Annotated in this window: 220 protein-coding genes and 1 tRNA gene (2 of these 221 running past the window's edge); 109 read left to right on the top strand and 112 right to left on the bottom strand. The window is 70.3% G+C overall.

What is annotated here, in order from left to right; translation table 11 throughout:
* On the bottom strand, nt 1-391 hold the start of the coding sequence (locus MRBLWH3_RS03500) for a SulP family inorganic anion transporter (protein ID WP_363428760.1). The gene continues 1382 nt to the left of window position 1, outside the view; the window shows 391 of its 1773 coding nt (coding positions 1-391); its start codon is at nt 389-391; its stop codon lies beyond the left edge, outside the window.
* Nucleotides 392-457: 66 nt separating this feature from the next.
* Nucleotides 458-1618, bottom strand: a complete 1161-nt coding sequence (locus tag MRBLWH3_RS03495) for a hypothetical protein (RefSeq protein ID WP_363428758.1) — start codon at nt 1616-1618, stop codon at nt 458-460.
* A gap of 857 nt (nt 1619-2475) precedes the next feature.
* Here MRBLWH3_RS03495 and MRBLWH3_RS03490 point away from each other — a divergent pair.
* Nucleotides 2476-3840 (top strand): ATP-dependent DNA helicase, encoded by a 1365-nt coding sequence (locus MRBLWH3_RS03490; RefSeq protein WP_363428756.1) that lies wholly within the window; start codon nt 2476-2478, stop codon nt 3838-3840.
* 4 nt (nt 3841-3844) lie between these two features.
* Here MRBLWH3_RS03490 and MRBLWH3_RS03485 read toward each other — a convergent pair whose 3' ends face one another.
* Both MRBLWH3_RS03485 and MRBLWH3_RS03480 read right to left on the bottom strand, forming a co-directional pair.
* Nucleotides 3845-4507: a heme oxygenase (biliverdin-producing) gene (locus MRBLWH3_RS03485; protein WP_363428754.1), complete on the bottom strand. Its 663-nt coding sequence runs from the start codon at nt 4505-4507 to the stop codon at nt 3845-3847.
* A gap of 45 nt (nt 4508-4552) precedes the next feature.
* Nucleotides 4553-4879, bottom strand: a complete 327-nt coding sequence (locus MRBLWH3_RS03480; protein ID WP_363428752.1) for a DUF2470 domain-containing protein — start codon at nt 4877-4879, stop codon at nt 4553-4555.
* Between the two features lie 80 nt (nt 4880-4959).
* Between MRBLWH3_RS03480 and MRBLWH3_RS03475 the strand changes: the two genes are divergently transcribed.
* The 3 genes from MRBLWH3_RS03475 (at nt 4960) to MRBLWH3_RS03465 (ending at nt 8168) form a co-directional block, all read left to right on the top strand.
* Nucleotides 4960-6228, top strand: a complete 1269-nt coding sequence (locus tag MRBLWH3_RS03475) for a serine hydrolase domain-containing protein (protein ID WP_363435257.1) — start codon at nt 4960-4962, stop codon at nt 6226-6228.
* 68 nt (nt 6229-6296) lie between these two features.
* Entirely contained in the window at nt 6297-7139 is an 843-nt protein-coding gene (locus MRBLWH3_RS03470) for an EamA family transporter (RefSeq protein WP_363435254.1), read from the top strand.
* A 39-nt stretch (nt 7140-7178) separates the two neighbouring features.
* Nucleotides 7179-8168: a Gfo/Idh/MocA family protein gene (locus MRBLWH3_RS03465; RefSeq protein WP_363428750.1), complete on the top strand. Its 990-nt coding sequence runs from the start codon at nt 7179-7181 to the stop codon at nt 8166-8168.
* Nucleotides 8169-8186: 18 nt separating this feature from the next.
* Here the strand turns inward: MRBLWH3_RS03465 and MRBLWH3_RS03460 are convergent, their stop codons facing one another.
* The gene (locus tag MRBLWH3_RS03460; RefSeq protein WP_363428748.1) at nt 8187-9650 is read right to left on the bottom strand and encodes a glutamate--cysteine ligase; all 1464 of its coding nucleotides are present in this window, start codon (nt 9648-9650) and stop codon (nt 8187-8189) included.
* A 152-nt stretch (nt 9651-9802) separates the two neighbouring features.
* Between MRBLWH3_RS03460 and MRBLWH3_RS03455 the strand changes: the two genes are divergently transcribed.
* On the top strand, nt 9803-10690 hold the full coding sequence (locus tag MRBLWH3_RS03455; RefSeq protein ID WP_363428746.1) for a carbohydrate kinase family protein: 888 nt from the start codon (nt 9803-9805) through the stop codon (nt 10688-10690).
* On the opposite strand, the gene MRBLWH3_RS03450 is transcribed toward MRBLWH3_RS03455, so the two are convergent.
* From MRBLWH3_RS03450 to MRBLWH3_RS03430, 5 genes are all read right to left on the bottom strand, one after another.
* Nucleotides 10671-11096, bottom strand: coding sequence for a pyridoxamine 5'-phosphate oxidase family protein (locus tag MRBLWH3_RS03450; RefSeq protein WP_363428744.1), 426 nt, complete (start codon nt 11094-11096; stop codon nt 10671-10673). The genes MRBLWH3_RS03455 and MRBLWH3_RS03450 overlap by 20 nt on opposite strands.
* A gap of 73 nt (nt 11097-11169) precedes the next feature.
* Nucleotides 11170-11712: a GrpB family protein gene (locus MRBLWH3_RS03445; RefSeq protein WP_363428742.1), complete on the bottom strand. Its 543-nt coding sequence runs from the start codon at nt 11710-11712 to the stop codon at nt 11170-11172.
* A gap of 283 nt (nt 11713-11995) precedes the next feature.
* The gene (locus MRBLWH3_RS03440; protein ID WP_363428740.1) at nt 11996-13468 is read right to left on the bottom strand and encodes an HNH endonuclease signature motif containing protein; all 1473 of its coding nucleotides are present in this window, start codon (nt 13466-13468) and stop codon (nt 11996-11998) included.
* Between the two features lie 90 nt (nt 13469-13558).
* Nucleotides 13559-14344: a nucleotidyltransferase domain-containing protein gene (locus MRBLWH3_RS03435; RefSeq protein ID WP_363428738.1), complete on the bottom strand. Its 786-nt coding sequence runs from the start codon at nt 14342-14344 to the stop codon at nt 13559-13561.
* Between the two features lie 92 nt (nt 14345-14436).
* Nucleotides 14437-14826: a hypothetical protein gene (locus MRBLWH3_RS03430; protein ID WP_363428736.1), complete on the bottom strand. Its 390-nt coding sequence runs from the start codon at nt 14824-14826 to the stop codon at nt 14437-14439.
* Between the two features lie 321 nt (nt 14827-15147).
* Here MRBLWH3_RS03430 and MRBLWH3_RS03425 point away from each other — a divergent pair, with 321 nt between their 5' ends.
* From MRBLWH3_RS03425 to MRBLWH3_RS03415, 3 genes are all read left to right on the top strand, one after another.
* Nucleotides 15148-15537, top strand: coding sequence for a hypothetical protein (locus MRBLWH3_RS03425; protein ID WP_363428734.1), 390 nt, complete (start codon nt 15148-15150; stop codon nt 15535-15537).
* Nucleotides 15538-15661: 124 nt separating this feature from the next.
* Complete coding sequence (locus MRBLWH3_RS03420; RefSeq protein ID WP_363428732.1) at nt 15662-16237, top strand: hypothetical protein; 576 nt, start codon at nt 15662-15664, stop codon at nt 16235-16237.
* 136 nt (nt 16238-16373) lie between these two features.
* A complete protein-coding gene (locus tag MRBLWH3_RS03415) occupies nt 16374-16616 on the top strand; it encodes a hypothetical protein (protein ID WP_363428731.1) in 243 nt (80 codons plus the stop codon).
* Here MRBLWH3_RS03415 and MRBLWH3_RS03410 read toward each other — a convergent pair.
* The 11 genes from MRBLWH3_RS03410 to MRBLWH3_RS03360 all read right to left on the bottom strand — a co-directional run bounded on the left by MRBLWH3_RS03410 (nt 16613) and on the right by MRBLWH3_RS03360 (nt 24755).
* A complete protein-coding gene (locus tag MRBLWH3_RS03410) occupies nt 16613-17023 on the bottom strand; it encodes a hypothetical protein (RefSeq protein WP_363428729.1) in 411 nt (136 codons plus the stop codon). The genes MRBLWH3_RS03415 and MRBLWH3_RS03410 overlap by 4 nt on opposite strands.
* Nucleotides 17024-17029: 6 nt before the next feature.
* On the bottom strand, nt 17030-17683 hold the full coding sequence (locus MRBLWH3_RS03405; protein ID WP_363428727.1) for a DUF433 domain-containing protein: 654 nt from the start codon (nt 17681-17683) through the stop codon (nt 17030-17032).
* A gap of 187 nt (nt 17684-17870) precedes the next feature.
* A tRNA-Gly gene (locus MRBLWH3_RS03400) sits at nt 17871-17944 on the bottom strand.
* Between the two features lie 131 nt (nt 17945-18075).
* Complete coding sequence (locus MRBLWH3_RS03395; RefSeq protein WP_363428725.1) at nt 18076-18510, bottom strand: SRPBCC family protein; 435 nt, start codon at nt 18508-18510, stop codon at nt 18076-18078.
* Between the two features lie 149 nt (nt 18511-18659).
* The gene (locus MRBLWH3_RS03390; protein ID WP_363428723.1) at nt 18660-18983 is read right to left on the bottom strand and encodes a DMT family transporter; all 324 of its coding nucleotides are present in this window, start codon (nt 18981-18983) and stop codon (nt 18660-18662) included.
* Nucleotides 18980-19324 carry a DMT family transporter gene (locus tag MRBLWH3_RS03385; RefSeq protein ID WP_363428721.1) on the bottom strand — a complete coding sequence of 115 codons (345 nt, stop codon included), beginning with the start codon at nt 19322-19324 and terminating at the stop codon, nt 18980-18982. Before MRBLWH3_RS03385 ends, MRBLWH3_RS03390 begins: the two co-directional genes overlap by 4 nt.
* Nucleotides 19321-19857, bottom strand: a complete 537-nt coding sequence (locus MRBLWH3_RS03380) for a TetR family transcriptional regulator (protein WP_363428719.1) — start codon at nt 19855-19857, stop codon at nt 19321-19323. The genes MRBLWH3_RS03385 and MRBLWH3_RS03380 overlap by 4 nt, the downstream gene beginning before the upstream one ends.
* A 43-nt stretch (nt 19858-19900) precedes the next feature.
* Nucleotides 19901-21316, bottom strand: a complete 1416-nt coding sequence (locus MRBLWH3_RS03375) for an aldehyde dehydrogenase family protein (RefSeq protein ID WP_363428717.1) — start codon at nt 21314-21316, stop codon at nt 19901-19903.
* Complete coding sequence (locus MRBLWH3_RS03370) at nt 21313-22191, bottom strand: SDR family NAD(P)-dependent oxidoreductase (RefSeq protein ID WP_363428715.1); 879 nt, start codon at nt 22189-22191, stop codon at nt 21313-21315. The genes MRBLWH3_RS03375 and MRBLWH3_RS03370 overlap by 4 nt, the downstream gene beginning before the upstream one ends.
* Nucleotides 22188-23582 carry a flavin-containing monooxygenase gene (locus MRBLWH3_RS03365; RefSeq protein WP_363428713.1) on the bottom strand — a complete coding sequence of 465 codons (1395 nt, stop codon included), beginning with the start codon at nt 23580-23582 and terminating at the stop codon, nt 22188-22190. The genes MRBLWH3_RS03370 and MRBLWH3_RS03365 overlap by 4 nt, the downstream gene beginning before the upstream one ends.
* 123 nt (nt 23583-23705) lie before the next feature.
* On the bottom strand, nt 23706-24755 hold the full coding sequence (locus MRBLWH3_RS03360) for an AraC family transcriptional regulator (RefSeq protein WP_363428711.1): 1050 nt from the start codon (nt 24753-24755) through the stop codon (nt 23706-23708).
* A gap of 167 nt (nt 24756-24922) precedes the next feature.
* Here MRBLWH3_RS03360 and dcd point away from each other — a divergent pair, with 167 nt between their 5' ends.
* On the top strand, nt 24923-25528 hold the full coding sequence (gene dcd, locus MRBLWH3_RS03355) for a dCTP deaminase (RefSeq protein WP_363428709.1): 606 nt from the start codon (nt 24923-24925) through the stop codon (nt 25526-25528).
* Nucleotides 25529-25533: 5 nt separating this feature from the next.
* On the opposite strand, the gene MRBLWH3_RS03350 is transcribed toward dcd, so the two are convergent.
* The gene (locus tag MRBLWH3_RS03350) at nt 25534-26475 is read right to left on the bottom strand and encodes a hypothetical protein (protein WP_363428707.1); all 942 of its coding nucleotides are present in this window, start codon (nt 26473-26475) and stop codon (nt 25534-25536) included.
* Nucleotides 26476-26741: 266 nt separating this feature from the next.
* On the opposite strand from MRBLWH3_RS03350, the gene MRBLWH3_RS03345 reads away from it, so the two are divergent.
* Nucleotides 26742-27392 carry a PadR family transcriptional regulator gene (locus tag MRBLWH3_RS03345; RefSeq protein ID WP_363428705.1) on the top strand — a complete coding sequence of 217 codons (651 nt, stop codon included), beginning with the start codon at nt 26742-26744 and terminating at the stop codon, nt 27390-27392.
* A 10-nt stretch (nt 27393-27402) separates the two neighbouring features.
* Here MRBLWH3_RS03345 and MRBLWH3_RS03340 read toward each other — a convergent pair whose 3' ends face one another.
* The 14 genes from MRBLWH3_RS03340 to MRBLWH3_RS03275 all read right to left on the bottom strand — a co-directional run bounded on the left by MRBLWH3_RS03340 (nt 27403) and on the right by MRBLWH3_RS03275 (nt 41537).
* Nucleotides 27403-28080: a hypothetical protein gene (locus MRBLWH3_RS03340; protein ID WP_363428703.1), complete on the bottom strand. Its 678-nt coding sequence runs from the start codon at nt 28078-28080 to the stop codon at nt 27403-27405.
* 95 nt (nt 28081-28175) lie between these two features.
* Entirely contained in the window at nt 28176-29141 is a 966-nt protein-coding gene (locus MRBLWH3_RS03335; RefSeq protein ID WP_363428701.1) for an NAD(P)/FAD-dependent oxidoreductase, read from the bottom strand.
* Entirely contained in the window at nt 29134-29463 is a 330-nt protein-coding gene (fdxA, locus tag MRBLWH3_RS03330) for a ferredoxin (protein ID WP_045299416.1), read from the bottom strand. Before fdxA ends, MRBLWH3_RS03335 begins: the two co-directional genes overlap by 8 nt.
* Nucleotides 29460-30854 carry an FAD-dependent oxidoreductase gene (locus MRBLWH3_RS03325; protein WP_363428699.1) on the bottom strand — a complete coding sequence of 465 codons (1395 nt, stop codon included), beginning with the start codon at nt 30852-30854 and terminating at the stop codon, nt 29460-29462. Before MRBLWH3_RS03325 ends, fdxA begins: the two co-directional genes overlap by 4 nt.
* Nucleotides 30855-30899: 45 nt before the next feature.
* Nucleotides 30900-31685, bottom strand: a complete 786-nt coding sequence (cobA, locus tag MRBLWH3_RS03320; RefSeq protein ID WP_363428697.1) for a uroporphyrinogen-III C-methyltransferase — start codon at nt 31683-31685, stop codon at nt 30900-30902.
* A complete protein-coding gene (locus tag MRBLWH3_RS03315) occupies nt 31682-32665 on the bottom strand; it encodes an ABC transporter permease (RefSeq protein WP_363428695.1) in 984 nt (327 codons plus the stop codon). Before MRBLWH3_RS03315 ends, cobA begins: the two co-directional genes overlap by 4 nt.
* Nucleotides 32655-33413, bottom strand: a complete 759-nt coding sequence (locus tag MRBLWH3_RS03310; RefSeq protein WP_414685393.1) for an ABC transporter ATP-binding protein — start codon at nt 33411-33413, stop codon at nt 32655-32657. The genes MRBLWH3_RS03315 and MRBLWH3_RS03310 overlap by 11 nt, the downstream gene beginning before the upstream one ends.
* A gap of 161 nt (nt 33414-33574) precedes the next feature.
* Nucleotides 33575-34654, bottom strand: a complete 1080-nt coding sequence (locus MRBLWH3_RS03305; RefSeq protein ID WP_363428691.1) for an ABC transporter substrate-binding protein — start codon at nt 34652-34654, stop codon at nt 33575-33577.
* A gap of 55 nt (nt 34655-34709) precedes the next feature.
* A complete protein-coding gene (locus tag MRBLWH3_RS03300) occupies nt 34710-36062 on the bottom strand; it encodes a sulfate adenylyltransferase subunit 1 (protein WP_363428689.1) in 1353 nt (450 codons plus the stop codon).
* Nucleotides 36063-37022 carry a sulfate adenylyltransferase subunit CysD gene (cysD, locus tag MRBLWH3_RS03295; RefSeq protein WP_363428687.1) on the bottom strand — a complete coding sequence of 320 codons (960 nt, stop codon included), beginning with the start codon at nt 37020-37022 and terminating at the stop codon, nt 36063-36065. It lies immediately after the preceding gene.
* A complete protein-coding gene (locus MRBLWH3_RS03290) occupies nt 37019-37762 on the bottom strand; it encodes a phosphoadenylyl-sulfate reductase (protein ID WP_363428685.1) in 744 nt (247 codons plus the stop codon). Before MRBLWH3_RS03290 ends, cysD begins: the two co-directional genes overlap by 4 nt.
* Complete coding sequence (locus tag MRBLWH3_RS03285; RefSeq protein ID WP_363428683.1) at nt 37759-39492, bottom strand: nitrite/sulfite reductase; 1734 nt, start codon at nt 39490-39492, stop codon at nt 37759-37761. Before MRBLWH3_RS03285 ends, MRBLWH3_RS03290 begins: the two co-directional genes overlap by 4 nt.
* Nucleotides 39493-39660: 168 nt before the next feature.
* Complete coding sequence (locus MRBLWH3_RS03280; protein WP_363428681.1) at nt 39661-40350, bottom strand: sirohydrochlorin chelatase; 690 nt, start codon at nt 40348-40350, stop codon at nt 39661-39663.
* Nucleotides 40351-40643: 293 nt separating this feature from the next.
* Nucleotides 40644-41537, bottom strand: coding sequence for a hypothetical protein (locus MRBLWH3_RS03275; protein ID WP_363428679.1), 894 nt, complete (start codon nt 41535-41537; stop codon nt 40644-40646).
* 414 nt (nt 41538-41951) lie between these two features.
* On the opposite strand from MRBLWH3_RS03275, the gene MRBLWH3_RS03270 reads away from it, so the two are divergent.
* Nucleotides 41952-42278: a MarR family winged helix-turn-helix transcriptional regulator gene (locus MRBLWH3_RS03270; RefSeq protein ID WP_363428677.1), complete on the top strand. Its 327-nt coding sequence runs from the start codon at nt 41952-41954 to the stop codon at nt 42276-42278.
* A gap of 60 nt (nt 42279-42338) precedes the next feature.
* Here MRBLWH3_RS03270 and MRBLWH3_RS03265 read toward each other — a convergent pair whose 3' ends face one another.
* From MRBLWH3_RS03265 to MRBLWH3_RS03255, 3 genes are all read right to left on the bottom strand, one after another.
* Nucleotides 42339-44384 carry a vWA domain-containing protein gene (locus tag MRBLWH3_RS03265; RefSeq protein WP_363428675.1) on the bottom strand — a complete coding sequence of 682 codons (2046 nt, stop codon included), beginning with the start codon at nt 44382-44384 and terminating at the stop codon, nt 42339-42341.
* 123 nt (nt 44385-44507) lie between these two features.
* Nucleotides 44508-45089 (bottom strand): hypothetical protein, encoded by a 582-nt coding sequence (locus tag MRBLWH3_RS03260; protein ID WP_363428673.1) that lies wholly within the window; start codon nt 45087-45089, stop codon nt 44508-44510.
* A 123-nt stretch (nt 45090-45212) separates the two neighbouring features.
* Complete coding sequence (locus MRBLWH3_RS03255) at nt 45213-46694, bottom strand: MFS transporter (RefSeq protein WP_363428671.1); 1482 nt, start codon at nt 46692-46694, stop codon at nt 45213-45215.
* Between the two features lie 81 nt (nt 46695-46775).
* Here MRBLWH3_RS03255 and MRBLWH3_RS03250 point away from each other — a divergent pair, with 81 nt between their 5' ends.
* The 9 genes from MRBLWH3_RS03250 (at nt 46776) to MRBLWH3_RS03210 (ending at nt 55453) form a co-directional block, all read left to right on the top strand.
* On the top strand, nt 46776-48359 hold the full coding sequence (locus tag MRBLWH3_RS03250) for an MFS transporter (protein ID WP_363428669.1): 1584 nt from the start codon (nt 46776-46778) through the stop codon (nt 48357-48359).
* A 96-nt stretch (nt 48360-48455) separates the two neighbouring features.
* The gene (locus MRBLWH3_RS03245; RefSeq protein WP_363428667.1) at nt 48456-48944 is read left to right on the top strand and encodes a cation:proton antiporter regulatory subunit; all 489 of its coding nucleotides are present in this window, start codon (nt 48456-48458) and stop codon (nt 48942-48944) included.
* Between the two features lies 1 nt (nt 48945).
* The gene (locus tag MRBLWH3_RS03240) at nt 48946-50145 is read left to right on the top strand and encodes a cation:proton antiporter (protein ID WP_363428665.1); all 1200 of its coding nucleotides are present in this window, start codon (nt 48946-48948) and stop codon (nt 50143-50145) included.
* 40 nt (nt 50146-50185) lie between these two features.
* Nucleotides 50186-50749 (top strand): hypothetical protein, encoded by a 564-nt coding sequence (locus MRBLWH3_RS03235; RefSeq protein ID WP_363428663.1) that lies wholly within the window; start codon nt 50186-50188, stop codon nt 50747-50749.
* 161 nt (nt 50750-50910) lie between these two features.
* Nucleotides 50911-52806: a molecular chaperone DnaK gene (dnaK, locus tag MRBLWH3_RS03230; protein WP_363428661.1), complete on the top strand. Its 1896-nt coding sequence runs from the start codon at nt 50911-50913 to the stop codon at nt 52804-52806.
* 2 nt (nt 52807-52808) lie between these two features.
* Complete coding sequence (locus tag MRBLWH3_RS03225; protein WP_363428659.1) at nt 52809-53426, top strand: nucleotide exchange factor GrpE; 618 nt, start codon at nt 52809-52811, stop codon at nt 53424-53426.
* Nucleotides 53427-53441: 15 nt separating this feature from the next.
* The gene (locus MRBLWH3_RS03220; protein WP_363428657.1) at nt 53442-54440 is read left to right on the top strand and encodes a DnaJ C-terminal domain-containing protein; all 999 of its coding nucleotides are present in this window, start codon (nt 53442-53444) and stop codon (nt 54438-54440) included.
* A 107-nt stretch (nt 54441-54547) separates the two neighbouring features.
* A complete protein-coding gene (locus tag MRBLWH3_RS03215; RefSeq protein WP_363428655.1) occupies nt 54548-55018 on the top strand; it encodes a heat shock protein transcriptional repressor HspR in 471 nt (156 codons plus the stop codon).
* Nucleotides 55019-55036: 18 nt separating this feature from the next.
* Nucleotides 55037-55453 carry an MmcQ/YjbR family DNA-binding protein gene (locus tag MRBLWH3_RS03210; protein ID WP_363428653.1) on the top strand — a complete coding sequence of 139 codons (417 nt, stop codon included), beginning with the start codon at nt 55037-55039 and terminating at the stop codon, nt 55451-55453.
* 18 nt (nt 55454-55471) lie between these two features.
* Here the strand turns inward: MRBLWH3_RS03210 and MRBLWH3_RS03205 are convergent, their stop codons facing one another.
* Entirely contained in the window at nt 55472-56869 is a 1398-nt protein-coding gene (locus tag MRBLWH3_RS03205; RefSeq protein ID WP_363428651.1) for a DUF2252 domain-containing protein, read from the bottom strand.
* 54 nt (nt 56870-56923) lie between these two features.
* Here MRBLWH3_RS03205 and MRBLWH3_RS03200 point away from each other — a divergent pair, with 54 nt between their 5' ends.
* A complete protein-coding gene (locus MRBLWH3_RS03200; protein ID WP_363428649.1) occupies nt 56924-58018 on the top strand; it encodes an AI-2E family transporter in 1095 nt (364 codons plus the stop codon).
* Nucleotides 58019-58061: 43 nt separating this feature from the next.
* Nucleotides 58062-59150: a DUF998 domain-containing protein gene (locus MRBLWH3_RS03195; protein WP_363428647.1), complete on the top strand. Its 1089-nt coding sequence runs from the start codon at nt 58062-58064 to the stop codon at nt 59148-59150.
* Here MRBLWH3_RS03195 and MRBLWH3_RS03190 read toward each other — a convergent pair.
* On the bottom strand, nt 59139-60482 hold the full coding sequence (locus MRBLWH3_RS03190; protein ID WP_363428645.1) for an ion channel protein: 1344 nt from the start codon (nt 60480-60482) through the stop codon (nt 59139-59141). The two genes, MRBLWH3_RS03195 and MRBLWH3_RS03190, sit on opposite strands and share 12 nt — an antisense overlap.
* A 37-nt stretch (nt 60483-60519) precedes the next feature.
* On the opposite strand from MRBLWH3_RS03190, the gene MRBLWH3_RS03185 reads away from it, so the two are divergent.
* Nucleotides 60520-61377, top strand: a complete 858-nt coding sequence (locus MRBLWH3_RS03185; protein WP_363428643.1) for a potassium channel family protein — start codon at nt 60520-60522, stop codon at nt 61375-61377.
* A gap of 102 nt (nt 61378-61479) precedes the next feature.
* Here MRBLWH3_RS03185 and MRBLWH3_RS03180 read toward each other — a convergent pair whose 3' ends face one another.
* Genes MRBLWH3_RS03180 through MRBLWH3_RS03170 form a run of 3 tightly spaced genes read right to left on the bottom strand, consistent with a single transcriptional unit; the run spans nt 61480 to nt 62678 of the window.
* Complete coding sequence (locus MRBLWH3_RS03180) at nt 61480-61815, bottom strand: SHOCT domain-containing protein (RefSeq protein ID WP_363435251.1); 336 nt, start codon at nt 61813-61815, stop codon at nt 61480-61482.
* A 29-nt stretch (nt 61816-61844) separates the two neighbouring features.
* On the bottom strand, nt 61845-62261 hold the full coding sequence (locus tag MRBLWH3_RS03175) for a DUF6325 family protein (RefSeq protein ID WP_363428641.1): 417 nt from the start codon (nt 62259-62261) through the stop codon (nt 61845-61847).
* 24 nt (nt 62262-62285) lie between these two features.
* A complete protein-coding gene (locus MRBLWH3_RS03170) occupies nt 62286-62678 on the bottom strand; it encodes an SHOCT domain-containing protein (protein ID WP_363428639.1) in 393 nt (130 codons plus the stop codon).
* 175 nt (nt 62679-62853) lie between these two features.
* On the opposite strand from MRBLWH3_RS03170, the gene MRBLWH3_RS03165 reads away from it, so the two are divergent.
* Nucleotides 62854-63993 (top strand): AI-2E family transporter, encoded by a 1140-nt coding sequence (locus tag MRBLWH3_RS03165; protein WP_363428637.1) that lies wholly within the window; start codon nt 62854-62856, stop codon nt 63991-63993.
* A gap of 400 nt (nt 63994-64393) precedes the next feature.
* Here the strand turns inward: MRBLWH3_RS03165 and MRBLWH3_RS03160 are convergent, their stop codons facing one another.
* Both MRBLWH3_RS03160 and cls read right to left on the bottom strand, forming a co-directional pair.
* Nucleotides 64394-65266 (bottom strand): endonuclease domain-containing protein, encoded by an 873-nt coding sequence (locus tag MRBLWH3_RS03160; RefSeq protein WP_363428635.1) that lies wholly within the window; start codon nt 65264-65266, stop codon nt 64394-64396.
* Nucleotides 65267-65544: 278 nt separating this feature from the next.
* Entirely contained in the window at nt 65545-67020 is a 1476-nt protein-coding gene (gene cls, locus MRBLWH3_RS03155; protein WP_363428633.1) for a cardiolipin synthase, read from the bottom strand.
* 48 nt (nt 67021-67068) lie between these two features.
* On the opposite strand from cls, the gene MRBLWH3_RS03150 reads away from it, so the two are divergent.
* On the top strand, nt 67069-68214 hold the full coding sequence (locus tag MRBLWH3_RS03150) for a SulP family inorganic anion transporter (protein ID WP_363428631.1): 1146 nt from the start codon (nt 67069-67071) through the stop codon (nt 68212-68214).
* 100 nt (nt 68215-68314) lie between these two features.
* On the opposite strand, the gene MRBLWH3_RS03145 is transcribed toward MRBLWH3_RS03150, so the two are convergent.
* From MRBLWH3_RS03145 to MRBLWH3_RS03130, 4 genes are all read right to left on the bottom strand, one after another.
* Nucleotides 68315-69229: a formylglycine-generating enzyme family protein gene (locus tag MRBLWH3_RS03145; protein WP_363428629.1), complete on the bottom strand. Its 915-nt coding sequence runs from the start codon at nt 69227-69229 to the stop codon at nt 68315-68317.
* Nucleotides 69230-69332: 103 nt separating this feature from the next.
* Nucleotides 69333-70004, bottom strand: a complete 672-nt coding sequence (locus tag MRBLWH3_RS03140; protein ID WP_363428627.1) for a GAP family protein — start codon at nt 70002-70004, stop codon at nt 69333-69335.
* A 61-nt stretch (nt 70005-70065) separates the two neighbouring features.
* Nucleotides 70066-70905, bottom strand: a complete 840-nt coding sequence (locus tag MRBLWH3_RS03135) for an LLM class F420-dependent oxidoreductase (RefSeq protein ID WP_363428625.1) — start codon at nt 70903-70905, stop codon at nt 70066-70068.
* 11 nt (nt 70906-70916) lie between these two features.
* Entirely contained in the window at nt 70917-71555 is a 639-nt protein-coding gene (locus MRBLWH3_RS03130) for a hypothetical protein (protein WP_363428623.1), read from the bottom strand.
* A gap of 129 nt (nt 71556-71684) precedes the next feature.
* Between MRBLWH3_RS03130 and MRBLWH3_RS03125 the strand changes: the two genes are divergently transcribed.
* The 3 genes from MRBLWH3_RS03125 to MRBLWH3_RS03115 all read left to right on the top strand — a co-directional run bounded on the left by MRBLWH3_RS03125 (nt 71685) and on the right by MRBLWH3_RS03115 (nt 75526).
* The gene (locus MRBLWH3_RS03125) at nt 71685-72902 is read left to right on the top strand and encodes a glycosyltransferase (RefSeq protein WP_363428621.1); all 1218 of its coding nucleotides are present in this window, start codon (nt 71685-71687) and stop codon (nt 72900-72902) included.
* A 6-nt stretch (nt 72903-72908) separates the two neighbouring features.
* Nucleotides 72909-74165 carry a glycosyltransferase family 4 protein gene (locus MRBLWH3_RS03120; RefSeq protein ID WP_363428619.1) on the top strand — a complete coding sequence of 419 codons (1257 nt, stop codon included), beginning with the start codon at nt 72909-72911 and terminating at the stop codon, nt 74163-74165.
* A 338-nt stretch (nt 74166-74503) separates the two neighbouring features.
* Nucleotides 74504-75526 carry a GlxA family transcriptional regulator gene (locus MRBLWH3_RS03115; protein ID WP_363428617.1) on the top strand — a complete coding sequence of 341 codons (1023 nt, stop codon included), beginning with the start codon at nt 74504-74506 and terminating at the stop codon, nt 75524-75526.
* A 31-nt stretch (nt 75527-75557) separates the two neighbouring features.
* On the opposite strand, the gene MRBLWH3_RS03110 is transcribed toward MRBLWH3_RS03115, so the two are convergent.
* Nucleotides 75558-75968: a DUF7144 family membrane protein gene (locus tag MRBLWH3_RS03110; protein WP_363428615.1), complete on the bottom strand. Its 411-nt coding sequence runs from the start codon at nt 75966-75968 to the stop codon at nt 75558-75560.
* 215 nt (nt 75969-76183) lie between these two features.
* Here MRBLWH3_RS03110 and MRBLWH3_RS03105 point away from each other — a divergent pair, with 215 nt between their 5' ends.
* A complete protein-coding gene (locus MRBLWH3_RS03105; RefSeq protein WP_363428613.1) occupies nt 76184-77848 on the top strand; it encodes a SulP family inorganic anion transporter in 1665 nt (554 codons plus the stop codon).
* A 91-nt stretch (nt 77849-77939) separates the two neighbouring features.
* Nucleotides 77940-80147, top strand: a complete 2208-nt coding sequence (locus tag MRBLWH3_RS03100; RefSeq protein ID WP_363428611.1) for an ATP-dependent Clp protease ATP-binding subunit — start codon at nt 77940-77942, stop codon at nt 80145-80147.
* Nucleotides 80148-80334: 187 nt separating this feature from the next.
* Here MRBLWH3_RS03100 and MRBLWH3_RS03095 read toward each other — a convergent pair whose 3' ends face one another.
* A complete protein-coding gene (locus tag MRBLWH3_RS03095) occupies nt 80335-80916 on the bottom strand; it encodes a nitroreductase family protein (RefSeq protein WP_363428609.1) in 582 nt (193 codons plus the stop codon).
* 130 nt (nt 80917-81046) lie between these two features.
* On the opposite strand from MRBLWH3_RS03095, the gene MRBLWH3_RS03090 reads away from it, so the two are divergent.
* Nucleotides 81047-81889 carry a UbiA family prenyltransferase gene (locus MRBLWH3_RS03090; RefSeq protein WP_363428607.1) on the top strand — a complete coding sequence of 281 codons (843 nt, stop codon included), beginning with the start codon at nt 81047-81049 and terminating at the stop codon, nt 81887-81889.
* Between the two features lie 274 nt (nt 81890-82163).
* On the opposite strand, the gene MRBLWH3_RS03085 is transcribed toward MRBLWH3_RS03090, so the two are convergent.
* The 4 genes from MRBLWH3_RS03085 to MRBLWH3_RS03070 form a co-directional block, all read right to left on the bottom strand.
* Nucleotides 82164-83297, bottom strand: a complete 1134-nt coding sequence (locus MRBLWH3_RS03085; RefSeq protein ID WP_363428605.1) for an FAD-dependent oxidoreductase — start codon at nt 83295-83297, stop codon at nt 82164-82166.
* On the bottom strand, nt 83290-83994 hold the full coding sequence (locus MRBLWH3_RS03080; protein WP_363428603.1) for a methyltransferase domain-containing protein: 705 nt from the start codon (nt 83992-83994) through the stop codon (nt 83290-83292). The genes MRBLWH3_RS03085 and MRBLWH3_RS03080 overlap by 8 nt, the downstream gene beginning before the upstream one ends.
* 16 nt (nt 83995-84010) lie before the next feature.
* On the bottom strand, nt 84011-85165 hold the full coding sequence (locus MRBLWH3_RS03075; RefSeq protein ID WP_363428601.1) for a type III polyketide synthase: 1155 nt from the start codon (nt 85163-85165) through the stop codon (nt 84011-84013).
* A gap of 133 nt (nt 85166-85298) precedes the next feature.
* Nucleotides 85299-86723: an MFS transporter gene (locus MRBLWH3_RS03070; protein WP_363428599.1), complete on the bottom strand. Its 1425-nt coding sequence runs from the start codon at nt 86721-86723 to the stop codon at nt 85299-85301.
* Between the two features lie 57 nt (nt 86724-86780).
* On the opposite strand from MRBLWH3_RS03070, the gene MRBLWH3_RS03065 reads away from it, so the two are divergent.
* The 3 genes from MRBLWH3_RS03065 to MRBLWH3_RS03055 all read left to right on the top strand — a co-directional run bounded on the left by MRBLWH3_RS03065 (nt 86781) and on the right by MRBLWH3_RS03055 (nt 88424).
* Entirely contained in the window at nt 86781-87317 is a 537-nt protein-coding gene (locus MRBLWH3_RS03065; RefSeq protein ID WP_363428597.1) for a winged helix-turn-helix domain-containing protein, read from the top strand.
* An 88-nt stretch (nt 87318-87405) separates the two neighbouring features.
* Entirely contained in the window at nt 87406-87873 is a 468-nt protein-coding gene (gene rraA, locus MRBLWH3_RS03060) for a ribonuclease E activity regulator RraA (RefSeq protein ID WP_363428596.1), read from the top strand.
* 59 nt (nt 87874-87932) lie between these two features.
* Complete coding sequence (locus tag MRBLWH3_RS03055; RefSeq protein WP_363428594.1) at nt 87933-88424, top strand: nucleoside deaminase; 492 nt, start codon at nt 87933-87935, stop codon at nt 88422-88424.
* A gap of 147 nt (nt 88425-88571) precedes the next feature.
* Here the strand turns inward: MRBLWH3_RS03055 and xdhC are convergent, their stop codons facing one another.
* From xdhC to MRBLWH3_RS03040, 3 genes are read right to left on the bottom strand one after another with little or no spacing between them, the layout of a single operon-like run.
* Entirely contained in the window at nt 88572-89408 is an 837-nt protein-coding gene (xdhC, locus tag MRBLWH3_RS03050; protein ID WP_363428592.1) for a xanthine dehydrogenase accessory protein XdhC, read from the bottom strand.
* Nucleotides 89409-89417: 9 nt separating this feature from the next.
* Complete coding sequence (xdhB, locus tag MRBLWH3_RS03045) at nt 89418-91850, bottom strand: xanthine dehydrogenase molybdopterin binding subunit (RefSeq protein WP_363428590.1); 2433 nt, start codon at nt 91848-91850, stop codon at nt 89418-89420.
* Nucleotides 91847-93370, bottom strand: coding sequence for a xanthine dehydrogenase small subunit (locus tag MRBLWH3_RS03040; RefSeq protein WP_363428588.1), 1524 nt, complete (start codon nt 93368-93370; stop codon nt 91847-91849). The genes xdhB and MRBLWH3_RS03040 overlap by 4 nt, the downstream gene beginning before the upstream one ends.
* Before the next feature lie 136 nt (nt 93371-93506).
* On the opposite strand from MRBLWH3_RS03040, the gene MRBLWH3_RS03035 reads away from it, so the two are divergent.
* On the top strand, nt 93507-93920 hold the full coding sequence (locus MRBLWH3_RS03035; protein ID WP_363428586.1) for a VOC family protein: 414 nt from the start codon (nt 93507-93509) through the stop codon (nt 93918-93920).
* Between the two features lie 136 nt (nt 93921-94056).
* Here MRBLWH3_RS03035 and MRBLWH3_RS03030 read toward each other — a convergent pair whose 3' ends face one another.
* On the bottom strand, nt 94057-95166 hold the full coding sequence (locus MRBLWH3_RS03030; protein WP_363428584.1) for an ABC transporter permease: 1110 nt from the start codon (nt 95164-95166) through the stop codon (nt 94057-94059).
* Complete coding sequence (locus tag MRBLWH3_RS03025) at nt 95163-96047, bottom strand: ABC transporter ATP-binding protein (RefSeq protein ID WP_363428582.1); 885 nt, start codon at nt 96045-96047, stop codon at nt 95163-95165. The genes MRBLWH3_RS03030 and MRBLWH3_RS03025 overlap by 4 nt, the downstream gene beginning before the upstream one ends.
* 212 nt (nt 96048-96259) lie before the next feature.
* Between MRBLWH3_RS03025 and MRBLWH3_RS03020 the strand changes: the two genes are divergently transcribed.
* On the top strand, nt 96260-96829 hold the full coding sequence (locus MRBLWH3_RS03020; RefSeq protein WP_363428580.1) for an NADPH-dependent FMN reductase: 570 nt from the start codon (nt 96260-96262) through the stop codon (nt 96827-96829).
* A 648-nt stretch (nt 96830-97477) separates the two neighbouring features.
* Here the strand turns inward: MRBLWH3_RS03020 and MRBLWH3_RS03015 are convergent.
* Both MRBLWH3_RS03015 and MRBLWH3_RS03010 read right to left on the bottom strand, forming a co-directional pair.
* A complete protein-coding gene (locus tag MRBLWH3_RS03015) occupies nt 97478-98200 on the bottom strand; it encodes a response regulator transcription factor (protein ID WP_363428578.1) in 723 nt (240 codons plus the stop codon).
* Entirely contained in the window at nt 98197-99477 is a 1281-nt protein-coding gene (locus MRBLWH3_RS03010; protein ID WP_363428576.1) for a sensor histidine kinase, read from the bottom strand. Before MRBLWH3_RS03010 ends, MRBLWH3_RS03015 begins: the two co-directional genes overlap by 4 nt.
* Before the next feature lie 193 nt (nt 99478-99670).
* On the opposite strand from MRBLWH3_RS03010, the gene MRBLWH3_RS03005 reads away from it, so the two are divergent.
* From MRBLWH3_RS03005 to MRBLWH3_RS02995, 3 genes are read left to right on the top strand one after another with little or no spacing between them, the layout of a single operon-like run.
* Nucleotides 99671-100108 (top strand): VOC family protein, encoded by a 438-nt coding sequence (locus tag MRBLWH3_RS03005; RefSeq protein ID WP_363428574.1) that lies wholly within the window; start codon nt 99671-99673, stop codon nt 100106-100108.
* The gene (locus MRBLWH3_RS03000; protein WP_363428572.1) at nt 100109-100828 is read left to right on the top strand and encodes a winged helix-turn-helix transcriptional regulator; all 720 of its coding nucleotides are present in this window, start codon (nt 100109-100111) and stop codon (nt 100826-100828) included. It begins immediately after the preceding gene.
* A 27-nt stretch (nt 100829-100855) separates the two neighbouring features.
* Nucleotides 100856-101467, top strand: a complete 612-nt coding sequence (locus MRBLWH3_RS02995) for a dihydrofolate reductase family protein (protein ID WP_363428570.1) — start codon at nt 100856-100858, stop codon at nt 101465-101467.
* A 123-nt stretch (nt 101468-101590) separates the two neighbouring features.
* On the opposite strand, the gene MRBLWH3_RS02990 is transcribed toward MRBLWH3_RS02995, so the two are convergent.
* On the bottom strand, nt 101591-102430 hold the full coding sequence (locus MRBLWH3_RS02990) for an exodeoxyribonuclease III (RefSeq protein WP_363428568.1): 840 nt from the start codon (nt 102428-102430) through the stop codon (nt 101591-101593).
* Between the two features lie 134 nt (nt 102431-102564).
* Here MRBLWH3_RS02990 and MRBLWH3_RS02985 point away from each other — a divergent pair, with 134 nt between their 5' ends.
* From MRBLWH3_RS02985 to MRBLWH3_RS02965, 5 genes are all read left to right on the top strand, one after another.
* Nucleotides 102565-104820: a hypothetical protein gene (locus MRBLWH3_RS02985; protein ID WP_363428566.1), complete on the top strand. Its 2256-nt coding sequence runs from the start codon at nt 102565-102567 to the stop codon at nt 104818-104820.
* A gap of 65 nt (nt 104821-104885) precedes the next feature.
* Nucleotides 104886-105611: a hypothetical protein gene (locus tag MRBLWH3_RS02980; RefSeq protein WP_363428564.1), complete on the top strand. Its 726-nt coding sequence runs from the start codon at nt 104886-104888 to the stop codon at nt 105609-105611.
* Between the two features lie 71 nt (nt 105612-105682).
* On the top strand, nt 105683-106261 hold the full coding sequence (gene pyrE, locus MRBLWH3_RS02975; RefSeq protein ID WP_363428562.1) for an orotate phosphoribosyltransferase: 579 nt from the start codon (nt 105683-105685) through the stop codon (nt 106259-106261).
* A 110-nt stretch (nt 106262-106371) separates the two neighbouring features.
* Entirely contained in the window at nt 106372-106962 is a 591-nt protein-coding gene (locus tag MRBLWH3_RS02970; protein WP_363428560.1) for a carboxymuconolactone decarboxylase family protein, read from the top strand.
* A gap of 10 nt (nt 106963-106972) precedes the next feature.
* Complete coding sequence (locus MRBLWH3_RS02965) at nt 106973-107860, top strand: RNA polymerase sigma-70 factor (protein WP_363428558.1); 888 nt, start codon at nt 106973-106975, stop codon at nt 107858-107860.
* A gap of 132 nt (nt 107861-107992) precedes the next feature.
* On the opposite strand, the gene MRBLWH3_RS02960 is transcribed toward MRBLWH3_RS02965, so the two are convergent.
* Entirely contained in the window at nt 107993-108565 is a 573-nt protein-coding gene (locus MRBLWH3_RS02960; protein ID WP_363428556.1) for a YdeI/OmpD-associated family protein, read from the bottom strand.
* 321 nt (nt 108566-108886) lie between these two features.
* Nucleotides 108887-109696 carry an HAD-IIA family hydrolase gene (locus tag MRBLWH3_RS02955; protein WP_363428554.1) on the bottom strand — a complete coding sequence of 270 codons (810 nt, stop codon included), beginning with the start codon at nt 109694-109696 and terminating at the stop codon, nt 108887-108889.
* Between the two features lie 40 nt (nt 109697-109736).
* Here MRBLWH3_RS02955 and MRBLWH3_RS02950 point away from each other — a divergent pair, with 40 nt between their 5' ends.
* Nucleotides 109737-110681, top strand: a complete 945-nt coding sequence (locus MRBLWH3_RS02950) for an SDR family NAD(P)-dependent oxidoreductase (RefSeq protein ID WP_363428552.1) — start codon at nt 109737-109739, stop codon at nt 110679-110681.
* A 156-nt stretch (nt 110682-110837) separates the two neighbouring features.
* On the opposite strand, the gene MRBLWH3_RS02945 is transcribed toward MRBLWH3_RS02950, so the two are convergent.
* Together MRBLWH3_RS02945 and MRBLWH3_RS02940 are read right to left on the bottom strand one after the other, a co-directional pair.
* Complete coding sequence (locus tag MRBLWH3_RS02945) at nt 110838-111473, bottom strand: metal-dependent transcriptional regulator (protein WP_363428550.1); 636 nt, start codon at nt 111471-111473, stop codon at nt 110838-110840.
* Between the two features lie 23 nt (nt 111474-111496).
* Entirely contained in the window at nt 111497-112870 is a 1374-nt protein-coding gene (locus MRBLWH3_RS02940; protein WP_363428548.1) for an Nramp family divalent metal transporter, read from the bottom strand.
* Nucleotides 112871-113011: 141 nt separating this feature from the next.
* On the opposite strand from MRBLWH3_RS02940, the gene MRBLWH3_RS02935 reads away from it, so the two are divergent.
* The gene (locus MRBLWH3_RS02935) at nt 113012-113155 is read left to right on the top strand and encodes a hypothetical protein (RefSeq protein ID WP_363428546.1); all 144 of its coding nucleotides are present in this window, start codon (nt 113012-113014) and stop codon (nt 113153-113155) included.
* A 45-nt stretch (nt 113156-113200) separates the two neighbouring features.
* Complete coding sequence (locus MRBLWH3_RS02930) at nt 113201-113869, top strand: TrmH family RNA methyltransferase (RefSeq protein ID WP_363428544.1); 669 nt, start codon at nt 113201-113203, stop codon at nt 113867-113869.
* Between the two features lie 25 nt (nt 113870-113894).
* On the opposite strand, the gene MRBLWH3_RS02925 is transcribed toward MRBLWH3_RS02930, so the two are convergent.
* Nucleotides 113895-115214 carry an MATE family efflux transporter gene (locus MRBLWH3_RS02925; protein ID WP_363428542.1) on the bottom strand — a complete coding sequence of 440 codons (1320 nt, stop codon included), beginning with the start codon at nt 115212-115214 and terminating at the stop codon, nt 113895-113897.
* A 223-nt stretch (nt 115215-115437) separates the two neighbouring features.
* Here MRBLWH3_RS02925 and MRBLWH3_RS02920 point away from each other — a divergent pair, with 223 nt between their 5' ends.
* From MRBLWH3_RS02920 to MRBLWH3_RS02910, 3 genes are all read left to right on the top strand, one after another.
* Nucleotides 115438-117402 carry a M13 family metallopeptidase gene (locus MRBLWH3_RS02920; protein WP_363428540.1) on the top strand — a complete coding sequence of 655 codons (1965 nt, stop codon included), beginning with the start codon at nt 115438-115440 and terminating at the stop codon, nt 117400-117402.
* A 64-nt stretch (nt 117403-117466) separates the two neighbouring features.
* Entirely contained in the window at nt 117467-118378 is a 912-nt protein-coding gene (locus tag MRBLWH3_RS02915) for a serine hydrolase (protein ID WP_363428538.1), read from the top strand.
* Between the two features lie 73 nt (nt 118379-118451).
* Nucleotides 118452-119564 (top strand): 5-methyltetrahydropteroyltriglutamate--homocysteine S-methyltransferase, encoded by a 1113-nt coding sequence (locus MRBLWH3_RS02910; protein ID WP_363428536.1) that lies wholly within the window; start codon nt 118452-118454, stop codon nt 119562-119564.
* 130 nt (nt 119565-119694) lie between these two features.
* On the opposite strand, the gene MRBLWH3_RS02905 is transcribed toward MRBLWH3_RS02910, so the two are convergent.
* Genes MRBLWH3_RS02905 through MRBLWH3_RS02890 form a run of 4 tightly spaced genes read right to left on the bottom strand, consistent with a single transcriptional unit; the run spans nt 119695 to nt 123234 of the window.
* Nucleotides 119695-120660: a VOC family protein gene (locus tag MRBLWH3_RS02905; protein WP_363428534.1), complete on the bottom strand. Its 966-nt coding sequence runs from the start codon at nt 120658-120660 to the stop codon at nt 119695-119697.
* Between the two features lie 22 nt (nt 120661-120682).
* Nucleotides 120683-121762, bottom strand: a complete 1080-nt coding sequence (locus MRBLWH3_RS02900; protein ID WP_363428532.1) for a 4-oxalomesaconate tautomerase — start codon at nt 121760-121762, stop codon at nt 120683-120685.
* Entirely contained in the window at nt 121749-122465 is a 717-nt protein-coding gene (locus tag MRBLWH3_RS02895) for a 4-carboxy-4-hydroxy-2-oxoadipate aldolase/oxaloacetate decarboxylase (protein WP_363428530.1), read from the bottom strand. The genes MRBLWH3_RS02900 and MRBLWH3_RS02895 overlap by 14 nt, the downstream gene beginning before the upstream one ends.
* Nucleotides 122466-122478: 13 nt before the next feature.
* Nucleotides 122479-123234, bottom strand: a complete 756-nt coding sequence (locus tag MRBLWH3_RS02890) for a PIG-L deacetylase family protein (protein WP_363428528.1) — start codon at nt 123232-123234, stop codon at nt 122479-122481.
* Between the two features lie 144 nt (nt 123235-123378).
* Here MRBLWH3_RS02890 and ligM (MRBLWH3_RS02885) point away from each other — a divergent pair, with 144 nt between their 5' ends.
* The gene (gene ligM / locus MRBLWH3_RS02885; protein ID WP_363428526.1) at nt 123379-124785 is read left to right on the top strand and encodes a vanillate/3-O-methylgallate O-demethylase; all 1407 of its coding nucleotides are present in this window, start codon (nt 123379-123381) and stop codon (nt 124783-124785) included.
* 42 nt (nt 124786-124827) lie between these two features.
* On the opposite strand, the gene MRBLWH3_RS02880 is transcribed toward ligM (MRBLWH3_RS02885), so the two are convergent.
* From MRBLWH3_RS02880 to MRBLWH3_RS02870, 3 genes are all read right to left on the bottom strand, one after another.
* The gene (locus MRBLWH3_RS02880) at nt 124828-125613 is read right to left on the bottom strand and encodes a DUF1932 domain-containing protein (protein WP_363428524.1); all 786 of its coding nucleotides are present in this window, start codon (nt 125611-125613) and stop codon (nt 124828-124830) included.
* Nucleotides 125614-125623: 10 nt separating this feature from the next.
* Nucleotides 125624-126520: an IclR family transcriptional regulator gene (locus MRBLWH3_RS02875; RefSeq protein WP_363428522.1), complete on the bottom strand. Its 897-nt coding sequence runs from the start codon at nt 126518-126520 to the stop codon at nt 125624-125626.
* Between the two features lie 91 nt (nt 126521-126611).
* On the bottom strand, nt 126612-128006 hold the full coding sequence (locus MRBLWH3_RS02870; RefSeq protein WP_363428520.1) for an aminomethyl transferase family protein: 1395 nt from the start codon (nt 128004-128006) through the stop codon (nt 126612-126614).
* A 253-nt stretch (nt 128007-128259) separates the two neighbouring features.
* Between MRBLWH3_RS02870 and MRBLWH3_RS02865 the strand changes: the two genes are divergently transcribed.
* Genes MRBLWH3_RS02865 through MRBLWH3_RS02845 form a run of 5 tightly spaced genes read left to right on the top strand, consistent with a single transcriptional unit; the run spans nt 128260 to nt 133053 of the window.
* A complete protein-coding gene (locus MRBLWH3_RS02865) occupies nt 128260-129039 on the top strand; it encodes an ABC transporter ATP-binding protein (protein ID WP_363428518.1) in 780 nt (259 codons plus the stop codon).
* Entirely contained in the window at nt 129026-129736 is a 711-nt protein-coding gene (locus tag MRBLWH3_RS02860; RefSeq protein ID WP_363428516.1) for an ABC transporter ATP-binding protein, read from the top strand. The genes MRBLWH3_RS02865 and MRBLWH3_RS02860 overlap by 14 nt, the downstream gene beginning before the upstream one ends.
* 1 nt (nt 129737) lies before the next feature.
* Nucleotides 129738-130625 (top strand): branched-chain amino acid ABC transporter permease, encoded by an 888-nt coding sequence (locus MRBLWH3_RS02855; protein WP_363428514.1) that lies wholly within the window; start codon nt 129738-129740, stop codon nt 130623-130625.
* Entirely contained in the window at nt 130625-131737 is a 1113-nt protein-coding gene (locus tag MRBLWH3_RS02850; protein ID WP_363428512.1) for a branched-chain amino acid ABC transporter permease, read from the top strand. The genes MRBLWH3_RS02855 and MRBLWH3_RS02850 overlap by 1 nt, the downstream gene beginning before the upstream one ends.
* A 44-nt stretch (nt 131738-131781) precedes the next feature.
* Nucleotides 131782-133053, top strand: a complete 1272-nt coding sequence (locus tag MRBLWH3_RS02845) for an ABC transporter substrate-binding protein (protein ID WP_363428510.1) — start codon at nt 131782-131784, stop codon at nt 133051-133053.
* Between the two features lie 147 nt (nt 133054-133200).
* Here MRBLWH3_RS02845 and MRBLWH3_RS02840 read toward each other — a convergent pair whose 3' ends face one another.
* Complete coding sequence (locus MRBLWH3_RS02840; RefSeq protein ID WP_363428508.1) at nt 133201-133860, bottom strand: GntR family transcriptional regulator; 660 nt, start codon at nt 133858-133860, stop codon at nt 133201-133203.
* 224 nt (nt 133861-134084) lie between these two features.
* Between MRBLWH3_RS02840 and MRBLWH3_RS02835 the strand changes: the two genes are divergently transcribed.
* From MRBLWH3_RS02835 to MRBLWH3_RS02825, 3 genes are all read left to right on the top strand, one after another.
* Complete coding sequence (locus MRBLWH3_RS02835) at nt 134085-135566, top strand: aldehyde dehydrogenase family protein (protein WP_363428506.1); 1482 nt, start codon at nt 134085-134087, stop codon at nt 135564-135566.
* 46 nt (nt 135567-135612) lie between these two features.
* Nucleotides 135613-136497, top strand: coding sequence for a PaaX family transcriptional regulator C-terminal domain-containing protein (locus MRBLWH3_RS02830; protein WP_363428504.1), 885 nt, complete (start codon nt 135613-135615; stop codon nt 136495-136497).
* 94 nt (nt 136498-136591) lie between these two features.
* Nucleotides 136592-138964, top strand: a complete 2373-nt coding sequence (locus MRBLWH3_RS02825; protein WP_363428502.1) for a DUF6351 family protein — start codon at nt 136592-136594, stop codon at nt 138962-138964.
* Between the two features lie 179 nt (nt 138965-139143).
* Here the strand turns inward: MRBLWH3_RS02825 and MRBLWH3_RS02820 are convergent, their stop codons facing one another.
* From MRBLWH3_RS02820 to MRBLWH3_RS02805, 4 genes are all read right to left on the bottom strand, one after another.
* Nucleotides 139144-139725: a PadR family transcriptional regulator gene (locus tag MRBLWH3_RS02820; RefSeq protein WP_363428500.1), complete on the bottom strand. Its 582-nt coding sequence runs from the start codon at nt 139723-139725 to the stop codon at nt 139144-139146.
* 121 nt (nt 139726-139846) lie between these two features.
* Nucleotides 139847-141253, bottom strand: coding sequence for a vanillate/3-O-methylgallate O-demethylase (gene ligM / locus MRBLWH3_RS02815; protein ID WP_363428498.1), 1407 nt, complete (start codon nt 141251-141253; stop codon nt 139847-139849).
* 80 nt (nt 141254-141333) lie between these two features.
* On the bottom strand, nt 141334-142209 hold the full coding sequence (gene purU / locus MRBLWH3_RS02810; protein WP_363428496.1) for a formyltetrahydrofolate deformylase: 876 nt from the start codon (nt 142207-142209) through the stop codon (nt 141334-141336).
* Nucleotides 142206-143027, bottom strand: coding sequence for a methylenetetrahydrofolate reductase (locus tag MRBLWH3_RS02805; protein ID WP_363435249.1), 822 nt, complete (start codon nt 143025-143027; stop codon nt 142206-142208). The genes purU (MRBLWH3_RS02810) and MRBLWH3_RS02805 overlap by 4 nt, the downstream gene beginning before the upstream one ends.
* A 392-nt stretch (nt 143028-143419) precedes the next feature.
* Between MRBLWH3_RS02805 and MRBLWH3_RS02800 the strand changes: the two genes are divergently transcribed.
* The 5 genes from MRBLWH3_RS02800 (at nt 143420) to MRBLWH3_RS02780 (ending at nt 147877) form a co-directional block, all read left to right on the top strand.
* Complete coding sequence (locus tag MRBLWH3_RS02800) at nt 143420-144412, top strand: ABC transporter substrate-binding protein (protein ID WP_363428494.1); 993 nt, start codon at nt 143420-143422, stop codon at nt 144410-144412.
* Nucleotides 144413-144569: 157 nt separating this feature from the next.
* The gene (locus MRBLWH3_RS02795; RefSeq protein ID WP_363428492.1) at nt 144570-145403 is read left to right on the top strand and encodes an ABC transporter permease; all 834 of its coding nucleotides are present in this window, start codon (nt 144570-144572) and stop codon (nt 145401-145403) included.
* The gene (locus MRBLWH3_RS02790; RefSeq protein ID WP_363428490.1) at nt 145400-146224 is read left to right on the top strand and encodes an ABC transporter permease; all 825 of its coding nucleotides are present in this window, start codon (nt 145400-145402) and stop codon (nt 146222-146224) included. Before MRBLWH3_RS02795 ends, MRBLWH3_RS02790 begins: the two co-directional genes overlap by 4 nt.
* Entirely contained in the window at nt 146217-147023 is an 807-nt protein-coding gene (locus MRBLWH3_RS02785) for an ABC transporter ATP-binding protein (protein WP_363428488.1), read from the top strand. The genes MRBLWH3_RS02790 and MRBLWH3_RS02785 overlap by 8 nt, the downstream gene beginning before the upstream one ends.
* Nucleotides 147020-147877: a PaaX family transcriptional regulator C-terminal domain-containing protein gene (locus MRBLWH3_RS02780; protein ID WP_363428486.1), complete on the top strand. Its 858-nt coding sequence runs from the start codon at nt 147020-147022 to the stop codon at nt 147875-147877. Before MRBLWH3_RS02785 ends, MRBLWH3_RS02780 begins: the two co-directional genes overlap by 4 nt.
* 128 nt (nt 147878-148005) lie before the next feature.
* Here MRBLWH3_RS02780 and MRBLWH3_RS02775 read toward each other — a convergent pair whose 3' ends face one another.
* Complete coding sequence (locus MRBLWH3_RS02775) at nt 148006-148554, bottom strand: MarR family winged helix-turn-helix transcriptional regulator (protein WP_363428484.1); 549 nt, start codon at nt 148552-148554, stop codon at nt 148006-148008.
* Nucleotides 148555-148642: 88 nt separating this feature from the next.
* Nucleotides 148643-150136, bottom strand: coding sequence for an aldehyde dehydrogenase family protein (locus MRBLWH3_RS02770; protein WP_363428482.1), 1494 nt, complete (start codon nt 150134-150136; stop codon nt 148643-148645).
* A 257-nt stretch (nt 150137-150393) separates the two neighbouring features.
* Between MRBLWH3_RS02770 and MRBLWH3_RS02765 the strand changes: the two genes are divergently transcribed.
* From MRBLWH3_RS02765 to MRBLWH3_RS02725, 9 genes are all read left to right on the top strand, one after another.
* Complete coding sequence (locus tag MRBLWH3_RS02765; RefSeq protein WP_363428480.1) at nt 150394-151269, top strand: transketolase; 876 nt, start codon at nt 150394-150396, stop codon at nt 151267-151269.
* On the top strand, nt 151269-152231 hold the full coding sequence (locus tag MRBLWH3_RS02760) for a transketolase family protein (RefSeq protein WP_363428478.1): 963 nt from the start codon (nt 151269-151271) through the stop codon (nt 152229-152231). Before MRBLWH3_RS02765 ends, MRBLWH3_RS02760 begins: the two co-directional genes overlap by 1 nt.
* A gap of 28 nt (nt 152232-152259) precedes the next feature.
* A complete protein-coding gene (locus MRBLWH3_RS02755) occupies nt 152260-153330 on the top strand; it encodes a zinc-dependent alcohol dehydrogenase (protein WP_363428476.1) in 1071 nt (356 codons plus the stop codon).
* Nucleotides 153327-154862, top strand: a complete 1536-nt coding sequence (locus tag MRBLWH3_RS02750) for a sugar ABC transporter ATP-binding protein (RefSeq protein ID WP_363428474.1) — start codon at nt 153327-153329, stop codon at nt 154860-154862. The genes MRBLWH3_RS02755 and MRBLWH3_RS02750 overlap by 4 nt, the downstream gene beginning before the upstream one ends.
* Nucleotides 154846-155841: an ABC transporter permease gene (locus tag MRBLWH3_RS02745; protein WP_363428472.1), complete on the top strand. Its 996-nt coding sequence runs from the start codon at nt 154846-154848 to the stop codon at nt 155839-155841. Before MRBLWH3_RS02750 ends, MRBLWH3_RS02745 begins: the two co-directional genes overlap by 17 nt.
* A gap of 85 nt (nt 155842-155926) precedes the next feature.
* Nucleotides 155927-156913 carry a sugar ABC transporter substrate-binding protein gene (locus MRBLWH3_RS02740; protein WP_363428470.1) on the top strand — a complete coding sequence of 329 codons (987 nt, stop codon included), beginning with the start codon at nt 155927-155929 and terminating at the stop codon, nt 156911-156913.
* Nucleotides 156914-157001: 88 nt separating this feature from the next.
* Nucleotides 157002-157772, top strand: coding sequence for an SDR family NAD(P)-dependent oxidoreductase (locus MRBLWH3_RS02735; RefSeq protein ID WP_363428468.1), 771 nt, complete (start codon nt 157002-157004; stop codon nt 157770-157772).
* Between the two features lie 18 nt (nt 157773-157790).
* Nucleotides 157791-158699 carry a sugar phosphate isomerase/epimerase family protein gene (locus MRBLWH3_RS02730; protein ID WP_363428466.1) on the top strand — a complete coding sequence of 303 codons (909 nt, stop codon included), beginning with the start codon at nt 157791-157793 and terminating at the stop codon, nt 158697-158699.
* A gap of 22 nt (nt 158700-158721) precedes the next feature.
* The gene (locus MRBLWH3_RS02725) at nt 158722-160209 is read left to right on the top strand and encodes an aldehyde dehydrogenase family protein (RefSeq protein ID WP_363428464.1); all 1488 of its coding nucleotides are present in this window, start codon (nt 158722-158724) and stop codon (nt 160207-160209) included.
* A gap of 12 nt (nt 160210-160221) precedes the next feature.
* On the opposite strand, the gene MRBLWH3_RS02720 is transcribed toward MRBLWH3_RS02725, so the two are convergent.
* Genes MRBLWH3_RS02720 through MRBLWH3_RS02700 form a run of 5 tightly spaced genes read right to left on the bottom strand, consistent with a single transcriptional unit; the run spans nt 160222 to nt 165279 of the window.
* Entirely contained in the window at nt 160222-161742 is a 1521-nt protein-coding gene (locus MRBLWH3_RS02720; RefSeq protein ID WP_363428462.1) for an acyl-CoA synthetase, read from the bottom strand.
* A 51-nt stretch (nt 161743-161793) separates the two neighbouring features.
* Nucleotides 161794-162246 carry a MaoC family dehydratase gene (locus tag MRBLWH3_RS02715; protein ID WP_363428460.1) on the bottom strand — a complete coding sequence of 151 codons (453 nt, stop codon included), beginning with the start codon at nt 162244-162246 and terminating at the stop codon, nt 161794-161796.
* Between the two features lie 27 nt (nt 162247-162273).
* Nucleotides 162274-163464 (bottom strand): acyl-CoA dehydrogenase family protein, encoded by a 1191-nt coding sequence (locus MRBLWH3_RS02710; RefSeq protein ID WP_363428458.1) that lies wholly within the window; start codon nt 163462-163464, stop codon nt 162274-162276.
* 1 nt (nt 163465) lies between these two features.
* The gene (locus MRBLWH3_RS02705) at nt 163466-164353 is read right to left on the bottom strand and encodes an amidohydrolase family protein (RefSeq protein WP_363428456.1); all 888 of its coding nucleotides are present in this window, start codon (nt 164351-164353) and stop codon (nt 163466-163468) included.
* Nucleotides 164350-165279 (bottom strand): SDR family NAD(P)-dependent oxidoreductase, encoded by a 930-nt coding sequence (locus MRBLWH3_RS02700; RefSeq protein ID WP_363428454.1) that lies wholly within the window; start codon nt 165277-165279, stop codon nt 164350-164352. The genes MRBLWH3_RS02705 and MRBLWH3_RS02700 overlap by 4 nt, the downstream gene beginning before the upstream one ends.
* Nucleotides 165280-165403: 124 nt before the next feature.
* Between MRBLWH3_RS02700 and MRBLWH3_RS02695 the strand changes: the two genes are divergently transcribed.
* Nucleotides 165404-165868: a MarR family winged helix-turn-helix transcriptional regulator gene (locus MRBLWH3_RS02695; RefSeq protein ID WP_363428452.1), complete on the top strand. Its 465-nt coding sequence runs from the start codon at nt 165404-165406 to the stop codon at nt 165866-165868.
* A gap of 28 nt (nt 165869-165896) precedes the next feature.
* Here MRBLWH3_RS02695 and MRBLWH3_RS02690 read toward each other — a convergent pair whose 3' ends face one another.
* From MRBLWH3_RS02690 to MRBLWH3_RS02680, 3 genes are all read right to left on the bottom strand, one after another.
* Nucleotides 165897-167123, bottom strand: coding sequence for an MFS transporter (locus tag MRBLWH3_RS02690; RefSeq protein ID WP_363428450.1), 1227 nt, complete (start codon nt 167121-167123; stop codon nt 165897-165899).
* 260 nt (nt 167124-167383) lie between these two features.
* Entirely contained in the window at nt 167384-168568 is a 1185-nt protein-coding gene (locus MRBLWH3_RS02685) for a 4-hydroxybenzoate 3-monooxygenase (RefSeq protein WP_363428448.1), read from the bottom strand.
* A 311-nt stretch (nt 168569-168879) separates the two neighbouring features.
* Nucleotides 168880-169632 (bottom strand): IclR family transcriptional regulator, encoded by a 753-nt coding sequence (locus tag MRBLWH3_RS02680; protein ID WP_363428446.1) that lies wholly within the window; start codon nt 169630-169632, stop codon nt 168880-168882.
* 48 nt (nt 169633-169680) lie between these two features.
* Between MRBLWH3_RS02680 and MRBLWH3_RS02675 the strand changes: the two genes are divergently transcribed.
* From MRBLWH3_RS02675 to MRBLWH3_RS02635, 9 genes are all read left to right on the top strand, one after another.
* Entirely contained in the window at nt 169681-170439 is a 759-nt protein-coding gene (locus tag MRBLWH3_RS02675; RefSeq protein WP_363428444.1) for an IclR family transcriptional regulator, read from the top strand.
* A gap of 210 nt (nt 170440-170649) precedes the next feature.
* Complete coding sequence (gene pcaH / locus MRBLWH3_RS02670; RefSeq protein ID WP_363428442.1) at nt 170650-171519, top strand: protocatechuate 3,4-dioxygenase subunit beta; 870 nt, start codon at nt 170650-170652, stop codon at nt 171517-171519.
* A complete protein-coding gene (pcaG, locus tag MRBLWH3_RS02665; RefSeq protein ID WP_363428440.1) occupies nt 171519-172118 on the top strand; it encodes a protocatechuate 3,4-dioxygenase subunit alpha in 600 nt (199 codons plus the stop codon). The genes pcaH and pcaG overlap by 1 nt, the downstream gene beginning before the upstream one ends.
* Nucleotides 172108-173508 carry a lyase family protein gene (locus tag MRBLWH3_RS02660; protein WP_363428438.1) on the top strand — a complete coding sequence of 467 codons (1401 nt, stop codon included), beginning with the start codon at nt 172108-172110 and terminating at the stop codon, nt 173506-173508. The genes pcaG and MRBLWH3_RS02660 overlap by 11 nt, the downstream gene beginning before the upstream one ends.
* Nucleotides 173505-174302 (top strand): alpha/beta fold hydrolase, encoded by a 798-nt coding sequence (locus tag MRBLWH3_RS02655; protein ID WP_363428436.1) that lies wholly within the window; start codon nt 173505-173507, stop codon nt 174300-174302. Before MRBLWH3_RS02660 ends, MRBLWH3_RS02655 begins: the two co-directional genes overlap by 4 nt.
* Nucleotides 174299-174700, top strand: coding sequence for a 4-carboxymuconolactone decarboxylase (gene pcaC, locus MRBLWH3_RS02650; protein WP_363428434.1), 402 nt, complete (start codon nt 174299-174301; stop codon nt 174698-174700). Before MRBLWH3_RS02655 ends, pcaC begins: the two co-directional genes overlap by 4 nt.
* Nucleotides 174701-175679: 979 nt before the next feature.
* Nucleotides 175680-176441 carry a 3-oxoacid CoA-transferase subunit A gene (locus MRBLWH3_RS02645; RefSeq protein WP_363428432.1) on the top strand — a complete coding sequence of 254 codons (762 nt, stop codon included), beginning with the start codon at nt 175680-175682 and terminating at the stop codon, nt 176439-176441.
* An 11-nt stretch (nt 176442-176452) separates the two neighbouring features.
* A complete protein-coding gene (locus MRBLWH3_RS02640; protein ID WP_363435246.1) occupies nt 176453-177121 on the top strand; it encodes a 3-oxoacid CoA-transferase subunit B in 669 nt (222 codons plus the stop codon).
* 1 nt (nt 177122) lies between these two features.
* Nucleotides 177123-178295 (top strand): thiolase family protein, encoded by a 1173-nt coding sequence (locus tag MRBLWH3_RS02635; RefSeq protein ID WP_363428430.1) that lies wholly within the window; start codon nt 177123-177125, stop codon nt 178293-178295.
* Between the two features lie 112 nt (nt 178296-178407).
* Here the strand turns inward: MRBLWH3_RS02635 and MRBLWH3_RS02630 are convergent, their stop codons facing one another.
* From MRBLWH3_RS02630 to MRBLWH3_RS02605, 6 genes are all read right to left on the bottom strand, one after another.
* On the bottom strand, nt 178408-179352 hold the full coding sequence (locus tag MRBLWH3_RS02630) for a LysR family transcriptional regulator (RefSeq protein ID WP_363428428.1): 945 nt from the start codon (nt 179350-179352) through the stop codon (nt 178408-178410).
* 136 nt (nt 179353-179488) lie between these two features.
* Nucleotides 179489-180505: an ABC transporter permease gene (locus MRBLWH3_RS02625; protein WP_363428426.1), complete on the bottom strand. Its 1017-nt coding sequence runs from the start codon at nt 180503-180505 to the stop codon at nt 179489-179491.
* Nucleotides 180502-182112 (bottom strand): sugar ABC transporter ATP-binding protein, encoded by a 1611-nt coding sequence (locus MRBLWH3_RS02620; RefSeq protein ID WP_363428424.1) that lies wholly within the window; start codon nt 182110-182112, stop codon nt 180502-180504. The genes MRBLWH3_RS02625 and MRBLWH3_RS02620 overlap by 4 nt, the downstream gene beginning before the upstream one ends.
* The gene (locus MRBLWH3_RS02615) at nt 182109-183254 is read right to left on the bottom strand and encodes a sugar ABC transporter substrate-binding protein (protein ID WP_363428422.1); all 1146 of its coding nucleotides are present in this window, start codon (nt 183252-183254) and stop codon (nt 182109-182111) included. Before MRBLWH3_RS02615 ends, MRBLWH3_RS02620 begins: the two co-directional genes overlap by 4 nt.
* A gap of 17 nt (nt 183255-183271) precedes the next feature.
* Nucleotides 183272-183655, bottom strand: coding sequence for a hypothetical protein (locus MRBLWH3_RS02610; RefSeq protein WP_363428420.1), 384 nt, complete (start codon nt 183653-183655; stop codon nt 183272-183274).
* A 155-nt stretch (nt 183656-183810) separates the two neighbouring features.
* A complete protein-coding gene (locus MRBLWH3_RS02605) occupies nt 183811-184575 on the bottom strand; it encodes an SDR family NAD(P)-dependent oxidoreductase (RefSeq protein ID WP_363428418.1) in 765 nt (254 codons plus the stop codon).
* A gap of 135 nt (nt 184576-184710) precedes the next feature.
* On the opposite strand from MRBLWH3_RS02605, the gene MRBLWH3_RS02600 reads away from it, so the two are divergent.
* The gene (locus MRBLWH3_RS02600) at nt 184711-185631 is read left to right on the top strand and encodes a LysR family transcriptional regulator (protein WP_363428413.1); all 921 of its coding nucleotides are present in this window, start codon (nt 184711-184713) and stop codon (nt 185629-185631) included.
* Nucleotides 185632-185846: 215 nt separating this feature from the next.
* On the opposite strand, the gene MRBLWH3_RS02595 is transcribed toward MRBLWH3_RS02600, so the two are convergent.
* The 3 genes from MRBLWH3_RS02595 to MRBLWH3_RS02585 form a co-directional block, all read right to left on the bottom strand.
* A complete protein-coding gene (locus MRBLWH3_RS02595; RefSeq protein ID WP_363428411.1) occupies nt 185847-186812 on the bottom strand; it encodes a fumarylacetoacetate hydrolase family protein in 966 nt (321 codons plus the stop codon).
* A 1-nt stretch (nt 186813) separates the two neighbouring features.
* Nucleotides 186814-187107, bottom strand: coding sequence for a putative quinol monooxygenase (locus tag MRBLWH3_RS02590; protein ID WP_363428409.1), 294 nt, complete (start codon nt 187105-187107; stop codon nt 186814-186816).
* A 123-nt stretch (nt 187108-187230) separates the two neighbouring features.
* The gene (locus MRBLWH3_RS02585; RefSeq protein ID WP_363428407.1) at nt 187231-188646 is read right to left on the bottom strand and encodes an aminomethyl transferase family protein; all 1416 of its coding nucleotides are present in this window, start codon (nt 188644-188646) and stop codon (nt 187231-187233) included.
* Nucleotides 188647-188770: 124 nt separating this feature from the next.
* On the opposite strand from MRBLWH3_RS02585, the gene MRBLWH3_RS02580 reads away from it, so the two are divergent.
* Nucleotides 188771-189412, top strand: a complete 642-nt coding sequence (locus MRBLWH3_RS02580; protein WP_363428405.1) for a TetR/AcrR family transcriptional regulator — start codon at nt 188771-188773, stop codon at nt 189410-189412.
* 63 nt (nt 189413-189475) lie between these two features.
* Here MRBLWH3_RS02580 and MRBLWH3_RS02575 read toward each other — a convergent pair whose 3' ends face one another.
* The 3 genes from MRBLWH3_RS02575 to MRBLWH3_RS02565 are packed head-to-tail and all read right to left on the bottom strand — an operon-like array spanning nt 189476 to nt 191125.
* Nucleotides 189476-189616: a hypothetical protein gene (locus MRBLWH3_RS02575; RefSeq protein WP_363428403.1), complete on the bottom strand. Its 141-nt coding sequence runs from the start codon at nt 189614-189616 to the stop codon at nt 189476-189478.
* Nucleotides 189617-189632: 16 nt separating this feature from the next.
* Nucleotides 189633-190151, bottom strand: coding sequence for an RpiB/LacA/LacB family sugar-phosphate isomerase (locus MRBLWH3_RS02570; RefSeq protein WP_363428401.1), 519 nt, complete (start codon nt 190149-190151; stop codon nt 189633-189635).
* A gap of 38 nt (nt 190152-190189) precedes the next feature.
* The gene (locus MRBLWH3_RS02565; RefSeq protein ID WP_363428399.1) at nt 190190-191125 is read right to left on the bottom strand and encodes a VOC family protein; all 936 of its coding nucleotides are present in this window, start codon (nt 191123-191125) and stop codon (nt 190190-190192) included.
* 289 nt (nt 191126-191414) lie between these two features.
* Here MRBLWH3_RS02565 and MRBLWH3_RS02560 point away from each other — a divergent pair, with 289 nt between their 5' ends.
* From MRBLWH3_RS02560 to MRBLWH3_RS02535, 6 genes are all read left to right on the top strand, one after another.
* On the top strand, nt 191415-192539 hold the full coding sequence (locus MRBLWH3_RS02560; protein WP_363428397.1) for an FAD-dependent oxidoreductase: 1125 nt from the start codon (nt 191415-191417) through the stop codon (nt 192537-192539).
* Entirely contained in the window at nt 192536-193126 is a 591-nt protein-coding gene (locus MRBLWH3_RS02555) for a cupin domain-containing protein (protein WP_363428395.1), read from the top strand. Before MRBLWH3_RS02560 ends, MRBLWH3_RS02555 begins: the two co-directional genes overlap by 4 nt.
* A gap of 67 nt (nt 193127-193193) precedes the next feature.
* On the top strand, nt 193194-193982 hold the full coding sequence (locus MRBLWH3_RS02550; RefSeq protein WP_363428393.1) for an SDR family NAD(P)-dependent oxidoreductase: 789 nt from the start codon (nt 193194-193196) through the stop codon (nt 193980-193982).
* 11 nt (nt 193983-193993) lie between these two features.
* Entirely contained in the window at nt 193994-195208 is a 1215-nt protein-coding gene (locus MRBLWH3_RS02545) for an alpha/beta fold hydrolase (RefSeq protein ID WP_363428391.1), read from the top strand.
* On the top strand, nt 195205-196212 hold the full coding sequence (locus MRBLWH3_RS02540) for a fumarylacetoacetate hydrolase family protein (RefSeq protein ID WP_363428389.1): 1008 nt from the start codon (nt 195205-195207) through the stop codon (nt 196210-196212). Before MRBLWH3_RS02545 ends, MRBLWH3_RS02540 begins: the two co-directional genes overlap by 4 nt.
* A gap of 12 nt (nt 196213-196224) precedes the next feature.
* Nucleotides 196225-197046, top strand: coding sequence for an IclR family transcriptional regulator domain-containing protein (locus tag MRBLWH3_RS02535; protein ID WP_363428387.1), 822 nt, complete (start codon nt 196225-196227; stop codon nt 197044-197046).
* Nucleotides 197047-197134: 88 nt separating this feature from the next.
* Here MRBLWH3_RS02535 and purU (MRBLWH3_RS02530) read toward each other — a convergent pair whose 3' ends face one another.
* Nucleotides 197135-198010, bottom strand: a complete 876-nt coding sequence (purU, locus tag MRBLWH3_RS02530; RefSeq protein ID WP_363428385.1) for a formyltetrahydrofolate deformylase — start codon at nt 198008-198010, stop codon at nt 197135-197137.
* A 98-nt stretch (nt 198011-198108) separates the two neighbouring features.
* On the opposite strand from purU (MRBLWH3_RS02530), the gene MRBLWH3_RS02525 reads away from it, so the two are divergent.
* Nucleotides 198109-199113, top strand: a complete 1005-nt coding sequence (locus MRBLWH3_RS02525) for an acyl-CoA thioesterase (RefSeq protein WP_363428383.1) — start codon at nt 198109-198111, stop codon at nt 199111-199113.
* On the opposite strand, the gene MRBLWH3_RS02520 is transcribed toward MRBLWH3_RS02525, so the two are convergent.
* A complete protein-coding gene (locus MRBLWH3_RS02520; protein ID WP_363428381.1) occupies nt 199097-199501 on the bottom strand; it encodes a MerR family transcriptional regulator in 405 nt (134 codons plus the stop codon). The two genes, MRBLWH3_RS02525 and MRBLWH3_RS02520, sit on opposite strands and share 17 nt — an antisense overlap.
* Nucleotides 199502-199579: 78 nt before the next feature.
* Between MRBLWH3_RS02520 and MRBLWH3_RS02515 the strand changes: the two genes are divergently transcribed.
* Nucleotides 199580-200791, top strand: a complete 1212-nt coding sequence (locus MRBLWH3_RS02515) for an MFS transporter (protein ID WP_363428379.1) — start codon at nt 199580-199582, stop codon at nt 200789-200791.
* 25 nt (nt 200792-200816) lie between these two features.
* On the opposite strand, the gene MRBLWH3_RS02510 is transcribed toward MRBLWH3_RS02515, so the two are convergent.
* Entirely contained in the window at nt 200817-200984 is a 168-nt protein-coding gene (locus tag MRBLWH3_RS02510) for a hypothetical protein (RefSeq protein ID WP_363428377.1), read from the bottom strand.
* Between MRBLWH3_RS02510 and MRBLWH3_RS02505 the strand changes: the two genes are divergently transcribed.
* The 4 genes from MRBLWH3_RS02505 (at nt 200977) to MRBLWH3_RS02490 (ending at nt 203626) form a co-directional block, all read left to right on the top strand.
* On the top strand, nt 200977-201216 hold the full coding sequence (locus MRBLWH3_RS02505) for a hypothetical protein (protein WP_363428375.1): 240 nt from the start codon (nt 200977-200979) through the stop codon (nt 201214-201216). The genes MRBLWH3_RS02510 and MRBLWH3_RS02505 overlap by 8 nt on opposite strands.
* Before the next feature lie 61 nt (nt 201217-201277).
* A complete protein-coding gene (locus MRBLWH3_RS02500; protein ID WP_363428373.1) occupies nt 201278-202285 on the top strand; it encodes a sugar phosphate isomerase/epimerase family protein in 1008 nt (335 codons plus the stop codon).
* Between the two features lie 78 nt (nt 202286-202363).
* Nucleotides 202364-203038 carry a ThuA domain-containing protein gene (locus MRBLWH3_RS02495; protein WP_363428371.1) on the top strand — a complete coding sequence of 225 codons (675 nt, stop codon included), beginning with the start codon at nt 202364-202366 and terminating at the stop codon, nt 203036-203038.
* A gap of 3 nt (nt 203039-203041) precedes the next feature.
* Nucleotides 203042-203626 carry a Gfo/Idh/MocA family protein gene (locus MRBLWH3_RS02490; protein WP_363428369.1) on the top strand — a complete coding sequence of 195 codons (585 nt, stop codon included), beginning with the start codon at nt 203042-203044 and terminating at the stop codon, nt 203624-203626.
* 17 nt (nt 203627-203643) lie between these two features.
* Here the strand turns inward: MRBLWH3_RS02490 and MRBLWH3_RS02485 are convergent, their stop codons facing one another.
* The 3 genes from MRBLWH3_RS02485 to MRBLWH3_RS02475 all read right to left on the bottom strand — a co-directional run bounded on the left by MRBLWH3_RS02485 (nt 203644) and on the right by MRBLWH3_RS02475 (nt 207449).
* Nucleotides 203644-204783, bottom strand: coding sequence for an ROK family transcriptional regulator (locus tag MRBLWH3_RS02485; protein WP_363435242.1), 1140 nt, complete (start codon nt 204781-204783; stop codon nt 203644-203646).
* Between the two features lie 132 nt (nt 204784-204915).
* Nucleotides 204916-205977, bottom strand: a complete 1062-nt coding sequence (locus MRBLWH3_RS02480; protein ID WP_363428367.1) for an ABC transporter permease — start codon at nt 205975-205977, stop codon at nt 204916-204918.
* The gene (locus MRBLWH3_RS02475) at nt 205974-207449 is read right to left on the bottom strand and encodes a sugar ABC transporter ATP-binding protein (RefSeq protein ID WP_363435239.1); all 1476 of its coding nucleotides are present in this window, start codon (nt 207447-207449) and stop codon (nt 205974-205976) included. Before MRBLWH3_RS02475 ends, MRBLWH3_RS02480 begins: the two co-directional genes overlap by 4 nt.
* A 296-nt stretch (nt 207450-207745) precedes the next feature.
* On the opposite strand from MRBLWH3_RS02475, the gene MRBLWH3_RS02470 reads away from it, so the two are divergent.
* A complete protein-coding gene (locus tag MRBLWH3_RS02470; protein ID WP_363428365.1) occupies nt 207746-208792 on the top strand; it encodes a substrate-binding domain-containing protein in 1047 nt (348 codons plus the stop codon).
* Between the two features lie 117 nt (nt 208793-208909).
* Nucleotides 208910-210055, top strand: a complete 1146-nt coding sequence (locus MRBLWH3_RS02465) for a Gfo/Idh/MocA family protein (protein WP_363435236.1) — start codon at nt 208910-208912, stop codon at nt 210053-210055.
* On the opposite strand, the gene MRBLWH3_RS18435 is transcribed toward MRBLWH3_RS02465, so the two are convergent.
* Nucleotides 209986-210444: a hypothetical protein gene (locus MRBLWH3_RS18435; RefSeq protein ID WP_414685263.1), complete on the bottom strand. Its 459-nt coding sequence runs from the start codon at nt 210442-210444 to the stop codon at nt 209986-209988. The two genes, MRBLWH3_RS02465 and MRBLWH3_RS18435, sit on opposite strands and share 70 nt — an antisense overlap.
* Before the next feature lie 664 nt (nt 210445-211108).
* On the opposite strand from MRBLWH3_RS18435, the gene MRBLWH3_RS02455 reads away from it, so the two are divergent.
* The 9 genes from MRBLWH3_RS02455 to MRBLWH3_RS02415 all read left to right on the top strand — a co-directional run bounded on the left by MRBLWH3_RS02455 (nt 211109) and on the right by MRBLWH3_RS02415 (nt 220063).
* A complete protein-coding gene (locus MRBLWH3_RS02455) occupies nt 211109-211822 on the top strand; it encodes a GNAT family N-acetyltransferase (RefSeq protein WP_363428363.1) in 714 nt (237 codons plus the stop codon).
* Between the two features lie 278 nt (nt 211823-212100).
* Nucleotides 212101-213018: a cyclase family protein gene (locus tag MRBLWH3_RS02450; protein ID WP_363428361.1), complete on the top strand. Its 918-nt coding sequence runs from the start codon at nt 212101-212103 to the stop codon at nt 213016-213018.
* 187 nt (nt 213019-213205) lie between these two features.
* Nucleotides 213206-213364: a hypothetical protein gene (locus MRBLWH3_RS02445; RefSeq protein ID WP_363428359.1), complete on the top strand. Its 159-nt coding sequence runs from the start codon at nt 213206-213208 to the stop codon at nt 213362-213364.
* 39 nt (nt 213365-213403) lie between these two features.
* Nucleotides 213404-214540: an o-succinylbenzoate synthase gene (gene menC / locus MRBLWH3_RS02440; RefSeq protein ID WP_363428357.1), complete on the top strand. Its 1137-nt coding sequence runs from the start codon at nt 213404-213406 to the stop codon at nt 214538-214540.
* Nucleotides 214541-214583: 43 nt separating this feature from the next.
* Complete coding sequence (locus MRBLWH3_RS02435; protein ID WP_363428355.1) at nt 214584-215432, top strand: hypothetical protein; 849 nt, start codon at nt 214584-214586, stop codon at nt 215430-215432.
* Nucleotides 215433-215509: 77 nt separating this feature from the next.
* Complete coding sequence (locus MRBLWH3_RS02430; protein WP_363428353.1) at nt 215510-215683, top strand: hypothetical protein; 174 nt, start codon at nt 215510-215512, stop codon at nt 215681-215683.
* Between the two features lie 16 nt (nt 215684-215699).
* Entirely contained in the window at nt 215700-217559 is a 1860-nt protein-coding gene (locus tag MRBLWH3_RS02425) for a vWA domain-containing protein (protein WP_363428351.1), read from the top strand.
* An 11-nt stretch (nt 217560-217570) separates the two neighbouring features.
* Nucleotides 217571-218608 carry a hypothetical protein gene (locus tag MRBLWH3_RS02420; protein ID WP_363428349.1) on the top strand — a complete coding sequence of 346 codons (1038 nt, stop codon included), beginning with the start codon at nt 217571-217573 and terminating at the stop codon, nt 218606-218608.
* A 69-nt stretch (nt 218609-218677) separates the two neighbouring features.
* Nucleotides 218678-220063 carry a glycine--tRNA ligase gene (locus tag MRBLWH3_RS02415; protein WP_363435234.1) on the top strand — a complete coding sequence of 462 codons (1386 nt, stop codon included), beginning with the start codon at nt 218678-218680 and terminating at the stop codon, nt 220061-220063.
* A gap of 246 nt (nt 220064-220309) precedes the next feature.
* Here MRBLWH3_RS02415 and MRBLWH3_RS02410 read toward each other — a convergent pair whose 3' ends face one another.
* Nucleotides 220310-220897 carry a TetR/AcrR family transcriptional regulator gene (locus MRBLWH3_RS02410; RefSeq protein ID WP_363428347.1) on the bottom strand — a complete coding sequence of 196 codons (588 nt, stop codon included), beginning with the start codon at nt 220895-220897 and terminating at the stop codon, nt 220310-220312.
* A 62-nt stretch (nt 220898-220959) separates the two neighbouring features.
* Between MRBLWH3_RS02410 and MRBLWH3_RS02405 the strand changes: the two genes are divergently transcribed.
* Complete coding sequence (locus tag MRBLWH3_RS02405) at nt 220960-221742, top strand: SDR family NAD(P)-dependent oxidoreductase (RefSeq protein WP_363428345.1); 783 nt, start codon at nt 220960-220962, stop codon at nt 221740-221742.
* Nucleotides 221743-221905: 163 nt separating this feature from the next.
* On the opposite strand, the gene MRBLWH3_RS02400 is transcribed toward MRBLWH3_RS02405, so the two are convergent.
* Nucleotides 221906-222622 carry the 3' end of a flotillin family protein gene (locus MRBLWH3_RS02400; protein ID WP_363428343.1) on the bottom strand. 798 nt of this gene lie beyond the right edge of the window, so 717 of the gene's 1515 nt are visible here — the last part of the coding sequence; the start codon falls outside the window, past its right edge; the stop codon is at nt 221906-221908.

Genomic DNA, 222622 nt, shown 5'->3' with positions numbered 1-222622 from the left:
GGAGGTCGGTCACGAAGCCCAGGTGCACGAGCCCGCCGATCAGCAGCAGCGCGCCGACCATGATCGCCAGCAGCCCCGCGAGCGCGACGGCCTGAGTCTCATCGCCGAGCGCGAGGGGCAGGACCGCCGCCGCGATGATGGGCGCGAGCGACGAGTCCGGCCCGAGCACCAATACCCGCGACGGCCCGAAGACGGCGTACGCGAGCAGCGGCACGATCGTGGCGTAAAGTCCGGTCACCGGCGGCAGGCCGGCGACCTCGGCGTACCCCATGCCCGCGGGGATCAGCAACGCGGTCACGACGATGCCGGCCCGTACGTCGGGCCACAGCCACGCGCGCTTGTACTCGCGTGCGACCGCGACGGCGGGAACCCAGCGCGCGATGCCTTTCATCGACCTCATCATCGACCCCGGCACCCATCCTGGCGGAAAGGCCCGTCCGCGCGAAGCGGGCGGGTGCTACCTCGTGTCGGGACCGGTCACCACGATGGTCGCGGCGCCGTCGGGGCGCACGGTGATCGTGCCCTTGACGATGAAGGGGACGTCCTCGCTGACGGCGCGCACGCGACCGTCGAAGAGAGAGCGGATGCCGACATCGATGTGGGCGACGGCCTCGCTGGCGAGGATCGACCAGCCGGCGCCGGCGGGCTCGACCGCGACCGTCGGCTGCTGGGTGATGGACCACTTCGGCAGCGAGGTAATGCGGTCCTCGACGAAGAAGCCGAACGGGCACGCCGTCGGCTGCAGCACCTCTTGCGTCGCGCAGGAGGTGAGGAACTCCTCGACCTTCTCCTGGACCACGCTGAGGAACTTCTCGGTGGGCTGAGCGACGACATTCACCGGGATCGCGCGGAACGGGCTGTCGGAGAGGACGGCGACGCCCGGCGTGCTCGAGATCGCGGTGTCGACCGACACCGAGTACAGCCCGGGCGAGAAGACGAGGAGCGAGACGGGGGCGGCCGGGTCGGCATCCGCCCCGTCCGGTGACACTTGACGCTTGTCGATCTCGAAGCCGTTCACATCGAAGACCATCGAGCCCGTGACGCCGAGGTTCATGACCGCGAGCGGGCTCTTCGCGAAACGCCACGTCGGCGCGAGGCCGATGGAGCCGTCCTGCTCGACCGAGAACGTCGTGCGGCCGTCGTGGCCGCGCGCCGTGTACTCGATGGTGACGTGCGTGACGTCGCCGTCCGGTTCCTGCGAGACGACATGCGCATCGCGGATGGGGGCGAGGGCGGAGCTGCGCAGCAGCGCCTCGGACGCCGTCGGCGGCAGACCCGCCGCTTCGAGCTCGACGGAGGTCACGGCGACACCGGGCACCGCGAGCGCGTCGGCCGCGCGCCCCTCGGCGAGCAGCTGCACGTAGCCTTCGACGAACGCCTTGGGGCTGTAGTACTCCCGCTGAATGACCCCCCACGCCGCGAGTGCGGCGCCGAGGAGGAGCACGCCGACGATGCCGAGCAGCGTGAGATCGAGCGCGAGACGGCGGCGGGGCCGCCCTTTGACGGGTGGTCGGATGACCGCGCCCTCCGGGGTCGCCGCGGGGGTCTCAGGGGTCGCAGGAGTGGCCGGAGACGCACTCGCGCCGCCCGGCGACGTGTTCACAGCCCCCCGGTCCACGCGCCCAGTCTAGGAAAGCGTGGCCGGGAGGCCCCTGTGGAACGCGAAGTTGTGGACTGGCAGTCCACTCGGGTTCACGCCCCGGACGCGTGGGCGCGTGCCAGGCTTCGGGTGTGCGGAGCGGATCCGCTGCTCACGGTTCTGCTTGCGGCGTTCCTACTCCCGGCGCGCAGAGGCACCGGCGATCCCAGACGCTGCCTGACTAACCGAACATGACGCCGAGCGTCTGATCCAGAACCGCACCGTAGCCCGCCCTGATCGGGCGGCGGCGATACGCAGGGTCGGCGCTGATCGGCGGTCACACCATCGGCCGCTCGCGTTGTCGCGGATCACGACAGGGCCTGATGCACGCCGATGGCGCGGAGAGCGTTCGCCGCCCGGTGGAGGATCGGTCAGGCCCGGCATATTCGACGAGGTCGGCGCCGCTTGCGGGCAGCCCAGGGCCCGGGCGCGACGAGACCGCTACTCGTGGCGCTCGGCGGGTCTGGTCGCGTGTGCGGGATAGTCCCACCGACGGACTGCCTGCGGCGGGTCGGGAGAATCGGCTCGAACCCTGTGTGCTGCCGCGCTGGGTCGTGGTGTCGGAGCATTCGTGCTCACGCGCTGACTGCTGTGTTCAGGAGACCGCGTCATTGCTCTACCCCCTTGAGATGACGATGGTCCGGTGAGCGGGTGGTGTCAAGAGAGGTGATCAGTCGGCACCGACGACCTGCCCCCGGTTCCGGGCGATGATGGACGAGGTCGTCGCCGGCACCGCGGCGTGGCGGGAGGCGGAGCCGCCTGTGGAGAGCGAGCCGGTCTCCACCGATCGCGGCGCGCAGGGCCGGGAGGCGGCATCCGCTCGTTAACATGATTCGGTGAACACTCCGCCTCTGTCTGCCGAGCAGGAGGCGCTGTTCCGGCTCATCGAAGACACCCGCGAGCACGTGTTCGTGACCGGGCGCGCGGGCACCGGCAAGTCGACGCTGCTGCAGCACCTCGCGTGGAACACCAACAAGCAGATCGCGGTGTGCGCCCCGACCGGCGTCGCGGCGCTCAACGTCGAGGGCCAGACGATCCACTCGCTCTTCAAGCTGCCCCTCGGCATCATCGGCTCGCACGACGAGGACCAGTCGGACGCGACCCGGAAGCTCCTCAATGCGATCGACACGCTCGTGATCGACGAGATCTCGATGGTCAACGCCGACCTCATGGACGCGATCGACCGGTCCCTGCGCAAGGCACGCGGCCGACGCGGAGAGCCGTTCGGCGGCACGCAGATCGTCATGTTCGGCGATCCGTACCAGCTGGCGCCCGTGCCGCCGCGCGGCGACGAGCTGCGCTACGTTCGGGACCACTACCGGTCGTTCTGGTTCTTCGACGCCAAGGTGTGGGTGGGCGAGGCCCAGGCCGACGGCATCCTCGATGTCGGGTCGTACGGGGCCGAACTCAACATCCGCGAGCTGGTCGATATCCATCGGCAGTCCGATCCCGCTTTCAAGGCGATGCTCAACGCGGTGCGGTACGGCCGGGTGACGGCCGACATCGCCGAGGTGCTCAACAGCACCGGCGCGCGCACTCCCCCGGATCCCCTCGACGGCGAGCATCCGGTCATCACGCTGGCGACCCGCAACGACATCGTCAACAACATCAACCGGCGGCACCTCAACGAGCTGGTGGGCCGCGAGCAGACGGCGATGGCGGAGGTCAACGGCGACTTCGGACGAGGGGATGCCGCCTACCCGGCCGACATCGAGCTCAAGCTGAAGGTCGGGGCCCAGGTGATGTTCCTGCGCAACGACACCCAGTCCTTCGGCGAGCCGCCGCGGTGGGTCAACGGCACGATCGGCACCGTCACCCGCATCGCCGGCGAGACCGTGCGCGTCGACGTGGAGGGCGACGAGTTCGACGTCGAGCCGTCGGTATGGGAGAAGTACCGCTACTCCTACAACCCGGGCTCGAAGGAGCTCACCCGCGACATCGTCGCCGAGTTCACGCAGTTCCCGCTGCGGCTGGCCTGGGCCGTCACCATCCACAAATCGCAGGGCAAGACGTACGACCGCGCGATCATCGACCTAGGTTCGGGGGCCTTCGCACCCGGCCAGACCTACGTCGCGCTGTCGCGGCTGACGTCGCTCGACGGCCTCTACCTGTCACGCCCGCTGCGGCCGCGCGACATCCAGGTCGACCCCGACGTGCGGCGGTTCATGGCGTCCGCGGTGCGCGGGACGCCGGTCGCCTGACCCGTCAGGCGACGTGCGAGGCATGGGCGGCCTTGGCGGTCGCGAGATCCTCGAAGAGCTCGGTGTTGAAGCGGTAGGCGAGCAGCACCTCTTCGATCACGCGCTCCTGCTCCGTGGCATCCCACGGGGCGGCGTCGAGCTGCTCGCGGTAGACGTCTTTGAAGGCCTTCGGGTCGGCGATGTCGTCGAACAGGTAGAACCCGATGCCGTTCGTGTCGAAGCCGAAGCGGCGCGCCATCAGGCGCCCGATGAACTGGCCGCCCGACAGGTCGCCGAGGTAGCGCGTGTAGTGGTGGGCGACGAAGCCGCCCGCCCACGTCGCGCCGACCTCGTTGATGCGGTCGACGTAACGGCGGGTCGTCGGCAGCGGCTCGATGCGGTCGCGCCAGTCGGGCCCGACCAGGAACTCGAGGTCGGCCTCGAGCGCCGGAAGGCGCGTGAGCTTGTCGGAGATGAACACGGCTGCGACCGGGTCGTTGCGCATCCGGCCGGCGGTGCGCTCGAGTGCCTCGTAGATGAACCAGTGCTGGACGACGAGGGCGACGTAGTCCTCGCGGGTGCCCTCGCCCTTCATGAGGTCCGCCATGAAGCCGGAGTGCTCGCTCGACGAATGCGAGCTGCTGGAGCGCTCGCGCAGCGCGGCGGAGAACGGGATCGGGTCGCTCATACCTTCATGCTAACTGAAGATAAGGCGAACCTAACCCCAATTTCCCTACGCGTGCGGCCGGGGCTCGATTCCGAGGCGGCGGCACGCCTCGTCGTACAGCGCGACGATCTCGCGTCGCACCTCGCGGCGCTCCGTGATCGGACCAGTCGGCCACGGCACCGCGATCTCCGCGGTCGTGCCGTCGTCGAGCGTCGCCTGCCAGACACCCTGATCGCCGTCGAACCCGGTCATCGTCGCAGCGCTGATCTCGGCATCCGCGACTCCCGCGTCCGCGGCGAATGCGCGCGAGATCAGGAGGTTGTCGCCGGCGTGGTCGCCGTTCATGTGGCCGAGCACCCCGGTCAGGGCGGCATCGTCGAAGAGGTGCGTCATGACTTCACCCTACGGATCACCGTTCAACGCAGGCGGCGATGGTGTGTTTGAATTCATTGCACGATCATCGGGGGGTGAGAATGCGGACCCGCTCCACACATCGACGCGCCATCGCGGTGCTCGCCGGTGCCATGACGTCCGCGCTGCTCCTCGCCGGGTGCTCGTTCGAAGGCGACATCCAGCCTGATGTGCCCCCTCAGACGACCGCGGCTTTCGCCGATGAGACCGTGCAGCAGCTGACGGATGCCGTCACCCACGCGATGGGTGTGACCGGGTCATCCGGCGCGATCGTGGGCGTCTGGGCGCCGTGGAGCGGCAGCTGGGTCGCAGGCCTCGGCACCCAACGGCCCGACGGCGGCGGCGAGGTCACTGACGATCTGGTGTTCCGCGCCGGCAAGGTGACGCGCGCCATGACGTGCGACGTGCTCTTCGAGGCCGCTGCCGAGGGCGAGGTGGAGCTCGACGACAGCATCACCGAGTATGTCTCGGGCGTGCCGGACCTGAAGGACGTGACGCTCATCGAGCTCTGCGACGGGACGTCCGGCATCGGCTCCTACGCCGGCCAGCTGTACTCGTCGTGGCTCTCGAACCCCGACCGGGTGTGGGACCCGCGCTACCTGGCGAGCTTCGGCCTCGGCCAGCCGCGCACGAGCGACCCGGGCGTCGCCTATCGCGACTCCGATGCCGGGTACGTGCTGCTCGGCCTCGCGCTGCAGCGCGCGACCGAGCAGACGGCCGCCGACCTCATCCGCGGCTACGTCGCCGATCCGCTCGGGCTCGACGCCACCGCGCTCGGTGAGCTGCCCTCCTCGGGCGTGCTCCAGGGCGGGCAGTCGGTCAACAACGCCGAGGGCGCCCTCGACTGCGCGCAGCCGCTCGATATGACCGCGGCCTCGTCGAGCAGCGGCTTCACCGACGCGGGGGTGGTCACCGACATCCACGATCTCGGACGCTACGTGCAGTCTCTGGCGTCGGGTTCCCTCGTCGAGGACGACGACCGATTCAACGCACCGGTCGCGGTCGCCGCCGATGGCCCGTCGTGGTACGCCGCGGACGGTGGTGCGCTGATCGCGGGATCGCTCATCGGCCAGTACGGCAAGATGCCGGGCTACATCACCGCGGCCTTCGCAGACCCCACGACGGGTCTGACGGTGGCCCTCGTACTCAACAACTCCGCGGCCGACGCTGCCGTGGGCGAGTACCTGGCGTGGGAGCTGGCGGCGATCGCCTCGAAGACGCCCGCGTCGGCGGGCGAGACGGCGCCCGAGGCAGGCCTTCCCTGGACCGCTGAGCAGTACCACGCAGCGATCGACACCCTCGCGGTCTGCACTCCTCCGGCAGCGGAGTGAACACGGGGGCAAGCCCCGGACGCACTGCCGCCGCGGGCGATGCACGCTCGGGGACGACGCCCGCGATCCTGCTGCTGATCGTCGGCCTCGCGTGCCAGGAGGTCGGCGCGTCGATCGCCGTCCTTCTGTTCCCGCAGGTCGGGCCGCTCGGCATGGTGATGCTCCGCCTGGTGTTCTCGGCGATCGTGCTGCTGCTGATCGCGCGACCCCGCCTGCGCGGCCACTCGCGAGCCGACTGGACAGCGGTGGGGCTGTTCGGGCTCGTGCTCGCGCTGATGAACGGGCTGTTCTACCTCGCTCTCGAGCGTCTGCCGCTCGGCGTCACCGTGACCATCGAGGTGCTCGGGCCTCTCGTGCTGTCGATCGTCGCCGCACGCCGCGCCTCGGCGTGGCTGTGGGCGCTGCTCGCGCTCGTCGGCGTCGTCGCGCTGGGCGGCGGCGGGTGGGATCGGCTCGACCCGCTCGGCGTGCTGTTCGCACTGGGCGCCGCCGCCAGCTGGGCGTTCTACATCCTCTCCTCGGCGCGCGTCGGCCGGGCGTTTGCCAAGCTCGACGGGCTCGCGCTCGCGATGACGGTCGGCGCGCTGATCTCCGTGCCGTTCGGGATCGCGGACGCCGGCGCCGCCCTCCTGCGGATCGAGATCGTCGCGCTGGGCGCGGCAGTGGCCGTGCTCTCGTCGACGATCCCGTACGCCCTCGAGCTCGTCGCGCTCCGGCGCCTGCCGGCTGCGATCTTCGCCATACTCATGAGCCTCGCGCCTGCGACCGCGGCCCTCGCAGGCTTCATATTCCTCGGACAACATATGACCTGGCTCGAAGTCCTCGGCATCGCGCTGGTGATCGCCGCGAGCATCGGCGCGGTCCGCTCGTCCGCTCGCGCCGCGCGCGAGGCCGCAGAGCCGGTCGCCTGATCCGGCGTGTGAGGTGCTGCGGCTCGATAGCATCAGGGCGTGAATCAGGCGAAGACGAGATGGGCGGTCCTCGGGCCGGGACAGATCAGCCGGGACTTCGTGGTCGGGCTTCGTGCTTCGGAACACGGGATGCTGCATGCCGTGGGCAGCTCGTCGGCCGAGCGCGCGTCGGCGTTCGCGACCGAGCACGGGGCCGCGGCATCCGGGACCTACGACGAGGTCCTGGCCCGCGACGACGTGGACGCGGTGTACGTCGGGACGGTCCACACGGCCCACGCCGACCTCGCGATCCGCGCGCTCGATGCGGGCAAGGCCGTGCTGTGCGAGAAGCCCGCGAGCCCGACGCTTGATGAGGTGGAGCGGATCCTGCAGGCGGCGCAGCGTGCGAGGCGGCCCTTCCTCGAGGCCTTCAAAACGCGGTTCGGTCCCTTCGCCGACGCGCTGCGCGAGCTCGCCGCCGGCGGCGAGCTCGGCGAGCTGCACCGGTTCGAGGGCGCGTTCGGCTTCGATGCCGGCACGCGCGAGGGGCGGCTGTTCGATCCGGCGGTCGGCGGCGGGGCCATCCTCGACGTCGGCTGCTACCCGCTGGCGCTCGCGATCGACCTCGCGGCCGCGGCGGGCCAGCCGATCGACACGCCGGAGTGCCGGAGCTTCCAGGCGGAACTCGTGAACGGCGTCGACGGCTGGGCGACCGCCGAGATCGGATTCGGCTCGGTGACGGCGCAGATGGCGACCGCGGTCGTCGAGGACCTCTCGGACCTCGCTCTCCTGCGGTTCGACGACGCCGACGTGCTGCTCCCGAACGTGTGGGGCAGCCGCACCGTGAGCCCGTCGACGCTGATCATCCGCCGCGGCGCCGACGAGCGGGTCGTCGAGGTGCCGACCGTGCAGCCGATGGCCGCCGAAGCCGACGCCATCTCGCTCGCACTCGCCGAGGGCCGCCTCGAGGTGCCGCAGATGCCGTGGTCGCACACCCGGGCTGCGGCGCGTGTGCTCACGGACTGGCGCGCGGCCGCACTCGCCGGCTGACGGCATCGCGGCCGGGGATCAGCTCCAGGTGTGCACCGGCTCGTTCGTGTGCATCGCGTCGCGGTACTCGAGCAGGGTGGCGCGCAGGGCGTCGTAGCGCTCCATCCCGGTGCGGCGGCGCATCCGGTCGGTGAACCAGCCTGCGCCGGTGACGCCGGTGAGGCAACGGCCCTCGATGATGCCGAGCAGGCGATCGCGGTCGTAGGCGTCGACGCCCCACGCATCGAGGCCCCGATACGCGAGGGGCAGCAGGCGCCGCAGCACGAGCTCGGCGGCAGGCACCTGGCCGGCACCCGGCCAGTAGAGCTGGGCGTCGATGCCGTCTCGGGCGGCTGTGTGGAAGTTCTCCTCGGCAGCGGTGAACGACAGCTGCGACCACAGCGGCCGGTCGCTCTCGGCGATCGCACGCACGAGGCCGAAGTAGAAGGCGGCGTTGGCGACGGTGTCGACGACGGTGGGCCCGGCGGCGAGCACCCGGTTCTCGACCCGCAGGTGGGGCACCCCGCCCGCGACGTCGTAGATCGGGCGGTTCCAGCGGTAGATGGTGCCGTTGTGCAGGCGTAGCTCCGCGAGGTCGGGGATGCCGCCCGACTCGAGCACGGCCATCGGGTCGTCGTCGTGGACGATCGGCAGGAGCGCCGGGAAGTAGCGGACGTTCTCCTCGAAGAGGTCGAACACCGAGGTGATCCAACGTTCGCCGAACCACACCCGCGGCCGCACCCCCTGCACCTTCAGCTCCTCGCTGCGGGTGTCGGTGGCCTGTTCGAACAGCGGGATCCGCGTCTCGCGCCACAGCTCCTTGCCCAGGAGGTAGGGCGAGTTGGCCGCCACCGCCAGTTGCACGCCGGCGATCGCCTGTGAGGCGTTCCAGTACCCGGCGAACGCGTCGGGAGAGGTCTGAACATGCAGTTGCGTGCTCGTGCACGCCGCCTCGGGCAGGATCGAGTCCGCGGTGGCGAAGAGCCGTTCGGGACCGTCGATGGAGATCGAGATGTCCTCGCCGCGCGCGTCGAGGATCTGCTCGCTCAGCAGCCGGTACCGGGGGTTCGCGCTGATGCTGTCGGGCCGGAGGTGCCCCTCGGCGACGGTGGGCAGGATGCCGATCATCACGAGGTGGGCGCCGATGGCGGCCGAGCGCTCCTCGGCGTGGTTGAGACTGTCGCGCAGACCTTGCTCGAAGGTGGTGAGCCCTCCCTCGCGCAGACGGGCGGGCGGCACGTTGATCTCGATGTTGAACTGCCCGAGCTCGGTCTGGAACGCCGGATCCGCGATCGCCTCGAGGGCCTCCGCGTTGCGCAGGGCCGGGTCACCCGCCTCGTCGACGAGATTGAGCTCGACCTCGAGGCCCGTCAGCGGGTCATCGGTGTCGAAGTGCGCCTCAGCCAGCATGCGCGCGAACACGTCGAGGTTGCGCCGGACCTTCTCGCGATGACGGGTGCGATCGGCGCGGGTGAACTCCTGTGCCGGGACGTCCTCCCCCATGCCGGAACTCTAGCGAGCCGCGGGCGTTTCCGCGCCCACGGCTGGGGGACCAGCGGGGCTCGACGCCGGGGCGTGGCGAGATCTCACGGAACCGCTCGCTCCGACCCGGCGCGCAAAGCCGGCTTCCGGGCGACGGCTGGTTGACTGGGGCGATGTCGCTCGCTGACGCCCGGGTCGCCGTGTGCGGACCCGCCTCGTGGAACCATCTCATCCTCCTCGACCGGCTTCCCGAGCCGGTGCCGCACATGCAGTTCGCGCTCGGCGAGCTGCATACGCTCGGCGGGACGTCGGCCGGCAAGGCCTTGCACCTGGCTGACCGCGGGGTCGACGTGACGCTCCATGCGCTGCTGCACTCCGACGACGACGGCCGGCGTGTGTCGGCCGCGCTGGACGCGGCGGGGGTGCGGGTCGAGGCGTACCCGTCAGAGCGGACCGAGCGCCACGCGAACCTGATGACCGCGGCGGGGGAGCGCGTGAGTCTCTACCTCGCGACGCCGTCGGCGGCATCCCTCGACACGATCGATCGGATCGAGAGCGCCCTCGCCGACGCCGACATCGCGGTCGTCGACCTCAGCGAGGTCGGCATGGCGATCGTGCGGCGACGGCTCGCGGGCGCCGCAGGAGCCCCGATCTGGACCGACCTCCACGACTACGACGGTTCGGCGGAGTTCCATGAGCCGTTCCTCCGGGTCGCCGACGTCGTCTTCATGAACGACGACGCGACCGACGACCCGTGGTCGCTCATGCAGAGCTGCCTCGACCGGGGGCCGCGCCTCGCCGTCTGCACCCTCGGTGCACGGGGCGCCGTCGCGCTCACCGCGTCTGGGGAGCGCGCGACCGTCGACGCCGTCCCGGTCGATCCTGTCGACACGAACGGTGCCGGCGACGCGTTCTTCGCGGGCTTCCTGGCCGCCTTGCTCTCGGGTGAGGACGTGAACGGATGCCTCGCCGCCGGCGCCCGTCAGGCGGTCGTGGCCCTCGCGTCCGAGCATCTGCATCCGGCGGTCGCCGCCGGCGGCGTCACCAGCGCGCTTCGGTGACGTTCGCAGGGCTTTCCGATGCGTCGTAGACCCGCACCCACGCGGGGCGGACCACGACGACCGCGAAGTCCGGGTGGAGTGCGCGCGAGCCGGGGAACTGCGCGTTGTAGGCGCCGCCGTACTCTTCGCGGAGGGTGCCGCGCACGATCGTCCCGAAGCCGTCGATCTGCGCCGACACGGAGCCTCCCGTCCCGATGACGACCGCGATGCGGTGGTCGTGGCGCAGGTTCTCGGCCTTGCGCGAGCCCACCAGCGTGTCGAACACGAGCGTGCCGTCGTCGAGCGCGGCGATCCCGACGAGCGCCGCCTCGGGCGCTCCCGATGGCGACACGGTCGCGACGACACCCTGCGCTTCGGCGCGCACGAAGGCCACGAATGCCGCAACGTCACGGGGATCGAACGCCATCCGCTCACAGTACGGCAGACAGTGCCGCTCGGACATCGACTCGCACGACAACGGATGCCGCGCCGCTCGCCCGTCAGAAGCTCGTGTTGAGGGCGAAGATGGCCCGCTTCTCCGCGTCGGTGAGGTCGGACAGCGCGAGCACCTCCTGCAGCACGGGCGACTTGAGCGCGAGGTAGGTCTCGATGCCGATGGCGGGGTCGAGTGCGATCTCGGTCTTGATCGCTCCGTACCGATCGCGGAGGTCATCTCTGTCGCGGAGGATCGATCGCACCGCGAGGTGGTTCCGCAGGTGCAGCGTTCCCTCGACGCACACGTAGACGTTCCGGCTCGGGTCGTCGTCGGGTGCGGCCATCGACTCCCGGTCGGTGACGCCCAGATCCCCGCGATGCATGTACCCCGCGGCCACGAGCGCCCTGATCGCGCCGTCGACGTGAGCTCGATCGACGACGACGTCGATGTCGATGACCGGCTTCGCCGCCAACCCGGGTACCGAGGTCGACCCCACGTGCTCGATCGCGAGAACCGGGATGCCCTCGAGCGCTCGTCCCAATTCGGCTGCCACGCGCTCGAACTGGCCGGGCCACTCGTCCGAGTAGGGAACGACGACGACCGCCATGTCCCCAGCCTCCCACGTCGTCGCACCGCCCCGGGCCGCGCAGCCTTCTGACGCCGGACACCTGCTGCACCGCTCGATCCGCTCGTCGTACGGGCGCGTCGTGGGGTCGCGCGTGCCGCTCGTCGTGCCAGGGTGTCCGAGGCTGCTGGATCTGCTCGTGGTACGGGCGCGTGCGGGTTCGCCCCTGCGCTCGTCGTACCAGCGGGTGCGGGTTCAGCCGCGACGCTCGTCGTACTACGGTGTTCGAGGCCGCCGAGGCCGCCGAGGCCGCCCGGGCCGCTCCTCACGCCGCCTCGAATCGCCCGGGCGATTTCGATCTCAATTCGACGGGCTCGCCGATTTCACCGGTACTGGGGTCGGGCGGCGGATGAAGCCGATAGGCGTCGGCATCGGTGATCGGATCTCGGGTTCGCGTGATGCGCCATCGTTGGTTATGAAGGCGCAGGTGGCAGTTCCGGCAGAGCGCGATTCCGTCGTCGACATCGGTGCGGCCGTGATCCTCCCACCAATGATCGATGTGGTGGTACTCGCACTGCGAGATCGGGGCGCCGCAGGACGGCCACATGCAGCCGCCGTCGCGGGCGGCGATCGCGAGGCGCTGCTTTCTCGTGAAGAGGCGAAGCTCCCGCCCGACGTCGAGAGGCCGCCCGTCCGGACCCCACATCAGCGAAATCACTCCGGCGTCGCACATGCGGGCCTCGATCACGCCTCCGGGCAGCGCATGTCCTCCGTCCTCGACGTGGCCGACTCCCGTGACCTTCATCCCACCGCGGTGGTCGCCGTCGGCGACAGCAGACGCTTCGACGACCATGCGCACACCCGGTTGCCGGTCGCCGAACGCCTGCTGGGGGTCGGCGTTCGCGCCCGTGCGCATCACGGCGATGATCGTGTCGTACTGGAGCTGCTCGTTCGACCGCTCGTCGGCCCCGGCGGCACGGGTCTTCTCGGCGGCGTCTGCACCGACGAAGCGGGGTCCGCGGCGAGGCCGCAGCGCCGCTTGGAGCAGGGCATCGACCCATGCCCCGGCCTCATCGTCGAAGAGGATGTGCGCGTTGCGCCGGCCGTCCGGGTCGGTCCATGTGCGGAAGGACCGTGCGGCGAAGCGCTCTTCGAAGCGGAGCGTCACCCCGACCGGATCGAGCCGGTCTCGCGCGATGCGCGCCTGGCTGCGAAGGTCTTCCACCGGCAGCGCCGCCGCTTCCTCGAGCAGCACCTGCACAGCACGCGCCCAGGCCCGCGGGAGGAAGTCGGGCGCGAGTTCTGGGTAGCGCTCGACAGGCGGTTCGCCGAGCCCTCCGCGGATCGCCTGGAACTGCGCTTGCGTCAGGCGACCGGATGCGAGGGCACCCCTAAGGGTGCCGAGCCACTCTTCGACGACCGGCGCCGGGGGAGCGGTCTCGCTGTCGACGTCGACCACCGGCTCCACCGCGGGAGCGAGCTCGTTGCCCGCGTCGACCGCCCGCGCGACGTCGGCTCGCCCGAGCCCCGTGATGTGCTGCACGAGTGCTGCGCCGGTCCGCAGACCCTTCCGCTGCGCCAGACCCTCGTATCCGAGCTCCCGTGACGAGCGGCGCGACACCTCGGCCGATGCCCCCGCGATGATCAGCTCGACCGCCTTTCGCGCCTCGGTGGCATCCACGAGCAACCCCAGCAGTTCGTCGTCGGCCAGCCCGCCGACCTCGGCCTGGCCCTCGCCGAGCCGACGGGCGACCCTCGCCGCAGCATCCGTCAGCCGCACCGCAGGGGAGGAAGCCACCGAAGATCTCATAGAACAAATATACGAAAGACCTCCGACATCGATGCAGATGGCCCTGTCGCGGGATCGAGGGCACGCCCGCGGGGCCGGTCAGCCCACGATCCGCCGGAAAACCTCGTCCGCGCGCTCCCTCACCTCGCCGGGATTCTTTTCCGGCGCCATCGACTCGAAAGCCCCTGCACGTTCCAGCTCGCGCGCGGCGAAGCGTCTGAGCACCGTGGGAGCCTTGCCGGACCCGAGTTCACGCGTCACCGACTTGAGGGTGATCAGCTCGGCGGCAGCACCCCTGATCTCGTCCGGCACTGTCGTCTCGGACAGCAGGGTCGGCAGGTCCATCGGTGGCAGCGCGTCGTCCGGATGGTCGGCGAGCCATCGCAGCGCCGCGGCCGGTCGCAGCACGTAGAAGAACCTCTTGAGGGTCTGCGCACCCTTCTGCTGGCGTCGCGCCACATGAAGGTAGTGACGCGCGATCGCGCTCCTCTCCACGACGGCGGCCGCGTACGTCAGCAGGTCGCGGCGAAACGCCGTGTCACCGCCGTACACGATGGGTGAGCGCAGCCATTCGACCGCCGTCGCGTTGCCGCGTGCGATCAGAGTGAGAGCCTTCGGCAGATCCCAGCCGTTGACGTCGAAGACGTCGTCCAACGGCGTCTCGATGACGTCGCGCCCCGGCCACAGTGTGAGGTACCGCTCTCGCGGGCCCACGAACAGGAAGCGGCAGTCGTAGTCGCTGTCGGGCGACGGGAACCCCCACGCACGACTGCCGCTCTCGATGGCCCACGGGACGCGGACGCCGTGCTCCGCGGCGACGGATTCCAGGCGCCGGTCGATCTCGGCTACGACCACGGCGTCGAGGCTGTCGGGGATCGCGCGCATCGCTCGACCCTACTCGCGCGACGCCGTGATCGTCACGGATGCTGCCCGCCGCGGCATCCGCAAGTACTCACGTGCGCCGTGGGGGCGTCGCTTCATCGCCGGCGCGTGCGAGCGGGGCTGCTCTCGCCGTGTGGCGGGTGGAGCGCACTTCGAGGAGGGCGCCGACGAGTACGACTCGGCACGCCTGCCGTATCCGCGGGCCCTGTGGGGTCGCTTGCGGAGCCTCGGGCTGCTGCAGCCGGCGCCGGCGCGGAGGTCGCCGTAAGGGAGGCGCCCGCTGCGACATACGTGCGGTCGCCGAGGCGCAGCGAGTCGTTGTCGATCTCAGCGAGCTCGGAGAGGAGGCACTGCTTGCCCAGCTCGTGGTCGGGGCGGCCGGCGACGATCTGCTGGAGGACCAGCTGCACCTCGCGTTCGGAGGGACTCGCCTCGCTCCAGAACTCCCAGGGGGAGTACTCGTGCGCGGCGATTGCGGGAGACATGGATGGAGGGGCTGACGGGAATCGAACCCGCGCTGTCTGCTTGGAAGCAGATTGCTGGCGCCCTGACTCCCGCAGAATGGCGGGTCGCCCGACTCCTTTCATGGTGTCTGGTGGTGCTGAGTTGTGGCACGTGATGAGTGCTAGTGGCACGAGTCTGGCACGCCAAAATGTACGCTCGGGGCATGCCATGGAGACCACTGGGGACCCTCGCACCGCTCGGGTCACAGTGCGGGACCGCCTCCAGTGACTAACGGGGACGCCGACCTGTCGCGACGGCAGTGGCGTGACAAGCACCAACCCGCCATCCGTCGAGGCGACCCGGTGTTCAATCTTGCCTCCTGGCTGATCCCCGTCGCATCTCTGGCGATGTTCCCGGCCAGCCTCGGCGGGAAGTCGAGCCGGTTCCGCGCGACTCCCGACGAGTCCGCCTTATGGGTCGTCGCCTGCGCCGCGGTGATCTGCCTGTTGCTCGTTGCGGTCGCTGTACGGCTCGTCGTCAAGCGGGGCCATGCGCCGCTTTCTGTCGCCGGAGCCGTGTTCGTCGTGGTCGTTAGCCTGTTGTCGATGCTTGTCGTCCTCGCGCGGAATGAAGGCGTGCTCTCTCCGCCGGTCATTGTGATGTTCATGACCAACGCAGTGTGTCTCCTGGCAGGCTCCGTCGCGCTCGTCATCTCCGTCGTTCGGAGACCCCTCGCCAAGACTGAGGAATGATGGGGCGCGCTGGCGGCTCCAGAGGGCTCCGACATGGGGTTCATACGTCGGCGCGCGGCGGGCATGAAGATGGGGCGGCCCCGATGCCATCCCTCAACCACCGGAAGGGCCCCCAATCTGTGGGGTGAACCGTCTACGCGGGGACTCGCTCCAGGTCCTCCAGCATCCGCGGGATGCCGCCCTGCGAGCCGGGCACGTCGATGTGCACCCGATCCCCGTCGATCAGGGGGTGCCCCAGAGCATCCAGCCGGTGGCGGGCTTGCGGCATCCGGGCAAGGCGCTCGCGAAGGCCGTGAAGAACCGTCCCGGTGCCACCGGAGAGGCCCGGCTCCGTCAGGCGTACAGTCTCCTCCGCACCATCCTCAACGCCGCCGTCAAGGACCGGCTCATCAGCGAGAACCCCTGCCAGATCGAGGGGGCCGGACAAGTCAACGACCCTGAGCGGCCGTACCTGTCGCCGGAGCATCTGGCCGCCATCGTCGGGGCCATGCCGGAGAAGTGGCACCTGCCCGTGCGAGTGGCGTTTGGCGCGCACCTGCGGGTGGGGGAATTGGAGGCGCTGGAGCGCGGTGACTACGCGAACGGGGCCCTGCGGGTGGAGCGGCAGCGCATCTACGTCCGCGGGCACGCCACCATCACGCCCACGAAGACGGGGAGGCGCGGACGGTGGTGCTCGCGCCCAGCATCGCCGCGGAGGTAGAGGCCCACCTGGTCAGCACGACGGGGTTCCCGAAGTCGCCGCTGTTCCCCCGCCGGGACGGCCAGGCCATCACCGCGAACGCGCTGGGCACGCCTGGCGGAAGGCGGCGCGCGGCGTCGGGCTGGGCCAGTTCCACGTGCACGACCTCCGGCACGCCGGGCTCACCGCGGCCGCCCAGGCTGGAGGCACTGCCCGCGAACTGATGGCCCGCGCTGTGCACCGCACCGCGCGGGCTGCGCTCATCTACCAGCACGCCGCGGAGGAGCGGAACGCTGTTCTGGCTGAGGCGATGGATGCCCTTGTCCTGAGCCCCCGCCGCATCAGCACGCCCGCGAACGGGCACGTGAGTCGGCCCAGGCTCACCAGCGGGACGCGCTAGTCACCCCGCAACGGAAGCGGACGCACGTCATCGGCATAGACGCCGTGCACGAAGGGTCCCGGCTTGTCCGCACGACGGAAGATGCGCGCCTCGTTGCGGAGAAGCCACTCCAGGTTCGTCGCACCGGAGACGTTGGCATTCGTGAGGGCGAACACTCGCGCGCTGGCCGCGCGAACCGCGGCGGCTTCCGCAGGACGCCGGGCGATGGCGGCGTCTTTGCACAGGCAGACCTCGCCCCGCTCCGTTGCCTCTGCTATCCAATCCGGGTCGTCCATGCCCTCCCCGACAGCCTGGCCGTACCGCTCGTTCATCGTGACCAGTTCCCAGCCACGCGCTCGCAGACCGTCTGGGACGATCCTGCCGCCTATGCCTCGGTCGATGAAGAAGCGATGTGACCCGGCCGTCACGTTGCCCTACGCCGCCAGTGGCTGGAGCATGTGCACCGTGTGCTCCGGCAGGTCGTAGTCGTACGCGATGCTCCCCGGCGGCTCTCCAGCCCGAAGGCGTCCGAGCACGTCGCTCACCCGCACGCCCGTACCCGCCACCGTGGGCTGACCAAACGACTGATGGGGGTCGAGGAGCATCCGCACGTCGTCCCCGAGCGGAATGGCGATGCGCTCTGCGTAGCGCTGGCCGTAGGTGATGGTGCGCAGACGGTCCCCCAGCGCTTCCCGGAACACGCCCTGGCCGTGCACAACCTCAGAGAGCGGGCTCGCCTCGTCGCCCTCGATCTCCTCCCACATGATGTCCGCACCGTCTGTCTTCAGCCGCTGGCTGGCGAGGGCGTACTCCATGCCGTACCTGCGGCGGACGGCCTCAACCGAATCCCGAATCACCTTCGTGCGGAGCCCCTGCGTCTTCAGGAAGCCGATGACGTAGGCCTCCGCGAGGGAGAGGAACGGCACGTGGTAGCCGCGGCCGCTCGCCACGCCGTCGATGAGCGGCGGCATCTCGTGACCGGTGGTCGTGGTGTAGCCGTGCATCCACCGAGCGACGGTCGATTGCGGCAGTTGGAGGATGCGCGCGACCTCGCTCTGTGAGTACAGAGGAGTGGTCAGCGGGTCCATGGTTCCAGTCCTTCTGGAGGGGGCGTCGGGGGCAGGTTATCAGTGTGCGCGCGGGCTCCGACGTGAGGCGCACGAGGCGAGTCTCGGGGTGCTACTGGCACGCCTATGGCACGCGGCATGCGGAGTGCAACCGGCGGAGGCGGGGTCGCGGTGGAGTGATTCCAGCGTAGACCTGGGGATAACACTGTGGAGGGGCTGACGGGAATCGAACCCGCGCTGTCTGCTTGGGAAGCAGAAGTTCTGCCATTGAACTACAGCCCCGGAACCTCGAAGACAATCTACACGACTCGCCGCCCGACCCCTGCTATCCGCAGGACGGCGGTCCAGAACGGATGCGACCCGGCGTGCCGACCTCGGCTGCCGTCGTCGACTGATCGGATCGTTCAGCAGGCTCACTCGAGGAGCGACGAGAGCCGGCGCAGGTCCTTCTCGTTGGCCGAACGCATTGCGCGTTCCATGAAGGGGGCGGTGACTTTGGCGAAGCCGCTGGGGTCGCCACGGTTGCGCAGGCGCATGAGCGTCGCGCCGTCCGCGGCATCCTCGAATTCGTAGGTGGTCTCCATGGGAAACGGGCCGTCTGCCGTCCGCATGACGAATCGCTCGTCGGGTACGTGGTCGACGACTTCGTAGGTGTAGACGAGCCGCCGTCCGAGGAACTTCGCGGTGAATTCGAGGCGGGTGCCGATCCGGAGGGGCCCGGGGGTCTTCCATGCGACCGCCAGGATGTTCGCGTACCAGCTCGTCGCCTGATCGGGGTCGCACGCGATCTCGGCGACCTCGTGTCGGGGCCGGGCGATGACCGCCTCGGTAGACACGTCCACGCCCATGCGACTACGGTACTCGTCTCTGGGCTTCGCCAGCGAGGCTCGGCCGATCGACCGGCCCGGGCTCGAGCGCGGTGTCGAGCCGTGTCGTCACACCTGCAGCCGGCGCGCGTGGAGACCGAGGTCTGGGCGCATCCGAAGCCGGCTTCGCGTCAGCCATGGGTTCCGAGCTCGATCACGAGAACGCCGACTGCAATGAGCGCGATCCCGGCCGTCATCCGCCAGGTGAGCCGTTCCTTGAAGAACACCCGGGCGCCGACGGCGGTCAGCGCGACGCCGGACGCGGCCCAGATCCCATACGCGATGCCGACCGGCATCCCTTCTGCGAGAGCGATGGTGAGCAGCGAGAACGCGGCGATGTAGAAGAGGGCGACCGGGGCGATCCATCGCTTCTTCCGCAGCCCTTCGGAGGCGCGGAGCGAGAGCGTGGCCGCGACTTCGGTCAGGATCGCGCCGGCGAGGATGAGCCAGGTCATCGGATCTCTCCTTGGGCGCTGGGGCGGGCGTGTCCGGTCTCGACCAGCAGGACGCCGCCGATGACGAGGGCGATGCCGATGCCGATCGCCAGGGTGAGCGGTTCGCCGAACAGGACGGCGGCGATGACCGCGGTGAGCACGACACCGGATGCCGCCCAGATGCCGTACACGATCCCGATCTTCGCGCCGAGGCGCAGCAGGAGGGAGAGCGCGACGAAGGCGCCGACGTAGCCGGCGACGGTCAGGATCGCCCACCACGGCTGTTCGATGGCCGCCCGGAGCGCGAGCGTCGCGGTGACTTCGAGCACGATGGCGGCCGCGAGGATGAGCCAATTCCTCACGCGGTCTCCTCCCCGATCAGCGCTTCGAGACGTGCGACCAGGGAAGCGCGCTGCGCATCGGAGACCTCCAGGATGCCCGTGGCTTCGGCGATCCAGAGCCCGTTCGCAGCGAGCCATGCCGTCAGCACGCCCGTCTCGTCATCGGATTGCCCGAAGCCGAACCATGTCTTCAGATACGTCAGCCACGGAGCCGCCAGGAGAGGCCGGCGCACTGCCTCGGCGAACACCGTGAACTCGCCCTGCGTCACGCCGCCCTCGCTGGCGAAGACCACGAAGGCGCGCACTCGTTCCGTGAGCGTCGATTCCTCGAGCGGGCGACCGAGCACGCCGAGGAGCTCGGCCTGCCAGCGATCGACCACGTGCTCGATGACGCCGATCATGAGCGCATCCTTCGTGGGGAAGTGATACATCAGACCGGCTTTGGTGAGTCCGGCCTCGCGAGAGACCGACTCGTAGGTGATGTCGATGCCGCCGGCCGCGTTCACCACGCGGACCGCGGCATCCAGGATGTCGGTGCGGGAACTGCTTCTCATGGCCATTACTATACCATACGTAAGGTAAAGTTACGGCCTCCTGTCATGCCCCGCGGTGCCTGATCCAGACGGATTTCTCGCGGGTCCACTGCTCGAAGGCTCGCAGCGACTTCTCGGCTCCGCCGAAGCCGGACTGCTTCCAGCCGCCGAAGGGCACCGTCAGGTCGCCCTCGCTGTACTCGCCGACCGAGATGAGCCCTGCCTCGACCCCGCGGGCGAGCACGAGGGCGTCGTCGAGTCGAGTCGTCCAGACGGATGCCGCAAGGCCGTACGGGATGTCGTTGGCGTGCTCGATCGCTTCGGCCCTCGTGCGGAACGACTGAATGGTCACGACAGGACCGAACAGCTCCTGCTGCGTGATCTCGGCGTCGGGGGCGATGCCGGTGAGCACGGTCGGGGAGAGGTAGTGGCCGCCCGGGGCGATGCCGACCTCCCTCCCACCCGTGACCACGGTCGCACCCTCGCGACGGCTCTGATCGATCGCACCGAGGATGCGTTCGGCCGAGCGAGCGTCGATGACGGGCCCGAGTCGGGTGGCCGGGTCGGCGGGGTGCCCCACGCGCAGCCGCGCTGCCGCGGCGGCGAATCGCTCGACGACCGCGTCGTGGATGGACTCGTGCACGAGGATCCGCGACCCCGCGGTGCAGTTCTGCCCTGAGGTGAGGAACGCCGACTCGATCATGCCGTCGATCAGATCGTCTCCGAACGCGAGCGCATCGTCCATGAGGATCTGCGGGCTCTTGCCGCCCATCTCGAGGCTGACCCGCTTGAGGTTGCTGCGCGCCGACGCGATCAGGATGGATCGTCCGGTCGTGGTCGATCCGGTGAACGAGAGCGCGCCGATGATCGGATCGTCGGCGAGGGCGGCACCCGTGGTCGGCCCGTCGCCCGGGAGAACCTGGAGCACGCCATCCGGAAGGCCGGCCTCCGCGGCGAGGTCGGCGAGGTGAAGGACCGACCTGGGGGTCGCGTCGGCGGGCTTCAGAATGAGGGAGTTGCCTGCGGCGAGCGCCGGTCCGACCTTCCACGCCGCCATTGCGAGCGGGTAGTTCCACGGCAGGATCGCCGCGACGACGCCGAACGGCTCGCGTTCCGTGAAGGCCAGCACGTCTCCGCCCGCCGATGAGGTGCGCCCGTACTGCTTGTCGACTGCTTCGGCGAACCATCGGATCGACTCGATCGAGGAGGGCACGTCGTTCTGCAGGCACTCCGTGATGGGCTTGCCGGCATCCTCGCAGTCGAGGCGGGCGAGCAGCGTCAAGTCGCGCTGCATCAGGTCGGCCAGGCGCAGGAGCACCGCTGCGCGGCCTCGCGGCGCCAGTCGCGACCAGCGGCCCGAGCGGTACGTCGCCTCGGCAAGCCGGCTCGCCTCTCGCACCTCCGCCTCCGAGGTGATGGGCACTTCGCCCAGCGCGGTGCCGTCTGCGGGGGAACGGAGAGAGATGACGCGCGCGCTCACACCGTCTCCTCCGTGAGCACGAGCTCGCTCTCCCCGCGTACGACGTGTCCGTCGCGCTGCAGCTGCTCGAGGTATCGAGCCATGCCGCGCTCGCCGCGGCGCCGGAATCCGCGCATGAGGCTCGGCAGGGCGTTCGGGGCCAGCATCGCCAACCGGACGAGCATCGATTCCGAGGGCTTCGGGTAGATCTCGAGCCTCGGCTTGTCCAGCATGCGCATCATCGCGCGCGCGACGGCGTCGGGGGGCTGGGGCGGGTCCTGGAACTGCAGCGAGTTGCCGCCGTCGATCGCCTCCTGCCGAAGCATCCTCGTGTCGGTGGCCGAGGGCAGCACCGACCCGGCGAGGATGCCGGTCCGCCGCAGGTCCAGCCCGATCGAGAGCATGGCCCCGCGCAGACCGAACTTCGAGGCCGTGTAGATGGGTGTCTCACCGAGCGGGAAGATGCCACCGAGCGAGACGGTGGTGATGATCCGGGGATCCGGCGCCCGGTGCAGGAGGGGGATCGCGAGCCGGGTGAGCACGAGCGGAGAGAGCAAGTTGACCTCGGTCTCGAGGCGGATGCTGGCGACCGATCGGACGTCGAACCGCTCCGCGCTCGTCATCCCGACGTTGTTGACCAGGACGTCGATGCGTCCGTACGTTGCGGCGATCTCCTGCATCATCCGCTCGACCTGCTCATCGTCGGTGAGGTCGCAGGCGAACCCTCGGTGCCCGGCTCCCGACAGCGCGGCGGCGGCCCGGTCCGCGGCCTCGGCCCGGATGTCGACGAGCATGAGGATGGCGCCACGCGCGGCAGCCTTCGCGGAGAAGGCGCGGGCGATACCGCCGGCCCCGCCGGTGATCACGATCACCTTGTTGCGGCAGTCGTAGCTCATGCTCTCGCCTCCGTGTGCTCGCGGGCGCGCTCGGGATCGGGGGCGGGGACGGGCGGTGCCGTTCCTTCGAGAGGCCAGCCGAGGCGGCGCGACAGCTTCGTCAGGTGCCTCACGTAGGCATCCGCGTCGACGTACCCGCGGTGGCGGGGCGACGAGTCGAAGCGGAGGCCGTCCGACAGGTCCGGGTCATCCTCACGCCTGAGCCGGTCGAATTCGCGAGCCGACGCCGTGCCGGACCGCTGCCCATCGATGAACGCGGCCAGCAGGTGCGCCTGCCGGTCGAAGAGGTGGTACGCGCCACTATTGGTCTCGATGAACCCGACCGCGAAGAGCCCGGGGTGCTCGCGGGACGAGCAGTTCAGGTACAGCTCGGGGTGCTGCTCATCGCCGAAGTACTCCTGCGCGACCGGAACCCGGTGCCGGTAGCCGGTCGCCAGGAGGATGACGTCGAACTCCTCCGCCGTGCCGTCGGCGAACTCGACGGTCAGCTCGTCCGTGTGTCGGATGTCCGGCCGCGCAACGACGTCGCCGTGCTGCAGGTGGTGCAGAAGCATCGAGTTGACGACCGGATGCGTCTCGAAGAGTCTGTGGTCGGGCTTCTGCAGCCCGAGTCGCGTGGGGTCGCCGGTGAGCAGACGCAGCATCGGTTGGAGGATGGCGCGCTCCAGCGGCTTCGGCAGGAACGAGCCCTTCCCGCCCACGATGTCCGACGGCAGCCCGAAGACGTGCTTGGGAATGAACCAGTACCCGCGTCGCAGGCTGATGACCGCCCGCTTTGCCGAGCGAGCAGCATCACAAGCGATGTCGCACCCGGAGTTGCCTCCGCCCACGACGAGCACCCGCTTGCCCTCGAACTCCCTCGGCGAGCGGTATTCGAGGCTGTGACGGATCTCACCCGTATAGCTCCCGGGGACATCGGGCGTGAAAGGATGCCACTGGCTGCCCGTGCAGACGATCACGTGGCTGTGCACGTTCGTGGTGCCGTCTTCCAGGCGCACCTGCCAGAAGTCGCCCAGGCGCTCGACGGCCTCGACCGCCGAACCGAAGCGGATCCGCTCGGTCAGTCCGTAGGCGTCACTGAACGCGCGAAGGTACGCGAGGATCTGGTCGTGTCGCGGATAGTCCGGGTAGTCCTCCGGCATCGCGAAGCCGGAGAACCCCGACACCGTGCGGCTGGAGATGAAATGCGCCGATTCGTACAGCGGCGTTCCCGGGTTCTCGATGTCCCAGAGGCCGCCGACGTGCGAATGCCGCTCGAGATGCACATACTCGATGCCGCGCTCGCTCAGGGCCCTTGCGACGGCGAGCCCGGCCGGTCCGGCGCCGATCACGCAGACCGACGGCTCATGGCCTCGCGAGGGGGTCGCGCTGGGTGGGATCGGATCGGACATGGGCACTCCTTCGAGCCGGTGAGCCCTCACGGTACGGCCGCCGGGCGTGCGCGACGCGGACAGCGGCACCCATTCACCGGACTCGAACGGCCAACCCTGATGTCCTCACCGCGGCCCGTGGTGTCATCCGGCGGGGGAGGTCTCGGTGCCGTGGGCCGCAGCGCGCAGCGCCTTCGGCGACAGACCGAACCACCGGAGCGTGCTGCGTCGGAGCGAGCGCTCGTCGTCGTACCCGAGCCGGTACGCGATCTCCGCGGCGTTGTACGCGGGCTCGGCGAAGAGCTCGGTGGCCAGCCGCTTGCGGACATCGTCGACCACTTGCGAGTAGCTCGATCCCACCTCGACGAGTCTGCGGCGCAGGGTGCGTTCGCTCATGGCCAGCAGATGACCGTACTCCGCGAACGGACGGACCTCGGGAAGGGCATCCTCGATGTGGGCGGCGAGGACGGCGACGAGTTCCTGCCGCTGCGCGATGGTTCCCATGCGGGCCTCCAGCAGGGCCACGGTCTCCCGCAAGGTCCACGGCTCGGCGGTCGGCAGGGGCTCATTCGCGGTCTGCAACGGCACGTGCCACGCGTTGCGGTCGGTGGAGAACTCGACCGCGCAGCCGAAGTGCTCGGCGTACACACGCGGATCCCGCTCCGGCGCGAACGCGAGCTGGATCTGTCGCGGGGCCGTGATGCGGGCGACATCCTGCGCCATGCGGGTGATGTTGGCGAACCCCTCCTCGATGAGGAACCGTCCCACGGGTGAGCCGACGTCGGGCACTGTGGCTGTCACGACGACAGATGCCACTTCGACGGCGGACTGCCAGCGCACCATCGACCCGGCGAGGTTCTGGAACCGCAAGCCGATGCGCACCGCATCGAGCAGCGTGGCGCTCGACATCATCGCCAGGCCCAGGAGTCCGGAGGCGGTGATGGGCTGCCGGCGGCCGACCTCGAGCCCGAGTGCCGCGACCGGGATCAGTTCGAGCGCCTTCTCGATGATGATCCGCCCCTGCCGGTACGAGACCCTCAGTGCGGCCGAGTCCACGGTGGCGCGCGTCAGCGAGGCCGACCGGAGCGCGCGCTCCAGGGACACCCCATGATCGTCGGCGACCAGCAGCAGGTGCCGGATGATGTTCGGCGTGACGATCGCCGACGACGGCGCGAGGAACGCATCTCCTCCCATGCGGTCAGACTAGTTGGCCATCCGTGCCCGGTCGGCCGGTCGATTGCGAAGGAGCTGCACAGGGCGGGCGGTCGAGGACTCTCTCCTGCATCAGCGAGAAGTACGATCGCACACCTGTGACGGCGGCCCGGCCAGCACGACAGCACCGCCCCGATAGGCTGGGCAGCGTGCTGCTGAGTGACCGCGACATCCGGCTCGAGATCGACGCGGGGCGCCTCGCGCTCGACCCATGGGATCCCTCGATGGTGCAGCCTTCGAGCGTCGACGTGCGGCTCGATCGGTACTTCCGGCTGTTCGACAACCACAAGTATCCGTTCATCGATCCCGCCGAGGACCAGCCCGAGCTCACCCGCCTCATCGAGGTCGATCCCGAAGAGCCGTTCATCCTGCACCCGGGCGAGTTCGCGCTCGGTTCCACGTTCGAGCAGATCACGCTTCCCGACGACATCGCCGCGCGCCTCGAGGGCAAGTCCTCGCTCGGTCGTCTGGGCCTGTTGACGCACTCGACCGCCGGCTTCATCGACCCCGGCTTCTCGGGCCATGTCACGCTCGAGCTCTCGAACGTCGCAACGCTTCCGATCAAGCTCTGGCCCGGGATGAAGATCGGCCAGGTCTGCTACTTCCGCCTCACCTCGCCCGCCGAGAGCCCATACGGCTCGGGCCCGTACGGCAACAGGTATCAGGGGCAGCGTGGTCCTACAGCATCCCGCTCGTTCCAGAACTTCCACCGCAGCGACGTGGGGGCGACGGATGCCGGGAGCCGCGGCGCCTGAGACGATCAGGGCTCGACGACGCTCGGCTCGCGTGCGTAGACGTGCACCTGCTCGCCGTCGAGCACGAACCGCATCGCCGTTCCCACAGGGAAGCGGTCGCGCAGCTCCGACGGAGCCTGCCGGCCGACGATGAAGACCGCCTCCGCGGGGAACGAACCCGCGCCGCACGAGCCGCCGAGGTACGAGGGGTTGTCGCCCACTCCGCTGAAGACGATGAGGCAGGGCACCGGCCCCTGCGTGCCGTCGCCCGTCACCTGCGGCTGCGACAGTACCGTGAGTCCGTAGAAGGTCTCGAAGGCGAAGGAGTCCTCGGTCTCGCCCGCCCACACGTCCTCGGGCCACTCCACCTCCGGATCGACATGCAGAACCCCCACGTTGCCGGCCTCCATGCTCTGAACCAGCAGCGTGAGCGCGACGCCCGCCAGCACGGCGGCGACGACCGAGGCGGCCCAGAGCACCGGGAGGCGCCGCCACCACGCACGCGTGGACGCCGTCGCACCGCCCTCGGCGCCGGGATCGGGGCCGACGACATTGTCACCTGCGTCGCGGCCGGAGTCCGCAGCATCCGTCCCACGGGTGTCCGCGTCGGCGTTGACCGCGTCGGGCGCCGCCGGTGCGGGGGAGCCGGGCTTGTCGCGACCCGGGAGGGTCGGGTCGGGACCGGTCGCGGCACCCGTTCCCTCCGATGCGGGCAGTGTGGGCGCGGCTGGCTCCGCGTCGTTCGCGGCGCCGACGGCCGACCGCCGGGGGGATGCGCCGTTGATCGACGTGCGCTTCCGGGCGACGAGCGCGGCGATGTTCGCGGCGCTCGCCGCCGCCGCTTGCTCCTCGAGCTCGTTCAGCCGCGCCAGTGCGGCCGGATCGTCGAGGATATCGGCGTTGAGCCCGTAGGCGCGCTCGCGCAGGGCCGCGAGCTCGTCGCGCGAGGAGTCGGTCGGCGTGGACATGAAATCATCCCCCAGCGGCGCATCGTCGCGCCCCCCTGGTGCCAGTGTTGCACAGCTGTGCGGCGGGCGGTCCCCCCAGACCGCCCGCCGCAGGGCGGGCCTGCGTCCCCACGTGAGTCCCGCCGACGGCGATCGTCCGCGTCCCCACGCCGGATGCCTCGCCGATGTTTACTGCAATTTGCAGTATAAGGTCGTTGCAGCGTCGCGGGATAGCCTTTATGTTCCGCGACGGCGACCCGAACGCCGGCCGGGGAAGGAGCCTTGTCGTGGCCGAACGCGAACTCACGGTCACCGGGTACCTCACCCTGGGTCTGTTGGCCGGAAGCGACTGGTCGGCGTACCAGCTCGCCGAGCAGCTCGGGCGCGGCGTCTCGGAGCTCTGGCCGTCCGCAGACCGTGGGCGCTATGCCGTGCTCAATCGCCTCCACAAGGCGGGATTCGTCGAGACGCGGCAGGAGCACACCGGCAAGCGCGCCCGCACGATCTACTCCATCACGCCGGAAGGGCGTGAGGCGCTCGCCGCGTGGCTCCGCACGCCGGTGCGGCCGCCGACCCTCGAGTTCGAGGGCATGGTGCGGGTGCTCCTGTCCGACCAGGGCTCGCTCGACGATCTGCGCGCGACCCTCGACCGCACGCGGGAGCAGGCGCTCGCGAACCGCGAGATGTTCGCGCGCTACGCGGCGTTCATCAGCGCGACCGGTGGCACCTTCCCCGAACGCAAGCACCTGTTCGCACTCGCCAACACGTTCATGATCGGCCACTACGACCACATCATCGCGTGGGCGGACTGGGCCGAGCGGCAGATCGCGGACTGGCCCGACACGGTCACACCCGCCCGCACCCGCGGCGGGCAGGTGCACGACATGCTGGCGCCCGGCCGCGAGGCGCTGGCCGCCGACTCCACCGGCGGGCAGTGACGCCCGGCTCCTACGGCTGCTGCGCGTAGACGATCACGCGGTCGTCGTCGCGGACGAACTGCAGAGTGGTGCCTTCGGCGAACTCCTCGAGCAGGGCCGCGGGGGCCTGCGAGGTGACGGCGATCGTCGTCGACGTGGGGGCCGAGCCGGCAGCGCACGACCCTGCCGACAGGCCGAAGTTGACCGATTCGGAGTCGTACACCCACAGGCACGTGCTGTGGGTGCCGTTGCCGAAGTCGCGCGCAGAGGCGATCGCAGTCAGCCCGAAGTACTCGTCGAAAGTCACACCATCGGGTGGTCGCGCGCCCCACATCTGCTCCGGCCACAGTCCGTCGGCGTCCTCGACGAGGACCGCGACCTGTTCCCGACCTGGCGGCAGCCGAACGGAGCCTGCCGCCGCCCCGACGAGGACGGCGACCAGCACCGACCCGCCCCAGAGCAGCGCGCGGTGCCTCTCCCACCACGGTGCCTTCACGTCGCGAGCCGCGACCGGTCCGTCCTGTTCCGTCGCCGGGGGCGCCGCCGCGGGGTCATCGGCCGCCCCGGGCTCGCCGAGGGCGCGTGCCTCGAGCTCGCGCAGCCGGCTGAGCGCGTGCGGATCGCCGTCGATATCGGCCTCCGGTCCGTAGGCGCGCAGGCGCAGCGCCTTCAGCTCGGCGGCCGAATCGTCGGCGAGGTCGTCGGACATCGGCGACATCCTCGCCGATCGCGGCGTCCTGAACCGGAACACCCAGGTATCCGATCGATGAAACATCGTGCGCCACGCCCCGGGGGGCGGCCGGCTCAGTGGGCGGTGCTCACCCCGACGAGATCGTGCACCATCACAGCGGCCGCGCGTGCGCCCTGCCCCGCGGCGACGATGAGCTGCTGCGGACCCGGGGACGCGGCATCGCCCGCGGCATACAGGCCCGCCACCGACGTGCGCCCCGAGCGATCGGTGACCAGGTTGCCGAAACCGTCGCGCTCGAGGTCGATGCCGCCGACGAAGTCGAGGGCGGGGTGCCACTGCGGCCGCACGAAGCCGCCGTCGATCTCGACGCGCGCGCCGTCGACGAGGCGCACCGCCGTGACGGTGCCGCGGTCGCCTTCGAGGTCGTCGATCACCCGCCGTTCGACGACGATCCCGGATGCTGCGAGCTCGGCCTCTTCGACCGTGTCGACGGCGTCCGAACCGTTGGTGAAGACGGTCAGCCTGTCGGTCCAGCGGGCGATCAGCCGGGCGCGGGCGGAAAGATCGCGCGTCTCGCCGATGAGGGCGAGCGGCCGGTCCTGCAGCTCCCACGCGTCGCACGCGGCGCAGCTGAAGACGGTCATGCCGTAGAAGGCGCGCAGGCTCGCGATGGCGGGAAGGGTCTCGCGCAGGCCGGTGGCGACGAGCACCGAGCGCGCGGCGACGGCCGGCGGGATGCCGGTCCCACGGCCCTGCAGCGCCGCGAGGAAACGCCGTCCCTCGCCGCCGTCGCGTTCCTGCAGCGCCGTCACGACGGTGCGGTCGAACACCTGCACATTCGGGTAAGCGGTGAGCTCGGCCCGCGCGAGCTTGCGCAGCTCGAGCGGCGGGACGCCGTCGCGCGTGAGGAACCCGTGCGAGCGCAGGGTCGCGGCGTTGCGGGGCCGGCCGGCGTCGACGAGGACGACCGACGCGCGGGCCCGCCCGAGGTTGAGCGCCGCCGACAGACCCGCGGGGCCGCCGCCGATGATGACGACATCGACCTCGGTCGTGGGCGCAGCGGTTGCGGGTTCAGTCATGGCCGTCTCCTTGGGGAGGAAGCGCCGCGATGACCGGGTGGTCCTTCGCGATGACGCCGGTCTTGGCCGCACCGCCGGGCGACCCGATGTCGTCGAAGAACTCGACGTTCGCGGTGTAGTAGTCCTGCCATTCCTCCGGCAGGTCGTCCTCGTAGTAGATCGCCTCGACCGGGCACACGGGCTCGCAGGCGCCGCAGTCGACGCACTCGTCGGGGTGGATGTACAGCGACCGCTCGCCCTCGTAGATGCAGTCGACCGGGCACTCGTCGATGCAGGCTCGGTCCTTCACATCGACGCACGGCAGGGCGATCACGTACGTCATTTGACGAGGGCTCCCCGCGAGATCGCGACCTGCTCGTCGCGCGGGACGACCTTGACACGCTCGCGCGTGTGCAGGTGGTTCGCACCGAGGTCGCGCTCATGTGCGTCGAGTGCGAGCCAGCCGTCCCACGTCGTGAACGCCACGTCGCGCTCCTCCAGCAGCTCGAGCACGTCACCGTGGACGGTCGGAGCCGACAGGCACCCGGCCTCGACATCCGAGACGAGGTGCGCGATGGTCTCCATCGCGTCGGACTTCGTGTGGCCGATGAGTCCGACGGGACCGCGCTTGATCCAGCCGGTGGCGTAGAGGCCGGCGATCACCGGAGCGTCGACGTCGCCGGTGGTCGCAGCATCCTTCACGCGTCCTTCGACGTTCGAGACCACGCCGGCCTTGTCGTCGAACGGCGCGTCGATGACGGGCGTGCCGTAGTAGCCCACGGCGCGGTACACCTGCTGCACCGGGTACTCGCGGAACTCGCCGGTGCCGCGCACGCGGCCGCCCTCGACGGGCTCGGTGCGCTCGAAGCGGAGGCCCTCGACCCTGCCGTCGCCGAGCACCTCGACGGGCGAGTGGTAGAAGTGCAGGTGCAGGCGGCGGCTCGCGCCGGAGGGCTCGCGCGTGCGCCAGCTCTCGAGGATGCGGAGCATGACCTTGAGCTGGTTGTTGGCGGGCGTGAATCCCTCGAGGTAGGCGAAGTCCTCGTCGCTCACGACGATGTCGACGTTCGGCACCTCGCCGAGCTCGCGCAGCTCGATCGGCGTGAACTTGATGTCGGCAGGGCCGCGGCGGCCGAAGACGTGCACGTCGGTGACCGCCGACGCCTCGAGGCCCGCGAGGACGTTGTCGGCGATCTCGGTCGAGCGGAGGTCCACGGCGTGCTTGGCGAGGATGCGGGCGACGTCGAGGGCGACGTTGCCGTTGCCGATGACGGCGACCTCGGGCTGGTCGAGGGTCCAATCGGTGGGCACGTCGGGGTGGCCGTCGAACCACGCCACGAAGTCGGCGGCGCCGTACGAGCCGGGCAGGTCGATGCCGGGGATGTCGAGCGCGGCGTCGCGGATCGCGCCGGTGGCGAGGATCACGGCGTCGTAGCGCTCCTGAAGCTCGTCGATCGAGATGTCGCGGCCGACCTCGACATTGCCGATGAACCGCGTGGTGCCGGCATCGAGCATCTCGTGGAGCGAGTTGACGATGCCCTTGATGCGGGGGTGATCGGGCGCGACGCCATAGCGGATAAGACCGTAGGGCGCCGGCAGCGATTCGAACAGGTCGATGGCGACGGTACCGCCCGCCTCGACCACGGAGTTCGTGAGGATGTTGCCCGCGTAGATGCCGGCGGGACCGGCGCCGACGATGGCGACGCGGAGGTTCTGGAGGCTCGAAGAAGTCACAGTGGTGTCTTTCGGGTCAGGAGGAGGTTCGCGGGGGCGGCCGGGTCAGGTGCGCCGCGGCGGGGTGAGGGGGTCGTACTGGGAGAGATCGAGGGTCGCGAGTTCCGCGGGCGCGTACGGGCTGAGCCGCACGACGTCGCCGACCACCACGACGGCGGGGGAACGGATGCCTCGTTCCGCGGCCTGGTGCGCGATGGTCGCGAGTGTGCCGACCGTGACCCGCTGGCGGGGTCCGTAGCCGTCCTCCACGACCGCGACCGGGCAGTCCGCGCCGCGCGCGCCGCGCGCCAGCGTGATCGCGGAGTTGGCGAGCGTGCCGATGCCCATGAGCAGCACGACGGTGTGGTCGCGGCCGCCGCCGAGGGCTTCGATCTGGTCGTGGGCGGTCGCGACGGTGAAGGCCGTCGCGACGCCGCGGTGGGTGAGCGGGATGCCGGCGATCGCGGGCACCGAGATGGCGCTGGTGATGCCGGGCACGACCTCGACGGCCACTCCCGCCTCCTGGCACGCGTGGAGCTCTTCGCCGCCGCGGCCGAAGACGTAGGGGTCACCGCCTTTGAGCCGGACGACGGTCTTGTCCTCCTGGCCGAGGTGCACGAGCAGGGCGTTGATGGCGTCCTGGGGCACGGCGTGGTGGCCGGGGCGCTTGCCCACGTCGACGATCTCGGCGCGGAGCTCCACGCCGTCGGCCCTCAGGCCATCGAGCACGGCGCGCGCGCCGAGCCGGTCGGCGACGATGACGTCGGCCGCCTCGAGGGCGCGCAGCCCCTTCACGGTGAGCAGCCCCGCGTCGCCGGGTCCGGCCCCGACGAGCCACACCTTGCCGGTCATCGGGCGCCTCCCGTGATGAGCAGGCCGCGACGCTTCAGCATCCGTCGCTCCAAGGGCCCGAAGAAGACGAGCTCGATGAGGATGCCGATCGCGAGGATGAGGATGATCGTGGCGAGCACGCCGGCGAGGTCGGCCAGCTCGCGCGACTGCTGCAGCATCGAGCCCAGGCCGAAGCCGATCGTGCCGCCCGTCGCGATGATCTCGGCGGCCATGAGCGAGCGCCACGAGAACGCCCAGCCCTGTTTGAGGCCGGCGAGGTAGCCGGGCAGCGCGGCGGGGAGGATCACCGAGGTGGCCAGCTGCCAGCGCGAGGCGCCCAGCACCGTGCCCACGCGGCGGAGCTGCGGCGGCACCTGGTCGATGCCGGCGATGAGGCCGTTCACGATCGACGGGATCGCGCCCATGAGGATCACGAAGTAGACGGTGGCGTCCGACAGGCCGAACCAGATGATGGCGGCGGGCACCCACGCGACCGACGGCAGCACCTGGAGCCCCGAGATGATCGGACCGACGGCGCGCCGGATGGGCCGCACCTCGGCAAGCAGCAGACCGATGGGGGTGCCGACGACGATCGCGATGAGGAAGCCGACGATGCCGCGCTCGAGGCTCGTCGCGACGGCCTCCTGCAGACGGCCGGTGTCCCAGGCGAGCCCTAGCGCGTTCCACACGTCGAGGGGGCTGGGCACCTTGTCGGGCCGCGGCTCGGCGATCACGACGTAGAGCTGCCACGCGACGATCAGGAGGATGAGGAACACGATCGGCGGCACGACGCTCTGCGCGAGGCGGCGCCAGCGGCTCGGGCCGCGCTCGGCGTCGGTCTGCAGGCGGTCGAGACCGGCCTCGAGCGAGCGCAGGTCGTCTCCCTCGCTCGTTGTGCGAGCGGAGCGATTCGAAACGTCGCCCGTCGACTCGAGGCGTTTCGACTCGCTCGTTCCCCGCTCGTTCAACGACCGGGTGGGGGTCTGAGTGTCATGCGGCATTGCGGCGGATCTCCTCCCGCAGCTGCTCGGTGATCTCCACCGAGAGGGCGGCGACCTCGGGCGACTCGATGCGCCGGCCGGTGGTCTTCGCGATCTTCCACTCCTGGACGATGCGGCCGGGGCGGCTCCCCATGAGGACGACGCGCTGGCCGAGGCGCGCGGCCTCGCGCACGTTGTGCGTGACGAACACGATCGTGCGACCCGTCGCGCGCCACACCCGCTCGAGCTCCTCGTGGAGGAGGTCGCGCGTGATCGCGTCGAGCGCGGCGAACGGCTCGTCCATCAGCAGCACCGGCCGGTCCTGCGCGAGGGCGCGGGCGAGGGCGACCCGCTGGCGCATGCCGCCCGACAGTTCGTGCGGGCGCTTCTCGGCAGCATCCGCGAGGTTCACGGTGTCGAGGAGGGCGAGCGCCTTCTCGCGGCGCTCGCCGCGAGGGACGCCGCGCAGGCGCAGCGCGAGCTCCACGTTCCGGCGGGCGGTGAGCCACGGCATGAGCGCCGACTCCTGGAACATCACGGCAGAGCCCTCGGCCGGGGTCTCGATGCGGCCGGCGGTGGGACGGTCGAGTCCGGCGATGAGGTTGAGGAGCGTCGACTTGCCGCAGCCGGACGCACCCAGCAGGCACACGAACTCGCCGGGGGCGATGTCGAGCGACACGTCGTCGAGAACGACCGGGCCGGTGCCGAAGCGCTTGGAGACACCGTCGATGCGGACCGCCGGTGCGGGCGCGGGCGCCGCGACCGGCACCGGCGTGACGCTGTCGAAGCTCGGAGCGAGCGGTTTGGTGGTGGTGGCCGAAGCGGGCGCGGAGGCCGAAGCCGGCGCGGAGGCTGCCTGCGGGCCCGGCGCGGAGGCTGCCTGTGGGCCCGGCGCGGAGGTTGCCCTTGAACGGGGTGCGGTGCTCATGGTCAGTCCTCGCCGAGTCCTGCGGCGGAGACGGGTTCTTCGCCTTCGGCTTCGAGCTGCTCGTTGAGCAGGCGCAGATCGAACAGGCCGTCGATGGACCCGTCCTTCTGGGTGCCGGCCTGGATGCCGTTCTCCACCAGCGTCTGGAACGTGTCGGCGTGCGGGTCGACCGAGAACGTCACGTGCTCCAGCGCGCGCTGGATCACGGCGTCGGCCAGCGGTTTACCGGTCTCCTTCTCGATCGCCCCGTTGATCACGCCGGGGGCGTCTTGCGGGTTGTCGGCGATCCACTGCACCGCGGCCTCATGACCGGTCAGCAGGTCGGCGACCACATCGGGGTGCTCGTCGAGGAACTCCGTGCGCACCAGCAGCACCGTGGTCGGGAACTGGCCGTCCTCCCACAGGTCGGCCTCGTCCTGCAGCACGTGCGCGCCGGCGTCGATGATCAGCCGCGACACCCACGGCTCGGGCAGCCACGCCCCGTCGAGCTGCCCGTCCTGGAACAGCGTCAGCGTCTGCGCGTTCTCCGTCGGCGTGATCTGCACATCCCCACCCCCGGACGTGTCGGTGTCGAACCCCTGATCGGCCAGCCACACCCGCGCCGACACATCCTGCGTGTTGCCCAGCTGCGGTGTTGCGATCGTGGTGCCTTCCAGATCGGCCGGGTCGTCGATGCCGTCGCGCACCACCAGCGCCGCCCCGCCGGTCGCCGCGCCCGCGACGATCCGGGCGGACTGACCACCGGACTGGATGAACGTGTTGATCGACGGGTTCGGGCCGATATAGGTCGCATCGATCGCCCCCGCCGACAGCGCCTCGATCGCGGCAGGGCCCGCGTTGAACACCTGCGTGGTGACCTCCACGTCACCCAACGCCTCGGCGAACAGGCCCTCCTCCAGGCCGACCAGGGCGGGAGCGTGGGTGACGTTCGCGAAATACCCCAACCGCAGCTCGCTCACCGACGCACTGTCTCCCCCGGCCGACGACTCGCTCGAGGATGCTGCCGCGGAAGCGCAGCCGGCCATCATCACGGCCACGAGTCCCAGGGATGTGAGTGCTGTCGCGGTGCGGATCTTGTTCACGGTGTCGCCTCCTTCAGGTTCGGTGTCGCCTGTGCGGGATGAGGTGCGGACGGGTTCAGTCGCGCACGATCCCGGCGGCGAGAGTCGCGCCGTCGGACGGATGGATCACGAGGAACGAGCCCCCGTGGCGGCTGGTGGCGTACGGCTCGAGCGGCAGGTCTGCCGCCAGCCGCAGCCGCACGCGGCCGATGTCATTGGTCTCGAGCGTCTGCGCCGGCTCGTGCGTGAGCGCGTCGAGGTCGTAGCGCGACTCGATCTGCGCGACGATGGCCTGCACCGTCGCGGTGCCGTGCTTCACCAGCACACGGATGCCGGGCGTCAGCGTCCGCGCGTCGAGCTGGAAGAGCTCGGCATCGAACTCGCGACGCCCCGCGGGAAGCGTGCCGGCGGCGCCGACGAGGGCTCCGCGCGCGGTGTCGATGTCGCGGTCGAACTCGAGCGAGATGGACTGCGGAGCCGTCGCCTCCTCGACCTCGGCACCTGCGACGCGGATGCCGGTGACCGTGGTGGTCGATCCCCCCGGAAAGATCTCGACCCGGTCGCCCACGCGCACGACGCCGCTCGAGATGCGGCCGGCGACGGCGCGGTAGTCGCGCAGCCGCTCCGCCTCTGAGGGTTCGATGCCGGGGGCGAGGCCACCCTGCGGGCGCAGCACGAGCTGCACCGGCAGACGCAGCGGCTCGCCCTCGCGCTCGGCGTCATCGGCGGCGGGAAGGGTCTCGAGCAGCTCGAGCAGTGCCGGCCCGTCGTACCAGGGCGTGCGCTCCGAGCGGTCGACGATGTTGTCGCCCTCCAGCGCCGACACCGGGATGACGTGCAGGTCCTCGATGCCCAGCTCGGCCGCGACGGCCTCGGCTTGTGCCGCCACCCCGGCGAACGTCTCCTGTGAGAAGCCGACGAGGTCGATCTTGTTGACCGCGACGATGACGTGCGGAACGCGCAGCAGCGCCACCACGGCGAGGTGGCGCTTCGTCTGCTCCAGTACGCCCTTGCGGCCGTCGACGAGCACGATCACGGCGTCGGCGGTCGTCGCGCCGGTGACCATGTTGCGCGTGTACTGCACGTGTCCGGGGCAGTCGGCGAGGATGAACGACCGCGCCCCCGTCGAGAAGTAGCGGTAGGCGACGTCGATCGTGATGCCCTGCTCGCGCTCGGCGCGCAGGCCGTCGGTGAGGAGTGCGAAGTCGAAGGCGCCGTGCGCGAAGCCGCGGTCGGCCGACGTGCGCGCGACCTGCTCGAGCTGGTCGGCGAGGATCGCCTTGGAGTCGTGCAGCAGGCGGCCGACGAGCGTCGACTTGCCGTCATCGACCGAGCCCGCCGTGGCGAACCGGAACAGCGTGCCTTCCGCCCCGCTCGTTGAGCGAGCGAGGAACGAGCGAGTCGAAACGCTCTGAGTATCGAGTGACATTCAGAAGTACCCGTCTTTCTTGCGGTCCTCCATGGCCGCCTCGCTGAGGCGGTCGTCGGCGCGCGTGGCACCGCGTTCGGTCAGGGTGGAGACGGCGACCTCGGCGACGATCGCGGCCAGGTCCGCAGCATCCGAATCCACCGCTCCGGTGCAGCTCATGTCGCCGACCGTCCGATAGCGCACCGTGCGGCGCTCGACGGTCTCGTTCTCGCGCGGCGGCGAGAACGGGCCGACGGGGCGCCACATGCCGTCGCGGGCGTACACGTCGCGCTCGTGCGCGAAGTACAGGGGCGGCAGCGCGATGCCCTCGCGCTCGATGTAGCGCCAGACGTCGAGCTCGGTCCAGTTCGAGATCGGGAACGCGCGCACGTGCTGGCCTGGCGTGTGGCGACCGTTGTAGAGGCTCCAGAGCTCGGGGCGCTGGTTGCGCGGGTCCCACTGGCCGAATTCGTCGCGCAGCGAGATGATGCGCTCCTTGGCACGGGCCTTGTCCTCGTCGCGCCGCGCGCCGCCGAAGACGGCGTCGTGGCGGCCGGCGGCGATCGCGTCGAGCAGCGGCAGCGTCTGCAGCGGGTTGCGGGTGCCGTCGGCGCGCTCCTGCAGGCGGCCGTCGTCGATGTAGTCCTGCACGCGGGCCACTTCGAGACGGATGCCGAGGCGCTCGACGGTCTCGTCGCGGAAGGCGAGGACCTCGGGGAAGTTGTGGCCGGTGTCGACGTGCAGCACCGGGAAGGGCACCTTGCCCGGCGCGAACGCCTTGGTGGCGAGGTGGAGCACGACGACGGAGTCCTTGCCGCCGGAGAACAGCAGCACGGGCCGCTCGAACTCGGCGACGACCTCGCGGATGACGTGGATCGCCTCGGCCTCGAGCAGGTCGAGCGTCGACAGCGCGCTCTCCCCGGTCGTCGAGCGAGCGAGGAACGAGCGAGTCGAAACGTCCTGAGTGTTCGAGAGGGTCATTCGTGGAGCCCGCATTCGGTCTTCGAGGAGCCGGCCCAGCGGCCGGATCGAGGGTCTTCGCCGGGCGCGACCGGCCTGGTGCACGGCTCGCAGCCGATCGAGGGGTACCCGAACCCGACCAGCAGATTCACCGGCGCCTTGTGTGCGGCGGCGTACTCGAGCACGTCGTCGAAGCTCCACGCGGCGACCGGGTTCACCTTCACCAGGCCGTTGCGCTCGTCCCATGTCACGAGTGGCGTGTTCGTGCGGGTCGGCGCCTCGTCGCGGCGCACACCCGTGAACCACACCTCGTAGCCGCCCAGGGCGTCCTGCAGGGGCGCGACCTTGCGACGCGCGCAGCACAGGCCGGCGTCGCGTTCGAAGAGCTTCGCGCCGAACTCGCTGTCCTGCTCCGCGACGGTCTGGTCGGGCGTGATGTCGACGATCCGCACGTCGAGCGCGCGCTGCACCTCGTCGCGCGTCGCGTACGTCTCCGTGAAGTGGTACCCGGTGTCGAGGAAGAGCACGTCGACGCCGGGCAGCTGCTCGGCCACCAGGTGGGGGAGGGCGGCGTCGGCCATCGAGCACGCGACGGCGGCGGAGGCCATCGAGAAGTTGCGCGCGACCCAGGCGATGACCTCCGCGGCGGATGCCTCGTGGTCGGTCAGGCTGCCGAGCTCGACGTTGCCCTGTTCGGCGAGGGCGGCGAGCTCTTCGTGCGTGCGCTTGACGGCGACGCGGGGAGCGAGCGAGACGGTCACTGGAGTGCCTCCTCTTCGGCACGGTGGGCCCACTGGGCGAACGTCTCGTCGGCGGCCACGTCGCGGTCGGCGAGGAAGCGCTTGACGACGCGCTCGGTGTAGTCGGCGATGCCGTCGGCGGCGACCTTGAGGCCGCGCACGGTGCGGCCGAGGCCGGCGTCGTCGCGGTCGGCGCCCACGAGCCCACCGCCGAGGTGCACCTGGTAGCCCGGCACCTGCTCGCCGTCGATCGTGACGAGCTGGCCCTTGAGGCCGATGTCGGCGGTCTGGATGCGCGCGCACGAGTTGGGGCAGCCGTTGACGTGGAGCGAGATCGGATGCGGCAGCTCGAACTGCTCGAGGCGCTTCTCGAGGTCGAGCACCGCCGCCGTCGCGTAGGCCTTCGTCTCGACGATCGCGAGCTTGCAGAACTCGATGCCGGTGCAGGCGATCGTGCCGCGGCGGATGAGGCTCGGACGGGCCGACAGGCCCAGTTCGTCGAGGCCCGCGATGAAAGGCTCGACGTCGTCCTCGGCGATGTCGAGGAAGACGAGCTTCTGATGCGGCGTGGTGCGCAGCCGCGTCGAGCCGTGGGCTTCGAGCAGGTCGGCGATCTTCGCGAGCGTCGTGCCCGAGACGCGGCCGACGATCGGCGTCGCGCCGATGTAGAAGCGACCGTCCTTCTGCTTGTGCACTCCGACGTGGTCGCCCTGCGTGAGGGGCTTCGGGGCGGCGGGACCGTCGGGCAGGGCGTAGCCGAGGTACTCGTCCTGCAGCACCTGGCGGAACTTCTCGGCGCCCCACTCGGCGAGCAGGAACTTCAGCCGCGCCTTGTTGCGCAGGCGCCGGTAGCCGTAGTCGCGGAAGATCTGCGCGACGGCGTGCCAGGCATCGGCGACCCGCTCCGGCGAGACGAAGACGCCGAGGCGCTCCGCGAGGCGCGGAGTGGTCGAGAGGCCGCCGCCGACCCACAGGTCGTAGCCGATTCCCAGCTCGGGGTGCGCGACCGCGACGAATGCGACGTCGTTGATCTCGTGCACGACGTCCTGGCTCGGGTGGCCGGTGATCGCGGACTTGAACTTGCGGGGCAGGTTGGCCAGCGACTCGTCGCCGATGAACCGCGACGTGATCTCGTCGATCTGCGCGGTCGGGTCGATGAGCTCGTCGGCCGAGATGCCGGCGACGGGCGACCCGAGGATGACACGGGGCACGTCGCCGCACGCCTCGGTCGTGCCGAGGCCGACGGCCTCGAGGCGGCGCCAGATCTCGGGCACGTCCTCGACGCGCACCCAGTGCAGCTGCACGTTCTGGCGATCGGTGAGGTCGGCGGTGTCGCGCGCGAAGTCGGTCGAGATGCCCGCGATGACGCGCAGCTGTTCGGTGGTGAGCTGGCCGCCGTCGATGCGCACGCGCATCATGAAGTACTCGTCCTCGAGCTCTTCGGGGGTCAGGGTCGCGGTACGGCCGCCGTCGATTCCGGGCTTGCGCTGGGTGTAGAGGCCCCAGACGCGGAACCGGCCGTGCAGGTCGGTGGGGTCGATCGAGGCGAAGCCGCCCTGCGAGTAGACGTTCTCGATGCGGTCGCGCACGCTCAGGCCGTTGTCGACCTGCTTCCACTCCTCGTTGCCGTTGAGCGGGGTGGTGCCGTCGACCTTCCACTGGCCGTTCGGCTTCGACGACGCGCGGGGCGGGCGCACGGCCGCGCGCGGGCGCTCTGCGGCTTCGCGCGCTTCGGTGTCGCTGATGGTCAAGATGGCCTCCGGGGTGAATCCCGGGGCGTCCCCCGGGCGGGACCCTATCGAGTCCATTCCGCGAATCTAGAAGCGGTCGCGCGTGAGACCTATCCGAGCGTCAAGAGGCGTTAACCGACGTAACGGGGCGTCATACAGTTGCGAGTGCGGCCATCGTGGACTCGGCGATTACCTCGCGGCTTCGCTGTAGCGATCGACGACGATGTCGACGAGGGATGCCGGCGGCTCATCGGCGCCGAGCAGGGGCGGCGCGACGGGAGCACCTGCGGCGAGCCGCACGGCGAGGTCGTGGAAGTAGCCCGGGGCGAGAAGGTAGTCGGCGACGACGACGCGGCGGGCATGCGCGCCGACCTGGGCGACCGCGACATCGACGCGCGGGTCTGCCGCCGCGAGGAAGCCGACCGTGACGTCTCGGCCGAGTCTGGCGCCCAGCATCCGTCCGACCTCGCGGCAGTCCTCGTTCGCGCGGTCGTCGGTGGATCCCGCCACCGCGAGCACGAGGGCGTCTTCCGGGTCGAGGGGTTCCAGACGAGCGATCAGTGCGTCCACGAGGCGCGGATCCGGACCGAGCGCCGGGGCGATCACGACGCGGTCCCGCCCCGCGGACTGCTCGATGAGGTCGACCCGCACGTGATATCCCGCCGAGAGCAGCAGCGGGACGATCACGACGGGCGTCCCCTCCGGGATCGCGTCGAGGGATGCTGCGACATCCGGCTGCTGCACGTCCACGTGCCCGAGCCGCACCGTGACGTCGGGGAGGCGTCGTGCGACGGCATCCACCAGCGCCGCGACCGCCGCCTGCCCTGCGGGCGACGACGTTCCGTGCGAGATGGCGAGGAGCGCGGGCGCAGTGGTCACGGGCCCATTGTGCCCCGGGCTTGTGTCACGCGTGTGACGGCGTCGTCGGTGTGGGTGCCCCTGCATCCTCAGTTGAGGGTCTGAGCCCGAATCCTCAGTTGAGGGTCTGAGCTCGAATCCTCAGTTGAGGGTCTGAGCTCGAATCCTCAGTTGAGGGTCTCGGCCGAGATGAGGAGCGATCGGAAGGTGTGGCTCCGCATCTCGGCACTGCTCCTCAACTGAGGACGCGGAAAAACCGAAGGGTGGTCCCAGCGTGTGCGGGGACCACCGTTCGGGGGGACGGATGCTGCGGCTCAGGCCGCGCCGGACTCCCGGCCGCGTGCGAAGCCGGCGTCGAAACCGCGCTCGTACGCCTGCTGGGTGCGGCGTCCGCCGTTGTCGCCGCGACCGTGACTGGGGTGACCGCCGCGGTGACCGCGGTCGCCGTGCGGGTGGACGTGGGCCTCATGGTCGTGGTGGCTGTGACCGGCGTGCGGGTGGTGGCCGTGGCATCCGTCGTCTCCGTAGCCGCGCATGGGCTCGTCGAAGCGCTCGGCAGCGTGGCCGGGGCGCCCGGGACCGAAACCGCGGTGACGATTGCGGCCGTAGCCGTCGTGCACGTCTCGGTCGAACGGGCGCGGACGCCCGCCGAAGCCGGGGCCGAAGCCCGGACGCATGCCGGGGCCGAAGTCCGGACGGAAGCCGGGGCCGAAGTCCGGACGGAAGCCGGGGCGCCCGAAGCCACCGAAGCCGCGCTCGGGAACGGTGGTGTTCTCATCCCAGCCGAGCTCCCGGGCGATCGCCTCGAGCGAGCCGGTGAGGGCCGCATAGGCCTCGTCGTCTCCGACGGCGGCGACCACACGGGTGCGGATGTCGTCGACGATCGCGCCGATGCGCTCCTTCTCGGAGCGGCCGAAGTCGGTCAGGGCCCACGTTCCGTCGCCCTGCTCCTCGGCCCAGCCGCGCTCCTCGAGGCCGCGCAGACGCTTGCCCTTGCGAGCGAGACGCTCGCGGAACCCAGGGGCGTCGATGTCGCCTGACAGCACGTTCAGAATCATCCAGTCGCGGCGCGTGATGCCCTCGGCCTGGAGCGCCGATGCGAACCGGCGCGTCAACAGGGTGTCGACCGCGCGCAGCCAGTAGCCGAGCGGCCGCATGTCGGCGTGGCGGGTGGTGTCGTTCTCTTCGTTGTCGTTGATGTCGTTCATGAGGAAGTCCTTTCGAGGGCGGCTCGAAGGGCCGCCAGGTGATACATGTCGAAGTGCATGTACATGCAGTGTGACATGTATCAAAGATGCATGTCAAGTGGCATGTACATTGGAGGGATGCCGCCCACTCCCGACGACCCGTCCGAGGCGATCGCCGCCGCCCTCGCCCGCCTCCGCGGACGACGAGGCCCTCGTCCGCCGTGGATGGAGGGCCCCGGCCCGCACTCCGCGGGCCCGCACGCACATGGCCACGCCGGTCCGCATGGGCACGCGGCCGATGGGTCAGAGCACATCCACCCAGACGGCACGACCCACGGCTTCGCAGGCCGTGGCGGTCCGTGGGGTCGCGGGGGACCCGGCGGTTTCGGGGCACCACCGTGGGCCGGGGGCGGGCGCTTCGGCGGACCGGCACGTATGAGGCTCCTCGAGGCGCTGGCCGCAGCATCCCACCCCCTCTCGGTGGGGGAGATCGCCGACGCCGTGGGCGTCGATCAGCCGCGGGCGTCGCGCCTCGTGCAGCAGGCCGTCCAACTCGATCTGGTGCGGCGCGAGGCCGACCCCGACGACGCCCGCCGCACGCGCGTCGCGCTGACGGACGCCGGGACGCGCCTGGTGCGCGGCTTCCGCGGCGAGCGGCGTGAGGCGATCGACGCGGCGCTCGCGGCCTTCACCGACGCTGAGCGCGCCGAACTCGCACGCCTGCTGACGAAGCTCGCCGATTCCTGGCCGGGCGCCAACTGACGTTCGCCTGTCACGATGTGCCGGCGCGAGCGGCAGATCGTGACAGGCGAGCAGGTGAGGTCAGAAGCTGGTGACGAGATCGCCGAGCACGGCCTCGAGCTTCGACGGGTCGGTCGCGTCGTAGTAGTGCGCGCCCGTCGCGCTCGAGATGGACTGCAGCGTCGCCACGTCGGCGTCGGCGCCGTAGGCGAGCGTGAAGATGAGCACCGGCGTCGCGTGGTGCATGTCCTTCAGGTTCGCGAGCATCTGGTCGGCGCCGATGGTCGGGGCGTTCGGGGTGTCGTTCTCGCCGTCCGAGAGCAGCACGATGGCGTTGATGTGGTCGCTCGACCACGACGCCGCCTGCTGTGCCGCGAAGGTGTCGACCGCCTGGTAGAGCGGGGTGTCGCCCATCGAGGTGATCCCGCCGAGCGCGCCGAGGAAGCCGTCGCGTGACGAGCCGATGTCGGAGACCGGCGACACGAGACCCGGCACCATCGCGCCGTCAGGTGCCTGTGCGAAGGCGGCGAGACCGACGTCGTCGCCGTTCGTGAAGTGGCCGAGGGCGGCTTCGATCGCCTTGCGCGCCTGGGTGAGCTTCGTGTCGCTCGCCGAGATGGGCTCGTCCATCGATCCCGACACGTCGAGGAGGAACAGCACGTTCGCGCGCTTGCGGACCTCGGGGAACGACGCCTGAACCGCGGTCACGACGTCGGCGCCGGGGAAGGCGAGCATGCCGCCCTGCTCACCGTCCAGCTGCCCGACCTGCTGGACGCCCTCGTCGAGGTCGCGGTTGAGGTCGCGGTAGCCCGCGGCGCGCACGGCCGCCTGGCCCTGCGCGGTATGCGTGAAGCGGATGAAGTCGGCCGCCGCCTCCGATTCGACCGGGTCGACCCACCCACCGGTGAGACGCATGACGGGATTGTCGGCCGTGTAGTAGCCGTCGGCGGGGTAGAGCGGCACGAGCTGCTCGGCCGGCGGATCGGCCTGCGTGCGGGTGATGCCGTCGCGGCTCGTGATGCCGCGGTTGTAATCCCACACCGACTTCTCGTCGACGATCACGGCCGAGAGGAAGTCGGCGGCGGAATCGGATGCCTCGGCCTGGCGTGCGTGCCAGAGGAAGTGCTCGGGCGTGGCCATGTAGTGGCTCGTCGCCGTCTCGTTCTCGTGCACCTCCGCCTGCACGGCGGGGTTCTGCACCTGGGCCACGGTGAAGTCCGTCATCGAGCCGGCGGCGGTGCCGTAGGACGCGAACATCGCGGCCTCACCGCTCGTCGCGACCAGCGGGCTCGTCTTGCCCAGCTTGAACGCCCCCCACTCGGGGTGCCCGAGGCCGCTCCAGAGGTCGGGGTCGCCCGCGGACTCGAAGATCTCGGCCCACGTCGGCGCTTCGGCATCCCACCCGATCGCCGCAGCGAGGTCCTCGGGCATGGCCAGCACGATGTCGGAGAGCGCGACGCTCGTGCCCTCGGCGCGGAGGTTGGTCGCGCCATCGGCCTGCGCCACGTCGGCCCACGTCGACGAGTCGGGCAGCCACACGGTGGGTTTCTGATCGTCGGCGAGGTTCGGGAAGCCGGTCGCCACGGCGGTGGCGGCGACGCCCGATTTCTCGCGGCTCGTGGTGACCGTCACGCACGAGCCCGCGACGTTGCGCGGCTGGCTGTTGTAGGCGGCGGCGAGCCCCTCGACCATCTCGGCGTTCTCGAACGAGGACAGCACCTGCACGGTCGTGCAGGGCTCCGCGCCGGCGGTGGCGGCGGGCTCGTCCTCGGGGAAGACGATCGGCTCGGCGACGGCGGGCGCCTCGGGAGCGGGGGCGACGGCCGGCTGCTCGGTGCCGGCGAGGTTCGAGATGATGGCGTACGACACGGTGCCGATCGAGCCGACCAGCACCACGATGCCGACGATCGTCGTCGCGATGATCGCCTGTCGGCGACGCTTGCGACGGCGTTCCCGGCGCTCGTCGATCGCGGACGGCTTCCCCGGCTTCGACGCCGCGGTGGCGCTCGAGAAGGCGGGGGCGGGGGTCGGCGAAGACGCCGATGTCTCAGGTGCGGTCTTCGGCTCGGAGGTCTGGCCCCGGCGGGGGCCAGGGACGTCCTCGTTGCCGCGCGTTCCATCGCGCATGGGGGGTGATCCTCAAAGCGGGTACGGCCGTTAGGCCGGGCGGGGGGCACCGGTCCCAAGTTCCGGTGTGGCTAGAGCCTAACCCGAGTGATGTTGCGAGGCGAGGGCGAGGACGCCGTGAGATCACCGTGAAGCGGTGTTCAACATGCCGATCAGGACCGCGGTCCACCATGCAGTCTGCGACACGACCGCGCTCCAGATGCACCAGAGCCGCAGCCTGCCGGGGAGCGCCGAGAACCGCGCCCGGCCGGGCAGTCGGTCGAGTTCGTCGGTCAGTCTCGTGATGGCCACGCCGTTCATCGCCGCGACCAGCACGGCGAGCATCTTGATCGCGGTGAGCGGCTGCGACAGATCGGGCTGGAGGAACGCGCCCGTCGCGAGCAGGCCCGCGATGCCCAGCCATGCCAGTGCCGTCACCGGGGGCTCGGTGCGGCGGAGGTCGTCGAGAGACGTGCGGCGCAGCATCCAGAGCAGTCCGCTCATCTCGAGCAGCACGGCGGCCCCGAGTCCCACGATCACGGAGGCCAGATGGCCGAAGAGCGCCGGCGCGTGCAGCCAGTCGTGGGGCACGACCGACGTGCCGATCCATATCGACAGCACCCACGCGATCAGTACCCACCAGTAGCCGACCGCGCGGCGGTGACGCGCGGCGCGCAGGCGCTCGGCGCGTTCAGCGCGCAGGCGCGGGATCGGCGGGGTCGTCACGTTGCCTCTCGGGTTCGGCGAGGTGAGGCACGCGTGCGCGACGACCCCTCGTCCGCATCGTGCTCGAGAGTGAGGGTATCCGATGCCGCGGTTCTCGCGGCAGACAGGATTCGACCGGGGCCGTCAGCGAGCGATGTCTTCGGGCCGCAGCTTCACGGGAAGCAGGAGCAGGAGTCCGACGAGCAGCACGATCACGATGCCGAGGATGCCGTAGTGGGTCGCGCCGAACCAGCCGATGAAGAGCGCCCACAGCAGCGGCGACAGGAAGCTCATGACGCGTCCGGTGGTCGCGTAGAGACCGAAGACCTCGCCCTGCATCCCGGTCGGCGTGACGCGCGCGAGCAGCGATCGGCTCGACGCCTGCGCCGGGCCGACGGCGGCCGACAGGATGATGCCGCCGACCCAGAACACCGGCTTGCCGCCCTCGCGCAGGAAGAAGACGAACAGCGCACTGACGATGAGGATCGTGAGCGCCGTGATGATGACCGCGCGCGCCCCGAAGCGGTCGTCGAGGCGGCCCGCGATGATCGTGGAGACACCGGCGACGAGGTTCAGGGCGATGCCGAACGCGATGACCTCGGTTGCGCTGAACCCGAACGACACCGCGGCGAGCACTCCGCCGAATGCGAAGACGCCCGCGAGGCCGTCGCGGTAGACGGCGCTCGCGATGAGGAACCAGAAGGTCGGCCGGTGCTCGCGGAAGAGCGCGACGATGTCGTGCACGAGCACGACGTAGCCCTCGAAGAACCCGACCTTCCTGCGGCCGGGATCGGCTGGGGACTCCGGCACCAGGAAGACGAACGGCAGGGCGAACAGCACGGTCCACACCGCTGCACCGACGGCGATGAGGCGGTAGGCGAGGCCGTCCGACACGTCGAGGCCGAACCAGTCGAACGTGTTGAGCACGACGACGAGGGCGAGCGCGAGGATGCCGCCGATGTAGCCCATTCCCCAGCCGAGCCCACTGACGCGACCGATCGTCTTCGGCGTCGAGACCTGCACGAGCATCGCGTTGTAATTGACGCCCGCGATCTCGGAGGAGACGGATCCGAGCGCGACGAGGATCGCTCCGAGCCAGAAGAACTGCGGCTCGGAGTACACGAAGAAGAGTGCGAACTGCAGGAGCGCGAGCACCGCGGTCGCGCCGACCACCCAGCGCTTCTTGGTGCCCGCCGCGTCGGCGCGCTGACCCAGCACGGGTGCGAGCAGGAGGATCAGGATGCCGGCCGCGAAGGTGACCCAGCCGTACCACTCCGACAGATCGGCGAGGGCGCCGCAGTACGCGGTGCCCGAGCCCGCCGCGCTCGAGCACACCGTGTCGCCGTCCGCGTTCTGGGCCGCGATGTCGGCCGGCAGGAAGGCATCCGACACGAGATACAGCGAGACGAAGACGAACGTGAGGATGACCGAATTGAAGGGCTGCGTCGCCCAGTCCCACAGCGCCCACGCGAACACGCGGCGCCCGGGCACGGGCGTGTCGTCGAGGCCGCCGGTGTTGAGGGCGGCGGTCGACAGCACGTGCTCGGACGAAGCGCCGGATTCCGCCGGAAAGGCGGGTGTCGACGGCGTGCCGGGCTCGTCGGAGCCGGGGGCGGGGGAGCTCATGTCGGTCACACTAGGGCCCTTCGGTGAACTGGTGCGGAATCAAAGTAGCGCTCGGACGCGCCGCGGTGGTTTGCTTCGTTCATGACAGGGGATACCTCGCCCGAGACGACCTTCAACGGGCGTCTTGCGATCCTTCTCGCGATGGCGATGTTCGTTCTCGTGGTCGACACGTCGATCATGAACGTCTCGATCTCGGCGGTGGTCGAGGAACTCGGCACGACCGCCAGCGGGGTGCAGAGCGCGATCGCCCTCGAAGCGCTGGTGTCTGCAGCATTCATCCTGATCGGCGGCAAGACCGGCGACCTCATCGGGCGCAAGCTCGCGTACATCCTGGGCCTGTGCGGCTACGCGGTCGGCGCGGTGGCGATGACGTTCGCGCAGAGCCTGACCGCCGTCATCATCTTCTGGGCGGTGATCGGCGGGATCGGAGCATCCCTTCTCCTCCCCTCCATGCAGTCACTCATCCACGGCAACTTCTCCGGCGGTCACCAGAAGCGCGTCTATGCGCTGGTGGGCGCGTCGGCGGCGATCGCGGCTGCCGTCGGGCCCCTCCTCGGCGGCTTCATCACCACCTTCTGGTCGTATCGCGTCGCCTTCGGCTTCGAGGCGGTCATCATCGCGATCGTTCTGCTCGGCGCCGGCCTCGTGAAGGACGTCAAGTACACCGGCGACCGCTCCATCGACCTCGTCGGTGCGGCGCTGTCGGTCATCGGCATGGGCGGCGTCGTCCTCGGCATCCTGGTCTGGCAGGAGGGCGGCGGCTATGTCGGCATCATCATCGGCCTCGGCGCCGTCGCGCTCGGCGGCCTGGCGTGGTGGCTCAACTCGCGCAAGAAGCGGGGCAAGCCGGTCCTCCTCGACCCCGCGCTGTTCTCGTCGAAACCCTTCCGCACCGGCGTGAGCGGGCAGCTGCTGCAGCAGATCGCCCTCGGCGGCACCATGATCGTGCTTCCGCTCTATCTGCAGATGGTGCTGGAGTACAACGCCCTGCAGGCAGGTCTGTCGATCGCGCCGCTGTCGCTCAGCATGTTCGCGGTCGCGATCTGGGCGGGCCGCCGGGCCAAGGGGCGTCCCGCGAACCTCATCCTCCTCGGCTTCTCGCTCGCCGCCGTCGGCCTCATCGCGATCGTGCCGCTGGTCCCCGTCGCCGACAACGGGTGGTACCTGACCATCCCGCTCATCATCGCGGGGTCGGGTCTCGGCCTCCTGGTCTCGCAGCTCAACAACTACACGCTGTCGCCGATCTCCGACGAGCGGGTCAGCGAGGCCGCGGGCGTGAATTCCGCTGCGGGCTCGTTCGGCCTGTCGTTCGGCCTCGCGTTCGCCGGCGCCATCATGCTCGCGACCCTGGCGGCCTCGTTCACCTCGCTCGCGTACTCGAGCACGGTCCTCACGTCCGAACAGCAGGAGCAGGTGGCCACGGTGCTCGAGGAGGACGCCGAGCTCATGTCGAACACGGGGCTCGAGCAGCTCCTCGCCGACGAGCCGCCGGAAGCCTCGGCCGAGGTGGTCCGCATCAACACCGAGGCCCGCCACATCGCACTGCAGGTCGCGCTGCTCATCCCGATCATCGCGGCGGTGCTCGGTGTCCTGAACGGGTTCCGTATGCGGCGTCTGCCCGATCCCCAGCCGAACGAGGCGGCGGAGGGGGTCCTGGGCGGATGAGCCCGCTGCTCACGGCACTGACGGTGTGACCAGATCGCTGCGGCTCCGGCGGGAGATTCCTCACCGTGACCTCGCCTGCGGTGCCATCATGAGGGCATGTCCGTGCATGTGGAGCGTGCCGAGCTCGCCGGGATCGGCGTGCGGCACGACCTCGAGACGAGCGCCGGTCGCCGGCTCTCGGTCATCACCTTCCGGGACGGCGGTCGCGAACTCGCCGTTGCGGACGCTCGCGATCCCGACCGTGCCGCGCAGACGCTCGCGTTGACCGACGAAGAGGCCACCGCCCTGTCCGAGGTGCTCGGGGGCTCCGTGATCCTCACGCAGCTGGCCGGGCTGAGGGAGCAGATCGACGGCCTGTCGACGGCCAACATCACTCTGCGTGCGGACAGCCCGTTCGCCGGCCGTCCCCTCGGCGATACGAGGGCGCGGACTTTGACCCGGTGCTCGATCGTGGCGATCGTCCGCGGTGGCGCGGTGATGCCGGCACCCGGGCCCCTCGATCCCTTGATCGTGGGCGACACGATCGTGGCGGTGGGCACCCCCGAGGGCCTCGACCATCTCGCGCGGATCATCGACGGGGTGTGACATGGACCACGGGGCGCTCGTTCTCATCGAGATCGGCGCGCTCCTCCTCGGGATCGCCCTGCTCGGTCGGCTCGCGGGACGGCTCGGCATCTCGTCGATCCCCCTCATCCTCCTGGCCGGACTCGCCTTCGGGGAAGGAGGACTGCTCCCGTTCAGCTCGGGGGAGGAGTTCATCGAGGTCGGCGCTGAGATCGGCGTGATCCTGCTGCTGCTGATGCTGGGGCTGGAGTACACGGCTGATGAGCTCTTCGGCAACCTCCGCCGCTCTCGCCGTGCCGGGGCGCTCGACGCGCTGCTGGGCGCGATCCCGGGTGCCCTGGTCGCGCTCATCCTCGGCTGGGGGCCGGTGGCCGCGCTCGCGATGGCGGGGATCACGTGGATCTCGTCGTCGGGCGTGATCGCGAGGATGCTGCACGATCTGGGGCGTCTGGCGAACCGGGAGACGCCCGTCGTGCTGTCGATCCTCGTCATAGAGGACCTGGCGATGGCGTTCTACCTGCCGATCCTCATGGCGGTGCTCATCGGTCTCGACGCCGGCGCGGCCGTGGTGACGGTCGTCGTCTCGCTTGCGGCGGTCATGCTCATCCTCTACGTCGCGCTGCGGCACGGGCACGCGGTCTCTCGCCTTGTGTGGTCCCGCAACGCGGAGGTGCTCCTGCTGTCTGTGCTCGGGCTCACGCTCATCGTGGCGGGCCTCGCCGCACAGGCCAACGTGTCGGCCGCAGTCGGCGCGTTCCTCGTGGGCATCGCGATCTCGGGACCCGTCGCGGCGCACGCGCATCGACTGCTGGCGCCGCTGCGCGACCTCTTCGCGTCGGTGTTCTTCCTGTTCTTCGGCTTGTCGACCGATCCGGCCGACATCGTCCGGTTTCTCCTGCCCGCCGCGGCACTCGCGATCGTGACGATGGCGACGAAGGTCCTCACCGGATACCTGGCGGCTCGTGCCGCGGGCATCGCAGAGGCCGGCCGATGGCGTGCGGGATTCGCGCTCACGCCCCGCGGGGAGTTCTCGATCGTGATCGCCGGGCTCGCCGTCGGTGCCGGAGTCGACAGGTCGCTCGCCATCTTCGCCACCGCATACGTGCTGATCACGATGATCGCCGGCCCGCTGCTGGCGCGACTGCCCGACACGAGCTGGTTCGAAGGGTGGGCGGGGCAGGTGCAGGCCGGCCGTCGGCGACGAGGGGTGAGCGCTGCCTGATGCCGCAGCATCCGTGTGCCGGCTGCTCTAGGGTGACCGCATGACCGACGAAGAGCACCCCGACGGCTCCCGTTCCCTCTCGCGCAAGCAGCAACGACGACTTGACGGGTTCGGCGGTCAGGAGGACGCCTTCGTCCGGTACTTCAAGGAGCGGGTGTACGCGACCTTCACGGGGCTCGCCATCGTGCTGGTGGTGTCCGCCGGCGAGCATGCCGAGCCCGATCACGCGTTCTTCGCCCTCGTGCTGGGTGTGATCGGAATCACCGCGGCGGGCTTCGTGTCGGACGTCGTCTCGCACCTCGCCGTGCACCGTCAGTTCCCGAGCGGCCCCGAGTTCGGCATGGAGCTCCGCATCGCGGGAGGGGCGCTCGGCACGCTGGTCACTCCGGGCATCATGCTCCTGCTGGCGTGGCTCGACATCCTCGATCTCGACACCGCCCTCACGGTCTGCACGATCGTCTACATCGTGACGCTCGCCGTCGTCGGCTGGGCCGCCGTGCGCCGCGCACACCTGGACTGGGGGCAGAAGGTGGTGGCACTCGGCATCCTTCTCGCACTCGGTCTGCTGGTGATCGGACTGCAAACCCTCGCCCACTCCATCTGAATCAAGTTGAGCCGACTCGTATCAACTTTGATTTGACGGATGCCGCACCTCGGGCGTATGGTTGAGCCATCGCGACTCAACCTCATGGTGGGCCGCGAGAAGACTTCCCTGTAACCGCGGGTGGCGGCATCCGTCTGCGCCCATATGAAGGAGAGAAACACATGGCACGTGCTGTTGGAATCGACCTCGGTACGACCAACTCGGTCGTGAGCGTCCTCGAGGGCGGCGAGCCCAAGGTCATCGCGAACGCCGAGGGCTTCCGCACGACCCCGTCGGTCGTCGCGTACACCAAGGACGGCGAGGTGCTCGTCGGCGAGACCGCCAAGCGCCAGGCCGTCACCAACGTCGACCGCACCGTCTCGTCAGTCAAGCGCCACATGGGCACCGACTGGGGCTTCGACGTCGACGGCAAGCACTGGACGCCGCAGGAGATCTCCGCACGCATCCTGCAGAAGCTCAAGCGCGACGCCGAGCAGTACCTGGGCGACACGGTGACGGATGCCGTCATCACGGTGCCCGCGTACTTCAACGACGCCGAGCGCCAGGCCACCAAGGAGGCGGGCGAGATCTCTGGCCTCAACGTGCTGCGCATCATCAACGAGCCCACCGCGGCCGCTCTCGCCTACGGCCTCGACAAGGGCAAGGAGGACGAGCTCATCCTCGTCTTCGACCTCGGTGGCGGTACCTTCGACGTCTCCCTCCTCGAGGTGGGCAAGGACGACGACTTCTCGACCATCCAGGTGCGCGCGACCGCCGGTGACAACCGCCTCGGCGGCGACGACTGGGACCAGCGCCTCGTCGACTACCTGATCAAGCAGTTCAAGGACACCACCGGCGTCGACGTCTCGGGCGACAAGATCGCTCTGCAGCGCCTCAAGGAGGCCGCCGAGCAGGCGAAGAAGGAGCTCTCCTCGTCGACGAGCACCTCGGTGAACCTGCCGTACCTGTCGCTGACCGACTCGGGCCCCGTGTCGCTGTCGGAGACGATCACGCGCGCGAAGTTCGAGGACCTCACCAAGGACCTCCTCGACCGCACCAAGAAGCCCTTCGAGGACGTCATCCGCGAGGCCGGCATCAAGGTCGGCGACATCGACCATGTCGTGCTCGTCGGCGGCTCGACCCGCATGCCCGCGGTGTCCGAGCTCGTCAAGCGCGAGACCGGCGGCCAGGAGCCCAACAAGGGCGTGAACCCGGACGAGGTCGTCGCCGTCGGTGCGGCCCTCCAGGCCGGCGTCCTCAAGGGCGAGCGCAAGGACGTCCTCCTCATCGACGTGACCCCCCTGAGCCTCGGCATCGAGACCAAGGGCGGCATCATGACGAAGCTCATCGAGCGCAACACCGCCATCCCGACCAAGCGTTCGGAGACCTTCACGACCGCAGACGACAACCAGCCGTCGGTCGCGATCCAGGTCTTCCAGGGCGAGCGCGAGTTCACCCGCGACAACAAGCCGCTCGGCACCTTCGAGCTGACCGGCATCGCGCCGGCTCCGCGCGGCATCCCGCAGATCGAGGTCACCTTCGACATCGACGCGAACGGCATCGTCCACGTGTCCGCGAAGGACAAGGGCACCGGCAAGGAGCAGTCGATGACGATCACCGGCGGCTCGTCGCTGCCGAAGGACGACATCGAGCGCATGGTGCGCGAGGCCGAGGAGCACGCCGCCGACGACAAGAAGCGTCGCGAGGCCGCCGAGGTCCGCAACCAGGCCGAGACGCTCTCGTACTCCATCGAGAAGCTCATCAAGGAGAACGAGGACAAGCTCCCCGAGGACGTCAAGACCGAGGTCCAGGCCGACGTCGACGCGCTCAAGACCGCTCTCGCGGGCGATGACGACGAGGCGGTGAAGACCGCGTTCGACAAGCTCAACCAGAGCCAGGGCAAGCTCGGTGAAGCGATCTACGCGTCGAGCCAGGCTTCGCAGGCGGCTCCGGATGCTGCCGCCGGCGCAGCGGGCGACGGTCAGGCTCCGACGGACTCCGACGAGGACGTCGTCGACGCCGAGGTCGTCGACGAAGAGGACGAGAGCCCCTCGGCAGGCTCAGGGGGGTCGAAGTAACCATGGCGAACAAGGACCACAACCCCGAACCGGTCGAAGAGCCGGGCGGCGGCGAAGAGGTCCGGCCTGAGGGCGAGGGGTCGGAGGCGAACGCCTCCGGCCCCGCGCCGCAGGACGGGCAGGACGACGAGCTCACGGTCGACGACATCCTCGGTGCCGCGCAGAACGCCGACGCCGCGGCCGAGGACGCCGTGCTCGCGGACCTCGAGTCGCAGCTGCTGAACGACCTCAAGCGTCTGCAGGCCGAGTACGCCAACTACCGCCGCCGCACCGAGGAGCAGCGCGAGGTCGAGATCGAGCGGGCGCAGGGCGCGGTCGCGAAGGGCATCCTTCCGGTGCTCGACGACCTCGACCGCGCCGAGAAGCACGGCGACCTCGAAGAGGGGTCGGCGTTCGCCGCGATCGCCGACAAGCTCCGCGGCGTCGCCGAGCGCATCGGGCTCACCACGTACGGCGCAGCCGGCGAGACGTTCGACCCGCAGCAGCACGAGGCGATCTTCCAGGTGCCGACGCCGGGCGCAACCGAACAGACGATCGTCGAGGTCGTCGAGATCGGCTACCGTCTCGGCTCGGTGGAGCTGCGTCCGGCCAAGGTCGTCGTCGCCGTTCCCGCCGAATAACCCGAAGGAGGCTCCATGGCCAGTCAGGACTGGTTCGACAAGGACTTCTATTCGGTGCTCGGCGTCTCGAAGGACGTCAGCGAGGCTGACCTCAAGAAGACGTATCGCAAGCTCGCGCGGAAGTACCACCCCGACTCCAACCAGGGTGACGCGGCCGCCGAGGCGAAGTTCAAGGAGGTCAGCGAGGCGTATGCGGTGCTCTCCGACGCGGAGCAGCGCAAGGAGTACGACCAGATCCGCGCGATGGGCTCGGGCGCCCGCTTCACCGCCGGCGGCCAGGGCGGAGCCGGGGGGTTCGAGGACGTCTTCTCGATGTTCAACCAGGGCCGCGGCGCGCGCTATCAGAGCGCCGAGGACTTCGACGACATCTTCGCGATGTTCAACCAGCAGCAGGGCGGCAGCGGGTTCGGCTCCGGGCGGTTCGGGCAGCCGAGCGGCGGCTACCGCGGCTTCGGCGGCCCGACGCGCGGTGCCGACGTCACGGCGCGCACGACGATCGACTTCGTCACGGCGACCCGGGGCGAGACCATCACGCTGCAGGGCGAGGACGGCAAGCCGTTCAAGGTGAAGATCCCCGCGGGCGTCGCGGACGGACAGAAGATCCGGCTGCGCGGCCGCGGGCGTCATTCGCCCGACGGCGGCGAGAACGGCGACATCGTCGTGCAGGTCACCGTGCGTCCGCACCCCGTGTTCACGCGGGACGGACTCAACCTGCGCGTCACCGTGCCGGTGACGTTCACCGAGGCTGCGCTCGGCGCCACCATCGAGGTGCCGACGCTCGGCGGCGATCCGGTGCGGCTGCGTGTCGCCCCGGGCACGCCGTCCGGGCGCGTGCTTCGCGTCAAGGGGCGCGGTGTCGAGACGGCGAAGGGCACCGGCGACCTCCTCGCCGAGGTGCAGGTGGCCGTGCCGTCGCACCTCGACGAGGCCGCGCGTGAGGCGCTCGAGCGCTTCCAGAGCCTCGAGCCGAAGGAGAACCCGCGCGCCGACCTGATGGCCAAGGCGCAGGGCTGAGATGCTTGCCGAGAACAGGAGATCCGGCGAGAACAGGACGATCCCGCGCGAAGCGTCCTGTCCTGGCGAGATCTCCTGTTCTCGCGAGCGATGAGGAGGTGACGAGAATGACCGAGGACGACATCGACGAGGATGCCCCGATCTTCGCGATCGCCGTCGCCGCCGAGCTGTCGGGCATGCACCCGCAGACGCTCCGCCAGTACGACCGGCTCGGGCTGGTGGTGCCCGCCCGCACCCAGGGCGGTTCCCGCCGTTATTCGCTGCGGCACGTGGAGCAGCTCCGCGAGGTCGCCCGCATGTCGTCGGACGGCATCGGCCTCCCCGCGATCGTGCGCATCCTGGAGCTCGAGAACCGCGTGCAGGAGCTCCACGGCCGCGTCCGCGACCTCGAGGACCGCATGCGCGTCGAGCTCGAGAAGCGCCCGGGCGCGCGCGTGTTCGCGGCCGGCTCCACAGGGTCGGTCGTGACGCTTCGGCACGGCACGCGGGTCCGCCGCGCAACCGAGGTCGTCGTGTGGCGTCCGCGCGCACCGATCGAGCAGCAGAGCGAGCTTCCCGGGCAGACTCCGGACGCCTGAATCACGGACGACGGGAACATGGCGACCCTCGACGACGTCCGCGCCATCGCGCTCGGGTTCCCCGGCGTGATCGAACGCGCCGACGGGCACCGCGGCGGCGCGGGCTGGCGGACGCCCGCCGGCGCGTTCGTGTGGCAGCGCGGCCCGAGCGGCCGCGACCTCGATCAGCTCGCCGCGCTCGGGCGCGAATGGCCGCCCGGGGACGTCGTGGGCGTGCGCACCGACGGCGCGCAGGTCAAGGCGGCGCTGATCGAGACCTACCCCGACGCGTTCTTCACGATCCCGCACTTCGACGGGTACCCCGCGGTGCTGGTGCGCCTCGACGGCATCGGTCTCGAACACCTGCGCGAGGTCATCACGGACGCGTGGCTGCTGCGAGTCACCACGCGCGTCGCGAACGAGTGGCTCGCCGCTCACCCGCCGGCAACCGGATAGCGCTCAGCGCCCCGCGCCTCACCCCGCCGCGTCGACCCCGCGGTGCGTGCGGAACAGCTCCCAGTCGGCGCGGGAGAGGTCGGCGTACGCGTACGACCACTCCAGGATCGCCTCGCCCGCGACCTTGCCGCCGCCGACGTAGCCGGCGACGACCGATCCGGTCGGCGACTGGCCGTGCGCGCGGGCGAGCGTCGCGGCGCACGCGTCGGCGTACCAGAGGAAGGCCGAGTCGTCCAGCTCGTCCATGTCGAACCCGCCCTTCTTGTCGCGGAACTGGCGCACGTAGAAGTCGCGCTGCGCGCCGTAGGTCGTGCGGCGCACGAAGCCCAGGAAAGGGTCGGACACCGACTGGAGGATCCGCTGCATGCCGACCACGCGTCCGCCGTCGCCGTACTGGTCGATGAAGCGCGTCACGACCTCCGGCTGCTCGGCCTTGCCGTACTCGATCAGCACGCTCTTGCCCGCTTCCTTGCCCTGGAGCAGCAGCACGCCGTCGTCGCCGTCCTGCATCGAGATCACGAAGCACCGCGTCCCGACGCTGCCCACCCCGACGACACGGAGGGCGATGTCCGACATGCGGTACTTCTGAAGCAGCGCCCGGATGTCGATGTTGGCCGACTGCACGTACTGGTCGAAGACGCCGAGGACCCGCTCCTCGGACTGGGCGTCGATGTGGGTCATGGTCGGCGGCGCCTCGATGAAGACCGCTCGGCCCTCGCCGTCGACCTGCGTCATCTTCTTCGCCGCGCGCGCGCCGGTGCGCTTCTCCGCCTCCTTGACCGCGGAGTCGATGGCGGCGCGCGTGTCGTCGTCGACGGCCCGTTCGGCGGCCAGCGCGTCGAAGCGGTCGTAATAGCGCTTGAGGGGGCTGCGCTTGGCGCCCGTGCCGATCGCGCGTGCGTAGACACGCACCGCGTCCAGCGCCGCCTCACGCACCACCGAATCAGCGCGCCCCGTCGACTGGCCGGCGATGACGATGCTCGTGACCAGCCGCTTGACGTCCCACTCCCACGGCGCCCACGCGGCCTCGTCGAAGTCGTTGAGGTCGAACACGAGGGTCCGCTGGGGCGAGGCGTACAGTCCGAAGTTCGACACGTGAGCGTCGCCGCAGGACCCCGCGCTGACACCGCTCGACGGCGAGCGGGACAGGTCGGCGGCCATCAGGGCGGCCGTGCCGCGATAGAACGCGAACGCGCTCGCCGCCATGCGCTCGGTGCGCAGCGGCACGAGCTCGGGGACGCGGTCCTCATCCTGCGCGTCGAGGATCCCCATGGGATCGCGGTCGTTCGTCGGCAGTTCGGCGAGCGATTCGCGGGGATTGCGCTCGCGGGCCGCGCGGCCCTCGGCGACGTGGTCGGCGTAGGACGGCAGTGGGGCCCACGTGCGGCCGATGGGCGAGGCGTCGATCGTAGACATGGGCCCAGTGTGGCACTGTGCGGCGTCGACCCGGAAGGGCGGTACCCTGACGCCGTGACTCGCGCCGCGCAGCCCGCCCCACCCCCTCCGATCTCGCCGAGCCTGCGCGTGCTGCTGGTGCTCGCCACGACCGTGGTGGTGCTCGCGGGCGTGTACTTCGCGCGGAGCCTGATCGGCCCGCTCGCGCTCGCCATCGTCCTCGTCGTGATCTGCGAGCCGGTCTCCAGGCCGCTCGAGCGGCGCGGCTGGCCCCGCTGGACCGGCACGACCGCGGTCATCGTGCTCGCGTACCTCGTGCTCGTGGTGATGGGCCTGCTCCTGTGGGTCGCCGGCGTGCAGTTCGCTGGCCTCGTCTCCGACTACCTCGACCAGCTGCGCGGCAGCCTCGACGACTTCCTCGCGTGGCTCCAGTCCGTCGGGCTGGATCAGCAGGCGACGGATGCTGCGGCCTCGGTCCTCGACCCGAAGGCGCTGGCGGGGCTCGTCGGCAGCATCGGCGGCACCGTGATCGGAGTGGTCACGGCCCTCTTCTTCGTCGTCTCGTACATCATCTTCACGGCGGCCGACGCCGCGCGGTACCGCGATGCGGAGCGGGTCTTCGGCGCCGGTCGCCGCCCGGTCCTCGCCCGCATCGGGCGCCTCAACACGGGGGTTCGTCGCTACTACGTCGTGAACGCGTCGTTCGGCGCGATCGTCGCGATCATCGACGGGCTGGCGCTCTGGGCCCTGGGCGTGCCGGCACCCATCGTGTGGGCGGTGCTCGCGTTCGTCACGAACTTCATCCCGAACATCGGGTTCGTGCTGGGCCTCATACCGCCGGCGGTGCTCGCTCTCGTCGTCGGCGGATGGCCGCTGTTCCTCGGGGTCATCGCGATCTACTGCGTCGTCAACGTCGTTCTCCAGGTGCTCGTGCAGCCGAAGTTCGTCAGCGACGCGGTCGACCTGAGCCTCACGCTCAGCTTCTTCTCGGTCGTGTTCTGGACCTTCGTCATCGGCCCACTCGGCGCGATCCTGTCGATCCCTCTGACATTGTTCGTGCGGGCGCTGGTGCTCGAAGGCGATCCTGGCTCACTATGGCTGCGATGGCTTTCGGGGGATCGCACGGCCACGCCGGCGGCCGCCGCCCGCGGATCCCTCGCCGACTCCTGATCCACACCTTCGCCCGCACCATCCCAGTCTCCCGGAGCCCCCGATGACCCAGACCTCGCTCGATCGACCCACCCCCGAGCAGCCTTCCTCGCCCCGCAACACCGCGGGCAGGTTCGATGCCTCGAGCGAGCGCTCTCTGGAGTCGCTGGCCCTCGGCGTCGGCGCGATCTCCTTCGTGCTCGTCGCGCTGGTGTCGCTGGTCGTGTTCCAGTTCCAGGCGGCGCCGATCTCGGGCCCGGGATCGGTCGGCCAGTTCGCGGCGATCGCATCGGGCGCCGTGGCGTTCCTCGCGGTGGTCGCGGGCCGGATCATCGTGCACCGCCACGACGGCGGCGACCGCCTTCGCGTGCTGGACTACATCGACGTCGCGGCGCTCGCCTTCGCGCATGGCGTGATCGCGTTGCTCGGCTGGACGCTGCTCGCCGTGATCCTCGAGCAGGCCTTCATCGGCGCCACGGTCTTCGCGCTCCCCGTGCTCATTCTCGCGGGTGCCACCGCCGCGATGAGCGGCTACATCGCCTTCTACTCGGCCACGCACATGGACCTTCAGCTGCTGGCGGTCGTGCTGGCGGTCTTCCTGGTGTTCGGAGTCCTCGCCAGCATGCTGACCGCAAGCGACCCCGACTGGTGGAAGGACAACCTGAGCGCCCTCGGCATGTCGTCCAACGTGTCCGCCTTCGCGTTCAACATCACGATCATCGCCGCCGGCTTCCTCGTGACGACGCTCGCCCGCTACTCCACGCAGGGCATCCCGACGGCGAACCCCAAGGGGGTCGGTCGCGTGCGCGTGACGCTGATCGTGCTCGGCGTCTTCCTCGGGATGGTCGGCGTGTTCCCCGTCGACAGGTTCTTCGCGCTGCACACGGGCGTCGCGTCCGGCATGGTCGCGGCATTCGGCGTGCTCGTGATCGCGCTTGCGAAGTGGATCACCGGCATCTCCCGCGCCTTCGTCGTGCTGGGCTGGCTCTTCCTCGCCGTCACACTGCTGCTCGCCGTCTTCTTCCTCATCGGCTACTACACGCTGACCGCCGTCGAGCTGGTCGCCGGCATCCTCGTGTTCACCTGGATCGTGCTGTTCATCCGCAACGCGGCGGCCCTGCAGCAGGACTCGCGGCAGACGTCAGCGGGCTGACGCCGCCCGATCCCACGGAAGAGGCGCCCCGGGCCGCTCGCGTGCGAGGTCGTCGGGCGTGATGAGCATCTCGCGCGCTCGCGTGACGACGAGCCATGCGGGCAGCACGATGATGCACAGCATCGGCAGCACCGTGATGTCGTCCACGAGGGCCACGGCAACGAAGAGTGCGACCCATCCGTCGCGGGCGATGGCGAGGACCACACCCAGGATTCCGCACGCGACGGCGAGCGACAGTGGGAGGCCCGGCAGGAGCGCACCGCCGAGGAGTCCGGCGGCGACGCCGAGGAACACCGCGGGGAAGATCCGGCCCCCGCGGAAGCCCGCGGAGGCTGCGACGACGAGCGCCGCCATCTTCACCAGCAGGATCACGGTGAGCTGGCCGGGCGGGTAGGCGCTCGGGTCGGCGAGCAGCTGAGCGCTCTGATCGAGACCTTTGAACAGGGTGATCGGGCCGCCGATCGCGCCGAGGAGGCCCAGCACCACCCCACCGAGGGCGGTGAAGAGCAGCGGATGCCGCAGCGCGTGGAATGCGCGATGCACGAGCGGGAAGAGGTAGATCCCGACGAGTCCGAACGCGGCCGCCGCACACGCGACGATCGACCCGAGAAGGAGATCGAACGGCTGGGGCGCGCCGTAGGGATCGAACGGGGACTCGGCGCCGAACCCGCCCCCCACCAGGAACGTCGTGACCGATCCCGCACCCGCGGCGACGAGCGGGAGGAACAGTTTGTCCCACAGCGACCCGCCCATCTTGAAGTCGCCGACCATTCCCGTGAAGACGAGGGCCGCGGCGACGGGCGTGCCGAAGAGGGCGCCGATCGTGGCGGAGATCGCGAGGGCACCGATCAGCGCCTCCGGGACGGCCTTGGCGATGCGGGCGAGGATCGCGACCGCGAGCGTCACGTTGATCGCGATGATCGGATTCTCGGGACCCAGGCTCACGCCGCCGGCGAGGCTGAGGATGACCACGACCGCGAGGCCCGGCAGCACCGACATCTTGAGCGGCGTGGCGGCGAGTTCGGTCGTCGCGGAGTCGGGGCCCGCGTGCCCGGGCACGAGCCACACCACGAGCCCGACCGCGATGCCGATCGCGGTGAGCACGGCGAAGATCCACCACGGCGAGTCGGACGCGATCCCCAATGACTTCGGCAGGTTCGTCCACAGGATCCCGTCGAGCTGGGCGGCGATCTGGTTGAGCAGCCACAGCGACAGGGCCGAGATCACGCCGATGACGATTGCGGGGATCGACAGCAGCATCAGCCGTCGGACGGTGAGCTGCGGACCCGGCGGTGTGGCCGGTGCGGGCGAGGCGGCAGAGGGGCCGGGCATGGCCACACGATAGCGGGCGGGGCCTACCGCCGCGAGGATGGCGCACGACACGATCCCGCGCGGCGGGGCGCGTCCCGCCGCGCGGGGCGTCGCGATGCGCCATGATTCGGCTGTGGACGAGCACACCTGGCACAAGCGGACCCAGACTCCGCTGATCATCGCGAGCCTCGCGTACCTCGTCGCGTACTCGTGGCGAGTGATCGGCGATCTGGAGGGCCTCGCCTGGACCATCGCCACGCTGGTGGTGTTCGTCACGTGGGTGATGTTCATCGCGGACTATCTGGTCCGCCTCTGGCTCGCCGACAACAAGCGGCTGTGGTTCCGCAAACACCTGGCCGCGCTCGCCTTCGCGCTCGTTCCGGTCCTGCGACTCGTCCGGCTGCTGCGGTTTCTCACGCACATCCCGGGGATGAAGACCACCGCGGGCGGCGTGCTGCGCACCCAGATCCTCGTCTACGGCGTGGGCGCGTCTCTCATCCTGATCTACATCGCCTCCCTGGCCGTGCTCGAGGCGGAGCGCCACGCGCCCAACGCCACCATCACGACGTTCGACGTCGCCATGTGGTGGTCCTGCGTGACCGTGACGACGACGGGCTACGGCGACTACACGCCCGTGACGGGTGCCGGCCGGTGGGTCGGCGTCGGCCTCATGTTCGGCGGAGTGGCGCTGGCGGGCGTCATCACCGCGACGCTCGCGTCGTGGGTGCTGGAGCGCGCCGCCCGCGAGCACGACGACGAGGAGCCCGCCACCCGAGCTCAGCTGCGCGCCTTGATCGAGAAGATCGACGCGCTCACGCCGCCTCCCGCCGCGGGCGGCGCTCCCGGGGGCGCTGCGGGGCCGGAACGCGGACCCGCACCGGGGGGCGACGGCGGCGACGATCGCCCGGGCGGCTGATCGGCGGCATCGCGGCGGACCGAGGGCCGCAGCATCCGTCTCCCGTCTCACGCAAGAAGGCCGCATCCCCGGCGGGGGCGCGGCCTTCTCGACGGACGTGCGTCAGGAGAGCAGCTTGGCCTTCGCGGCCGCGAACTCCTCGTCCGACAGGATGCCCTGAGCGTGCAGCTGCGCGAGCTGCGTGATCTTGGCCATCATGTCGTCCGCTGCCGGCGCTGCCGCCGCGGCGGGCGCCTGCGCGGCCTGGGCGTTCGCGACGGCCTGCGCCGCCGCCTGGTCCATGGCCGCCTGCTGCGCCTGCGCCTCGTAGGCCTGCTGCTGCGACTGGTCGTAGGCCTTCTGCTGCTGGTGGCGTGCGACGCTGCCCGAGACGGCCGTCGCCGTGCCGGCGACGACAGCGGTGCGGGCGGCCATGCCGATCAGGCCGGGACGGCCCATTCTTCCGAGTGGCATGTGTCTTTCCTCCTTCAGTCCGCGTTCTCGGCGAGGAACGCGTTGACGATCGGTGCCGGGATGCCCTCGCGTGCGATGACCGCGCCGCCGGCGTCGTAGAGCGCCGCGGCGAACGACTTCGCCCACAGCAGCTCGACCACGAGGATCGCCGCCGACGAGCCTGGCTCGAGGTTCTCGGCCAGGTACAGGATGTCCTCCTCGCCGGCGAGGCCGGCGAGGTCGAGCGCGGGAGCGCCGTCGTCGACGGTGTCGGAGAGCTCGAGCACCTCGATCTCGCCTTCGGGCGAGCGACGGGCGAACACGAGGTCGAGCACGTTCACCGTGCCCGCGGCGACGAGGTCGTCGATCGCCTGGAGAACTGCCGGACCGGGGCGGTCGCCCTCGAAGCCGATCGCGTAGAACTCGATCGGGCCGTAGTCGAAGGTCGTCATGTCTTCTCCTGTTCCGGTGCCGGCTTAGGCTGCCAGCGCCTTGGCCTTGAGGGCGTCGAACTCGGCCTGCGAGATCGCGCCCGAGTCGAGCAGCGACTTGGCCTTCGCGATGTCGTCGGCGGCGCTCGAGCCGCCGCTCCCCGCCGTCTGACGGATGTAGGCGTCCTGCGCCGCGCGGAGTTCCTGCGCCTGCGCGATCGAGCGCTTCTGCATGCCGCTGCCGCGGGCGATCAGGTACACGAGCGCCGTCAGGAACGGCACGAAGATCAAGAAGAGGATCCAGACCGCCTTCCACCAGCCGTTCAGTTCGTGGTCGCGGAACAGGTCCCCGATGATCGAGAAGATCACCATCAGGTACGCGACGAAAACGAAGATCCAGAACATCCAGAGGATGAAGTCCCAGAAGCCGCCACCCATGTCACACCAGCTTTCTCGACGGGACGAGCCGTCGGAATCGAATTGACTGCAGGGGTCGACTCTGTCGTCTTCATCCCCTTGGCAGAACCGTACTACCTAAACGCGTCGCAGAACCAAGGAAATCCGCGCCGCGTCGGACTGTTCTTCGGGCGTTCAGAGGCCCCATTATTGGGGCATGACCGACCCCCTCGCGCCCGCCTCGCCGCCTCCACCCGCCGAGGAAGTCGCCGGCGTGGCACCGGCGCCTCCCCGCCGGTTCTCCAGGGTGCTGGCGGGGCTCGATCATCCGCTCGCGACGGGGTTCCTCGTGACGATCGGCGTGCTCGGTGCGCTGGTGCTCGGATCGGCCATCGGGTCGATCTCGACGATCCTCGTCTACATCGTTCTGGCGATGTTCCTCGCGGTCGGGCTCGACCCGATCGTGCGCATGCTCGAGCGCCACAAGGTCAAGCGCGGCGCCGGCATCGCGATCGTCTTCGCGGGCTTCGCGCTGGTGATGGTCGCGTTCTTCGTCTTCGTGCTGCCACCCGTCATCGCCCAGATCGTGCAGCTCGTGCAGGCCGTCCCCGAGCTCGTCGAGAACATCCCGCAGTCGGACTGGTTCGCCTGGCTCGCCCCCGATGCGCAGGTCGCGGTCCTCGGCGCCCTCGAGCAGATCGCCACGTGGATCTCAACGCCCTCGACCCTCGCCGCCCTCGGCGGCGGCGTGCTCGCTGTCGGGGTCGGCTTCGTCGCCGCGATCTCCGCGAGCTTCGTCGTCATCGCGCTGACGCTGTACTTCCTCGCGTCGCTCACGGCCGCGAAGCGCGCGTTCTACGACCTCGCGCCGGCCCACAGCCGCGTGCGCCTCGCGGACCTCACCGAGCGCATCACCGACTCCGTCGGCAGCGCCCTCATCGGTTCGGTCATCCTGTCGTCGATCAACGCGGCCGTGGTCTTCGTCCTGCACATCGTGATCGGGCTGCCCTTTCCCGCTCTCATGGCCGTGATCGCCTTCGTCGTGACACTCATCCCGCTGTTCGGCTCGGTGATCTTCTGGATCTTCGCCTCGATCATCGCGCTGTTCACGAGCCCCACGCAGGCGCTGATCTTCTTCATCGCATACCTCGTCTACATCCAGATCGAGTCGTACGTCGTCAGCCCGCGCGTCATGAACAAGGCGATCGAGATCCCCGCCGCCCTGGTGCTCATCGGGGCCCTGGCCGGTGGCGCGCTCGCCGGCATCGTCGGAGTCCTGGTCGCCCTGCCCGTGATGGCGTCGATCCTGCTGATCATCCGCGAGGTCGTCGTCCCGAGGCAGAACCTCAAGGTCTAGCGGCCCCTTCCGTGTGGGGAAGCGGATGCCGCGACCCGCAGCATCCTCTTCCCATCTCGTCCGTGCGCGGCCCAGCGCGGGTGCCCAGTGCCTCCTGCTCCTCAACTGAGGACCGTCGCCGAGATGAGGACCGCACAGGTAGGAACGTTCCGCATCTCGGCGCGCCTCCTCATTTGAGGAAGCGGATTTGGGCTCGCGGCTCGCGGCTCGCGGCGCAGCGTTTCAGCCCGCTCCGGCGGTCGCGCGGCATTGTCCTCAGCTGAGGATCGTTGCCGAGTCGAGGGCGGCAAGCCGCGGAAGGATCCGCATCTGGGTGCGGCTCCTCAGCTGAGGAGCTCGGTTCCGCGTTCGCACGGCACTGCGGACGGTGCTGATCCGCGTAGACACCGGGATCGCGGGTTCAGCGCGCGAGGTGCAGACCCTGGGCGATGGCGTTCATCACGAGCTGCTGGACAGAGGGCCAATCATCCATGAGCTGGGTGTAGCCGACGCGGATCACGTGGTAGCCGCGGAGCATGAGTTCAGCGTCGTGCCGGTTGTCGGATTCGCGCTGGGGGCCGACGTGGTGGCCACCGTCGATCTGCAGAACGAGTCGGTCGCCGATGAGGAAGTCGACGCGGTGGCCGTGAAGCCATATCTGGTGGAGGATCCGCAGCCGGAGCCATCGCAGACGCCGCGGCACGATGGTCTCGAGCCCCGAGTCGGCGAACGGCGTCGCTTCGGCGAGGATGTCGCGGGCACGACCCGGCAACCTCAGGCGCGCGAGCACCTCGCGGTCGACCATGCTCTTGTTCAGCGCGGACTCCCACACGGCGAGAGCGTTCTCGAAGGGCTGACACTGCGCGATCGCAACGAGCGTGTTCTCGATCCCGTCCTCCAACACATGCGGCGAGCGAGCGACGACGGGTACGAACCAGTGAACGGTCGCTTTCGGGGCTCCTGTGGTCTGCTCCGGTTCCAGCCGCACGCCTCCAGAGCTCGGCGGAGCACAGACATGCGGCCGTGCGGTGTCGCCGTGCACCCACAGCCCGAGTCGCTGGGCGCGAGTGATACACCCCAGGACGACTCCTGCGCGTGCGGCGGCGACCAGCTGCGGATCAGCGCTTGGCAGCGCCAGCCAGGATCGGCGCACGCGCAAGAGAGACCCTGCTGCGACCGCGTCGGCCAGATCTCTCTTGCCCGTGTCCCTGCCGATGAGGGCGGACTGGCGGGCGATCCCGTTCTGTGCCTGCAGCCGCTGCATCCACGGCGTCTCTGAAGTCCCTGTCCTCATCGATTCAGGGTGGATGCCCCATGCCGCGTACTCACCGCGCGAGCGGAGATCCGGTGAGAACCGCCGCTCCGTGCGCCCTGGGGAGGAGGCGAGGTCGAGCGGTGTCTGACCCCACACGCCCGATCCTCAACTGAGGATTGTTGCCGAGATGAGGATCGAATCGGCGAGCGCGCACCTCATCTCGGCAATGGTCCTCAAATGAGGAGCAAGGCGGCACGGGCCGCGGACACCACCGAGGGGGCGGATGCCTCGGGCCGAGGCATCCGTCGCCCGACACGTCAGTTCAGCGCAGACGTGAGGCGCATCAGGCCGTCGAGGAAGGTCGCCTTGGCGGGCTCGCGGCGCCACTCCTCGAGGGTGAGTTCGCGGCCGGCGTCGCGGTAGGCCTGCTCGACCTCGCGCATGCCGGCGACGAAGGACTCGCCGCGCACCATGAGCGAGACCTCGCTGTTGAGGCTGAACGAGCGGATGTCCATGTTGCTCGAGCCGATCACGGCGATGTCGTCGTCGATCGAGAAGTGCTTCGAGTGCAGGATGAACGGCTCCGGATATAGGAAGATGCGCACGCCGGCCTCGAGCAGCGCCGTGTAGTACGACCGCTGGGCATGCCACACCATGAACTGGTCGCCGATCTCGGAGACGAAAAGCTGCACCTCGAGGCCGCGCTGGCACGCGCTGGTGATGGCGTAGACCATCGCCTCGTCGGGCACGAAGTACGGGCTGGTCAGGATGACCTTCTCTGTCGCGCCGTAGATGAGCGACAGGAACAGCCGCAGGTTGTTCTCGGTGTCGTAGCCCGGTCCCGACGGCACCACCTGGCACTGCAGCGCGTCAGGCGCGGTCGACACCGGCAGCTGCGCGGCAGGCACCTGCGCGGTCTGTGAGAGGTCTTCGCCGGTCTCGATGAGCCAGTCCGACAGGAAGACGGTGTTGACGGATGCGACGACCGGCCCGGTCAGCCGCGTCATGAGCTCCTGCCACTTGAGGCCGCGCTTGATGTTCTTGGGCGAGTCGTAGTGCCGGGCGATCAGGTTCTGCGAGCCCATGAAGCCGACGCGGCCGTCGACCACGACGATCTTGCGGTGGTTGCGCAGGTCGGGGCGCTGGTACTTGCCCTTGAAGGGTTCCACCGGGAGCATCCATGCCCATTTCACGCCGATGCGGTCGAGCTCGGCGACCATCTTCTTGCTGTCGGACACCTTCTTGGTCGCGACGTAATCGGCCAGGAGGCGCACCGTCACCCCGCGCGCGACGGCGCGTTCCATCGCGGCAAAGAATCCGCGGGTGGTGTCGTCCCATCCGACGATGAAGAACTCGATGTGCACGAAGTCCTTCGCGGTGTCGAGCTCCGAGGTCATCGCGTCGATCGACTCCTGGTAGTGGGGTAGGAGCGTCGCCTCGTTGCCGGCCGACGCGGGAAGGGCGGTGAGCGTCTGGTTCTGCTGCACCACGCGCTGGAACCACCGCGGCCACGAGGCATCCATCTCATCCAACGCGTTGTCGGCGACCCTGCTGCGGATGATCTCGTCGATGCGCGCCTGCTCGGCACGCCTCTTCGCCGGCAGGCGGAAGTTGCCGATGACGAGGTAGAGGAGCACACCGACGCCCGGCAGGACGACGATGAGCAGGATCCACGCCATCGCCGCCGTGGGCTTGCGCCCGCGAGGGATGACGATGAGCGCGGTGATGACGATCGCGGCGTGTACGAGCGCCGCGAGCGACCAGGTCAGGTTGGCGAAGAAACCGGAGTCCACGGGGTAAGTGTGGCATCGCCGGGCGCTCGGGCGCGTCGTCCGATTCGAGTGAGTCTGCGGACGGATGCCGCGTCGCCCGGTCATCGGCACCCGCTCGCGGCGGTGGCCGAGGCTCTCGGCAGCATCGACGGGGCGACCGTCGCCCTGTCGGCGGGGTCGATCGCGACGCTGCTGCTGCGGAGGTTCGCGCCGAAGGTGCCCGGCGGGCTCGTGGTCGTCGTCGCGGGCATCCTCCTCGTCGCGTTCGCCGGACTCGACGACGCGGGCGTCGCCCTCATCGCGCCGGTTCCCTCGGGCCTGCCCCTTCCGGGGCTCCCCGACTTCTCAGCCCTTCCGGCGCTCGTGCCCGGTGCACTGGCGATCGCCGTGATGGCCTTCCTCGAGTCCGCGGCGGTGGCCCGCGGCATCCGTCGGCCGATAGAGCCGCAGATCGACAGCAACCAGGAGCTGCTGGCGACCGGCGCCGCCAACGTCGCGGGTGCGTTCTTCACGACCATGCCGGCCGCCGGCGGGTTCTCGCAGAGCGCGGTCAACCAGAGCGCCGGCGCCAAGACGCAGGCCTCGACCCTGGTGACCGTCGCGCTCGCCGTGCTGGTCGCGCTGTTCCTCGGACCCGTGCTGAGCCTGCTGCCCCAGGCGACGCTCGCGGCACTGGTGTTCGTCGCCGTGAGCGGTCTCATCGACATCCCCGAGCTCGTCCGGTGGGCGCGGATCAGCCCCCGGGACTTCTGGCTCGCCGTCGCCGTGGCGCTGGTGGGGCTGTCTGCCGGGCTGCTCGCCGCGGTCGCGGTGGGGGTCGCGGCCACCCTCGTGATGGTGCTGCGCGAGCTCAACACCCCGAAGCTCGAGATCGAGGCGCGTCGCGGCGACGTCGTCGCCGTCCACGTCATGCGCGAGGTCTACACGGCGAGCGTCCTCGAGAACGAGCATGCGCTCGCCGCGCTCGCCGCACGCGAGAAGGCGACCGCCCTGGTGCTCGACCTCGAGCGTCAGGACGTCATGACGATGACGGTGCTCGACATGCTCGCCGATCTGGACCGCGAACTGGCGCACCACGGGGTGATGCTGCATCTCGCCGCGCTGCCCGGGTCCGCCGCCGCCGTCGCGCAGAAGACGCCGTGGTACCAAGTGCTCCAGACCGCCGGTCGTGGGCACGCCACGGTCGAGGACGCCCTCGCGGCGGCGTCGGCCTGACACGCGCGTCGAGACGACGAGGGGACGGATGCCGCGGCATCTGCCCCCGTCTCGCTCGTGCGGACCGTTACTGGCAGGACCTGGGCCGTTCGCGCGCCGGTCAGGCGTCGCTCGCGCAGCGGAATCCGATGTGCGACATGCCGGTGTCCTCCGCCTGGGGCGAGCGGGCCGCGGGGCGGAAGCGCAGGCAGTACTCCGGCGAGCACAGGTGCGACCCGCCCTTGAGTACGCGTCGAGGGATCGCCGGGAATCCCTCCTGGGCGCTCGCGGCGGCGAGCAGGTTCGCGCGTTTGCCGGCGTCGACGGGCTTGTCCGACAGGCGGAGGTGCCGCGGTGTGTAGTAGTCGGTGGTCCACTCCCAGACGTTTCCGGTCATGTCGTAGAGGCCGTAGCCGTTGGGCTCGTATGAGCCGACGGGCGCGGCATCCCCGACGCCCTGGTTGTCGTACGGGAACCGCCCGAGCCACGAGTTCGCCTGCGCCACGCCGCCCGGGTAGGCCTCGTCGCCCCATGCGAACCGCGCCCCTGCGAGCCCGCCGCGGGCGGCGTACTCGTGCTCGGCCTCGGAGGGCAGGCGCAGGCCCGCCCACTCGGCGTAGGCGGTCGCGTCCTCGAAGGCGACGTGGACGACCGGATGCTGCATCCGCTCGTCGATCGAGGACGCGGGTCCGAACGGCCGGCGCCAGAACGCGCCCGGCTGCCACCGCCACCAGTTGCGCCAGTCGCGCAGGTCGACGGGGCCGGCGGTCGGGGTGAACACCATCGCGCCAGGGACGAGGTCCGCGGGGTCCGCGCCCTCGAACGCGGCCGGGTCGAGCTCGCGCTCGGCGACCGTGACGTACCCGGTGTCGTCGACGAACTCGGCGTACTGCGCGTTGGTGACCGCGCGCCGGTCGATGCGGAACGGCGCGACCTCGCGCTCGTGCACGGGCTGCTCGTCGGGGTAGAACTCGTCGGACCCCATGCGGAACACGCCGCCGTCGAGGAGCACCTGGTCGTGGGTCGCCGAAGTCACCGCTCCACCGTAGCCCGCCGCGAATCCCCACGGCCCGCTGCTCACCTGTCACGACGCGCCGCCCGACCCTGCACATCGTGACAGGTGAGCAGGCGGCGGCGGATCAGAAGCTGCCGATGCCCTTGCCGATGAGCGAGACGCCGATGACGAGCAGCAGCACGGCCATGATGACCGCGTTCTCCTTCGCGAGCCACACGCGCAGCGCGTCGAGCGGTCCGCGGAGCTTCTCGGCGGCGATGAGGTAGCCGACCACCGGGACGAGGACGGTGGATGCGGCGATCAACGTGAAGATCGCGATCGCGAGCACGATCGAGCCGACGTCGAGGCCCGCCGAACCGATGTCGACGCCGGTGGCTGCAGCCATGAGGAGGTTCTTCGGGTTGACCGCCGACAGGAGGAAACCGAGGCCGAAAGCGACCGGGAAAGTGACCTTGTCGATCGCCTGCATCCACTTCGGCATCGCCGGCTCCGCGCCTGCCCGGGGTCGCCGGCGCCACTGGCGCAGCGCGAGGAGCAGCAGCCCCGCCCCCAGCACGAGCTGGATCACGCCCTTGGTCGGCGTCGAGGCATCCGAGTCCTGCGAGGGGAGGATCGACGACAGCAGCGTGAACAGCGTTACGGCGACGACGATGCCGAGCACCCAGCCGAGCAGGAACCCGACGCTCGTGACCCGCGCCTTCGGGGACAGGAGCATGAGGATCGCCGCGATGATCGGGATCGGGCTGATCGCCACACCGAGGGCGAGCGGAAGGATCTCTCCGATGACGGTGCCCATGGGCGTGCCTCCTGGCGGTGTCGAACGATATCGGCGTGGCCACCGTATCGGCCGATCGCCGTCAGAGTCCGTTGATCCGGTCGCGCCAGTCCAGGAGCGCCTTCACCGGCGCGAGGTCGTAGTCGGGACCGTCGATCGCAGGGACGATCAGCCGGAAGCCGAGGTCGTACAGGTGGGACGCGGCATCCGTCCGCTCGAGCAGTGGGCCGAATCCGCGCACCGTGTATCCGGTCGACAACTCGATGTCGGCAGGGTCGCGACCCTCGCGCGCGCACCATTCGTGCAGCACGCCGATCTTGCGCGGCAGCTCGTACAGCGACGTGAACGTGTGCCAGATGTCGGCGTGCTGGGCGACCAGCCGCAGCGTCTTGCGCTCGCCCTGGCCGCCGATGAGGATCGGGATCCGCCGCGTCGGCGGCGGGTTCAGACGGTCCCAGCGGGCGCGCACGCGCGCCAGGTCCGCAGCGAGATCGTCGAGGCGCGAGCCCACGGTGCCGAACTCGTAGCCGTACTCGTCGTAGTCGTGCTGCGCCCAGCCCGATCCGGTGCCGAAGATGAGCCGGCCCGCACCGGGCGCGCGGGCGCTGATGTGGTCGACCGTGCGGGCCATGTCGGCTTGCAGGTCGGGGTTGCGGTACGAGCTGCAGTTGACGAGCGGACCGAACTCGACGCGCTCGGTCTGTTCGGCCATCGCGGCGAGCACCGTCCACGCCTCGAAGTGCGGCGCGTCGAACGGCTCGGTGAGCGGGAAGAAGTGGTCCCAGGTGAAGACGACGTCGACGCCGAGCTCCTCCGCGCGCAGCACGGCGTCGCGATAGCCCGTGTACGACCCGTGCTGGGGCGCGAGCTGCACGCCGATCCGCAGGGGGCGATGGGACGACGGATGCTTCGGCTCGGTCACGACCCGGAGCCTCAGTTCTTCGGCTCGATGCGGAGCACCTCGGGCGACTCGCCGACCGTGAGGTCGTCGACGACGCGGAGGGTGCGCGCGAGGTCGTCGACGCTGCCGATCACGGTGCCGAAGCGCTCGCGGTCGGAGCACACCGCGGTCACGGTGACGAAGTGCGTGCCGGTGTCCCACGTGTACGTGGCGAACGGCGGGGTGCGCTGGTCGGACGGCAGCGCCATCTCGAGCTTCTCGCCGACGCCGAGGTAGGGGTTGCGGAAGCTCTCGGTGTCGTCGTACTCCATCGGCATCATGGCGCGCGCGGCCCGGAGGTCGTTCGTGGCCTGCTGCACCTGCGCCATCACCACGACGAGCTCGGCGTCGGCCTTCCACACCCAGACGAGAACGCGGCCCGCCGCCTTGCGGATCAGGAACGGCGCCGCCTGGCTCATCGCCCAGGCGGCGAAGCCAGACCCGGAGCGCGGCTGCCGACCGGTCGTGGGCGACTCGAGCTGCGCCGCGCCCGCAGGGCCGATCATCATTCCGCCGGCCTGGTTGAGCAGCATCCGTATCGCCGTCTTCCGGTGACGGCGCCCGCGCAAGCCGAGTGACTCGGTCACGGGCACCCAGAGGTTCGGGTCGGCGTCGGCCTGAAGTCGGGGCATGCGACCAGGGTACGTGCCATGACTGGCGCGTTCCTGGGGAGCCTCCGGGACCCCTCGGGTAGGGTGGAGGGGCGCGCGGCGACCAGCCGCTGCCGCGCGTCCCCGCCGCACAGACAGGCCTCCAACCCCGTGACCGATCCTGCGACGCCCGACGACACCCCCGCCGCCGCCGCGAGTCCTCGCGCACTGACGATCCTCTACGGCGCCGACACGTTCCTCCCGCACGTGAACGGCGCCGCCCGCTTCGCGGAGCGCCTCGCCGCCGGCATGGTGCAGCGCGGTCATGAGGTGCACGTGATGGCGCCCAGCAAGACGCACCGCGAGCACGGCACGTTCACCGAGGTCATCGAGGGCCAGTCGATGACGATGCACCGACTGCCGTCGTGGCGCTGGTATCCGCACGACTGGCTCACGTTCGTCATGCCGTTCCGGTCGAAGTACTACGCCCGCCGCGTGCTCGACGAGGTGCGGCCCGACGTGGTGCACATCCAGTCCCACATCGTGATCGGACGCGGCCTCACGCGCGAGGCGCGCAAGCGCGGCATCCCCGTCGTCGCGACGAACCACGTCATGGCCGAGAACGTGCTCGACTTCACGGTGCTCCCACCCTCGTGGACGCAGTACGCGGTCAAGCTCGCGTGGGAGGACGCGGAGCGCACGTTCAAGATGACGCGCGCCGTCACGACGCCGACCCGCAAGGCGGCGGAGTTCCTCGAGCGCACGATCGACATCAAGGACGTCATCCCCGTCAGCTGCGGCATCGACGCCTCGAACTACACGGCCGACCTCACGCCCCGCGACGCGCACCGGCTGGTGTTCGTCGGGCGGCTCACGACCGAGAAGCAGATCGACGTCGTGCTGCGCGCGATCGCGACGCTCGACCCCGCGCTCGATGTGCGCTTCGACATCGTGGGCTCGGGCGACCAGCGCCGCAACCTCGAGCAGCTCGTCGGCGAGCTCGGCCTCGGCGACCGCGTGCACTTCCACGGCCACACCACCGACGAGGAGCTGCGGTCGCTCCTCACCTACGCGAGCCTGTTCGTGATCGCCTCGATCGCCGAGCTGCAGTCCATCGCGACCATGGAGGCGATGGCGTCGGGCCTGCCGATCGTCGCCGCCGACGCGGTGGCCCTCCCGCACCTCGTGCACGACGGCGAGAACGGCTACCTCTTCCGCCCCGGCGACGTCGACGACCTCGCCGCCAAGCTCACGACGGTGCTGACGCAGTCGCCCGAGGATCGTGCACGCATGCAGCAGGCTTCGCTCGAGGGCGTGAAGGTGCACGACATGAAGCGCACCCTCGACACGTTCGAGGCGCTGTACCGTGACGAGCCCCTGCCCGAGTAGGCCGCCGTGCACGTCGTGATGTTCGGCGACCAGCACGCTGAGTCGCTCGGCGGGGCGCAGGTCTCGATGCGGCTGCAGCGGCGCTTCCTCGAGAAGGCCGGTCACACCGTCACGATGGTCGCCCCCGCGATGCACGGCCCGCGGGCGCAGGCGGCGGCGGGCGACCATGCCTACGTGGACCTGCCGTCGGTCCCCATCACGGCGGACCGCGAATACTCGATGACGTGGCCGGGGCGGCGCACCGATCGGTGGCTGGACGCTGCGATGACGGGCCGCCCGCCGGTCGACGTGGTGCACATCCAGGGCGACTTCTGGGGCGCGTTCATCGGCGTGCGATACGCCGAGCGGCACGGCATCCCGATCGTGCACACGATGCACAACCGGCTCGACGTCGGGATCGAGGCGACCACGCCCCTCCCGAAGACTGTGCTGCGGCTTCTCAACGCGTGGCAGCGCCGGGCGCTCGGGCGGCGCGCCGGCGAGTCGGAGCGCGGGCACGACGGCTGGGCGTACCTGCGCCGGTTCGGCGCCCGCGCCGCCGCCATCACCGCCCCGTCGACGCATTTCGCGCGCCGGCTCGAGGCGAACGGAGTCCTGCCCGGGGCCCGTGCGCCGGTGGGTGCGGTGGTCGATGTCATCTGGAACGGCATCGACGACGACGTGCTCGACGAGGTGCTCGCGGCTCTTCCCGACATCCCGCCTGACCCCGCGTCGGTTCTGGAGCGTCGGCCGCGGTTCGTGTGGCTCGGGCGGATGAGCCCCGAGAAGCGGCTGATGCCCTTCGTCGAGGCGCTCGCCGCGTCGGGGGTCGAGGCGGAGGTCGAGGTCATCGGCGGGGGCGGGCAGCTGCGCGCGGCCCGGCGTCTCGTCGAGAGGCTCCTGCCTCGCGCGACCGTGACCTTCGCGGGACGGATGCCGTACGCCCGCACCCTGCGGCGCATCGCAGCCGCGGACGCCGTCGTGCAGACCTCGATCGGCTTCGAGACGCAGGGCATGACGATCTTCGAGGCGGCATCGCTCGGGACGCCGGCCGTGGTGAGCGACCCCGACCTGGCGGCCGAGCTCGGAACCGGCTTCTGGGCCGTGGGCGACGGCGCCACCCCCGACCCGTCGGTCGCCGCGCTCGCCGACGCGCTGCGGGCCGCAGCATCCGATATCTCCGCCGGAACGGCCCGCGTGCCCGACCCGACCATCCGCGAGCGCTTCCGGCAGTCGTCGCGCACCGCGGCGATGGTCGAGGTCTACGACCGCGTCACTCCCTGACTCACCCGCGACGTCGCGCGGATCGATCCTCATTTGAGGACGAGAGCCGGGATGAGGAGCGAATCGCGGGATCAGCTCCTCATCCCAGCTCTGATCCTCAGTTGAGGATCAGGGCTGGGGTGGGCCGGCGCCGCTCAGGGGAGGCGGGTGCGGTCGGTGGGAATCCGGCGGTAACCGTCGGAGTGGAGGGCGGCGATCGTCGATGCGAGGGCCACCGCTGACAGGGCTGCGAGAAGAATCACCATGAACATGGCAGAAACGCTACGCTTGCATCAGTCCTGCCACGAGTGGCAGAATAGCCACACATCGTAGGAAAACTGCCAGTCGCGGAGGTTCGCATGAGAACGGTGGCCTGTATCGTCACGGACGGTTTCGCGCCGTTCGAGTTCGGAGTCGCGTGCGAGGCCTTCGGCCTCGACCGGTCCGACGACGGCATCCCCAACTTCGACTTCCGGGTCGTCACACCCGACCCGGGCGTCGTGCAGTCGAAGATGGGGTTCTCGATCAATGTCGACGCGGACCTGTCGTTCGCGTACGAGGCCGACCTCGTCGTCGTGTCGCCGGTTCCTCACCAGTACTGGGGCAGCATCGACGAACGGGTGCTCGACGTGATCCGCGACGCGGTCGCCCGCGACGCGTGGGTGCTGAGCGTGTGCAGCGGCTCATTCGTCGTCGCGGCCTCGGGTGTGCTCGACGGCCGCCGCGCGACGACGCACTGGATGTACGCGCAGAAGATGAAGGACATGTACCCGTCGATCGATGTCGACCCGGACGTGCTCTACGTGCAGGACGGCCGCATCATCACGAGCGCCGGCACCGCGGCCGGGCTCGACGCCTGCCTGCACCTGCTGCGCCAGGAGCTCGGCGCCGAGCTCACCAACATCATCGCCCGCCGTATGGTCGTGCCCCCGCAGCGCGACGGCGGCCAGGCCCAGTTCATCGCCAACCCGCTGCCCGCCACGACGTCGCTCTCGCTCGCGCCGGTCACCGACTGGATGCTCGACAACCTGCGCCTCGACCTCACCGTCGACCAGCTCGCGGCGAAGGCGCACATGTCCCCGCGCACGTTCGCGCGCCGCTTCAAGGCCGACCACGGCGCGACCCCCGCCGCATGGCTCGCGCGTCAGCGGATCATCCACGCCCAGCGCCTGCTCGAGAAGACCGACCTCGGCCTCGACCGCATCGCCTACGAGAGCGGGTTCGGTTCGGCGGCGGTCCTGCGCCAGAACTTCGCGCGCGTGCTCGGCACCACGCCGACGTCATATCGCTCGCGCTTCGCCTGCAACCTCGATGGGATGACGGATGCCTCGGCCTCCGCCGAAGCGGGAGCCGAGGCATCCGTCCTCGAATCCGTGGCGTAGGGGGTCGTGGTTCGACGACCCCTTCGACGGGTCAGGCCTTCTTGGCGTCGATCTCGCGGCCGTGGACCGTGAGCGCGTAGATCACGAGCACGTCGATCGCGAGGAGCGCGATCGACAGCCACGGCTGGACCGAGATGAGCGTGATCTGGCCGATCGCGTTGATCGCGACGAGCACGATCGCGGTGATGCGGGCCCAGGTCGCACCCAGAAGCAGGAAGATGCCCACGAGGATGAGCAGCGCGCCGGCGATCAGGTGCCACCAGCCCCAGCCCTGCACGTCGATCGAGAAGAGGCCGATCTGGGCGAGGAAATAGGCGGTGTCAGGGCCGATGAGGGCCTGGAGGCCGTGGAAGGCGTCGATCGTGCCGCCGACGATGAGCACGACGGCCGCGAAGACGCCCCATCCTGCCCATCCGGAGGTGTTCACGTCAGTGTTGGTCATGGCGAGGTCCCTTCAAGTCGGCCCGAGGCCGTTCGACGTCGGGCGGCATCGCGCACCCGAGCGGGCAGTGAGTCCCGCTAGGCGCCACACTAGCCATCCTGGGAGAATCCTGGGAAGAGATCGCTTCATGCATGTCGTGTGAATTACGCGGGATGACTCCGCGGGTCGGGAAGGGAAGCCGCCGGCCGCGTCCCGGCCTTCGCTAGCGTGTGACCGTGGCGTTCGATCCGAGATCGTGGTTCTCCCGTGAGACGCTGCGCAAGGACGCCGTCGCGGGGGTGATCCTCGGCGTCGAGGCGGTGCCGGACGGTCTCGCAGCCGGACTCCTCGCCGGGGTGAACCCGCTCGCCGGCCTCTACGGCTACCTCTTCGGCATGGTCGGTGCGGCCGTGCTCACCAGCAGTGCGTTCATGGCCGTGCAGGCGACGAGCGCGATGGCGCTCGTCGTTTCGGATGCCGGGCTCGACACGCTCCCCGATCCCGACCGCGGACTCTTCACGCTCGCGATCCTGACCGGCATCATCATGGTCATCGCCGGCCTGCTGAAGGGCGGCCGGCTCATCAGCTTCGTGCCGACCGCCGTCATGACGGGGTTCGTCACGGCGATCGGCGTCAACATCATCCTGGGTCAGCTGTCGAACTTCACCGGCTACCAGGCGCAGGGGGCGAATCGGCTGCTCAAGACCATCGACGTCCTCGTGCACGTCGGGCAGTGGAACATCCCGTCGCTCGTCGTCGGCGCGATCGCGATCCTCGTCATCGTGGTGCTCCTGCCGACCCGGGTGGGCAGCATGGGCCTCGTCATCGCCGTCGTGGTGGGCTCGGTGTGCGCGGTGCTGCTCAATCTCTGGGTGCCGAACTCCGTCCTGCTGCTGCGCGACATCGTTGACGTGCCGCGCGGCCTGCCCGCGCCGGTGCTGCCCAGCATCGCCGACGTGCCGACGCTGCTCATCCCCGCGCTGTCGCTGACGTTCATCGGCCTCGTGCAGGGCGCGGCCGTCTCGGCCGGCATCCCGACCGCCGACGGCAAGCGCGCGGACGCGAACCGCGACTTCATGGGGCAGGGACTCGGCAACGTCGTGTCGGGACTCTTCCAGGGCATGCCGGTCGGGGGGTCGATGTCGGGATCCTCGCTCATCGTGCAGGCGGGGGCGAAGACCCGGCTCTCGCTCTTCGTCGCCGGGGCCGTCATGGCGGTCGTCGTGTTCCTCCTGGCGGACGTCGTCGCCTTCGTGGCGATGCCGGCACTGGCGGGCTTGCTCATCGTCGTGGGATGGCGCGCCATCAAGCCCAGTCGCGTGTACTCCGTGATGAGATCCGGGCCTCTTCCGACGACGATCATGGCCGTCACCTTCGGGCTGACGCTGATCATCCCGCTGCAGTTCGCGGTGCTCGTCGGCGTGGGCCTCGGCGTCATCCTGTACGTGGCCGAGCAGTCCAACAGCGTGCGCGTGCGCGCGGTGCACCTGGCGGACGACGGCCGCATGCGCGAGAGCGACCCGCCGGCCGTCGTCCCGCGGGGGGAGGTGCTCGTGCTGCAGCCCTACGGCAGCCTCTTCTTCGCCAGCGCGCCGGTGTTCGAGCGGCAGCTGCCCGACGTGAGCCGAGAGTCGAGCGGCTCGGTCGTCATCGTGCGCCTGCGAGGCACCGACGAGATCGGGCTCTCGCACGTCGAGGTGCTGCGCCGGTTCGCCGCCGAACTGCGCGACGCCGACTCGACCCTGAAGGTCGTCGCGACCGAGGATCGCGTCATCTCGCAGCTCGACGCCGGGGGGCTGACCGCCGACATCGGCGTCGACAACGTGTACCGCGGCACGGAATGGGTCGGCGAGGGACTGCGCCGCGCCTACGCCGACGCCCGCGCGGAGATCGAGGGCTAGCGCGGCGTTGCTCGGTGAGCGGCTCGCTGGTAAACTTGAGCCAATACGACTCAACTTTGAACGGTTGAGGTCCACAGATTTCAGGAGACACATGAACGCCACGCAACAGCCCGGGCAGGAGGACGCGCAGAGCGCCCTCGAGCAGTTCGGGATCAACCTCACCGACCGCGCCCGCCAGGGCAAGCTCGACCCGGTCATCGGACGAGACAGCGAGATCCGGCGCGTCAGCCAGGTGCTGACCCGCCGCACCAAGAACAACCCCGTCCTCATCGGCGAGCCGGGCGTCGGCAAGACCGCCGTCGTCGAAGGCCTGGCTCAGCGCATCGTCGCGGGCGACGTCGCGGAGTCGCTCAAGAACAAGGAGCTCGTCACCCTCGACATCTCCGCGCTCGTCGCCGGCGCGATGTACCGCGGCCAGTTCGAGGAGCGCCTGAAGAGCGTGCTCAAAGAGATCACCGAGTCCGACGGGCGCATCATCACGTTCATCGACGAGCTGCACGTGCTCATGGGTGCGGGTGGCGGCGAGGGGTCGGTCGCGGCATCCAACATGCTCAAGCCCATGCTCGCCCGCGGCGAGCTTCGCCTCATCGGCGCGACCACGCTGAACGAGTACCGCGAGTTCATCGAGAAGGATGCTGCGCTCGAGCGCCGCTTCCAGCAGGTCTATGTCGGCGAGCCCAGCGTCGAAGACACGGTCGCGATCCTGCGCGGGCTCAAAGAGCGGTACGAGGCCCACCACAAGGTGGCCATCGCCGACGCAGCGCTCGTGGCCGCAGCATCCCTCAGCCATCGCTACATCCCCGCGCGACAGCTTCCCGACAAGGCCATCGACCTGATCGACGAGGCCGCGTCGCGGCTGCGCATGGAGATCGACTCGGCACCGCTCGAGATCGACGAGCTGCGCCGCCACGTCGACCGCCTCAAGCTCGAGGAGCTCGCGCTGAAGAAGGAGAAGGACGACGCCTCGAAGGAGCGCCTCGCGGCCCTGCGCGAGACCCTCGGCGCCGAGCAGGCCCGCCTCGGCGAGCTGCAGGACCGCTGGGAGCGCGAGCGCGCGTCGCTCAACCGCGTCGGCGACCTCAAGACCAAGCTCGACGCCGCGCGCATGGAGGCCGAGCGCGCGCAGCGTGAGGGCAACCTCGAGAAGGCGTCGCGGCTGCTCTACGCCGAGATCCCCTCGCTCGAGCGCCAATTGCTCGACGCCGAACGCGAAGAGCCCGCCGGCGACCGCATGGTCAACGAGCAGGTCACCGACGAGGACATCGCCGCCGTCATCGCGGCGTGGACCGGCATTCCCGTCGGTCGGCTGCTGCAGGGCGAGACCGAGAAGCTGCTGCACCTCGAGTCCGAGCTCGGCAAGCGCCTGATCGGGCAGAAGGACGCCGTGAAGGCGGTGTCCGACGCGGTGCGCCGGTCGCGTGCCGGCATCAGCGACCCCGGTCGCCCGACCGGCTCGTTCCTCTTCCTCGGCCCGACCGGCGTCGGCAAGACCGAGCTCGCCAAGGCGCTCGCCGAGTTCCTCTTCGACGACGAGCACGCCATGGTGCGCATCGACATGTCCGAGTACGGCGAGAAGCACACCGTCTCGCGCCTGGTCGGCGCCCCTCCCGGCTACATCGGGTACGAGCAGGGCGGCCAGCTCACCGAGGCGGTGCGGCGGCGCCCGTACTCGGTCGTGCTGCTCGACGAGGTGGAGAAGGCGCACCCCGAGGTGTTCGACGTGCTGCTGCAGGTCATGGACGACGGTCGCCTCACCGACGGCCAGGGTCGCACGGTCGACTTCACGAACGTGATCCTGATCCTCACGTCGAACCTGGGCTCGCCGATCCTCATCGACCCGACCCTCTCGACCGAGCAGAAGCGCGACGCCGTCATGGCGATCGTCCGCCAGGCGTTCAAGCCGGAGTTCCTCAACCGGCTCGACGACGTCGTGATGTTCGCCGCGCTCACCGAGGACGACCTGGCGCAGATCGTCGAGCTCGCCGTGGACGCCCTGCAGCGCCGCCTCAAGGACCGGCGCCTCACCCTCGCGGTCACGCCCGACGCGCGGGCCTGGCTCGCCGAGCGCGGATACGACCCGGTCTTCGGCGCCCGGCCGCTGCGGCGCCTCATCCAGTCCGAGATCCAGGACCGCCTCGCGATGGCGCTGCTCTCGGGTGGCGTGCGCGACGGCGACGTGGTGCGCGTGGATGTCGCCGCCGACGGCTCGCAGCTCGTGCTGACCAGCGACGGCCCGACCGCGCCCGAGCCCGCGGCCGACGACGATGACGTGATCGAGGCCGAGCTCCTCGACGACTGACGCCCGGCGCCTTCTCCAGTTGGGGCGCATGCCGTGCGTTCGGGGCGCAACCGGCACGCCCCGAGTGCACGCGACGCGCCCCGAACCCGACACGGCGAGCGGAGATGACGGATGCCTCGGCCGGACATGACGGATGCCGTGCCCCGAACTGCGGGGCACGGCATCCGTTTCTCGTGATCGGGGCGGCTCAGTCGTTCACGAGCACGGACTCGGCGGCGGGGCGGCGCTCGCGCGGAGCGTTCTCGCGGGACTGCAGCTCTTCCGATGCGAGGCGGATGTCGCCGAGCTCGCCGATCGCCATGACGGTGACAGGGGTGAAGTCGGCGCTGAGATCGAAGCCGGCGGAGATCATCTCGGGGTCGAAGCCGCCCATCTGGCGGGTCGACAGGCCGTCGGCGTGCGCCTGCACGGTGAAGTGCGCCGCGACCTGGCCGGTGTCGTACTGCGCCCAGCGCATGGGCTCGCCGTCGCGCGTGGTCTCGGCGACGAACACGACGAGGGCGGCGGCGTCGCCCGCCCACGCGCTGTTGAAGCCGGCGAGCGAGCCGAGCACGGTCGCGTGCGCGGCCGAACCGCGGCGGGCGACGATGATGCGCCACGCCTGCGTGTTGGCGGCGGTCGGCGTCCAGCGGGCGGCCTCGAGCGCGCTTGCCAGGGCGGCCTCGTCGATGACCGACTCGCGGTCGAAGATGCGAGTGCTCCAGCGCTCGGCGAGCACGTCGATGATCGGCGCGTCGGTCTCGGCGGTGGGGGCGGTGAGAGTGGACATGGGTGTTCCTCTGGGGTCGAGCGATATCTGCCGGGACCCCGTCGGCCCGAATCCATGCAACGACATGGACCCGAGAACATTCCCTCGATGTCCTCCCGTGTCGCGGGGCGGGCCGTGAGAGCATCGACCCGTGCGTACCGTCCGGGCTCTGTGGGGCTCTTCGCATCCGGGGCCGACGCTCGTCGTGACGGCGCTGGCGCTCGCCCTCGGGCTCGCCACCGGGCTCGAGGCGTGGCGGCTCGCGCTGCTGACGGTGTCGGTCTTCGCAGGGCAGTTGTCGGTCGGGGTCTCGAACGACGCGATCGACGCGGCGCGCGATCGCGCGGTGCGGCGGACGGACAAGCCGATCGCCCGCGGTGACGTGTCGGCGCGGGTCGCCTGGGGGGCCGCCCTCGGTCTGCTGTCGCTGGCCCTCCTGCTCTCGATGCCGCTGGGATGGCGGATGCTGGCGGCCCACGCGCTGGCGCTCGGCTCGGCGTGGGCCTACAACGCGGGACTGAAGTCGACGCCGTGGTCGATCGCGCCCTTCCTCGTGAGCTTCGGGATCTTCCCGTCGCTCGCGACGCTGTCGGCGCACGATCCCTCGTTCGCGGCGTGGTGGGCATGGGTCGCCGGCGCGTCGCTCGGCGCCGCCGTGCACCTCACGAACGTGCTGCCCGACCTCGACGACGACGCCCGCACCGGGGTGCGCGGGCTTCCGCACCGGCTCGGCCCGAGGGTGTCGGCGATCGTCGCCGCCTTCGCCGTCGTGGGCGGAGCGGTCGCGGTGCTCCTCGGCGCGGCGGGAGGAGACCTCACGGCGGTGTCGCCGGTGTCGTGGGTCTTCTTCGTGGCCGTGGTCGGGGTGGCGGGCACGACCGCGTGGCGGGCGATCTCCAGACCGCCGAGCCGCGCACTGTTCCGGCTCGTGATGCTCGCCGCGCTGCTCCTCGCGGCGCAGATGGTGGCTTCGGGCAGCGCCTTCGTCGCCTGACGCCTGAGCGCCCGGGTAGCGAGAGACCGGGATCGCGCCGAGAAACCGCGGGGTTCACGGATTCTCGATGCGATGGGGGTTTCAGGATCTGATCGAGGTGTGGCCGCGCGAGGGCCGGGCCGCAGCATCCGTCTCCGGCTCTTTTCGGTTTGGGGCGCGCCGCGGGCGTTCGGGGCGCACGCCGTGCGCCCCAGGGGGACGCCGTGCGCCCCGAACCAGGGGACGGGACGTCCAGGGGCACGCGGTGCGCCCCAAACCCCGGGCAACGCGGGGATCAGGCGTCGACGTCGAAGCCCATCGAGTAGGCGCGGGCGAACAGCCGGCCCGACGCGCCGGTGAGCATCCCGCGCACCGCCGCGCGACGAACCGCATCGGCGCGGCCGCTCGGCCTGCCGAGCGCGGTGTTCACGCTCGCGAGCGCGGCCGCGCGTCGCGCCGACTGCACGCGCCGCGCTTCCCACCGCAGCAGCCCGAGGTCGGGCGCCGTGCCGGTGCGCACCCAGGAGGCCAGGAGCGGCGCCAGCGTCACCGCATCGAGAAGGCCGAGATTCATGCCCTGTCCGCCGATGGGACTGACCTCGTGGGCGGTGTCTCCGATCGCGAACACGCGGCCGTTCCGAAGCCGGGGGGCGACGACGCGGCGCACACCGAACGATGTCGCCGTCGACACCGCCTCGGCCGCCGCCTCCTCCCCGCGACGGCCGAGCGCGTCGCGCAGCCGCTGCGCGCGCGCCTCCGGCGCGTCTTCCGAGCCCGGTGCGTCCCAGGCGACGAACCGGCGGCGGCCGCCGGGCAGCGGAAAGGACTCGAGCACGCCGTCGGGATCGAGGTGGATCACGGCGAGTTCGTCGTCGGCGTCGGTGGCAGCATCCGTCATCAGATATCGGTCGCGATAGGCGCGCGCCGGCACGGCATCAGAGCGATAGACGAGGTCGCGTGCCGCGCCGCCGCCCGCGACGACGACGATGCGGCTCTCGGACTCGATGGGACGGCCGAGCAGGCCCGCCCGCACCACGACCGAATCCCGGCGCGGGATGACGGCGAGCACGTAGGCGCCGCGCAGCGGCGACGGCGCTGCTGTGCCGAGCACGGACTCGGTGGTCGCTTGCGGAAGCGTCGCGACGAACGGGAAGCGGGCCGACAGCACGTCGAAGCGCACGGTTCCGAGAACACGGCCTCGCGATCGGGCTTCGCCGCGTCGCACGCGCACCGCGCCGTCGAGCAGACGGCCCGTGAGGCCAGACGGTTCGAGAGCGGCCAGGACGGGGGAGTGGATGCCGATGGCCCTGGTGCCGTCGCCGACAGCGGGTCGCCGCTCCAGGAGCTCGACGTCGACTCCGCGGCGGGCGAGCTCGCCGGCGAGCAGCATCCCGACCGGCCCGGCGCCGACGATGGTGACGTCACGCACGGCCGCGCCCGACGGCGAGGATGCGGAAGGGCACCGGTGTCTGCACCGTCCACGCGTCCGGAGGACTGGCCTCGAGCGCTGCCGCGAGCTCGGATCGGGTGTAGCTGCGGCGGATCGAGCGGAGGCCGTCGATGCGCAGGAACGTGCCGTGCTGAAAGGGCGTGATGCCCACGGCGTAGAGCCCGTAGGCCAGCCGCGAACGCGCGATGTCGCTGTGCAGCACGATGCCGCGGGAGAGGGCGCGCGACTCCTCGACGAACGCGGGAAGCTCGTCGCCGAGGTGGTGGAGCACGTGGTTCGACAGCACCGCGTCGTACGTGTGTCCCTCGCGGACGAGGGCGGCAGCATCCGCTTCCCGAAAGCTCGCCCCGCCGATCGGCGGGCGCGCGAGGGCGACCTCGAGCGCCCGCGGGTCGGGGTCGATGCCGGTCCACGTCACCTCGAGCCCGTCGCGCCGGGCGGCCGCGGCGAGGCGGGCGACGAGGTCTCCGCCTCCGGCCCCGATGTCGAGGACGTGCGCCGGTCGTCCGAGCGAGGTCAGGTGCGGGCGCAGCCGCGTGCGGTACACGACTCCCCAGCCCGAGACGAGGCGGTTGACCGTGCCGAACCGCCGCAGCGTGGCGCGGAGCGCATCCGGATCGCAGTCCGGATCGTCCATGAGCTCGGCGAGCCGGTCGTCGCGGACGGCGAGGCTCATGCCGGCACCGCCGCCCTCACGCGGAGGCCGCCAGGGCGAGGTCGACGTCGTCGGCGTTCGCGACCGCCGGGCGGCGTCGTGTCATGAGCGCCGACTCGACGGTGAGCCCTGGACCGAAGGCGAGGCCGGCGACGCGCGCGCCGTCGCGGACGTCGTCGTCGCGCAGCAGTGCCGCGAGGATGAACAGGATCGTCGCGCTCGACATGTTCCCGAAGTCGCGCAGCACGGCGCGCGATGCCGCGAGGGCGTCGGGCGGGAGGTCGAGACCGGTCTCGACCCGGTCGAGCACGCTGCGCCCGCCGGGATGCACCGCCCAGATCTCGGGGGCGTCGTCATCGCCGAGGAAGCGGCCGACCGCACCCTGGATCTCCCGGCCGATGATGCGCGGCACCTCCGCCGAGAGGATCATCTCGAACCCGTTGTCGCCGATCGTCCAGACCATGTCGGTCTCGCCCTCGTCGGTGAGGGCGGTGCCGAACCTGTCGAGGTCGAGTCCGCCGGGACGCCCGGCGGACGCATCGGCGGTGACGATCGCGGCCGCGGCGCCGTCGGCGAAGACGGATGCTGCGACGATCTGCTGCGGATCGTTGGAGGACCGCAGGTGCAACGTGCAGAGCTCGGTGCACACGACGAGCACGACGGCATCCGGTCTCGACGCAGCCAGCGCTGCGGCGACGCGCAGCGCGGGCAGCGCCGCGGCGCACCCGATGAAGCCGAGGTGGCACCGCTCGACGGTCGGGCGCAGCCCGAGGTCGCGCACCAGGCGGTAATCCGGACCCGGTGCGAACAGCCCCGTGCACGAGACGGTCACCACGTGGGTCACCGTGGAGGGATCGATTCCCCCGTCGGTCAGGGCGGTGCGCGCCGCGGCCGCGGTGAGCTCGGGCGCCGCGGCGATGTAGCGCTCGTTGCGGGGGCCGGTCGTGGGGGAGAGCAGCCGTCCCTCGGCGTCGACGAAGGCGGCGGTGGCGGGCGCGGAGAGCGGCCCGGCCGCGAACTCGGTCAGCACGGTGTGCCGCTGTGCGATCGCCGACCCGTCGAACACCGCGTGGATCTGTCGCCGGGCGAGACGGTCGGCCCCCTCCTGCGCCGCGAAGATGTCGCGCGCGACCTCCTGTGCGATGCACGTGGGCGGAACAGCTGTGCCGATCGAGACGATGCGGGCCGTCATGGAGCAACCTAAGCACGCTCGCACCCCGAAGAGCACGACCTTGCCGGAATCCGAGGTGTCGGGTACCCCGGTGCGACGGAGGGACGGATGCTGCGACCCGCACCCTGCGCGGCGGGCCGAAGCATCCTGGTCCTCAGCCCGTCGCCTCCGTGTCGGCGTGCTCGGCGTGCGCGTCGGGGAGCTCCCGCATGCGCCAGAAGGGTCCGATGACCACGAACAGGCACGCCAGGAGCTCGCCGGTCGCGGCGATCCACAGTGTCGGAACGGTGCCGATCCACGTTCCGAGAGCGCCCGCGAGGAGTGCTCCGATCGGCATGACCCCCCACACCACGAAGCGGATCGACGCGTTCATCCGGCCGAGGAGGCGCGGCGGCGTGATGCGCTGGCGGAAGGTCACCTGGGTGATGTTGTACAGCAGGATGGTGAAGCTCGTGATGAACCCCTGAACCACCAGCAGCGGAAAGGCCAGCGCCGGCACGAGCGAGATGACGGGGAGGAAGAACGGCGCGAGGCTGAAGGCGATCGCGCTGACCGGGATGGCCCGGGCCTCGCCGAGCCGTGCCATGATCCGCGGCGTCACGACGGCGCCGACGAGGCCGCCGACCGCCGACAACGAGAACACGATGCCGAACATCTGAGGACTCAGGCCCAGCTCGCGCAGCACGAAGATCGGCACGAGCGTCTGCGCGATCGTCCCGAAGAAGTTCGCCGTGCCCGTCGTGCCGACGATGCGGCGCAGCAGCGGGTTGCCGAACACCCAGCGCAAGCCCTCGCCGATCTCATGGGCGAGGGGCTTGCGATCCTCGGCCGGACGCAGCTGCTCGTGGTCGCGTGTGAAGAGCAGGGCGATGAACGAGGCGACATAGGTGCCGACCGTGGCGAAGATCGCGAACGGCGCCGTGAGCGACCCGATGAGCCAGCCGCCCACGCCGGGGCCGGCGATGTTGGCGAGCTCGTAGGTCGACTGCAGCTTGCCGTTCGCCTCGCCGATCTGATCGGTGCGCACGAGCGACGGGATGATGCTCTGATACGACACGTCGAAGAACACGGTCGCGACGCCCATGACGAGGGCGACGACGATCATGTGCCAGATCTCCAGCACTCCGAGCAGTGCGAGCACAGGGAGCGTCGCAAGCGCCACTGCCCGCACTGCGTCCGCCCAGATCATCACGCGGCGCTTGCGCATGCGGTCGATCCACGCTCCCGCGGGAAGGCCCACAACGAGGAAGGCCGCGACCTGTGCCGCGTTGAGGATCCCGACCTCCCATTCGGTCGCGTCGAGCATCAGCACGGCGAGCACCGGTATGGCGAGCTCGGTGATCTGGGCGCCGAACTGGCTGAGCGCCTGACCGCTCCACAGTGTCAGGAAGTTCCGATCCCGCCAGAGCGAGCCCTTCGGCGCCGGCGTGCGGCGCGCGGGGTCGGCGGCACCTTGATCCGCCTGGACCGCCTCGTCGACGCTTGCGCGGGAGTTCGGGACGGATGCCTCGGCCCGGGCTTCCGCGAGGACGGCGTCGTCGCGGTCCTGGGTCGCCGTCGGCTCGTCCGATTGAGACATGTCAATCAGTGTGCGTCACTGATTGAGATCTGTCAATCACTCCGGTAATCTGGCTCCGTGACGGCCGAACCCGAAGAGCGGATCGAGCTTCGCCGGGGGGATCCCGCGGCGGAGGCGCGGATGCGCGCCCTGAGCTCGCCGCTTCGCCTGCGGGTGCTGCGGCTGTGCGCGTTCGAGTCCCGCACGAACAAGGAACTCGCTCAGCTTCTCGACGTGAATCCGGGCACGATGCTGCACCACGTCCGCACGCTCGTGCAGACCGGGTATCTCGCCGCTGAGGCCGAGCGCACCGGAGCCCAGGGTGCGCGCGAGGTGCCGTACCGCGCGACCGGGCTCTCGTGGCGCACCTCCATGCCCGGCGGCTCACCGGTGCTGATCGAGACGTTCCTGCAGCAGATCGAGGGCGTCGACCCCGAGGACCTCGACACCACCTGGCTCGGGCTCAAGCTCACGTCCGAGCACCGGCACGAATTCCAGCAACGGCTCTACGAACTGGTCAACGAGTTCAAGGAGCGCGGCCCCGACCCGGACGGCGAGACGTACTCGTTCTTCAGCACGCTCCACCCCGACGAGAACCCGCCCGCCTCCGCCTGACGTCCGTTCTTGCGTCTCGCAGAAGGGCGCGCGAACTTCTCGGGATGACGGATGCCGCGGCCCGCAGCATCCGTCATAACCTGAGGCCATGACGACCGCGACGGCCGACCTCTACGACGAACGCGGCGACGAGCTCGACTCGCTCGCGCTGCAGTTGCACGACTCCGGCGGGCGCGTCGCGTTCGATGGACCGATCCGCACGGTGCGGTGCCACCGCGACAACGCGCTCGTGAAGGCGCTGCTCGCGACCCCCGGCGACGGCGCGGTGCTCGTGATCGACGGCGGCGGATCGCTCGAGTCGGCGCTGGTGGGCGACATCATCGCGGCGTCCGCGGTCGAGAACGGGTGGGCCGGGCTCATCGTGCACGGAGCGATCCGCGATCGGGTCGCGATCGGCGGCCTCGACCTCGGCGTCAAGGCGCTCGGGTCGAACCCGCGCAAGAGCGCGAAGGCGGGCGTCGGCGAGGTCGACGTGCCCGTGGTCATCGCCGGCGTCGCGTTCGTCCCCGGCAGGCACGTGTGGGCCGACGCCGACGGAGTGCTCGTCGAGCGGTGACGGATGCCGCTCCCGGGGGTGGTGCGTGCGGCGCGGCGCACTCGTAGGGTGGAGGCCTGATGTCCTCCACCGACGGGACGCCCGCCCGCTACCTCGCCCGGGCGCTCGAGATCGCGACCGAGAACGTCCGCAACGCGGGCGGTCCGTTCGGTGCGGTCGTGGTCTCGGCGGACGGGCGGGCCTTCGAGGGCGTCAATCGCGTCACCGCCGATCTCGACCCGTCCGCGCACGCCGAGGTCGTCGCCATCCGGCGGGCCTGTCAGGGACTGGGCACCTTCGACCTCACCGGCGCCACGCTCTACACGAGCTGCGAGCCGTGCCCCATGTGCCTCGGCACCGCGCTCTGGGCCCGCATCGAACGCGTCTACTTCGCCGCGGACCGCGACGATGCGGCCGCCGCCGGGTTCGACGACGCCGTCTTCTACCGCTACTTCGACGGCCACCCCGAGGACCGCGACATCATGCCGGTGGAGTCCATCGAACTCGTCCCCGAGGACCGCATCGCCCCGTTCACCGAGTGGGGCCAGACCTCGACCCGCATCGAGTACTGACCGTCCGGGGCGGCCTCGGAGACCCAGGGCGCTCCGACCGCGGGCACCGGAGCGCCCTGCGTTCACCCGGCGGGTCGGCGGCTCTGCCCCGGGTCGTCGAGCGAACGAGGAACGGGCGAGTCGAAACGCGTCGGCGGTCTCGCACACTCAGGGACTCGGGGCGAGGGCGGCGGCTTCCTCGATGAGCTGCAGCAGCTGGGCAGAAACGCTGACCGCGATGGTCGCGGGTTGCTTGCCGGGAATCCCGGGCAGGCCGATGGGTGTGGAGACGCGGGCCAGGGCGGCGTCGTCGTGGCCCGCGTCCCTCAGGCGGGCCCGGAAGCGCGCCCACTTCGAACGCGACCCGATGAGACCGATCGAGGCGACGCCCTCGGTGCGCAGGGCCTGGTCGACGATCGCGAGGTCCTCCGCGTGGTCGTGGGTCATGACGAGCACGTGCGTGCCCGCCGGCACCGAGCCCAGCACAGCTTCCGGCACGGGCGCGTGGTGCACGAGCACCCGAGCGACCGCGTCGGCGAGCGGTCCCGGCACGCCGTCGATCCCCAGCCGCGTCGGCGCGAGCATCGCCTCTCGGGAGTCGACGAGATGCAGGTCGAGGTGCTGGCGCGCGAGGATGCGCGCGACCTCGAGCCCCACATGGCCCATCCCGAACACCGCGACCGACGGCACGACCCGCACCGGCTCCAGCATGAGCGTGACCTCTCCTCCGCAGCACTGCACGCCGTACTCGGTGGTCTCCCTGTCGCTCAGGGTGAGCGTCAGCAGCTCCGGCTCGGCGGTTCCGGAGGCCAGCATCGCGCGGGCGCGCGCGACGGCGGTCGCTTCGAGGTTGCCGCCGCCGATCGTCTCGAAGACCTCGCCCGGCGAGACGACCATCTTCGCCCCGCCGTTGCGCGGGGCGTGGCCGCGCACCATCGCGAGCGTCACTATCACCGCGGGCATGCGGGCGTCGCGCAACCCCCGCACCGCGTCGAGCCAGTCCATGGGCGGGCCTCAGCGGCCCGCCGTGAGCAGGTCGGGTTCCGCAGACCCCGAGTCACCGGCTGTGGCCGGTGCCGCAGCATCCGTCGCGTCAGGTGAAACGGATGCCGCGCCCGCGACTCGCGCGCCGCGCGCAGCCTCGACCGCCCAGAACACCGCCTCCGGGGTCGCGGGCGAGGCGAGCTCGACGCTGCGCCCGGCGGGACCGAACGCGCCCACCGCCTGGCGCAGGGCCTCGCGCACGCTGAACGCGAGGAGCAGGGGCGGCTCGCCCACAGCCTTGGACCCGTACACCGCGCCGTCTTCGCGGGCGTCCTCGAAGAGCGCGACGTGGAACTCCTCGGGCATCTCGGAGAAGCTCGGCAGCTTGTAGGTACTGGCCGACGGCGTCTGCAGGCGCCCGCGGGTCGCCCCGTCGCCGGTGTCCCAGCGCAGCTCCTCGAGGGTGAGCCATCCGGTGCCCTGCACGAAGCCGCCCTCGATCTGGCCGATGTCCAGCAGCGGCGACAGCGAGTCGCCGACGTCGTGCACGATGTCTACGCGGCGGAGGCGGTACGCACCCGTGAAGCCGTCCACCTCGACCTCGGCGGCCGCACACCCGTAGGCGAAGTACTTGAAGGGCGACCCCTGCTGACGCTCCGCATCCCAGTGCAGGCCCTCGGTGCGGTAGTACCCGGCGGCGAACAGCTGCACGCGCTTCAGGTAGGCGGCCGCGACGACGTCGGCGAACAGCATCCGTCCCCCTCCGCCCAGCGCCTCGACGTACCCGTTCGAGAAGCGCACGTCGCGCGCGTCGACGCCCAGCAGGCGCCCGGCGACCGCGGCGAGCCGCCCACGGATCTCCTCGCACGCGAGCTTCACGGCGCCGCCGTTGAGGTCGGCGCTGGACGACGCGGCGGTGGCCGACGTGTTCGGCACCTTGTCGGTGCGGGTGGGTGCCACGCGCACGGCCTCCAGCGGCACGCCGAGCGCGGTCGCGGCGACCTGCAGCATCTTCGTGTGCAGCCCCTGCCCCATCTCGGTTCCGCCGTGGTTGATCAGCACCGAGCCGTCCTTGTAGACGAGCACGAGCGCGCCGGCCTGGTTGAACGACGTGAAGGTGAAAGAGATGCCGAACTTCACCGGGGTCATCGCGAGCCCGCGCTTGCGGTCGGGGTGTGCATCGTTGAACCGCGAGATCTCGCGCAGCCGGGCCTCGAGGTCGGACTCGCGGCGCAGGCGGTTCCAGATCGCCGGGAGGCGCTCCGCGTCTTTCACGAGCTGGCCGTAGTGGGTGCGCTGGCCGGGGCGGTAGAAGTTCCTCTCGCGGAGTTCGAGCGGATCGATTCCGAGCACCGGGGCTGCGCGCCCCAGGATGTCCTCGATGAGGAACGCTCCCTGCGGGCCCCCGAACCCGCGGAAGGCCGTGTTCGAGGGCTTGTGCGTCTGTGCGACGCGGCCGTGCACGCGCACGTTCGGGATCCAGTAGGCGTTGTCGACGTGGCAGAGCGCGCGCCCGAGCACCGGCTCGGAGAGGTCGAGGCTCCAGCCGCCGTCGGCCGTGAGCGTCGCGTCGAGCGCCTGAAGGGACCCGTCGGCGTCGAAGCCGGCCCGCCACGCGAGATGGAACGGGTGGCGCTTGCCCGACATCGTGATGTCCTGCGTCCGGTTCAGCCGCAGGCGCACGGGGCGTCCGGTGAGCTTCGCCCCCAGCGCCGCGATCGCCGCGAACCCGTGCGGCTGCATCTCCTTGCCGCCGAAGCCCCCTCCCATGCGGAGGCATTCGACGGTGACGTTGCTCGACGGGACGCCGAGCACGTGCGCGACGATCTCCTGCGTCTCGGACGGGTGCTGCGTCGAGCACTCCACGAAGTAGCGGCCGTCCGGGTCGCGCACGGCGAAGGAGGCGTGGGTCTCGAGCGAGAAGTGCTCCTGCCCGCCGACCACGCTCTCGCCCTCGAACACGAACGCGGACGATTCGAGAGCGGATGCCGCGTCCCCCCGCGCGATCGTTCGAGGCACGCCCTGGAACGAGCCGGCGTCGATCGCCTCCTGCACAGTGATGAACGACGGCAGCGGTTCGTACGACACGGTGACGGCGGCGGCCCCTCGGCGCGCAGCATCCGTCGTCTCTCCCAGCACCCACACCAGCGCATGCCCGAAGAACATCGCCTCGGTCGGGAAGAGGGGCTCGTCGTGCTTGACGCCCGCGTCGTTGACGCCCGGCACGTCGTCGGCGGTGAGCACCCGGACGACCCCGGCCACGTCGTAGGCGGGCGCGATATCGACCGTGACCCGCGCGTGCGCGCAGGTGGACGGCACCGGCCACGCCGTCAGCACGCCGTGGGCGCGGGCGGCGACGTCGTCGGTGTAGACGGCCGCGCCGGTGACGTGCAGCGCCGCACTCTCGTGCACCGCCGGGCGGCCGACGACCGGGTTCTCGGGACGATCGGCGAGCGCGCTCATGCCGTCGCCTCCACGTCTTCGGTCGACGCCGCGAAGAGCGCCGGCAGCGCCGTGCCGAGCATGCGCGCTCGGTACGCGGCGCTCGCGCGATGGTCGTCGAGCGGCGTCCCCTCGCGTTGCAGGACGACGGATGCCGCCGCCACCGTCGCGGCGTTCCACGGGCGTCCCGAGAGGGCGTGCTCCGTCGCGTATGCGCGCAGCGGTGTGGCGGCGACGCCCCCGAGGCCGATCCGCGCTCCCGTGACGATGCCGTCGTCGAGGTCGAGGGCGAAGGCGACCGCCACCGAGGAGATGTCGTCGAACCGCCGCTTCGCGATCTTGTGGAACGCGGTCAGCCCGCCGCGACCTCGGCGTTCGAGGCCGAACGGACGCGATTGGTCGTGCAGGGCGTTGTGGGGCGGCGGTTCGCGCCGGTTCGCGGCCGGTCCCGCGTCGTGGTCGGCGGGCACCGGGATCCGGATCGTGCGGATGAGCTCGTCCCGGCGCCGGACGGAGGTGCGGTACCCCGTGAAGTAGTCGGCGAGGTCTACCTCGCGCTCGCCGCCGTCGGCCGAGACGAGCACGACGCTCGCGCCGAGCGCGAGCAGCGCGGGCGCGGCGTCGCCGATGGGGGACGCCGTGCCGAGATTGCCGCCGAGGGTCGCGCGGTTGCGGATCAGACGGGACGCGAACTGGGGGAGCAGCTGTGCGAGCAGCGGCACCTGCGGGCCGACGGTGCGCTCGATCTCCGTCAGTGGCACAGCCGCGCCGATCTCGACGCTGTCGCCGGTGACGTCGACCCCGCGCAGCTCGGGCAGGCGGTCGATCGCGACCACGAGCGGTGCGCGGGCCGCGCGCAGGTTGACGTCCACGCCCCAGTCCGTGCTGCCCGCCACCGCGAGCGCGTCCGGTCCGTCGCGCAGGAGCCGCAGTGCCTCGTCGAGCGTCTCCGGTCGCACGAAGCGCCCGTCGCCTGCTCGCACGTCCGTGGCGACCGCGGGCGGCGCCGGCTCGCTCAACCGCTTCCGGAGCGGATCATCGGGCCGCGGCATCCCGAGCCCGAAGGCCGCGTCGCGGAGGGGCCGGTAACCCGTGCAGCGGCACAGGTTTCCGCCGATCGCATGCAGGTCGAACCCGTTCGCCCCGTGCTCGGCGCTCGCCGTGCCCGCTGCGCGGTCGGTTCGGTAGAACTCCGCGGCCATCGCGCACGCGAACCCGGGCGTGCAGTAGCCGCACTGCGAGCCGCCCGCGGCCGCGAGCTGCTGCTGCACCGGATGCAGGTCGTCGGGCGAGCCCAGACCCTCGGAGGTCACCACCTCCTGCCCGGCGAGCGCGTGCACCGGCAGGAGGCAGGCGTTGACGGGCGTCCACACAGCCGTGCCCTCGGGTCCGGCCGTGGCGACGAGCACGGCGCATGCGCCGCACTCGCCCTCGGCGCAGCCTTCCTTCGCGCCGGTCAGCCCGAGCCCGCGCAGCAGGTCCAGCGCGGTGGCGTGCGCGACCGCGCCCACGAGCGGAACGACCCGCCCGTTGACGGTCACTGCGTCGTCACGGTTCGTGCGGATGCCGGGAGTCTACGCCGCCGTTCCGGCGCTGCGAAGCCGCGCCACCGCCCCTCTGGACACACCCTGCAGGCAAGAGGATCGTAGGCGGCGGCACAACCACTGGGAGGCTGTCATGTTCACACCCGATCGGCCGTTTTCGAGCTTCGCCGTACCCGACGTCGGCGCAGCCGCGGCCTTCTACCGCGACACTCTGGGGCTCGACGTCACCGTCTACGAAGAGATGGGCGGGGGATTCACGATCGCCCTGCCCGGCGGCGGGGCCGTCTTCGTCTATCCGAAGGAGGACCACGAACCGGCCGTGTTCACGATCCTCAACTTCAGCGTGGAAGACGTCGATTCCGCGGTCGACGACCTCAACTCGAGGGGCGTCGTCACGAAGATCTACACCGACCCCGACTACGGCACCGACGAGAAGGGCATCTCGCGCGGCTTCGAGGGCGGGCCGGACATCGCGTGGTTCAAAGACCCTGCCGGCAACGTGATCTCGGTCGGCCGCATGGAGCCGCAGATGATGGGGGAGCAGTAGCGCCGGATCACGCCAGCGCAGGGCCGGTCGGGCCGTCGGGCACAAGGGGCCGCGCGCAGCACGGCGGATGTCGCATCGGATGCCGCGCCCCCGCGCAGAGCGCGGGGCCGGGGCATCCGTCATCCGGGGTCGCGGGTCAGCCGGCGAGGGCCTCGGAGAGCTTCACGCGGCCGCCCATGCGCAAGAGCGAGTTCTCGTAGATGCGGGCGGCGACGAGGATCGCGCCGACACACGTCGCGATCAGGATCGCGATCGACAGCAGCGGCTCCCACCACTGCGCCTGGCCGAGGAAGATCCGCATCGGCATGCCGACCGGCGCCGAGAACGGCACGTACGACATGATCGCCAGCACGACCGGGTTGTCGTTGAAGAAGATGACGAGGAAGTACGGCGCCATCACGAGCATCGTGAGCGGCATCGTCGTCGAGCCGATGTCCTCCTGGCGCGACACCATCGACGCGGCCGCCGCGAAGAGCGACGCCAGCAGGATGAAGCCGAACAGGAAGAAGATCGCGAACCACGCGATGGGAGCGCCCAGCCCCTGCAGCAGCGCGGTCTGATCGGTCACGGTGAGGCCGATGATGGCGATCGCGGCGAGGATCAGGATCTGCCCCATCGCGAGGACGGTGTTGCCGATGACCTTTCCGGCCAGCAGCGACCGCACCGGGATCGCCGAGATGAGCAGCTCGACGACCCGGGTCTGCTTCTCTTCGACCACGCTCTGTGCGATCGTGCCGCCGAACAGGGACGCGGCCAGCAGGAACACGACGCCGAACCCGACCGCGGCGATGTAGCCGAGCGCGGCATTGCCCTCCTCGGGGGCGAGCAGCTCGACCGGCGGCACCTGGGCGAGCTGCAGCATCAGCGACGTCGGCGCGGACGACTCGGCGACGATCGCGAACCCGAGCGGCGACGACGTGTCGCCCACCACGGCCGCATCGACCTCGCCGTCGGTCACGAGCGCCTCGGCGGCGGCGCGGTCGGCGACCTCGGTGACATCGAGCCCCTGTGCGTCGGCGACGTACTGCTGCGCGTCGGCGGTCACCGCGACCGGCGTGCCGGTGTTGTTCGCGGCCTGGAAGCCGCCCCAGATGACGATGGCGAGCGCACCGAGGAACAGGATCGCCGTCGAGACGACGAACGCCTTGCTGCGCAGCTTCGAGCCGATCTCGCGCTCGGCGACGAGCCAGACGGCCTGCCCCGCCCCCAGGGTGCTCGCGCCGCGGCGGGTGTCGGTGGTGCTCACTGGATGACCTCCTTGAAGATCTGGGCGAGGGACGGATGCTGCGGCGCGAAGCTCGCGACATCCCCCTGTGCGACGGCCCGGCGCAGCACCCGCTGCGCGGTCTCGTCGCTGTCCACGTCGAACACGGCGTAGCCGCCATCGAAGTCGAGCACCTCGACGCCGGGCTCGCCGCGCAGCCACCCGGCGTCGCCGGCCGAGACCAGCTCGAAGCGGCGCGTGGAGTGCTGCGCGCGCAGCGTTTCGCGGGCGCCGGCCGCGCGGATCGTGCCGCCGGCGATGATGACGAGGTCGTCGCACAGGCGCTCGACGACGTCGAGCTGGTGCGACGAGAAGAGTACGGCGGCCCCTGCGGCTGCGCGCTGCTGCAGCACGCCCGCCACGACGTCGACCGCGAGGGGGTCCAGGCCCGAGAAGGGCTCGTCGAGGATCAGCGCCTGCGGGTCGTGCACGAGCGCGGCGGCGATCTGCGCGCGCTGCTGGTTGCCGAGCGACAGCGTCTCGACGTTGTCGTCCAGGCGCTCGCCGAGCCCGAGCTGCTCGAGCAGGGCGCGGGCGCGGGTGGCAGCATCCGTCTTCGCGAACCCGTGCAGGCGCGCGAGGTAAGTGATGTGCTCGTGCACCTTCATCTTGGGGTACAGCCCGCGCTCCTCGGGCATGTAGCCGAAACGACGGCGGTCGGATGCCGTGACCTCGGCGCCGTCGAGCGTGACGGTGCCGGCGTCCCCGGCGAGCACCCCCAGCACGATCCGCATGGTCGTCGTCTTGCCTGCGCCGTTGCCGCCGACGAAGCCCGTCAGCCGGCCGGGCCGCACGTCGAACGACACGTCGTCGAGCACGCGGCGTCCTCCGTAGCTCTTGCCGATACCGCGAAGCTGCAGCATCCCTGTCTCCTCTCGATCCCCCGCGATCGAACTTACGGATGCGGGACCGCAGTGTCCTCCCCCTGGGGGTGGATCGGCGTGCCTCCCCCGTACGGGGGATGAGAGATCTTTCATGCGCCGGAATAGATAGCGGGTTCATGTGCTTGCATCGATGTGGAACGTCCACGGTGGTCCCCACCGGGGACGCCTTTGCTTTTCAAGGAGAACCCCATATGTCCGAGCGGACCATCGGCTACATCGTCGGCAGCATCTCGTCGACCTCCATCAACCGCCGTCTCGCGAAGGCCCTCGAGCGCCTCGCCCCGGAGGGCACCACCCTCGTCGAGATCCCGATCAAGGACCTCCCCTTCTACTCTCCCGACCACGACGCCGACTTCCCCCAGGTCGCGCGCGACTTCAAGCAGGCCATCGCCGACGTCGACGGCGTCATCATCATCACGCCGGAGTACAGCCGCTCGATCCCCGGCGTGCTGAAGAACGCGCTCGACTGGTCGGCCCGCCCGTGGGGTCAGAGCTCGTTCGACGGCAAGCCGACCGCGGTGATCGGCACCTCGGGCGGCGGCGTCGCCACCGCTGCGGCCCAGCAGCACCTCAAGGCGATCCTCAGCCACTTCAACGCCCCCACCCTCGGCCAGCCGGAGGGCTACGTGCAGACCACGCCCGGCCTGTTCACCGAGACCGGCGAGGTCACCAACGAGCAGACCGCCGACTTCCTCGTCGGCTACCTCCAGGCCTTCGGCGCCCTGGTCGACCGCTACGCCGCGGTCCCCGTCGCCGCCTGATCCAATCCGGGTCGGCCCGCCGACCTTCTGTTCCAGCACCCCGGATGCCCCGGACCTGGCGCCCCTCGCGGCGCTCGGGCCGGGGCATCCGTCGTTCCACCGGGGTTTCGCCCCCCCCGCGTCTTGGCGAGTCGCCAAATCCGGGCGTGTTCGCCCCGCGTCTTGGCGAGTCGCCAGAACCGGGCGTGTTCGCGCCCCGCGTCTTGGCGGGTCGCCAAACCCGGGCGTGTTCGCGCCGCCGTCTTGGCGAGTCGCCAAACCCGGGCGTGTTCGCGCCCCGTCTTGGCGGGTCGCCAAACCCGGGCGTGTTCGCGCCCCGTCTTGGCGGGTCGCCAAACCCGGGCGTGTTCGCGCCGCCGTCTTGGCGAGTCGCCAGAACCGGGCGTGTTCGCCCCGCGTCTTGGCGAGTCGCCAAACCCGGGCGTGTTCGCCCCAGACCCGGGCGTGTTCGCGCCCCGCGTCTTGGCGAGTCGCCAAACCCGGGCGTGTTCGCGCCGCCGTCTTGGCGACTCGCCAGAACTCGCTGCGGGCGTCCCGGCCCTCCGGCGGACCTTGCCTTCTGGTGACTCGCCACGAACGGCTGCTGTTCGGGCGGGCTTCTGGCGAGTCGCCAAGAGGTGGAGGCTGCGGAGCGAGCGAGCGAGCAGGTCAGGCGAGACCGTGGCGGTGGGCGTAGACGACGGCGGCTACGCGGTCGCGGGCGCCGAGCTTCTGCAGCACGTTCGAGACGTGGGTCTTCACGGTGGCCTCGCCGATGTACAGGCGCCGGGCGATCTCGGCGTTGCTCATCGCCTGCGCCACGAGCCGCAGCACCTCGCCCTCGCGCTCGGTGAGCTCGACGAGGGGCGCGTCGGCGGGTCTGCGAAACTCCACGGAATCGACCCACGGGGAACCTGATCCGGGTCGTTGCGGCCGGGAACGGATGAGATCCGTGGAGTTCTGCGACGGGGCTGCGGCGAAGCGGGCGATCACGCGGCGCGTCACCTCCGGCGCGAGCAGGGCGTCGCCGGCCGCGGCCACCCGCACGGCCGAGATCAACTCTTCGGGGTCGGCGTTCTTCAGGAGGAAACCGCTCGCGCCGGCCGCGAGCGCGTCGAACAGGTAGTCGTCGCGGTCGAAGGTGGTCACGACCACGACCGCCGAAGCGACGCGCCGGTCGCCGACGAGGCGCCGAGTCGCCTCCAGGCCGTCCATGTCGGGCATCTGCACGTCCATGCAGATCACGTCGGGACCCAGATCGGATGCTGCCGCCACCGCCTCGACGCCGGTCGACGCCTCACCGACCACGGTGATGTCGCTCGTCGACTCCAGGATCATGCGGAAGCCGGCTCGCATGACGGCGTGGTCGTCCACCAGGAGCACCCGGATCATGCGCCGACAGCCTCGGCCGGTACGGCCAGCGGCACGCGCAGCCGCACGAGAAATCCTCCGCGGGCGCGCGGCGCCGCGTCGAGCTCGCCGCCCGAGGCGGCGGCGCGCTCACGCATGCCGACGAGGCCGAGGCCGGGCCGCATCGGCGTGGCGACGGCGCGCCCGGTGTTGACGACCTCGAGCTCGAGGGCCTCGGGCGCGTAGCGCAGGCGGACGTCGGCGGCAGCATCCGGTCCGCCATGGCGGCGTGCGTTCGTCAGCGCCTCCTGCGCGACGCGGTACACGTTGACCTGGACGAGCTCGGGCAGGTCGACGGCATCGCCCACGACGGTCAGCGTTGTCGGCAGGCCGTTGTCGTTCGCATGGACGACGAGGTCCGCGAGCGCCGAGAGGTGCACGGTCGACCCGCCCTCGGCGTCGCCGCCGGGAGTGCGGAGGGTCTCGAGCAGCTGCCGCAGCTCGATGAGAGCGGAGCGGGCGGACGCCTCCACTGCGCGCAGCGCGCTGCGCGCAGCATCCGGATCGCGTTCCAGCACGGCGCGCGCGGCCCCGGCCTGAACCCCCATCGCCGAGACGTGGTGCGCCACGACGTCGTGCAGCTCGCGGGCGATGCGCACGCGGTCGAGGGCCACAGCCTGCGCGGCGGTGACCTCGCGCTCGCGTTCGAGCTCGTGCGTGCGCTCCTCGAGCGCGGCGCGCGACATCGCGGCGGCGTACGCGCGGTCGCCCATGTAGTACGCGCCGCCGAAGAACCCGGCGTTGACGAGCAGCTGGATGAGCAGCATCGCCGCGAACGGCGAGAAGAGCCCCGCCTTCGACAGGCTCTCGTCGGACGGGTCGATCGCCGCCTGGAACATCGTGACGACCAGCCAGACGAACATCAGGGCGATCACGCCGATGCGCACCCACATCGCCCGCCGACGGTCGTCGACCCACGCACCGACGGTGTACATCGCGATGAACATGGCGATGTTCGAGACGTACAGGTCGGGGATGCGGAAGGTCACGCCCACGAAGAACACCAGGGCGATCGCCACGACGACCACCTCGGGGAGGCGCCGCCGCACTGCGAGCGGGGCGGTGAGCCCGAGGCTGTACAGCAGCGCCCACTGCATGCCGGCGTCGGCGTCGGCGCCATAGACCCCCGCGACCGAGCCGAGGGCGGTGCTGATCACCGCCGCGACGAAGAGGGCGCCGGCGAGCCAGACGTCGTTGCGCAGCTCGCCCGGGGTCGGCGGCGGGCGCCGCGCCGGGTGCGCGGAAGGCAGGTCGGACATCCCTCCACGCTACGGAAGCGCGAGGGCAGCAGCATCCCCCGCAAGACGGAGAACCCGGATGCCGTGTGCCCGGCGCGAAGTCGTGAGGCGCAACATCCGTTCATTTACTTGCTATTGACAAGCTTGCTTGCTTTTTGCAACCATACTTCTGTCGGCGGTCCGGTCGACGGCCACGGTCACAAGGAGCAAGGCAATGACGCATATCTTCGTCAACATCCCGACGAACGACCTCGAGCGCTCGAAGGCGTACTACACCGCCCTCGGCTGCGCGCTGAACCCGCTCTTCACCGACGAGAACGCCGCGTGCATCGTGTGGAGCGACCAGATCTTCTTCATGGTCCTCACGAAGGAGTACTTCGCGACGTTCACCGACAAGGAGTTCGCCGACCCCAAGACCCATGCCCAGGTGCTGCTGTCGATCAGCCGCGAGACCCGCGAGGACGTCGACCGGATCGTCGAGGCGGGTGTCGCCGCCGGCGGCACCGCGCCGGGCGAGCCGCAGGACTTCGGCTTCATGTACGCGCGCGACCTCATCGATCCCGACGGCAACGGCGTCCAGTTCATGTGGATGGACCCCGAGGCGGCCGCCAAAGGACCGGAGGCGTTCATGGCGGAGCAGGCGACGGCGTAAGTGGCGTCCCGCAGCTACGGGCAGTACTGCGGGGTCACGACGGCCGTCGAGCTGATCGGCGAGCGGTGGGCGCTGCTCATCGTCCGCGATCTGCTCGTCGGCCCCCGCCGCTACACCGACCTCAAGCAGGGGCTGCCCAAGATCCCCACCAACATCCTCTCCACGCGGCTGAAAGAGCTGCAGGAGGGCGGTGTCGTGCGCCGCGTGCCCCTGCTGCACTGCGGGCTCGTGTACGAGCTGACCCCGTACGGGCGCGAACTCGAGCCGATCGTGCTGGCCCTCGGCCGGTGGGGGTTCCAGGAGATGGGCGAGCCCCGGCCCGAGGACGTCGTCACGGCGGACTCGCTCACGATGGCGCTCCGAACGGCATTCCAGACGGATGCTGCGGTCTCACTGCCGCCCGCCGACTACGAGCTGCACGTGGCCGATGTCGTACTGCGGGTGCAGGTCGACGCATCGGGGCTGCGGATCGCGCAGCTGCAGCCGGCCGGCCGGCCGGTCGACCCCCGGCTCGGGACGCAGGCCTCGACCACCGGAGAGCCCGACCTGACCTTCGCCGCAGGCCCCGGCATCCGTCGTCTCATCTCCGGCGAGCTCACGCCGGCCGACGCCATCGACCAGGACGTGCTCGCGGTCGTCGCAGGCGACGGCACCCTGCTCGAGCGGTTCGCCCAGACGTTCCACATCCCCATCGACCCCGGAGTCGTGCTCGTCGCCTGAGCCGCCCCGCCCTGGAAGGAGGCGGCCATGACCGGTCGCATCTTCATCGACCTGTTCACCACTCTCGACGGCGTCGCGCAGGCGCCCGGCGGCCCCGAGGAGGACCCGTCGAACGGGTTCCCGTACGGCGGCTGGCAGGCGCCGTTCCCCGACGAGGCGATCGGCGCCTCGATCTGGAGGGGCATCTCGGAGCTCGACGCGCTGCTGCTCGGGCGACGGACCTACGACATCTTCGCCGGGTACTGGCCGCACCAGTCAGGGAGGATCGCGGACGCCCTGAACAGCGCGCCGAAGTACGTCGCCTCGCGCGGCCTGGCCACGCTCGACTGGGAGGGGTCGTCGCAGCTCGGCAAGGACCTCACCCGCGAGGTGGAGGCGCTGCGCGAGAAGCACGAGAACATCCACGTCATCGGCAGCATCGACTTCGTGCAGACGCTGCTGAGGGAGCAGCTGTTCGACGTGCTGACGCTCTGGGTGTACCCCGTCGTGCTCGGGCAGGGCAAGAAGGTGTTCCCGGAGGGCGCGCACCCCGCGAACGTCACGCTGCTCGAACCGGCCGTCACCGGCCCCCTCGGCGTGATCCAGCTGAGGTACGGACCCGCCGCAGGGGACGTGCAGACCGGCGTAGTCGAGGAGTGAGGGCTCGGCGCCGGCGTTCCGGCGAACATCGACGCCACGGCCGGAGTTGCATCGATGGTGTCCACGCTCCCGCTGGCGAGCAGAGGAGCATGGCGGATGCCGCGGGCCGCAGCATCCGTGATCTCAGAAGATCATCGGGCGATCGTCGTCGTCGGGACCCTCCAGGTCGAGGTCGACGACGACCGGCACGTGGTCGCTCGGAAGCTCGCCCTTGCGCTCGTCGCGGTGGATGGTCGCGCCGGTCACCGCGTCGGCGAGAGCGTGCGAGCCGAGGATGAAGTCGATGCGCATGCCCTCGTTGCGGGGGAACTTCAGGCGCTTGTAGTCCCAGTAGGTGAAGCCGCCGGGGATCAGCGGCCGGACGACATCCTGGAGGCCGGCCGTCCCGAAGGCGGCGAACGCCTCGCGCTCGGGCGGTGACACATGCGTCGAGAAACCGGGGACGACGGCGGGGTCGCCGTTGTCGGCATCCGTCGGCGCGATGTTGAAGTCGCCGACCAGCGCGAGTGCGAGGTCGGGGTTCGCGGCGAGCGAGTCGGTCGTGTACTGCTGGAGCGCCGACAGCCAGTCGAGCTTGTAGTAGTAGTGAGGATCGCCGAGCGAGCGGCCGTTCGGAACGTAGAGGCTCCACACCTCGACGCCGCCGATCGTGGCGCCCATGGCCCGTGCCTCTTGCGGCGCGTCGGGGCCGTTGTGCCCCTTCTCGAAGCCGGGCATGCCCGGGAAGGCGGTGCGCACGTTCGTGAGCGGCTCGCGGCTGGCGATCGCGACGCCGTTCCACTGCGAGAAGCCGTACGCCTCGACGTGGTAGCCCGCCTCTTCGAACCGGTCGAATGGGAACTGGTCGGTCTTGCACTTGATCTCCTGCATCGCGAGCACGTCGATGTGCTCGCGCACCGCGAAGTCGACGATGCGGTCGACCCGCGCGCGGATCGAGTTGACGTTCCAGGTGGCCAGGCGCATGGGATCAAGCCTAGGCGGGGCGGCGGACGTCGAACGGCGCGGCGGGTGCCCATGACCCCTGGCGTATCAGCGCTGAGAGGAGGATTCTCCTTTCTGTCAGCGGCCGCGTCCGCGGTCGGGAAAGCGAGACCACCATGGACCACGACTGCGGCTGCGGCCACACGGCCTCCGCCGTGCGCGACGACGTTCCCCTCGAGTTCGACGCCGACGGCGAACTGGTCACCGGACCGGTCATCCGTCCCGAGCTTCCGACCCGGCCGTGCCCCCTCGGCACGCTGGACGGCTCCTGGCTGCTCGAGCTCCAACGGCGCATGGTGTTCGCCCCCGAGGTTCGCGGCGCGCTGCGCATCGAGGTCGGCAGCTCCTCGCTGCGCATCTCGGGCGACATGTACTCGCGGCGCGTCTTCCCGCCGGTGCTCGGCGAGGTGCAGCGTCCCGTCCCGATCCCGGATCCGGGGCCGTTCGCGGGCGCCGACGCCGACGCGCGCGACCTCGGCGCGGCGGACGGGACGGCGGTCTCGGACGAGCTCGCGGTGAGCCCGCGCACGTACCCCGCGTTCCCGAGGTCCGAGTACTCCTGGTACTTCCGCTCGAACGGCGCCACCTACATCGACGGCACCCTCACCGTGCAGATCGTCCGCCACCTGTGGAACCGCACGACGCAGGAGTTCGTGTCCACCGACACCGGCACGCTCACGCTGCGCTGCCGGCGGCCGCTCGTGCTCGCGCCCGCGTCCTCACTCGTGGCGTCGTCGCAGCGCATGACCGGGACGCTCTCGATCGGCGGCACCGTCACCGACGTCACGGCGCGCAAGACGTCGCCGATGTACCGCGGGTGCCGTATCGAGGTGGATGCCATGGTCAACCGCGTGTTCCCGGTATCCGCCACCATCGGCTCGGGGGCCGCGGCGAACGTGCGCTCGGTCTATGCCTCGGCCGGCTGGGACGTCACCGTCGTCACCGACGAGATCGACGTGCCCAACGACGCCGACCTCACCAACGCCGAGCTCGCGACGCTGATGAGCGGGCATCGCCAGGCGGTGAGCGGCGAGCAGTGGCGACTGTGGCTCTTCATCGGCTCGTCTCAGGGCGGGCTGTTCGGGATCATGTTCGACGACGACACCGTGCCGCGCGAGGGTGCCGCCGGATTCGCCGACGTGCAGCTCGGCAACGACTCGTTCATCGCCGCCGCGGCGCGTGGCAGGCCCCTCGACGAGGTGCCGGCGGCGTTCCTGCGCACCCTCGTGCACGAGGCGGGGCACGCGTTCAACCTGTGGCACCCCAAGCACGACGTCCACAATCCGGGCATCGGCATCGAGATCATGAACCAGACGGGCGACGTCATGGGCTTCGCGACCGTCGCGAACCCGTACCCGGGCAACGCGGCGTTCGTGTTCTCGGACCACGACCGCACGTCGCTCATCCACTCGCCCGACCCGCAGGTGCGGCCCGGCTGGAAGAACTTCGGCTGGGGGCACGGCAATCTCTCGGCAGGTCTGCCGGCGCCGGTCGACGTCGCGGGCCTCGCAGGGGACACGGGCGACGACGCGCTCGAGCTGACCGTTGCGATGCCCGCGCAGGCGTTCGTGGGCGAGTACATCACCGCCGAGGTCGCGCTCACCAACGTGTCGGATCAGCCCCGCACGGTCACGACGCTGATCAACCTGTCGGAGGGCGACCTCGTGTTCGTTCACACGTCGCCCGACCGGTCGCTCGAGCACCTCGTCGACGTCGCGATCGGCTGCGGTCCGCGACCGACGACCGTGCTTCAGCCCGGCGAGTCGATCCGGGGCCACGTGCAGGTGTTCTTCACGAACCAGGGTGTGACCTTCACCGAGCCGGGCCGCCACACGGTCGCCGCGCAGCTCGAGGTCGATCCGGTGACGACCGTGCGCTCGGCGCCGGTGACGGTCGACGTGCGCGGTCCCGGCTCCGGGGCCGAGGTCGACATCAGCGCCAAGACGCTCACGCCGGGTGTCGGGCGCGCGATCGCCCTGGGCGATTTCGCGACGGATGCTGCGGCCCGAGCTGTGCTGACCGACTTGGCCGAGCAGCACAGCGACACCGACACGGGAGCCGCCGGGGCGCTCGTGCTCGCGAACTCGCTGGCGCGGTCGTTCACCGACGTCCGCGCCCGCGGCGTGCGGGAGGCGGCGCCCGACGAGGCGGCGCACTTCCTCGAACTGGCGCTGGCGGGCCGTTCGGCCGAACGCGTCGCTGCGCTCGCCGTGACGGTGGCGAGCCCGACCGAGAAGAACGCGCCGGTCGTCGCCGACACGATGGCCGCGCTCAGGGCCCGTTCGAAGGGTGGCACGCGGTCGGCGGCGGGGAAGGATGTCTCGGCGGCCGAATTGATCGCGGCCGACTTCGTCTCGCCGCAGGGACGCTGACGGGGTGGCGGACGACCGGGACCGGAGAGGGTGACAGCGGGGCGGCGCGGGGGAAGGATCGACGTGTGACCTCCGATGCGCAGGGCGGCGGGGTGGAGCTCCGGCTCCGGCTCGCCGCCGAGACGGTTCCGCTCGACCGCATCGCGTACGCCGAACTGGCGATCGTCGCGGTCGGCGGGGCGGCGACCGTGAGCGCCCGGCTCAACCTCATCGAGGGCGACCTCGACATGCAGATCACCGGGCCCGACGGGCACATCGCGCGAGCCACGTGGCCGTGGCCCGTCGACTCGGCGCCCCGCTCGATCGAGCTCGCGGCCGGGGAGCGCCTGGTCGCCGCCGTGCCGCTGGTCGCCGAAGGCAGTGAGCCGCTGTTCCCCGTGCCCGGTCGCTACGAGGTGGTCGCGCGCTTCGCGGTGCGGCCCGGCGAGACGCTCGCCTCGAACACGGAGGTGCTGGTGCGCACCGCGGCCGAGGACGCCGCGCGCGCCGCGGACCTCCGCGATCGCGATGTGGTGCAGAGCCTGCTGGGGGCAGGCGTGATCGGCGCCGCAGAGCCCGCGCTCGAGCGTCTCGCCGAGTCGGAAGACACCGGGACCGCGGTGGCCGCGCGCCTCGCGCTCTCGCGCACGGACGCCTTCGCGGAGGACGCGGCCGATCCTGCCGTGTCTCGGGCGGTCGCGGCGCTCCTGCCTCCGGGCGCCACCGGGCGGGACGAGCGACGTGACGCGGTCGCGTCGCGTGCCCCCACCCGCGACGCCGCGATGCTGAACGGACGCCCGGTCGGCGAGTGATCGCGAGCCGGGATCAGCCGGCGATGAGACTCGGACGGGCGCGAGGGCGCAGCATCCGTAAAATCGAGGGCATGACCGCCGCCTCCACGCCCGAGCTCGAAGCCGACCGCCAGTACCTGATCGCGCTGATCCAGGACGAGGCGGTGTTCCACGGGGACTTCACCCTCTCGAGCGGAAAGAAGGCGACGTACTACGTCGATATGCGCAAGCTCACGCTCGACCACCGCGCGGCGCCCTCGATCGGACGCATCATGCTCGACCTGATTCGCGACGTGGACGGCATCGTCGCCGTCGGCGGGCTCACCCTGGGTGCCGACCCGATCGCCAACGCCGTGATGCACGAGTCCGCGCGCACCCACAAGCCGCTCGACGCCTTCGTCGTGCGCAAGGAGCCGAAGGACCACGGACGCGGCCGCCAGGTGGAGGGGGCGGATGTCGCGGGCAGGCGCGTCGTCGTCGTCGAAGACACCTCGACCACGGGGCAGTCGGCGCTCAAGGCCGTCGAGGCGCTGCGCCGCGAAGGTGCTGAGCCCGTCGCCGTCGCCGTGATCGTCGACCGCAAGACCGGCGCGCAGGCCGCCGTCGAGGCCGAGGGGCTGCAGTGGCTCGCCGCGATCGATCTCGACGACCTCGGCCTCGACGCCCAGTAGAGCACCCCGGCAGGCGACGCGGCACTCGTGGTGACTTCTGCGGCCGATGTCACACGCCGGCGGCGGCCGGTGTCTCCATGTCGAAGGACTCGTTCGACACGGAGGTAGACATGACCAGCGACACCCGCATCCCCACCGCAGACGTCACCGGCGCCCAGGGCGCGATCATCACGTTCGCCGCGCGCAGGATGATCGGCCGCGTCCCCGACTCCCTCGGTGTGCTGTGGCACCATCGGCGGGTCATGAAGGACGCGATGGGCATCGGCCAGAAGGTCGAGGGCTGGCGCGAGCTCGACCCGAGCCTCGCGACCTTCGCTGCGATGGCGTCGGCGGCGACCATCGGCTGCAGCTTCTGTCTCGACTTCAACTACTTCATGTCACGCAATCGCGACGTCGATGCGGCGAAGGTGCGCGAAGTGCCGCGGTGGCGCGAATCGCACCTGTTCACGCCGCTCGAGCGCCGCGTGATGGAGTACGCCGAAGCCGCGAGCCAGACGCCGCCGGCCGTCACGGATGAGCTTTCCGATGCGCTGCTCGAGGATCTCGGCCCTGCGGGACTCGTCGAACTCGCGGCCCGCGTCGCGTTCATGAACATGTCGGCGCGGATGAACATCGCGCTCGGCATCCGTTCCGAGCACTTCGCGGACGCCTGCGGCCTGCCTCCGCTGGCCGAGCGTCCGGCCGTCGGCGCTTCCGCGTAGGCTCCCGACCATGAGCATCGCCGCCGTCGACGACCCGTTCGTCACGCACCGGAGCCTGCTGTTCACCGTCGCGTACGAGATGCTCGGCTCGGCCGCCGACGCCGAGGATGTGCTGCAGGAGTCGTGGCTGCGGTGGGCGGCGGTCGACCGCGACACCGTCCAGGAGCCGCGCGCCTACCTCGTGCGCATCGTGACGCGCCAGGCGCTCAACCACCTGCGCACGGTCTCGCGGCGCCGCGAGGAATACGTCGGCGAGTGGCTTCCCGAGCCGCTCCTCACGAGCCCGGACGTGGCAGACGACGTCGAGCTCGCCGAGAACCTCTCGATCGCGATGCTCACGGTGCTCGAGACCCTCGGGCCCGCGGAGCGCGCCGTGTTCGTGCTGCGCGAGGTGTTCGACGTGCCGTACGACGAGATCGCGGACGCTGTGGGCAAGACCCCTGGGGCGGTGCGGCAGATCGCACACCGCGCGAAGGACCACGTCGCCGCCCGCAGGCCGCGCGTCACGGTCGGGCCCACCGAGCACGAGCGGGTCGTGGAGCGCCTGGTCGTGGCGCTCAACAGCGGCGACCTGCAGGGGCTCATGGACGTGCTGGCGCCCGACGTCGTGTCGGTCGCCGACGGCGGCGGCAAGGTCCGCGGCGCAGCCCGCCGGCCCATCGTCGGCGCGGATCGGCTCGCGCGCTACCTCGTCGGCGGCATGGCGAAGGTCGAGGGCACCCTCGTGGCGTCGTCGACGTGGGTCAACGGGCAGCCCGGGGTGCGCATGGAGCTGGACGGCGTGCTCGTGGGCGTCGTGAGTCTCACCGTCGTGGACGGGCGCATCACCCAGGTGTACTCGATCGCGAACCCCGAGAAGCTCGGGCATGTCGATGCCGAGGCCGTGGTCGCCCGCTGAGGTTCGCGTCGGGTGCCTGGCGTCAGTCACCCTTGCCGCGGCGGCGCCACCACTGCCAGAGGATGACGGTGAGTGAGCCCAGCGTGATCAGCGCGGCGGTGAGGAGGAGCAGTGTCTGCTCGGTCCCTGAGATCACGGGCGCTTCCCTTCTGCGGCATCCGCCACGATCTTCGCGACCCGCGCGGCCCGCGTATCGGGGCGCCGTGCCATGTCGACGTTCGTGATGCCGAGCTTGCGGCTCGACGGCGGGAACGCGTCCCACGCGGCGCGTGCAGCGGGTGTGGCGTCGAGCGCCGCGGCGAGGTCGTCGGGCTCGCGCAGCGCCTCGGCGTTGTCGAGCACGGTCCACGCGCCGTTCGCCTTGGCGACCTCGACGGCGCGATAGCCGGCCTCGGTGATCAGGCCTTCCTCCTCGAGCTGGATGAGCCGCGCTTTGTTCGTCGCCGCCCATCCACTCGTCGCGCGCCGCGGCGCGAACCACAGGCCGCCGCGCTCGTCGTCGAACGAACGCACCGGACCGTCGATCCACCCGAAGCACAGCGCCTGCAGGATCGCGTCCTCGTAGCCGATGACCTCGAGCCCCGAACCCGGTCGCGCCCGCACGAGCCACGCCCCCTTCGAGGTGCGATGGTTCGCGTCGAGCCACGAGCGCCAGGCCGCGGCATCCGTCACTTCCACCATCTCGCCGTCGTCGAGTGCTCCCATGATCGCGACCCTACCGGGAGCCGCCGACCTCGACGTGCGCGCAGCGGTGGGAGCCTGAGCCCGCGGGCGCGGCGGACTCTGAGGAGCCTGCCGCTCCCGCGCTGGAACGGATGCCTCGGCTCGGCGCATCCGCCTCCTCATTCGAGGTCGTGGGCCGAGCTGAGGGCCTATCGCGGGGTATCGGTCCTCAGCTCCGCTCCGATCCTCAGATGAGGACCAGCGTCGCAACGGGAAGCGGCGCGGTGGGGTGGCGGGATGCCGGGGGCCGGGGGCCGCGGCATCCGTCCCCTCCCTCGACGTCGGGGGCTGAGGAGACCTGCGCTACAGGAGCTCGGGGTCTTCGGATTCGACGGGCTCGTGGTCGAGGAGGGCGGCCACCGAGTTCAGCACCTCGTCGGGGCGGAACGGGTAGCGGGCGATCTCGGCGGCGTCGCTGATGCCGGTGAGCACGAGCACGGTGTGCAGGCCCGCCTCGATGCCGGCGACGACGTCGGTGTCCATGCGGTCGCCGATCATGCCGGTGTTCTCGGAATGCGCGCCGAGGCGGTTCATCGCCGAGCGGAACATCATCGGGTTCGGCTTGCCGACGACGTAGGGCTCCATGCCGGTCGCCTTCGTGATCAGCGCCGAGATCGCGCCCGTGGCGGGCAGCACGCCCTCGGTCGAGGGACCGGTGGCGTCGGGGTTGGTCGCGATGAAGCGCGCGCCGACGTTGATGAACCGGATCGCCTTCGTGATCGCCTCGAACGAGTAGTTGCGGGTCTCACCGACGACGACGTAGTCGGGATCGGTCTCGGTCATGATGAAGCCCGCCTCGTGGAGGGCCGTCGTCAGCCCCGCTTCGCCGATGACGAAGGCCGAGCCGCCGGGCATCTGCGACGTGAGGAAGTCGGCGGTGGCGAGGGCCGAGGTCCAGATCGACTCCTCCGGCACGATGAGGCCGGACGACCGCAGCCGGGCCGACAGATCGCGGGGCGTGAAGATCGAGTTGTTGGTGAGCACCAGGAACGGCACGCCCTGATCTCGCCACTGCTGGAGCAGGTCGGAGGCCCCGGGGATGGGGGTGTTCTCGTGGACCAGCACGCCGTCCATATCGGTGAGCCAGCATTCGATGTCCACGCGGGTCCGCATGCGTCCAGACTAGGTCCCGGGCAGGCGTAGGGTCGTTCCCGTGACGTGGGACCCCCGGACCCTCCCAGACCTTTCCGAACGCGTGTACCTCGTGACCGGATCCAATACCGGCCTCGGCTACTTCGCCTCGGAGCAGCTCGTGCGCGCCGGCGCGCACGTGCTGATGTCGGCGCGCCATCCGAACCGCCTGTCGGCCGCGCGCGCCGCGATCCGCCGGCGGATTCCGGATGCTGCCCCCGACGCGACCGAGCCCCTCATCCTGGACACCTCCAACCTCGCGTCGGTGCGCTCCGCCGCGGCGAGCGTGCGGGGCAAGGGCGGCCTCGACGGCGTGCTCCTCAACGCCGGCATCGTCCACGCGCCGAAGGTGCGCGAGACCACGATCGACGGGCACGAGGTCGTCTTCGCAACCAACGCCCTCGGCCATTACGCGCTCGCCGGCGAACTCCTCCCTGCGCTCGCGGAAGCCCACGGACGCATGGTGTGGGTGGGCAGCATGTCGACCTCGCTCACGCCCTATGACCCCGTCGACCCGCAGCTCGTCGACGGATACACGGCCTGGCGCGCGTACGTGCAGTCGAAGGTCGCGACGTCGGCGTTGGGCTTCGAGGCCGACCGGCGCCTGCGAGCGGCCGGCATCCCGGTCGCGAGCGTCGTCGCCCACCCCGGCTACTCGACCGGCGGCCGCACGCCCGGCATCGTCGGTGTCAACGAGCCGTCGCGCGCCAAGCGATTCCGCGACAACCTGCAGGCGGCGATGGCGCAGTCGAAGGAGCGCGGCGCGTGGCCGCTCGTGCGGGCGCTCACCGACCCCGGCATCGAGGGCGGCGAGTTCTGGGGTCCGCGCACCGGCTCGCGCGGCGAGCCCCGCAGGCAGACCGCCTCGAAGATCACGCGCGATCCGGTGGTCGCCGCCCGCCTGTGGGACGTCGCTGAGACCGCCACGGGCGTGCGCTGGCCGTTCGAGATGGCCGCGCGCGGCTGACCTGACTCGCACAGGATCGGCGGTTCTGTGCGACACCTCGGCGCGCAGCATCCGTTTCCCGGCACGCCGCCGCGAACCTCCGATCCTGTGTCGGGACGCCGATGCGCTCGGGGCGTGTCATGGCACCCGAGCCGCGACGACACGCCGGCGAGGCGCTCAGGCGGTGAGCCAGACCGCCGCTTTGGCCGCCGGGGGCAGTGCGACGTCGGAGCCGTCGATACGCAGGGCGGCAGCATCCGTCACCGTCACGGTCGCGCCGACGGACACACCGGCTGACTCGACAGCCCTGAGCAGCTCGGGGTCGCGGTCGCTCACGCGCAGCACCCGTCCGACATGTCCGGTGGGCGCGTGGGCGAGCAGCACGAACGGCTCGCGGTGGACACGGCCCGCGGCATCCGGGATCGCATCGCCGTGCGGGTCGAAACGCGGGCGTCCGAGGCGCTCGTCGATGCCCTCGAGGAGCCGGTCGCTGATCGCGTGCTCGAGCACCTCGGCCTCGTCGTGCACCTCGTCCCACGCGTAGCCGAACTCGCGCACGAGCCAGGTCTCGATGAGCCGGTGCCGGCGGATGATCGCCGCCGCGCGGCGCTCGCCCTCCGCGGACAGCGCGATGGGACCGTACGGGCGATGCGTCACGAGACCCTGCGCGGCGAGCTTCTGCACCATCTCGGTGACGCTCGACGGCGCGAGACCGAGCTCGCCGGCAAGCTGCGACGGCGTGATGCGATCGTCCTGCCACTCGGTGTGGTGATAGATCGTCTTCAGGTAGTCGTCGATCGCAGGTGAGGCCACGTTTTCAGGGTACCGGGCGGCCCTCACGCCCCCGTCAGCACGAGATAGAGCAGCATCCCGTTGAGCGCGATGAGGAACACGGATGCCGCGATCCCCGCGATCGTCGTCCACACGCGGTTGCGGTACCCCCCGAGCACCTCGCGGTTCGCGGTGAGCGCGATCAGCGGGATGAGCGCGAACGGGATGCCGAAGGACAGCACGACCTGGCTCAGCACCAGCGCGACCGTCGGGTCGAATCCGACCGCCAGGATCGCGAGCGCCGGGATCAGCGTGACGAGGCGGCGGGCGAGGAGCGGCACCCGGATGTGCAGCAGGCCGTGCATGATCTCGGCCCCGGCGTAGGCGCCGACCGACGTGCTGGCGAGGCCGCTCGCCAGGAGGCCGACGGCGAACAGGGTCGCGACCAGCGGGCCGAGGCCCGCGTACAGCGCGGCGTACGCGCCCTCGAGGGAGTCGGTGCCCGGTACCCCCGCCAGGTTCGCGGCCGCGAGCAGCAGGATGCAGAGGTTCACGGTACCTGCGATCAGCATCGCGATGGTGACGTCCCACTTGGTCGCGCGCAGAAGGCGACGAGTGGGGATGCCGCGCAGCTCGGCCAGCGTCGGGTCTGCCGGAGCCCCGATCGGGGCATCCGCAGCGCGGGAGCCGCGCGGCACCAGTCGATCGCCGCCCAGCGCGACGGCGGCCGCGGCCGGTGGCGGGGCGAAGCGGTCGCGCGCCAGGGCGCTGTGCGCATAGATGGCGTGGGGCATGATCGTCGCGCCGAGGATCGACGCCGCCAGCAGCACCGAGTCGGTGCCCTCGAAGCGCGGCACCAGGCCCGCGACCACGCTGGCGCCGTCGGGCGGCGCGACGAAGACGCCGAACGAGAACCCGATCGCGATGATCGCGAGCAGGCCGATGACGACGAACTCGAACGTGCGCGGACCACGTCGCGACTGGATGAGCAGGAGCGCGATCGACACCGTCCCGGTGATCACGCCGCCCCACAGCAGCGGGACGCCGAACAGCAGGTTGAGAGCGACCGCCCCGCCGATCACCTCGGCGATGTCGGTCGCCATCGCGACGAGCTCGGCCTGCAGCCAGTACGCGCGTCGCCCCCAGCGGTTGCGGATGCGGTGGCCCAGGGTCTCGGGGAGGCTCCGCCCGGTGACGATGCCGAGCTTGGCCGACAGGTACTGGATGAGCCACGCCATGACATTGCCGAGCACCACGACCCACACGAGCAGGTACCCGTACCGCGCGCCCGCGGTCATGTTGCTCGCGACGTTGCCGGGGTCGAGGTACGCGACCCCGGCGACGAGCGCGGGGCCGATCAGCCACGCCAGGCGGGGCACCGACAGGCGTCGGCTCGCGAGCGGGGTCGGCGTGCTGAGATCCTCGGCAGTTTTCGGCATACCGAAAACCTAGCCTGTTTTCGGCATACCGAAAAGAGCGCATCGGCGCACGCACGGCGGGCGATGTCAACCCCCGACCGCGGCTGTCGGCTCGCGAGTACCTCTGTGTCAAGCGCCGAATCACCCGAAAGCAGGCGAAGCATGACGACGAAGCTGGTCGTATTCATCCGGCAGCTGGTGGCCGGAGTGCGCCTCCGCACGCACCCGCGGCTGCGCCGCAGCACGTGGCGCTCCTCGCTCGCCCAGACGCGGCGGGGCCGGGGGCGCCGGTCGCCCCGACCCTGACACCCGAACGCGGAGGCGGTCGCGAGCCCGGGATAGCCTGGGCCCGTGACGACCCCCGAATCGCCCGCCGCCGAGCACGGCGAACCCGCCGAGCCGACGCTGCCCGTCGGCGTGGGGCCGTGGCCCGGCGGTCCCGTCGCCTGGCCAGACGACGCGCGCTACGACCGCGAGCTCCTCGCGCACGGCGACGCGCGCAATGTGGTCGACGCCTACCGGTACTGGACGATGGACGCCATCGTCGCCGACCTCGACACGCGCCGCCACGCGTTCCACGTCGCGATCGAGAACTGGCAGCACGACATGAACATCGGCTCGATCGTTCGCAGCGCCAACGCGTTCCTCGCCGCCGAGGTGCACATCATCGGCAAGCGCCGCTGGAATCGCCGCGGCGCCATGGTGACCGACCGCTACCAGCACGTGCGCCACCACGAGACGGTCGCGGCCTTCACGGAATGGGCGGATGCCGCGTCCCTTCCCGTCATCGCGATCGACAACGTCGAGGGCTCGCTCGCGCTGCCCGCCGCCGATCTGCCCGAGGCCTGCGTGCTGCTGTTCGGTCAGGAGGGACCTGGGCTGTCGCCGGAGGCGCTGGCGGCAGCATCCGGAACGATCCAGATCGAGCAGTACGGCTCGACCCGCTCGATCAATGCGAGCGCCGCGGCGGCCGTCGTGATGTACGAGTGGTGCCGCCGGTGGGCCGCCTCCGGTCGTTGAGCGAGCTTGCGAGTCGAAACGCGGGTCACGCGCCGGCGGTGAGCCAGGCCGAGCCGCGCACGCGCCAGCCGAGGGTGGCGAGCCGGGCGAGCATGTAGACGCCGAAGAACGCGACGGCCAGCCACGCAAGCCCGGCGGCGCCCACGGGGTGAAGCCAGGCGACGAGGACCAGCGCGGGGACGAAGGGCACGAGATTCAGCACCCCGACGATCGCGAGGTACTTCGCATCGCCCGCGCCGATGAGCACGCCGTCGAGCACGAACACGACCCCGCACACGGGCTGGGCGATCGCCAGCACGATGAGGGCGGGCTGCACGAGCGTCGCGATGCCGGCGTCGCCGGTGAACGCCAGCCCGATGACCCCGGACAGCGCCCCGATGATCGCACCGGTGATCACTCCGAACCAGGCGCCCCACGCGACGGTGCGGCCGAGCACGCGGCGCACGAGGGGGGAGTCTTCGGCGCCGAGGCCCTTGCCGATGAGGGCCTGGGCGGCGATGGCGAGCGCGTCGAGCGCGAATGCCGCGGTCGAGAAGATGGTGAAGGCGACCTGCCAGCCGGCGAGCTCGACCGTGCCGAGCCCGGTCGCGACGGCGACCGTCGCGAGCAGTGCGAACCGCAATGAGACCGTGCGCAGGAACAGCCATCCGCCGGACCGTGCCGAGCCCCGCACGCCCTCGCGCTGGGGACGGACGGATGCCTCGTGCCGCCGCGCGAGGCGTCCGATCACGACGGCGTAAGCGGCGACCATTCCCCACTGAGCGACGACGGTGCCGATCGCCGAGCCGGCGATGCCCCAGCCCAAGCCATAGATGAACAGCCAGTTGAGCAGGGCGTTGGCGGCGAAGCCGAGGCCGGCGATCCACAGAGGCGTCACGGTGTCCTGCATGCCTCGCAGGAGCCCGGTGGCGGCGAACACCACGAGCATCGCAGGCAGGCCCCACATCGAGATGCCGAGGTAGATCTCGGCCTGCTGCGCGACGTCGGGCGTGGCGCCGAACAGGCCGACGAGGAGCGGGGTCGCGACATAGCCGACCAGCGCGAGCACGGCACCGATGCCGAGCGCGAGCCATATGCCGTCGATGCCCACCGACACCGCACGAGACGGGTCGCCCGCCCCGAATCGGCGCGCGACCGCGGGCGTCGTCGAGTACGCCAGGAACACCATGAGCCCGACGATCGTCTGCAGCACCGCCGAAGCGATGCCGAGTCCGGCGAGCGGCTCGACGCCGAGGTGCCCGACGAGCGCCGAGTCGACGATGAGGAAGAGCGGCTCGGCGATCAGGGCGCCCAGTGCCGGCACCGCAAGCCGCAGGATGTCGCGGTTCAGGGTGTCGGTCGTCACCCCTCGAGCCTAGGAGGCGGCGCCGACGCTCAGGCGCGGCATCCGTTGATCCTCAATTGAGGACGAGAGCCGAGATGCGGGCCGATTCTCACCGCGGCGTCCGCATTTCGGCAACGGTCCTCACCTGAGGATGGAGGAGGATGCTTCATCACAATGTCGTCACGGGCGGCGATCAGGCTCCTCCCGAGAGTTGTCCAGGCTGCGGGCGACTACCCTGGAACGCATGACCGATGCCCCCCGCTCCGGTCTCGCGCTCGATGAGCTCAGCGCCGAGATCCGCCCCCAGGACGACCTGTTCCGCCACGTCAACGGCAGCTGGCTCGATCGGACCGAGATCCCGGAGGACAAGGCGCGGTGGGGGTCGTTCCACCTCATCGCGGAGCAGGCCGAGAAGGACGTGCACGCGATCGTCGAGGAGTCGCAGCAGGCCGAGCCGGGCACCGAGTCCCGCAAGATCGGCGACCTCTATACGAGCTTCATGGATACCGAGCGCATCGAGGCGCAGGGCGCCGCGCCGCTCGCGGACTCGCTGGCCCGCGTCGAGGCGATCGCCGACATCCCCGGATTCCTCCGCACGATCGGCGAGTTCGAGCGCGACGGCGTCGCCGCGCTGATCCACCTCTACTTCGAGCCCGACCCGGGCAACCCCGAGCGCTACGTGCCCTTCTTCATCCAGGGCGGTCTGTCGCTGCCGGACGAGAGCTACTACCGCCTCGACAACTTCCAGGAGACGCGCATCGCGTTCCGCACCCACGTGCAGCGCATCCTCGAGCTCGCAGGCGTGGCCGAGGCCGAGGCATCCGCCGACCGCATCGTCGCGATCGAGACGGAGCTCGCCACCCACCACTGGGACAACGTCTCGAGCCGTGACGCGGTGAAGACGTACAACCTCAAGACGTGGGACGAGGTGCAGGAGCTCGTCGGCGTGGACCTGACGCCGTGGCGCGAGGGCGCGGCGCCGGGCCACGCCGACGCGTTCGCGGAGGTCAACGTCTACCAGCCGAGCTTCTTCGAGGGTCTCGGCGCCCTGCTCGTCGAGGATCGCCTCGAGGACTGGAAGGCGTGGCTGCGGTTCGCGGTCGTGCACTCTGCGGCACCGTTCCTGTCGGAGGACTTCGTCGCCGAGAACTTCGGGTTCTACGGCACGCAGCTGACCGGCGTCCCGGTCAACCGCGAGCGCTGGAAGCGCGGCGTCAGCCTCACGGAGGCCGCGATGGGCGAGGCCATCGGCCGCGTCTACGTCGAGCGTCACTTCCCGCCCGCCGCCAAGGAGGCGATGGACGAGCTCGTCGCCAACCTCATCGAGGCCTACCGGCAGTCGATCGCCGAGCTCGAGTGGATGAGCCCCGAGACCCGGGAGCGCGCGCTCGCGAAGCTCGCCGCGTTCACCCCGAAGATCGGGTACCCGGTGAAGTGGAAGGACTACTCCACCCTCGAGATCGCGAGTGATGACCTCGTCGGCAACGTCCGCCGTGCGCACGTGTGGGAGCACGACCGCCAGCTCGCGAAGGTCGGTCAGCCGATCGATCGCGACGAGTGGTTCATGACGCCGCAGACGGTCAACGCGTACTACAACCCGCTGATGAACGAGATCGTGTTCCCGGCGGCGATCCTGCAGCACCCGTTCTTCGACGTCGAGCGCGACGCCGCGGCCAACTACGGCGGCATCGGCGCGGTCATCGGCCACGAGATCGGCCACGGCTTCGACGACCAGGGAAGCCGTTTCGACGGCGACGGATCCCTGCGCGACTGGTGGACCGACGACGACCGCGCCGCCTTCGAGGAGCGCACCAAGAACCTCATCGCCCAGTACGACGCCCTCGTGCCGCAGGGGCTGGCCGACGACAACCACGTCAACGGCGCGCTCACCATCGGCGAGAACATCGGCGACCTGGGCGGTCTCGGCATCGCGATCAAGGCCTACGCCCTGTCGCTCGACGGCACGGGCGCGCCCGAGCTCGACGGCTTCACGGGCATCCAGCGACTGCTGCTCAGCTGGGGACAGATCTGGCAGCAGAAGGGACGGGACGCGGAGACGATCCGCCTCCTGACGATCGACCCGCACTCGCCCAACGAGTTCCGGTGCAACCAGATCGTCCGCAACATCGACGCGTTCTACGAGGCGTTCGGTGTGACCGAAGCGGATGCGCTCTGGCTCGACGAGGACCAGCGCGTCACCATCTGGTGACGTCCGGGCCGCGTGCGGCTCGATCACCCCGCAACAACGTCAAGGGGAGGGAAACTCCGTGGGCATGGAGCCCAGAAAGGATGCCGAGTCGCTGCGGGGGGCGCGACGGAGCACCGGTCGGCGGCTGCCGAAGAGGGCGGCCGCCGGTCGTCGATCGTTCACGTCGACGCTGAAGGCGCTCGACGATCTCGCCGCATCGGGAGCCAAGATCTCGGTGCGCATCACCGACCTCGATCGCGGCACGTCCGTCCTGTCGGGCGACGACTTCGTGACCCTGCCGGTCGCCGGGCTCGGCGTCGTGCCGCTGCTCATCGAGGTGGCGGCGGCGTTCGAGTCGGGGCGTCTCGAGCCGCTCGAGATCATCGACCGTGCGCACATCGAGCCGGTCGGCGTCGGGGGAGTGTGGCAGCACCTCAAGGCGCCGGCCCTCCCTCTCGTCGACCTCGCCGTGCTCACCGCGTCGACGGGCGACGCGCTGGCGGCCAATGCGCTGCTGCGGCGGGTCGGCCTGCCGGCGGTGCGCGCCCGCATCGAAGAGCTCGGGCTCGCCCGCTCGGCGCTGCTCGACCGTTTCCGCGACGAGCGCGGGCCCGACGACGCGCCGCACTTCGCCCTCGGCTCCGCGCGTGAGCTCGCCGAGGTGTTCGCGGCTCTGGTGAACTCGCAGGTCGTCTCGCCGGGCGTGAGCGCCCAGGTCGCGGAGTGGCTGAGCCTGAACCACGACCTGTCGCTCGTGGCATCCGCCACCGGTCTCGACCCGTTCTCCCACGAGAACGACGAGCACGGTCTGCTCTTCATCAACAAGACCGGCCGGGATGCCGGCATCCGTGTCGAAGCGGGGGTGCTCGCCGGCCCGCGCGCCGGGGTGTCGTACGCGCTCATCGTGTGCTTCGACGACCTGTCGATCTCGCACCGCCTGCGCGCGCACGAGGCCTTCCGCGTGCTCGGCACGGACCTCATGGAGTACGTGTTCTGAGCCGGCGGCGCGGGCGATGACGCCGAGTGACGGGCGAGTACCTATGGTGGGAGGGATCGGCTAGCCTCGCAGGGTGTCAACACCGCCGTTCCGCGCCGACATCGTCGGCAGCTTCCTCCGTCCCGCCGAGCTCGCAGGGGCGCGCCGCCGCTTCGCCGCGGGAGACATCGATGCCGATGCGCTGCGCGTCGCGGAGGAGACGGCGATCGCCGAACTCGTCGTGCGCGAGGCCGATGCGGGCTTGAAGCTCGCGACCGACGGCGAGTTCCGCCGCTCGTGGTGGCACTTCGACTTCTTCGGCCTGCTCGACGGCGTCGAGATCGTCGAGCTCGACCACGGCATCCAGTTCCAGGGCGTGCAGACCAAGCCGCGCGGCATCGAGATCTCGGGCAAGATCGGCTTCAGCGACTCGCACCCGTTCCTCGACCACTTCCGCTCGCTCAAGAGCCTGCTCGAGCGCACCACCGGCGCGGTGCCCAAGTTCAGCATCCCCGCGCCGACCGTGCTCGACTTCCGCCTCGAGCCCGGCCATCTGTCCGGGTCGGGGTATGACGGCCGCGAGGACATCGTCGACGACCTCGTGCAGGCATACCGTGACGCCGTCGCCGCGTTCTACGACGCCGGTGCGCGCTATCTGCAGTTCGACGACACCGCCTGGGCGTACCTCTGCTCCGAGGTCGAGCTCGAGAAGGCGCGCGAGCGCGGCATCCACACCGACGGCATCGCCGAGCGCTACGCCGGCATCCTGAACCGTATCCTCGACGGCAAGCCCGACGACCTCACGATCACCACCCACGTCTGCCGCGGCAACTTCCGCTCGACGTGGATCTCGTCGGGCGGCTACGAGCCGGTCGCCGAGCAGCTGCTCGGAAACACCGCCTACGACGGCTATTTCCTGGAGTACGACAGCGCGCGCGCCGGCGGCTTCGAGCCGCTGCGGTTCCTGCCCGAAGGCGACAAGACGGTCGTGCTGGGGCTCATCACGTCGAAGAGCGGTGAGCTGGAGAATGTGGATGCCGTGAAGCACCGCATCGACGAGGCTGCGGCGTTCGCTCCGCTCGGGCAGCTCGCCCTGAGCCCGCAGTGCGGCTTCGCCTCGACCGAGGAGGGCAACGTCCTCACCGAGGACGAGCAGTGGGCCAAGGTGCGCGAGGTCGTCGACATCGCCGCCGACGTCTGGCGCTGAGTGCGAGGTCGGCCACGCCGCCCCTCGGGTTTGGGGCGAACGGCGCACGTTTGGGGCGCGCGAGTCGCGCCCCAAATGGCCGCGACGCGCCCCAAACCCGGATGACGATCACCCCCGGCAGAACTCGGGCTCAGTGGCCGGGCGCGTCGACCACCGGGGTGCCGTGGGTGTGGAAGGTCTCGATCGTCTTCATGCCCCAGGCCTGGCCCTTGCGGCGCTCGGCCTCCGTCCATTCCACGACGGGCTGATCGGGATCCAGCAGGAGTCGGGCGCCGGCGTTGGCGAACTCGATGCGGTTTCCCCCGGGTTCCCAGACGTAGAGGAAGAACGTCTGGTTGATCGCGTGCTTGTGAGGCCCTGACTCGATGTGGATGCCGTTCTCGAGGAAGATGTCGGCGGCCTTGAGGATGTCCTCGCGGGTGTCGGGGGCGAACGCGATGTGGTGCAGGCGGTTGCCGTGCTTGGTCCAGTCGTCGGAGTAGACCACGTCGTACGACTTCAGCGAGAAGTGGAACCACCACGCGGCGAACCTGCCGCTGTCGAGTCGGATGCGCTCCGACTCCCGCATCCCCAGCGCGTCTCGCACGAACGCGCCGTTCGCCTCGACGTCCTTCGCGAGGTAGTTGATGTGGTCGAGGCGGCGTGCGTTCACGCCCCGGCCGGGGAACCGGGAGGCCTGGTTCTTCAGCGCGGGCCGGTCATCGTCGCCGGCCTGGTACCGCTCGGCCTCGGAGAAGATCCCCATCGCGTGCCCGTCGGGGTCGGTGAACTCGTAGGTCGGCCCGCAGCCCACGTCGCCGTCGGTCCACCCGAGGCCGAGCCCGGTCGCCTCGATCGCCGCGACACGACGCTCCAGCGCCTGCGGCGACGACGCCCGGAACGACGTGCGACCCACGCCCGCAGCATCCGATGCCGTCAGCTTGATCGTGTAGAGCTGGTACTCGTCCCACGTGCGCAGGTAGACCGAGTCGTCGTGCTCGGCGACGACGCGCATGGCCAGCAGGTCCTCGAAGAACCAGCGGCTCTCGGCGGGGGTCGGGGTCAGCAGCTCGACGTGGGCGAGGTGGGCGACGTCGAACGACGTGTCGGCGGTCATGGTGCGTCCTCTCTGACGGGGTTCATCGGCGCGGCCGGGGGAAGACCGTGCCGTCGAAGAGCTTGCGGGCCGTCCGCCGGGAGAACGAGGTCGCGCGCCAGGCGCCGGCGTCGTCCTGCGTGACGCGCACGCGCGACGGGAAGGTGCCGCTCGGGTGCTCGATGGCGGTGTCCTCATCGCCGAACGGGCCGGCCATGTCGGAGCCGACCGCGCCGGGGATCCGCAGGGCGGCCGCGACGGATGCTGCCATCAGCACGCCGATCGCCGTGTGCACGCGCGCCGGGATGAAGGCGCGGGTCGAGATCGCGCCGCCGGCGCGCGGGGGCGAGAGGAGGATCATCTTCGGCACCGTCTGCGCCGACACGTCGCCGAGCCCCATGAGCGGACCGGCGGCGAGCCGGAGGCGCTCGATGCGCGTGGCAAGGCCGGCGTCGGCCTCGAGCGCCGCGGCCGACTCCGAGCCGTCGACGCCGAGCTGATCCGCGCGCAGAAGCACGACAGGCATCCCGTTGTCGATGAGCGTCGCGGTGACGCTGCCGAGTTCGTCGGCGGGGTTGCCGGTCGGCAGCAGCGCTTTGTCGGGACCGCCCCCGACCTCCAGCTCGATGGCGGATGCCGTGCCGGGGACGCCGTCGATGGCGGCATCGCCGTCGTAGTCGGGGCGGCCGTCGGCCGTGGGGAAGACGGCGGTCGCGGCATCCCCGGTGTTGAGGAGCCGGATGCGCACCGTGGTGCGCGAGCCGGTCGCAGGGACGAGGTCCCGCTCGAGGGCGAACGGCCCGATGCCGGCGAGCAGGTTGCCGCAGGTCTGCGCGTCGCTCACCGTCGCCGTGTCCACCCCGACCTGCAGGAACAGGTAGTCGACGTCGATGCCCTCGGCGCCCGACGGCGAGACGATCGCGACCTTGCTCGTGAGGGGGTGCGCGCCGCCGATGCCGTCGATCTGGCGGGGGTCGGGCGAGCCCATGATCCGCAGCAGCAGGTCGTCGCGCTCGGCGGGGTCGTCGGGCAGGTCCGACGCGAGGAAGTACGCGCCCTTCGACGTGCCGCCCCGCATGAGCATGCAGCGGATGCCGTCGCGCACCGGGTCAGTCGCGCCCATGTTCGCGCGCCTCGTACTCCGCCTGTGAGACGTACTCGATGCCGAGCTCGGCGAGCAGGGGCCGAAGCCCCTTGCGGTCGAGGCTCAGCTCACCGCCGCGGTACGCGGAGCGGTCGGCCTCCTCTTTCGCGATGCGCGCGTCGGCCGCGGCGAGGGCGTCGGCCGCGTCCCGCCGGGGGACGCACAGCACACCGTCGTCGTCCGCGACGATCACGTCGCCGGGGCGCACCGTGACCGCTCCGACCACGACGGGCACGTTCACCGACCCGGGCGTCGCCTTGACGGTGCCCTGCGCGAACACCGCCGCCGACCACACCGGGAAGCCCATCGCGCGCAGCTCCGCGACATCGCGGACTCCCGTCGTCGTGACGAGCCCGCGCACGCCGCGCGTCTGCAGCGCCGTGGCGAACAGCTCGCCGAACGCGCCGTCCAGCGACGGCGACGTCGTGCTCACCACGAGCACGTCGCCCTCGCGGCACTGCTCGACGGCCGCGTGGATCATGAGGTTGTCGCCGGGGTGGCTCCGCACCGTGACGGCGGTTCCGGCGACGCGCACGTCGTCCTGGATGGGACGGATGCCGGGACCCACGAGTCCCGTGCGACCCATCGCCTCGTGCACCGTCGCGACGCCGTGGGCTCCGAGCGCGCGGGCGGTCGCAGCATCCGTCCTCGCGATGTCGGTGACGATGACAGGCGTGATCACGGACCCACCCCGCTCACGACAGCACCGCGGTGACCTGCGGGAAGTGCCGCATGTAGGCCTCGCCCATGGTCTCGTGGTGGAGGCCGAGGTTCGGGCCGGCGTTGCGCTTGAGCTGCACGCCGCGGCGCACCGCGAGGTCGGTGTAGTACGACCACATGTGCTTCTGCGCCGGCAGGCACTCCATCGCGGCGCGTTTGCGCCCGAACGCCTCGGTGATGTCCAGGAGCACGTCGGGGGTGAAGTCGCACTGCTCGGGCTGGTGCGGCTCGAAGAAGAACACCGGCGGGGCGCCGATGATGTCGTCCTTCGTGGGGTAGCTGCCGTCGGAGTTCGCGACGCCGATCGCCTGCGCGAGCACGCGCGCCTCGAGTGCCATGCGCGCCGCCGCCGGGTGATCGCCGTTGTAGGGGTCGCGCAGGGTGTGGGTGAGCACGACCGTGGGCTGCACGCGCCGGTACAGGTCGACCAGCCGCGACACGGCCTCACGCGACTCGACGAGCGGGTAGTCGCCGAGGTCGAGGAACTCGATCTCGGCTCCGAGAGCGGATGCTGCGGCCTCGGCCTCGTCGCGCCGGATGGCCTTGATCTCGTCCAGCGACTTTCCGTCGAGCCACTGGCTCGCCGACTCGCCGCGCTCGCCGTAGGAGAGGCACGCGACCACCGCGCGCTCACCGCGCAGGGCTGCGGCGGCGATCGCGCCGCCCGCCCGCCACACGAAGTCGCCGGCGTGGGCGCTCACGACGAGGAGCGAGTCGGACGTCACTGTCATGGGGCCAGCGAACCACACCTCTGGCGGAATGGTCAACAAATTGTCTACAATCGTGGCGACTAAATACCTCTCGATGTAGGTATCGTGGCGCATCGCGCTCAGGTCACCCGGCACGAACCACTGGACGAGGAAGTCGAGACAGGCATGGCGAGCAATCTGCAGGAGCTGCTGGATCAGAAGGGGAACGTCGTCGAGATGCTGCGCAATTCGCAGCTCGGCACGTACATCTACCCCGTCGTGCCGGCGGAGTTCACGAACTGGCGGCGCGAGCAGAAGGCATGGCGCGAGACGGCGGTGCTCTACGACCAGACGCACCACATGGTGAACTTCTTCATGACCGGCCCCGACGCGTTGAAGGTGCTGTCCGACACCGGCATCAACTCGTTCGCGAACTTCCCGGTCAACACCGCCAAGCAGTTCGTGCCCACGTCGTCCACCGGCGGGGTCATCGGCGACGGCATCCTGTTCCATCTCGCCGAGGACGCGTACGTCTACGTCGGGCGCGCGCCGGGCGCGAACTGGCTGCAGTTCCATGCCGAGACGGGCGACTACGACGTCGAGACCCGCTACGACGACCGCTCGCCGTCGCGCCCGTACGGCCAGGCGGTCACGCGCGAGTTCTACCGCTTCCAGATCCAGGGACCCAACGCGTGGCCCATCATCGAGAAGCTCGCCGGCCGCGAGGTCGAGCAGGTGCGCTTCTTCCACATGGGCGAGCTCGAGATCGCCGGCCAGCAGGTGCGCACCCTCCGCCACGGCATGGCCGGTGCTCCGGGTCTGGAGATCTGGGGGCCGTACGAGCAGCACGGCCGGGTCCGCGACGCCGTGCTCGAGGCCGGGCGCGAGTTCGGGATCGAGCCCTGCGGGTCGCGGGCGTACTCGTCGAACACCCTCGAGTCGGGGTGGATCCCGTCGCCGCTGCCGGCGATCTACACCGGCGGCGACATCGAGCGCCGCTACCGCGAGTGGCTCCCCGCCGACGGCTACGAGGCGATCAACGCCCTCGCCGGCTCGTTCGTGTCGGACGACATCGAGGACTACTACCTGAACCCGTGGGACCTCGGCTACGGCTCCTTCGTGAAGTTCGACCACGACTTCATCGGACGCGAGGCGCTCGAGCACGTCGACCCCGAGTCGCAGCGCAAGAAGGTCACGCTCGCGTGGAACGACGAAGACCTCGGCCGCATCCTCACCAGCGTCATCGACCGCGAAGGCCCGGGCTACCAGTTCTTCGACCTGCCGAACGCGAACTACGGCTCGTCCAACTACGACGCCGTGATCGACGCCGACGGCAGCACCGTGGGCCTGTCGCTGTTCACCGGCGTGACGGCGAACGAGAAGCGCGGGCTGTCGCTCGCCACTGTCGACCGCGACGTGCCGATCGGCGCAGAGGTGCGCGTCGTGTGGGGCGAGCCCGACGGCGGTTCCGGCAAGACGACGGTCGAGCCGCACGAGCAGATCGAGGTGCGCGCCGTCGTGAGCCCGGTGCCGTACGCCGAGACCGCACGCCAGGAGTACCACGGCGGCTGGCGCACTGCCGGAGCGGCGTAACGAGGGCCGCCGGGGCGCCGGTCGACCGGGACTCGGGCGCGCTCAGGGGGCGGGGTGATCGCGGTCGGCGACGAGGCGCTCGAACCAGGCGAGCGTCGCGCGGGTCATGTCGGCGGGCTGCCCGGAGGACTCGAGCGCGGCGAGAGCGGCGCGCACTTCGTGTTCGCGGCGGACGGCGTGAGTCGCCGAGCCCTCGACCAGGCGATCGATGAGCGTGGCGCCCTCGGGACCGAGTTCGTCGGACATCTGAGCGTGCAGCCAGTCCTCGGCGCCCGCGGCGCGCGCCGCGCCGAGGCCCTCGAGCACGAGCGCCGCGAGACCCTTCATGAAGACGCTCCGCAGCAGCCGCAGCCGTGCGGCCTCGCCGGCCGCGCCCTCGATGACGTGGACGGGCACCTCGAAAGGGCCGACCCGCGCGGCGAACTCGTGCGCTCCGGAACCGCTCGCGAGCAGCGGCGTCCGGTGGCCCGCGCGCGTCACGGGCGCCAGCACCGCGACATCCGCCATGGCAAGCCCTCGATCGGCGGCGAGGCGCGCGATGCGCTGCTTGAGCTCGGGCGCGGCGGTGTTGAGGTCGGCGTAGACCGCACCCTTCGCCACGTGCCGAAGTGCATCGCTGGCGACGGATGCTGCGGCGTGGCCGGTCACGAGACTCAGGGCCACATCGGCCCCGGCGAGAGCATCGGCGAGGGAGGAGAACTGCGGCACGTCGGGATCGCCCAGCTCGTGGGCGGGGTCGAACCCGCGCACGTCGGCCCCGGCATGGGCGAGGCCCCGCGCGTAACGGCGGCCGGCCTCGCCGAGTCCGAGGATCGCGATCGTCGTCATGGCCGAAACCCTAGAGCACGGCGCGGGGGCCGGAGGCGCGAAGGGCGCCGGCATCGTGCGGGTCGGTGTCGAGGCTCTCGAGGTACTCGATCGACCGGCGCGAGCCACTCACGAGCGAGCGGATGCCGTGGGTGCGCTCGTCGACGTCGGGGCGGTACGCGACCGCGAGGTCGTGCGCGATGCCGGCGGCCGCACGGCGCAGCAGCTCGACGTAGCCGTGGGGTGAGACGCCGTCATTCGGCACCACCACGCTGATAGCGGCGTACACGGTCCCACCCGGGCCCATCACGGGCACGGCGATGCCGCGGGATTCGGGATGGATCGCACCCTCGGTCACGGCATACCCCTCCTCGCGCACGCGTCGCAGCTCATCACGAAGTTCGGCGCCGGTATGGATGGTCCGATTGGTGTAGGTCCGCAGCCCGTGCGCGACGACCTCGCTCACGAGCGCCGCATCCGCATGAGCCAGCAGCACGAGCCCGCTCGACGAGGCGTGCAGTGGGATGCGGCCGCCGATGAGCGTCGCGTTCACGACGGCGTCGCGGGTCGACATCCGGTCGATGAAGAGCACGTCGCGCCCGCTCAGCACCCCGAGCTGGGTGTGCTGGCGCACCCGCTCGTGCACAGCCCCGAGCCACGGTCGCGCGATCTCGCGCAGTCCGACGGCGCCCGGCGTGCGGCTGGCGAACTCCCAAAGCCGCACGCCGAGGCGGTACGTGCGATCCGGCAGGCGCTCGAGCAGGCCCTCGCGCTCGAGCTCGGCGATCAGGCGGTGAGCGGTCGACGGCGGGATGCCCGACGCGTCGGCGATCTCGGTCAGCGTGAGGAACGGATGCCACGCATCGAAGCTCTCGAGCACACGCAGGTGCCGGTGAAGCACCGACTCTCCGGCCGATCCTCGTGCCACGGCATCCTCCTCGACGACGCCGCCATGCTAACCCCGCACCGGCGTCGTGGTTCCGCTCATCGGAATCAGGGCGCACAGCGGGGAGCGCGGCTCACGCGTTCTGGCGGTACACCGTCCGGGCGTAGTCGTGGTACGGCGCCGGCGCGACGGTCGCGCGGATGCTCACCTGCCGGTGCGCCGCCTCCACGGAGTCCTTCTTCGAGATGGGGTCCTCACCCCACACGACCTCGACCTCGTCCCCGTCACGGATGCCGGCGTCCAGGGTCGCGAGCGACATGTAGAGCTGGTCGTACGCCACGTACCCGGCATCCGTCGAGATCCCGACGCGCTGCCCGTCCTTGCGGATCTCGTCCATCTGGTAGAGCCCGTACCGTGCCTTCGGGAAGTCGAGGTACTTCGCTGGCGTCCCCGGCTCGAGCTGCGAGCGGACCACGGCGGCGACGTCGTCGGCATTCCAGATCAGCGTGACCTTGCGGCGGCGCTGGTTCTCGGCGTGCTTCTCGAGCGCCTCGCGGCCGTGGAAGTCGTGGTCGAAGCGCACCGAGCGACCGAGCCCGATGTCGAACGGCGTCATGTAGAAGTCGTGGATGTCGGTCGAGTACAGTGACCCGCCGACCGACCCGATGCGCGTCGCCGGCAGCCACTCGCGGTAGTCGGCGAAGTCGTCGTCGAACACGGCGGGGAACGGCGTCGGCACCCAGCCGGACTCGAGCGGCGACGACGAGTACGCCTTGGCGCCGACGCGGCGGATGTCATGCTCCTCGCCGGCTTCCATGAGTGCGTTCAGCACGACCTCGTTGTCCTCCCACGGCCCGAAGAACTCGAATCCAGGCTGGCCGGCCATTCCGTGGCGCAGCGCCTTGACCGGCCGTCCGGCGATCTCGACGTCGCCGATGTGGAAGAACTTGATCTCGGGCGCGGGCCCGCCGAAGACCTTCTCCATCACGAGATCGGCGTGCGGCCCCTGCAGCTCGTACCGGTAGAAGGTGGGCGGCCCCTGCCGCATGTGCGAGTTCGCCTCGAGGCGGTAGCGGACGTCCTTGCCCGCCGCCTGCGCCTTCTCGACGTTGAAGCGCACCCAGTCGATGAGGATGTGGTGCCCGATGAGCACGAGCCCCTCGGGACCTTCGGCGTTGTAGAACAGGATGCCGTCGCCGATGAGGTAGCCGTCCTGGTTCACCGAGATCAGCTGCTTGGCGACGCCCGGGCGGAAGGTCGCGAACGTGTTCGGCGAGATCGAGCTCAGGAGCGGGATCAGGTCGTCGCCGTCGAGGAACAGCTGCGTCATGTGGTGGGACTGGTCCATGAGCGCCACCGATGTGTTCCACGCGCGCTGCTCGTCGCGCCAGTTGGTGAACTCCGGCGCCACGGGAAACGTGAACGCCGGCCAGTTCTGGTTGCGCAGCAGCTCGACGGGGCTGCCGGCCCGGTCGATCGCCTGTGAGAGGGACTCGGCCGTCGTGTCGGTCGTCGTCGTGGTGGTCATCGTCGACCCTCTTTCGTCGTTGGGGAAGCTGCGGTCAGCGTAGGAGCGTCGCGGCCCGCCTGGTCGACCGATTTCCATTGGGCGGAAACGGATGCGGTATCCCCGTCGGCCGCGGACCAGCATCGAGTCGCAACATCACGGTCGGGGAACTTCACGCCAAAATCGTTGACAATCTGGCCGAGGATCCGTAGTTTTCGGAGCAAGGGGAGGCCTCGAGTCCCCTGATCGACCGCGACGACGCGAAAGGTGGAGCATGGGTGCTCGGCTCGCAGTCCGGGACGTCAGCCTTCACTTCGGTGGCGTCAAGGTCCTCGAAGACGTGACCTTCACCGTCGAGGCGGGGCAGATCTTCGGCCTCGTCGGACCGAACGGCGCCGGCAAGACGTCGCTCTTCAACTGCGTCAGCGGCCACTACCGCCCAAGCGCCGGCTCGATCACGATCGACGACGACGAGGTGCTCGGCTCGGCCCCCGCCTCTCTCGCGCGGAAGGGCTTGGCGCGCACGTTCCAGCATCCCGCGCTCCAGCTGCGGGAGACCGTGCTGGAGAACGTGCTGCTCGGCGCACACAGCCGCCTGCCCGGCGGCCCGGGGGAATGGTCGCTGCGCCTGCCGCGCACGGGACGATCCGAGAAGGCGCTGCGCGCGGAGGCTCTCGAGCTCCTCGAGGCCCACGGCCTCGGGTGGGCGGCGAAGACCCGCGCCGACGAGCTCTCGCACGGACTGCACAAGGGCGTGGAGATCTGCCGGGCCCTGCTCATGAAGCCCCGCCTCCTGCTGCTCGACGAACCGGCGGCAGGCCTGCCGCACGCCGAGGTCGAGCAGCTGATCGAGACCGTGCGGCGCGTGCGAAACGATGACATCACCGTCGTGATCGTCGAGCACAACATGGGGCTCATCTCGGCCCTCACCGATCGCGTCGTCGTGCTCGACCACGGGCGAAAGCTCATGGAGGGCTCGGCGGCCGAGGCACAGGCCGACTCCCGCGTCATCGAGGCGTACCTCGGGAAGGACGCGGTCGATGACGCTGCTTGAGGTCGCCGACATCCGCGCGTTCTACGGGCGCGTGCAGGTGCTCGAGGGCGTCTCGCTCACCGTGCCCGAGGGCGGCGCCGTCGGCATCCTCGGCGCCAACGGCGCCGGCAAGACGACGACGCTCCGCGCCGTGTCGGGCACCGTGCGGTCGACCGGCACGATCCGCTTCGACGGCAAGGACCTGCGGGGGCTCCGCCCCGACCAGGTCGCCGCGCTCGGCATCGCGCACGTGCCCGAAGGGCGCGGCACCCTCTCCGACCTGACCGTGCGCGAGAACCTGCGGGTGGGCGCGTACCGCCGCAAGGACGCCAAGGCCATCCGCGCCGACATCGACTACTGCCTCGATCTCTTCCCGCAGCTGCAGGACCGCATCCGCTCCACCGGGTCGGCGCTGTCGGGCGGTGAGCAGCAGATGCTCGCCATCGCCCGCGCGATCATGGCCCGGCCCCGGCTCCTGCTGCTGGATGAGGCATCCCTCGGCCTTGCTCCCGGCACCGCCAAGACCGTGTACCAGGCGATCGGCCGGCTGCGCAGCGAGTCCGGCATCGCGATGGTCGTGGTCGAGCAGAACGCCAACCTCGCCTTCACCCTCGTCGACAGCGCCACCGTGCTCGAGACAGGGCGAAACGTCCTCACCGGCACGACGGCGCAGCTCAAAGGCATGGACGAGATCCGCCGCGCGTACCTGGGAGGCTGACGTGAACCCCGGCACCTTCATCCAGCTCGTGATCGACGGCCTGTCGACGGGGTCGATCTACGCGGCCCTCGCGCTCGCGATCGTGCTCGTGAACCAGGCGACCGGGCTCATCAACTTCGCCCAGGGGGGCATGGCCGTCCTCTCGGCCTACATCGCGTGGTCGCTCAGCGGGTTCGGCATCCCGCTCATCCTCGCCATCCTCGCCGCCATCGTCGTCTCGTTCTTCCTCGGGGCGCTGATCGAGCGGTACCTCATCCGCCGCTTCGAGCGGGGAGACCCCGACACCGCGGTCGTCGTCACGATCGGTCTGCTGACGCTCATCACGGGTCTCTGCGCGTGGATCTGGACGTACAACAACCGGCTCTTCCCTTCGCTCTTCCCCCTCGAGACGATCAAGATCGCCGGTGCCGTCATCAGCGTCCGCTCGCTCGGCACGATCATCGTGATCGTCGTGATCATGGGGCTCATGCAGGCGCTCTTCCTCGGCACGAAGCTGGGCCTCGCGCTGCGGGCCGTCGCGATCAACCCGGCATCGGCCGCGTTCTCGGGCATCAACGTCGGCCGCAACCTCATGGTCGGCTGGGGCCTGGCCGCCGTGCTGGGCGCGGTGGCGGGCGTGCTCGTCGCCCCGCAGCTGACGCTCACGCCGGGCATGATGGACTCCGCCCTCGTCTACGCGCTCGCCGCCTGCATCCTCGGCGGCCTCTCGAGCCCGATCGGCGTCGTCGTGGCCGCGTGGCTGATCGGCGTGCTGGAGAACCTCGCGGCCGTCTACATCCCCTTCATCGGGCACGACCTCAAGATCGCCGTGCCGTTCATCCTCATCTTCGTGGTGCTCCTCGTACGGCCACAGGGCCTGTTCGGCCGGAAAGCGGTGGTGCGCGTCTGATGCCTTCGACCGCCGAGTTCTCGAACCGGACCCCTTTCCTCGATCGAGCGTGGGTGCGGTGGGCGGTGTTCGGTCTGATCGTCGTGCTGATGATCGTCGTGCCGCTGATCCTCCCCGAGTTCGCCAACCAGACCATCGCCCGCATCGGCGTCTTCGCGGTGGCGGTGCTCGGCCTCAACGTGGTGATGGGCTACACCGGCCAGGTCTCGCTCGGCCAGATCTTCTTCGTCGGGGCCGGCGCCTACGCCACGGCGTTCGGCGTCAACGCCGACTGGAACATCCTGCTCGTCTTCCTCTTCGCGTGCGCGCTGCCCGGAGCGCTCGGCCTCCTCGTCGCCCTCGCCGCCGCGCGGCTCGGCGGCCTCGCGATCGCCATGGTGACGATCGCGCTCCCCCTCATCGGCGTGCCCCTCGCGAAGCGTCTCTCGGACTTCACCGGGGGATCGCAGGGCACCTCGGCGCGGTTCTCGGACGCGCCGGAGTGGACCGGGCTCTACGACGACCAGTGGCAGCTGTACATCGTCTTCCTCATCGGCGGCATCACCTTCCTCCTCACGCGCAACCTCGTGCGCGGGAAGTACGGGCGGGCCTTCGCGATCGTGAAGGGCAACGAGGCGGTCGCCGGCTCGATGGGCGTCTCGCCGTACCGCTACAAGGTCCTGGCGTTCACCATCGCCTCGCTCATCGGCGGCGTCAGCGGATTCCTCTACATGGTCGTCGTTCAGTACACGTCGCCCGAGACCATGAGCTTCGGCCACTCGATCGAGCTCCTCGCCTCCATGGTGATCGGGGGTGCGGGCAGCATCGTCGGCTCGGTCCTCGGCGGCATCTGGTACGTGCTGGTGCCGCAGATCACGAACATCATCGACCCGAACATCACCGCGGTGCTGCAGGGCGCCATCCTCCTGGTCGTGCTCTTCATCCTCCCGGGCGGTCTCGTTTCGCTGCCGAGGCTGTGGCGCCGCCGCGGCCGGGGCGGCGACGCTCCCCGCGGCCCCGGCGCCGCCGGAGCAGACGAGCGGACGGATGCCGCGGCATCCGTGTCCGGATCCTCGACGGTCGGCGACGCCCTGGGCGCCCCGCCCGGCTCGCCGCCCCCGTCGAAGCCATGACCCTCCCGAACGCAGTCACGACAAAACACAGAGAGGCAGGACCAATGAGCACGAATCGCAGGAAGATGCGCGTCGCCTCGGTCGTCGCCGGGATCGGCATCGTCGCCGTGCTCGCCGCCGGCTGCTCGCGCGGCGGCGGCACGCCGAACAGCATCGAGGACGGCGGCTCCGCCGAGGCGAGCCCGGGCATCACCGACTCGTCGGTCACGCTCGGCATCACGACTCCGCTCTCGGGACCGACCGCCGGGCCCGGTACGTGCACGGTCGCCGGCGTCACCGCCTACTTCGGCGCCAAGAACGCCGACGGCGGCGTCGAGTTCGGCGACGGCAAGACCCGCACGGTCGAGATCGAGGCGCTCGACGACGAGTACGACCCGCAGAAGGCCAAGGCGAACTACGACCAGCTCAAGAGCAGCGTGTTCGCGATGACCGCGGGCCTCGGAACGCCCACCAACCGCGCCTGGCGCGAGGCGGCCATCGCCGACGAGGTGCCGCAGGTGCTGATCATGACGGGCGACCCGATCTTCAGCAGCCAGGAGGAGAGCCCGTGGCAGCTCGGGTTCGTCCCGATCTACCAGAACGAGGGCGAGGCGTTCGGCGAGCTGCTGGCCGGCTCGGCCGAAGAGCACAAGGTCGCGATCCTGTCGCAGAACGACGACTACGGCGAAGGCTACGTCGAGGGCTTCAAGACCGCGATCGAGGGTGCCGACAACATCGAGGTCGTCAAGGAGCTCACATACGAGGCCACCGACACCTCGGTCGACGCGCAGCTCACCGAGCTCGCCGGCTCGGGCGCCGACGTCTTCTTCAACGCGATGTCGATCACGCCGCTGGTCATCTCGTCGCTGCAGAAGACGCAGGAGCTCGGCTGGCTGCCGTCGTGGTTCCTGCCGTCGAACACGTCGAGCCCGAGCGCGATCCTCGAGCCCGGTGGCGCGGCGGCGTTCCCGGGGGTGTACACGGTGGCGTTCGCGCAGTCCGCGGCTGCCCCGACGTTCGCCGAGAGCGAAGAGGGCGCCGCCTTCCTCGAGCAGCTGGCGGAGTACGCGAACTACCCGGACGTGCCCGCGTTCCCGCACTGCGTGTGGTCGTACCAGATCGGGGCGACGCTCGAGGAGGTGTTCGGCAACATGACCGAACCCACGCGTGAGAACTTCATGGAGGCGCTGCGCGACGTCTCGGGCTTCACCGCCCCGCTGATGCTCGAGGGCTCCGCCGTCGACACGACCGAGGACGGCCAGCCCGCCGTCTCGACCGTGCAGGTGCAGAAGTACAACGGCAAGGGCTACGCCCCGGCAGAGTCCTGGGATCAGTGACCTGAGCCCGGCGAATGGGGGCGGGCGGAGACATCCGTCCGCCCCTTTCGGGCGCTGACGAACCGCAGATGCGCTGAGGAACCTCGCCTGCCGTGGTGCCTCAGCGCGTTCGCGATGTCTCGCGCGCGGGGCGCCGAGCGTGGAGCCTCACTCCATGCCGTGGAGCACCTCGACGATGCCCGAGAGGTGGGCGCGGGTCGCGGCCTCCGCGGCATCGGGGTCCTTCGCGAGGATCGCGTCGATGATCGCGATGTGCTCGGGCGCCGACGTCGCGGCGCGGCCCGGGTGGAAGGCGAGCCGGAACTGGTGGCGGGCGGACTGGGCGCGCAGGCGCTCGAGCAGCTGGGTCGCGGTGCCGTGGTGGCTGAGGTCGCGGATGCGGCGGTCGAGCTCCTGGTTGAGGCGCGAGTACGCCATGAGGTCGCCCGACCCGATCGCGCCCTCGATGTCGGCGCGCAGCGCCCGCAGCTCGTCGGCGTCGGCGGGCGTGAGGTTCTCGGCCGCCTTGCGGGCGCAGAGCGTCTCGAGGCCGATGCGCACCTCGACGATCTCGATCGCCTCGTCCACCGTGATCGCGCGTACCCGCGCGCCACGGTTGGGCAGGCGCTCCACGAGACCTTCGCCGGCGAGGTTCAGCAGTGCCGTGCGCACCGTGGCCCGCGAGGCGCCGTAGCGCTCGCTGAGGTCGGCCTCGATGAGGCGCTGGTGCGGCGCGAACTGCGCGTCGAGGATCGCCTCGCGGATCACCTGCGTCAGGTCGGGACGCTCAGCGGTCTCGTCCTTGCTCAGCACTGCAGCATCCGTCATCTCGGCCAACCCCCTTCGGCGCCTTCGTCCGTGCACTGACACTATCTCGCGAGCGGCCGGTCATCGCGAAGAATCTCATACGAAACTCGCGCGAAAATCGTCGACAATCTTGTTTCATGCGCATGCGAGAGGCACGCTGGGAGAGGTGTCGATCCGCGCCGACCCGAGGCGCGGATCCACGTCGGACAACACGGAGAGGTGGGCGTTCCATGGGCGAGACGGCGATGGGGACTTCGGTCCGGACGGGGCTCTACATCGGGGGTGAGGAGCGGTTCACCGAAGACGTGATGACGATCGCCGATCCGGGCAAGCGGGGCGCGGTCGTCGGCGAGGCCGCAGCCGCCACGGAGTCCGATGTGAAGGATGCCGTGGCCGCGGCGAAGAAGGCGTTCCCGGCGTGGGCGGCGCTCACGCCGCAGGAGCGCGCGGCCGCGATGGCCGAGGCGATCGCAGGGATCGCCGACGACCGCGACGAGGACGCCGCCGTCCTGTCGCAGGAGAACGGCAAGATCCGGATGGAGGCGTGGATCGACGCCCTGGTGTTCGAGATCCGCTGGAATCTCGCGCTGATGCTCGCCGACGAGGTCGACGTGTCCAAGACGCTGCCGCCGATCCCCGGCGCGATCCCGGTCTCGACGGACGTGACGTACCAGCCGCTGGGTGTGGTGACCGTGATCGTGCCCTTCAACTGGCCGATCGCGATCCTCGGGGCGGCGCTGCCGCACGCCCTCCTCGCGGGCAACACGGCGATCGTGAAGCCGCCGCCCTCGGCGCCGCTGGCCACGGCCCGTGTCGTGCAGCGGGTGGCCGAGAAGCTGCCGCCCGGCGTGCTCAACGTCGTGACGGGCCGCGACCAGGACATGGCAGGGCTCATCCAGAGCCCCGACATCGCCAAGGTCTGCTTCACGGGCAGCGTCAACGGCGGCAAGCGGATCATGGAGATGGCCTCGAAGACCCTCACCCGCGTCACCCTCGAACTGGGCGGCAACGACGCGGCAGTGTTCCTCGACGATGCGATCCTCGACGACGCGCACCTGGATCGCCTGTACGCGGCGATCTACGACACGACGGGTCAGATCTGCATGAACGCGAAGCGCGTCTTCGTGCACCGCTCGCGCGCCGACGAGCTCGTCGAGGGGCTCTCCGCCCGACTCCAGGCGGCGCGACTCGGCTACGGCCTCGACGAGGGCACCACGATGGGACCGCTGCACCAGCCGGCGCAGAAGGCCTTCGTCGACGAGATCATCCAGGAGGCGAAGGATGCCGGCGCCGACGTCCGCGAGTTCGGCGAGCTGCCGGGCGGCGACCTGGCCGGCGGCAACTTCGTGCGTCCGGCGATCGTCGTCGACCCGGGGCTCGACCTGCGGGTCGTCACGCAGGAGCAGTTCGGTCCCGTGATCCCGGTGATCCCGTTCGATGACGAGGCCGAGGCTGTGCGGCTCGCCAACGACACGTGGGGCGGCCTGTGCGGCTCGGTGTGGACGGCATCGCCGGAGGCGGCGCAGCGGGTCGGCTCGCAGCTGGAGTGCGGTTACGTGTGGGTCAACGACCACGGTGCGACCCGCCTCGACCTGCGCGCTCCCTTCGGCGGCATGAAGCAGTCCGGCTTCGGTCGGGAACAGGGCATCGAGGGTGTCCGCGCCTTCCAGGACACCCGGTCGATCGCGACCCTCGACCCGGAGGTGCTGGCCTCGATGGCCCACTGAGCCGGCGTGACGTCATCCCCTCGGCGCCGATGGGATGATGTCACGCATGACTCTCGCCGAGGACCCCGCCGACGCGCCCGAGTTCCGCCGGGTCTCGCCGGTCCGACAGGTCCTCACCGTCTTCGGCGACTACTGGTGGGGCGTCGACGATGCTCTTCCGACCGGTGCGCTCGTGACCGCGCTCACCGACCTCGGCGTCAAGGAGGCCGCCGCGCGGGCGACGCTTGCGCGCATGGTGCGGGCCGGCCTGCTGGTGGCCGAGCGGGCGGGCCGGCGGACGACCCACAGCCTCACGTCGAGGTCCCTGGACATCGTCGCGGAGGAGGGCACCTGGCTCGAGTCGTTCGGTCTCGTCGAGCCCTCGTGGGACGGACTGTGGACGGTCCTCGCCTTCTCGATCCCCGAATCCGAGCGATCCTCGCGGCACCTCGCGCGGTCCCGGCTGCGCTGGCTCGGGTTCGCCCCGCTGTACGACGGCGTGTGGGTGTCGCCGCGGGATCGCGCCGCGGCGGCGATGTCCGAGCTACGGGACCTCGGCGTCGGCGACGTCACGGCGATGCGCGCCACCCTCCAGACGACGATCGCGGGCGGTGCGCAGTCGGCCTGGAACCTCGACGACATCGCCGCCGAATATCGGCGGTTCGCCGCGGCGATGAAGCCGGGGCAGCCGGACGGGCCCGTCGCGGCGTTCGTCGAGCGCATGCGGCTCATGCTGGGCTGGCAGACGTTCCGCCTGCTCGACACGGGCGTGCCCGCCGAACTGGTGCCCGGCGATTGGCCCCGTGCCGCCACGCGTCGTGCGTGGGCGTCGCGCTACAACGAGCTCGGGGACGCCGCAGAGAGCCGCATCCGCACCCTCGTCGGCGAGATCGACGCCGACCTCGCGCAACGCGTCACGCGACGCCGGATGGCGGAGGACAACAACACTTAATCTTTCGTTGACGAGCGTCACTACGAGTTCTACTCTGTCGCTTAGGCGGCAGTGACGATGCTGCGCCATGACGACGACGTCGACGGAGGGTGCAATGAAGAGATCGAGAACCGGACCGCTCGCAATGGGGGTGCTCGCCTCGGCGGGACTGATCCTCGCCGGCCTGTCCCTGCCGACACCGGTCAGCGCTGCGCAGCCGGTCACGATCGAGATCGAATCGGGACGCGCGGACAGCGTCTCCGGCGGAGATGTCCTGGTCTCGGTCGCCGGCGCCCGCGACGACTTCCGCATCGTGTCGGCCGGTGTGGACGTGACCGAAGCGTTCCGCCCGGTCGACGGGCGGCTGATCGGGCTGGTCGACGGACTGCCGCTGGGCGTCAGCGAGATCCAGGTCACCAAGAAGAACGGTCAGGTCCAGGCTGCGCTCGAGGTCGAGAACCATCCCATCGCCGGTCCGGTGTTCTCGGGGCCGCAGCATCCGATGTACTGCACGGCGTCCGGCGCGCCGTGGAACCTCGGTGCGGTGGACGAGGACTGCCACGTCGCGGCTCCCTCGGTGAGCTACCGCTACCGCACGACCGCCGGACAGTTCGCGGACTACCCGACCGACGGGTCCACCCCGGCGAACCTCGCGACGACGACCGTCGACGGCGCCACCGTGCCGTACGTCGTGCGTGTCGAGCGCGGCACCATCAACCGCGCGGTCTACGAGACCGCGGTGCTCCACGTCCCCGGCACGGCCGAGCCCGCGCCGTGGACGGCCACCCCGGGCTGGAACGGCAAGCTCGTCTACACCTTCGGCGGCGCGTGCGGAGTCGGGTACTGGCAGGGCACCAGCACCGGCGGCGTGCAGAACGACCTCTTCCTCAGCCGCGGCTACGCGGTCGCCTCGGCGACGTTCAACGTCTTCGCGCAGAACTGCAACGACGTCACGAGCGCCGAGACCGCGATGATGGTCAAGGAGCACATCGTCGAGCAGCTCGGCCCCGTCGACTACACGATCGGCTCAGGCGGATCGGCGGGCACGATGCAGCAGCTCCTGCTCGCCAACAACTACCCCGGCATCCTCGACGGCGTGCTCGGTGAGATCGGATACCCCGACGAGCGGTCGACCACGATCGGCGGCCACGACTGCCGGGGTCTCCTCACCTACTGGAACTCGCCCGCCGGCGCCGGCTGGACAGACGCGCAGAAGGTCGCGGTCACCGGGCACGCCGTGCCGGGAACGTGCTTCGGCTTCACCTTCTTCGACGGCGTGGACGATCCCACGCGCGGCTGCAACCCGGCGATCCCCCTCGCCGATCGCTGGTCCCCCAGCAACCCGGGAGGCCTGCGCTGCACGATCGCGGACATGGTCGAGAACGTCTACGGGACGGATGCCGAGGGCCGCGGTCTGCGCGTGGAGCCCGACAACGTCGGCGTGCAGTACGGCTGGAACGCCCTCGAGAGCGGAGCGATCACCGTCGAGCAGTTCGTCTCGCTCAACGAGCAGGTCGGCGGCATGGGCGTTGACGGCAACCGCACCGCGGCGCGCTCGGAGGCGAGCGTCGAGGCGATCGAGCGGGCGTACGCGACCGGACGCATCAACATGATGACGGGCGGCCTGGCATGGACGCCGGTGATCGAGATCCGCAACTACACCGACCCCACGGGCGACTTCCACGAGCGCTACCGGTCGGCGATCATCCGCGAGCGCATGCTCGCGGCGCACGGCGACGCCGGAACGCACGTCAACTGGACGGGCGCGAACATCGGAGCCAACACCAACCAGATGCGGGTGGCCGCGCTCGACAAGCTGGAGGACTGGCTCGACGCGATCGAGGCGGCCGGCGGCCCGGGCGACCGTGCGCGCACCGTGGCGGCACGGCCGGCCGACCTCGTCGACGGCTGCTTCGACGCACAGATGGCCTTCATCGCCGAGCCACTCGATTACGACGACCCCTCGACGGCGTGCAACACGCTGTACCCGTACCACTCGCAGCCGCGGGCGGAGGCGGGCATGCCGCTCATCGCGGACGGACTGAAATGCGCGCTGACGCAGCCGGTGCGCACCTACTATCCGGCGATGGACGATGCGCAATGGGCGCGACTGCTCGCGACGTTCCCGTCGGGCGTCTGCGACTGGAACCAGCGCCCGCAGGGGCACACGCAGCTCGAGGGCACGTGGCTCGACTTCGGGACGACCGAGGCCGTGACCGCCGCCGCGCCCGAGGTCGTGGGCACCCCGCGCGTCGGCGAGGTGGTGACCGCCGAGGTCGCCGCGCCGGCGGGCGCGGCGATCGCCTACCAGTGGATCGCGGACGGCTCGCCGATCGACGGCGCCACCCAGGCGTCGTTCGGCCCCACGGCCGACCTCGTCGGAGCGCAGCTCCGTGTGAGGGTGACGCTGTCGACGGATGACCAGGTCTCGCAGACCTTGCTCTCCGCCGAGACGCAGCAGGTGAAGAAGGCGCCGGGCCAGTCCTGACCCTTGCAGCCGCATCCCCCTGGTCGACCCGTCGGCCAGGGGGATGCGGCGTTCGGCCGGGGGCAGCTTCTCCGTTTGGGGCGTGCGGCGCGCGTTCGGGGCGTGCGATGCGCGCCCCGAACGTGCGCGGTGCGCCCCAAACGAAGAGGATCCGCTCCGGCCGGGGGGCAGGCGCCGGATCAGGACCCCAGGCGGTCCACCAGCGTGAGCCCCCGGCGGGCCCACGCGATCTCGCCCTGGGCGCGCTCGACGAGGCCCTCGTAGGCGAAGCGCTTGTAGGCGATGGTGCGCTCGCGGTCGGTGTCGGGAGTCACCGCGAGCCGGCGGACCAGCATCGGATTGGCGATGGCGTCGATGCGCTCGAGCTCGCCCTCCCACTGCGCCAGTTCGCCTTCCCACTGGGCGATGTGGCGCTCGAGGAACGTGCGGGCGGCCTCGGGGGTCGCCGTCTCGAGATAGGCGGCGCGCAGGTGCGCGGGATCGCGCACGCGCTGATAGTCCAGAGGAGCGGCCATCCAGTCCAGGAAGGCCTGGTTGCCGGCAGCCGTCACGTGGTACATCCGCCGCGTGCCGCGCTCACCGCGCGTCTGCTCCTCGCCCTCGATCAGGCCGAGCTCCTCCATCTTGCGCAGCTCGGGGTAGATCTGGGAGTCGGGCGCGTGCCACACGTGTCCGACGGACTGGTGGAACTGCTTCTGCAGGTCGTAGCCCGAGAGCGGGCCGACCCGCAGGATCGCCAGCAGTGCGTAGCGCAGGCTCATCAGATGCTCTCCTTCCTCGCCCGAGGGTAGCGGGCCGAAGACAGTGAGACCCCAGCCGACGAACGAGACCTCGGGGTTCGCCCGCGGTCTCGTCCGTCTGCTGGGGTCTCAGCGGTTCCGGTCAGGCCGGCTGGTACTGGGTGCGCCAGCCGCCGTGGTAGGTCTGGCGGGCGACGGTCGAGTACGGCACCGGCGAGACCACCGCACGCACCTCGAGCTGCCTGTGCGGCTCGACCGAGGCCTTGGTGGTGCCTCCGTTCGGCTCGCCCCACACGACCGTGACCTCGGCGCCCTCGGGCACGTCGGGGTTGACGGTCGCCAGCGACAGCGCGCGCTTCTCGTTGGCGCTGTACCCGGTGAACATCGAGAAGCCCACGACGTTGCCGTCGGCGTCCGTCACCGAGTCGTAGTTCGCCGACCCGTAGTTCGCCAGCGGCAGGTCGAAGAACTTGTAGCTCTCGTTCTCGGTGTCCAGCAGCGACGCGAAGATCTTGGTGACGTCCTCGGCGTTCCACGCGAGGGTGACCTTGCGGCGCTGCGTCGCGGGATCGATCTTCTCGAGGGCGTCGCGGCCGATGAAGTCGTGGTCGAACTTCACGAACGAGCCGTACCCGAGCTCCCACGGGGTCAGGTAATAGTCCTCGATGTTCTGCGACACGAAGGAGCCCGCCAGCGTGCCGGTCGCCTCGTAGCTGTCGACGCCGAGCCACTCGCGGTAGCCGCGCTCCTCTTCGCCCGAGTAGATCGCCGGCAGCGGCGACGGGATCCAGCCCGACTCCAGCGTGTTCGACGGGTACGCCCGCGATCCGACCGGCACGAGGCCGAACTCGGCGCCCGCCTCGACGATGATGTCGCGCACGCGGTGGTGGTCCTCGTACGGGCCCCACACCTCGAGGCCCGGGGCGCCCGCCATGCCGTGGCGGAGCGTGCGGACGTTGGCGCCGCCGATCTGCATCTCCGACATGCTGAAGAACCTCAGCTGCTCGAGCGGCCCGCCGTTGAGCTTCTCGATGACCTGCCACGCCGCCGGGCCCTGGATCTGGAACCGGTAGTAGCGGCGGGTCACCGGGTCGCCGTAGGGGCGCGAGGGCGAGCGGCGGTCGACGGTGACGTCGAGGTTCGAGTAGCCGCCCGTCTCTCCGTGGTACATCAGCCAGTTCGAGGCGGGCGCGCGGCCGACGTAGACGTACTCGTCCTCGGCCTCGTGGAAGAGGATGCCGTCGCCGATGACGTGTCCGGACGCGGTCGTCGGCACATACTGCTTGGCGCGGTTCACCGGGAAGGTCGCGACGGAGTTGATCGCCGTGTCGGAGATCAGCTTGATCGCGTCCGAGCCCCTCAAGAACACGTTGTCCATATGGTGCGACTGGTCGTAGAGCACGGCGGCGTCGCGCCATGCCCGCTGCTCCTTGATCCAGTTCTGGAAGTCCGCGGGGACCACCGGGTAGATGTACGAGCCGATCTGCGAGTTGCGCAGCATCTCGACGGCGTTCTGCGCGTCGAGCAGCTCCTGCAGATTCTTCGCCATGGGGAACCTCTCTGTTCGTGGGTTGTGTGGTTGTGATGACGGATGCCGCAGCCCGCGGGTCTCGACCCGACGGCCGGGGTCTACGTGAAGACGATGGTGTGGTTGCCGTGGCGGATGACACGGTCTTCGGCGTGCCACTGCACCGCGCGGGACAGCACGGCGCGCTCGACGTACGCGCCGCGGGCCTGCAGGTCGGCGGCGGTCATGGCGTGGGTGACGCGGGCGACGTCCTGCTCGATGATGGGTCCTTCGTCGAGGTCTTCGGTGACGTAGTGGCTCGTCGCGCCGATGAGCTTGACGCCCCGCTCCTTCGCCTTGCGGTACGGGGCCGCGCCGATGAAGGCGGGCAGGAAGGAGTGGTGGATGTTGATCACCGGAACCCCCACATCGTCGAGGAACGAGTCGGAGAGGATCTGCATGTAGCGCGCCAGCACGACGAAGTCGACGTTGCCCCTGAGCAGCTCGACGATCCTCGCCTCGGCGGCGGACTTGTCGGGCCCCTGCGAGGGGACGTGGAAGAACGGGATGCCGAAGCTGCGGACGTCCTCGGCGGTGTTGGTGTGGTTCGAGATGACCATCGGGATGGTGACCGGCAGCTCGCCGCGGCGGTGCCGCCACAGCAGTTCGAGCAGGCAATGGTCGCTTGTCGAAGCGAGGATCGCCATGCGCTTGGGGACAGACTGGTCGGTCATCCGCCACTCGAGACCGAGCGGCTCCAGCGTCTCGTCGAGGTCGGCCTCGATCTCGGGGAGTGCCGCCTGGAGGTCGGGGCGGTGGAAGACCACGCGTTGGAAGAACTCGCCACCCTCCGGGTTGTCGGAGTACTGATCGAGGGTCACGATGTTGCCCTGGTTGCGGGCCACGAGCGCGGTCACCGCGGCGACGATGCCCGACCGATCGGGCCCGTGCACGATGAGGCAGGCATGATCCCGCCGCACCTCGAGGTGGGTCGTCATCGACGAGCCCCCGAGGACTGCGCCGCGACGAACTCCCGCGCCCACTGCGATGTGGCGAGAAGGCCTCCGAACGTGTAGAAGTGGAGCTTCACGTCGCCCGACTTCGAGTCGTCGGCCAGCAGCGTGGCGAGGTCCGACACGAAGCGGTCGGGTCCGGCCGTGCCCATGAGGTTCGTGAGCGAGAACCCGTACTTCTTCACGATCATGGCGTTGGCGCCGATGCCGAAGCGCCGGGCGAAGCCCAGCAGTCGCTTGATGCCGGCGGGTCCGGGCGTGCCGATGCGGATCTGCGCGTCGATGCCGCGCTCGCGCACCGCGTCGATCCACGCCATGACGGGTTCGGTGTCGAAGGCGAACTGGGTCAGGACCACGGCATCCAATCCCTCCTGCGCGAGCGCGAGCACCTTCTCGTCGAGGTGACGCCACAGGACGTCGTCGGGGATGTCGGGGTGCCCCTCGGGGTAGCCGGCGATCGAGACCTCTCGCACGCCCAACTTCTGCAGCACGCCCGACCGGATGACGGTGAGGGAGTCGGGGTAGGGGCCTTCGGGCTCGGCGGGGTCGCCGCCCACGGCGAACACGTGCTCCGTTGCGCCGACCTCCTGCAACCGGCCGAGGAACTCCTCGAGCTCGTCCTGCGACCGCAGCCGGCGTGCCGACAGGTGGGGGACCGGGACGAAGCCCATCTCCTTCACGGCCTTGGCCGCCGCCACGCGCATCTCGAGGTCCTCGTTGCCGAGGAACGTCACGTTGATCTTCGTCCCCTGCGGGATCATGTCGTGCGCCTCTTCGAGGCCAGGGATGTCTTTGCCGGTCATCTCCAGGGAGAAGCCGTCGACGAGAGCCGCGGCCTTCGGCGAGACGGGATTGTGGTGTGCCACTGATCGAGGTCCTTTCCTCGGCGCGGGCGTCTTCGCACCGCGGGGAGTGATGTCAGATTACCTATGGGCATAGGTAATGGCAATAGCGAATTGCCGATGATGCCCTGCCATCCTCCGGGCGGGCGCCGGGTGGGGCTCGCCGCGGTTCCGTTGAACGGATGCGGGAGCTCGTGTTCAAGTGAAGTGTGACGGGCGTCACGAAACTGTTGACAATCATGCGCGTCTGGCGGACGATGACTTATGTCCGGCACGCCGAGGTGAGGACTCCGGCTCTTCGTCGGACGAAACCCGGCCGCCGGCGGACCCGCACCGTCACGAGAGGCCCGTCAATGAAGAAGAGTCTTGTCACCCTCGGCGTTCTCGCCGCCGCCGCGCTCGCCCTGAGCGGCTGCACCGATTCCGCCGCCGATCCCGCGTCCACCGCCACGTCCACCGGCGACGCCGGCGGCTCGGGCGAGCTGACCCCCGTCCGCGTCGCCGCGCTGCCCATCGCCGAGACCGGCGCGCTCTGGGCGGCGATCGACGAGGGGATCTTCGAGGAGCACGGCCTCGAGATCGAGGTCGTGCCTTCCCAGGGCGGCGCGAACGCCATTCCCGCGCTCCTCAGCGGCGACATCCAGTTCGCGATCGGCCAGCCGTTCGGGCCCATCCGCGCCGACCAGCAGGACCTCGGCGTCGTGATCGTCGGGAACTACGCCAACAGCCTCGCAGACGAGACCGACGTCAACGCGGTCGTCGCGCTCGGCGACTCGGGCATCATGCGGCCCGCCGATCTCGCCGGCAAGAAGGTGTCGGTGAACACCATCGGCGCCGCCGGCGACCTCACGATCCGCAAGGCCGTGCAGGACGACGGCGGAGACCCCTCGACGATCGAGTTCGTCGAGGTCGCGTTCCCCGACGTCCCGGCACAGCTCGAGGCGGGAACCATGGACGCCGCCTGGGCACCCGACCCGTTCCGCGCGATGATCGTCGGTGACGGCGGGGTGTCGGTCGTGCAGCCGTACCAGGCGACGATCCCGGGGCTCTCGGTGCTCACGAACATCACGACGCAGACGCTCATCGACGAGGACCCCGACCTGGTGACGGCGTACTCCGAGGCGATGGCGGAGGCGCTGGACTGGGCGGCCGACAACGAGGATGCCGTACGCGCCGCGATCGCGACCAACCTCGACATCCCCGAGGAGGCCGCGGCGGGCATCACCCTCCCCACCTTCACGTGGGACCTCGCCGGCGCAGGCATCGAGGACCTCGGCGCTCTCGCCGTCGAGTTCGCCTACATCGACGCCGAGCCCGACTACGACCGCCTGCTCCAGCAGCAGTAGTCGCACGACGAGAGGGTGACGGATGCCGCGTGCCGCGGCATCCGCCACCACCCGCGTCCCGTGACGCAGTTTCCGCTCACCTGCTCCGTCCCCTCCCCACCTCGTGGAGCGTCGCACCGACGCCCGCACGACCTGACTCGCACCGATCGGAGGCACCGTGACCGCCACCGCTGATGCTCCCGCGATCGTCGCCACGTCGCCGCGCGCCCGGCAGCACCGCACCATGCGCAAGTTCGTGCTCGGCGTCGCCGGCATCATCGGCTTCCTGGCGACCTGGCAGCTCTTGCCGACGCTCGGGATCGTGAACCCGGCGTACTTCCCCACGGCGACCGAGACGATCGCCCAGCTGTTCGTGCTCTTCGGCGATCTGGAGTTCTGGCGAAACATCGGCCGCACGCTGACCTCCTGGGCGCTGGGCCTGTTGATCGCGACGGTGCTCGCCGTGGTGCTCGGCACCGTCATCGGCCTGGTGCCGTTCCTGCGCCGCGCGACGCACACCACGGTGGAGTTCCTCCGGCCGATCCCGTCGGTCGCTCTCATCCCGCTCGCGATCCTCATGTTCGGCTATCAGCTGCAGGCGGCGCTCCTGATCATCGTGTACGCCAGCTTCTGGCAGGTGTTCATCCAGGTGCTCTACGGCGTCGCCGACGTCGACGCCGTCGCCCGCGACACGGCCCGCAGCTTCGGGCTGTCGCGAGGGTCGCGGATCGTCAACCTGGTCTTCCCGACGGCGCTGCCGTATCTCATGACCGGCCTGCGACTCGCGGCGACCGTGGCGCTGATCCTCGCGATCACCGCGGAGATGTTCATCAGCATCCCGGGTCTCGGGCGTGCGATCATGCTCGCTCGCGAATCCGGGCAGTGGACGACGGTGTACGCCCTCGTGATCGTGACCGGAATGCTCGGCCTGCTCGTAAACCTCGTGTTCCGGGCGATCGAGCGACGGTCGCTGTCGTGGCACCAGTCCATCCGAGGGGAGGAGGTCCTGTGACTCTCTACACGAGCACCGTCGTCACCGCCCGCCGCCCGTCGCGGGTGTGGGCGAAGTTCGGCGAGAACACCGCCTATGCGCTCGGGCTGCCCATCATCCTGCTCGTGCTCTGGGGCATCTGGTCCTCGATCTCGCCCGCCCCGTTCTTCCCGAGCCCGCTCGTCATCGCCGAGGCGTTCGTCGAGACGTGGGTGGGCCCGGCATTCTTCGACGACGTCGTGCCCAGCCTCGGCCGGCTCGCGATCGGCATCGTGCTGGCCGTCGTCCTCGGTATCGCGGCGGGCATCGTCATCGGGCTGGTGCAGTGGCTGCGCGAGCTGCTCGAGCCCGTGTTCGAGTTCTTCCGCGCGGTGCCGCCGCCGGTGCTGATCCCGATCGTGGCGGTGCTCGTCGGTGCGAACGACCTCATGAAGGTGGTCGTGATCGTCGCCGGCGCGATCTGGCCCGTGCTGCTGAACACCATCGAGGGCGTCCGTTCGACGGACTCGGTGATGACCGAGACCGCACGGTCGTTCGCTGTGACCTCGGGAGAGCGCCTGCGGTACCTGGTGCTGCCGGCGGCGAGTCCGCGGATCATGACGGGCGTGCGGCAGTGCCTCTCGATCGCACTGATCCTGATGGTCATCTCCGAGATGTTCTTCTCGTCCTCGGGCCTGGGCTATCGGATCGTCTTCTTGCAGCGCAACTACCTCATCGCCGAGATGTGGAGCGGCATCGTGCTGCTCGGCCTCATCGGCGTCCTGCTCGCGGTGATCTTCGGATTCGTCGAGCGGCGCGTGCTTCGCTGGTATCACGGAATCAAGGAGGTGGAGCGTGCCTGAGACGCTTCTGAACGTCGAGCACCTGCGCAAGGTGTACGAATCGTCGACCGGCAACGTCGAGGCGATCGGCGACATCGGATTCCGGATGGATGCCGGTGAGCTGGTGTGCATCGTCGGGCCCTCGGGGTGCGGCAAGACGACGCTCCTGAAGTGCATCGCGGGCCTGCTCAAGCCCACATCGGGCGTGGTCGAGCTCGGCGGCCGGCGCGTCACCGGCCCGCCGCCGAACATGGCGCTCGTCTTCCAGGAGTACGGCCGCAGCCTGTACCCGTGGCTCACCGTGCGCGGGAACGTCGAGCTGCCGCTGAAGCACAAGAAGCTCAGCCGCACCGAGCGGGATCGGCTCGTCGACGACGCGCTCGCGGCGGTCGGCCTGGAGCACGCGACCAAGAGCTACCCGTGGCAGCTGTCCGGCGGCATGCAGCAGCGCGTCGCGATCGCGCGGGCCGTCGCCTACCAGCCCGAGGTGCTCATCATGGATGAGCCCTTCGCGGCCGTCGACGCCCAGACCCGCGCCGACCTCGAGGATCTGGTGCGGAAACTCCATCGCGAGCGCGGCATGTCGATCCTCTTCGTCACGCACGACATCGACGAGTCGGTCTACCTCGGCGAACGGGTCGTCGTGCTGTCGAAGTCGCCGACCTGGGTGCAGGAGGATCTCGCGATCGACCTCGCCCCCGAGCGTGATCAGATCACGACGCGCGCTCTGCCCCGGTTCACCGAGCTGCGCACCCACGTCTACGAGCAGATCCAGCGCGCCAAACGCGGCGAGGCGGTGCGTCCGGGGGGCGCTGCGTGAATTCTCCAGCCGCCTCGGCGACGGCACTCCTGGCTGCGTCCGCCGCCGAGACCTCCGTCCTCGCGCGCAAACCGCGGCAGCTGCTCCTCGCCTTCTTCGGTGAGTTCGTGTGCGACCGCTACTTCGAGCCTCTGCGGGCGGGCGTGCTGATCGGCACTCTCGAGAGCGCCGGCGTCGCAGCGTCAGCGGTGCGCACCAACCTCGACCGGATGGTTCACAGCGGCCTGCTCGAGCGCCGACGTCTCGGACGCGAGATCGGGTTCGAACTCACCGGGCACGGCAGCGAGGTGCTGCGCGAGGCAGCCGGCCGCGTCAACGGGCCGGCGCCCTTCGAGCCTCAGGGCGAGGGGTGGACCCTCGTGACCTTCAGCGTGCCGGAGCACCTGCGGGACCTGCGCCACCGCCTGCGGGCCGCGCTCACGTGGGCAGGCTTCGCCGTGGTGCGCGACGGGCTGTGGATCGCGCCCGGGGCCGTGGATCTCGCCGCGGCGCTCGGCGCGATCATCCCCGACCTGCCGCCGGGTTCCGTGAACGCGTTCTCGGCGTCCGAGCTCGAAGGGTTCCCGATGGCCGAGACGGTACGCGTCGCCTGGGATATCGAGGGCATCCGGGCCGCCCACGCGGAGTTCATCGAGCACTGGGAGCGGGAGGATGCGGCATCCGAGCTCCCGGCCGTCACGGCGCGCACGCTGCTGGTCGCCGACTGGCTGGCACTGCTGCGCGCCGACCCGCGCCTGCCACGGCAGTACATGGGCGACGACTGGCCCGCCGACCGCTCCTTCGAGCTCTTCACGCGGCGGCATCGGGAGTTCGCCTTCCCCGCGGTGCGCGACTTCGCCGGCCTCGTCGGCTGACGCGAAAGCGGCGACCGGGCGGAACGCCGTCGGGGTATACCTATATGCATAGGCAATATCAATAGGTATCCTGACGCTCATGCGCACCTCGCCCGAGGGTCAGCGGTCGCCCTCGACGTCGAGGTCGGTCAGTGCTCCGCCTCGATCTCGGCAGCACGGGCGAGTGTGCGCTCGACGATCTGAAGGTCGCGCAGCTCCTCGAGCATGCGGTGAAGCAGACCGTTGAACCGCTCCACGTCGTCCCCGCTCACATGCGACAGGATGAGCTCCTGCCCTCGCCTGGAGATCGGCAGCATGGCATCGTGCATCTCGGCGCCAGCGCTCGAGAGATACATCGGTCGCGAGCCCCGCGGCCCATCCGAGAGGACGAGCAGTTCGCGCTGGACGAGGACGCTGACGCTCTTCGAAACGATCGCCTTGTTCACCCCGAGGAACTCCGAGATCTCGGTGGCCGACGCGCCCGGCCGGATCGCGAGGGCGGAGATCACCCGCCATTCGTTGGTGCCCAGCCCGAAGCGGCGGCGCAGCTCGTGCGACTCGCGCCACACCAGAGCGTTGGACAGGAGGGCCAGAAGGCGAGGGGTGAAGGACTCCGGATCCAGCGCGTGGTCGAGCGGCTCGGTGACCGTTCCGGGCGGAAGGGCGGGCCTTGTGGCGGGGGCGGGCTGGGGAGGCATCCGGCTCCTTTCGTGTGAAGAGTCTGACAGAGGGGCATCGGTCCCGCGCCCCCGAAGGGGCGCAGGACCGCGCGCCCGTTGCGTGGGCTCAGTGCGCCATAGACGCGAGCGCCTCCGGGTCGATGGTCGCGATGGCGCGGGTGTCCTGGAAGGCGCGGACGCCCTCGATGCCCTGCTCGCGGCCGATGCCGGACTGCTTCATGCCGCCGAAGGGCGCGCGCAGGTCGAGTCGGGTCGCACCGTGGTCGTTGATCCAGACGTACCCGCACACCAGTTGCGAGCCGACGCGCTGGGCCGAGTCGGGAGAGGCGGTCCACACCGAGCCGCACAGGCCGCCCCACGTGTCGTTGGCGAGGCGGACCGCCTCTTCCTCGGTGTCGAACGGAATGATCGGGATGACGGGACCGAACTGCTCCTGCGTGACCACGCGCAGCGAGGGTTCGGGGTCGACGACGATCGCGGGGCGCAGGAAGTTGCCGCCCGCGAGCTCACCCGAGGGCAGTTCTCCGTACTCGCGGACGTCGGCGCCGGCATCCTTCGCCTCCTGGATGATCTCCTCGACGAACGCCTTCTGGGCGGGCGAGTGGAGGGGACCCATCGTGGTGCCCTCGTCGAGCCCATACCCGATCTTCGCCTGCTCGAGCCGGCGCGCCATTCCGGCGACGAGTTCGTCGAGTCTCGAGCGGTGCACGAACACGCGCTTGGCGTTCATGCAGATCTGCCCCGTCGTGTCGTAGATCGCCGCGTAGAGCCGGTCGAGGTGCGCGTCGTCGAGGATCGCGTCGTCGAGGAACACCGCCGCGTCGTTGCCGCCGAGCTCGAGCGTGACGCGCGTGAGGGTCTTCGATGCCATCTCCATGATCCGCTTCCCGCCGTTCACCGACCCGGTGAAGCACACCTTGTCGACGTCGGTGATGAGAGCGCCCATGTTCTCGTCCTTGCCGGTCACGACGTTGAGGACCCCCGGGGGCAGCTTCTCGGCGACGCGCTGTACGACCCGCGTGGTGGCCAGTGGCGCCGAGGGCGGCGGCTTCACGATCGCCGTGTTGCCGGCGAGCAGTGCATGCGGGAGCGATGCGCCGAGGATCGCGATCGGCCAGTTGAACGGCACGATCACCGTCACCACTCCCAGCGACTGGTACGCCACGTCGGTCGAGACGGGGATCGCGCCGGGCACGACCGGGAGCGTGTGGCCCTTGTCGACCTCGTCGGCCAGCATGAGCGCGAGGTTCCATCGGATCTCGAAGACCAGCGCGTCGACCCAGGATTCGAAAACGATCTTGCCGTTCTCCTGCGACAGGACGGCGGCATCGGCGTCGCGGTCGTCGGCGATCCCGGCGATCGCCTCGGCCATCTTCGTCGCGCGCTCCTGCGGGGACAGTGCAGCCCACGAGGGGTAGGCGGCACGTGCCGCAGCGACGGCATCCGCGACATCCTGTTCAGACGCGGCTGCTGCGTGCCCCACGATCGCCCCGGGCTTGCCGGGATCGGCGATCGCGAGCGTGTCCTGCGTCTCGCGCGCCTCACCCCCGATGAACAAGCCGGTCCGCAGCTCTGCGGCCGTGCTCAGCGTGTCAGTCATCGAATTCACACCTCTCTGTGTCGTTCGGGTCGGCACGCGCGCTCCAGCGGGGGGGGGGCGCGGGCCGGTGTGCATCCACGATCCCCCTCGTTCAGATAGATGTCAACGTGTTTATGCATATTCCTGTTTACGTGTAAAGCAGATTGTGTTACCGTCGCTCCCATCACCGCGGCGACGCAGCCGCGGAGACGAGAGCGAGTGTCGACGACGACCTTCCCGCGGCGTCCGGTCGACCTCCGTCGATGAGGAGGCATGGAATGGGAACGCACACCCTGGAGATCGGCCAGCGGCCCAGCGTCACCGAGTTGGAGGAGCTCGCGTTCGAACTGCGGTCGAAGCTGCTGCACCTGTGCGGCACGTACGAGGGGGCCGTGCACATCGGCGGCGATCTGTCGGCGGCCGACATCTTCACGGCGCTGTTCCACTACGGGCTGCGCGTCGACCCGGACGACATCGCCAATCCCGCGCGGGACCGATTCGTGCTCAGCAAGGGCCACGCAGCGGTCTGCATGTACATCGCGATGGCGATGCGCGGCTTCTTCTCGTACGACGGGATCGTCCAGACGTACGGGCAGCTCGACAGCGCGTACGGGATGCACCCGTGCAAGGTGCAGCTCCCGGGGGTCGAGTGCTCGACCGGCTCGCTCGGCCACGGCCTGCCCCTGGCGGTCGGCATGGCGCTGAGCGCCCACCACCGCGAGGAGGACCACCGTGTGGTGTGCCTCCTCGGGGACGGCGAGACCGGCGAGGGGAGCGTCTGGGAGGCGGCGATGGCCGCCCGGAGCAACGGGCTCGGGAACCTCGTCGCGTTCATCGACCGCAACCGACAGCTCATGACGAGCTTCGCGGAGGAGCGCGTCGTGTTCGAGCCCTATCCGGACAAGTGGCGCGCCTTCGGCTGGAACGTCGTCGAGACGGACGGGCACGACATGGCACAGCTCGTCGCCACGATCGATGCCCTCCCCGCCACCGACAGCGACCGGCCGACCGTCGTCATCGCCGAGACCGTCAAGGGGAAGGGCGTCGATTTCATGGAGCACAACCTCGCCTGGCACGCCGGCTCGCTGGGCGCCGCAGATCTCGAGCGCGCCATCGCATCGCTCGAGTCGAACCGCAGGAAGGAGACGGTCTGATGCCCGTCACATTCACGTTCGGAGAGTTCCTCGGTGCCCGCTCGGTCATCGGAACGACCCTCGCCGAGCTCGGCGACGTCCACCCGAACCTCTGGGTCATCACGCCGGACATCGGGGCGACGCTCGTGGAGTTCCGCGACAGGTTCCCCGACCGCTTCCTCGACGTCGGCCTCGCCGAACAGGTGAGCGTCGGCATCGCGGCGGGGCTCGCGTACGACGGCAACATCCCCGTCGTGTCGGGGATGCTGCCCTTCCTCAGCATGCGCGCTCTCGAGCAGATCCGAACCGACGTCTGCTACCCCAATCTCCCGGTGAAGATCATCGGTACGCACGGCGGGCTGGTCGGCAACGGAGGCTCGACTCACTACGCGGTCGAGGACCTCTCGCTCATGTGCTCACTGACGAACATGACCGTCACCTCCATCGGCGACCCGCTCATGGTCGGCGAGATCCTGCGCCAGTCCATGTCCATGGCGGGTCCGCTCTACATCCGGCTCGCGGTCGGCAAGAAGGACATGGTGCTCTACGAGCCTGGCGAGCATGAGGTGCGCATCGGCAAGGGGATCGTCGCGCGGCAGGGCAGCGACGCCACCATCTTCACTCACGGGACGACGGTCGCGCAGGCCATCCAGGCCGCCGATCAGCTCGCCCAGGACGGGCGATCCATCCGCGTCGTGGACATGTTCACGCTCAAGCCCATCGACGAGGCTCTCATCCTCGAGTGCGCCGATGAGACGGGTGGGCGGTTCGTCGTGCTCGAAGACCACCTCGCCTACGGGGGTCTGGCTACCCGCATCGCCGACGTGCTCGCCGATCGCGGTGTGCACCTCACCGCGTTCGAGCGGCTCGGCATCCCGCAGGTGTACGCCGGCTTCGGCGAGGACGAGCAGCTGCGCGACAATCACGGCTACGGACTGAGTGCGACCGTCGCGGCGCTCCGCCGCGTGCTCGCGGCCGGGTGAGCCCGATGCTCCACGAGGAGGGTGCGAAGTGAAGACGGTCGCCGTCACGAGGATCGGGAGTCTGCGCGATCCCGATCCGGATTCCCGCGGGCTGATCGACGTCGTGGACTTCCCGGCACAGCCGCTGGGCCCGGAGGATGTGCGGATCCGAGTGGCGTATGCCGCGATCTGCGGCTCCGATCCTCACCTCGCGGAGGGCTACTTCGGCACGGCCGTGCCGATCGGGCTCGGCCACGAGATCTCGGGTGTCGTCGAGGAGCTGGGAGAGCGGGCGCACCGCAACGGCCTGCGGGTGGGCGACCGAGTCGCCGGGAACTTCCTCCGCTTCTGCGGCACGTGCCGTCCGTGCCAGGAGGGCCGGCAGCAGTTCTGCGAGAACATCCAGGACTACAACCGGCCGGGCATGGCCGAGACGATCACGTGGCACGAGTCGCAGGTGTACCGGCTGCCCGAGAGCGTGTCGCTGCTGAAGGGATGCCTGCTCGAGCCGACATCCGTCGCCGTGCGGATCGTCGACAAGACGCGCGTCCACGTCGGCGACCGGGTCGCGATCGTCGGGGGAGGGCCGATCGGCCAGTTGGCGCTGCAGGTCATGCGCATGGCGGGCGCGACGTCGCTCACGATGATCGAGCCCATCGCCGCGCGCCGGGAGATGGCGAGCCGGCACGGAGCGGAGTTCACCATCGACCCCGTGTCGGAGGACCAGGTCGCCCGTGCACTCGCGCTCACCGACGCGCGGGGCTATGACGTCGTCATCGACGCTTCCGGTTCGGTGCGGGCAGTCCCGGGTCTGCTCGACATCGCGGCCAAGGGCGGAACCGTGGTCTACGGAGCGATGTACCCCGCGGACTTCGAGATGCCGTTGAACCTCTCGGATTTCCTGTATCTCAAGGAGCTCACGATCACGGGGGTCTTCGTCTCTCCGTACGCATTCCCGCGCGCCCTGCAGGTCCTGCCGCACCTGGAAGTCGACGAGCTCACGGCCGCGGTCTTCGATCTCGACGACGCGCCCGCAGCTTTCGCGGCGCATCTGAGCGGTGAGCACCCGAAGGTCGTCATCCGGTGCAATCCCATCGACGAAGCGGGGGTGCGATCGTGACCCTGGTGGACGACACCACGACGACCGCAGCTCTCGAAGCGCGCGACATCGTCAAGCGGTTCGACGGCGTGCACGCGCTCGAGGGGGCAGGACTGTCCGTGCTGCCTGGCGAGATCCACGCGCTGCTCGGCGAGAACGGTGCGGGGAAGTCGACGCTCATCAAGGTCCTCACCGGCATCTACGCCCCCGACGCGGGGACCCTCTGGCGGTCGGGCGAAGAGGTCGAGTTCGCCAACGTGCGTGTGGCCAAGCGGTCCGGAGTCGTCGCGCTCTATCAGGAGCTGTCGATCATCCCGTCCCTCACCGTCGCGGAGAACATCCTGCTCGGCGAGCAGACCCCCCATCGGGGCGGGGTGGTGCAGTGGCGCACACTTCGCCGTCGCGCGAAGGAGCAGCTGGACCGGATCCATCAGCGGATCCCCCTCGGCCGACTCGCAGGCGAGCTGTCTCCCGTCCAGCAGACGATGGTGGCGTTCGCCCGGGCCCTCGCAACGGATGCGCGGGTGCTGATCCTCGACGAGCCGACGGCATCCCTGACCGATACGGAGATCACCGAGCTCTTCTCCGTGCTGCGCCGGCTGCGCGATGAGGGTGTGGCGATCGTCTACGTGTCGCACCGCCTCGAAGAGGTCTTCGAGCTGTGCAACCGCTTGACCATCATGCGCAACGGCAAGACCATCCTGACGAAGCACGTCGCGGACTCGCACATCGACGAGGTCATCTCCAACATGGTGGGCCGCGAAGCGGGTCAGCTGTACCCGGAGCGAACGACGCCGACGACGAGCGAGGTGGCCCTCGCCGTCGAAGGGCTCGACGGCCGCCGCGTCAAGGGCGTGTCGTTCGTCGCGCGCCGCGGCGAGGTCCTCGGCATCGGAGGACTCGCCGGCTCGGGCCGCAGCGAGCTGCTGCGGATCCTCTCCGGCGCTCAGCGGCACACGGCCGGGACGATCACCGTCGACGGCAAGGTCCTACGTCATTCCCCGGGAGTCGAACGTGCGCTGGAAGCCGGCATCGCACTGGTGCCGGAGGAGCGCCGCAGCCAGGGAGTCATTCTCAGCTCGACCATCCGCGACAACATCGCCCTCGCGAACATCCCCGCCGTCAGCACGATGGGGGTGGTGTCGGGGGCCCGCATCTCCGACATCGTCAGCCGCGGGATGACCGACCTCCGCGTCAAGGCGCGCAGCCAGCGCCAGCCGGTCGGGGAGCTCTCGGGCGGGAACCAGCAGAAGGTCGTGCTCGCCAAGATGCTCGCCCGCGGGCCACGCATCCTCCTCATGGACGAGCCCACTCGGGGGATCGACGTCGGGACCAAGGGCGAGATCTACCGGCTCATCCGACGGCTCGCCGCGGAGGGCACGACGGTCGTGGCGGTGAGCTCCGAGCTTCCCGAGCTCATCGGGATGAGCGACCGGATCCTCATCATGCACGAGGGCCGCATCTCGGGAGAGGTCGCGGCCGAAGGGGCGGACGAAGAGGTCCTCCTCAGCTACTGCTACGGAAAGGCGGACTCGCATGACGACCATGCGTAACCCCGGTATCGAGGACCCGACCGACACGATCGCGGTCCCGCGCCGGTCGATGGGGCAGACGCTCCTCTCGGGGGGAACCGTCATCGCGCTGATCGCGCTCGTCGTGTTCTTCTTCGCGATGCGGCCCGACGTGTTCCTGACGTTCACGAACGTGCGCAACATCCTGTATCAGGTCGCGATCCTCGCGATCATCGCGGGTGCTCAGACGATCGTCATGGTCGTCGGGGACTTCGATCTCTCGGTCGCGGCGACCTCTTCGCTCGCAGGTGCCGTGGTCGCATCGCTCATGCTCGGCGGCGTTCCCGTCCCCGTGGCGATCCTCATCGGGCTCGCGGTCGGCCTGCTGATCGGGATCATCAACGGACTGCTGATCGCCTACCTGAACCTGTCCGCCTTCGTCGCGACGCTTGCGACGCTGACGTCCGTGACGGGTCTGGCGTTCCTCGTCACGGCGGGCACGACCCTGTTCAACCTTCCTCCCGAGTTCAACAGCCTCGGTCAGGGGCGATTCCTCGAGATCCCGCTGCCCGTCTTCATCGCCATCCTCATCTCGATCGTCCTGTGGTTCGTCCTGCGGTACACCACCATGGGTCGTCGGTGGTACGCGACCGGGGGCAACGCCGAGGTGTCACGCCTCTCGGGTGTCAACGTGCGTCGCGCGCGCCTGCTGGCCTTCTCGATCGCGGGCCTCGTCGCAGCCGTCGGCGGGATCCTCCTCGCGGCCCGTCTCGGAAGCGCGAGCGCCGTGCAGGGCGAGGACAACCTCCTCTTCTCGGTCGCTGCGGTGTTCCTCGGCATGACGGTCGTGCGGTCGGGTGCCGCCAACATCGGCGGAACCATGGTGGGCGTCGCGATCATCGGCGTCATGAGCAACGGCCTCAACGTCCTCGGGGTCAACGCGTACGTGCAGCAGGTGGTCACCGGCCTCATCATCATCGCCGCCGTGACCCTCTCGTCCCTCCGACATCGAGAGCGCTGACCCTCAGACTCTCTCCTCCCTCTGCTCGGAGTGCGGCTCCGGGCACCCATCGACAGAACACGCAACGACACAAAGGAGTAGTTCCATGCGTACCTCAGTGAAAGCCATCGCGGCCGCGGCCGTCGCCCTCCTCGCCCTGACGGGCTGCTCGTCCGGCGGCGGATCGACCGGCGAGACCGGCGGCGACGCGCCGTTCCGCGTCGTCGCATTCACGTCGGGCAACCAGACACCGATCGGCGCCTGGTGGGTCAAGGCCGTCGAGCAGCAGGCCGACGAGCTCGGCTGGGATCTCACGATGATCCAGGGCGACTTCGACTTCCAGAAGATGAACCCCGCTGTCGAGAGCGCGATCGGCCAGGGCGCCGACGCGGTCTACAACGGCTACACCGACGTCGCGTCGATCGGCTCGATCGTGACGGCGGCGAAGGATGCCGGCATCCCGATGTTCGCCATCGACGCGGGCACCGAGGCCACGGATGCCTACGCGCTCAACATCACGACCGACCAGCAGGAGATCGTGGACCAGACCCTCGGGGCGATCTCGGACGCGATCGGGGGCCTCGAAGGCAAGAACATCATGGTCATCGGTCACGACCCTCACGCCGGCATCCGCATGCGTGCGAGCATCGCCGCCGAGGATCTCGAGGCCGCTGGCGCAACCCTGGCAGGGGGCGAGATCCAGCAGGTCGTCTCTCCCGCGACCGGTCGTACCGAAGCCCTCGCACTCGTCGCCGACTACCTCTCGGCGAACCCGGGTGGCCTCGACGCCGTCTGGGTCGGCTGGGACGACGCGGCTCTCGGCGCAGTCCAGGCGGTCACCGAGGCGGGCGGCGACGCCGTCGTGACCGGTGTGGATGCCACGAGCGAGGCGATCGCAGCCATCCAGGCCGGCGGCCCCTTCCTGGCGACCGTCGAGCAGCCTTGGCCGTCGATCAACGACGACGTGACGGCGGCGATCGTGGCGTACCAGGAGGACGGGACGATGCCGACCTCCAACTTCGAGGCGGTCGGGGTCACCCTCGTCACGACCGAGAACGCAGCCGACATCACCCCGTCGGACAAGCTCGGCTGAATTCGTCGATGCCGGTGGGGGCGCACCGTCGCCTCCACCCGCATCGGCCATCCATACGACGCGAGAACGAGACGAAAGGGACGACGACATGCGCTTGGCAGGCAAAGCGGCACTCATCACCGGGGGCGCCAGCGGGATCGGTCTCGCGACCGTCCGCAAGTTCATCGACGAGGGGGCGAAGGTGGCCGTCGCCGACATCGCCGCGGATCGGGCTCAGGAGGTTGTGGACACCCTGCCGGACGGAAGCGCCGTCGCGGTCGGGGTCGACGTCTCGGTCTACGACGAGGTCGAGGCGGCCGTCCAGACAGCCGTGGACGCCTTCGGCAAGCTCGACGTCATCTTCAACAATGCCGGCATCGCGGGGGGCAAGCCCCTGCTCGAGCACGATCCCGCCGTCGACTACGCCCCGATGATCCGTGTCGATCAGGATGGCGTCTATCACGGCATGCTCGCCGCCGGGCGGCAGTTCCGCCGGCAGGGGACCGGCGGAGTCATCATCTCGACCTCGTCGATCTACGGCGAGCAGGCCGCCGAGCTCGCGTTCAGCTACAGCGCGGCCAAAGCCGCCGTCATCTCCTTCACCCGGTCGGCCGCGTACGAGCTGGCGGATTACGGCGTGCGCGCGGTCGCGATCACGCCGGGCCGCGTCGGAACCGCCATCATCAACCAGTTCTCCGACGAGCTGAAGCAGCTCTTCGCGTCGGAGCAGCTGCGCAACGCCCTCACCGCACCCGAGGAGATCGCGAACGTGGTCGCGTTCCTCGCATCGGACGAGGCGAACGCCATCAACGGCACGGTCGTCCACGTCGACGACGGGTACTCGGCGTTCAAGCAGCGGTTCGAGCTGCCGGTGTTCTGACGACGGGATAGGGCACGCATGAACTCCTCTCTTCACCTCGACCTCGCGTTCCACGTCAGCATCGCCGTGGCGGATGCGACTCCTGCAGCCCTCGCGCCCCTGCTGGGTGAGCTCCGCGCACTCGAGTACCGACGGGCGGTGCTGCCGCCCCTCGATCCGTCGCAGACGGACGCTCTGGCCCTGCGGCGGGTGTTCGAAGAGGCGGACCTCGTCCCGGTCGCGATGACCGGACAGGGGCCGGGAGCAGACGTGTCGTCGGAGGACGACGCGGAGCGCCGCGCCGGTGCGGCCGCGCTGCGTCAAGCGGTCGACTTTGCGACGGTCCTCGGCGCCGATCAGCTCAACGGCGTGCCTTACGGCCGGTTCGGCCCGCCGGGCGGGCCCACGTCGCGATCGGCGATCGCACGCGCTGCGAGCGAGGTCGGGGCTGTCGCGGACTACGCCGCCGCCGCGGGTGTCGCGATGACGTTCGAGGTGCTCAACAGGTACGAGACGTCGGCGATCAACACTGCCGAGCAGGCGGTCGAGTTCGTGGAGCTGAGCGGATCGGACAACCTCGGCATTCATCTCGACACGTTCCACATGGCGATCGAGGAGGCCGACATGCCCGCCGCGATCCGCGCGGCGCTCCCGCGGCTGCGGTACCTCGAACTCGGTCAGTCCGGTCGCGGCGCGCTCTCCACCGGAGCACTCGACATCGCCGCCATCGTTGGGCAGGCTCTGGACGACGGCTACACGGGCAGGTGGGGTGTGGAGGCCTTCTCGAGACCCCTCCTCGGCGGTGCAGCCGACATCCTGGCGATCTGGCGGGCGCCGTTCGACGACGCCCTGGAGCTCGCGGAGGACGCCGTCCGCGTGGTCCGCAAAGGTTGGACGGAGAGCGCGCCCGGCCGACGCGCACACAGACTCGCACGCAGCCACGCCTGACGCGCGCAGAGAGGGAAGACACATGTCAAGCACGATCGAGACCACCGGCACGCTCATCGACGAGAGCTCCTTCACCGGACGGATCTTCATCGACGGCGAGTGGGTCCGGGCCGGGGGCGGCACCATCCCCTCCATCGCGCCCGCGACGGGCGAGACCATCGCGACCGTCGGGATCGCGTCGGCGGACGATGTCGCGCGCGCCGCCACGGGTGCGGCGCGCGCTCAGCGTGAATGGGCGGCGACCCCCCACCCCGTGCGGGCGGCAGTGCTGCGTCGCGCGGCGCAGCTGTGGGAAGAGCACGCCGACGAGATCATGGGCTGGAACATCCGCGAGGTGGGCGCGATCCCGCCGCTCGCGGGCTTCGCACTGCACGTCACGGCCGCCGAGTGCTACGAGGCGGCGGCGCTCCCGTCGGCACCCCTCGGCTCGATCCTCTCCAGCGAGGAGCCCAGGCTATCGCTCGCGCAGCAGGTGCCGGTGGGTGTCGTCGGTGTCATCTCGCCGTTCAACGTTCCGCTCATCCTGGGCATCCGCGCCGTTGCGCCCGCGCTGGCTCTCGGCAACGCCGTGCTCCTCAAGCCCGATCCCCGAACGGTCGTCACCGGTGGCGTCTCGATGGTGAGGATCTTCGAGGAGGCGGGGCTTCCGTCGGGGCTCTTGCAGCTGGTGCCCGGTGGCGCGGAGGTGGGCGAGGCGATCGTGGCCCACCCGGACGTGCGCGTGGTCGCGTTCACGGGATCCACGCGAGCGGGCCGCATCGTCGGCGAGCTCGCGGGGCGCCACCTCAAGCGGGCGCATCTGGAGCTGGGCGGCAATTCGGCTTTCATCGTGCGGGAGGATGCGGACGTCGATCAGGCGGTCAACCTGGCGACCTGGGGGTCCTACCTCCACCAGGGCCAGATCTGCATGACCGTGGGGCGTCACATCGTGCACGAGTCGCTGTTCGAGGAGTATGTCTCGAAGCTCGCCGCGAAGGCCGAGTCGATGCATGTCGGGGATCCCGCGGCCGGCCAGGTGCATCTGGGTCCCCTGATCGACGAGGTCCAGCGTGATCGTGTGCACACGCTGGTCCAGGGCGCCGTGGCTGAGGGAGCGCAACTGCGCGCCGGCGGCTCGTACGACGGGCTCTTCTATCGCCCGACGGTGCTCGCCGGCACTCCCGCGGACGCCGCCGCGCACCACGACGAGGTCTTCGGACCCGTGGCCTCGGTCGTCTCGTACGCGACCGACGACGAGGCTGTCGAGCTCGCGGCGTCCACCGAGTACGGGTTGTCGCTGGGAATCGTGAGTCGCGATGTGTTGACCGCCCTCGCGATGGCGCAGCGCATCCCGACCGGCATCGTTCACATCAACGACCAGACGGTCAACGACGAGGCGAACGCGCCCTTCGGCGGGGTGGGTGCGTCCGGAACGGGTTCGCGCCACGGAGGAGCTCAGGCGAACATCGACGCGTTCACCGAGACGCGATGGATCACGGTGCGGCGCGAGCCGGGCCAGTATCCGCTGTGACCCGGCGGCGCGTCAGTCCCGACCGAACTGGGCGCGGAGATCGGCCTTGCGGACCTTCCCGGATGCCGTGCGGGGAAGGTCCTCGACGACGACGACGTTCTTAGGCAGCTTGTAGCGCGCGAGCAGTCCGTCGAGGTGCGCGCGGACGATCTCGGTGTCGACCTCGGCGCCCTCGCGGAGCGTGACCACGGCCCAGGGGACCTCGCCCCAGCGCTCGTCGGGGACTCCCACGACCGCGACGCCCGAGATGCCCTCGATGTCGGCAATGAGGTTCTCGACCTCGGCCGGGTAGATGTTCTCGCCGCCCGAGATGATCATGTCCTTGAGGCGGTCGGCGATGTAGAGGTAGCCATCGGCGTCGAGGTACCCGAGGTCGCCCGAGCGGAACCAGCCGTCGTCGGTGAACGCCGCCGCGGTGGCCTCAGGCTGATCGTGATAGCCCAGGAAGACGTTGGGCCCGGCCACTTCGATCTGGCCGACGGTGCCGCGCGGCACCATCTCACCGTGCTCGTCGGTGATCCGCACCTCGGTGAAGAAATGCGGCAGCCCGACGCTGCCCTGCTTCTCGCGGGTCATCGCGGGTGCGAGCGACGTGGCGCCGGGCGAGGTCTCGGTCATTCCGTAGCCCTGTGAGAACGACAGTCCGCGCTCCTCGTAGGCGTTGAGGATCCGCGTCGGCACGGCCGAGCCTCCGCACGTGAGCTTCTGCAGCGTCGAGAGGTCGGTCGTCGCCCAGTCGGGATGGTCTGCCATCATCTGGTACGTCGTGGGAACGCCGCTCAGCATCGTGATCCCGCGCTCCTGGATGAGTGAGAGGGCGCGGCCCGGCTCGAAGCCCTTCTCGAGCACGAGCGTCGCTCCCTTCAGGAGCACCGGGAGCGCGCCCATGCCGAGCGAGGCGACGTGGAAGAGCGGCGAGATCATCAGTGACACGTCGGTCGAGACCACGTCGTAGTCGACGATGCAGTTGAGGGCGACCCACGTGAGATTGCCGTGGCTGAGAACCGCACCCTTGGGCTTGCCGGTCGTCCCCGACGTGTAGATGATGGCGGCCGCATCGTCGAGCGTGACATCGGCCACGGTGTGCCCACCGGGTGCCTCGGCGACGAGCCGCGCCAGGCCGGGATGCTGGGGAAGGCCCTCGCCGGTGACGATGACGTGGGCGATCCGGCCGGCCTCCACGCCCGGCATCGCGCGCGGGAGGAACTCGGCATCGAGCACCACGGCGCGCGCGCCGGAGTCGACCAGCACGTGCTGCATCTCGGGCGCCGCCAGCCGGGTGTTCACCGGCACGAACACCGCTCCCAGCTGCGCGGCCCCGAACATCACCTGCAGGAACTGCGGGCTGTTCTCGCCGATGTAGGCGACGGCGTCGCCGAGGCGGATGCCGCGGTGCCACAGCACGGCGGCCACCCGGTCGGCGGCGTCCGCCAGCTCGCGGTACGTGAGCTCGCCGTCGCCGAAGACGACGGCCGTCTTGCCGGGGTCCTTCAGGCGCCGTTTGGCGAGCCAGAACCCGATTCCCCTGTGCATCGTTGCGGAGTCCTCTCCCTCGAGGATGTGGTTGTGCTCGGACCCGGTGGGTCAGGCGTAGAACCGGTACAGGCCGCGCGCGACCACGGCCGGCTTGCCGCCGCCCTCGATCTCGATGGTCTGGTCGACGGCGAACTGGTAGCCGCCGGCGATCTCGGTGACCTCGGCGATCACCGCGCCGCCGCGCACGCGCGCGCCGACCTTGACCGGCGACACGAAGCGCACCTTGTCGAGGCCGTAGTTGACTCGCGTGGTCACACCGGTGACGTCGAACAGCTCTGACCAGAACTTAACGGTCAGCGACAGAGACAGGAAGCCGTGCGCGATCGCCCCGCCGAACGGCCCTTCGGCCGCCCGCTCGGGGTCGACATGGATCCACTGGTGGTCGTCGGTGGCGTCGGCGAAGAGGTTCACGCGCTCCTGCGTGACCTCGATCCACTCGGTCCAGCCGAGGTCGGTGCCGGCGAGGCCTGCGACGTCGGCGTAGTCGACGGTGGTGGTCATGGGTTCTCCTTCGATGGGTCGGACGGTTCAGGTGAAGGCCGAGGCGCCCGTCAGAGCGCGGCCGACGATGAGGGCGTTGATCTCGTGGGTGCCCTCGTACGAGTACACGGCTTCGGCGTCGGCGAAGAACCGGGCGACGTCGTGCTCGAGCAGGATGCCGTTGCCACCCAGCACCTCACGGCCGAGCGCGACGGTCTCGCGCGCGAGTCGGGCGGTCTGCAGCTTGGCGAGGGCGGAGTTCTCGTCGGGGTACTCGCCCCGGTCCTGCCGGGCGGACAGCTGCGCCACGAGCGCGAGGGAGGAGACGGCGTTGCCGAGCATGCGGGCGAGCTTCTCCTGCACGAGCTGGAAGCCGCCGATGGGCCGCTCGAACTGGTGCCGCTCGCGCACGTAGCGCACGGCGGCGTCGAGCGCGCCGGCCTGCAGGCCGGCGGCGATCCAGGCGACGTCCGAGCGCATCGCGCGCAGGATCCGTGCCACGTCGCGCCAGCCGTTCACGTTCTGGAGGCGGTCCGCCTCGGTCACCCGCACGCCGTCGAGCGTGATCACCGCGTTCTGCATGGGTCGCAGCGCGACCTTGCCGCCGATCGCCTCGAGTCGCACGCCCGTGGCGTCGGTGGCCACGAGGAACGCCTTGACCGCGTGGTCGTCGACGTCGCGGGCGAAGACGACGAGCACATCGGATGCCGCGGCCCCGCCGATCCACTTCTTGCGGCCGTCGAGCACCCACGCGTCGCCCTCGCGGCGCGCAGTGGTGGCGAGACCTCCGGCGATGTCGGACCCGTGCTCGGGCTCGGTGAGCGCGAAGACGCCCTTCAGCTCGAAGCTCCGCACGCGCGGGTCGAGCTTCTCCGCCTGCGCGGGCGATCCGCCCAGCGCGATCGTGGTGCGGAAGAGCCCCGACTGCGCGTTGTACAGGCTCGCGACCGACACGTCGGTGCGGGCCAGCACGTAGTTGCGGAATCCCGAGTACACACTCGACGCCGCCTCCTCGGCATCCATCCCCGCCGGCTGCATGAGGTCGAGCGGGATGAGCTCCTCGAGGACCTCGGGCGGCATGGTCGCCGTCTCCCACGCCTCGGCGAGCAGGGGACGGATGCTGCGCTCCAGCGTCTGCTGAAGACGCCCGAGCGCCGCCCGCGCGGCGGGGCTGAGGTGCGCAGCCGCGATGGCGTACGGGTCGAACCCGAACGTCGCATCCGCCTCGAGGGTGGGCATGTCAGCCGCCCAGTCCCAGCAGGCGCAGCGCGTTGTCCTTCAGGATGCCTGGCATCACCTCGGGCTTGAACGAGCCGACGGTCTCGGCGTCCCGCATCCAGCGGTCGGGCGTGAGCAGCGGGAAGTCCGAGCCGAAGAGCACGCGGCGCTTGAGGTACGAGTTCGCGGCGCGCACGAGAGACTCGGGGAAGTACTTCGGGCTCCAGCCCGACAGGTCGATCCACGTGTTGTGCTTGTGGGTGGCGACCGAGAGCGCCTCGTCCTGCCACGGCACCGACGGGTGGGCCATGATGACCTGCAGCTCGGGGAAGCGGGCAGCGACGGGGTCGAGCAGCATCGGGTTCGACAGGCCCAGGAGCAGGCCGCGTCCGCCCGGCAGGCCCGCGCCGATGCCGGTCTGCCCGGTGTGGAAGAGCGCCACGACGCCGGCGTCCTGCAGGGTCTCGTAGAGCGGTGCGTACGCCGGGTCGGAGGGGTCGAAACCCTGCACGGTCGGGTGGAACTTGAAGCCGCGCACGCCGTGGTCCTCGATGAGGCGGCGCGCGTCGTCGACGGCGGTCGCCTTGAGCGGGTCGACCGAGCCGAACGGGATGAGCACGTCGTTGTTGCGTGCCGCGCCCTCGGCGATCTCGGCGCTCGAGAGCGGCGAGTGCCCGAAGTTCGTCTCGGCGTCGACCGTGAACACCACGGCCGCCATCTTCCGTTCGCGGTAGTAGGCGGCGACCGCGTCGAGGTCGGGGTGGGGTGCGTCGGTGCTGAAGTACCTCGCTGCCGCGTCGCGCAGATCGTCGGGCAGTGACGAATGCCCGTGGTGGTCGACCTCGATGTGCACGTGCACGTCGATGGCGGTGATCGCCTCGAGGTCGATCGCGGGTTCGTAGCGGGTCACGGGCGCTGCAGCTCTTCGGGGAGCGGCGGGAACTTCTCGCCGACGGACTGCAGGGGTCCCGCCGCCTCGGCGAAGCCGGCCGCGAGGTCGTCGTACGACCAGCCGCCATCGCTGTAGGCGGTCGCGACGGCTTCGGGGTGCGACCACAGCTGCAGCCGGTCGCCGCCGATGCCGATCGCCTGCCCGGTGACGGCGGCCGCAGCATCCGACGCGAGATACGCGATGAGCCCCGCGACATCGTCCGACGTGCCGAACCCGAGGTCGTGGCGGAAGAACGCGGGCATCGGCTCGCCGGCGGCGTCAGCCTCGACGGCCGCGGCGAAGTACGGCACAGTCGCGGTCATGGCGGTCGCGGCGACCGGGATGACGGCGTTGGCGGTGATGCCGGCGCGCTTGAGCTCGAGGGCCCACGTGCGCACCATGCCGACGATGCCGGCCTTCGCGGCGGCGTAGTTCGTCTGGCCGAAGTTGCCGCGCTGCCCGGTGGGGGAGCCGATGCAGATGATGCGGCCGGGCACCTCGTTCTCGCGCATCCAGGTCGCGGCCTCGCGCGCGCAGGTGAAGGTGCCGCGCAGGTGCACGTTGATGACGGTGTCGAAGTCGTCGTCGCTCATCTTCCACAGCACGGTGTCGCGCAGCACGCCGGCGTTGGTGACGAGGATGTCGAGCCGCCCGAACGTGTCGACCGCGGTGCGCACCAGCTGCTGCGCGGTCTCGGTGGGGCCGACAGGTGCGACCACGGCGACGGCGCGGCCGCCTTCGGCCTCGATCGTGGCGACGGCGTCGGCGGCGGTGGCCTCGTCGACGTCGTTGATCACGACAGCGGCGCCCTGGCGGGCGAGCTCCTGCGCGTAGGCGAGGCCGAGGCCCCGACCCGAGCCTGTGACGATGGCGACCTTGCCGTCGAGCGGTGCGTCATGAGGCATGGATGAGACTCCTTCGTTCCGAGGCCGGCGGCTCGCCGCGACCGTGCCCGAGCACCATTGAAGACCGGATCGTTGAAAAAGTCAATCATTCCGATCGTCATGGAATTGAGCTAGCATCGTGCCCATGCCGAAAGCCGCTGACGTCGCCGTCTCGCGAGGCCTCCGCGCGTCGGCTCTCACGGACGACCTGAGCTTTCTGCTGGCGCGCGCCAACGCCATCTCGCTGGCCGCGGGCAACGCGGCGCTGTCCGGGCACGGGCTCAAGGCGCGGTCGTACTCTGTGCTGGTGCTGACCTCGGGCGATGCCCGGCCCTCGCAGCGCGAGCTCGCCGAGTTCCTCCGGCTCGACCCGAGCCAGGTCGTGAGCCTCGTCGACGACCTGCAGTCCCGCGGGCTCGTCGAGCGTCAGCCCGACCCGGCCGACCGGCGTGCGAACGTCGTCGTGGCGACGGAAGTCGGACGGGCGCTGGTCGTCGCCGCCGGCGAGGCCGCACGCGCCGCGGAGGAGCGCGTCCACGCCGCCCTGTCGGAATCCGAGCGCGCAACCCTGGCCACCCTGCTGCGAACGCTCGCCTTCCCGTCCGACTGACGCCGCCGCGGGGCATCCGTCCCCCTCGTCATCGACGTTCGAGCACGTAGCGGTCGCGGCCGGCGAACACGCCGACCAGCGTCAGGGCGACGAGGACCGCGAGCACCAGGGCGAGCGACGCCGCCCAGTCGCCGGTGAGGCTGTGCAGACCGCCGAAGACGATCGGTCCCAGCGCCGCGATGAAGTAGCCGACCGACTGCGACATGCCCGACAGGGCCGCGGACGTGTCGTGGTCGCGCGCACGCTGCGCCATGAGCGTGAGCGACATGGCGAGCGTCGCGCCACCGGTGAGCCCGATGAGCGACCCCCACACCAGCACGCCGTCGGGCGCGATCATGAGGCCCACGACGCCGACGATCGCGAGCGAGGGGATGAGCGCGGGCGCCCACCGTTCGAGGCCGCCTCGCAGGGCGAGCGGCAGCAGCAGGCAGCCGGCCAGTGAGAACAGCTGGTACACCATGACGTCGATGCCGGCGACGACCTCGGAGCGCCCGATCGACATCGACAGCGGGGCGAGCCAGGTCACGAACATGTAGAACATCGATGCCTGCAGCCCCATGTAGGCGGCGACGAGCCAGGCGATCCGGTCACGCCAGATGCCGGTGCGTCCGCGCGGCGCCGTCGACCGGTCGTTCGGCCGGGCGACTCCGCGGTGCGCCCACCGCCACGCGACGATCGCGAACGGCAGGAGCGCGGCGCCGGTGACGAGCAGCGCGAAGCGCCAGCCGGCGGGATCGCCGCCGAGCTCGATGTGCGAGATCGGCACGACCACGCCCGACGAGACGGCGCCGAGGCCGGCGAGCAGCGCGGTGTACGCCGCTGTCACGGCGGGCACGTGGCCGGAGAACTCGCGCTTGACCACGGCGGGCATGAGCACGTTGATGATGGCGATCCCGATGCCGATGATCGCCGTGCCGATCCAGAGGCTCACCACCGGGCCCGGGATCGAGCGCACCAGGGTCCCGAGCAGCAGCACCAGCAGCGACCACAGCAGCACTCGCGGCTGCCCGAACCGGCGGCTGAGGTCGTGCGCGAGCGGCGAGAAGAGCGCCCACGCGACGAGGGGCACCGCCGCGAGCAGACCCAGCGCCGAGACCGACATGCCGGTATCGGCGCCGATCTGGTCGAGGAGGGGTCCGAGTCCGGTGATCGCCGGCCGCATGTTCATCGCGACCAGGCACACGGCCGCGAGGAGCATCGCGACCGACGCCGTGCGCGACGGCTCGGGTCGCGTGGTCCGCGACGATGAGGCCATAGGCATCGGACTATAGCCGAGGCCCAGGCCGCGGCATCCGTTCATTCCCGTTGAGCGGCAATGCCGGGCCGTCGGCGTTCGGGGCGCGCGGCGTCCGTTCGGGGCGCGCGGCGTCCGTTCGGGCGCGGCGTTCGTTCGGGGCGCGCGGCGTCCGTTCGGGGCGCGGCGTTCGTTCGGGGCGCGCGGCGTCCGTTCGGGGCGCGCGGCGTGCGCCCCGAACGCACGCACTGCGCCCCGAACCGACCGCACGCGCCGCCGCGTCAGGCGAGGCCCTCGAGCGGCCAGCCGGTGTACGCCTCCGCGAGGTACGTTCGGCCGGCCTCGGACTCGACGACCGAGCGCAACTCGCCGAGCTGGCGCAGGCGGTCGAAGTCCGACGCGTCGGGCGCGACGTGGAGCATGCTGGTCATCCACCACGAGAAGTGCTGCGCCTTCCAGATGCGGTGCAGCGCCTTCTGGGGGAACTCCGCGATGAGCCGGTCGTCGTTCTCGAGCAGCAGGGCGCGCAGCGCCCGCTCGAGCACGAGCACGTCGGCGACGGCGAGGTTCATGCCCTTCGCGCCCGTCGGCGGCACGGTGTGCGCGGCGTCGCCGATGAGCGCGACACGGCCGTGCAGCAGCTCGTGGGCGACGAAGCTGCGGAAGCGCAGCACGTCGCGCTGGAAGATCTGGCCCTCCTTGAGCGTCGTGCCCGGAACGCGCTTCTGCAGCTCCTCCCACAACTGCTCCTCGCTGAGGGCGTTCGGGTCGGCGTCCGGGTCGCACTGGAAGTACATTCGCTGCACCGTGGCGCTGCGCTGGCTGATGAGCGCGAACCCGTCGGGGGAGTTGCTGTAGATGAGCTCGTCGGCGCTCGGGGGCGCCTCGCACAGGATGCCGAACCACGCGAAGGGGTACTCGCGGAAGTAGCCGCCGGTGGACGACCCGGTCACCGCCTCGCGTGCGACGCTGCGCGAGCCGTCTGCGCCGACGACGAACTCGGCCTCGATCTCGAGGGGCGCGCCGTCGGCGCCGGTCGCGATCACGCGAGGCAGATCGGATGCCGCGTCCTCGACACGCAGGGCGGTCACACCGAAGCGGAGATCCTGGCCCTTGTCGAGGCGCACGGCGATGAGGTCCTTGAGAGCCTCGTGCTGCGGGTAGAGCCACACGCCCCGTCCGACGAGGTCGGCGAAGTCGATGCGGTGACCGTGGCCGGCGAAGCGCAGCTCGATGCCGTCATGGCGATTGCCGACCGTGCGCACGCGGCTCGAGGCTCCGGACGAGTCGAGCACCTCGACGGTGCCCTGCTCGAGAATGCCGGCGCGGATCGTGGTCTCGATCTCGTCGCGCGAGCGCTGGTCGATGACGACCGACTCGATGCCGGCGATCCCCAGGAGGTGCGACAGCAGCAGACCGGCCGGGCCGGCGCCGATGATGGCGACGCGGGTGCGGATCGTGGACATGGACGTCTCCTTCGACGTGAACGGATGCCTCGGGCCAGTGTCCACCCGGCCGTGCCGCCGTGGTGCTCGATTCCCGTTCATCGGGAAGCCCGTCGGCATCCTCATTTGAGGACCTCAGCCGAACTGAGGAGGCGGAGGCCGGTTTCGCCCCTCAGGTCGGCACCGAACCTCAGATGAGGATCGGGGAGGCGGTGGGGGAGGTCAGCGGCGGTCGGCACCGAACCTCAGATGAGGATCGGGGAGGCGGTGGGGGAGGTCAGCGGCGGTCGGCCCTGAACCTCAGATGAGGATCGGGGAGGCGGTGGGGGAGGTCAGCGGCGGTCGGCGCGAAGTGCGGACTCGATCGCGGCGGCGGCGTCGCGCAGGGCCTGGATCGCGGACGCCGGGTCGGTCTCGCGGGGGAGCACGACCGAAAGCGCGGCGACGACCTCGCCCGCGTCGCGGATCGGCACCGCCACGCCGGTCGACACGGCCTCGATGGAGCCGGGCGCCACCACCACGCCGGCGCGGCGAACCTCGGCGATGAGGCGGCGCAGGCGCGCAGCATCCGTCACCGTCTCGGGGGCGAGGGCGCGCAGCGGACCGGCGAGCACCCGTTCGCGCAGGGCGGATGGGGCATACGCGAGCAGGACGAGGCCGGACGACGAGGCATGCAGCGGCAGGCGACCGGCGATGCGGGTGATGTTGGCGCCGGCGTCGGGGTGGGAGAGGCGCTCCAGGAAGAGAGCCTCGTCCTGCTCGAGCACGGCGAGCTGGGTGTGCTCGCGGATGCGCGCCTGCACCCGTTCCATGGAGGGGAGCGCGGCCTGACGCAGGCGCAGCGCCGTCGAGCCGCGCAGCGCCAGCTCCCAGAGCCGCATGCCGAGGTGCACGCGGCGGTCCTCGTCGCGTTCGAGCAGGCCAGCGTCGACGAGCTCGTCGACGATGCGGTGCGCGGTCGACGACGGCAGCCCCGCGCGGCGGCCGATCTCGGCCGCCGACTGCATGGAACGTTCGGCGGAGAACGTCTCGAGCACCCGCACGATGCGGTCGGTCATCGAGTCGCCGGAGGGCGAGTTGGCCATGCGCCCACTCTGCCATCCGGGGCGGGTAACGTCGCACGGGGAGGATCCATGGCGGAGGGCGAGGGCGTGCTCGAGCGCACGCTGCGCGTGCTCGGGTGCTTCACCGACGACGAGCCTGCGGTCACCGCGACGACGCTCGCGGCTCGCACGGGACTCGCGTCATCGACACTGCACCGCCTGCTCGCGACGCTCGTCGCGGAGGGTCTGCTCACCCGCGGACCCGGCCACACGTATGCGATCGGCCCGCGGCTGTGGGAGCTCGGCGAGCTCTCGCCGCTGTCGCTGCGCCTGCGCGAGACGGCGCTGCCGCACATGGTGCGGCTGTACGAGGCGACCGGCGAGAACGTGCACCTCGCGGTCCTCGACGGTGCGTCCCCCGAGACCTCGACCGCCCTCTACGTCGGTCGCCTCACCGGCCGCCAGTCCATCCCGACCCTGAGTCGCATGGGCGGTCGCGGCCCCCTGCACACGACCGGCGTGGGCAAGGCGCTGCTCGCGACGCGCGACGAGGGGTGGCTGCGGCAGTACTTCCAGGCGCCGCTCGAGCGCGAGACCGTGAACTCGATCGCGACCGAGGCGGAGCTCCGCGCCGACATCGCGCGCACCCGGGCGCTGGGGTATGCGACGACGCGTGAGGAGATGACCCTCGGCAACGTCTCGGTTGCTGCCGCGCTGCCGCGCGTCGAGGGTCTGCCCCCGGTGGCGCTCGGACTCGTCGTGCACCTCGCGCGCGCGGACGAGCGGCGCCTCGGCCCCCTGGTGGTGCAGACCGCGAAGGACCTCCACCACGACCTCCGCGCTGCGTGACCCCGGCCTCTCCGAAGGTTTGGGGCGCATCGTGCGCGTTCGGGGCGCATGCCGCGCGCCCCGAGTGCACGCGCCGCGCCCCGAACCCCGGATGCAGACGGATGCCGCGGGCTCAGGCCTTCCCCGATTCCCGCTGAGTGGGAATCCACGGCGCGGGAGCCACTCCTGAGTGCGACCCTGGGACGACCCGAGTCGTCGAAGGAGACCTCAATGACCGCGACCCAGCCCGATTCCCGGGGCGAGGAGGCGTTCTCGTCGTCGGTGGTGCTCGAGCAGACCGCGGCGGCGCCCGAGTCGCTGCTGGCCTCGCCCGACCAGCTGACGCAGAACGAGATCACGCAGGAGATCGTCGACTACCACGCCGCGGCCGCGCGGCGCGAGGCCGCCGGCGAGAAGCTCGGCATCAGCCTCCACGACTTCCCGCCGTACCGGTCGAGCCTGCTGCGCCACCCCACCAAGAACCCCAAGCTGGTCGATCCCGAGACGATCGAGCTGTGGTCGCCGGCGTTCGGGCAGCGTGATGTCGCCGCGATCGAGTCCGACCTGACGCTGCAGCACATCGGCGAGCCCCAGGGCGAGCGCATGACCGTCGAAGGCCGCGTGCTCGACTCGTGGGGGCGTCCGATCCGCAACCAGCTCGTCGAGATCTGGCAGGCGAATGCCGCGGGCCGCTACATCCACCAGCGGGATCAGCATCCCGCCCCCCTCGACCCGAACTTCACCGGCGCCGGACGCACCGTCACCGACGACGACGGCTACTACAAGTTCACGACGATCAAGCCTGGAGCGTACCCGTGGAAGAACCACGTCAACGCGTGGCGTCCCGCCCACATCCACTTCTCGATCTTCGGCTCGGGCTTCACGCAGCGCCTCGTGACGCAGATGTACTTTCCGGGCGATCCGCTGTTCCCACTCGACCCGATCTACAACACCATCTGGCGCCAGAAGGACCGCGACCGACTCATCGGCCTGTACGACCACGACCTGTCGGTGCCGGAGTTCTCGATGGGCTACCGCTTCGACATCGTCGTCGACGGCCCCGACGCGACCTGGTTCGAGCCCGAAGAAGGAGATCACTGATGGTTTCGACGAGCTCAACCACTGGAGTGGGCGCCAAGCGCGACCTCGGTCCGAAGACCCACGAGCCCACCGGCGGGCAGACCGTCGGCCCGTTCTTCGCCTTCGGCCTGGACTACGACAAGAAGCACCAGGTCGTCTTCCCGCACAGCCCGGGGTCGGTCGTGCTCGGCGGCACCGTGTTCGACGGCGCCGGCAACCCGATCCCCGACTCGGTGATCGAGATCTGGAGCGCCGACGAGACGGGCGAGATCCCTCGGGCGCACGGCGCATTCCGTCGCGACGACCACTCGTTCACCGGCTTCGGGCGTGCGGCGACCACCGACGTCGGCCGCTACGAGTTCTGGACCCGCAACCCCGGTCCGATCGACGGCGGTGCACCGTTCTACTCGGTCATCGTGTTCGCGCGCGGGCTCCCCGACAAGCTCGTGACCCGCATCTACCTGCCCGAGCACGAGGACCTCCTCGCCGCCGACGCGCTCCTGTCCTCGCTCGACGAGGACGAGCGCGCTACGCTCATCGCGACGCGCCTGCCGGACGGCAACCTGCACCACGACATCCACCTGCAGGGCGAGAAGGAGACCGTGTTCCTTGCCTTCTGACCGTGACCGGCCCGCACTCGATGCGGGCCTGCTCTCGCCGGTGACCGTCGGTCACGACGAGACGGTGACGGATGCCGCGTACCTCGACGCGCTCGTCACGGCCGAGGTCGCGCTCGCGCGGGCCCACCGCGAGATCGGTCTCGCGCCCGACGAGGCGGTCGACGAGATCGAGGCCGAGTTCCGCTGGCAGGGCGCCCTCCGCGGATGCCGCGACCACGGGGTCGACGGCGCGGCGCTGGCTGCTGCTGCGGTGGCGGGCGGCAACCCGGTGATCCCGCTGGTCGGGCGACTCAAGGAGCGGGTCGGACTCGACACACGGGTCTGGGTGCACCGCGGTGCGACGAGCCAGGACATCGTCGACACCGCCGCGATGGTGGTCGCACGCGCGGCGACGAGCCGCGTCGTCGCGGCTCTCGTGCACGCCGAGGTCTCGCTGCGCTCCCTGGCCCGTTCGCGTCGCGACGAGGTCGCTGCGGCGCGCACGCTGACCCAGCACGCCGTGCCGACGACCGTCGGGCTGCGGGCGGCCGGCTGGCTGCGGGGTGTCGAACGTGCGAAGGAGCACGTCGAAGACGTGCGGCATCGTCTGCCGGCCCAGCTCGGTGGCGCAGCCGGAACGCTCGCCTCGTTCGCCGAGATCGGTGGAGCGGACGCCGCGGCCGCGCTTCCCGCTGCCTTCGCCCACGAACTCGGGCTCGCCGCGCCCGACGCCCCGTGGCACACCAGCCGCTGGCCGATCACCGAACTGGGCGACGCGCTCGTGCAGGCGATCGACGCCGTCGGCAAGATCGCCACCGACGTCGCGACCCTCAGCCGCACCGAGATCGGCGAGCTCGCCGAGGGCGCCGGCGGCGGGTCGTCGGCGATGCCGCAGAAGCGCAACCCCGCAGCATCCGTCCTCATCCGCTCGGCCGCGCTGCGCGCCCCCCAGCTCGGCGCGACGCTGCATCTCGCATCGGCCCTCGCCGCCGACGAACGCCCAGACGGCGCGTGGCACGCGGAGTGGCCGACGCTTCGCGAACTGCTGCGTCTCGCGCTCGGGGCGACCGCCCACGCCGCCACCCTCGTCGCCGACCTGCATGTCGACACGGATGCGGTCGCGCGAAACCTCGCGGCCACCGGAGGGCTCATCGTCTCGGAGCGTCTCTCGATCGCGCTCGGGCCGGTGCTGGGACCGGCACGCGTGTCGGAACTCGTGACCGCAGCCGCCGCGGGCGGTGATCTGGCTGGGCTCCTCGCCGCATCGCCCGCCGTCCACGCCCTCGCGGCGGAGCGCGGAGCGACCCCCGAGGCACTCATCGCCGACCTGCTCGACCCTGCCCGCTACACCGGACTCTCCGGCCGTCTCGTCGACGAGGCGGCTGCACCCACCGCAGAGGAGGACGCGTGACCGTCCCCACCATCTTCGTCACCGACCCTGCCGGCCCGTCGACGAGCTCGCGGACCGGGGGCGCGCCCCTGCTCGTGCTCGGCTCGTCGCTCGGCACTTCGACGCTGCTGTGGGACCGTGTGATCCCGGCGCTCGCCGAGCACTACCGCGTCGTCGCATGGGACCTGCCCGGTCACGGCGCCGCGCCCACGTCGACCGAGGAGTTCACGATCGCCGAGCTCGCCGACGCCGTCGCCGCCACGATAGACGGACCGTTCCTCTACGCCGGGGTCTCACTCGGGGGCGCCGTCGGGCTCGAGCTGCTGCTGCGCCACGGCGACCGGGTCGACGCCGCGGCGATCCTGTGCTCGGGCGCGAAGATCGGCACGCCCGAGGGCTGGCGCGAGCGGGCCGCGCAGGTGCGGGCACAGAGCACGTCGAGCCTCATCATCGGGTCCGCGCAACGCTGGTTCGCGCCGGGCTCGATCGAGCGCGATCCCGATCTCACCGGGCGGCTCCTGCACGTGCTGCAGAACACCGACGACGGGAGCTACGCCCGCTGCTGCGACGCGCTCGCCGTCTTCGACGTGCGCGACCGGCTGCACGAGATCGCCACCCCGGTGCTCGCCGTGTGGGGCGATCACGACGCGGTCACGCCCGAGGCGTCCGCTCGCGAGGTCGCCGCCGGTGTGGAGCGCGGCGAGGCGATCGGGATTCCGGATGCCTCCCACCTGGCACCCGCGGATTCCCCGGCGGCGACCGCCGCGCTGCTGCTCGACTTCTTCGGCAGGGTCGCCGCGGAGCGTGCCGCGTGAGCCGGCCCGACGGTGAGAGCCTCACCGACGCCGAGCGCTACGACCAGGGCATGGTCGTGCGCCGCGAGGTGCTGTCGGATGCGCACGTCGACCGCGCGATCGCCGGCACGACCGAGCTGACCGCCGACTTCCAGGACTTCATCACCCGTGTCGCGTGGGGCGACATCTGGTCGCGCCCGGGGCTCGACCGCCGGTCGCGGTCGGTGGCCGTCCTGTCGGCGCTCATCGCGCTCGGACACCACGAGGAGCTCGCGATGCACCTGCGCGCGGCCCTGCGCAACGGGCTCACGGTCGACGAGATCAAGGAAGTGATCCTGCAGGCCGGGCTGTACTGCGGCGTCCCGGCCGCGAACACCGCGTTCCGCATCGCGAAGGACGTGTTCGCCGAGAGCCAGTAGCCGGCCTTCGTTCCGGTTCGCGGCGCGCCCCCGTGCCTTCTCGAGGGTTTGGGGCGCGCGGCGTGCCTTCTCGAGGGTTTGGGGCGCGCGGCGTGCCTTTGGGGCGCGCGGCGTGCGCCCCGAACGGACCTGGTGCGCCCCGAACGGACGTGGTGCGCCCCGGACGGGCGTGGTGCGCCCCGGACGGACGTGGCGTGTGCCCCAGTGCCTTCTCGAGGTTTGGGGCGCGCGGCGTGCCTTTGGGGCGCGCGGCGTGCGCCCCGAACGGACCTGGTGCGCCCCGGGCGGACGTGGTGCGCTCCGAACGGACGTGGTGCGCCCCGGACGGGCGTGTGCGCCCCGAACGGACGTGGTGCGCTCCGAACGGACGTGGTGCGCCCCGAACGGATGTGGTGCGCCCCGGACGGGCGTGGTGCGCCCGAACGGACGTGGTGCGCCCCGAACGGGCGTGGCGTGTGCCCCGGTGCCTTTTCTCGGGTTTGGGGCGCGCGGCGTGCCTTTGGGGCGCGCGGCGTGCGCCCCGAACGGACCTGGTGCGCCCCGGACGGACGTGGTGCGCCCCGGACGGACGTGGTGCGCCCCGGACGGGCGTGGTGCGCCCCGGACGGACGTGGTGTGTGCCCCGGTGCCTTCTCGAGGGTTTGGGGCGCGCGGCGTGCCTTTGGGGCGCGCGGCGTGCGCCCCGAACGGACGTGGTGTGCCCCGAACGGACGTGGTGCGCCCCGAACGGACGTGGTGCGCCCCGAACGGACGTGGTGTGCCCCGAACGGACGTGGTGCGCCCCGAACGGACCTGGTGCGCCCCGAACGGACCTGGTGCGCCCCGAACCTATGAAGGCGGGCGACGGATGCGGCGGCTTCGGGTGCTCTCGGACGCCGTCCGCCGCCGGGGGTGGGGTTTCGGCCGTCCCTGGCTCTGGAGTACACTGTGTCGCAGAGCGTACATGTGTTCGCAGAGCGAACAGCAAGGAGGCGAGTACGTGATCGACAAGACCGTGGGCTCGGTCGAGGAGGCCGTGGCCGGCGTCCGCGACGGGGCGACCATCATGATCGGCGGCTTCGGGCGGGCCGGGCAACCCGTCGAGCTCATCGACGCGCTCATCGCGCAGGGCGCGACCGACCTCACGATCATCAACAACAACGCCGGCAACGGCGATGTGGGGCTCGCCGCACTGCTCGCGAAGAAGCGGGTGCGCAAGATCCTCTGCTCCTTCCCGCGCCAGCACGACTCCTGGGTGTTCGACGGCCTCTACCGCGCCGGCGAGATCGAGCTCGAGCTCGTGCCGCAGGGCAACCTCGCCGAGCGCATCCGTGCGGCGGGGGCGGGCATCGGCGCCTTCTTCTCACCCACGGGCGTCGGCACACAGCTGGCCGAGGGCAAGGAGATCCGCGAGATCGACGGCCGCGTCTATGCGCTGGAGTACCCGATCAAGGCGGACTACGCCCTGGTGAGCGCGTACCGCGCCGACCGGTGGGGCAACCTCGTCTACCGCGAGACCGCACGCAACTTCGGCCCCATCATGGCCGCGGCCGCGACCACGACGATCGTGCAGGTCGACGAGCTCGTCGCGCTCGGCACGCTCGATCCCGAGGCGGTCGTGACATCCGGAATCTTCGTCGACCGCGTCGTCGCGGTGGGGGAGCGGGCCTGGCTCGACCACGGCGCCTTCGTCGGCGGAGTGGACATCGAAGGGCGCCCGATCGCCGGCGCCGCAGCATCCGGGACGGAGGTCGACCAGTGACCGACACGACCATTGCGACGCGCATCACGCGTGAGCAGCTCGCCGCGCGCATCGCCGCGGACATCCCCGAGGGCTCGTACGTCAACCTCGGCATCGGAGCGCCGACGCTGGTGGCCGACTACCTGCCGCAGGACCAGGAGATCATCCTGCACACCGAGAACGGCATGCTGGGCATGGGGCCGTCGCCCGCGGCCGGCGAGATCGATCCCGATCTCATCAACGCCGGCAAGCAGCCTGTCACCGCTCTCGCGGGCGCCGCGTTCTTCCACCACGCGGACTCGTTCGGCATGATGCGCGGCGGCCACCTCGACGTGTGCGTCCTCGGCGCGTTCCAGGTGTCGCAGACCGGCGACCTCGCGAACTGGTCGACGGGCGCGCCCGGGGCGATCCCCGCGGTCGGCGGCGCGATGGACCTCGCCATCGGCGCCAAGAACGTCTACGTCATGACCGACCTGCTGACCAAGACGGGCGAGTCGAAGCTGGTGGAGGCCTGCACCTACCCGCTCACCGGCGTCGGCTGCGTCACGCGCGTCTACACCGACCACGCGGTCTTCGACGTCACTCCCCACGGCTTCGCGGTGCGCGAGGCGTTCGGAGACAACACCGTCGCACTCCTCGCCGAGCTGACGGGCCTGGAATTGACGGATGCCGCGAGCGGCGGCATCCGGGAGGGTGAATGACATGGCGACCTACGTGTACGACGCCGTCCGCACGCCGTTCGGCCGCGCCGGCGGCGCGCTCGCGGGGATCCGCCCCGATGACCTGGCGGCGGTGGTGATGAAGGCGACGATCGAGCGCACCGGCCTTGACCCGACGCGGATCGACGACGTGATCTTCGGCGACGCGAACCAAGCGGGCGAGGACAACCGCAACGTCGCGCGCATGGGCGCGCTCCTGGCCGGCTTCCCGACGTCGGTGCCCGGCGTCACGGTCAACCGGCTGTGCGCGTCGTCGGTCGAGGCGGTGATCCAGGGATCCCGCGCGATCGAGGCCGGCGATGCCGAGATCGTGCTGGCCGGCGGCGTCGAGTCGATGAGCCGCGCGCCGTTCGTCGTGGAGAAGTCGCCGCGGCCCTGGCCGAGCGTGGGCAACCAGACGCTGTGGAACACGTCGATCGGGTGGCGGATGACCAACCCGAAGCTGCCGAAGCACTGGACGATCTCGAACGGCGAGTCCGCCGAGAAGATCGCGCGGGAGCAGGGCATCCCGCGGCAGGCGCAGGACGAGTTCGCGGTGCGCTCGCACCGTCTCGCCGCGGCCGCGTGGGCAGCCGGCGTCTACGACGGCGAGATCGTGCAGGTGCCTGGCGCCGAGCTCGCGCGCGACGAAGGCATCCGTGACGACACCTCCGTGGAGAAGCTCGCCGGCCTGAAGGCGCTGTTCGCCGCCGACGGCGAGGGCAGCGTCACGGCCGGCAACTCGTCGCCCATCAACGACGGCGCCTCGGCGGTGCTGCTCGGACGAGAGGGTGCGCTGCCGGGTGAGCCGCTGGCCCGCATCACCGCGCGCGCGGCGCACGGCGTCGACCCCGACCAGTTCCCGCTGGCCCCGATCGAGGCCGCGAACAAGGCGCTCGCCCGCGCCGGTCGCACGTGGGCCGACGTCGACCTCGTCGAGCTCAACGAGGCCTTCGCGTCGCAGTCGCTGGCCGACATCCGGGGGTGGGCCGGCCTCGACCCGGAGCGCGTGAACATCCACGGCGGTGCGCTCGCGATCGGTCACCCGCTCGGCGCATCGGGCGGTCGCATCATCGGCCACGCCGCGCACGAGCTCGCCCGGCGTGGCGGCGGCGTCGCGGTCGCCGCGATCTGCATCGGCGTCGGGCAGGGGCTCGCCGTCGTGCTCGAGCGCTGACCCGGGGGCACGGTGCCGCGCAGCCGCACGGGTCGCCGGGGCTGACAGGTATGCCGCCGGCCCGTGCTGACAGCCGTTGGGGCCGGAGAGCGGATGCCGCCTCCCGCGCCGCTCAGCCGGTGAACGCGTCGTCGGGCTCGTCGCCGAATTCGACGACCTCCGCCGCCTCGCGCAGCTTCTTCACGAGCCACCGCAGCGCCGGATCATCGGACTTCGACGGGTGCCAGTGCGCCGCTTCCACCAGCACTCCGGGTGCCATGGGCGTCTCGGCCACGACCAGCCCCAGCGCAGCCGCGTAGCGGTTGGCCGTGCGCTCGGGGACCCAGCCGACCCAGGGCGTCCCGGTGAGGGCGAAGGGCACAGGCAGGAAGCCCTGCACCGTGACTGCGACCGGCGGCACCAGGTCCGCCTCGGCCAGCATGTCGTCGAGGTGCGTGGACACGTGCGGGCCGAAGACCGAGCGCACGTAGCGCAGCCGCCCCAGGTCATCGATCGACAGGCGCCCCTCGTGCAGTGCAGGGTTGTACGCGTCGACGAGGCACACGAAGCGGTCGGAGAAGAGGGATGCACGCTTTCCGGGCACACCGCGCCCGGTGCCAGCGATCGTCACGTCGCTGCGCAGCAGGTCGACCGGCGAGACCCTCTCGGCGGCGGGAAGGCCCGAGAACTCTACCCGGGTGCTGGGCGCCTCCCGCTCGAGCAGGCCGTTGAGCGGGCTGGTGAGTTCGGCGAGCACGTAGTCGCTCGCCCTCACCAGGAAGGTGCGGGTGCTTGTGGCGGGCTCGAAGTCGAGCAGTACGTCGAAGGTGCGCCGCACCTCGGTCATGCACTCCGCCACCGCGGGGATCATCGCCTCGGCGCGCGGCGTCAGCACGAAGCTGCGGCCCTCGCGTTCGAGGAGCGGATCGTCGAACAGCTCGCGCAGTCGCGCCAGCGCTCCGCTCACGGCGGGCTGAGTCATCCCGATCCGTTCCCCGGCCCGCGTGAGGTTTCGCTCGATGAGCAGGGCGTCGAGCACCACGATGAGGTTGAGGTCGAGCTTTCGGACGTCGGTCACGGTGGTTCCTGAGCCTGTCGAGGGGCCGGTCGATGGGTGAGGCAGCGCACCAATCCTAGGGACCGACGTCATGACCGGCCTGGAAAATGAGACACGGCCGCCGGGCGAACCCGACGGCCGCGTGCAGCACAGCGGCTCAGCCGCTCTTTTTGCGCCGGCCGAGCCAGGTCGACAGTGCGACGGCGGCGAGCAGCGCGGTGCCGTTGAACACGTTCGACGCCCAGCCGCTGGCGCCCGAGAGAGCCAGACCGCTGACCGACACCGAGACGAAGATCGCACCGATGATCGTGCCCCAGACGTTGAAGAAGCCGGGGCGGATCGTCGTCGCGCCGAGGAACACTGCCGCGAGGGCGGGGAACAGCAGTGTTCCGCCGTCCGACGCGGTGGCGCTTCCGACGCGCGCAAGCTGGAGCACACCCGCGCCGCCGGCGATGAAGCCGGCGACGATGAAGCTCCACCACACGTTCTTCGCGACGGGGAGGCCGACGAGCTTGGCGGCGGTAGCGTTCGAGCCAATCGCGTACAAGGAGCGGCCGAACGGCGTGTGGGTGAAGAAGTACCACGCCACCGCTGCGACCAGGAGCGTGATGTAGAAGACGAGGGGGATGCCGATGAGCCGCGTCGAGCCGAACTTCATGATCGCGGGGTCGATCCCGCTGACGAACGTGCGGCCGCCGGTGAACCACGACATGACCCCCGCGAGCAGCATCGCCATGCCGAGTGTCGTGACGAACGGGCTCATGTGGAGCCGCGTCACGAAGTACCCGTTGGCGACGCCCACCAGGGTGCCGAGCAGCAGGGCGAGGAGGATCGAGAGCCACAGCGGAAGACCGAACACCGACATCAGGCCCGCGGACACCACCTGGGCCATGACGGCGTTCGCCCCGAGTGAGAAGTCGAAGTAGCCGCAGACGAGCGGGAACAGCGCGGCGATCGCGATGAGGGCGATGACCGCCTGGCTGCCGAGGATCACATTGAGGTTGTTGATCGTAGGGAACGAAGCCGACGACAGCGGGAAGAAGCAGAAGAACACGTAGACGAGGACCGTCAGCAGCGGCAGCGCGTAGTTCTCCAGCAGACGCAGCGGCGTCGGCGTGTGGTTGACGGGGATCGAGACGGTCGCCGTCGTCGGCGGGGATGTGGTTTCGGTCATGGGATCGGCTCCGTGGGGGCTTCAGGAATGGTCCTCTCGCGCAGGACGAGGCTGGTGAGGGCGTCGACATCGAGGTCACCCGCGGCGACGTCGTCGGAGATCCGGCCGCGGCTGAGCACCAGAGTGCGGTCGCACAGCGCGTGGATCTCGCCGAGGTCGCTCGAGGCGACGAGGACCGCGCACCCGTCCGCGGCGGCGCGCCGGATGCCGGCGTACAGGTCGGCGCGGCTCATGACGTCGACACCCTGCGTGGGCTCGTCGAGCAGGAGCAGCTTCGGGCCGCGCTGCATCCATCGCGCCATGACGACCTTCTGCTGGTTGCCACCCGACATCGACGAGAACAGGGCGTCGGCGCTCGAGGCTTTGACCCCGAACTCCCGGATGAGATCGTCCGCGTCGGCGCGCTCCTTCGCCCGGGGCATGAATCCGCGGCTCCAGTTCTCGGCCAGGGTGGCCAGGGCGAGGTTGTCGCTGATCGTCTGGTCCATGAAGGCGGCCTCGCGCACGCGGTCCTCGGGGACGAGGGCCACTCCGGACTCCATCGCCTCGCCGATGTCGTCGGGTGCGTATGGCGCGCCGTCGAGCATCATCGAACCCGACTCGGGTGCGTGCTCGCCGAAGATCATCTTCAGCACGCTGGATCGACCCGACCCGACCAGTCCGGCCAGGCCCAGGATCTCGCCGCGGTGCACCGTGAAGTCGATGCCCCGCACGGGACCGCCGCGGAGGCCCGTGACCGAGAAGACCGGCGTGCGCTCGGTGTGGGCCATCTCGCCGGTCGGTCGCAGGGCCTGAACGGAGCGACCGGCCATGATCTCGATGAGCCGGTCCTCCGTGGGCGACTCGTCGATGAGCTCGCCGACGACACGGCCGTCGCGGTAGATCGTGAAGTCGTCCGATACCGCGAGCACCTCGCGGAGGCGATGGCTGACGATGAGGACGGTCTGTCCGAGCTCGGCCCGCCGGCGCACCCGCTCGAGCAGCAGCTCCGATTCGTGCGCCGCGAGCCGGGCGGTCGGCTCGTCGAGCACGAGGATCAGCTGCTGCTCGGCATCTTGCTCCTGGAGGGCCCGCGCGATGGCGACCATAGTGCGGTCCGACGGGCGGAGCGTCCGGATCGGCGCCCGCGGGTCGACGTCGAGTCCATAGTCGGCGAGCAGCCCGCGCACGCGGTTACGCAGTCCGCGCCAGTCGATGCGGGGACCCCGGCGCGGGTAGCCGGTGTCGAGCGCGAAGTTCTCCTCGATCGACAGGTCTTCGAACAGGCCGAGGTCCTGGTGCACGAACCGCAGACCCGCCTGCTGAGCGGTCGCCGGCGTGTACGAGCCCAGGTCGTACCGCTCGCCGAAGATCTCGAGTCGCCCGGAGTCGGCGGGGTAGACCCCCGCCAGGATCTTGATCGTCGTGGACTTGCCCGAGCCGTTGCCGCCGAGGAGGGCGTGGACGGTGCCGCGGCGCACGTGTAGCGACGCGTCGTCGAGGGCGCGCGTGCCGGCGAAGTCCTTGTCGAGATTGCGGATGTCGAGCGCCGGCGTGGCGGCGCGCGTGCCGGAAGCGGCAGGGGTGGTCGCCCCCGCCGCTCCCGGGTTCGTCACCGCGTCGGTCACTGGCCCCACGCTTCGAGGAACTTCGCCTGCCAGTCGATGCTGCCGTCGTACGGGCCCGACTCGGGCAGGTTGTTGTCGGCGTCGACGGCCTGCACGGACTGGCCGATGTAGGCCGGCTCCTGTTCGGCGCGGACGCGGATGGCAGTGTCGATCGAGCCCCACGACTCCCAGATCTGCGCGTCGCCGATCGTGGCGGTGATTCCCGGCTGACCCGCACGGATCATGTCGAGCGCTGCCTCAGAACCGAACCCGCCGACCACGACCAGCTTGTCGGCGAGGCCGGCCTGGTCGATCGCGGCCGCGAGGCCGTTCACGAGGTAGGCGTCCGTCGGCATGGCGAGCGCGTTCGCGCCGGGGTTGGCAAGCAGCACGCTGACGATCTTCTGCAGGTACGAGCCGTCCGCGATGTCCGGATCGGAGATGTCGACGGTGGTGAGCACCTCGCCGCTTCCGAGGGCGTCGACCTCGTCGCCGAAAGCCTGCGTGACCAGTCCGCCCCACGGGTTGCTGGAGAGGTTCACTACGACGGCCTTGAGGTCGCCGTCGGTCTTGCCCCACGTGTAGTCGGCCTGCAGCTTGCCGATCGCCTGGAACGGGGTCGGCACGGGCGGGTCCTCGAGCCAGAGGCGCTCGGAATCCCAGACCTTCGGGTCGCAGTCGTCGATGCCGCCGCCGCCCACGATGGTGACGCCGGCGTCCTTGGCCTCGGTGAAGGCGGCCTGCGCGACGCTGCAGCTGATGCCGACGGGTACGAGCACGTCGGCGCCGCCTGCGACGGCCTGGCGGATCGCGGTCGCGAACCCCTCGGGGCTCAGCTTGCCGTCGACGATCGTGCCGGTCCAGCCGGCCGCCTCGGCCGCCTCGACCATGGCGGCCGCCGGGGCGGCGCACGTCGCGACCGACTCGCCGCACGACATGACGTAGAAGTCGAGGCCCTCCTCAGGGGTGGTCGCCTCCAGGTCGTCGAGCGTGGAGCCGATGCCCTCGTACGCCGTCTCGAGCGCAGCCTGGGCCTCGGCGCTGAGCCCGCTGCCGGTCGCAGCGCTGGAAGGGGTTTCCACGTCACCACTGGAACACGCGCTCAGCGAGACGGCGAGCGCGGCGACTGTCGCCGCGATCGCGAACTTCTTGTGTGAACTCACGGGACACTCCTGCTGTGTCAGGAGGCGCGTCGCCGAGGGTGCGGCGCCTTCGCCTCTTCGGTGCTGGCTGCGGTGCCAGCGGATCTCATCACACCAGCACGTCCCGCAAGGGGGAACGCCGGACCCGCGATGGGAGGCATCGTCGCGTGCGATGACCGCGCCGGGCTCGTCAGACCCGGCTCTCGCCGCCGTCGACGAGGAGGGTCGGCGACCGCCGGCGCGTCGCCCAGTCCCGCCAGCAGCACACGAGCGCCGGCCGCAGCGAGCGCCTCGGCGCACGCGAGGCCGCCGATGCCGCTCGTACCCGCGGTGACGATCGCGACCTGCCCGTCGAGCGAAAAGAGGCGCTCGAGCGAGTAGTCGGACCCCTCGGCCGATCCAGGCGCGGGCGCGCAGGTCATCGTCGAACTCCTCGGAGCGTGGGGCGGGGCGCGTGGTGCGGCATCCGTTCCCGAAACGAGAGTGGGGGCGGCGGAGCTTGAACGCCGCCGCAGGGGTGCATGGCATCGGCCGGTGCGTGCGGGCGCGCTGTCCGTCGTCGTATCGCGCCCCGCGATCAGCCCAGGACCGAGCTGCCGCCGTCGATGACGAGGTTGACGCCGGTGATCCACGTCGCCTCGTCGGAGGCCAGGAACACCGCCGCGTTGACGATGTCGTCGGGCTGCCCGACGCGACGGAGCGGAATGCGATCCCACGTGGCCTTGATGGCCGGCGGCGGGTCCTCCACGAGGAATCGGGTGGCGGGAGTCTCGATGAACCCCGGCGAGATGCAGATCGCACGGATGCCGTGCGGTCCTCCCTCGACCGCGAGCTGCTGGGTCAGATTGATGACGCCGGCCTTCGCCGCGCCGTGCACATTCTGCGGCATGAACTCGACGCCGCGCGTGCCCGCGACCGAGCCGATGTTGACGATGACGCCGCCGCGCGCCTTCAAGTGCTTCCATGCGGCGCGTACGGCGTAGAAGACGATGCTCAACTCGCCCCTGATGGTGAGCTCCCAATCGCCGACGGCGAGTTCGTCGATGGGGCCGAACCGCTGGATGCTCGCGTTGTTATACAGGATGTCGATGCCGCCGTACACCGCCGCGGCGTCATCGATCCATCGGGCGCTCGTGGCCGCGTCGCTCAGGTCCACCCCGCCGATGCCGGTGATCTCGCCGCCTTCCTCGCGCACGATGCGCACGGTCTCGTCGAGCCCTTGCGCGTTGATGTCGCAGCCGACGACCTTCGCGCCCTCGGCGGCGAATCGGCGCGCGGCCTCCCGGCCCATGCCGCCGCCGATGCCGGTGATGAGTGCGACCTTGTTGTGCAGACGTGCCATCCGTGACTCTCCTTCGAGTGCGGCGATCACCGCCGTGTTCACGCTAGGGCGGGCAACTGGGCGGTGGAAGCGCGAGGGCGGGATACCTGGTATCACTCGTACCCGGCTCATGGGTGCGATCGGTACCATTCGGCCATGACCGGCGGCGGACACGACCTCAATCTGCTGATCCCCTTGCGTGCCCTCCTCGAGGAGGCGAACGTCACGCGGGCGGGTCAGCGCGTTCAGCTCGGGCAGTCTTCGATGAGCTCGACGCTGTCGCGACTGCGCGTCATGTTCAACGACGAGCTCCTCGTGCGCGTGGGACGCGACTACGAGCTCACACCGTTCGCACGCCTGCTGCTGCCCCAGGTGCAGGCGACCGTCCCGCTCATCGAGCGACTGCTGTCGAACGAGCCGGAGCCCGATCCCGCCGCAGCGCGGCGGACGCTGTCGATCATGTTGACCGACTACGGCATCATGGGGCTGCGTCCGGCTCTGGCGGTCCTGCTCGAGGAGGCCCCAGGCCTTCAGGTCGACCTGCTTCCGCTGCCCGAGCGCCCTATGGAGAGCGAGCGCGAGCTGATGACGCACGACTTCGTCGTGACGGTGCCGGGCATCGGTATCGACGGCCCGCACCTGCCGCTCTTCGACGACGAGTACGTGTGCCTGCTGGATGCCGACAACCCCGCGATCAGCGACGGCACGTTGTCGTTCGAGGACTTCGTCGCACTGCCGCAGGCGGTCGCGCAGTTCGGCCGGCTCCACTTCACGCCGGCCGACCGCCGGCTGCGCGAGCTCGGGATCGACCGGCGCGAGCCGCGCGTGACGACCTCGTCGTTCCTGCCGCTGCCGTCGGTGGTCGCGGGCACCGATCTGGTCGCGGTCGTGCCACGCCGGCTCGCGGAGCGGCTCGGGCCGCTCACCGGCACCGTCGGCGTCGAAGCGCCGTTCGGTCGCGTCGAGATCGCGCTGAAGCTCTGGTGGCACCCGAGTCACGACTCCGACCCGGTGCACGCCTGGTTCCGCACGCGGCTCGTCGAGGTGCTCGCGGCAGACGACGCGTCGAGCTCTTGACGGATAGGAACCGTCGCCGGAACCGTGTTCTGCACGGCGCAGCCGCGGCCGAGCTTCGGACTCGGGCGGGTCGGCTATGCGATGACGAGGTCGTGTCGACGTCTCGCAGGTCGTTCATGCGCCCCCGACCCTCCCGTCAGCGCCAGAGTAGCCGAACCGCGCGGCTCCGGGATGGCGGCGGGCGGGTCCGGTGACAGCTCGGCGACCGGCGGGACTCAGAGCCGGTCGGGACCGTAGGTGCGGCGGGCGCGCGGCACCATGTGGCCGGGGCTCGCCTGCTCGACGATGCGGTTCTCGATCGTGCCGAGGCCCTCGACCGTCATCGTGACGACATCGCCGACCTGCAGCGGCGGCGGCGTCAGCTGTCCGGTGCGCGCCCAGCGCTCGGAGAGGGCGCCCGTGGAGGCCGTGCCAGACGCGAGCACGTCGCCCGCGCCCACCCACGCGTCACGGGACGCGTGCACGAGCATCTCCTCGAACGACCACGACATGTTGCGCAGGTTGTCGGTGCCGACGACTTCGCCGTTGATCGCGACGCTCATCCCGAGGGCGTACCGATCGCCCTCGCGGTACTTCTCGAGCTCGTCCGGCGTCGTGAGCCACGGGCCGAGCGTGTTCGCGAAGTCCTTGCCCTTCGACGGGCCGAGCCCGATCCGCATCTCCCGGCCTTGGATGTCGCGCGCGCTCCAGTCGTTCAGGATGCAGTACCCCGCGATGTGCTCCGCCGCCTCCTCGATCGGCGCATCGCGGACGGTGTGCTTGACGATCGCCGCGACCTCGAGCTCGAAGTCGAGCTTCTGCGTGAACGGCGGCATCGGGATGTCCGCCCCCGTCGGCAGCACCGACCACGGGTTCATGAACAGGAAAGCGGGCGCCTCGTACCACTGCTCGGGCACCGTGCCGTCGCCCGGCTCGTTCTTCTTCATGCCGGCGATGTGCGCCTCGAACACGAGGAAGTCGCGCATCGCGCGCGGCTGCACCGGCACGGCGAACCGGGCGTCCTGGATCGGCAGCTTCTGCTGGCGGCCGGCGCGCACGTCGAGGTCGCGGCGCACGTCGGCGGGTCCGTTCAGCAGGTCGAGGATCTCGGGGTCGCCCGGGATGTCCTGCAGCCTGCCGTGCTGCACGCGCCCGGTGTGGACGATGCCGTTCGGACCGACGAAGCGCGCGTACTGCGCCATGTCAGAAGTCCAGCGTCTCGTAGAAGTCGCGCTGGCGGGTCTCGAGCACAGGGATCGCCTGTCCGAGCGCCCACTGCTCGAAGTGGGGAGAGGTGGCGTGCGCCTTGAACGCCGTATTGTCGGCGTAGACCTCGAAGATGCGGAACGTGTTCGGCTCGTCGGGGCTCTGGTATGCCTGGTAGTAGAGGTTGCCGGGCTCGTCGCGCGAGGCGGGGGAGAGCTTCTCGAGCGCGTCGCGCACGGTCTCCTCCTCACCGGGCTTGGCGATCCAGGTGGCATGGCATACGAAGGCCACGGGGTCTTCCTTTCTCAACGTCGTCGTCGGGGCGTCGCCGCCGGGTTCACGCTACGGTGAACGGATGCCGCGGAACACCGCGTCGGATCGATGCCACCCATCAGGGCGCGGCGTCGCGGGTGCTCAGTCGCGCCGGTAGTCTTCGCGGGCGACTCGGGCGTACGGTGCGGGGCTGACGATCGCGCGGATTCCGACGATGTCGGTGGAGGGCACGACGTTCGGGCCGTACCCGCCGCCGGCCTCACCCCACCCGATGACGACCTCGTCGCCGATCTGCACCGATTCGTCGACGAGCGCGATCGACAGGATCGAGCGCTCGTTCGCGGTGTAGGCGGTGTAGGCCGAGTTGCCGACCTCGCGCCCGCCGAGCGTGAGGGTGTCGTAGTGCTTGTCGAGCTTGTCGCACATGACGGGGAGGTGGAGGAACCGCACGTCGCGCCCACCGGGGGTGAGCATGTCGGTGAGGACGGATGCCGCATCGTTCGGATTCCACTGCAGGGTTACCTTGCGGAGCGCGGGCTCGTCGCGCCGACGCTGCAGCGCGTCGCGACCGATGAACTCGTGGGTGAAATGGATCAGCTTGCCGTACCCCAGGTCGAAGGGGGTGCGGTAGTAGTCCTCTATGCGGGTGCGAGCCTGGCTGCCGCTCAGGCGGCTCATCCCCTCGCCGAGGTTGGCGGGAAGCCATTCGCGGTACGCGCGGAGAGTGGCGCCCGTGTAGATCGCGGGTACGACGGCCTGGTACCAGCCCGACTCGATCGCGCCGATGAGGTAGGCCATGCCGCCGACCAGCTGCAGGCCGAACTCGCGGCCGGCCTCGATGATGGCATCGCGGATGGCGTCGCGGTGCTCGTAGGGTCCCCAGACCTCGAGTCCCGGTGCGCCCGCCATGCCGTGACGGAGGGCGCGGCAGCGCTGGCCGCCAATCGTCATCTCCGTCATGTGGAAGAACTTCACGTCGCCGAGCGGCCCGCCGTTGAGCTTCTCGATCACGGCGCCGGCGAGCGGCCCCTGGATCTGGTAGCGGCAGTCGGGGCGGGTGTTCGCGTGACCATTGGGGTAGACAGGCGCCCTGACGTCGTAGGTCGCCTGCACGTCGTACCCGCCGGTCTGCGCGTGGTACATGATCCAGTTCTGCACGAATCCCGCGCCGTACGCCGAGAAGCGCTCGTGGTCGAGGTGGAACACGATGCCGTCGCCGATGAGATCGCCATCGTCGTTGACGCACACGATCTGCCGCGCGACCCCGGGTTGCGAGGTCGAGAAGTCATTGACCGCGAGGTCGGACAGCAGCCGCCGGGCATCCGGGCCCTCGAGGAACAGACCCGACATGTGGTGGGTCTGGTCGAACAGCGCCACACCCTCGCGCCACGACCGGGTCTCGCGCTCCCACAGAGAGAACTCCTGGGGGATGACGGGGATGATCTGCTGCGGCTGGTACTCGGGCCTGGCGTCCGCACGGTCGTACTTGTGCGCGCGCAGCAGATCGAGCGGTCCGCCGGCTTCCTGCAGCAGCGATTCCAGGCTCTGAGTGGTCATTGCGGGACTCCTTCGTCCGTCGATGGGTCTCCGATGTTACGGAAACCGAATCCGGATCCGGAATCAGTTCTAGCGATGGCACCCATCGACCCGGACGCCGTTCCCACCTGCGACACTGGACGCGATGCTCAACACGCCGGGGGTCCGGCCCCCTCTGCAGGCACGGTCGCAGCGCACGTTGGAGCGCATCCTCGACGCGGGCGCCGAGGTGTTCGCCGAGCGCGGGTACGACGGGCTGACGATCACAGAGGTGTGCCGCGTGGCCGGCATCTCGGCCGGCACGCTCTACACGCGCTTCGACAGCAAGGACGCCCTGGTGCGCGCCGTGCACGATCACGTGATGGCCGACATGCTCGCCGCGGTCGTGGCGATGTACCGCGAAGGAGCAGAGTGGGACGAGCTGCCCACCCCGCAGTTCGTCGAGCGTGCGGTGCGGCTTCTCGCGGACCACTTCCGCGCGCACGATGCGATCGTCCGGGCGATCGTGCTGAGAGCCGCGGTCGACCCGGTGATGCGGGAGAGCGGCGCACGGTCGGTGACGCGGATGGCGGATGCCTTCACCGCACGCCTGCTCGAGCGGGCCGCCGACTACTCGCACCCCGACCCGGAGCTCGCCGTGCGCACGGCGTTCGGCATGGCGTTCGAGGCCATCTCGTGGGACGTCGCCTTCGGGGCGGAATTCCGTGCCGGGGGAGCGCTCGGATCGCCGCCGGACGAGCGCCTGCCCTCGGTGTGCCGCATGGTACTGCTCACGCCATCGGGCTGAGCGGGTCGCCCGTCCCGGCGCTGTGCAGTTCTTGGCGGTCGGCGTGGCGGTGACTCGCGACCGTCAAGCCGCGAGGAGCGACTCGGTTCGTGAGCGCGGGCGGGTCGGGTCCACCTCGCCCGGGCCGGGCTCCGCGTCCGCGACCTCGCCCACGTACAGGACGTCCGGGGAGCCGATCGAGTCGTAGAGGGCTGCTCGGGTCATTCCGCGACCTTCGGGGTCATTCGTACGTGCGCAGGATCTGCTCGGGCTCGAGCTGGATCGCCCAGCCCTCGATCGTGCCGGCGTTCTCGAACTCCTCGATCTGCAGGATCTGGCGTCCACGCTCGACCGTCTGCGTCATGCCCGCGGTCACGAAGGCGGACAGGATGAGCCACGCCGACTCCTGGTAGGCGACGCCGTCGATCACGAGCACGTTGGCGTCGACGACGCCGCGCGCCTCGGCGGCGGCCCGTGGGGAGTCGGTCATGATGGCGCGCGCGCCGTTGACCTTGTTCGCGGCCACCACGCCGGCAAACGCCTCGCCGACCACGAGGACGGCGAACGCGTCGGTTCCGGCATCCTGATCCGCGATCGTGGCCTGACCGACGCGCACGGCGAAGATCGGATAGTCGTCGCCCGGATCGAGTTCGTCGGCGCCGTGCCAGACGACCTCGAAGCCGGCCGCCTCGGCGCGGGCGGCGAGAGTCCGGCCGAGGTCGTAGCCGCCGTGGTCGGCGGCGAAGTGGATGCGTGTCATGGTCCTGACCTCTCTGTCGAGCCGGTGACGGGCGGGTTTCACACCGGCGGTGCGATGAACAGGCCCTTGTCGATGTCGTTGAACGATTCGCGCGCGACCAGCTCGCTCATCTCCTGCGCGGTGCCCCACTGATCCTGCGTCGACAGCTGGCTGATGTCGTGCTTGTGAGGGACCCAGGTGTCGTCGTCGACCATCGACAGCTCGGTCGTGTACTCGATGGTGTTTCCGGCCGGGTCGAGGAAGTAGGCGAAGGTGTTGTCGCCGGCGTTGTGGCGACCGGGACCCCAGATCATGCGGGTGCCCGCCCGGAGGATCTTGCCGGCGCCGCGCATCCACTCCTCAATGCCGCGCATCTCGAACGACAGATGGTGCAGCGAGTGGTGCGGGCCCATCGCCACGGCGATCGAGTGGTGGTTCGGGTTGCAGCGCAGGAAATGCATCATTTCGACGCCGTCGGGACGCACCAGGGAGTCCGAGATCGTGAAGTCGAGGTGGTCGATGTACCACTGCACGGTCTGGTCGAGGTTCTGCGAGTTGAAGACCATGTGCGAGAGCTTCGCCGGGATCGGCTCGCGCTCGCGGATCTTGCGGGCCTCGCGGGTCTGGTAGCCCGTCGAGAACTCGAGTACCCGACCGTCGCCGTCGAAGACGCGGAATCCGTAGCCGCCGCTGAAGCCGGTGAGCTCTTGCGGCTCATGCACGAACTGCACGTCCTCGGCGTGGAGCTTGGCGGCCAGCTTGTCGACATCGGCGCGGTTGCGCACGGCGAAGCCGGCGAGGTCGACGCGCTTGTCGTCCTTGCGCAGGCGCAGGATGAAGGGCTCCGGCGAGCCCTCCGCCGCGAGGTAGCTGACGCCGTCCTCGGCGTGGACCTCGGTGAGACCCCAGTGCTGGACGAAGAAGCCGCGCTCCTCCTCGAAATTGGGTACGGCGAGTGCGCCGTAACGAAGATGGGAGACAAGCCGTTGAGTCATCGTCGACCTTCCTGGGTAACGGAGCGCACGGCGGAACGAACAGCCGTTGCGACGATCCCGAGCGTAAGCCGACCATCGCCCGGGGGACCATGTCGTGCCCGGATACCAAGCATCTGTGTTTGGTGCCGATCCCGACCTCGACGCCGCTGTCGATCGCGGCGATCGTCCTCGGCATTCCGCTTCACAGGCAGATAGCAGGCATCGCGCACGGCGATTGGTCGGGCCGCACTGCCCGTCGTACCGTCGAGCCAGGGAACGCGAAGTCGCGCCCGGGAAGCAGGAGACGAAGATGTCGGTTACGAAAGTGCTCGTCGTGGGCGGTGGATTCACCGGACTGACGACGGCGATCGCACTCGCACAGCGCGGAGTCGGGGTGACCCTCGTCGAAAAGGCGGCGGCATGGGCGCGCGTCGGCCACGGCCTCACGATCCAGGGGAACGCCCTGCGCGTGTTCAAGGAGATCGGCGTCATCGATGAGGTGCTCGCGAAGGCCCATTCCGAGAACGGCGTCACCCTGTACTTTGCCGACGGTCGCGTGATGGCGCAGCTCCCGACCCCGCGCACCGGCGGCGACGGCCTTCCCGCGACCATCGGTGCCCTCCGACCCGATCTGCATGAGATCCTCGTGACGAAGGCGGAGTCGCTCGGTGTGGTGATCCGGCTCGGACTCGAGCTTGTCTCGTTCGAGAACCACGCGGACTCCGCCACGTCGGTGCTCTCCGACGGCAGCACCGAGAGCTGGGACGTCATCGTCGTGGCGGAAGGCATCAAGTCACAGACCCGTGACAAGCTCGGCATCGTCGAGGACCGCGCGCCGACCGGCCTCGGCATCTGGCGCGCCGTCACCTCGCGCCGACCCGAGATGACCGGCGGAATCGCGTATCCGTTCGACGACACCGGCGCCTTCAAGGTCGGCTATACCCCGGTGAGCGACACCCAGTGCTACGTCTTCGTGCTGTGCCCGCCCGTACGCCCCGACAACGGGCTCGAGGACTGGCAGGAGGTGAAGCGCCTGATGGCGAACTTCCATGGCGAGTTCGACGATCTGCGCGAGTCGATCGACGAGAACACGTTCCTGAACTTCCAGGAGATCGAGTGGATCTTCGTCGACGGACCGTGGCACCAGGGTCGTGTCGTCGCGCTCGGCGAAGTCGTGCATGCGGTGCCGCCGCTCATCGCGCAGGGCGCTGCGCTGTGCGTCGAGGATGCCCTGCTCTTCGCCGAGCACGTCACGCAGAAGGGCGACCTCCAGGAACAGCTCGCCGCGCTCCACGCCCGACGGATCCCGCGGATCAAGGGCGTCGTCGACGCCTCGATGCTCCTGGCGAAATGGGAGCTCAACCCGGGGTCGCCGGATGCCGATCCCGGTCGCGTGATGGGTCAGGCGCTCGGCGCGCTGGTGGCGGCGCCGTGACCCTTCGGCCGGCTCAGCGGCCGGGCTTCCGCGTGCCGCGCCGCATCGTCACCGGCCACGACGCCGAGGGCGTCTCGGTGGTCATGAGCGACGGGCCAGTGCCAGTCACCCGCGAACTCCCCGACGACGGGGTGGCGTTCCACGAAGTGTGGGTGACGTCGTCCACGCCCGCGCGCATCGGAGTCGGACCCGAGGATCCCACGGCGGGAAGCATCACCGTGCCGCCGCCCACGCACGGCACGCGCATCCGCCTCAACGAGTTCCTCCCCGGACACCTCGATGAGCGTGGCCTCCAGTCGCCCGTGCACCGAACCGAGTCCATCGACTACGGCATCGTGATCGAGGGCGAGATCACGCTCATCCTCGACGACAGCGAGGTGACTGCGCACGCGGGCGACATCGTCGTGCAGCGTGGCACCGACCACGCGTGGGCGAACCGCGGTGACGGCCTCGCCCGTGTCGTGTTCGTGCTGGTGGGCGGCGAGTTCGACCACGATGTGCTCGAGGTGCTTCCGGCAGATGTGCGGGACCGGCTCGTGCGGCACGGCCCGCGCGACGAGCCTGCTGCTCGCGAAGAGGCGTCGTGACCGCGCTCGACCACGTCGGCCTCTCTGTCGCCGACCTCGACGCCCCGCCCCTAACCCCCATGGCATCATGACCGAGATCCTCCTTCCCGGCATCGGCGGTCGCCTCTTCGTCGTCACCGGCGCCGCCGGAGGGCAGGGCGCAGCAGAGGTGCTCCTGCTCGCGAGCCAGGGCGCCTCCGTCGTCGCGGTCGACATCCGCGACGAAGCACCGGAGTTGACGGATGCCGCATCTGCACTGCCGGGAACGGTGACGTATCGTCGCCTCGACGTGACCGACGAGGCCGACTGGGCAGCGCTCGCCGCCTCGCTCGCCGGCCGCGTCCTGAAGGGGCTGGTCAACAACGCGGGCGTGACCCACCGCGTCCGCATCGGTGCCGTCGAGCGCGCGGACTGGGATCGCGTGCTCGCCGTGAACGTGACGGGCGCGATGCTCGGCATCCAGGCGCTGCTCCCCCTCATGGGCGCCGGTTCGTCGATCGTCAACATCGGCTCCGCCGCTGGAGTCACCGGCCACTACACCGCCGCCTACACCACCAGCAAGTGGGCGCTGCGAGGGCTCACGCACTCCTGCGTCACGGAACTCGGGCCGCGCGGCATCCGCGTCAACATCGTCAACCCCGGATACATCCGCACCGAGATGACGGCGAGCGCTCCCGCCGCGTTCCTCGATGCCAACGTCGCGATCGCTCCGCTGCATCGCGGCGGCGAGCCCGACGAGGTGGCCAGCGTCGTCGTGTTCCTGCTGTCCGATGCCGCCGCGTACGTCACCGGCGCGGAGGTGGGCGTCGACGGCGGCCAGTTCCTCTCAGGCGTCGCGACATTCCTGTCGGATGCCGTCCGCCCCCAGCCTTCCTAGGAGAACCACCCATGTACATGTACTTCCCCACCAACTACGTCTGGAGCATGGCGGTTGTCGCGGCACTCAACAACGGCGGCTTCATCGACGACGTCGACAAGGCCTCGCGGCCGGTGCTCGAAGCGTCGCAGCACGGCGATGACGTGGGCACCGAGCTGCTGTACGACTCGTGGCGGGCCGTCGCCGACCGACTTCTCGCCGCCGCACAGGCCGATGAGGCACGGGGATGGAAGCGCGGCGCCGGCGACAAGTACTACCGGGCGGCGCTCTACACCTCGCAGGCCGAACGCCTGCAGTCGCCCAAGTGGGAGGGGCGGAAGGCCGCCTACCAGAGGTCGATCGATCTTCTCCTGAAGCACGTCGAGTTGAGCGAGGTGCCGCTGACGACGGTCGACATCCCCTACACCGGCGACGACGCGCCCGAGGGGTCGGCTATGCCCGGCTACTTCTACCGTGCGCCGGGTCAGGGTCCGCACCCGCTCGTGGTGATGTGGAACGGCCTGGACTCGACCAAGGAGATGATGTACACCTCCGGGTTCGCGCAGCAGCTCGCGGCGCGCGGCATCTCGACGCTGATGATGGACCCTCCCGGGTCGGGCGAGGCGTTGCGCATGCGCGATCTGCACGCCCGCTACGACACGGAGGTGTGGGCCGCCCCGACTCTGGACTGGATCGAGGCGAACTCCGCCTCCCTCGATGTCGACACCGACCGGGTCGGTTTCGTCGGCTGGTCGCTCGGCGGCTATTACGTGCCGCGGGCGGCAGCGTACGAGAAGCGCATCGCGCTCGCGGTCGCGTGGGGCGCCAACTACGACTGGGCCGCCGTGCAGGAGGCCCGGCGCCGCCGCGAGGGCGAGAATCCGGTGCCGCACTACTGGGATCACGTCTACTGGGTGTTCGGCGCAAGCGACGCCGACGACTTCCTCGAGAAGACCAAGAACATGCGCCTGGAAGGCGTCATCGAGAACATCACGGTGCCGTTCCTCGTCACCCACGGCGAGGGCGACAGGCAGATCCCGGTCGCATACGCGCACGACGAGCACGAGGCGGCCGTCAACTCCCCCAAACGGGAGTTGCGCATCTTCACACAGGAGGAGGGAGGCGCCGAACACATCGGCATCGACAACATGGCATACGTTGGCGAGTTCACGGCCGACTGGATCGCCGAGACGTTCGCCGAGCTCGCCGCTGCCCCTCAGATGCCCGTCGAGGTGGTGTCCACGTGAAGATCGCCCGATGGGTCGTGCCGGACGGCTCTGCGGTGCACGAGGGATTCGTGATCACGGACGCGGTGGTGCCCTTCCCCGACGAAGCGACGGTCGCCGACGTTCTGACGCGCGGCCTGGATGCGGCGCGCGAACTGCGCGATCGCGTCGCGAGCGATGCCGCGCCCACCCGCCGCCTCGAGGATGTGCGTCTGCTGCCGCCGGTGGTCCCGGCATCCATCCGCGATTTCGTCGCGTTCGAGGAGCACGTCGAAGGGGTTTCGGCCTCGGTGGACGGCAAAGGCGGCGTCGTTCCCGAGTGGTACGAGGCGCCGACCTTCTACTTCACGAATCCGCACACCGTGCGCGCCACCGGGCAGGTCGTCGCGATTCCGCAGACGCAGCGTCTCGACTTCGAGCTTGAGCTCGCCGTGGTGATCGGCGGTGTGGCCGGCTCGACTGGGGAGAATCTCTCCATCGCCCGGGCCGGGGACCACATCTTCGGCTACACGGTCATGAACGACTGGTCGGCGCGCGACCTGCAGTCGCGTGAGATGAAGGTGCGGCTGGGGCCTGCCAAGGGCAAGGATTTCGGTCTCACGCTCGGTCCCTGGATCGTCACGGCCGACGAGCTCGAGGGCTTCGTCGACGACGACGGGTTCCTCGCCCTGCGCGCCGAGGTGTGGGTCAACGGATCCCTCGTCGGCGAAGACCTGGTGTCCAACATGGGCTGGCCGTTCCCGGAGCTGGTAGCTTACGCGGCGCGCAACTCGGTCGTCGTGCCGGGGGACGTGCTGGGCTCGGGAACGGTGGGCAACGGCGGATGCCTCGGCGAGCTGTGGGGCCGTGGGTGCGACATCCCTCCGCTCGAGCCCGGCGACGAGGTGCGCATGCGGATCGAGGGCGTCGGTGAAGTCGTCAACGTCGTGGGCGAACGGGTGGCGGCCGCGCCCATCCCTGCAGCGCGCACGCGTTCGCGCTCGCGCGCGCTGAGCGGCCGCCGGATGCGAGCCCACCCTGGATAGACTGCGGCCAGGATGACCGACGACTCTTCCGCCTCGCAGCGCGACGCCGCGCTCCAGGACGACAGCTCCGCAGCCTCGGCGGGTGACTTCGTCCAGTCGCTCGCGCGCGGACTCGCGGTCATCCGCGCCTTCGACGCCGAGAACCCCGAACTCACGCTGAGCGACGTGGCGCGCCGCGCCGGCATCACGCGCGCGGCAGCAGGACGATTCCTGCGCACGCTCGAGCAGTTGGGTTACCTGCACAGCGCCGATCGGCGATTCGCCCTCACCCCGCGCGTGCTCGAGCTGGGGTTCAGCTACCTGTCGGCGCTGTCGATCCCCGAGATCGTGCAGCCCCATCTCGAGCGACTGTCGCGCGAGGTCGACGAGAGCGTCTCGGCGGCCGTGCTCGACGGCGGCGAGATCGTGTACGTCGCGCGCGTCCCCACGCGCCGCATCATGAGCGTGCGCATCACGATCGGCACGCGGTTCCCCGCGTTCGCGACCTCGATGGGGCGCGTGCTCCTGGCGGGGACGACGGATGCCGCGCGCGACGGGCTGCTCGCAGCATCCGCTCTCCCTCCGCTCACGGAGCGCACGTTGACGACGGCCGGCGCGCTGCGTGAGGAGCTCGCCCGCGTGCGCGAGCAGGGATGGGCGCTGGTCGACGGCGAGCTCGAGCCGGGACTGCGCTCGGTCGCCGTGCCACTGCACGACCGGCGTGGCGACGTGGTCGCCGCCATCAACGTGTCGACGAGCGCGACCCGCGACACGGTGCAGCACGTGCTCGAGGAGTACCTGCCGCCGCTCCAGCGCGCCGCCGCCGCCATCGACGCGGAGCTGCGCCTGGTGTGACCGGCTCGGGGTTCTCCAGAACGCTCGATCGATCGTGGCCCGTTGACGCTTCGTCTCGCTGGCGCTCGCTCAGCGACCGGCAGGCGGGTCAGAAGACGATCGTATGGTTGCCGTGGCGGATGACGCGGTCTTCGGCGTGCCACAGCACGGCGCGCGAGAGCACCTGGCGCTCGACGTCGGCGCCGCGGCGGGCGAGTTCGGCGGCCGAGTCGGCGTGGGTCACGCGCACTGTGTCCTGCTCGATGATCGGACCCTCGTCGAGGTCGTCGGTGACGTAGTGCGAGGTGGCGCCGATGAGCTTGACGCCGCGCTGCTTGGCCTTCTTGTACGGCTCGGCGCCGATGAAGGCGGGCAGGAACGAGTGGTGGATGTTGATCACCGGCACCCCGAGCTCGGCGAGGAAGTCGCCCGACAGGATCTGCATGTAGCGCGCCAGCACCACGAAATCCACGTTCCCGCGCAGGAGCTCGAGGATCTTCGCCTCGGGCGCCGACTTGTCGGGGCCGGCGACCCCCGGCACGTGGAAGAACGGCACGCCGAAGGACCGCACGTCGTCGGCGGAGGCGGTGTGGTTCGAGATCACCATCGGCACGGTCACGGGGAGATCGCCCCGACGGTGGCGCCACAGGAGGTCGAGCAGGCAGTGGTCCTGCTTCGACGAGAGGATCGCCATGCGCTTGGGCGCGGACTGGTCGGTGAGCGACCACTCCAGGTCGAAGCCGGCGAGCGTCTGGGCGATCTCGTCCTCGATGTGCGGGCGGTCGGCGGCGAACTGCGGCCGGTGGAACACGACCCGCTGGAAGTACGCGCCGCCTTCGGGGTTGTCGGAGTACTGGTCGAACGCGACGATGTTGCCGCCGATGCGCGTGATCATCGCCGACACGGCCGCCACGATTCCCGGCTGGTCGCTGCCGTGGACGATGAGGCAGGCATGGTCGGGATTCAGGTGCGGAGAGGCGGCCATTGTCCGATTCTGCCCTGTTCGAAGGAACGCCGCTTCTTGAGGCCGGATCGAGCGACATCCACGGGACAGACGGATGCCGCGGCCCGTACCCTGACGGCATGAGCACCGCTTCGCAGGGCAGGGCCGCAGCGCGCGACGACCGCATCACGCTGCGGTTCATGGCGGTCCCCGCCGACACCGCCGCCGGAGGGCGCTCGGTCGCGGCGGGCAGCGTCATGGAGTGGATCGACAAGGCCGGCTACGCGTGCGCCGTCGGCTGGGCCGGGGCGTACTGCGTCACCGCATACGTCGGGAACGTGCGCCATCGGCGGCCGATCGCTCCGGGGAGCCTGATCGAGGTGCGGGCCCGCATCGTCTACACCGGCCGGACCAGCATGCACGTGGTGGTGACCGTCTCCTCGACCGAGGTCAGCGAGCGCCTGTACACGCCGGCGACGACGTGCATCCTCGTCTTCGTCGCGAAGGGCGCCGACGGACGCCCCACCGAGGTACCGGCGTGGCACCCCGTGACCCGCTCCGACCACAAGCTCGCCGAGGGGGCGCTGGAGCGCATCGAGTCGCGCGCCGAGATCAAGCGCCTCATGCTGGCGGAGGACTATACGGATGTCTCCACCGCCCCGCGGACGACGCTGAGGTTCCTCGCGCCACCCGGCGTGGTGAACTTCGGCGGCAAGGCGCACGGCGGAACGGTCATGCGCTGGATCGACGAGGCCGGGTACGCGGTCACGGCGGCGTGGGCGCGGGATGGCGACGACGCGAGCGCGGCGATCGGCGTCTACTCGGGCGGCATCCACTTCCTCGCGCCGGTCGTGATCGGGCATCTCGTCGACGTCGACGCACGCATCGTCTACACGAGTCCGCACAGCATGCATGTGAGCACCCGCGTATGGACCGCCGATCCGCGCACGCCGGACGAGCGCACGCTCACCACGCAGTGCTTGAGCGTGTTCGTCGTCCCGGGCGCCGACGGCGTCGCTCAGCCCGTCCCGCAGTGGACTCCCGAGCTCGTCGAGGACGAGCGCCTGCAGCAGCACGTGCGCGAGATCATGGCGCTGCGCGAGGAGATCGTGCCGATCGCAGCGTCCCTCACACTCGAGCCATAGCCGGCCCGCGATCCTCGGCGGCGCCGAGCAGGTCGCCGTTGCGGGTGAGGTCGAGGTAGCGGGCGACCGCATCGCGGCTCTTCGCGAGGCACGCGAGGCGGTCGTCGAGGGCGGTGAGCTCGGTCGCGAGCATCTCGGCGAGTTCGCGTGAGCATGTCGGCTGTGCCATCGCGCACTGCCGCTCGACGTCGAGCACGACCTTGGCCAGGCGCGTCGACAGCCCCGCCTGGACCAGGCCACGCGCGCGGATGGCCCGCTCGACATCGGCCTCGTCGTACGCCCGGTAGCCGTTCGGCGAACGCTCGGACGCCAGCAGTCCCTGGTCCTCGTAGTAGCGCAGCATCCGTGCGGGGATGCCGGTGCGTTGCGACAGTTCGCCGATCTTCATGCCGCTGACCCCTTCGTGTCGATTCGAGTCAGGCGAAAGCTTGACATTGACATTGGTGTCAAAGTTTAGCCTCGCTGCATGACCTCGTCCACCGCCTCCGTGGCACTGTCCGACACCTCGGTCACGCGCTTCCCGCTCGGCCCCCTGCTGCTGCTCTCGTCGGGTGTCTTCGTCACCGTCACCGCCGAGTCGCTGCCGGCCGGGCTCATGCTCGAGATGGCCCGCGACCTCGGGGTGGATCCCCTGCGTGTCGGGCTGCTGGTCTCCGTCTGGGCGATCGTGGTGATCGCCACGAGCATTCCGCTCACGCGGGCGACGCGCCGCATCGACCGCCGCGTCGTCGTCGCGGTCTCGCTCGCAGTCTTCGCGGTCGCCAACGTCGCGACGGCCCTCGCGCCGACGTACGAGTTCGCGTTCGCGACGCGGGCGGTCGCTGCGGTCGCACACGGGGTGTTCTGGGCGATCGTCATCGTCTATGCATCGTCGCTGCTGTCGGGTGGGCAGCTGGGCCGCGGGCTCGCCCTCGTGACCGGCGGGGGCACGGCGGCGACGGTGCTCGGCCTTCCGGTCGCGACGGCTCTCGCGCAGCTGACGAGCTGGCGCGTCTCGTTCGCGGTGATGGGGGTCGGGATGCTGCTGCTCGCGGCCGTCGTGTACCGCCGGCTGCCGCGGTCCGTGGTCGAGCCGGTGGCTGCGGGCCGGCGCGAGCCGCTGCGCCATGACCGGTCGCTGCCGCCACTGGTCGCGTTCGGCATCGCGGGGCTGCTGATCGGCCTCGCGCAGTTCCTCTCCTTCGTCTACATCCGGCCGTACCTCGCCGAGTCGGCGGGCATCGCGGACGGCTGGGCCAGCGTTCTGCTCTTCGTGTTCGGCGCCGCGGGCATGGTCGGAGTGGCGGTGGCCGGCACGCTCGCGGACCGGTTCCCGCGGACGGCCCTGACCGCGACGCTGCTGCTGTTCGCCGGCGCCTTCGCGGCCCTCGCGCTCCTGCCGCGCGCCCCGTTCGTCGTCGTGATCGCTGTGGCGCTCTGGGGCGCCGGGACCGGCGCGATGTTCCCGCTGATCCAGACGGCGCTCATGCGCGCAGCATCCGATCGCCTCCGAGACCTCGCGAGCGCGTCCATCGTGGTCCTCTTCAACGTCGGGATCGCGGGCGGCTCGTGGGCCGGCGGCCAGCTCACCGCAGCATACGGGCCGACGGCGAACATGGCGGTCTCGGCGGTGGTCGTGCTGCTGGCGGCGGGCCTCACCGCGCTCGGCGCCGGACTCGCGACACGACGAGCCTCGTGAGGCCGGTGTCGCCCGGGCCACGTGGTCAGACCGGACGCCTCGCATGAGACGGCGAACTATCCGACACGGATGCTGCGGCCTGCTCGAAGATGCCGCGCATCCACGCATGCTCGGGGTCGCGGCCGTGCACGGGATGCCACCACAGCGCGTTCACGACGGGTGTGGCGTCGAAGGGCGCCTTCAACGTGCGCACTCCCGCCACGGATTCGGCGACGTGGGCCAGACGTGGGCCAGCCCGCCTGGATCAGGCCGAGGCGATCGGTGCCCGCGATGAAATGCGGCAGCGCAAGGAAGCTCTCGACGACGGCCTCGATGTGGGGCTCGATCCCGAGCTGCTGCAGCGCGTGCTCGCCGCCGTCGAGGAGAGCTCGGCGAACGAGTCGTCCTGGGTGCCGGTGGGTGCGCCGGTCTCCGCCGGCAGATGACCGGTTGCTCCGCCAGCGCAGGCGGATAGGTTTATAGCAACAACAAAGCGAAGGAGCTTCGATGCCTCGTCCGATCACCCTCTTCACGGGCCAGTGGGCCGATCTGCCGTTCGAAGAAGTCGCACGGCTCGCCGGCGAATGGGGCTTCGACGGCCTCGAGATCGCCTGCTGGGGCGACCATATCGACGTGTCCCGGTGGGACGATGCGGAGTACGTGCAGTCCCGCAAGGACATCCTCGAGCGCAACGGCCTGAAGGTGTGGGCCATCTCGAACCACCTCACCGGGCAGGCGGTGTGCGACGACCCGATCGACGTGCGGCACAAGGACATCCTGCCGGCCAGGGTGTGGGGCGACGGTGAGCCCGAGGGGGTGCGTCAGCGGGCCGCGGAGGACATGAAGAACACGGCCCGTTTCGCCGCGAAGCTGGGCGTCAAGACGGTGAACGGCTTCACAGGCTCGTCCATCTGGAAGGCGGTCGCGATGTTCCCGCCGGCGTCCGACGAGTGGATCGCCGCCGGATACCAGGATTTCGCCGACCGGTGGAACCCGATCCTCGACGTCTTCGAGGAGGTCGGCGTGCGGTTCGGCCTGGAGGTGCACCCGAGCGAGATCGCGTACGACTACTGGACCGCCAAGGCCACCCTGGAGGCGATCGGGCACCGCGAGAGCTTCGGCCTGAACTTCGACCCGTCGCACTTCATGTGGCAGCAGCTGGATCCCGTGGCGTTCGTCCTGGACTTCGCGGACCACATCTTCCACGTGCACGTGAAGGAGTCGATCACCAACCTCGACGGACGCAACGGCGTGCTCGGATCGCACCTGCCCTGGGCGAACCCGCGTCGCGGCTGGACGTTCGTCTCGACCGGGCACGGCGCCGTGCCGTGGGAGCCGCTGTTCCGCGCGCTCAACGCGATCGGCTACGACGGACCCACCTCGATCGAGTGGGAGGACGCCGGCATGGACCGCCTCGACGGCGCGCCTGAGGCGATCGAGTTCGTGCGCAAGCTCAACGCGATCACACCCCCCGCCGCAGCGTTCGACGCCGCCTTCTCGACCAAGACCGACTAGCCGCGCGCCGCGCCCTCACCGGCCCGTCGGGCCGGTGTCCGGCGTGCCCGGAATCACCGACGCGAGGGAGGCCCCCCGATGACCGACGTGCTGAACGTGCTCATCCTCTCGGGTCACATGACCCGTGAGCACGACAACGAGTTCCGCAGCTTCCGGCTGCACAACCAGTGGCTCACGACGCTGCTCGAAGACACCGGGCGCTTCCGGGTACGGGTCGTCGAAGACCCGCGCGGGCTCGGAGCAGAGGTGATCGACAAGTACGACGCCGTCATCGTCGAGTTCGAGGGTCGCGACGGCTACTTCGACAAGGCGATCGGATTCGGCCCGGAGACGGATGCCGCGCTCCTGAAGTTCGTCCACGACGACGGCAAGGGCATCGTCTGGTTGCACGGCTCTGCCGCGCAGGAGGACGACTGGGGCTACCCGGAGGAGTGCAACGTCATGCGCGGCTCGCGGCTCACCGTGGCGGGCGGTCTCCGGCCCCGGCCGTGGGGTGAGGCGCAGCTCGACACGGTCGATCCGCGGCATCCCATCACCGACGGCATCGGCGCGCGCTGGTCCGTCACTGGCGACGACATCCTCACCGGCGTCACCATCGGCCACGACATCGACACCTTCCGGCGGATCGAGTTCATCAGCATGTTCCCGCGCGGTGTGGAGTGGGCGGCGACCGGTGAGGTGTCGCTCGAGGGTCCCGATCGCCGCGGCGAGCGCCGGTTCCTGCCCTGGCCCTACTACAACCGCGAGGGCTGAATCATGGCTTCGGAACTCCGCATCGGCATTCTGGGCGCCGGCGGCATCGCGGAAAGGGCCATGGTGGAGCCCGCCCGCGATGTGGACGGTGTTCGTGTCGTCGCGATCGGCGCACGGGACCCTGAGCGCGCTCGAGCCTTCGCCGAGCGGCTGGAACTGCCGAAGCACGGTGATTACGAGACGATCCTGTCGGATCCCGACATCGACCTCGTGTATCTCGCACTCCCGCCGATCACCCACGCCCAGTGGGCGATACGTGCCCTGCGAGCGGGGAAGCACGTCCTCTGCGAGAAGCCGCTGTCGGTGAACGGCACGACCGCGTCAGCCATCGCCGACGCCGCTGCCGCGACGGGTCGGCGGGCATTCGTCGTGCCGCAGTGGGGAGCCGCGCTGCGCGTCACCGCGGGCGATGAGCCTCTTCTGGAGGAGAAGGCCGCCGAGGGCGAGAACAGCTACGCGCGCCAGGTGGAGCACCTCGTCGCCGTGCTGGCGGATGGCTCTCCCAGCATCCTCGACGCCCGGCGCGGGGTCGGCACGATGCGTGTCGTCGACGAGATCTACCGCGCCGCGGGACTCGAGCCTCGCTGACGCGGCGCGTCGAGCGGTCAGCCGGCGAGCGAGTGGAAGGCCTCGGGCGAGAGGGCGTGCTCGATCGCCAGCATCCCGGCCCCGATGACGGCCGCGTTCTCGGCCGCCGCCGACGGCACGATGGCGAGGTGCTCGGTGGCCAGTGGCATCGACCGCGTGTAGACGACCTCGCGGACACCCGCGATGAGATGCTCCCCGACGCGTGACATCGAGCCGCCCATGGCGATGACCGACGGGTTCATGAGGCTCACGCACGTCGTCAGCACCTCGCCGATGTCGCGGCCGGCCTGGCGCACCGCCTGGATCGCGTCGAGATTGCCCCGGTGCACCAGCGCCACGACGTCGTCACCGTTCTCTGCTTCCACACCCTGGGCGCGCAGTGCGCGGGCGATGGCGGGCCCGGACGCGATGGCCTCGAGACATCCCTGATTGCCGCAGTGGCACACGACCGCCGAGGCGCGCGCCACTCGCACGTGCCCGATGTCGCCGGCGACGCCCTGAGCGCCCCGCTGCAGCTCACCACCCGAGATGACACCGGCGCCGATCCCCGTCGCGACCTTGACGAACATGAGGTGCGCCGCCCTCGGCCACGCGGTCGCACGCTCGCCGAGCGCCATGATGTTGACGTCGTTGTCGACCAGGACCGGCACCTGCAGGTGCTGCTGGACCCACCCGGGCACGTCGAACCGGTTCCACCCCGGCATGATCGGCGGGTTGACCGGCTGCCCGGTCGAGTGCTCCACGGGACCGGGCACCCCGATGCCGATCGCCACCAGCGAGCGGATGTCCCGGCCGGCCTCCTCGAGGATCGTGCCCGCCGCGTCGATCACCCACGTGAGCACCCGCTCGGGCCCGTCCGCGACGGCGAGGGACTCGGTGCGGGCCGACAGGATCGCGCCCGTGAGGTCCATCACGGCGACGGTGGCGTGCGATGCGCCGATGTCGACGGCGAGCACGACCCGCGCGCTCGGATTGAGCGCGAACTGCGAAGGGGGCCGCCCGCCGGTGGAGGCGGCATCCGCCACCGGCATGATGAGTCCCATCCGCATGAGCTCCTCGACGCGCGCGGCGATGGTCGACCGGGAGAGCCCGGTCGACTTCGCCAGCTGTGCGCGCGTGCGCGGAACGCCGTCCCGCAGCAGCTGGAACAGCTCCATCGCGCCGGTTCCGGCAGCAGCCGCCGATTCGGGGGAGAGAGTGACCACGACTCAGTCAATCAGTTGCAGGGAGGTCGCCCGACCGCGGGCGGGGAGCCGACGGATGCCACGCCCCGGCGACGGCCGGGGCGCTCACGTCGCGCGACCCGTTGGCCTGGCGAAGCGCTGCTGCAGGAGCACCGCGATGACGATGATGACGCCCTTGACGACGGCCTGGATCGACGAGTTCAGGTTGTTCTGCACGAACACGTTGGTCAGCGTCGTGAAGATGAGGACGCCGAACACGGTCCCCGTGATGGTTCCTCGACCGCCGACGAGCAGCGTGCCGCCGACGACGACGGCTGCGATCGCGTCGAGCTCGAGAAGCGTGCCGTGCGTGGAGGTGCCGGCTGTCGTGCGGCCGAGGTACATGATCGCGGCGATGCCGGCGCACAGCCCCGAGATCGCGTAGAGCCACATGGTGTGCCGCTTGACGTTGATCCCCGCCAGGCGAGCGGCCTCGCGGTTGCCGCCGATCGCGACGGTGCGGCGGCCGAACGTGGTGCGGTTGAGCACGACCCAGCCGATCGCGGCGACGATCGCGAAGATCCAGATGAGGATGTCGACCCCGATGATGTCGAGGTTCAAGAACTGGATGAAGTCGCGGTCCTTCACCTGGAGCGTGCGACGCTCCGCCAGGACCTCGGCCAGTCCGCGGGCGGCGATCAGCATCGCCAGCGTCGCCATGAAGGCGACGACCTTGCCGTACGCGATCACGATGCCGTTGATCAGCCCGGCCGCGACGCCGACGAGCAGTGCGATCACGATCATGAGGACCCAGTGGATCTGATCGGAGAGATCCTGGATGGCGGCCAGCGTCGCGACGACCGACGCGAGACCGAGGACCGAGCCGACAGACAGGTCGATGCCGCCCGCGGTGATGACGAGGGTCATGCCGATGGCCACGACACCGAGGATCGACGCCTGGCGCAGGATCGTGAGCGTGTTGCTCACGCTCAAGAAGGTGTCGGGCGCGGTGACCGCACCCACGATCACGAGCAGCAGCAGTGCGACGACGAGACCGAGGTTGCGTCCGACCGACCCCGAGAGCACGCGGCGCAGGCCGGATCTCCGGGTGGTCTCCGGTTCGCCCGCGGGCGGCGGCGCCTCGCTGGCGGTGGGGACTCCTGCGGTCCCAGTGGTCTGCTCAGTCACGCGGCGGTTCCTTTCATGACGAGGTCGAGCACACCGTGCTCATCGATCTGGGAGGCAGGGCGGGTGTCGAGGATGCGGCCGTCGGCGACGACGAGGACGGTGTCGGCGAGACCGAGCACCTCCTCGATCTCGCTCGAGACCACCACGATGGCGTTCCCCGCTGCGGCGAGCTCGCGGATGAGAGCGTAGATCTCGGCGCGCGCGCCGACGTCGACGCCTCGCGTCGGTTCGTCGAGCAGCAGCACCTTCGTGCCGTGCACGAGCCAGCGCGCGAGCAGGATCTTCTGCTGATTTCCGCCTGAGAGCGTGATCGTGGGACGGTCGGGGTCGGCGGGGCGCAGCTCGAGCGACTCGATCTGTGCGCGGGCCGCAGTCCGTGCGCGGCGCTCGTCGAGGAATCCTGCCCTCGCGAACCGCCTCATCGATGCGAGCGTGACGTTGAAGTAGACCGGTTCATCGAGCACCAGCCCCTGGCTCTTGCGCTCTTCCGGCGAGAGGCCGATTCCCGCATTCACCGCCGCGACGACCGATCCGCGGCGGAGCTGGGCACCGGTGACATTCACCGTGCCGTTCGTCGAGCGGCGTGCTCCGTAGATGGTCTCGAGGATCTCGGAGCGTCCCGATCCGACGAGACCCGCGAGCCCCACGATCTCACCGGCGCGAACCGAGAACGACACGTCCTCGAAGACGCCGGACAGCGCCAGGTCCTCCACCTCGAGCACGACCGGGGCGTCGGCCGGGACCGGGGCGGGGGCCGGGAAGACGTTCGCGACTTCACGACCGGTCATGAGCTTGATCAGCTCCGCGGTCGGCGTGCCCGAGACGGGGATGCCGCTCGCCATCGACCTGCCGTCCTTCAGGACCGTGATGCGGTCGCCGATCTGGCGGATCTCTTCCAGGCGATGCGTGATGTACACGACAGCGATGCCCGACGCGGTCAGCTCCCTGACGACGTGGAAGAGATTCTTCACCTCTTCGGTGTCGAGCACCGCGGAGGGCTCGTCCATGATGATCAGCTTGATGTCGTGCGAGAGGGCGCGCGCCATGCTCACGATCTGCTTGTTGGCAGCACTGAGCGTTCCGACCTCGGCGTGCGGCGACAGCTTGGCGTGCCCGAGCCTGCGCAGCAGCTCGCGCGTCTGCCGGGCGGCCTCCGAGCGCTTGGTGAAGCCGCCGCGTGAGAGCTCGTGGCCCAGGAAGATGTTCTCGGCGATCGTCAGACCGTCCACGACATCCAACTCCTGGTACATCGTCGCGATGCCCAGTTCGATCGCGGCTTCAGGGTTGGAGATCTCGACCTGCTCGCCGAGCCAGGAGATCACGCCCTCGTCGGGACGGTGGACGCCGGCGAGCGTCTTGATGAGCGTCGACTTTCCGGCACCGTTCTGCCCGAGGATGCAGTGCACCTCGCCGGCGCGCACGTCGAGGTCGACACCCCGCAGCGCCCGGACTCCCGCGAACGATTTCGTCACACCCTCGACGACGAGTAATGCCGATCCATGGTCGTCTTTGATCACGGCATGAACATAACATGCGTGCAGAAGCACGTCGATGACACGTTCGCCCGCAGTTGCGGCGGAGACGTCATGCTCGTTTCTTCTGTGCGAGCGAAGGTTTCGTGAAAACGCTTTTGCCGCAACTAATGCAAAAGCTGTCGCATCCACGGTGCGCCTGCTACCGTGAGGCCGTCAGCGTGGACGCCGTGCGCCGTTGCTTCGGAGCTCGCCCCGTGCGCTGCCGCACTGCATCACATTTCAAGGAGGAAAGAATGCGCTCACACCTGAAGGTGCGCACACGGCTGCTGCTGACCGGAACCGCCGTCGTCGCGGCCGTCGGACTTCTCGCCGGCTGCACCGGCACCGGCGCGGACGAGGACGACGTCACTGACCAGGGAACGACGTCGGAGGAGAACGCCGAGTCGGGCGACACGGTCGTCATCGGCTTCTCGGGCCCCGCCGCCGACCACGGCTGGCTCGGCGCGATCAACTCGGGCGCCCAAGCGGCTGCCGACAGCTTCGACGACGTGGACCTCCGCGTCGCCGAGGGCACGAACGACCCGATCGCCCAGATCGCCGCGGTCGAGACCTTCGTCAACGACGGCGTCGACGCGATCGTGCTGCTGCCGACCGACGGCGCCGCCCTCACCGAGGCCGCCATCGCCGCGATGGAGGCCGGCATACCGGTCATCAACGTCGACCGCGAGTTCTCCAGCCCGTTCGCTGCGCGCACGACGATTCTGGGCGACAACTACGGCATGGGGGTGAGCGCCGGCACGTACATCTGCGAGCAGCTCGGTGACAACCCCGACGCCGTCGTCGCCGAGATCGCCGGCATCGACTCGCTGCCGCTGACGCAGGACCGGTCGGAGGGATTCGCGGACGCACTCGAGGACTGCGGCCTGGAAGTCTCCGCCCGCGTCGCCGCCGACTTCACCGTCGCCGGCGGTGAGGCCGCGGCATCCCAGCTGCTCTCCGCCAACCCGAAGATCGATGCCATCTGGAACCACGACGACGACCAGGGCGTCGGCGTCCTGGCGGCGATCGACTCGGCCGGTCGCGACGAGTTCTTCATGATGGGCGGTGCGGGCAGCCGCAGCGCGATGGAGGCGATCGAGGCCGACGACACGGTGCTCAAGGCGACGGTCATCTACCCGTCGACGCAGGCCGCCGACGGCGTCGCGCTCGCCCGCCTGATCGCTCAGAGCAAGACGATGGGCGACCTCATCACGCCGAGCATCCCCAACCGGGTGGTGCTCGACGCCCCCGTCGTGACGAAGGACAACGTCGACCAGTACATCGACCTGTCGTTCGAATAATTCATCGCCTCGCGGGCGCCCGCCGACCGTGGCGGGCGCCCGCGCCCGGTTCCGAGAGAGGACATCGCGTTGACCAACCACGAGCCCACCGGCATCAATCCGCCGCTGCGCGTCGCCATGATCGGGTACGGCTTCATGGGTGCCGCCCACTCGCAAGGCTGGCGTGTCGCGCCACGCTTCTTCGACCTGGCACTGAAGCCGTCGATGGACGTCGTCGTGGGGAGGGATGCATCTGCGGTGGCGGCCGCTGCCGACAAGTGGGGCTGGCGCGAGAGCGCCACCGACTGGCGCGCGGTCATCAGCCGTGACGACATCGACCTCGTCGACATCGTCACGCCGGGCGACACGCACGCCCAGATCGCGATCGCCGCGCTCGAAGCAGGCAAGCACGTGCTCTGCGAGAAACCTCTGGCAAACAGCGTGGCCGAGGCCGAAGCGATGACGGATGCCGCCGCGCGGGCAGCAGCCCGCGGTGTTCGCTCGATGGTGGGCTTCACCTACCGGCGGGTGCCCGCAGCCACGTTCGCGCGCGACCTCATCGCCGCCGGCCGCATCGGCGAGGTCCGCCAGGTGCGCGCGGAGTACCTGCAGGATTGGCTGATGGACGCCGAGGCGCCGCTCACCTGGCGGATGCAGAAGGAGCGCGCGGGCTCCGGTGCCCTCGGCGACATCGGCGCCCACGCGCTCGATCTGACCGAGTACATCACGGGCCAGCGTGTCGAGACCGTCTCCGGCATCCTCGAGACGATCGTGAGCGAGCGTCCGCTGCTCGGCGAAGGTGTCGGTCTCTCCGGCACCGCGCTGCAGGAGCGTGGCGCCGTCACGGTGGATGATCTCGCGCTCTTCACCGGCCGCCTCTCCTCGGGCGCTCTCGCCTCGTTCGAGGCGACCCGCTTCCGCACCGGCCGCAAGAACGCTCTCCGCGTCGAAGTCGCCGGCTCCCTCGGGGCGATCTCGTTCGACCTCGAGAGCATGAACGAGCTGGGGTTCTATGACGCGACCCTCCCCGAGACCGAACAGGGTTTCCGCCGGATCCTCGTGACCGAGCACGACCACCCCTACCTCGCGCCGTGGTGGCCGACGGGGCACATGCTCGGCTACGAGCACGGTTTCAGCCACCAGGTCGCCGACCTCGTGACGGCGATCGCCTCGGGCACGCAGCCCGAGCCGTCGTTCGAGGACGGCCTCCACATTCAGCGCGTTCTGGACGCGGTCGAGCGCAGTTCGAACAACGGCAGCGCCTGGACGCCCACGGGAGGCTGAGCCGGAGGGCTCGCCACGGTCAGCGGGCGGGGACGGATGCCTCCGCCAGTGCGCGCCGGGCGAGGTCGAGGTGCGCCCTGGTCGTGTTCGTCGACGGAGTAGTACATGTAGATGAGCAGGATGCCCTGCATGCCGTAGGCGCTGAACCGCTCCCACATCTCCACGCCGAAGATGTGTGCGAGGGCCCACGGCTGCCCGAAGAACCGGGTGTCGTGGTCGGCGCCGTCCTCCGGGCCGGTCGTGGCCGCGGCATCCGTCCCGCTCGTCGCGGCAACGGTGCCGGTGCGCGTGGCGTCGGCCGCGGCCGTCGCGCCGTCCGGCGGCCCGACCGGGACCTGCTCGGGCTTGCGCCCGCCCCGCTGCGTCGTCCCCCTGAAAGCCCTGCCCACACCCGTCCATGCGCCCGCTCCCGTCGCCCGGTAGGGGTCAGGCTAGCGATGGGCTCCGCGGGCGCGATAGACCCAGGGGCGCACGCCCTCGTCTGAGGGGGCACAAGGAACGGCGCGCACATGCGGATCGGCGGCGGGTCGCCGGGTCGCGCGGGTCGCCGGGTCGCGCGGGTCGCCGAGTCGCCGAGAGGTCGTTCCTCAGTTGAGGACCTGCGCCGAGTTGAGGAGCTGCGCCATCGTTCCTCAGTTGAGGACCTGCGCCGAGTTGAGGAGCTGCGCCATCGTTCCTCAGTTGAGGACCTGCGCCGAGTTGAGGAGCCTTCGGGCGGGTTCGCTCCGCATCTCGGCTCTCGTCCTCAGTTGAGGACGAGACGCCGCTCCTCAGTTGAGGACGAGACGCTGCTCCTCAGTTGAGGACGAGACGCTGCTCCTCAGTTGAGGACGAGACGCTGCTCCTCAGTTGAGGACGAGACCCGCGATCGCCAGGACCGCGACGATGGCGCCCTGGCGAGGCATCCGGGTGAGTCTTCGTCTCGCGTCCTCGCCACCCGCACCCATCGGTTCAGGCTATCGGGGCTGCACTCGCCCGGCTCCGCGCGCCCCGCTTCTCCGAGCATGCATGATCGCGGTGAAAGGGACATGGTCGGCGGAGTACCGTGAGCACATGGCCGAGACCGCGACGCCGCCCGGCATCGACATCCGTTTCCTCGACACCGTCGAAGAGGTCCACCGCGCCTCCGCCGTGCTCGCCGAGGTTTGGGGCGGGGACCGGGGCGGAATGCCCCCGAACCTGCTGCGTGCGCTCGCCCACGCCGGCAACTACGCGGTCGGCCTGTACGACCAGGACCGCATGGTCGGAGCATCCGTCGCGTTCTTCGCGGAGCCTGCCGCACGCTCGATGCACAGCCATATCACCGGCGTGCTCTCCGACCACCAGTCGCAGGGACTCGGCCGCGTCCTGAAACGGCATCAGCAGGAGTGGGCGCTCGCGCGAGGCGTGGGCCACATCACATGGACCTTCGACCCCCTCGTCGCCCGCAACGCCCACTTCAACCTGCGCGTGCTCGGCACCCGGGTCACCGAGTACCTCGTCAACCACTACGGGCCTATGGACGACGGCGTCAACCGCGGCGATGAGACCGACCGCATCATGGTGTCGTGGGCGCTCGCCGCGCCGCCGGTGCCCACCCCCGCGGACGAGCGGGTGGTCGCGTCGGTCGAGATCCCGCACGATATCGAGACCCTCCGCAGTGAGACGCCGGTGGATGCTGCGGTCTGGCGCGCGCGCGTGCGCGAGCAGCTCGTCGGGCACCTCGCCGACGGCCTCGTCGTCGGCGGCTTCGACGACGCTCGCGGGTATCTGCTCGTCCGCCCCTGACCTACTCCTGCGGGTCGCGGGTCGGATCGCCCGGCCGCACGTCGGCGTCGTCGCGGACGTCGATGCGGGCGACCCCCTCACGATGGCGCGTCGCGGGGCGAAGTCGAAGGTGTCCATGCCCCGACGCTACGGACGAGGCCGCGATCGGCCGACGGGGTTGCCATTCCACGGCCGACCGCCTAAGCGCGGGCGCAGCATTCCTGCCGAGTCGCACGGATCACCTGCCATTGTGCGGATCACCCCGCAGGGGACGGATGCCGCGCCCCTACGCTGACCGCATGCCCGAGTACCGCGCCCACTTCGACTTCGACATCCGGTTCGCAAACGGCGGCGGCCTCGCCGGCACGGGTTTCCGTCTCGACCTTCCGGGCGCCGACTCCACCGAGGACGAGGTCGCCCGGCTGCTGATCGCCCACCTCGGGCTGGCGCTCGTCGACGAGGTGGACCTGCGGGGTCTCCGCATCGTCGAGGAGCCGCACCGTGGCAGCAGGGGAGTGGATGCCGCGTGCCCGGCGACCGGGGGTAGGCGCGTCGTCGATCTCAGCCACCCCATCCGCGCGGGACTCGTGACGTACCCGGGCCTTCCCGCGCCGACCATCACGCCGCACCTCACCCGCGAGGACTCCCGTGCCCGGTACGCCCCGGGCACGGAGTTCGCGATGGACGTCATCCACATGATCGGGAACACCGGAACCTACCTCGACTCGCCGTTCCACCGGTACGCCGACGGCAGCGACCTGGCGGGCCTCGACCTCTCGTCGCTCGTGGGCCTGCGCGCCGAGGTGTTCCACCTGGAGGACGCGTGGGACACGTCGCGCCGAGGCATCCGTTCCGCCACGCTCGCCGATCGCGACGTGCGCGGCGCGGCCGTCCTGCTGCACTCCGGGTGGGACCGCTGGTTCGGGCAGCCCGAGTACGGCGTCGGCGCGCCCTTCCTGGCCGGCGAGGCCGCGCAGTGGCTCATCGACGCCGGCGTGGTGCTCGTCGGCATCGACTCGGTCAACATCGACGACACCGAGTCGGGCGGCGAGCGGCCCGCGCACTCGCTGCTGCTCGGAGCGGGCGTGCACGTGGTGGAGCACCTGACGAACCTCGGGTCGCTGCCGCCGCGCGGCGCCCGGTTCACCGCCGCCCCGCCGGCGGTCGAGGGATTCGGCACGTTCCCGGTGCGCGCCTTCGCCGAGCTCCCCGCCTGACCTCCAGACCCGATCGCAGGACTGCTCACCTGTCGCGAAGTGCCGGCTCGAGCGACACATCGTGACAGGTGAGCAGAAGACGTCGGCCCGGCATGGATGTCGGAATCCCGGCGTACCGTGACGGACAGATAGAGAGACGTATCACCGGCGGCACGGCGGGCTCTTCTCAGGGGAACGAGGAGGAATCATGCGCGAGCACATCGAGACCCTGATCGTCGCTATGAGCGGCGCGCTGCGGGGAGCGGCGCACCCGCCGGCAGAACCGCGCCGTCGGCGGCCGCGGGTCGCCCGGTCCACGTACGTCCCGGTTCTCCGAGACGCCGCGCCCGCTCGCTTCGCGCACTGACGGCCGCGCTCCGTCGGCGGGCGGGCGTACGCTGAGCGCATGCCCATCGCCCGGCCGGCGGCATCCGTCACCCTCGAAGGATTCGAGCTGCGGGTCCTGCACCTGCCGCTGGTGGCGCCGTTCACCACGTCGTTCGGCACCGAGACGGTGCGCGAGGTCATCGTCGTGCGGGCGCTCACCGCCGACGGCGACGGCTGGGGCGAAGTCGTCACGCAGGCCGACCCGCTGTACTCGAGCGAGTACACGCAGGGTGCGTGGGATGTCGCGCTGCGCTTCCTCGCGCCGGCACTCCTTGACCGGGGGCGGCTCGCGCCCGAGGAGGTCGCGCGCGTGCTCGAGCCCTTCAAGGGCCATCGCATGGCGAAGGCCGGGCTCGAACTGGCGGTGCTCGACGCCGCACTCCGAGCGGACGGCCGCAGCTTCGCCGAGTACGCCGGAGCGGTGCGCGACCGCGTGCCGAGCGGGGTGTCGGTCGGCATCCAGCGCGACCCCGCGACTCTCGTCGAGACCGTGCGTGGCTACCTCGACGAGGGCTACGTGCGCATCAAGATCAAGATCAAGCCCGGTCGCGACGTCGGTGACACGGCCGCGGTGCGCGACGCCTTCGGCGCGATCCCGCTGCAGGTCGACGCGAACTCCGCCTACACGATGGCGGATGCCGACACCCTCGCCGAGCTCGACCGCTTCGACCTGCTCCTCATCGAGCAGCCGCTCCAGGAGGACGACCTCGTCGACCACGCGACGCTGGCCCGGCGCCTTCGCACCCCCGTGTGCCTCGACGAGTCCGTCGTGTCCGACAAGGCGGCGGCCGACGCGCTCGCGCTGGGCTCGGCATCCGTCATCAACATCAAGGCGGGCCGCGTCGGCGGGTACGTCGAGGCGGTCAAGATCCACGACCGATGCCTCGCGGCCGGCGTGCCGGTGTGGTGCGGCGGCATGCTCGAGACGGGCATCGGCCGCGCGGCGAACGCGGCCCTCGCAGCGCTGCCCGGCTTCACACTGCCGGGCGACGTGTCGGCATCCGCCCGCTTCTACACCCGCGACATCGTCACCGAGCCCGCGGTGCTCGAAGACGGCCACGTGCGCGTGCCGATCGGTCACGGCCTCGGTGTCGACATCGACCCGGTCGCGCTCGAGGACTGCACCGTCGCCCGCGAGACGCTGACGCGGTCGTAGGCCTGTGCGACCCCCGGCGCCATCGCGTCCCCGCCTCGGGGCGGTGGCGCTCGCCGCGGGTGTCCTCGCGCTCACCGCGTGCGCGGCGGCGTCGCCTGAGGCGGCCGAGCGCGGGCCGACGCTGCCCGCCGGAGTCGCTGTCGAGCTCCACCAGCTGCGTTCCGACGTGGCGGGTCGGCAGGCCCAGGTGCAACTGGTGAACGGCGGCGACGCGCCGCTCACCGTGGGGGCGGTCCGCGTCGAGGACGCCCGGTTCGACGGTCCGGCGGTACGGGCGATCGCCGACCGGGTCAGCACCGTGTCGCCCGGCGGCACCGTCGACATCCGCGTGCAGCTGCCACCCGTCGACTGCTCGGCGCCCGACGACGGGGAGGCACACGTCGTGCTCGAGGTGACCCGGGACTCCGCAGCGACCGAGGTGACGGCCCCGGCTCCCGATCCCCTCGGATTCCTCGCGGAGCTGCACGCCCGCGAGTGCCTGCTCGAGCGGGTGACCGATGCCGCCGCCCTCGCCTTCACCGGCTTCGAGCCCTCCGCCCCGGGCGTGCCGGCGACGCTCGAGCTCACCGTCACCCCCACCCGCGACGGGGCGGTGACGATCGCAGGCATCGGACGCACGAACCTGATCGACTTCGCCGGGGCGACCTCCGACGAGGTCCGCACGCTCGACATCGAGGTCGCCGAGGGGGACCCGGAGCCGATCGTGGTGCAGATCCCGATCGTGCCCTTCCGCTGCGACCCGCATGCCGTCCAGGAGGACAAACGCGGCACGATCTTCGACCTGGCCGTCCAGCTCGAGGGCGAGTCCGGTTCGGTCGAGCTGTTCGTCGGCGAGGAGATGCGCGGCCGCATCCTGACGTGGGTCGCCGCCTGGTGCGGCTTCGGCGGCTGACGACCGCCGCCGAAGTCCGCACAGACCGCGTCGGTGACGGGCTCCGCGTGCGTGCGGCTCTGCGTACGCTGGGCCACATGGCTCCAGAGCAGCGTTGCCCTCGACCACCGCGCCGGCCGACGCCGCTGCTGCTCGCCCTGCTCGGCGTCATGGAGATGGTCACGCCGACGCCGACCTCGCGGTGGCGCCCCGACCGGGAGCGGCTCGTGCGCGCCCGGGTGGCGCGCGTGTCTGTGCGGGCCGACCACTGAGCCGTAGGCTTCTGCCATGCCCGCACGAACCCGGCGTTCGTCCGCCCACAGCTCGTCCCTCGCCCGCACTCGACCACGTCTGCTCGCCGGTGCGGCGGCGCTGATCGCCTCCGCGATCGCCCTCACCGGATGCTTCGGACCCGACCCCGTTGTCGAGGAGTCCGGTGGTGGCGACTTCGCCGACGACGGCTGCACGAGCGTGGTCGTCGCGACCTCCTCCGAGAAGGTCAACATGCTCGACGCGCTGTCGGACGCCTTCAAGGAATCGTCGCAGCACGAGCAGCTCGCCGAATGCGCGACGGTGCGTCCGATCAACGTGTCCTCGGGCGACGCGACGCGGTTCCTGACCGCGGGCGGCGACTGGCCCGACGACGACATGCGCCGCTGGCCCACGATGTGGTCGCCCGCGTCGACGGTCTGGACCGATCGGGTCGCGGCCGCAGCATCCGCTTCCCTCGTCGGCGAGCCCGAGTCGTTCACCCACACGCCGGTCGTCTTCGGCGTCCCCGAGACGATGGCGAAGGCGCTGGGCTATCCGGCGTCGCCGGTCGGCATCACGGACTTCGAGGCGCTCTGCCAGGACCCCGGGGGCTGGGCGAGCGTCGGCAAGCCGCTGTGGGGCTCGTTCAAGATCTCGAAGACGAACCCCAACACGTCGACGACCGGGCTCTCGGCGATCCTGATGCAGTCGTACGAGGCATCCGGCAAGACCGCTGATCTCACCGCCGACGACGTCGCGGCCGCCGCGGAGTTCTCGCGCGTGTTCGAGGAATGCGTGATCCACTACGGCGACACCACCGGCAAAGTGCTGACGCGGCTTTACGACGAGACGCAGAACGGTGCCGGCGGCTCGGGCTACGTCTCCGCGGTCGCGCTGGAGGAGACCTCGCTTCTCAACTACAACCAGGGCAACCCCGACTCGCACACGGTGCAGCCGGGCGAGACGCTGACCCCGCCCAGAGAGAAGCTCGTCGCGGTGTATCCCTCGGGCGGCTCGATGTGGTCCGACAACCCGATCACCGTCCTGGGCGCCGACTGGGTGACGCCCGAGCAGGCCGAGGCCGGCGCGGCGTTCGCGGCGTTCCTGCAGACCGACGCTGCGCAGAAGATCCTGCCCGAGTACGGCTTCCGCCCGCTGGACGCCTCGGCGCCGCTGGGCGACCTCTTCACGGCCGAGTACGGGGTCGATCCCGCCGGGCCCGCGGTCACGCTGCCGAAGCCGGCGGTGGACGTGGTCTCGGCCGCGATCGACCAGTGGACGCAGATCCGCAAGCCCTCGTCGGTGCTCGAGGTGATCGACATCTCGGGCTCGATGGACGAGGCGATCGGGGACGGCCGCTCGAAGCTCGACGGCGCGATCGAGGGTGCGCAGGCCACGCTCGGCCACTTCCGCTCGTCGGACGAAGTCGGGGTCTGGGCATTCACGACCGGCGTCGAGTCGGAGGCCGGGCAGAACATCGTCGTGCTGCGCGACGTCGAGCCGCTGGCGTCCGATCGCGAGTCCGTCGACTCGTCGCTCGACGACCTGCGCTTCGCCCACCGCGACGGCACGCCGCTGTACGACGCGATCGCCGCGGCCTACGACGAGATGGTTTCGCGCGCGCAGCCCGGCCGTATCAACGCGATCGTCCTCCTGTCCGACGGTCAGGACACCGACTCCGAGATCTCGCTCGACTCGCTCGTCGCGAAGATCGGCGCATCCTCGAAGGAGGGCGGCGACGACGCCCCTGTCCGCATCTTCCCGATCGCGTACGGCGAGGGCGCCGACACCGGCTCCCTGCAGCGCATCGCCGAGGCGACCGGCGGTCAGTGGTTCGACGCGTCCGACGCCGCGAAGATCGACCTCGTGTTCGCCTCCGTGATCAACAACTTCTGAACGGCGGACGGATGCTGCTGACCTTCGCCGCCGACGGCTCCGGCGTCTACGTCGACGAGGCCGAGGAGGCGCTCGCGAACGGCAACGTCTACGTCTCGAACGAGGTGCAGGGGGCGGACGCCCTGCGGCAGACGTTGGAGCAGGAGGTGACCGACGAGTCGATCGCGGTCGCCGTGTTCTCCGACAACGCCGCGCTCGAGGCGACGGGAATGGACATCGTGCGGGAGCTGGCCGGGCTGCCCGGCTACCAGACGATCATCGTCGCGGTCGGCGACGATCTGTCGGCCGGCTCCCGGGTCGTGCAGCCGACCGGCGAGGCCCTGCGCATCGCGAACGAGGCGGAGAACTCCGCCGACTCGCTCGAGGGCGCGATCCTCCAGACGGTCGAGGGCGTGGTCGCCGCGACGCCCGCTGACGCGACCCAGGGCGGCGGGGTGGACGGCGCGCTCGTCGTCGGCGGTGCGCTGGGGCTCGTCGTGCTCGTCGCGGCCGGCGGCGCGCTGTGGGCGGTTCTGCGGCGGCGGCGCCGCGGCGCAGCGGGCCATCACGCGCCGCTCCCCGACACCGTGCGCCCGCTCGTGGGAAGGCTGCGGGCGCTGAGCGGCGAGTACGCGGCGGCCGGGGCATCCGGCAATCGCGACGCCACGGAGGTGGCCAGCGAGATCGCGACCGTCGCGAACAACACGACCGAGCTCTTCGACCGCCTCGACCGCAAGGGCGACGAGGGCCAGCGGGCCACGGCCGCCGTCGAATACGGCGAGACGCTGCGCAAGCTCACCGCGGCGCTCGATCGCGACTATCTGCTCGACATCCTGCAGCACCCCGGCCTGTGGGACGACCCCGTCGACCGCGTCCGCGAGGTGCGCACCGCCCTGACGTCGTTCTCGACGGAGCTCGTCGAGAACATCAAGCAGGTGAACGCCCGCCGCGGCCTCCACTTCCAGGTCTCGCTCGACGGCCTCATCGGCCGCCGCAAGGAACTGCAGGAGTGGGACCGCGCGTTCAAGAGCGCTGACGGCCAGGCCGGCCCCTCGCCGCACGACGACTAGAATCGACGGATGCCGCGGTCAGCGGCCTCTCGCACCCTCGTGCATCCCCTCCCGACCATTGGAGCCACCGTGGCCGAGCAGTCTCGCCTCGACAAAGTCATCGCCCTCGCCCGTCATCGCGGGTTCGTTTTCCAGGCGGGTGAGATCTACGGCGGATCCCGGTCGGCATGGGACTACGGCCCCCTCGGCACGGAGCTCAAGGAGAACATCCGCCGCCAGTGGTGGCAGACGTTCGTCCGCGGCCGGGGCGACATGGTGGGCCTGGATTCGTCGATCATCCTGCCCAAGCGCGTGTGGGAGGCATCCGGTCACGTCGCCACCTTCACCGATCCGCTCGTCGAGTGCCTGCAGTGCCACAAGCGCTTCCGCGCCGACAACCTGATCGAGGACTTCGAGGCGCGCAAGGGCCGCAAGGCCGAGAACGGCCTCGCCGACGTCCCCTGCCCCAACTGCGGAACGAAGGGCCAGTACACCGAGCCCAAGGCGTTCTCGGGCCTGGTGAAGACCTACCTCGGCGTCGTCGACGACGAGTCGGGCCTCTACTACCTGCGTCCCGAGACCGCGCAGGGCATCTTCGTGAACTTCTCGAACGTGCTCACCGCCAGCCGCAAGAAGCCGCCGTTCGGCATCGGCCAGGTCGGCAAGGCGTTCCGCAACGAGATCACGCCCGGCAACTTCATCTTCCGTACGCGTGAGTTCGAGCAGATGGAGATCGAGTACTTCGTGCCGCCCGCCGAGGCCCAGGAGTGGTTCGAGCACTGGGTCGACGAGTGCTGGGACTGGTTCGTCGCCCTCGGCATCGACCCCGACAACATGCGCCGGTTCGAGGTGCCCGAAGAGGACCGCGCCCACTACTCCGACGGCACGATCGACGTCGAGTACCGCTTCGGCTTCGCCGGCAAGGAGTGGGGCGAGCTCATGGGGGTCGCCAACCGCACCGACTACGACCTCGGCTCGCATTCCGAGGCGTCGGGCCAGTCGCTGACCTACTTCGACCAGGCATCGGGCGAGAAGTACATCCCGTACGTCATCGAGCCCTCCTTCGGCCTCACCCGCGCCATGATGGCCTTCCTCGTCGACGCTTACCACGAGGAGGAGGCGCCCAACGCGAAGGGCGGTACCGACACTCGCACCGTGCTGAAGCTCGACCCGCGGCTGGCCCCGGTCAAGGTCGCGGTGCTCCCGCTGTCGCGCAACGAGCAGCTCTCGCCGATCGCCCGCGAGGTCGCGGAGCAGCTCCGCGGCGACTGGAACATCGACTTCGACGACGCCGGCGCCATCGGCCGCCGCTACCGTCGCCAGGACGAGATCGGAACGCCCTTCTGCGTCACGGTCGACTTCGACTCGCTCGACGACCGCGCCGTCACCGTGCGCGACCGCGACACCATGGGTCAAGAGCGTGTCCCGCTCGAGGGCCTGCACGACTACCTCGCGGAGCGCCTGAAGGGCGCCTGACCCGCAAGAGGACGGATGCGGCGACCCGGCCGGGTCGTCGCATCCTCCCTGGCGGAGTGGCACATCATCAGGACGCCGGCGAGGTACATCCGGTACGTCCGCTGGAGCGACGAGCCGATCGTCGACCGCACGATCCACTACTACGCCTACTGCGCCGATCCCGACGTGCGGTACCAGCACGCCGCCGAGGTGTACGCCGGCGGCATCGACCCGAGTTCGGTCGGCCTGAACCCGGCCGCTCCGGGTCTACGGCATGAGGCCGCTGCGCACGAAGTCGATGACCGCGTCGGCCGCGGTCTCCCAGGGCACGCCGTTCAGCAGGTCGTCGGTTGCGAGCGTCGCGACGCCGTGCACGGATGCGAAGGCGACGAGTGCGTGCCGTTCCGGCGGGCCGGCGCGGACGTCCCCGGCTTCTTGCCCGTCCACGACGAGGGCGACAAGCCCGGTCATGCCGACGTGGCTGAGCGTCCGGAGTTCTTCCGATGCCTCCGGGTGATGCTTGGCGGAGTACATGACGGCCAGCACCGCCGGATGCGACACGGCGAAGCCGACGTACGCCCGAGCGGCTGCCGCGAATCGTTCGGAGAAGGGTCCGGGCCGGGTCGAGGCATCCGTCAGCGCCGCGTTCATCCGTGCGAACCCCAGGGCGGCGAGAGCGTCGAGCAGAGCCGCCTTGTCACGGAAGTGGCGGCCGGATGCTCCGTGGCTGACGCCGACGTCGCGCGCGAGCTGGCGCAATGAGAGGCCGTCGGCCCCCTCCTCGTCGACGACGTCCCACGCGCGCTGCAACAGGGCGGACCGCAGATTGCCGTGGTGATAGGTGCGCTCCGTCACGGTCCCACCCTAGCGCCATGTTGGCATTGACAACAATGCTGTCAGTGTCTACATTGGCTGCCATGACCAGAGACTACCGCGGCACGACCGCGCTCATCACCGGTGCCAGCGCCGGACTCGGCGTCGAGTACGCGACGCAGCTCGCCGCCCGCGGCGCCGACGTCGTGCTCGTCGCCCGCCGCGAGGACCGGCTGCGCGACCTGGCGGACCGGCTCACCCGTGACCACGGGGTGCGGGCGACGCCGATCGCCCTCGATCTGACGCGACCGGATGCTGCGGCCGCGCTTCGGCGGGAACTCGACGAGCGGGGGATCCGCGTGCAGACGCTGGTCAACAACGCCGGCTTCGGGATGAAAGGTGCGTTCGCCGAGGCCGACGCGGCACGCATCGGCGAGATGGTGCAGGTCAACGTCGCGGCGCTCGTCGCGATCACCCGGGCGGTGCTGCCGGAGATGGTCGCCGACGGGCGAGGTGCGCTGGTGGGCATCGCGAGCACGGGCGCGTACCAGCCGTGCCCCAACATGGCGGTGTACGGGGCGACGAAGGCGTTCGTACTGAGCTTCACCGAGGCCCTCGCGTACGAGACGAAGGCCTCGGGGCTGGGCGTGATCGCGGTGAGCCCGGGTGCGACGCGCACCGAGTTCTTCGACATCACCGGCGCCGACGCGGCCGTCGGGCGCTTTCAGACGCCGGCGCAGGTGGTCGAGCTGACCCTCCGCCGGCTCGATCGCGATGACGTGCCGCCGAGCGTCGTCTCCGGCCGCGCCAACGCCTTCAGCGCGTGGGCGGCGCAGGTGATGCCGCGACGGCTCACGCTCGCCGTGAGCGGCCGCGTCCTCCGGTAGTCGCGGCGGGCGCGTCGGGCCCGTGCGCATGACTCAGGCAGATCGGGGCCCGCGGCCGCATGCCGGGGGCCGTCGGCCTCGTTCCGCCTGAGTTGTGGTCCGGCGTGGTGGGAATGACGAAGCGCCCGGCCCTCACAGGACCGGGCGCTTCGCCGAGAGGGCGTCAGCCGCCGATCGAGGCGGCGGCGTCCTTCGCCGCCTTCTTCGCCGCAGTGCCTGCGCCGTCGGCGAGGGCCGCGGCGTCCGCTCCCGCCGTCTTCAGCGCGAAGGCCTGCAGCAGTGTGTTGAGGTCGAGCCCGGTGAGGCCCTTCACGACCTCGGTGCCCTCGCCGAGCACGCGCCCGACCGTCTTCGTCATCTCGGATGCGCCGTCGGTCGAGACGACGGTGAGCTTGTCGATCGAGGCGATCGGCTCGGCCGCCGCCCGCACGATGTCGGGGAGGCGCGAGATGATCTCCTGCGCGAGGGCGGCCTCGCCGTACTTCTGCAGCGCGAGCGCCTTCGCGTCGATGGACGTGGCCTCGGCGAGACCCTCGGCCTGGGTCGCGGCCGCGCGGGCCTCACCCTCCGCCTTGATACCCGCGGCCAGGGCGACCTGCTTGTCGCGCTCGGCCTCACCCGACACGCGGACGGCCGTCGCGGCGGCCTCGGCATCTTGCACGGCGGCGACCTTGTTCGCCTCGGCGATCTTGGTGCGCTTGAACGCGTCGGCCTCGGTGGCGGCGTTCGCGGCGTCGCGCTGTGCGGTCGCCCTCTGCACCTCGGCGTAGGCCTGCGCCTCGGCGGGCTTGCGGATCTCGATGTCGAGGCGCTCCTGCGTCACGAGCGCCTGCTCGGTGAGCGCTTCGCGCTCCTGCACGGCGACGAGCTTGTCCTGCTC

Origin of the sequence: Microbacterium sp. LWH3-1.2, assembly GCF_040675855.1 — a bacterium.
Lineage (GTDB): Bacteria > Actinomycetota > Actinomycetes > Actinomycetales > Microbacteriaceae > Microbacterium.
This window is presented reverse-complemented; position numbering and strand designations above follow the sequence as displayed.

Excerpts from the sequence above, each read along its gene's own strand:
- MRBLWH3_RS03485 (WP_363428754.1), bottom strand. The coding sequence starts at position 4,507 with ATGAGCGACCCGATCCCGTTCTCCGCCGCGCTGCGCGAGCGCTCCAGC.
- MRBLWH3_RS03480 (WP_363428752.1), bottom strand. The coding sequence starts at position 4,879 with ATGACGCACCTCTTCGACGATGCCGCCCTGACCGGGGTGCTCGGCCAC.
- MRBLWH3_RS03475 (WP_363435257.1), top strand. The coding sequence starts at position 4,960 with ATGCGGACCCGCTCCACACATCGACGCGCCATCGCGGTGCTCGCCGGT.
- MRBLWH3_RS03460 (WP_363428748.1), bottom strand. The coding sequence starts at position 9,650 with ATGGGGGAGGACGTCCCGGCACAGGAGTTCACCCGCGCCGATCGCACC.
- MRBLWH3_RS03455 (WP_363428746.1), top strand. The coding sequence starts at position 9,803 with ATGTCGCTCGCTGACGCCCGGGTCGCCGTGTGCGGACCCGCCTCGTGG.
- MRBLWH3_RS03450 (WP_363428744.1), bottom strand. The coding sequence starts at position 11,096 with ATGGCGTTCGATCCCCGTGACGTTGCGGCATTCGTGGCCTTCGTGCGC.
- MRBLWH3_RS03445 (WP_363428742.1), bottom strand. The coding sequence starts at position 11,712 with ATGGCGGTCGTCGTCGTTCCCTACTCGGACGAGTGGCCCGGCCAGTTC.
- MRBLWH3_RS03435 (WP_363428738.1), bottom strand. The coding sequence starts at position 14,344 with ATGCGCGCGATCCCCGACAGCCTCGACGCCGTGGTCGTAGCCGAGATC.
- MRBLWH3_RS03430 (WP_363428736.1), bottom strand. The coding sequence starts at position 14,826 with ATGTCTCCCGCAATCGCCGCGCACGAGTACTCCCCCTGGGAGTTCTGG.
- MRBLWH3_RS03405 (WP_363428727.1), bottom strand. The coding sequence starts at position 17,683 with ATGGACCCGCTGACCACTCCTCTGTACTCACAGAGCGAGGTCGCGCGC.
- MRBLWH3_RS03395 (WP_363428725.1), bottom strand. The coding sequence starts at position 18,510 with ATGGGCGTGGACGTGTCTACCGAGGCGGTCATCGCCCGGCCCCGACAC.
- MRBLWH3_RS03390 (WP_363428723.1), bottom strand. The coding sequence starts at position 18,983 with ATGACCTGGCTCATCCTCGCCGGCGCGATCCTGACCGAAGTCGCGGCC.
- MRBLWH3_RS03380 (WP_363428719.1), bottom strand. The coding sequence starts at position 19,857 with ATGAGAAGCAGTTCCCGCACCGACATCCTGGATGCCGCGGTCCGCGTG.
- MRBLWH3_RS03370 (WP_363428715.1), bottom strand. The coding sequence starts at position 22,191 with ATGAGCTACGACTGCCGCAACAAGGTGATCGTGATCACCGGCGGGGCC.
- MRBLWH3_RS03365 (WP_363428713.1), bottom strand. The coding sequence starts at position 23,582 with ATGTCCGATCCGATCCCACCCAGCGCGACCCCCTCGCGAGGCCATGAG.
- MRBLWH3_RS03360 (WP_363428711.1), bottom strand. The coding sequence starts at position 24,755 with ATGGGAGGAGATGCGTTCCTCGCGCCGTCGTCGGCGATCGTCACGCCG.
- MRBLWH3_RS03350 (WP_363428707.1), bottom strand. The coding sequence starts at position 26,475 with ATGTCCACGCCGACCGACTCCTCGCGCGACGAGCTCGCGGCCCTGCGC.
- MRBLWH3_RS03340 (WP_363428703.1), bottom strand. The coding sequence starts at position 28,080 with ATGTCCGACGACCTCGCCGACGATTCGGCCGCCGAGCTGAAGGCGCTG.
- MRBLWH3_RS03335 (WP_363428701.1), bottom strand. The coding sequence starts at position 29,141 with ATGACTGAACCCGCAACCGCTGCGCCCACGACCGAGGTCGATGTCGTC.
- fdxA (WP_045299416.1), bottom strand. The coding sequence starts at position 29,463 with ATGACGTACGTGATCGCCCTGCCGTGCGTCGATGTGAAGGACCGAGCC.
- cobA (WP_363428697.1), bottom strand. The coding sequence starts at position 31,685 with ATGACCGGCAAGGTGTGGCTCGTCGGGGCCGGACCCGGCGACGCGGGG.
- MRBLWH3_RS03315 (WP_363428695.1), bottom strand. The coding sequence starts at position 32,665 with ATGCCGCATGACACTCAGACCCCCACCCGGTCGTTGAACGAGCGGGGA.
- MRBLWH3_RS03300 (WP_363428689.1), bottom strand. The coding sequence starts at position 36,062 with ATGTCACTCGATACTCAGAGCGTTTCGACTCGCTCGTTCCTCGCTCGC.
- cysD (WP_363428687.1), bottom strand. The coding sequence starts at position 37,022 with ATGACCCTCTCGAACACTCAGGACGTTTCGACTCGCTCGTTCCTCGCT.
- MRBLWH3_RS03275 (WP_363428679.1), bottom strand. The coding sequence starts at position 41,537 with ATGAACGACATCAACGACAACGAAGAGAACGACACCACCCGCCACGCC.
- MRBLWH3_RS03270 (WP_363428677.1), top strand. The coding sequence starts at position 41,952 with ATGAGGCTCCTCGAGGCGCTGGCCGCAGCATCCCACCCCCTCTCGGTG.
- MRBLWH3_RS03265 (WP_363428675.1), bottom strand. The coding sequence starts at position 44,384 with ATGCGCGATGGAACGCGCGGCAACGAGGACGTCCCTGGCCCCCGCCGG.
- MRBLWH3_RS03255 (WP_363428671.1), bottom strand. The coding sequence starts at position 46,694 with ATGAGCTCCCCCGCCCCCGGCTCCGACGAGCCCGGCACGCCGTCGACA.
- MRBLWH3_RS03250 (WP_363428669.1), top strand. The coding sequence starts at position 46,776 with ATGACAGGGGATACCTCGCCCGAGACGACCTTCAACGGGCGTCTTGCG.
- MRBLWH3_RS03245 (WP_363428667.1), top strand. The coding sequence starts at position 48,456 with ATGTCCGTGCATGTGGAGCGTGCCGAGCTCGCCGGGATCGGCGTGCGG.
- MRBLWH3_RS03240 (WP_363428665.1), top strand. The coding sequence starts at position 48,946 with ATGGACCACGGGGCGCTCGTTCTCATCGAGATCGGCGCGCTCCTCCTC.
- MRBLWH3_RS03235 (WP_363428663.1), top strand. The coding sequence starts at position 50,186 with ATGACCGACGAAGAGCACCCCGACGGCTCCCGTTCCCTCTCGCGCAAG.
- dnaK (WP_363428661.1), top strand. The coding sequence starts at position 50,911 with ATGGCACGTGCTGTTGGAATCGACCTCGGTACGACCAACTCGGTCGTG.
- MRBLWH3_RS03225 (WP_363428659.1), top strand. The coding sequence starts at position 52,809 with ATGGCGAACAAGGACCACAACCCCGAACCGGTCGAAGAGCCGGGCGGC.
- MRBLWH3_RS03220 (WP_363428657.1), top strand. The coding sequence starts at position 53,442 with ATGGCCAGTCAGGACTGGTTCGACAAGGACTTCTATTCGGTGCTCGGC.
- MRBLWH3_RS03215 (WP_363428655.1), top strand. The coding sequence starts at position 54,548 with ATGACCGAGGACGACATCGACGAGGATGCCCCGATCTTCGCGATCGCC.
- MRBLWH3_RS03210 (WP_363428653.1), top strand. The coding sequence starts at position 55,037 with ATGGCGACCCTCGACGACGTCCGCGCCATCGCGCTCGGGTTCCCCGGC.
- MRBLWH3_RS03205 (WP_363428651.1), bottom strand. The coding sequence starts at position 56,869 with ATGTCTACGATCGACGCCTCGCCCATCGGCCGCACGTGGGCCCCACTG.
- MRBLWH3_RS03195 (WP_363428647.1), top strand. The coding sequence starts at position 58,062 with ATGACCCAGACCTCGCTCGATCGACCCACCCCCGAGCAGCCTTCCTCG.
- MRBLWH3_RS03190 (WP_363428645.1), bottom strand. The coding sequence starts at position 60,482 with ATGCCCGGCCCCTCTGCCGCCTCGCCCGCACCGGCCACACCGCCGGGT.
- MRBLWH3_RS03185 (WP_363428643.1), top strand. The coding sequence starts at position 60,520 with ATGGCGCACGACACGATCCCGCGCGGCGGGGCGCGTCCCGCCGCGCGG.
- MRBLWH3_RS03180 (WP_363435251.1), bottom strand. The coding sequence starts at position 61,815 with ATGGGCCGTCCCGGCCTGATCGGCATGGCCGCCCGCACCGCTGTCGTC.
- MRBLWH3_RS03175 (WP_363428641.1), bottom strand. The coding sequence starts at position 62,261 with ATGACGACCTTCGACTACGGCCCGATCGAGTTCTACGCGATCGGCTTC.
- MRBLWH3_RS03170 (WP_363428639.1), bottom strand. The coding sequence starts at position 62,678 with ATGGGTGGCGGCTTCTGGGACTTCATCCTCTGGATGTTCTGGATCTTC.
- MRBLWH3_RS03165 (WP_363428637.1), top strand. The coding sequence starts at position 62,854 with ATGACCGACCCCCTCGCGCCCGCCTCGCCGCCTCCACCCGCCGAGGAA.
- MRBLWH3_RS03160 (WP_363428635.1), bottom strand. The coding sequence starts at position 65,266 with ATGAGGACAGGGACTTCAGAGACGCCGTGGATGCAGCGGCTGCAGGCA.
- MRBLWH3_RS03140 (WP_363428627.1), bottom strand. The coding sequence starts at position 70,004 with ATGGGCACCGTCATCGGAGAGATCCTTCCGCTCGCCCTCGGTGTGGCG.
- MRBLWH3_RS03130 (WP_363428623.1), bottom strand. The coding sequence starts at position 71,555 with ATGCCCCGACTTCAGGCCGACGCCGACCCGAACCTCTGGGTGCCCGTG.
- MRBLWH3_RS03115 (WP_363428617.1), top strand. The coding sequence starts at position 74,504 with ATGAGAACGGTGGCCTGTATCGTCACGGACGGTTTCGCGCCGTTCGAG.
- MRBLWH3_RS03110 (WP_363428615.1), bottom strand. The coding sequence starts at position 75,968 with ATGACCAACACTGACGTGAACACCTCCGGATGGGCAGGATGGGGCGTC.
- MRBLWH3_RS03100 (WP_363428611.1), top strand. The coding sequence starts at position 77,940 with ATGAACGCCACGCAACAGCCCGGGCAGGAGGACGCGCAGAGCGCCCTC.
- MRBLWH3_RS03095 (WP_363428609.1), bottom strand. The coding sequence starts at position 80,916 with ATGTCCACTCTCACCGCCCCCACCGCCGAGACCGACGCGCCGATCATC.
- MRBLWH3_RS03080 (WP_363428603.1), bottom strand. The coding sequence starts at position 83,994 with ATGAGCCTCGCCGTCCGCGACGACCGGCTCGCCGAGCTCATGGACGAT.
- MRBLWH3_RS03075 (WP_363428601.1), bottom strand. The coding sequence starts at position 85,165 with ATGACGGCCCGCATCGTCTCGATCGGCACAGCTGTTCCGCCCACGTGC.
- MRBLWH3_RS03070 (WP_363428599.1), bottom strand. The coding sequence starts at position 86,723 with ATGTCTCAATCGGACGAGCCGACGGCGACCCAGGACCGCGACGACGCC.
- rraA (WP_363428596.1), top strand. The coding sequence starts at position 87,406 with ATGACGACCGCGACGGCCGACCTCTACGACGAACGCGGCGACGAGCTC.
- MRBLWH3_RS03055 (WP_363428594.1), top strand. The coding sequence starts at position 87,933 with ATGTCCTCCACCGACGGGACGCCCGCCCGCTACCTCGCCCGGGCGCTC.
- xdhC (WP_363428592.1), bottom strand. The coding sequence starts at position 89,408 with ATGGACTGGCTCGACGCGGTGCGGGGGTTGCGCGACGCCCGCATGCCC.
- xdhB (WP_363428590.1), bottom strand. The coding sequence starts at position 91,850 with ATGAGCGCGCTCGCCGATCGTCCCGAGAACCCGGTCGTCGGCCGCCCG.
- MRBLWH3_RS03035 (WP_363428586.1), top strand. The coding sequence starts at position 93,507 with ATGTTCACACCCGATCGGCCGTTTTCGAGCTTCGCCGTACCCGACGTC.
- MRBLWH3_RS03025 (WP_363428582.1), bottom strand. The coding sequence starts at position 96,047 with ATGCTGCAGCTTCGCGGTATCGGCAAGAGCTACGGAGGACGCCGCGTG.
- MRBLWH3_RS03020 (WP_363428580.1), top strand. The coding sequence starts at position 96,260 with ATGTCCGAGCGGACCATCGGCTACATCGTCGGCAGCATCTCGTCGACC.
- MRBLWH3_RS03015 (WP_363428578.1), bottom strand. The coding sequence starts at position 98,200 with ATGATCCGGGTGCTCCTGGTGGACGACCACGCCGTCATGCGAGCCGGC.
- MRBLWH3_RS03010 (WP_363428576.1), bottom strand. The coding sequence starts at position 99,477 with ATGTCCGACCTGCCTTCCGCGCACCCGGCGCGGCGCCCGCCGCCGACC.
- MRBLWH3_RS03005 (WP_363428574.1), top strand. The coding sequence starts at position 99,671 with ATGACGCATATCTTCGTCAACATCCCGACGAACGACCTCGAGCGCTCG.
- MRBLWH3_RS02995 (WP_363428570.1), top strand. The coding sequence starts at position 100,856 with ATGACCGGTCGCATCTTCATCGACCTGTTCACCACTCTCGACGGCGTC.
- MRBLWH3_RS02990 (WP_363428568.1), bottom strand. The coding sequence starts at position 102,430 with ATGCGCCTGGCCACCTGGAACGTCAACTCGATCCGCGCGCGGGTCGAC.
- MRBLWH3_RS02985 (WP_363428566.1), top strand. The coding sequence starts at position 102,565 with ATGGACCACGACTGCGGCTGCGGCCACACGGCCTCCGCCGTGCGCGAC.
- pyrE (WP_363428562.1), top strand. The coding sequence starts at position 105,683 with ATGACCGCCGCCTCCACGCCCGAGCTCGAAGCCGACCGCCAGTACCTG.
- MRBLWH3_RS02970 (WP_363428560.1), top strand. The coding sequence starts at position 106,372 with ATGACCAGCGACACCCGCATCCCCACCGCAGACGTCACCGGCGCCCAG.
- MRBLWH3_RS02965 (WP_363428558.1), top strand. The coding sequence starts at position 106,973 with ATGAGCATCGCCGCCGTCGACGACCCGTTCGTCACGCACCGGAGCCTG.
- MRBLWH3_RS02960 (WP_363428556.1), bottom strand. The coding sequence starts at position 108,565 with ATGGGAGCACTCGACGACGGCGAGATGGTGGAAGTGACGGATGCCGCG.
- MRBLWH3_RS02955 (WP_363428554.1), bottom strand. The coding sequence starts at position 109,696 with ATGCGGACCCGCGTGGACATCGAATGCTGGCTCACCGATATGGACGGC.
- MRBLWH3_RS02940 (WP_363428548.1), bottom strand. The coding sequence starts at position 112,870 with ATGCCGAAAACTGCCGAGGATCTCAGCACGCCGACCCCGCTCGCGAGC.
- MRBLWH3_RS02935 (WP_363428546.1), top strand. The coding sequence starts at position 113,012 with ATGACGACGAAGCTGGTCGTATTCATCCGGCAGCTGGTGGCCGGAGTG.
- MRBLWH3_RS02920 (WP_363428540.1), top strand. The coding sequence starts at position 115,438 with ATGACCGATGCCCCCCGCTCCGGTCTCGCGCTCGATGAGCTCAGCGCC.
- MRBLWH3_RS02915 (WP_363428538.1), top strand. The coding sequence starts at position 117,467 with ATGGAGCCCAGAAAGGATGCCGAGTCGCTGCGGGGGGCGCGACGGAGC.
- MRBLWH3_RS02905 (WP_363428534.1), bottom strand. The coding sequence starts at position 120,660 with ATGACCGCCGACACGTCGTTCGACGTCGCCCACCTCGCCCACGTCGAG.
- MRBLWH3_RS02900 (WP_363428532.1), bottom strand. The coding sequence starts at position 121,762 with ATGGGCGCGACTGACCCGGTGCGCGACGGCATCCGCTGCATGCTCATG.
- MRBLWH3_RS02890 (WP_363428528.1), bottom strand. The coding sequence starts at position 123,234 with ATGACAGTGACGTCCGACTCGCTCCTCGTCGTGAGCGCCCACGCCGGC.
- ligM (WP_363428526.1), top strand. The coding sequence starts at position 123,379 with ATGGCGAGCAATCTGCAGGAGCTGCTGGATCAGAAGGGGAACGTCGTC.
- MRBLWH3_RS02880 (WP_363428524.1), bottom strand. The coding sequence starts at position 125,613 with ATGACGACGATCGCGATCCTCGGACTCGGCGAGGCCGGCCGCCGTTAC.
- MRBLWH3_RS02870 (WP_363428520.1), bottom strand. The coding sequence starts at position 128,006 with ATGACCACCACGACGACGACCGACACGACGGCCGAGTCCCTCTCACAG.
- MRBLWH3_RS02865 (WP_363428518.1), top strand. The coding sequence starts at position 128,260 with ATGGGTGCTCGGCTCGCAGTCCGGGACGTCAGCCTTCACTTCGGTGGC.
- MRBLWH3_RS02860 (WP_363428516.1), top strand. The coding sequence starts at position 129,026 with ATGACGCTGCTTGAGGTCGCCGACATCCGCGCGTTCTACGGGCGCGTG.
- MRBLWH3_RS02850 (WP_363428512.1), top strand. The coding sequence starts at position 130,625 with ATGCCTTCGACCGCCGAGTTCTCGAACCGGACCCCTTTCCTCGATCGA.
- MRBLWH3_RS02845 (WP_363428510.1), top strand. The coding sequence starts at position 131,782 with ATGAGCACGAATCGCAGGAAGATGCGCGTCGCCTCGGTCGTCGCCGGG.
- MRBLWH3_RS02840 (WP_363428508.1), bottom strand. The coding sequence starts at position 133,860 with ATGACGGATGCTGCAGTGCTGAGCAAGGACGAGACCGCTGAGCGTCCC.
- MRBLWH3_RS02835 (WP_363428506.1), top strand. The coding sequence starts at position 134,085 with ATGGGGACTTCGGTCCGGACGGGGCTCTACATCGGGGGTGAGGAGCGG.
- MRBLWH3_RS02830 (WP_363428504.1), top strand. The coding sequence starts at position 135,613 with ATGACTCTCGCCGAGGACCCCGCCGACGCGCCCGAGTTCCGCCGGGTC.
- MRBLWH3_RS02825 (WP_363428502.1), top strand. The coding sequence starts at position 136,592 with ATGAAGAGATCGAGAACCGGACCGCTCGCAATGGGGGTGCTCGCCTCG.
- MRBLWH3_RS02820 (WP_363428500.1), bottom strand. The coding sequence starts at position 139,725 with ATGAGCCTGCGCTACGCACTGCTGGCGATCCTGCGGGTCGGCCCGCTC.
- ligM (WP_363428498.1), bottom strand. The coding sequence starts at position 141,253 with ATGGCGAAGAATCTGCAGGAGCTGCTCGACGCGCAGAACGCCGTCGAG.
- purU (WP_363428496.1), bottom strand. The coding sequence starts at position 142,209 with ATGACGACCCACCTCGAGGTGCGGCGGGATCATGCCTGCCTCATCGTG.
- MRBLWH3_RS02805 (WP_363435249.1), bottom strand. The coding sequence starts at position 143,027 with ATGACCGGCAAAGACATCCCTGGCCTCGAAGAGGCGCACGACATGATC.
- MRBLWH3_RS02800 (WP_363428494.1), top strand. The coding sequence starts at position 143,420 with ATGAAGAAGAGTCTTGTCACCCTCGGCGTTCTCGCCGCCGCCGCGCTC.
- MRBLWH3_RS02775 (WP_363428484.1), bottom strand. The coding sequence starts at position 148,554 with ATGCCTCCCCAGCCCGCCCCCGCCACAAGGCCCGCCCTTCCGCCCGGA.
- MRBLWH3_RS02770 (WP_363428482.1), bottom strand. The coding sequence starts at position 150,136 with ATGACTGACACGCTGAGCACGGCCGCAGAGCTGCGGACCGGCTTGTTC.
- MRBLWH3_RS02765 (WP_363428480.1), top strand. The coding sequence starts at position 150,394 with ATGGGAACGCACACCCTGGAGATCGGCCAGCGGCCCAGCGTCACCGAG.
- MRBLWH3_RS02760 (WP_363428478.1), top strand. The coding sequence starts at position 151,269 with ATGCCCGTCACATTCACGTTCGGAGAGTTCCTCGGTGCCCGCTCGGTC.
- MRBLWH3_RS02745 (WP_363428472.1), top strand. The coding sequence starts at position 154,846 with ATGACGACCATGCGTAACCCCGGTATCGAGGACCCGACCGACACGATC.
- MRBLWH3_RS02740 (WP_363428470.1), top strand. The coding sequence starts at position 155,927 with ATGCGTACCTCAGTGAAAGCCATCGCGGCCGCGGCCGTCGCCCTCCTC.
- MRBLWH3_RS02735 (WP_363428468.1), top strand. The coding sequence starts at position 157,002 with ATGCGCTTGGCAGGCAAAGCGGCACTCATCACCGGGGGCGCCAGCGGG.
- MRBLWH3_RS02730 (WP_363428466.1), top strand. The coding sequence starts at position 157,791 with ATGAACTCCTCTCTTCACCTCGACCTCGCGTTCCACGTCAGCATCGCC.
- MRBLWH3_RS02725 (WP_363428464.1), top strand. The coding sequence starts at position 158,722 with ATGTCAAGCACGATCGAGACCACCGGCACGCTCATCGACGAGAGCTCC.
- MRBLWH3_RS02720 (WP_363428462.1), bottom strand. The coding sequence starts at position 161,742 with ATGCACAGGGGAATCGGGTTCTGGCTCGCCAAACGGCGCCTGAAGGAC.
- MRBLWH3_RS02715 (WP_363428460.1), bottom strand. The coding sequence starts at position 162,246 with ATGACCACCACCGTCGACTACGCCGACGTCGCAGGCCTCGCCGGCACC.
- MRBLWH3_RS02710 (WP_363428458.1), bottom strand. The coding sequence starts at position 163,464 with ATGCCCACCCTCGAGGCGGATGCGACGTTCGGGTTCGACCCGTACGCC.
- MRBLWH3_RS02700 (WP_363428454.1), bottom strand. The coding sequence starts at position 165,279 with ATGCCTCATGACGCACCGCTCGACGGCAAGGTCGCCATCGTCACAGGC.
- MRBLWH3_RS02695 (WP_363428452.1), top strand. The coding sequence starts at position 165,404 with ATGCCGAAAGCCGCTGACGTCGCCGTCTCGCGAGGCCTCCGCGCGTCG.
- MRBLWH3_RS02690 (WP_363428450.1), bottom strand. The coding sequence starts at position 167,123 with ATGGCCTCATCGTCGCGGACCACGCGACCCGAGCCGTCGCGCACGGCG.
- MRBLWH3_RS02685 (WP_363428448.1), bottom strand. The coding sequence starts at position 168,568 with ATGTCCACGATCCGCACCCGCGTCGCCATCATCGGCGCCGGCCCGGCC.
- MRBLWH3_RS02680 (WP_363428446.1), bottom strand. The coding sequence starts at position 169,632 with ATGGCCAACTCGCCCTCCGGCGACTCGATGACCGACCGCATCGTGCGG.
- MRBLWH3_RS02675 (WP_363428444.1), top strand. The coding sequence starts at position 169,681 with ATGGCGGAGGGCGAGGGCGTGCTCGAGCGCACGCTGCGCGTGCTCGGG.
- pcaH (WP_363428442.1), top strand. The coding sequence starts at position 170,650 with ATGACCGCGACCCAGCCCGATTCCCGGGGCGAGGAGGCGTTCTCGTCG.
- pcaG (WP_363428440.1), top strand. The coding sequence starts at position 171,519 with ATGGTTTCGACGAGCTCAACCACTGGAGTGGGCGCCAAGCGCGACCTC.
- MRBLWH3_RS02635 (WP_363428430.1), top strand. The coding sequence starts at position 177,123 with ATGGCGACCTACGTGTACGACGCCGTCCGCACGCCGTTCGGCCGCGCC.
- MRBLWH3_RS02625 (WP_363428426.1), bottom strand. The coding sequence starts at position 180,505 with ATGACCGAAACCACATCCCCGCCGACGACGGCGACCGTCTCGATCCCC.
- MRBLWH3_RS02610 (WP_363428420.1), bottom strand. The coding sequence starts at position 183,655 with ATGACCTGCGCGCCCGCGCCTGGATCGGCCGAGGGGTCCGACTACTCG.
- MRBLWH3_RS02605 (WP_363428418.1), bottom strand. The coding sequence starts at position 184,575 with ATGGCACGTCTGCACAACAAGGTCGCACTCATCACCGGCATCGGCGGC.
- MRBLWH3_RS02600 (WP_363428413.1), top strand. The coding sequence starts at position 184,711 with ATGACCGGCGGCGGACACGACCTCAATCTGCTGATCCCCTTGCGTGCC.
- MRBLWH3_RS02595 (WP_363428411.1), bottom strand. The coding sequence starts at position 186,812 with ATGGCGCAGTACGCGCGCTTCGTCGGTCCGAACGGCATCGTCCACACC.
- MRBLWH3_RS02585 (WP_363428407.1), bottom strand. The coding sequence starts at position 188,646 with ATGACCACTCAGAGCCTGGAATCGCTGCTGCAGGAAGCCGGCGGACCG.
- MRBLWH3_RS02580 (WP_363428405.1), top strand. The coding sequence starts at position 188,771 with ATGCTCAACACGCCGGGGGTCCGGCCCCCTCTGCAGGCACGGTCGCAG.
- MRBLWH3_RS02575 (WP_363428403.1), bottom strand. The coding sequence starts at position 189,616 with ATGACCCGAGCAGCCCTCTACGACTCGATCGGCTCCCCGGACGTCCTG.
- MRBLWH3_RS02570 (WP_363428401.1), bottom strand. The coding sequence starts at position 190,151 with ATGACACGCATCCACTTCGCCGCCGACCACGGCGGCTACGACCTCGGC.
- MRBLWH3_RS02565 (WP_363428399.1), bottom strand. The coding sequence starts at position 191,125 with ATGACTCAACGGCTTGTCTCCCATCTTCGTTACGGCGCACTCGCCGTA.
- MRBLWH3_RS02560 (WP_363428397.1), top strand. The coding sequence starts at position 191,415 with ATGTCGGTTACGAAAGTGCTCGTCGTGGGCGGTGGATTCACCGGACTG.
- MRBLWH3_RS02550 (WP_363428393.1), top strand. The coding sequence starts at position 193,194 with ATGACCGAGATCCTCCTTCCCGGCATCGGCGGTCGCCTCTTCGTCGTC.
- MRBLWH3_RS02545 (WP_363428391.1), top strand. The coding sequence starts at position 193,994 with ATGTACATGTACTTCCCCACCAACTACGTCTGGAGCATGGCGGTTGTC.
- MRBLWH3_RS02535 (WP_363428387.1), top strand. The coding sequence starts at position 196,225 with ATGACCGACGACTCTTCCGCCTCGCAGCGCGACGCCGCGCTCCAGGAC.
- purU (WP_363428385.1), bottom strand. The coding sequence starts at position 198,010 with ATGGCCGCCTCTCCGCACCTGAATCCCGACCATGCCTGCCTCATCGTC.
- MRBLWH3_RS02525 (WP_363428383.1), top strand. The coding sequence starts at position 198,109 with ATGAGCACCGCTTCGCAGGGCAGGGCCGCAGCGCGCGACGACCGCATC.
- MRBLWH3_RS02520 (WP_363428381.1), bottom strand. The coding sequence starts at position 199,501 with ATGAAGATCGGCGAACTGTCGCAACGCACCGGCATCCCCGCACGGATG.
- MRBLWH3_RS02515 (WP_363428379.1), top strand. The coding sequence starts at position 199,580 with ATGACCTCGTCCACCGCCTCCGTGGCACTGTCCGACACCTCGGTCACG.
- MRBLWH3_RS02500 (WP_363428373.1), top strand. The coding sequence starts at position 201,278 with ATGCCTCGTCCGATCACCCTCTTCACGGGCCAGTGGGCCGATCTGCCG.
- MRBLWH3_RS02495 (WP_363428371.1), top strand. The coding sequence starts at position 202,364 with ATGACCGACGTGCTGAACGTGCTCATCCTCTCGGGTCACATGACCCGT.
- MRBLWH3_RS02490 (WP_363428369.1), top strand. The coding sequence starts at position 203,042 with ATGGCTTCGGAACTCCGCATCGGCATTCTGGGCGCCGGCGGCATCGCG.
- MRBLWH3_RS02485 (WP_363435242.1), bottom strand. The coding sequence starts at position 204,783 with ATGGAGCTGTTCCAGCTGCTGCGGGACGGCGTTCCGCGCACGCGCGCA.
- MRBLWH3_RS02470 (WP_363428365.1), top strand. The coding sequence starts at position 207,746 with ATGCGCTCACACCTGAAGGTGCGCACACGGCTGCTGCTGACCGGAACC.
- MRBLWH3_RS02465 (WP_363435236.1), top strand. The coding sequence starts at position 208,910 with ATGATCGGGTACGGCTTCATGGGTGCCGCCCACTCGCAAGGCTGGCGT.
- MRBLWH3_RS02455 (WP_363428363.1), top strand. The coding sequence starts at position 211,109 with ATGGCCGAGACCGCGACGCCGCCCGGCATCGACATCCGTTTCCTCGAC.
- MRBLWH3_RS02450 (WP_363428361.1), top strand. The coding sequence starts at position 212,101 with ATGCCCGAGTACCGCGCCCACTTCGACTTCGACATCCGGTTCGCAAAC.
- MRBLWH3_RS02445 (WP_363428359.1), top strand. The coding sequence starts at position 213,206 with ATGCGCGAGCACATCGAGACCCTGATCGTCGCTATGAGCGGCGCGCTG.
- menC (WP_363428357.1), top strand. The coding sequence starts at position 213,404 with ATGCCCATCGCCCGGCCGGCGGCATCCGTCACCCTCGAAGGATTCGAG.
- MRBLWH3_RS02430 (WP_363428353.1), top strand. The coding sequence starts at position 215,510 with ATGGCTCCAGAGCAGCGTTGCCCTCGACCACCGCGCCGGCCGACGCCG.
- MRBLWH3_RS02425 (WP_363428351.1), top strand. The coding sequence starts at position 215,700 with ATGCCCGCACGAACCCGGCGTTCGTCCGCCCACAGCTCGTCCCTCGCC.
- MRBLWH3_RS02420 (WP_363428349.1), top strand. The coding sequence starts at position 217,571 with ATGCTGCTGACCTTCGCCGCCGACGGCTCCGGCGTCTACGTCGACGAG.
- MRBLWH3_RS02405 (WP_363428345.1), top strand. The coding sequence starts at position 220,960 with ATGACCAGAGACTACCGCGGCACGACCGCGCTCATCACCGGTGCCAGC.